The sequence below is a fragment of the Brachymonas denitrificans genome, from assembly GCF_907163135.1.
Classification (GTDB): Bacteria; Pseudomonadota; Gammaproteobacteria; order Burkholderiales; family Burkholderiaceae_C; genus Brachymonas; species Brachymonas denitrificans_A.
Window position 1 is genome coordinate 409,955 of the sequence record NZ_CAJQUA010000001.1, and the last position, 222,367, is coordinate 632,321.

A 222,367-nucleotide genomic window follows, 5' to 3' on the forward strand; every position below is an offset into this window, starting at 1 on the left:
CCCAGCATGTTGCTGTCGGTGGAATAGGCCTTCTCGGCGCTCATCTTGTAGCCATGACCGTTGGCGGTCATGAAGGCGCTCATTTCGGCGCGGCCGCCCAGTTCGTCGATGAACTGCTGGTCCAGCCAGGGCTTGTAGATCTTCAGTGCCGGATTGGTCAGCAGGCCGTAGCGGTAGAAGCGCTCGATGTCGTTGCCCTTGAAGGTGGAACCGTCACCCCAGATGTTGACGTCGTCTTCCTTCATGGCGGCCACCAGCATGGTGCCGGTTACGGCGCGGCCCAGCGGCGTGGTGTTGAAGTAGTGGATGCCGCCGGTGCTGATGTGGAAGGCACCGCACTGGATGGCGGCAATGCCTTCGTGTGCCAGTTGCGTGCGGCAGTCGATCAGGCGGGCCTGCTCGGCGCCGTATTCCATGGCCTTCTTCGGGATGGCGTCGTAGTCGGATTCGTCAGGCTGGCCCAGATTGGCGGTGTAGGCGTAGGGCACGGCGCCTTTCTGGCGCATCCACAGCAGGGCGGCGGAGGTGTCCAGGCCGCCGGAGAAGGCGATGCCGACCTTCTGGCCGGAGGGAATGGATTGCAGGATGGTGTTGGACATGGTGTGTCGTCAGGAAAATGCAGGAGGACCGATCAGCCGAAGTGGCAGATGTAGTGATAGGGCTCGGTCACGCGGATCTCGAAGGAGCTGTTGCCGGGAATGCTGAAGCGCTCGCCGGCATTGCTGCGCTGCCAGGCGTCGCTGCCGGCCAGCTTGTATTCGCAGAAACCGGCCACGCATTCCATGATCTCGGGTGCGCCGGTATTGAAGGTCAGCGTGGCGGGCAGGATCACGCCGGCCGACTTTTTCGTGCCATCAGCCAGGGTGAAGCTGTGCGAGACGCACTTGCCGTCGAAATAGACATTGGCCTTGGGATCCAGGGCCACGTTGCTCAGGGGGGAAGTCATGGATGCGGTTCTCGTGCGAAGACATGCCGGCGCAATTGCGGCAAAGTGTGAATGTTACCTTTTTTTGCTGCCGGCCGAAACCGGCGCAGCCTCAGAGCAGCGGCGACAGCAGGCGCGCGAATGAGGCCGGCAGGTGGTAATACCAGCGGATGCTGCGCGGGTTGAAGGTCACCAGCCGGGCTTTGCCCAGATCGTGCACGAAGTCTTCGGCGAGCTGCCGGTTGAGTTCGGGACTGAACAGCGCCACGGCAATTTCGAAGTTGAGCAGGAAGCTGCGGTTGTCGAAGTTGGCCGTGCCCACCATGCTGTAGTTGTCGTCCACCACCAGCGTCTTGGCGTGCAGCATGTTGCCCTGGTATTCGAAGATCTTCACGCCCGCCCCGCGCAGCACGCCGAAATAGGAGCGCGCCGCCACCGTCACCAGCCAGGAATCGCTGCGGCGCGGCACCAGAATCTGCACGTTCACGCCACGCAGCGCGGCATTCATCAGCGCGAAGAAGGTGGGCTCGGTCGGCACGAAGTAGGGCGTGGTCAGCAGGATGCGCTGCTCGGCAATGCTGATGGCATGCAGCATGCTCTGGTGGATGGACTGGCCGTCGCTGTCCGGCCCGGAGGCCACCACATGCACGGCATAGGGCCCCGGTGCATGCGGTGCCAGCACTTCCGGCTCGAAGCGGTGCTTGCCGCTGGCATACACCCAGTCCTGCATGAACACGTACTGCAGCCAGCGCACGCCGGCCCCTTCCATGCGCAGGTGCGTATCGCGGTAGGCAACGTCAGGGAACAGCTCCTCGTTCTCCTCGTCGGTGATGTTGATGCCTCCGGTAAAGCCGATGCTGCCATCCACCACCACGATCTTGCGGTGGGTGCGCAGATTCACCAGCGGGCGCCAGCGGTCCAGCCGCGCCGGATGGAATATGGCAAATTCGCCCCCCGCCTGCCGGTAGGCTTGCAGCATGGTGCGGCCGCGCCAGCCGAGCAGGGCGGAGGAGCCCACGCCATCCACCAGCAGCCGCACCTTCACGCCCTGGCGGGCGCGCTCCGTCAGGGCCGCAAGCAGGCGCTGGCCGGTCTGGTCCGGCTCGAAGATGTAGTACTCGAGGTGGATATGCTGGCAGGCACACTGCACCGCCTGCAGGATGGAGCGCAGCGTGGCAGCACCTCCCAGCAGCCGCTCCACCTTCGAGCAGCTGGCCGCAGGAATGCCCGAACTCGCCTCGATCAGCCGGCTGTGCTGTGTGGCCCATACGGGCGGATGGGGGTTGTTGGCGCGCAAGGCCTCCAGGTCGGTTTCCGAGGCCAGCAGGGCGCGGCTGCGCATGCGGCGCAGCGATTGCCGCTGGATGCGTCGCGGCCCGACAAAGTGGTACAGCACCAGACCGACCGGCGGAATCAGGCACAGCGCCAGGATCCACGCCAGCGTTGCGGCCGGCGAGCGTTGCTGCCAGACGATGCGGATTGCCAGATAAATGCCCGTCAGCAGCCAGACCCAGCCAAGCAGGCTTTTCCAGTGCAGCATCAGGAAATTCAGGGCGGCGTGCATCGAAGGGAAACAGGCAGTACGGGAGACAGCGGGAATGCGTCGAGATTAGCAGAGTCCGTGCCTGCGGGAGAAGTGCGTCGCGCAATTTGCAACAGGGCAGCGTGCGGCCATGCCGGCGCTGCCGCCGGGTACGCAGAAAGACGCACCGGCTCACACGGATGATTGCCTGCGGTTTGCCAAAGCAGTGCCATTGCGGCTAGCATAGGAAGCTTTTGCTTCTGGCAACTCCCTGCACACCGAGAACAACATGCAAGCTGCACCTTCTTCCTTCCCGCCCATTGTCGTGTCCAGCCTGGACTACGACCGCATCGAGCAACTGCTGGAGTCCGACATGGCCCACGGCCTGCCGGGCGTGGACGCTCTGGAGCAGGAGTTGCGGCGTGCCACGGTGGTGGAGCCGCAGGACATGCCTGCCGGCGTTGTCACCATGAATTCCACCGTGCGCTTCGAGGACGTCAAGACCGGCAGCCAGCACGCGCTCACCCTGGTCTATCCCAAGGGCGCCGGTGCGCCGGACACGATTTCGGTGCTGGCTCCGGCCGGCAGCGCGCTGCTGGGCCTGTCGGTGGGCCAGTCCATTGCCTGGCCGATGCCGGGTGGCCGCACACTTGAACTGCGCATCCTCGAAGTCATCGCCCAGCCCGAAGCCCAGGGCCAGTTCCACCGCTGATCGCCGAATGGCGCCTGCCCATGCGGGCACAGGCGCCAGCGCTCAGGTGGCCGGCGGCCATTCGTCGGGCGTGTAGCCCACGGTGATGCGGCCGTCGCCCCAGTCGATCACCGGGCGCTTGATCACACTCGGCTGCGCCTGCATGACGGCGGCAGCCGAAGCGGCGTCCACCACTGCAGCCTGCGTGGCAGCTTCCAGCTTGCGCCAGGTCGTGCCCTTGCGGTTGAGCACGCGCTCCCAGCCCGCCTGTTCCAGCCACTGCTGCAGCGGGGCATCCGGCACTCCCAGCTTCTTGAAATCGTGAAACGCATAGGCCAGCCCCTGCTGGTCGAGCCAGGTGCGCGCCTTTTTCACGCTGTCGCAATTGGGGATGCCATAAACGGTGATGGTGGGGGAGCTGCTGTTGTTCATGCTGCCATTATGGGTGCGGATAGTCTGGGACAATACGGCCCATGCAATCCTTCACCACCCTGGAGCAGTGGCTGGCCCACTGCGAGCAACTGCACCCCGTCACTATCGACATGGGCCTGGACCGCCTGCGCAGCGTGGCTGCGCGCATGCATGATGGCGCCGGCGTGCGCTTCGAATGCCCGGTCTTTACCGTGGCCGGCACCAACGGCAAGGGCTCGACCTGCGCCATGCTCGAGAGCATCCTGCGTCAGGGCGGCTACCGCACCGGCCTGTTCACCTCGCCGCATCTGGTGCATTTCAACGAGCGCTGCCGCATCAACAATGAGCCGGTGGACGATGCCGTGCTGTGCCAGCATTTCGCCGCCGTGGAGGCCGCACGCGGAGACATCAGCCTGACCTATTTCGAATTCACCACGCTGGCCATCCTCGACGCACTGGCCAGTGCGAAGCTGGATGCCGTCATCCTCGAAGTGGGCATGGGCGGCCGTCTGGATGCAGTCAACCTGATCGACACCGACTGCGCCATCATCACCAGCATCGACATCGACCACGTTCAGTTCCTCGGCAATGACCGCGAGACCATCGGTCTGGAGAAGGCCGGCATCCTGCGTGCGGGCAAGCCGGCGGTGGTGAGCGACCCGGTGCCGCCGCAGAGCATCGTGCAGCAGGCCGAGGCGCTGGGAGCCGACCTCTGGCTGGTGGGGCGTGATTTCAACACCGCGGGCGACCAGCAGCAATGGAGCTGGGCCGGACGCGGCCGCCGCTACAGCGGCATGGCCTATCCGGGCCTGCGTGGCGCCAACCAGCTGGTCAACGCTGCCGGCGTGCTGGCCGCGCTCACTGCCTTGCGCGACCGTCTGCCGGTGCCGGCGCAGGCCGTGCGCCTGGGGCTGGCGCTGGTCGAGCTGCCGGGCCGCTTCCAGATGGTGCCCGGCCAGCCCACGCTGGTGCTCGATGTGGCGCACAATCCGCACGCCGCAGCGGCCTTGGTGGCCAACCTCGATGCCATGCCGTATTACCCGACCACCCACGGCGTTTTCGGCGCCATGGCCGACAAGGATCTGGGCGACATGCTGCGCCGCATGCATCCGGTGATCGACCGCTGGTATTTCACCGATCTGCCCACTGCGCGTGCCGAAACTGCCGAGGGGCTGATGGCGGTGTGGCAGCAATGCTGCAGCGGGCAGGGCGGCCGTGTGGTGCAGTCCGAGGCGCAGGTCTTCTCCAGCCCGCAACAGGCGCTGCAGGCAGCCATTGCTGCGGCAGACCCGGCTGATAGAATTGTGGTTTTCGGATCGTTCCTCACCGTTGGAGAAGTATTGCGGGAACCTTTGCCCCGTCTGTCGGCTCCACATGTGGCGGACTGAGCGCGGCAATCGCCGCATCGCTACGCCGGCTTGCATCGCCCACAAGGCCGCGCGTCCAAGATCCTGAACCCTGGTTGTTGCATGGCAATTTTCACAAACCGAAATTCCAGCCCCCAAAATCCGGCTCCGGCCGAAGGTGCTGCCGACAAGGGCCGTGCGCAAGCCGGCCTCGTGCCCTCGGCGGAAGACCTGCGCCGCCGTGCCCGCCATCGCCTGATCGGCTCTGCCGTGCTGGTGGTGGCTGCGGTCATCCTGTTTCCCCTGATTTTTGATTCCGAGCCGCGCACGGTGTCACCCACCATCCCGATCGTGATGGACGACAGGATCGACACGGTGCCGACCGGTTCGCCAGCCGCGCGCGTGGACGTGCAGAAGAGCCTGGCCGACAACGAGGAAATCGTGGCCGATGCCGGCAACGCCCAGGCGGGCGAGATTGCCGCCTCCGGCGATTCCGCGCGCGATGCAGAAGCCGCCCGGGTCGCCGAGCGCGATGCCGCCGCCGAAAAGGAAGCCGAAGCCCGGCGCAAGGCCGAGGAAGAGCGCGCCGCCCGACAGGCTGAAGACGAGCGCAAGGCTGCCGACAAGAAGGCGCAGGAGCGCCGCCTGGCCGAACAGAAGGCGGCCGAGAAACGCGCCGCCGACAGGAAGGCTGCCGAGGAAAAGGCGGCAGCCGCCCGTCTGGCTGAACAGAAGGCGGCCGAGGAGCGTGCCGTGGAGCAGAGGGCTGCCCGCGAAGCCGAAGCCGAGAAGCAGCGTGCCCTGGCCGAACAGAAGGCCAGGGAGGCTGAGCAGCGCAAGCTGGCTGAACAGAAGGCAAGGGAAGCCGAGCAGCGCAAGCTGGCCGAGCAGAAGGCCCGTGAAGACGCCCAGAAAACCGCCGAGAAGCCGGCAGTCACCTATGACTTCCCGGAAAAAGGCCGTTTCGTGGTGCAGGTGGGGGCCTTCGTGGAGGAGGCTCGTGTGGCCGAAACGCGTCGCAAGCTGTCTGCTGCCGGCATCAACAACTTCACGCAGAAAGTCAAGATCGGCGGCAAGGAAGTCACGCGCGTGCGCATGGGGCCATTCACCAGCCGCAAGGAAATGGAACGCGTGGCCGCCAAGGTCAAGGCGCTCGGCCTGCCGGTGTCCATGTACAGTTACTGACGGCAGGATTGAATCGTGACGGAGAGCGTGCTGGGCCTGTGGCAGTCGGCGGGATTGTTCGATGCCATTTGCATCGCGGTGCTGCTGTTGTCCATTGTGCTGGGCATGGTGCGTGGCTTTGTGGCCGAGCTGGCGTCGCTGCTGGCTTGGGTGGCGGCCTTTTTTGCCGCGCGCTGGGCGGCGCCGGCAGTGCAGATCTGGTTTTCGGCGAGCGAGTTCATGCGGGGCTGGAGTGCGCAGGCACAGTACGTGCTGGCCTTTGCTCTGGTGTTCGTGCTGGTGCTGCTGCTGATCAGCCTGGTGTCCGGGGCGCTGCGCCGCAGCCTGCAGGGCCTGGGACTGGGCGCCGTGGACGGGTTTTTGGGTGCGGGTTTTGGCGCGTTGCGCGCCATGGTGCTACTGTGGCTGCTGACGGTGGCCGTTTGGTCCACGCCGCTGCACCAGGGCAGCTGGTGGGTGCAGTCTCCCGCGGCAGGCTGGCTGACGGCCTCGCTGCAGCAGTTGACACCCATGCTGCCGGTTGAAGTGCGGAGCTGGCTGCCGCCGGCCCTGGGTACGAAAGCGTAATCGAATCGGGTGCTGCAGCCGGACAGCCTCTGCAGCAAGGAAGGGTACTGATATGTGTGGAATCGTGGGCATGGTCAGCCGCTCGGCGGTGAACCAGTTGATTTATGACGCCTTGCTGCTGCTGCAGCACCGCGGCCAGGATGCGGCGGGCATTGCCACGCAGATGGACCGCAAGTTTTTCATGTACAAGGCCAAGGGCATGGTGCGCGACGTGTTCCGCACCCGCAACATGCGCGCGCTGCCCGGCAATTGCGGCCTGGGTCAGGTACGCTATCCCACCGCGGGCAATGCCTACAGCGAGGAAGAGGCGCAGCCGTTCTACGTGAACGCGCCGTTCGGCATCGTGATGGTGCACAACGGCAACCTCACCAACGCGCGCAGCCTGCGCGAGGAACTGAGCTCTACCGACCATCGCCACACCAACACCGAGAGCGACTCCGAAGTGCTGCTCAACGTGCTGGCGCACGAGCTGCAGCGATCCAGCGGGGGCCGCACGCCGGAGGCACAGGACGTGTTCAACGCCGTGCGCGCCGCGCACCGCCGTCTCAAGGGCTCCTACGCCGTGATCGCCATGATCGCCGGCCGTGGCATGCTGGCCTTCCGTGATCCGCACGGCATCCGCCCGCTGTGCATGGGCAAGAGCGAGGACGGCACCGTGATGGTCGCGAGCGAATCGGTAGCGCTGGAAGGCGTCGGCGTGCCGTTCGACCGCAACGTGGCTCCTGGCGAAGCAGTCTTCGTCGACCTGGACGGCAATGTGCACACCCAGCAGTGCGCCGAGAATCCGGTGCTCAATCCCTGCCTGTTCGAGTACGTCTATCTGGCGCGCCCCGATTCCGAGCTGGATGGCGTTTCCGTCTACCGCGCACGCCTGAAGATGGGCGAGGCGCTGGCCAAGCGCGTGATTTCCATGGTGCCGCCCTCCGAGATCGACGCCGTGATCCCGATCCCCGAATCCAGCCGCCCCAGCGCCATGCAGCTGGCCCATGTACTGGGCCTGCCGTACCGCGAGGGCTTCGTGAAGAACCGCTACGTGGGCCGCACCTTCATCATGCCGGGTCAGGCGGTGCGCAAGAAATCGGTGCGCCAGAAACTGAATGTGGTGGCCAGCGAGTTCAAGGACCGCAATGTGCTGCTGGTGGACGATTCCATCGTGCGCGGCACCACCTCGAAGGAAATCGTGCAGATGGCACGCGACGCCGGCGCCAAGAAGGTGTATCTTGCCAGCGCCGCACCGCCGGTGCGCTACCCCAACGTATACGGCATCGACATGCCGACCCAGCAGGAGCTGGTAGCGTACAACCGCACCGACGAGGAAGTGCGCCAGCTGATCGGTGCCGATGCACTGATCTACCAGGATCTGGGAGCGCTCAAGTCTGCCATGCACGGACTCAATCCGGCCATCGAGAACATGGACGCTTCCTGCTTTGATGGCGTGTACGTGACCGGCGACATCTGCGACGGCGATATCGCGCGCATGCAGCAGGAACGTCCCAGGACGGGCGAGGACGGCGACTCCACCTCGCGCCTAACCCTGCCCAATGCCGAAATCCAGGGCTGATACCTGCTACCTCCATAAATCTCCGATGTCCCACGATTCCACACCGCCAGCCGAAACCGGCTGGCATGTCGATACTCTGGCCGTGCGCCAGGCCCTGCCACGCAGCCAGTACGGCGAGCATTCCGAAGCGCTTTACCTGAGCAGCAGCTTCGTCCAGCCCGACAGCGAAACCTCGGCGCACAACTTTGCCCACCCGGCCGACGGCTATACCTACACCCGCACCGGCAACCCGACGGTGACGTCCTTCGAGCAGCGTCTGGCTGCGCTGGAGGGGGCCGAAGCTGCCATCGCCACGGCCAGCGGCATGTCGGCCGTGCTGCTGATGGCCATGGGTCTGCTCAAGACCGGCGATCACGTGATCTGCTCGCAATCCATGTTCGGCTCCACCATCAAGCTGATGGGCACTGACATGGCGCGCTTCGGCATCGAGACCACCTTTGTGCCGCAGACCGACGCAGAGGCCTGGCGCGCGGCCGTGCGTCCCAACACGCGCCTGCTGTTTGCCGAAACCCCCACCAACCCGCTGACCGATTTGTGCGACATTGCGGCATTGGCCGGGATCGCCCATGCAGCCGGTGCGCTGCTGGCCGTCGACAACTGTTTCGCCACACCCGTGCTGCAGCGCCCGCTCAGCCTGGGCGCCGATATCGTGATCCACTCCGGCACCAAATTCCTGGATGGCCAGGGCAGGGTGATGGCCGGCGCCATCTGCGCCAGCCGCAAGCTGGTGGACGAATGTTTCAACCCCATCATCCGCGCTGCCGGCATGGTGCTGTCTCCGTTCAATGCCTGGGTGGTGCTCAAGGGCCTCGAAACCCTGTCGCTGCGCGTGAAGGCGCAGTGCGCCCAGGCGCTGGCACTGGCGCAATGGCTGGAGCAGCAGCCGCAGGTGGACCGTGTGTTCTATCCTGGCCTGGCGTCGCACCCGCAGCATGAATTGGCGATGCGCCAGCAAAATGGCCTGGGCGGCGCGGTGCTGTCGTTCACCGTCAAGGCCGAATCGCCCGAGCTGGGCCGCGCGCGCGCCTTCCATGTGATCGACAGCACGCAACTGTGCAGCATCACCGCCAACCTGGGTGATGTGAAAACCACCATCACCCATCCGGCCAGCACTTCGCATGGCCGCCTGAGCGAAGAGCAGCGCCAATCTGCCGGTGTGGTACAAGGGTTAATCCGCGTGGCCGTGGGCCTGGAGCATCTGGACGACCTCAAGGCCGACCTGATGCGCGGCCTGTCCACGCTGGCCTGATCGCCCCTTATTCCTGTTTACCCTCCGTCACCATGAGTCAAGTCCGTACCCGTTTTGCTCCCTCGCCCACCGGTTTCATCCACCTGGGCAACATCCGCTCCGCCCTCTATCCCTGGGCTTTCGCCCGCGCCAAGCAGGGCGATTTCATCCTGCGCATCGAGGACACGGACGTGGCCCGCTCCACGCAGGAGGCCGTCGACGTGATTCTGGAAGGCATGGAGTGGCTGGGCCTGACGCCTGACGAAGGCCCGTTCTACCAGATGCAGCGCATGGACCGCTACAAGGAAGTACTGGCGCAACTGCAGGCTTCCGGCCATGTCTACCCCTGCTACATGAGCATGGAAGAGCTGGACGCTCTGCGCGAGCGCCAGACAGCCAACAAGGAAAAGCCCCGCTACGACGGCACCTGGCGCCCCGAGGAGGGCAAGGTGCTGCCGCCCGTGCCCGAAGGCGTGCAGCCGGTGTTGCGCTTCAAAACGCCGAAACAGGGCGTGGTCGGCTGGGACGACAAGTGCAAGGGCCGCATCGAATTCCAGAACGCCGAGCTCGACGACCTGGTGATCGCGCGCCCGGACGGCACGCCCACCTACAACTTCTGCGTCTGCGTGGACGACATGGACATGCAGATCACCCACGTGATCCGCGGTGACGACCACGTGAATAACACGCCACGCCAGATCCACATCTTCGAGGCCCTGGGCGCCCAGGTGCCGGTGTTTGCCCACCTGCCTACCGTGCTGAACGAGCAGGGCGAGAAGATGAGCAAGCGCAACGGCGCCAAGGCCGTGACGCAGTACCGCGATGAAGGCTACCTGCCCGACGCCATGGTCAACTATCTGGCTCGCCTGGGCTGGAGCCACGGCGATGACGAGATCTTCTCGCGCGCGCAATTCCTGGAATGGTTCGACCTGGACCACCTGGGCCGCAGCGCCGGCCAGTTCGACGAAGCCAAGCTGCGCTGGGTGAACGCCCAGCACCTCAAGGCCATGGACGATGCGCGTCTGGCCGAGCTGGTGCGTCCCTTTCTGATCCAGAAGGGCATTGCTGCGGACCTGCTGGATGATGGCCGCCTTCCCGCCATGTGCGGTCTGCTCAAGGACCGCTGCGATACGCTGGTGGCGCTGGCGGACTGGATCGAGCGTTTCCATGTTTCCGTGGAGGCCTCGGAAGAAGACAAGGCCAAGCACCTGACGGAGGCTGTTCGTCCGGCCATTGCAGCACTGGCGACGCAGCTGGAAAGCTGTGAATGGACGCAGCAAGCAATTTCTGCAGCCATCAAGCAGATTCTGGCTGATTTTGGGCTTAAAATGCCGCACTTGGCCATGCCGGTGCGCGTGTTGGTCATGGGGACTCCCCAGACGCCTTCCCTCGACGCCGTGCTGACATTGCAACAACGCAAAAAAGTTTTGCGGGACTTGCAAAAAGTCTGAAAACTGGCCTATAATTCAAGTCTTCGCAGCAAACGAAGTTCGTTGAAAGCGAAGCAAAATTTGGGGGTATAGCTCAGCTGGGAGAGCGCTTGCATGGCATGCAAGAGGTCAGCGGTTCGATCCCGCTTACCTCCACCAAATTCTAGGTTTTGACCCTATCGTCTAGAGGCCTAGGACACTACCCTTTCACGGTAGGTACCGGGGTTCGAATCCCCGTAGGGTCGCCAAACAATCTGCTGGCAACAGCAGACTTGGCAAGCAGGCTGGCAACGGCATGCGAACCACCAGGAGTGGTAGTTCAGTTGGTTAGAATACCGGCCTGTCACGCCGGGGGTCGCGGGTTCGAGTCCCGTCCACTCCGCCAACATCGAAAGCCTTGCATCCGTGCAAGGCTTTTTAGTCAGTTCCCAGGTTTTGACCCTATCGTCTAGAGGCCTAGGACATCACCCTTTCACGGTGAGTACCGGGGTTCGAATCCCCGTAGGGTCGCCAGACAATGCCTATAAAAGGCATCTGGCAGGCAGCTTGCTTCGGCAGTCTGCCAGCTACCAGGAGTGGTAGTTCAGTTGGTTAGAATACCGGCCTGTCACGCCGGGGGTCGCGGGTTCGAGTCCCGTCCACTCCGCCACATCCTCCAAACCGCCTGTTTCTTGTGAGCAGGCGGTTTTTTCTTGCGTGCTCAGCTGCAAACACCTTTTGCACGATGCCATAAAGAGGCCGTTCTACCTGCAGGGTGCGAACAGCGTTGTCGCAAGGAGCAGGGGCCCGGACGTCCCAGGTGCTGATCAGCGACACGCGTCGTCATCACAGGTGCGGATTCTGCCTGTGCGGTAGAACACCACGGCACGCAGCCGGTCACGCAGACGAAATTCCAGCGTGCCGTTGGCGAGGGAGCCTTCTCGATTGCGTGCAAACCCCTGCCCATTGAAGAGCAGGTAGCCGTCCTTGAGTGTGTTGGCATTTCCGGTCGCCGTGGCCGGGGCAGAAATTGCAACGCCTTGCGAGCCGGTGTTGCGCTCCTGCAGCAGCGTATCCCGGTCGGGATCCCATTGACCGTTGCCATCGGCATCCGCAAACACGCGCCATCCGTTGTTCCAGTTGCTTTCGGGCGCCTGCACCATGGTATTGTGACCTGTCGCCAGCGCATGGCTGCGCGCGGCATGGGCAGCGGCGATGAAGCCGGCGCTGGCTTCCTGCAGGGCCAGCCTCGATTGCCAGTCCTGGTAGGCGGGGACCGCCAGCGTGCTGGCCAGTGCCAGAATGCCGAGGCTGGCCAACAGTTCGGTCAGGGTAAAGCCGCGCTGTGTGGGCTGGGAGAGCTGGTTTTTCATGGTTGATTCCAGCAATTAGAGGAATTTTCCTCATCAGGACAATATCGTTTTCCCATAGCGTCCATGCCATAGGACGGCCGTGTCGAGCCAGTTGCAACTGGCTGGGCGAATGCCACCACACAATCGGAAAGAGGCACAGCATTGCCATCCTCGTCCTTGCAGGCGCGGGCGCCCAGCAGGTAACGGCCTTCTGCGCGGCCGGTGTCGGCGGCAAATGGCAGCTCTCCCGGTTCGCCCGCGGTAAATGTGGCATAGCGCTGGTGTTGTGCGCGGTACTGCTCCTGTTGCAGCAGCTGTTCCTGCAGCGCGGTCTGGATCGTCTGGCGTTCGCCCTGGCGCAGATGGCGGGCATACGAGGGGTAGGCGAGGCTGGCAAGAATGCCGACCAGTGTCAGGACCAGCAGGGTTTCGAGCAGCGTGAAGCCGCGCAAGGAGTCAGTCATTGGCATCGAGTTGTGGGGGAGGGAGTTGGCGGAAGGCGATTTCTCGCAGCTGCATGGACGAAGCCGGCGATTCTGCTGGTGGTGGCGTGGCTGTCAGTTCCGCTTGCAGCAGGACCGGGATGCGTGCAGGCAACGGGCCGAAACCCAATGCCGTCACGCGGTAAAGAGTGGTGGAGACGGTGCTTTGTGCTGCAGCCGGGGCTTGCAGGCGCTCGATGCGGTAGCGGGGCGGTGCAGCCGATTGCATTCCCGGCCCCATGGGATAGCGGGCGCCGGTGAAGTGGCCGAACGGGACGCTGGTTTCCGGGGCTTGCCAGTCGTGTGCACTGGCAGGAGCGGCAAACGCTCCTGTCAGGGTGGCAGCACCCGCGAGCAGGGCTTGTGCAGCATCCGGCGCGCACAGCCCCTGAAAGGGGCCACTGCCACATCCTTCCTCTGGCCAGAGCAAGGCAGAGGATGTTCCGCGGAATAGCGCGCTGCGTTCCGAAGGCGATGTCGAGGTATTCAGCATGTCGTGCATGGCGTCGTCGAGAGCGGCACGGGCAGCCTGGTACGCGATCTGGTGCTGGCGGTCACTGGTGAGAGAGCGGGCCGAGAGCAGCACCCATTGCGTTGTCGCGCTGCCTATCAGTGCGACTGCCAGCAGGAGGATCAGGGTGGGAATCAGGGTGAAGCCGACATCTTGCCGGGAAGTGCGCCTAGCAGCAGATGAACGGATACCGGGTGCCGTCTGGTCGTGCATCAGCGGCTCCCGGTTGCAGGCAGATGCACGGTCCACTGCACCGTGCGACGCAGGCGCTTGTCGGGCACTACAGTGAGGGTTGCTCCGGCGTCGGTGGAGGCAAGCTCTGCATAGGCAGATCCGAAGGGATGCAAGGAAGCTGGCCCGCGGGCGGCCACGCCCTGCGTGCTGCGCAGTACCAGAGCGATGCGCACGGCCCGGACGCGCTGCCAGTTCGCCCGCGTGGCCTCGGCATCGCCGGCCACCTCCAGCTCCCCGGCATGCTGCCACTGCGTGACATGGCTGAATCGCGCGTCCTGGGTCTGCAAGCCGTAGAGAAATTGCAGGCTTTCCACGCCTTCCATCAGGGGTACGGACACCCAGTCGTTGGTGCTGCGGTAAGCGCATGACAGGCCAGGCTCCGCAGAGTGGCTGTCGCGGGCGACATACAGAATCTGGATGAAGGATGTAGATGCCGTTCCCCCGCCACAATGCGCAGCGCCTGCTCCGCCCGCGGACTGTACCAGCACGATATCGCTGCCGTTGACGCAACTGCTGTCACGCACCGATCCGCAACGGGTGGGCCGGTTGCCATTGCGGATGTTGGCCACCGTGGCGAAGTCCGGATGTTCGGGCTTGCGGTAAACAGCATTGTCCCAGCCGAACACGACCCGCTCCTGCGCGGAGGTGGCGCTTCCCCGGCTTGCCTGGCGCAGCGTGCGCGTGATGACATCTCGAGCCAGCCGCTCGCGGTCTTGAAGCTGGGTGGACTGATCCACCAGCTGCATGCCCTGACGTGCGAGCAGCAGGCCGGAACTGGCCAGCGCGATCACGGTAAGGCCGAGTGCGAGGGCGACCAGCAGCTCGATCAGGGTAAAGCCGGGAGCCGGTCGGCGCATCGACTTCATGGCGAAGGTGCCCCGGTGCTTGCCACCAGCACGGTGCGTGGTTGCACGGGCTCTTCGCCTGGGCGTTTGCTCCAGCCCAGCTTGATGACCAGAGTGCGTGCGGGTTGAGCGCTGGAGCTGGTACAGGCCCAGTTGGTTTCCCCTTGTGCATCCACTGGGTTTGCATTGGCACAGACCTGGATCCGTGCGCCTGGCAAGGCCTGCGCGACCTGCTGCTGCCAGTCGGCCAGGTCGTAGGCTGCCGCCTGCTCGGGCGTTTCGCAGGGTGCGGTGATGCAGTCCGGCGAGGGCAGCGAAGGCGCTGCGCCCGCGCGCATGTCCAGCAGATAGGGGCTCCCCGGCAAGCGAGCGATGGCAGGATTGGCGCGGATGCGTTCGGCCAGATCGGCGGCGAGCTGATCGGCACGCGCCTGCTGCTGCGTGTCGCGATGCTGACGCAGCGCAGTGGCGTGCATCTGCTGCGCACCCAGCAGGCCGACGCCGAGCAACACCAATGTGACCAGCACTTCGATCAGGCTGAAGCCTCGATGATGACGGGGATGACGGGGATGACGGCGGTGAACGGGGATGCGCAGATGCATCCCGCTATTTTAATTAAAAAGTTCTAAAATTTACTGCGGAAACAAATCTTGCTCCGGCTCGGGTACCAGCGCATGCTCCAGTTCCAGCAGGGCAATCTTGCGATCCAGTCCGCCGGCGTAGCCTGTCAGCTGCTGCCCCGCACCGACCACCCGGTGGCAGGGCACGAACAGGCTGACCGGGTTGCGCGACACAGCCATGCCGATGGCCCGGGCGCCGCCAGGGCAGCCAAGGGCATTGGCCAGCGCGCCGTAAGTACTCGTGTGGCCTTGCGGGATGCCGACCAGGGCATGCCACACTCGTTGCTGGAATGGGCTGCCTTCCACGAAGGTGAGCGGTGGATTCTGCAATTCTTTGCCGGCGAAGTAGCGGTCCAGCGCCAGGGCGGCCTGTTTGAGTACCGGATGTTCCGGAGCGACGGGGACGCCGTCCAGCTCGTCCACGGAGAAGTATTTCTGCGGCTCGAACCAGGCGCCGGCGAGCCCCTCCGCGGTCGCGCCCACGTGGAGCGGACCCAGGGGAGAAGAGTACACACTGCGCGCTTGCAGCAGGCGACGGTAGGGAACGGCAGGCATGGCAGGTCTCGCAGGGTTTGGTAAAGAAAAATCCGGGGCGCCCGCCCGCAGCGCAGCGGGGAAGTCCAGCATCAGGAAGACTCGGCAGGCGCGCTGCACGCCCGCCATGTCGTACCAAAGCATGCCGTGCACTCGGCTGCGGCCCAGTGTACTCCCCTTACAATGGGTCGATCCAACAACACCAGTCCGCGCGCGGGCTTTTCCTCCCATGCAAGTAGCCGCTTCGATCTTCAAGGCTTATGACATTCGCGGCGTGGTGCCGACTACCGTAACTGCCGATGTGGCGCGCGCTATTGGCCGGGCTTTCGGTACCCGTGCGCGCGCCCAGGGCAGCCAGACGGTGGCCGTGGGCCGTGATGGCCGCCTGAGCGGGCCGGAACTGGCACAGGCGCTGATCGCCGGCCTGATGGATGTGGGCGTGCAGGTGATCGACGTGGGCATGGTGACCACGCCCATGCTGTATTTCGCGGCGCACACCCTGTGCGACAGCGGCATCCAGGTAACGGGCAGCCACAACCCCAAGGACCACAACGGTTTCAAGATGGTGCTGGCTGGCAAGGCCATCTATGGCGAGGAAATCCAGGGCCTGCGCGAGGTCATCGAGCAGGAAAGCTGGGTGCTGGCCGAAGGTGGCAGCGTGCGCCAGGAGGATGTGTTCCCCGCCTACGGCGACAAGATCACGAGCAGCGTGCAGCTGGCGCGCCCGATGAAGATCGTGGTGGACAGCGGCAATGGCGTCGCCGGCGCGACGGCTCCTGCGGTGTTCCGTGCGCTGGGCTGCGAGGTGAGCGAGCTGTACAGCGAAGTCGATGGCGATTTTCCGAACCACCATCCCGATCCCAGCAAGCTGGAAAACCTCGAGGACGTGAAGCGCGCGCTGCGCGACACCGATGTCGAGCTCGGCCTGGCCTTTGATGGCGATGGCGACCGTCTGGGCATCGTCACCAAAGATGGCAATGTGATCTACCCGGACCGCCAGATGATGCTGTTTGCACAGGACGTGCTGCAGCGCGTGCCCGGCGGCACCATTGTGTTCGACGTGAAGTGCTCGCAACGCCTGGCACCCGCCATTGCGGCGGCAGGTGGCGTGCCGCTGATGTACAAGACCGGGCATTCGCTGGTCAAGGCCAAGATGAAAGAAGTCGATTCGCCGCTGGGTGGCGAAATGAGTGGCCACATCTTCTTCAAGGAGCGCTGGTTCGGCTTTGACGACGGCACCTATGCGGGAGCGCGCCTGCTGGAAATCCTGAGCCGCCAAGCGGATCCTTCGGCCGTGCTCAATGCGCTGCCTACCAGCCACTCCACGCCCGAGATCAATGTGGCCTGCGCCGAAGGCGAGCCGCACCGTCTGGCGGCCGAACTGTTGCCGCTGGCGCAGCAGGCATTTGCCGGTCAGGCGCAGGTCAACGGCATTGATGGCGTGCGGGTGGACTGGGAGGACGGCTTCGGCCTGATTCGTGCCTCCAACACCACGCCGGTGCTGGTGCTGCGCTTCGAAGGCCATACGCCCGAGGCGCTGGAGCGTATCCAGCATGCCATGCTGGAACTGCTGCGCCGCGTGAAGCCGGATGCGGTGCTGGGGGCTGCGGCGCACTGAGTGCGGGCCTCTATATTCATCGTTCGGCATGCTGCTTTCTCTTTATCGCGTCGCCATGGCCCTGGGCCGTCCGTTGCTGCTGCGCAAGCTGCGCCGGCGCGGAGAGCAGGAGCCCCTGTATTTGCATGCCGTGCACCAGCGCTTTGCCGAGTACACGGATGAGGAAGTACAGGCTGCGCGGGCACATGCGGGCGAATGGGTCTGGCTGCATGCCGTGTCGCTGGGTGAAACCCGGGCTTCTGCGGTGTTGATCGAGGCCCTGCGCGCCGCCATGCCGGGCATGCGCCTGCTGCTGACCAACGGTACGGCGACCGGCTGGCAGGAAGGGGAGAAGCTGCTGCAGCCTGGTGACATGCATGTGTGGCTGCCGTGGGACAGCCGCGCCGCCACGCGACGCTTTGTCGAAACCTTCCGTCCCCGCCTTGGCCTGCTGATGGAAACGGAAATCTGGCCGGAAATGCTCGCAGCCTGTGATGCGGCGGGCATTCCCGTGGTGCTGGCCAATGCCCGCATGAGCGAGAAGACCTTGCGCCAGTCGCTGCGTTTCGAGTCACTCGCCCGGAAAATCTACGGCCTGTTGCGCGTGGCCTATGCGCAAACCGCCGACGATGCGGAACGCCTGCTGCAGTTGGGGGTGCGCGACATTCGCGTCACTGGCAATCTCAAGTTCGATGCCCGGCCTGATCCGCAGCAACTGGAGCTGGGACACCAGCTGCGTGCCGCGCGGGACGACGCCTTGCGGTCTGCTGGGCAGGCCGCGACGCCGGTCGTGATGCTGGCCAGCAGCCGGGAGGGTGAGGAAAGGCTCTGGATCGAGGCCTTGGCGGGATTGCCGCAGCAGCAGCGGACAGCCGTGCAGTGGCTGCTGGTGCCACGCCACCCGCAACGCTTCGATGAGGTGGCGGCGATGCTGGAGCAAGCCGGCTGGAATGTGAGCAGACGCAGCGCGTGGGGTATTCATGCGGGCGCAGCGAATGAACTGCATGTGGCTTCGGCTCAAGATGGAGGCGCTCCTGCCGTCTGGCTCGGCGACAGCATGGGCGAGATGGTGTTCTATTACGCGCTGGCCGATCTCACGCTGATGGGTGGCAGTTTCGAGCCTTTGGGTGGCCAGAACCTGATCGAGGCCTGTGCCTGCGGCTGCCCTGTGTTGTTGGGGCCGCATACCTTCAACTTTGCCGAGGCCAGCGAGCAGGCCATCGGAGTCGGTGCGGCCTTGCGCTGCGGGGACATGGCGGATGCCGTGCAGACAGCACTTGGGCTGGTGGGGGCAGGAGCTTCAGTGCATGGTGTGGAAGTCCCCGCAGTTGGCGCAGAAGCCTCAGCCATCGGTGCGGATCAAGCAGCAGCCTCTGGCAACAAGCTATCCGCCATGCGCAGCGCAGCGCTGCTTTTCAGCCAGCAGCACCAGGGAGCGGCCCAGCGCATCGTGCAGGATATCCATGCGCTCGGCTGGCTGAGCACGAGGCGATAGCACGCATCGGAAGACGTGCCGGCCGGGATGTGCGTCCTTCAGTAGCGGGGAATTGCCGGATCCACCGTCGCCCACGCATCAATCCCGCCCGTGATGTTCCAGATCGCATCATGCCCCTGCTGGTGCAGGAAATGTGCCACATGGTAGCTGCGCACGCCATGGTGGCAGAGGCAGGCCAGCGGGGTGTCCGGATCGTCGGGCAGGCGGTCGAGCGCAGCACCCAGGCGCGACATTGGCTCGGTCAGCAGCACGAATCCCTGGGCAGCCGCCTGTTGTTCGACATGGGCGGCCTCGCGTTCCCAGTCTTCACGCACATCCAGCACATACGGCGTCAGGCCGTCGGCACGCATCTGCTCGGCCCAGTCAGCAACCTGGGCCGGCGCCAGTTCAGCAACCATGACGGTGCCGGAATCAGAAGCGGAAACGCGGCGTTTCGGGGAAGCCTTCCAGACGCGGAATGATCACGTCCCAAGGCTTGGTGGTGTCGAAGGTGCCGGAGTTGACGCGCGTGACGAGGTTGACGTGCATCATCGGCTCGTGGCCGACCACGGCGATCAGGCGGCCGCCGTTGCTGAGTTTGTCCTGCAGTTCATGCGGGATGGCAGGGACGGAACCGCACAGCACGATGGCATCGAAGGGGCCGTTGGCCAAGGCACCGGCCAGGCCATCGCCATGGCGCACGTCCACGTTGGTGATGCCGGCATTGCGCAGGTTGTCCACCGTCTGCTTGACCAGTTCGGCACGGGTTTCGAAGGCCAGCACCTGCTGGCTGCGACGGGCCAGCAGAGCCGTCATGTAGCCGGTGCCGGTACCGATCTGCAGCACCTTGTCGGTGGGCTTGAGTTGCAGATCCTGCACCAGACGCGCCTGCACGCGCGGGGCCAGCATCACCTGACCGTGGCCGATCGGCACTTCCAGATCCATGAAGGCCAGGTCACGGTGTTCGGGCGGACAGAAATCTTCCCGCTTGACCTCTTCCATCAGTTCCAGAACCTGGTCATCCAGCACGTTCCAGGGGCGGATTTGCTGCTGGATCATGTTGAAACGGGCTTGTTCGATGTTCATGCTTGCTCCGGCATGTGCGCTTGTGCGGCGCAGGTTGTACAGACGAATTTACTTATTTTAACGTGGGATACGGTCGAATCCGTCTTGGCATGCTGCAGCGCACCGCAGCACGGGGGCATCACCAAAAAGGGTGTCTCGAAACTGTCATATGCGTTTCGCAACATTTGCACCCACGCTGCTGCATTGGCAGTCCTTTCCCAAAGCCCCGCATGAACCGATTTGTCCTGACCTGCCTGCTGTGCATGCTGCCTGCTGCGGCGCACGCCGACTCCCTGCTGCAACGCGCAGCCGGGGCCGTATCCAGCCGTTGGGCCGAAACGGGCGGCGAGCGGGGCAAGGTGGATCTGTACCTGCCGCTCTACGCCTGGCACAACCGCAGCGTGTACAGCCCGGAGGAGCGGGCGCTGCTGAGCGAACGACCGCTGGGCCTGGGCGTGGGTGGCAGCGCCCTGACGCCGGACGGTTCCAGCCATTACAGCTTCTATGCCCTGGCCTTCCGCGATTCCGAGGGCGATGTGCAGCCCATCGCAGGCTATCTTCAGACCTGGCGCATGCAGTCTGGCGGGCTGTTCGCCGGCCTGGGCTACACCGCCTTCGTCACCGCACGCAGGCACTTCCATCGCTACCTGCCGTTTCCCGGCGTGCTTCCGGTGGTGGAGCTGGGCTATGGCGATTTCTCGCTGTATGCGACCTATATCCCTGGCGGCAGGACCGATGGGCGGCGCTATGGCAATATCGCGTTTGTAATGGGCCGATACGCATTCTGAGGAGATGAACGCCATGGCAGAGCAAACGCAACAAGTTCCGGAAACCTCGGTGATCTGGCTGGCTGGCGGCTGCTTCTGGTGCATGGAAGCGGTATTCCAGCAGGTGCGTGGCGTGTTGTCCGTGGAGAACGGCTACGCCAATGGCGACGGTCGAACGGTGGACTACGAGGCGGTATGCAGCGGCACCACTGGCTACGCCGAAGTGGTGCGGCTGGAGTTCGACCCGCGCGAGATTGCGCTGGAACAGATCCTGGCGATCTTCTTCACCGTGCATGATCCCACCAGCCTGAACCGGCAGGGTGCGGACGTCGGTACGCAATACCGCAGCGGTATCTACTGCGCCAGCGAAGCACAGTTGAACGAGGTCCGGGCCTGGGTGGAGCTGGCGCGCAGGCATTACGACCGTCCGGTCGTGACCGAACTCGCGCTGGTTCAGGATTACCAGCGCGCGGAAGACTATCACCAGGACTATTTCAACCAGCATCCCCACCAGGGCTATTGCGCCATGGTGGTGGCGCCCAAGGTGGAAAAATTCCGGCAGGTGTTTGCCGGCTGGCAGCGCTAGTCGGGCCGGCGCGTGCGCCCGTCTGCATGCGCTGCAGCACAGCCAGCGAAAAGCGGAAGGCCGGAACTCGCTGTTCGATCGGGGGAACTCAGGGCGCCAGGCGCTCGCGCAGCCAGCTGCCATCCGCCTGCTGTCGGTAGCGCAGGCGGTCGTGCAGGCGGCTTTTGCGGCCCTGCCAGAATTCCCACTGGTCCGGCACCAGACGGAAGCCACCCCAGTGCGGCGGGCGTGGCGGCTGCAGCAGAAACTGGGCGCCATAGCGCGCGGCCGCCGTCACCAGTTCGGTGCGGCCCTCGATGACTTCGCTCTGCGGGCTGGCCCAGGCGCCGATGCGGTGGTCCAGCGGGCGCGACTGGAAGTAGGCATCGCTTTCCTCGTCGGCCACCTTGTGCACGCGGCCCTCGATACGCACCACGCGTTCGAGTTCGACCCAGTGGAACTGCAGTGCGGCAAACGGGTTGCCGGCCAGCTGGCGGCCCTTGCGGCTCTGGTAGTTGGTGAACCAGGTGATACCGCGCTCGTCGTAGCCCTTGATCAGTACCACGCGGGTGCTGGGGCGCAGGTCGTTGCCGACGGTGGCCAGGGTCATGGCATTGGGTTCGGGCACCTGGGCCTTGAAGGCTTCATCGAGCCATTGCGCAAACTGCTGCATCGGATCTGCATGCGAGGCGTTTTCGTTGAGTTCGGCGCGTTCGTAGCTTTTGCGCAGATGGGCGATATCGGGGTGGCCGGTGTTCATGGGGTGTTGTAAGGAGGCGTAAGACACTGATACTTTACAATAGCCGGCGATAGCACAGGTGCCGGACTGGTTTCGTTGCCTGTGGGCAGGATTTTTTCTTTCCATACCATCCCCTACTGGAGCAAACATGGCTTTCAACATCAATGATGACGACCGCGAACAGAAGACGGTCGTCGGTTTCCTGATCGGCGCCGTTGTGCTGCTGGCGATTGCGCTGGCTGTCGGTTTCGGCATGTCGCGTGCCGGCGTGTTTGGCAAGAAGGATGGCGCTGCCTCCCTGGGTGCCAGCGCCGTGGCAGCCGCTGACGCCGCTTCCGCAGCCGTGGCCGCTTCCGATGCAGCATCCGATGCCGCCTCCGGCTCTGCCGCTGCTTCCGGCAGCGCTGCGTCCGCTGCTGATCAGGGCGCTGCCGCCCAGGCCGGTGCCGACGAAGCCAGCGTGAAGGTGGTGGACGGCGTGGTGCGCTTCTACTTTGCCAGCGGCAAGGCCGAACTGGCCGGCGGTGCCAAGGAAGCCCTGGCGGATGCCGTGGCTGCTGCCAAGGCCGGCAAGAAGCTGGTGCTGAGCGGCTACCACGACAGCACGGGCGATCCGGCCAAGAATGCCGAGCTGGCCAAGCAGCGTGCCTTTGCCGTGCGTGATGCCCTGGTCGCCGAAGGCGTTGCCGAAAGCAGCATCGACCTGAAGAAGCCCGAAATCATGCCCGACAGCAAGGGCAACGATCCCGAAGCCCGTCGCGTGGACGTGAAGATCGACTGATCGGTTTTCATCTGGATCCCTGGCTTGCGCAGTGCTGGTCAGGGATGCTGAAATGAACGAAGCGCCCCAAGGTTGCAGAACCTTGGGGCGCTTTTTGCTGGATCAGCAGGTAGGCGCCGTGGGACTGGGTGGATCAGAACTTGTCCATGCCCGCGGTTCCGGCACGCTGGATCAGTTCCACCTTGTAGCCGTCCGGATCCTGCACGAAGGCTATTTCGCTGGTGCCACCCTTGACCGGCCCGGCTTCACGCGTGATGGTGCCGCCGGCTGCGCGGATTTTCTCGACGGCGGCGTATACGTCCGGCACGCCAATGGCCAGATGGCCATAGGCGGTGCCCATGTCGTAGCTTTCGGTGCCGTAGTTGTAGGTCAGTTCCAGCTCGGCCTGGGCCGGGTTGGCTTCGAAGCCGAGAAAGGCCAGCGTGTACTGGTATTCGGGGTTGTCCGCAGTGCGCAGCAACTGCATGCCCAGTACCTGGGTGTAGAAATCGATGGAGCGCTGCAGATTGCCGACACGCAGCATGGTGTGGAGGATTCGCATGGGATGAAGGTCAGGTCAGGGATTGGGAAAGTGCGCCGGAGCGCGCACGGTCAAGTGTGCCATATCCCTGACTGACATCCACGGCATGCCTCAGCGTGGCGGATCCGGTACAAAGCCGCTGTCTGCCGGGAAGGGCTGCGGGGTTGCGGGGCGTGGCGGTTCCCACGGGCGGATGATGCCGCGGGTGCGCAGGTTGGCCAGGCTGTCGTAGCGGATGCGGATGACTTCAGCCGGCGTGGTGCTGGCGCGCACGAAGCGCGTGGTGCTCACCTCTGACGATTCACGCTCGCCGTGCCCGGTGCCCAGGCCGGGAGAGGCCTGGGTGCGCGCCTCGTCCCGCAGCGGCGGCATGGTACCCGGGCGGGAGGCCTCTGCGGCAGCGCTGTCCTGACCGCGCAGCGAGCCGGCCGGGGCTTCGCCACGCTCGGGCGTGGCGCGTGGCCAAGGGCGGATCGGTGGATAGACCGGCCGGCGTTCGGGAAACACGGCCACGCCAATCACGCCGATGTCATCGGGCCGCCCGGTGCGGCTGGCGTAGGAGTGGCGCGGCTGAGTGAAGTGGAAAGCGGCGATTTCGTTCAGGTTCTTGCGCCAGCCGGCAATCTCGCTGTACTGGTGCGGGTCGAACACGTAGCCGTCCTGCAGCGTGCTGGCAGTCTGGCCGGTGACGATGTTGACGCCATCCACCGACATGACGGCCAGCGCGCGCCGTCCCTGCAGGTTGCGCACGCCGATGGCGTAGCGTGCCCCTGGCTGGCCGGCGACCCAGTATTCGCCTTGGTGCGTGTAGACGGGCAACGCCTGGCCGGTGTTGCGGTCGATCACCTGCACATCCATGGTGTTGCCGACGGCGCTGGCCTGCTGGGTTGCGGCCAGGCCGCCGAGGAGCAAGGCGGCGAGCAGGGGCTGGCGCAGGCGGAACAGGGGACGGGAATGGGTGACTGGCATGGCAGGCTCCTTGAATTGGGCTGACAATTTTCTGACCATTCTCGCCCATTGGTGCGCACCGTGGGTCACCGAAGGTGCAAAGGTGTAAACGGATGTTGACGCAGTTGATATGCGGCAAGGGCTATCGGGGTTGCCCCTCTTGCGAACCCCCGTGGGCAGGGGATAATCTGCAGGTTCGATAGAAAGTTACCATCCGATGACTGCACCCATCATTGACATGGGCCATATGCAACAGGCGGCTCAAGAGGCTACCCAGATGTTGCGCGTGCTGGCCAATGAAAACCGCCTGCTGCTGCTGTGCCAGCTCAGCCAGGGCGAGAAATCCGTAGGCGAACTGGAAACCCTGCTCGGGATCCGGCAGCCGACCCTGTCCCAGCAACTGGGCGTGTTGCGCAACGAAGGTCTGGTGCAGACGCGCCGGGAGGGCAAGCAGATCATCTACCGCGTGGTGGATGAGCGCGCACAGCGTCTGCTCGAGACGCTGTACGGCATGTACTGCAGCTGCTGAGCCACGATTTTCCTTGCCTGCTGCAGCAGGCAGACAGCAAAAACGGCCGGAAATTCCAGCCGTGATGCATTGATTGCGCCTGCGCCAGCTCGGCGCAGGCTGTCAGGCTGGCTTACCAGCCGCCGTAGTTGCCACCGCCTCCGCGGTTGCCGCCGCGCTTGTTGCCGGAAGTACGGTTGCTGCGGCGGATGCTGTCCACGCTGGTGCGCAGCGGATCGGGCTGGCCGCCGTTGCCCTGGCTGCGCGGCACGCCAAAGTCGTGCAGGCGGAAGGGCGCGCTCTCGTGGCTGCGCGGCTGGGCTTCGCCACCGCCATGGCGCGGGCCCTGACGACGCTGGCCGTTGTTGTTGCGGTTGCCACCCTGGCCTTGTCCCTGGTTCTGGCGCGGCGCGCGCGGTGCACGCTCCTGCATGGAGGGCGCATTGCCTTCGCCCTGGCCCTCGCTGCGCTGGCCACCACCACCGCTGCGGAAGCGGTTGCGACGGCGACGCGTGCGCTCCTGGCCTTCGGGACGCTGGCCGTCCTGTGCGGGGCGATTGTCCTGGTCCGTCAGATCGGCCGGATCGGTTTCGGCATCATGCCCCGCAGCGCGGGAAGCGGCCTGGGCCACCGGCTTGCGGTGGCCGCCTTGCGGCTTGCCGGCCTTGTTCTCGCGGATGCGCTGCATCATCTCCTGGCGCGCGGCCTTGGCGGCGGCAGCCATTACCTCGCGGCCCGGCGGCTTGCCGGCACCGCCCCACAGGGTCTGGCGACCCATGGCGATCGGCTCGGCCTTTTCGCCTTCATCCGGGCCGAAGCCCTCGATGAACTGCACCGGAATCTGCTGGCGCGTGAATTTCTCGATGGCGTGCATGAAGCCTTCCTCGTCCATGCAGACCAGGTTGACGGCTTCGCCGCTGGCGCCGGCGCGACCGGTACGGCCGATGCGGTGCACATAGTCTTCGGAGATATTCGGGATCTCGTAGTTCACCACGTGCGGCAGGTCGTCGATGTCGATGCCGCGGGCGGCGATGTCGGTGGCCACCAGCGCACGGATGTCGCCGCTCTTGAAGCCGGCCAGGGCCTGCGTGCGTGCCGTCTGGCTCTTGTTGCCGTGCAGCGCCATGGCGGTGATGCCGTTCTTGTTCAGGTATTCGGCCACGTGGTTGGCGCCGAACTTGGTGCGGGTGAACACCAGCACCTGACTCCAGTTGCGCTCCTGGATGATGTGCGCCAGCAGCGCCTTCTTCTTGGCGCGGCCCACCGGGTGGATCACCTGCGTGATGCGCTGCACCGTGGTGTTGCGCGGCGTCACCTGCACCTGTTTTGGATCATGCAGCAGGCGGCTGGCCAGATCGCGGATCTCGTCGCTGAAGGTGGCGGAGAACAGCAGGCTCTGTTTTTGCGCCGGCAGCAGGGCCAGCACCTTCTTCACGTCATGGATGAAGCCCATGTCGAGCATGCGGTCGGCTTCGTCCAGCACCAGGATTTCGACCTGGCTCAGGTCGAGCGCGCCCTGGCCATGCAGGTCGAGCAGACGGCCGGGGGTGGCGACCAGCACGTCCACGCCTTTTTGCAGGCGCTGGATTTGCGGGTTCATGCCGACGCCGCCGAAGATCACGGCAGACGTCATCTTGAGGTTCTTGCCGTACTGCTGCACGGATTCTTCCACCTGGGCAGCGAGTTCACGCGTGGGGCAGAGCACCAGCGAACGCACCTGGCCGCGCGCGGCGGGGGTGCCTTCGCTCAGGCGCTGCAGCATGGGCAGGGTAAAGGCCGCGGTCTTGCCGGTGCCGGTCTGGGCACCGCCGAGCAGATCGTTGCCGGCGAGGACGAGGGGAATGGCCTCGACCTGGATGGGGGTCGGCGTCTCGTAGCCGAGATCGCGCACAGCAGAAACAATGGCTGGCGCCAGTTGCAGGTCTTCAAAATTCATGCGAGAGGAGCACCTTGCAAGGTGCAATGGCGTTGGCTGTTTGCGGCTGCTGCTAGGCAGGCGGCGCAGAACCAGTGAGAAGCCAACGGAGTTTCCAGAGAAGCCGGGCCGGTGTGAAAACCGTGGGCGCGGCATGCAGCAAAATGCTGGTGTTGCCATGCACTGGTGGTGGCAACAGCAAGTATTGTCGCATGCTGGGATAATGGAGGGCAAAGAAATTTGCCAGCAAGCGTAAATTTTTGACAATTGCAGCCCGAAACAGCCCGCCCGCACAGGGTGTGGCGGCTGCCACCTCATCCGTATTACAAGGAAAATCCATGGCCCAGTACGTCTATTCCATGAATCGCGTCAGCAAGATCGTGCCGCCCAAGCGCCAGATCCTGAAGGACATTTCGCTCAGCTTCTTTCCCGGCGCCAAGATCGGTGTGCTGGGCCTGAACGGCTCGGGCAAGTCCACGCTGCTCAAGATCATGGCCGGCATCGACAAGGAAATCGAAGGCGAAGCCACCCCGATGCCGGGGCTGGACATCGGCTACCTGCCGCAGGAGCCGCAACTCAACCCCGAGCACACCGTGCGCGAGGCGGTGGAAGAGGCGATGAAGGAAGTCAACGACGCCCGCGCCCGCCTGGAAGAAATCTACGCCGCCTATGCCGAGCCGGACGCCGACTTCGACGCGCTGAGTGAAGAACAGGGCAAGCTGGAGGCCATCATTGCCGCGGCCGGCACCGACAGCGAACACCAGCTCGAGATCGCTGCCGACGCACTGCGCCTGCCGCCCTGGGAGGCCGTGATCGGCAAACTCTCCGGTGGTGAAAAACGCCGTGTGGCGCTGTGCAAGCTGCTGCTCTCCAAGCCCGACATGCTGCTGCTGGACGAGCCCACCAACCACCTGGACGCCGAATCGGTGGAGTGGCTGGAAATCTTTCTGCAGCGCTTTCCGGGCACCGTGGTGGCCATCACGCACGACCGCTACTTCCTCGACAACGCCGCCGAGTGGATTCTGGAACTGGACCGCGGCCACGGCATTCCCTACAAGGGCAACTACAGCACCTGGCTGGAGCAGAAGGAAGCGCGTCTGGAACAGGAGCAGCGCACCGAAGACGCCCGCACCAAGGCCATGAAGAAGGAACTGGAATGGGCGCGCCAGAACCCGAAGGGCCGTCAGGCCAAGAGCAAGGCGCGTCTGGCCCGCTTCGAGGAACTGAGTGACTACGAATACCAGAAGCGCAACGAGACGCAGGAAATCTTCATTCCGGTGGCCGAGCGTCTGGGCACCGAGGTGATCGAGTTCACCAATGTGAGCAAGTCCTTTGGCGACCGCCTGCTGATCGACAATCTGAGCTTCAAGGTACCGGCGGGTGCCATCGTCGGCATCATCGGCCCGAACGGCGCGGGCAAGTCCACGCTGTTCAAGCTGGTGGCCGGCCTGGAGCAGCCGGACAGCGGCGAGGTGAAGATCGGCAAGACCGTGCAGATGGCCTTTGTCGACCAGCACCGCGATGACCTGGCCAACGACAAGACCGTGTGGGAAGACATCTCCGGCGGCCTGGACATCATCACCGTGGGCAAGTTCCAGATGCCAAGCCGTGCCTACTGCGGCCGCTTCAACTTCAACGGCGGCGACCAGCAGAAGAAGGTCGGCATGCTGTCCGGTGGTGAGCGTGGCCGCCTGCACCTGGCCAAGACGCTGATGCAGGGCGGCAACGTGCTGCTGCTGGACGAACCCTCCAACGACCTGGACGTGGAAACCCTGCGTGCGCTGGAAGACGCGCTGCTGGAGTTTGCCGGCAGCGTGATGGTAATCAGCCACGACCGCTGGTTCCTGGACCGCATCTGCACGCACATTCTGGCGGCAGAAGGCGATTCGCAGTGGGTATTCTTCGACGGCAACTACCAGGAGTACGAAGCCGACAAGATCAAGCGTCTCGGTGAAGAGGGTGCCAAGCCCAAGCGTGTGCGTTACAAGGCGCTGAAGTAATCCCGAAACCGGTTGCCGGATTCGAACAGGAGCGGAGCAGGCTTGCGGGTCTGTTCCGCTTTTTTTGTATCCCGGTGTTGCACCGTGGTGTTACCAGTCATGACAAGCCCTGACACCTGGTGGTGGTAGGCTGGCAGCACCATGCGCCTGATTCCCTATTTCCTGGCCGATGCCATTCCCTTCACCGCCACACGCGAACAGGTGCTGGCGCACTATGGCCGTCCGCGTGCCGCACAGGGCAACAACGTGGGGCTGAACGAGCTGGACTATGGGGACCTGATCGTGCGATTCCAGGACAACGGCCGGCTGGAGGAAATCACCCGGCGTTCGCCGCTGCTCTATCTGGGTGATGAACTGATCCCGTTTGCCCGGCTGGCCGATCATGTGCGCCGGCACGATGCGGCGGCATTCGAGCGGGGCGGATTCGTGGTGAGCCCGCGTTTCGGGCTGGCTTTCGATCCGGACTGTCCGCCGTGGATTACCGCGCTGGCGGCGCACTGCATTCCGACCTGGCGTGCCATGGGACAGACCTGAGAACGTCATCAAAATGACGTACAGAAATGGAACAATGCAATCTTCCTGCATGACTCCGTTTCAGTGTTCGCAATAGCTCGAAAAAACGCACGCCCGTTCGTAACGTGTTGAAATAGCTGATGTTTTTCCTGCGTTATCGCCAGAAGGTTTGTGCGTTTCTGGCAAGCGCGGGTACTATGTCACCAAGGAGACAAAGTGCGGATGCCGTGTCTGCACTCACAAGCATGCGAGCCATGGATACAACAGCCATTCGGCCGCATCGGATCGAGCCGCTGGTGGCGGCTGCCGATGCTCTAGAGGCCATTCCCTCCACCTTGCGCATTCCACTGGCCGGGCGCGCCCTGGGCGACCGGATGTTCCCGCAAATGGCCGTGCACGATCGTTACGCCGCCGCCACGCTGGCTGCCATTGGCGATGACGGCAGCCGCTGGGTCGGCGATTGCTACAGCATGTGGGGCGTGCTGGCCCGCACGCGCTATATCCGCGAGCAGGCGCAGCGCTTCATGCGCGACTATCCGAAAGCGCACTTCGTCAACATCGGTTGCGGGCTGAGCCAGTATTTCCAGTGGCTGGACAACGGCAGCACGCGCATGACGGATGCCGACCTGCCCGAAGTGGTGGCCTTGCGTGACCGCTTGCTGCCTCCGCTCAACGCACGCCAGCAGACCGTCACGGTGGACCTGACGGCCGAGGACTGGTGGCGCCAGTTGCGCCTGCCGCGTCGCCAGGGCCAGCCGCTGTTCCTGCTGCTGGAAGGCGTGAGCATGTACCTGTCCGCCGGACAGATGCGCGGCGTGCTGGACACCATCGGTGCCTATGCGCCCGCCGGCTCGCTGCTGGTGCTGGATGCCTTCAGCGTGCTGGCGACCGGCAGCGCCTTCTGGCATCCCTCGCTGCGCAACACGGGCGCCAGCATCAAGTGGGGCCTCAAGCGCGCGGACGAACTGGAGCAGGCGCACGAGCGCTTCTGCCTGATCGACAGCATGGACATCATGGCTGGCTACGACTGGGCCAATGCCATGTGCAGCGCCGGATTCACCTTCATGGCGGGCATGCCGTTCTATGCGATGTATGTGCTGAGCGTGGAATAAGCGGTTCCGGCATGCGGACAAAAAAAGGGTGGCACTGTGAACTGCCACCCTTTGCTGCGTCTGGAGGGCTTACACCTCGACGATCATCTCGATCTCGACGCAGGCTCCCAGCGGCAGCTGCGCCACGCCGAAGGCGCTGCGCGCGTGGGCGCCGATGGTGTTGCCGAACACCTGTCCGATCAGTTCGCTGCAGCCATTGGTGACCAGGTGCTGCTCGGTGTATTCGGGCGTGGAATTGACCAGGCTCATCACCTTGACGACGCGCTTGATGCGGTTGAGGTCGCCGGTGGCGGCCTGCAGGGTGCCGAGCAGGTCTACCGCGACGGCACGCGCGGCCTGGGCGCCGGTGGCGGTGTCCATGTCCTTGCCGAGCTGGCCGGTCCAGACCTGGCCGTCCCGCTTGGCGATATGGCCGCTCAGGAAGATCAGGTTACCGGTCTGCACGAAGGGCACGTAGGCGGCGGCCGGCACGGCGACCGGGGGCAGGGTGATGTCGAGGGCGGTGAGCTGGGCGTAGACGTCGGACATGGTGGTTTCCTTCTCTGGGGTTGGCGGGATGACTGCGATTGTAGGCGCGCGTGGCGAGGCTTCAGACGGGCTCTACCGTCACGCCGACGTCCAGCGTGTGGCCATGACCGCCGCCGTGCAGCACGCCGCGCAGGGGCGTGACATCGCCGAAGTCGCGGCCGATCGCGACGGTGACGTAGTCTTCTCCGGGCGTGCCCCAGCCGAAGCGGTTGTTGGTGGGGTCGAAATCGCACCACAGGCCGTGCTGCTGGATGCCGCCCGCATCCAGCGCCTGTTCGCCATGGGCATCCGGCAGGAAGACCGAGACCCAGGCATGCGAGGCGTCGGCGCCGATCAGACGGGGCTGGCCGGGCGGCGGTTGCGTGAGCAGATAGCCGCTGACGTAGCGGGCCGGCAGGCCCAGTCCGCGCAGGCAGGCGAGCATGATGTGCGCAAAATCCTGGCAGACGCCGCAGCGCTGCTCCAGCGCGGTGAGGGCCGGGGTGTGCAGGTCGGTGCTGTGCGGGTCGTAGCGGAAATCGGCATGGATGCGTGCGGTCAGTTCAATGCACGCCTCGAACAGGCAACGGTCGGGGCTGAGCGAGGGGGCAGCATAGTCGACAAAGGCCGGCTCGCGGGCGACGTAGGGCGAGGGGTAGAGAAACTCTGCAGCCTGGCTGAATTGCTGGCCGGCGCGGTAGGCGAACTGCTCGCGCACCTGCGCGCAGGTGGCGTGGCTGAAGCGGATGGGGGGCGCTGCCGTCTGTACCAGGCTGCGCGCGGTGACTGTGAGCGCCTCGTGCGGCTGCTCGATGGAGAAGTGGCAGCGCTGGTTGCCGAACACGTCGGTGCTGGTGTCCATGCTGGCGGGGGCGGGATCGGCCTGCAGCTGGAAATCCAGCAATTGCTGCCAGGGCGTGCTGACCGGTTGCAGCCAGGCCATGTGCTGGGCGTGCTGCACGGCGGGGGTGTAGCCGTAGCGGGTCTGGTGGGTGATGCGGAGCAGCATGGGTGTGGATTGTCAGGCGCCCACGCTGTGGGTGGCGGGGTCGGCCGGGTGGAAATAGGTGCGTGTGATGTCGTCCGTGAGCATCATGGCCAGCTGGATGCACTGGCGCAGGAGGTGCGACGAATCGGACGGGGCGCTGGCAGCTTGCTGCAGGCTGGCCTGCAGGGAGTCGATCTGCTGCGCGAGCGGGACACTGTCGGGCATCGCCGGTGAAAAAGGCAATGGCGGCAAGGCCTGCAGCGTGATGCTGATCTGCTCCAGCACCCAGCGCAGCGAGCGGGGATGGCGCGTACTGCCGGTCAGGGTGTGCCAGGCTTCTGCCGCCGGTGGGCCGAACGACTGCATGCGGGGCTGCTGCAGGTGCTGGTCGAACAGCGCCGTCAGGGTGGCGGCCGTCTGGCCGTCCAGCGGGGTGCCGGAGGTGCTGGCTGGCAGCAGTGCGCCGGCCACGAAGCTCAGGCGCTCGATCCAGCGGCCCAGCATCAGCAGTTGCCAGCCGGCATCGCGCTGTAGGCGGTCGAGCTGTACGCCGGTGACGGCCGCCATGGCGTGGCTGAGCTGGTGCAGCTGGCTGGCCAGATCCATGGGGGAGTGGCCTGGCTGTTCGCCGTTGTCGGTGCGCAAGGCTCGCATGTGCGTTTCGGCTTCCTGCACCAGATGCCAGTGCTGGTGGGGCAGTTGCCCGCGCAGCTCGGCGGCGGTGCGTGCCATTGACGCGATATTGCCTTGTGCGGCGCAGCCCCGGTCCTGCCACTGGCGCATCAGTTCGCGGGCCAGCTGTTCGTCCGGCAGATCCGCAGGAGTTTCGCTGCTGACGAGCTGCTGGTCCAGCAGCAGCTGCCGCAGCCAATGGCGCAGGGCAGGTCCGGGACGGTCGAGTTGCTGCAGACTGTCGAGCGTGAGCAGTTGCAGGCGTACGGCGTTTTCTGCGCGTTCGGTGTAGCGGCCAAGCCAGAACAGGTTTTCGGCCGTGCGGCTCACGATGCGCTCCGGTTCGCTTGCGTGATCCCGGGGTGGCTGCGCGATGGCGGGGTTGATGCTTCCAGTGACCCAGACGTCGGCGCTGCTGCCGCCATTTTGCATCGACATGATGGAATCATCGCCAGCCGCCAGCCGGGCCATGCCGCCCGGCAGCACACGCCAGCCCTCGCCGTCGCTCAGGGCGAACAGGCGCAGCACCAGGGAGCGCATCGCCGGATATCCCTCTTGCCGATTCTCGCTGTGGACCCAGGCTGGCATCTGCGACAGGGGGGCGTAATGTTGCAGGGTGAAATCGTCGCCCTGGTTACGCATGTCGTTCCGGAGTTGCTCAAGTTCCTCGGCGTCGAGTTCGCGGCCCAGGCGCGTGGGGAAACTGTCATGCAGCTCACTGCCCGAATAGGTTGGCTTGATGGCGTAATCGTGCAGCTGCTGTTCGGCGCCGGTGCGCACGGCTGCCTCGCCACACCACCAGGTAGGCAGGGCGGGGATGGCAAGCGGTTCGCCCAGCACATGGCGCGCCAGTGGTGCCAGGAAGCCCTGCAGGGCGGGGGATTCCAGAAAGCTGCTGCCCGGGCTGTTGGCCACGATGACCTGGCTGGCACGCATGGCCTGCAGCAGGCCGGGGATGCCCTCGCGTGATTCGGGACGGAGTTCCAGCGGGTCCATCCAGCTGTCGTCCACGCGACGCAGCATGCCATGCACGCGCACCAGTCCGTGCAGGGTCTTGAGGTAGAGCTTGTTGCCGCGCACGGTCAGGTCGTGACCCTGCACCAGTGTCAATCCCAGATAACGGGCCAGATAGGCCTGCTCGAACCAGGTCTTGCTGTGGGCGCCGGGAGTAAGCAGGACCAGGGTAGGCGCTGCACCGTCTTCCACCAGGGGCTGGCACTGCTGCCGCAAGGTGTCGAGGAAGCTGCGATAGGCTTCTGTGATTGTCGCTACCTTGAGCTGATTGAACCCTTCCGGGAACAATTGGCGCATTACATGGCGATTTTCAATCAGATAACCCAAGCCGGAGGGGGCCTGCGTCCGCTGCGCCATCAGCCACCACAAGCCGGCGTGGTCGCGGATCAGGTCGAAGGCGGCGATGTGCAGATAGCGCTGCTGGACGATGCCGTGCATGGGGCGCAGATAGCCGGGGTGGCCCTGGATCAGCGCCGGGGGCAGCCAGCCTTGCTGCATCAGGGTCTGCGGGCCGTAGACATCGGCCATCACCTGCTCCAGCAGCTGCATGCGCTGCCGGATGCCGGCGGCCAGGTGCTGCCATTCTTCGTGACGCAGCAGCAGGGGGAACAGGTTCAGTTCCCAGGGTCGCAGGGTGGCGGGCATTTTGCCCTGGGCGGTATAGCTGATGCCGTTGTCGCGGATCAGACGCTGCAGACGGGCCTGGTGCAGGTCCAGCGCTGCGGGGCTCGCATCGGGCAAGGCACTGAAAAAGCGCTGCCAGTCCGGCGTGAGCGGCAAGGGGGTATCGGAGGATGCCGAGCCCCGGAGTTCGTCGAAGTGGCTTGGTGCGGCGGCGCTCTGATCGAAGCCGGCGGGCGTAGCGGGCACGGGGCTGCTGCCGCAGTCTCCGGCAGTAGGCGGGGCGGGCGGGTTGAACGGCGCGGATGTCCCAATCATGCGGGCAAGTCTACGGGCGAATGGGACTCTACATGTCTCTCAAGGCGTTACCATGCGCACATGGTACAAAAATTAATACATAAGAATTATATTTTTCATGATGAAGAAGCACGGCGGCGATCAATCACGCTGGCGGGGCTGGCCTGGGTGATTGGCATTGCGGTGCAACTGCAGCAGCCGTCGCTGTGGACGCAAAGCTGGTACGGGCTGCTGGTCGTTGGCGGGTTGATGCTGGCAGTGGGACAGATGAAGGGCCTGTTGCGTTCGCCGTGGTGGCTGTATGGCGCGATTGGCCTGCTGGCGTTTGCATCGACAGGCTGGCGCGCGGCAGCGTCGGTGGACAACCGTCTGTCCGGGGCTCTGGAAGGGCAGGAGCTGCTGGTGCGTGGCACAGTCGCGGGCCTGCCGCAGTGGCAGGCGGATGGGGCCCGGTTTCAGCTGGAGGTGGAGCGGGCCACGTGGCGCGGGCAGGTTGTGCAGGTGCCGACTTTGGTCGCGTTAAGCTGGCGCAACGGCAACGGCAACGGCAACGGCAACGGCAACGGCAACGGTAACGGCAACGGTGGCGCTGGTGCCATTGCAAGCAACGGTGCCGCCCGCAACCGGGATACGACCCTGGCCGCCGGCAGGGCATGTGCCAGTTGCGTCAGCCCCGGCGAACGCTGGGAATTTCCCGTGCGTCTGCGCCAGCCGCACGGCAACCGCAACCCTTTCGGCTTTGATCTGGAGCTCTGGATGTGGCAGCAGGGTGTCGGTGCCAACGGGCAGGTGCTGGTCAGACCGGAAGATGCTGCGGTAACGCGACTGGCAGCGGCACCGTGGTACCGCATCGACCTCGCCATGGACGGCGTGCGCCTGCAGGTGCGTGAGCGGCTGCTGGCCTACGTGGCACCCGCGCAGAAGGACAGAGCCGATGCCGGAGAGCGCCAGCGTGTCGCCGGTGTGCTGGCAGCGCTGGTGATGGGCGATCAGGCAGCCATCGAGCGCCAGGACTGGGATATTTTCCGGCGCACCGGCGTGGCGCACCTGATGAGCATTTCCGGGCTGCATGTGACAATGTTTGCCTGGCTGGCCGGAGGCCTGGTCGGCTGGGCCTGGCGACGCAGCGCACGCCGGGGCTGGCCCTTGTGCCTCTGGCTGCCGGCGCCGCTGGCCGGTTTGTGGGGTGGCGTGCTGTTTGCACTGCTGTATGCCTGGTTCAGCGGCTGGGGCGTGCCGGCCCAGCGCACGGTCTGCATGCTGCTGGTGGTGGCCGTGCTGCGCGGAGGAGGGCGGCAGTGGCCATGGCATGCGATCTGGGCCATGGCAGCGCTGGCCGTGACCCTGCTTGATCCCTGGGCATTGCTGCAGCCGGGCTTCTGGCTGAGTTTCGTCGCGGTTGCCATGCTGTTCATCACCGGCGAGGCGCAGCAGGCACCGGCAGCCGGCTGGCGCGGGCGTGTCTGGCAGACGGTGCGGGCCTTTCTGCACCAGCAATGGGTGGTGGTGCTGGCCCTAACGCCGCTGGCGATGCTGATGTTCGGCCAGTTCTCCATCGCCGGCATTGCCGCCAACATGCTGGCGGTGCCGCTGGTGACCCTGCTGGTCACGCCGCTGGCGTTGCTTGGTGTGCTGCTGCCCCCTCTGTGGCTGCTGGCGGCGGACCTGCTGCAATTGATGAACGCCATTCTCGAATGGATGGCCGGCTGGCCGTGGGCAATGCACGGGGCAGCGCTGGCGCCGCTATGGGCAGGCATGGCCGGACTGGGCGGCGGCATACTGCTGGCCGCGCGGTTGCCGTTTTCCTGGCGCTGGCAGGGCCTGCTCTGGCTGGCGCCGGTGCTGCTGTGGCAATCGGTACGGCCGGCCAGCGGAGAGTTCGAGCTGCTGATGCTGGATATCGGCCAAGGCAGCTCCGTGCTGGTGCGCACGGCTGGCCACAGCCTGCTGTACGACACCGGAGCCCGACACAGCGAACGCAGCGATGCGGGGCAGCGCATCCTGGTGCCGCTGCTTGCGGCGCTGGACGAGCGGCTCGACCGTCTGGTGCTCAGCCATGCCGACAACGACCATGCTGGCGGCGCCCCGGCCGTGTTGCAGGCCCGGCCGCAGGCGCGGGTCATGGGCTCGCTGCCTCCGGCGCATCCCCTGCATGCCAGCCCGGGCGTCACGACCTGCCAGGCCGGCCAGCAGTGGGAATGGGAGGGAGTACGTTTCGAAGTCCTGCATCCCGCTGCAGGCGCTGCCATCACGGAAGCGAACACCAATGCCAGCAGTTGCGTGCTGCGCATCAGCAACGGGCGACGCAGTGCCTTGCTGGCGGGGGATATCGAGGTGGAGCAGGAGCTACGGCTGGCACAAATCCTGCCTGCAAGCCGCTTGCAATCCGATGTGCTGCTGGCCGCCCACCATGGCAGCGACACGTCCACCAGTCTTGAATGGCTGCAGGCCGTGCAGCCGCGCTGGACGCTGATCCAGCATGGTTACCGCAACAGCTACGGTCACCCGCACGCCTCCGTGCTCCAACGCCTGATGGCACAGGGCACCACCATCGTTCAGACCGACCAGTGCGGCGCCGGCTGGTGGCGTTCCAGCAGCAACCAGATCGTCTGCGAGCGTGAACAGCACCGCCGCTACTGGCAGCACGATGTGCCCTTGCCCGCCGTCCGTCAGCAGGCTCCTCAAGGCGGCACTGGTAATACGTGAGGCGATGCATGGTGTACCTACCGGTTGCCCGCCTGCACGCGCTGGGACGACGCTCCCGTCACTCGGCATGCATTCCGACACACGGAATCCCCGCAGCTTGCTATGCTGTACAACAGAACAACAAGCCCGGGGAGATCCTGCATGACTGCCTTCGACGAGATGTACCGTTTCGTGCCCTACGACCTGGCGCCGGTACGGGACCATTACGCAGCCTATGCCCAATGGCTGCGGCAACAGACCCCGCAGGATCTGCAATCGTTGCGCGAAGAGGCGGAACTGATCTTTCGCCGCGTCGGCATCACCTTTGCCGTCTATGGCGACAAGGACGAGGACGGCACCGGCGGCGAGCGCCTGATCCCCTTCGACCTGCTTCCCCGCGTCATCCCCGTTGCCGAGTGGGACCGCCTACAGGCCGGCCTGGCGCAGCGGGTTACCGCCCTCAACCGCTTCCTGCACGACGTCTACCATGAGCAGGCCATCCTCAAGGCCGGCATCATCCCGTCCGAACAGGTGCTCGGCAACGCGCAGTTCCGCCAGCAGATGATCGGCGTCAGCGTGCCCAATGGCGTCTACTCGCACATCAGCGGCATCGACGTGGTGCGTGCCACCCACGGCGAGGAAGAGGGCCAGTATTTCGTGCTTGAAGACAATCTGCGCGTGCCCAGCGGCGTGAGCTACATGCTGGAAAACCGCAAGATGATGATGCGGCTGTGTCCGGAACTGTTCCAGTCGCACAAGGTGGCGCCGGTGGCGCATTACGCCGACCTGCTGCTCGAAACCCTGCGCCAGAGCGCTCCCGCCGCGGTTTCCGACCCGGTGGTCGTGGTGCTCACCCCGGGCATGTACAACAGCGCCTATTTCGAGCACGCCTTCCTCGCGCAACAGATGGGCGTGGAACTGGTGGAGGGGCAGGACCTGTTCGTCAAGGACGGCTTCTGCTACATGCGCACCACGCAGGGCCCGCAGCGCGTGGACGTGATCTATCGCCGCATCGATGATGATTTCATGGACCCGCGCGTGTTCCGCAAGGAATCCACCCTGGGCTGCGCCGGCCTGATGGACGTCTACCGCGCCGGCCACGTCGCCATCTGCAACGCCATCGGCACCGGCATTGCCGATGACAAGTCGATCTATCCCTACGTGCCGCAGATGATCGAGTTCTACCTCGGCGAAAAGCCGCTGCTGGCCAACGTGCCAACCTGGCTTTGCCGCAAGCCGGACGACTTGCGCTACGTGCTGGACCATCTCGATGAACTGGTCGTCAAGGAAGTGCATGGGGCCGGCGGCTACGGCATGCTGATCGGTCCCACCGCCAGCAAGGCCGAGATCGAGGAGTTCCGCGCCGTGCTGCAGCAGCACCCGGAGCGCTACATCGCCCAGCCCACGCTCAGCCTCTCCACCTGCCCGACCTTCGTTGACAGTGGCGTGGCTCCGCGCCATATCGACCTGCGCCCCTTCGTGCTCTGCGGCAAGGAAGTGCAGATGGTGGCAGGCGGCCTGACGCGCGTGGCGCTGAAGGAAGGCTCGCTGGTCGTCAACTCCTCCCAGGGCGGCGGCACCAAGGACACCTGGGTGCTCTGAGCCACACAACAACAAGAAAGGGAAGCCATGCTGTCACGCACTGCCGATCACCTCCTGTGGATGGCCCGCTACATCGAGCGCGCCGAAAACACCGCCCGCATGCTGGACGTCAACTGCCAGACCGGCATGCTGCCGATTTCTGCCGCGCAGGCCGAGCAGGGCTGGGAGGGGTTGCTCTCCATCTGCGAGCTGCTGCCGGCCTACCGCCGCCGGCATGACGATATCCGGCCGGAACGCATTATCGCGTTCATGGCCGCCGATGCCGACAACCCGTCCTCCATCATCGCCTGCATCCAGGCCTCGCGCGAGAACGCCCGCGCCGTGCGCGGCCAGCTTACCACCGAAGTCTGGGAAACCTACAACCAGACCTGGATCGAGGCGCAGGCCATGCTGAAAACCGACATCCTCACCGATGACCCCAGCCGTTTCTTCGAGTGGGTGAAGGACCGTTCGCATCTCGCCCGCGGCGTGATGCTGGGCACCATGCTGATGGACCAGTCGCTGTGGTTCCTGCGCCTCGGTACCTTTCTGGAGCGCGCCGACAACACCGCACGCCTGCTGGACGTGAAATTCCACGCCCGCGACAAGGAATTCCACGTCAGTGATCTGGTGGACCAGGAAGAGCTGGACTTCTACCACTGGAGCGCCATCCTGCGCAGTGTCTCGGCCTTCGAGGTGTACCGCAAGGTCTACCGCGACGTGATCCGCCCCGACCGCGTGGCCGAGCTGCTGATGCTGCGCCCCGACATGCCGCGCTCGCTGCTGGCCAGCATGGACGAGGTATTGACCAACCTCGACCGCATCGGTGCGAAAACCCTCAGCAGCCCCTCCCGTCGCCTGGCTGGGCGTATCCAGTCCGAACTGCAATATGGCGAGATTCACGACATCCTGGAAACCGGCCTGCACAGCTACCTTACGCGCTTCCTGGAGCGCATCCACGAACTGGGGCAGGTGATTACGGACGAGTTCCTCTACTAGACAGCGCGGTGAGCCGGCGCGTCGCGCATGGCGGGATTACGGCTTTGCGTGTCGGCGTTGCGTTCGTGCTCCGGGACCATGCATCCCCGGAGCGCAATCAGTTCTGCAAACTGCCCTTCATCCGCAAGCGGATATGCTGCACCTCGAATCCCTGCGTCCTGAGCTGCTTGAGCCAGATCGGCAGCAACTGCCGTGCCTTGGCTGCCACCGCATTGCCCGAGACGATCAGGCACCATTCCCCATCCTCCACCACGCCAAAAGTGATATGCGCGCGCAGCATGGGCGGAATCAAGGGCGTGATGCAGCGCCCGCAGTCCTGCGCGTGGCGCAGCCGCTGCATCAGCGTGCCCAGCACCGGCGCCTCTTCGGCGGCCTGTTCCAGGCGGATGGCTTGGTGTCTGCGTTGCATGGCGCCATTATCGTTGCGCTGCAGGGCAGGGCGGCCGCTTTTCACAAATGCGCACAGATGCAATCGATTGCGACGGGGCATTGCTGCATCTGTAACCAAGCCGGATAGTAGAATGGGCGATTGCCGATCCCGGGTTGACGCGGTGCAGCATCGTGCAGTTGAGATTGCCCGCACCGCCCCTATCTGTTGAACCGGAATCCGCCTCAACACCCAACAAACTACAAGGACACTGCCCGTCCTTCAGCTCCCGCCCCGGCGGCGGCACCCCGGGCGGCAGTGTGAATGCATGGCCACCATCCTGACCAAAATCTTCGGCAGCCGCAACGATCGCCTGCTGGGCAAGTACCGCAAGACGGTCGCGCGCATCAATGCGCTCGAAAAGGACTTCGAGCAGCTCTCCGACGAGCAGATCCCTGCCAAGACCGCGGAATTCCGCGAGCGCGTCGCCAAGGGCGAAACGCTGGACGCCATCCTGCCCGAAGCCTTTGCCCTGGTGCGAGAAGCCTCCAAGCGCATCATGAAGATGCGCCACTTCGACGTGCAAATGATTGGCGGTCTGGCGCTGCACGAAGGCAAGATCGCCGAAATGCGCACCGGCGAGGGCAAGACGCTCACTGCAACGCTGCCGGTCTACCTAAATGCCCTGTCCGGCAACGGCGTGCATGTGGTCACCGTGAACGATTACCTGGCCAACCGCGATGCGCAATGGATGGGCCGCCTGTACAACTTCCTGGGCCTGACGGTGGGCGTGAACCTGCCGCAGATGCCGCGCAACCTCAAGCAGGAAGCCTACGCCGCCGACATCACCTACGGCACCAACAACGAATTCGGCTTCGACTACCTGCGCGACAACATGGTGTACGAAGTGGCCGAGCGCGTGCAGCGCCCGCTCAACTACGCCATCGTCGATGAAGTGGATTCCATCCTGATCGACGAGGCGCGCACCCCGCTCATCATCAGCGGCCAGGCCGAAGACCAGACCGAGATGTATCGCGCCATGAACCAGGTGGTGCCCTACCTCACGCGTCAGGAAGGCGAAGAGAACCTGGTCACGGGCGAAGGCGTCATCACCCCCGGCGACTTCACCGTCGATGAAAAGGCGCACCAGGTCTACCTGACCGAGCAGGGCCACGAGCATGCCGAGGAAGTGCTGGCCAAGCTGGGCCTGCTGCCCGAAGGCAGCTCGCTCTACGACCCGGCCAACATCAGCCTGATGCACCACCTGTACGCCGCGCTGCGTGCCAACCACCTGTACCACCGCGACCAGCACTACGTGGTGCAGCAGGGCGAAAACGGCCCCGAAATCGTCATCGTGGATGAATTCACCGGCCGCCTGATGGCCGGCCGCCGCTGGAGCGATGGCCTGCACCAGGCCGTCGAAGCCAAAGAGGGCGTGCCGATCCAGGCCGAGAACCAGACCTTGGCCTCCATCACCTTCCAGAACTACTTCCGCCTGTACGCCAAACTCTCCGGCATGACCGGCACGGCCGACACCGAAGCCTACGAGTTCCAGGAAATCTACGGTCTGGAAACTGTGGTGATTCCGCCCAACCGACCGAGCCAGCGCATCGACCAGCTCGACCGCGTCTACAAGACCACGCCCGAAAAATACAAGGCGGCCATCGACGACATCCGCGAGTGCTACGAGCGCGGCCAGCCGGTGCTGGTGGGCACCACCTCGATCGAGAACTCCGAAATCATTTCGGGCTTGCTGCGCGAAGCCGGCCTGCCGCATCAGGTGCTCAACGCCAAGCAGCACGAGCGCGAGGCCGAGATCGTGGTGCAGGCCGGTCGTCCGCACATGATCACCATCGCCACCAACATGGCCGGCCGTGGTACCGACATCGTGCTGGGTGGCAGCCTGGAGAAGATGATCGCTGCCGTCGAGAACGACGCCAGCCTGGACGATGCCGCCAAGCAGAAGACCATCGAGGATCTGCGCGCCAACTGGCAATCCGACCACGAAAAGGTCAAGGAGCTGGGCGGCCTGCGCATCATCGCCACCGAGCGCCACGAATCGCGCCGCATCGACAACCAGCTGCGCGGCCGATCCGGCCGCCAGGGTGACCCGGGCTCCTCCCGCTTCTACCTGAGCCTGGACGACCAGTTGATGCGCATCTTCGCCGGCGACCGCGTGCGTGCCATCATGGACCGCCTGAAAATGCCCGAAGGCGAGGCGATCGAGGCCGGCATGGTCACGCGCTCCATCGAAAGCGCCCAGCGCAAGGTGGAAGCCCGCAACTTCGACATCCGCAAGCAGCTGCTCGAGTACGACGACGTATCCAACGAGCAACGCAAGGTAATCTACCGCCAGCGCAACGAGGTGCTCGAATCCATCGGCCTGCAGGAGCAGATCGACGGCCTGCGCCAGAGCAGCTTCACCGATCTGGTGCACAGCTTCGTGCCGCCGCAGAGCATGGAAGAGCAGTGGGATCTGGCCGGCCTGGAAAAGACACTGGCCGAGGACTGGGGCCTGGACATCAACCTGCGCGGCATGGTCGAGGCGTCCAACAGCATCACCGACGAGGAGATCGTCGAGAAGGTGCTGGCGGAAACCGACGCTGCCTTCAAGGCCAAGTTCGACCTGGTGGGCGAGGAGCACTTCGTCAACTTCGAGCGCGCCGTGCTGCTGCAGAGCATGGACACGCACTGGCGTGAACACCTGAGCGCGCTGGACCACCTGCGCCAGGGCATCCATCTGCGCGGCTACGCGCAGAAGCAGCCCAAGCAGGAATACAAACGCGAGGCCTTCGAACTGTTCGGCCAGATGCTGGATGCCATCAAGAACGACGTCACACGCATCCTGATGAACGTGCGCATCGAATCGCCGCAACAGCTGGATGAAGCCACCGAAGCCGCGCTGCCCAGCGATGGCGGCGGCTACATCAACATCACCTACACCTCGCCGAACGAAAGCGGCGAGCCGGAAAGCACACCGGCTGCAGCCGGTGCTGCGCTGGCTGCCGGTGCCCTGGCCGACATGCCGGCCGAAGCCTTCGTCGGTGTCGGTCGCAACGATCCCTGCCCCTGCGGCAGCGGCAAGAAGTACAAGCAGTGCCATGGCAAGCTGAGCTGATCAGCGCGTGCCTCCCCACGGAAAACAGGCCTCGTGCCTGTTTTCTGCTTTTTTGGCGGCACAATTGAAAGATTGCGAGACCCGCATCCCCACCAACGATTGTCTCCCGGAGATTTGTCCATGCCCGTGAACCTGACTGCCCCCCGTGCCGAAGACCTGTATCCCGTCGAAGGGCTGCGCCTGGGCGTGACCGAAGCCGGCGTGCGCAAGGCCAACCGCAAGGATCTGACCGTGCTGCTGCTGGATGAGGGTGCCTCTGTCGGCGCCGTGTTCACGCGCAACCGCTACTGCGCTGCTCCGGTGCAGGTCTGCCGCGAGCATCTGGAGGGCGGTCAGGCGGCTATCCGCGCCATGGTCATCAACACCGGTAATGCCAATGCCGGCACGGGCGCTTCCGGCCTGCAGGCTGCGCGCGACACCTGTGTGGCGCTCGCGAAGGAGCTGGGCGTGCAACCTCAGCAGATCCTGCCGTTCTCCACCGGCGTGATCATGGAAAACCTGCCGGTCGACCGCATCGTCGCCGGCCTGCCCGCCGCCATCGCCAATGCCCAGCCCGGCAACTGGGCGCAGGCCGCCGAAGGCATCATGACGACCGACACCGTGCCCAAGGCTTTCAGTGCCCAGGCCGAGGTGGACGGCGTGACCATCACCGTCACCGGCATCAGCAAGGGCGCCGGCATGATCCGCCCCAACATGGCGACCATGCTGGGCTTTCTGGCAACCGACGCGCGCGTCAGCCAGGGCGTGATGGCACAGCTGGCGCGTGAGTTGGCTGATGGCTCCTTCAACCGCATCACCATCGACGGCGACACCTCTACCAACGACTCCTTTGTCGTCATCGCCACCAACAAGGCGGCGCACGACGAAATCACCAGCCTGGACAGCACCGCCGGCCAGGCCCTGAAGGCCGCCATGCGGGGCGTATCGCGCCAGCTGGCCCAGGCCATCGTGCGTGACGGCGAGGGCGCCACCAAGTTCATCACCGTGCGCGTGGATGGGGGCAAGACACAGGAAGAGTGCCGTCTCGCCGCCTACGCCATCGCCCATTCGCCGCTGGTCAAGACCGCCTTCTTCGCCAGCGACCCGAACCTGGGCCGTATCCTGGCTGCCGTCGGCTATGCCGGCATCGACGATCTGGATCAGGGCAAGATCGAACTCTATCTGGACGACGTGCACGTGGTCACGCAGGGTGGCCGCAACCCGGCATACCAGGAAGAGCAGGGCCAGCGCGTGATGAAACAGGCCGAAATCACCGTGCGCGTGGACCTCGGCCGCGGCGACGCCAGCGATATCGTCTGGACCTGCGACCTGAGCCACGATTACGTCAGCATCAACGCAGATTATCGTTCCTGATAAAGGCACCGGCAGGCGCAATGCTGCCCGGGCAGCACCTGCCAGAGCGAACAACAGGAGAAAAAATGGCGACCGGTCGGTCGCCATGCCATTGCAGTCGACGACTGCTCAGTGCAGCGTATCGTTCCCCGGCATGAGCGTGCTGCCCGATTCCAGCTTGAAGAAGCCGGTGCCGGCCGAGCCACGCCCCACCTCGTCCACCGTCGCCTCGCGCACGCTGTGGATCTTGATGCGCAGTTCCAGCCCGATACCGGCCAGCGGATGATTGCCGTCCAGCACCACATGGTCGGGATAGATGTCGGTGACGATGTACAGCGCATCCTTGGGAATATCCGCATTGCAGCCCGCGGGCAAAGCGTGCCCGTCGAAGGCCATGCCTTCTTCCAGTTCGGCCGGGAACCACTTGCGCGCCTCGAGAAAGACCTTCTCTTCGTCATAATCGCCAAACGCGTGGTGCGGCTCCAGATGCAGTTCGACGGTATCGCCCACCTTGTGCTCCAGCAGCCCTTCGTCGATGGCCTCCAGCAGGTCGTCGCCGCCCACCAGAAACTCGACCGGCTCCTGCAGTTCGTCCAGCACCTCGCCCTGCATGTCTTTCATGATCCAGGTCAGCGCCACGACCGATTGATCGGTCACCAGAGTCTTGTCGGATGAATTTTCCATTGCACAATTGTCCCATGAACACCGACCAAGCTCTTCCCCTGCTCGGCAATTTGTCGCCCGTGCAATTCATGCGCCGCCACTGGCAGCGCAAGCCCCTGCTGGTGCGCCAGGCCATCCCAGGCTTCCAGCCGTTCCTCGATCGCCGCGAACTGGCCGCGCTGGCCGAGCGCGATGACGTCGAATCGCGCCTGATCACTTCGGGCACCGCCAAAGGCTGGACCTTTGCCAAGGGCCCGTTCCCCGAGACCAGGCTGCCCGCCTGGAAGCAGCGGCAATGGACGCTGCTGGTGCAGGGCGTGGACCTGCACGACGAGCGCGTGCATGCGCTTATGCAGCAGTTCCGCTTCATTCCCGATGCGCGTCTGGACGACGTGATGATCAGCTACGCCAGCGATGGCGGCGGCGTCGGTCCGCATTTCGACAGCTACGACGTATTTCTGCTGCAGGCGCATGGCCAGCGTCGCTGGCGCATCGGCCGCCAGAAGGACCGTACGCTGCTACCCGACATGCCGGTGCGAATCCTGGCCGATTTCCAGCCCGAGGAGGAATTCGTGCTGGATCCGGGCGACATGCTCTACCTGCCGCCGGGCTGGGCGCACGATGGGGTAGCGGTGGGCGAATGCATGACGTACTCCATTGGCTTCCGCGTGCCGCAGAAAGGCGATCTTGCGCGTGAACTATTGCTGCGCATGGCCGAACCGGCCGAGGATGCCCTGGGGGAAAAGCTGTACAAGGATGCCGGCCAGCCGGCCGTGGAGCAGGGCGCGGAAATCCCGCAGGCCATGCAGCAGTTCGCCTTCGACGCCGTTCATGCTGCCATGCTCGATGGCGAAAACATCGCGTGCGCGCTGGGCGAATACCTCACCGAACCCAAGGCCAACGTCTGGTTCGATGCGCCCGAGCAGGAGCCAACCGGACTGCAGCCGGGTGGTGTCCGGCTGGACCGCCGCAGCCGCATGCTGTATGACGAGCACCATATCTTCATCAACGGCGAAAGCTACCGCGCTGCCGGCAAGGACGCGAGGCTGATGCGCAAGCTGGCCGACGAGCGCATGCTCAAGCCCAAAGCGGTGGAGCGTGCCAGCGAGTCGGCTCGCGAATTGATGCTGTCCTGGGTGGATGCTGGCTGGCTGCACGACGGCCAGTAAGGCGAACGTCCCCACAAAATCTGCTCCGTTGACCTTCGGCATGCAGCAGGTCGCAGAAAACTGACGGATTTCTGTCACATCGATACAACGAAGTTGACGTTTTTGTCAGGAAAGGCGTCAGGCAATGTCAGAAATATCCGGGCTTTCCCTATAATTCAACGCAGAGGTGGAGCTCGGGTGTTCCGCCTCTGTTTTTGCCGAAACGGTAAGAACAATTTCCGGAAATTGTTTTTATTCACCTGACATACAAGGATATCCAATGAACAAGTCTCTCGTCATCGCTTCCGTGATCGCTGCTGCTGCTCTGGTCGCTTGCGGCAAGAAAGAAGAAGCTGCTGTGCAGGCCGCTTCCGCTGCTGACGTGGCTGCTTCCGCTGCTGTGGAAGCTTCCTCCGCTGCTGCTGACGCTGCTTCCGCTGCTGCTACCGCAGTTGACTCCGCTGCTTCCGCTTCTGCTGGCGCTGCTTCCGAAGCCGCTGCTGCTGCTGGTGACGCTGCTTCCGCCGCCGCTACCGCTGCTGCTGACGCTGCTTCCGCTGCTGCTTCCAAGTAATTGGATATTTGCCACGGCCTCGCGCCGTGGCAAGCAACAAGAAAGCCACCCTAGGGTGGCTTTCTTGCGTCTGCATTCCGGCAGAGCGGCACGAGCGGCTCAATCACCCGTGGCGTAGCTGACTGCCGGCACACGGTCCCACGGCTGGTCTTTGCCAGGACACCAGCGCAGCACGTCTCCCCGCACAGGATGGCCGCCCATCTCCCAGTCACCCAGCACCAGGCGGCGCAAGGGCGGCTGGTGCGAGGCATCGAGTACATGTTCCGCCGGCTTGTGCGTATGGCCATGCAGCAGGGTGTGGCAGCCATGTTCCGCCAGCCAGCGGCAGGCCAGCGGGTGGTCCACATCGGCATAGCCTTCGACTCCCAATTCATTCTTGCGCGATTCGCTCTGCGCGCGCAACTGGCGCGCCAGCGCCAGGCGCTGTTCCAGCGCTTGCTGCAGCAGGGCCTGCTGCCAGGCCGGCTGCCGCACCTGGGCGCGGAACTGCATGTATTGGGTATCGTCGATGCAGAGTGCATCGCCATGGCTGAGCAGGATGCGCTCGCTGGCGCCGGCAGCCTGGGGCCACTCCAGTACGCAGGGATCCTGCAGCAGCGTCATGCCGGCTTCGGCACAGAAGGTCTGGCCGACCAGAAAGTCGCGGTTGCCATGCATGAAATACAGCGCACGCGTCGCGCCGGCGGTGCGCAGGGCAGCGGCCACTGCGCGTTCGAAACCATGTTCGGCTGACCCGGTCACGTCATCCCCCACCCACACCTCGAAGATATCTCCGAGCAGAAACACCGCATCGGCCGGCGTCTGCTGCAGATAGCGGGCAAAGGCCTGCCAGGTGGCGTCGTCCTGCTGCAGATGCAGGTCGGAAACGAAATCGACGCAACGCCAGCTGGCGGGCGCGATCACGTGGGCCAGTGCAGTATCCGGAGTGGCGGGAGAGAGGGAGTCAGACATGGAGGCTCGGGGCAGGGCATGAAAAAGCCACGCAAGCAAGGCCCTGCGTGGCTTGGAAACAGCGTGGCGCTGGCGGCAGGCGCTTACAGCGCCACGGCCTTCTCGATCACCACGTCTTCCTTCGGCACGTCATCGTGGAAGCCGCGACGGCCGGTGGCGACCTTGGCGATCTTGTCCACCACCTCGGTGCCGCCGGTGACCTTGCCGAACACGGCGTAGCCCCAGCCCTGCGGCGTGGGAGCGGTGTGGTTCAGGAAGTCGTTGTTGGCCACGTTGATGAAGAACTGGGCGCTGGCCGAGTGCGGTGCCGAGGTACGGGCCATGGCGATGGTGTACTTGTCGTTCTTCAGGCCGTTGTTGGCTTCGTTCTGGATTTCCTTGGCGGTGGGCTTTTGCTGCATGCCGGGGGCGAAGCCGCCACCCTGCACCATGAAGCCGGGAATCACGCGGTGGAACACGGTGCCGTCGTAATGGCCGTTGCGGACGTACTCGAGGAAGTTGGCGACGGTGATGGGGGCTTTTTCAGCGTCCAGTTCCAGGGTGATGGTGCCGAGGTTGGCAATGTGCAGTTCTACAGTGCTCATGGTCGTTGTGGATCTCGTTATGAAGAAAGCGGGCCGGACGGCCCGCGGGGATGGCTTATTTTATCTGCGTGGCCGAGTTGATGACCACGGCCTGCTTGGGAACATCACTCGGGAACTGGGCATTGCCGCCGGTCGGCACCGCCTTGATGCGGTTGACCACGTCCATGCCGCTTACCACCTTGCCGAAAACCGTGTAGCCGTAGAGCTGGCTGGAGCGCAGCAGGCTGGAGCGCGGAACGTTGGTGTAAGTGCGGCCCTGATACTCGAATTTGGCCACCGGATCCCCATCGGGAATTTGCACCGGATCCAGGAAGCTGTTGTCCTTCACGTTGATGAAGAATTGTGCAGCGCCGGAGTTGGGGTCGTTGGTGCGTGCCATGGCCACGGTGCCCACGGTGTTGCGCAGGCCGGCCTTGGCAGACTGACGGCCTTCATGCGGCACCGGTGCGCGCGTGGCCTTCTCGACGTAGCGGGTGTCGTAGCCGCCGCCCTGGATCATGAAGTTGTTGATGACGCGGTGGAACACCGTGCCGTCGTAGTGCTTGCTGCGCACGTACTGCAGGAAGTTGGCCACGGTCTTGGGGGCCTTGTCGGGGTAGACCTCGATCACGAAATCACCCATGGACGTATTGAAGCGCACCTGGGGTGCGGCAGCGGCCTTGGGGGCAGCCACGGCGGCGCCAGCGCCAAGAGCGAGCGAGCCGGCAATCAGCAGGCTGCCCAGCGGGCCCAAGGGAAGCAGTTGTCGACGGGTCAGTGGCATGGGGGAAATCCTCTTCGTTCGGGCAAGGGATGGAGACTGATGCGGATTATCCAGTGCCCTGCGCCAGCGCAATGTGTGCAAGGGTAAGACTGGCAATCGGCGGTGGAGGCAGGCCGCTGCGGCCTGCGCTTCAGGAGCCCGCGGCCTGGACCTTGGCGCGCAGGGCGCCATTGCCGGGCTGCAGCGCCAGGGCGCGGCTGTAGCTGTCGTGCGCCATGCGGCGGTAGACGTCGCCGAGATTTTCCAGCGCGGTGGCGTAGCTGGGATTGCTGCGCAGCGCTGCCTCGAGCGCCTCGCGCGCCAAGCCCAGCTCGCCGCTTTCAGCATACAGCACGGCCAGATTGTTGAAGGGCTCGGGGATTTCGGGGTATTCCTGCGTGAGCGCGATCAGCATGGCGCGGGCCTGATCCTTCTGGCCCTGGGCCGTGAGGATGCGGCTCTTGAGCAGGCGCATTTGCGGATCGCGCGGGTTGCCGGCCAGATAGGCGTCTGCCGCCTGGCTGGCACCGTTCAGGTTGCCGCTGCCGATCATCTGCTGCACCTTGCGGTAGTCGGCGCCCACCGGCCCGTCCTGGGCCATGGCGGGCTGCAGGCAGAGCAGGGTGCCGAGCAGGGCGGCGGCGATCCAGCTGGCACGGCGGTGGAAAACAGAGGGGCAGTTCAGGGGCGGCAGACGCATGGGCAAAGGCAATTCTGGCGGCGGCTTGCGCCGGGATGACCGGGGTCGTGATGCGCTGATTATTGCAGGTTCGCCGGGCGTCGCACGTGATCGGGGACAAGCGGTGGCGCGGATACGGTACCATGCTGGGTGTGCGGCTGCCCCATGCCGCGTTCCGGGTCACGTCTGTATGCCGCATGGCAGTTGCGGCTTGGCGTGCTGTGCTGCATGATCACGGTGACCCCGCTTCCACGAACCGATTGAAACAATGTCCCTGCAAATCTACAACACGCTGGCGCGTGAGGTACAGCCTTTTGCTCCCCTGGAACCCGGCCATGTGCGCATGTATGTGTGCGGCATGACCGTGTACGATCTGTGCCACCTGGGCCATGCCCGCGCCATGGTGGCTTTCGATGTGGTGCAGCGCTGGCTCAAGGTGAGCGGCTACCGCGTCACCTATGTGCGCAACATCACCGACATCGACGACAAGATCATCAAGCGCGCGCTGGAAAACGGCGAGACCATTCGCGGCCTGACCGACCGCATGATCGACGCGCTGCACGAGGATGCCGACGCGCTCGGCATCGAGCGCCCCACGCACGAGCCGCGCGCCACCGAGTACGTGCCGCAGATGGTGCAGCTGATCGAGACGCTGCAGGGCAAGGGTCTGGCCTACCAGGCCGAGAACGGCGACGTGAACTATGCCGTGCGCAAGTTTCCCAACTACGGCCGCCTGTCCGGCAAGTCGGTGGACGAACTGCGCGCCGGCGAGCGCGTGGCGGTGCAGGACGGCAAGCAGGATCCGCTCGACTTCGTGCTGTGGAAATCCGCCAAGGCGAGCGAGCCGGACGATGCCAAGTGGGACAGCCCCTATGGCGTGGGCCGCCCCGGCTGGCACATCGAGTGCTCGGCCATGGGCTGCGCGCTGCTGGGCGAGCAGTTCGACATCCACGGCGGTGGTGCCGACCTGCAGTTCCCGCACCACGAGAACGAGATTGCGCAGAGCGAAGGCGCCACCGGCAAGGCGCCGGTGCGTTTCTGGATGCACAACGGCTTCGTGCGCGTGGACAACGAGAAGATGTCCAAGAGCCTGGGCAACTTCTTCACCATCCGCGAGGTGCTGAAGGATTACGACGCCGAGACGGTGCGCTTCTTCATCCTGCGCGCCCACTACCGCAGCCAGCTCAACTACAGCAACGCGCATCTGGACGATGCCCGCGCGGCGCTCAAGCGCCTGTACACCGCGCTGAGCCTGGTCAAGGCCGAAGTGCCGGCGCAGATCGACTGGAATGATCCCTTCGCCGCACGCTTCAAGGCCGCCATGGACGAGGATTTCGGCACGCCAGAGGCGGTGGCCGTGCTGTTCGAGCTCGCGAGCGAAGTCAACCGCACGCAGTCGCCGGAGCGCGCCGGTCTGCTGCGCGCACTGGGGGGCTGCATCGGCCTGCTGCAGGATGATCCGCAAGGCTTTCTGCAGGCGGGCTCCGCGCTGGATGCCGACGCCATCCAGGCGCAGATCGATGCCCGTGCCGCCGCCAAGACCGCCAAGGACTGGGCCGAAGCCGACCGTATCCGCAAGGCCTTGCTGGAGCAGGGCGTGGTGCTGAAGGACTCGCCCACCGGCACGACCTGGGAAATGGCGCAGTAAATGCAGGCACGTACCAGTGAGCCGGCCTCCCCGGTGACGGAGGCCCGCACGCCCATCCCCGCTGTTGCGGACGGCAGTTGCGTGATCACGCCTGCCTACTGGGCCGAGGCCTGCAAGCTCCTGTCGCGGCGCGACCGCGTGATGAAGCGCCTGATCCCCCAGCACGGCACCGCCTGCCTCGAATCGCGCGGCGATGCCTTTACCACGCTGGCGCGCAGCATCGTGGGGCAGCAGATTTCGGTGAAGGCGGCGCAATCCGTGTGGGACCGCTTCAGCGCGCTGGCGCCCGAACTGGATGCAGCACAGGTGCTGCGCCTGCGCATCGACGACATGCGCGCGGCCGGCCTGAGTGCGCGCAAGGTCGAGTACCTGGTCGATCTGGCGCTGCATTTCAGCGAGAAAAACCTGAACGAGACCGACTGGACGAGCATGGACGACGAGGCCGTGATCGCCCAGCTGGTGGCGATCCGCGGCATTGGCCGCTGGACGGCCGAGATGTTCCTGATCTTCCACCTGCTGCGCCCGAACGTGCTGCCGCTGGATGACGTGGGGCTGATCAAGGGCATCAGCCACAACTACTTTTCCGGCGAGCCGGTCAGCCGCAGCGACATGCGCGAAGTGGCCCAGGCCTGGCAGCCGTATTGCAGCGTGGCGACCTGGTATCTGTGGCGCTCGCTTACGCCGCTTCCGGTGGCCTATTGACCGGCGGCACGCCCAAAATGCAGGCCGGCCGGTTTTGCGGCACTGGCCAAATTTACAATAGCACCCAAGTACCATAGCCATTTCCGGCCCAGCCGGCCTGTTGCCGGCATCAACGAGGAGTCATTCCGTGGCCAAACGGACCTTTCTGGATTTTGAACAGCCCATCGCCGAACTCGAGAACAAGATCGAGGAGTTGCGCTATGTGCAGAGCGAATCGGCCGTCGACATCTCGACGGAAATCGAACAACTGAGCAAGAAGAGCCAGCAGCTCACCAAGGACATCTACAGCAACCTCACGCCCTGGCAGATCACCAAGATCGCGCGCCATGCCGACCGTCCCTACACGCTGGACTACATCCGCGAGATCTTCACCGATTTCGTCGAGATGCACGGCGACCGCCACTTTGCGGATGACCAGTCCATCGTCGGAGGTCTGGCGCGCTTCAACGGCCAGCCCTGCATGGTGCTGGGCCAGCAGAAGGGGCGTGACACCAAGGAGCGCGGCCTGCGCAACTTCGGCATGAGCAAGCCCGAGGGCTACCGCAAGGCGCTGCGCCTGATGAAGACGGCCGAGAAGTTCGGCCTGCCGGTGTTCACCTTTGTCGATACGCCCGGCGCATTTCCGGGCATCGACGCCGAAGAGCGTGGCCAGAGCGAGGCCATTGGCCGCAACATCTTCGAGATGGCGCAGCTGGAAGTGCCGATCATCACCACCATCATCGGCGAGGGTGGCTCGGGCGGCGCGCTGGCGATCAGCGTGGCGGATCAGGTGCTGATGCTGCAGTACTCGGTGTATTCGGTGATCAGCCCGGAAGGCTGTGCTTCCATCCTGTGGAAGACCTCCGAGCGTGCGCAGGATGCCGCCGAGGCGCTGGGCATTACCGCGCACCGTCTGAAGGCGCTGGGCCTGGTGGACAAGATCGTGAGCGAGCCGGTGGGCGGTGCGCACACCAACTACAAGCAGATGGCCTCGCTGCTCAAGCGCGCGCTGGGCGATGCGCTGCGTGGCGTGAGCGATCTCAAGCCCAAGGAGCTGCTGGACCGCCGCTACGAGCGCCTGCAGAGCTACGGCCGTTTCAACGATACGCGCGCCGACAAGGAATAAGCGCCGGCGCTGCGGCGGGGAGAGCCTGCCATGACGTCTTTGCCGGATACTGAACCGCAGCCGCAGCCGCAGCCGCAGCCGCAGTGGCTGCTGGCGCCGCGTTCGACCGTTGACGCAGCCGTATGCGGCTGGTGGCAGGGGCTTTCCACACCGCCCCACACCCTGGCGGTGGCCCTGAGCAGCGGCGCGGATTCGACCGCCTTGCTGATGGCCGTGTGGCGCATGGTGCTGCAGGCCTGGCAGCGGGACGCCAGCGCCTTGCCGCGGCGGGTGGTGGCGTTGCACGTGCATCATGGCCTGCAGGATGCGGCCGATGATTTCGAACAGACCGGGGCGCAGCTTTGCGAGCGCCTTGTGCATGAGGCGGCCATGTCTGCAACTGCTGCTCCCTTGCTGGGCAATCCGGCAGGCACTGCGGACGGCGGAATCCTCGCAGGCGATGGAGCAAGCGGCTTTTCTCTGGACGGGCGTCTTGTCTGGCGCAGCGCCCGCGTGACGGTGGCGCTGGTCGCCGGAGACAGCCTCGAAGCCCGCGCCCGCGAAGAGCGCTATGCGGCGCTGGCCCGCATGGCGCAGGAGGAGGGCGCCGGCATGGTGCTGCTCGGCCAGCATGCCGACGACCAGGCCGAAAGCGTCCTGCTGGCGCTGAGCCGGGGCGCCGGGGTGGCCGGTCTGGCCGGCATGGGCACTGCCTTCACACGGCAGGGGTCTGCCTTTGCCCGCCCGCTGCTGGAAGTGCCGGGCCAGTTGCTGCGTGACTGGCTGCGCGAGCTGCAGATTCCCTGGCAGGAAGATCCCAGCAACGCCGATTTGCGCTTCACCCGCAACCGCTTCCGCCACCAGCTGTTTCCGGTGCTGGAGCAGGCCATGCCCGCTTTCCGCACCAGCTTTGCGCGCAGTGCCCGGCTGGCGGCCGAGGCCGACCAGCTGCTGGGTGAACTGGCACAGCTGGACCTGCTAGCGGTGGGCGATCCGCCGTCAATCCGCCCGTTGCAGGCGCTCGGCCGGGCGCGGCAGGCGAATGTGTTGCGCTGGTGGCTGAAGCAGCGCCATGGCGTGGTCGGCAGCGAGGCGCAGATGCGTGCCCTGCAGGATGTGCTGGCAGCCTGCACCACGCGCGGGCACCGCATCCATATCCGCGTGGGTGCGGGCTATGTACAACGCAGGGATGCGTGCCTCGACTGGGTGCCACTACATCTTGGTACAATAAAGGGTTGTCCGTCCTCGTCCTGATCCGGCCGGGGCTGACACGGCTTACCCACGCGCAGGCCAAGGCCTGTGCACCAATGAATTGCTGATAACACTATGGCACTGATTGTTCACAAGTACGGCGGCACCTCCATGGGCTCGACCGAGCGTATCCGCAACGTCGCCAAGCGCGTCGCCAAATGGGCGCGCGCCGGCCACCAGGTGGTGGTGGTTCCCTCCGCCATGAGCGGCGAAACCAATCGCCTGCTGGGCCTGGCGCGCGAGCTGTCGCCCGAGAAATCCACCAGGGAAGTGCTGCGCGAGCTGGACATGATTGCCTCCACGGGCGAGCAGGTGTCCGTGGGTCTGCTGTCGCTGGCGCTGCAGTCCGAAGGCCAGCCCGCCATCAGCTACACCGGCTGGCAGGTGCCCGTCAGGACCAACGATTCCTACACCAAGGCCCGCATCGACTCCATCGACGACCAGCGTGTCAAGGCCGAACTCAACGCCGGCAAGGTGGTGATCATCACCGGCTTCCAGGGCATCGATGAGCACAACAACATCACCACGCTGGGCCGTGGCGGCAGCGATACTTCCGCCGTGGCCGTGGCTGCTGCACTGGGTGCGGACGAATGCCTGATCTTCACCGATGTGGATGGCGTGTACACCACCGATCCGCGCATCGTGCCCGAGGCGCGCCGCCTGGGCAGCGTGAGCTTCGAGGAGATGCTGGAAATGGCATCGCTGGGCTCCAAGGTGCTGCAGATCCGCTCGGTCGAGTTCGCCGGCAAGTACAAGGTGCCGATGCGCGTGCTCAGCAGCTTCACCCCCTGGGACATCGACATCAACGAGGAAGCCAAATCCGGTACCCTGATTACTTTTGAGGAAGACAAGAATATGGAAAAAGCCATCGTCTCCGGCATCGCCTTTAATCGCGACGAAGCCAAGATCTCCGTGCTGGGTGTGCCGGACAAGCCGGGCATTGCCTACAGCATCCTGGGCGCGGTTGCCGACGCCAATATCGAGGTGGACGTGATCATCCAGAACATCAGCAAGGATGGCAAGACCGATTTCAGCTTCACCGTGAACCACGGCGACTTCGAGCGCGCGCTCGATCTGCTGCGTACCAAGGTGCAGCCGGAAGTGGGCGCCGCCGAAGTGGTGGGCGATCCGCGCATTGCCAAGGTCAGCATCGTCGGCATCGGCATGCGCAGCCACGTGGGCGTTGCCAGCAAGATGTTCAAGGCGCTGGCCGATGAAGGCATCAACATCCAGATGATCTCCACCTCCGAGATCAAGACCTCCGTCGTGATCGACGAGAAGTACATGGAACTGGCCGTGCGTACGCTGCACCGCGCATTTGACATGGATGAGGCGCCGCAGGCGTAAGATCGTGCGATTTTTTAGGCTATAATTCAGCCTTCTTTGGAGACGTGACCGAGAGGCCGAAGGTGCTCCCCTGCTAAGGGAGTATGGGGTGTAGAGCCCCATCGAGGGTTCGAATCCCTCCGTCTCCGCCAAGAACAGCAAGAACGCCCCTTCGGGGGCGTTTTTCGTGTCTGCGTCCCATCTGCGTTCTCATCGGGCGATCCTCTCGCCAACTTCCTCCAGCGCAAAGCCTTCCTCCGCCGTTTTGGCCCGAAACGCCGACTTGCCTGTCGTTTTTGATGAAAACTCAAAAGTTTCATCAACGTATTGAAATCTGTTCACGTGCGGGAGCGCGCACATGGGTTAACCCTTGAATTTGAGGGGGTTTCAAGGGCTAAGATAGGTGCGTCAAGAAGTATCTCGAGAAGCAAAGGAGGGCTACAACAATGGATATGGACCGGAGGCAATTCTTCCGGGTCAGCGGCGCAGGGCTGGTAGGCTCCAGTCTGGTGGCATTGGGTTTTTCGCCCACGGCCGCTCTGGCTGAAACGCGCAATTTCAAGCTGGCTCGCACCATTGAGACCCGCAACACCTGCACCTACTGCTCGGTGGGTTGCGGCCTGATCATGTATACCCTGGGTGACGGCGCCAAGAACGTGCGCGGCAGCATCATCCATATCGAGGGCGATCCGGATCACCCGGTGAGCCGCGGCTCGCTGTGCCCCAAGGGCGCCGGCCTGCTCGATTTCGTGCACAGCCCCAACCGCCTCCGGTATCCCGAGGTGCGCGAGCCGGGCAGCAAGGAATGGAAACGCATTAGCTGGGATGAGGCGCTCACGCGCGTGACCAAGCTGATGAAGGAAGACCGCGACGCAAACTTCCAGGCCACCAACGCCGCCGGGCAGGTGGTCAACCGCTGGACGACGACCGGCTTCCTGGCTGCGTCCGCCTCGTCCAACGAGGCCGGCTACATCACGCACAAGGTGATGCGCAGCCTGGGCACACTGGTATTCGACAACCAGGCACGTGTCTGACACGCCCCGACGGTAGCCAGTCTGGCTCCGACGTTTGGGCGCGGCGCGATGACCAACCACTGGGAGGACATCAAGAACGCCGATCTCGTGCTGATCATGGGCGGGAATGCAGCCGAGGCGCATCCCGTGGGTTTCAAGTGGGTGATCGAGGCCAAGCAACGCAACAAGGCCAAGCTCATCGTGGTCGATCCGCGTTTCACGCGCTCGGCAGCGGTGGCCGATTACTATGCGCCGTTGCGCGCAGGCAGTGACATCGCCTTCCTGGGCGGCGTCATCAACTACCTGCTGAGCAACAACAAGATCCAGACGGAGTACGTCCGCAACTACACCAACGCCACCTTCATCGTGGGCGAAGGCTATACGTTCGAGGACGGCATCTTCTCGGGATATGACGCCAACACGCGCAAGTACGACAACGCGAGCTGGGGTTACGAAAAAGAGGGGGATTACGCCAAGGTCGACATGACCATGGAGCACCCGCGCTGCGTGCTGCAGATCATGAAGAAGCACTATGCGCGTTACACCCCCGAGGTGGTCGAGCAGATTACCGGCACACCCAAGGACAAGTTCCTGAAGGTGGCCGAGATGATCGGCAGCACCGCCACGACCGACCGCGTCATGACGATTCTGTACGCACTGGGCTGGACTCAGCACAGCGTCGGTTCGGAGATGATCCGCTCTGCGGCCATCATGCAGCTGTTGCTGGGCAACGTGGGCCAACTGGGCGGCGGCGTGAACGCGCTGCGCGGCCACAGCAACATCCAGGGTCTGACGGACCTGGGCCTGCTGTCCACCAGCCTGACAGGCTACCTGAGCCTGCCGCGCGAAACCGAGCAGGATCTGGAAACCTACTACGCACCGCGCGCCGTCAAGCCGCTGCGTCCGAACCAGATGAGCTACTGGCAGAACTATCCCAAGTTCTTCGTCAGCATGCAGAAGGCCTGGTGGGGCGATGCAGCTACGGCCGAGAACCAGTGGGCGTTCCACTACCTGCCCAAGTACGACAGGCTGTACGACATCCTGACCGCGTTCGAGCTGATGAACCAGGGCAAGCTCAATGGCTACTTCTGCCAGGGCTTCAACCCGGTCGGTTCCTTCCCGAACAAGAAGAAGATCATCGCCGGCCTGAGCAAGCTCAAGTACCTGGTGGTGATGGATCCGCTCAATACCGAGACGGCCGATTTCTGGAAAAACCACGGCGAGCACAACGATGTGAAGCCGGAAGAAATCCAGACCACGGTGTTCCGCCTGCCGACCTGCTGCTTTGCCGAGGAGGATGGTTCCATTACCAACTCCAGCCGCTGGCTGCAGTGGCACTGGAAAGGCGCCAACCCGCCGGGAGAAGCCAAACCGGACATGGAAATCATGGCCGAGCTGTTCATCCGCCTGCGCGATGCCTATCGCAAGGAAGGCGGCGCTTTCCCCGATCCAATCCTCAACCTCGACTGGAAGTACAAGGTGCCGCATGCACCCACGGCCACCGAGTTGGCCATGGAGTCGAACGGCAAGGCCCTGGCCGATCTGGTCGATCCCGCTACGGGCACCGTGATCCTGAAAGCCGGCCAACAGGTCGCCAGCTTTGCGCAATTGCGCGACGATGGCAGCACCGCATCGGGGTGCTGGATCTACGCCGGTTCCTGGACCGAGGCGGGGAACATGATGGCGCGCCGGGACAACCGCGATCCGTGGGACAACGGTCAGACGCCGAACTGGGCCTGGGCCTGGCCGGTGAATCGCCGCATTCTGTACAACGCCGCCTCCGCCGCGCCGGACGGCAAGCCCTGGGATGCCAAGCGCCCGCTGGTGTTCTGGAATGGCAAGCAGTGGACCGGTTCTGACGTGCCCGACTTCAAGGCCGATGCCAACCCGGCCGATGCCGACCGCATGAACCCCTTCATCATGACCGGGGAGGGCGTGGGACGCCTGTTCACGCCGTCCGGCATGGCCGAGGGGCCCTTGCCCGAGCACTACGAGCCGTTCGAGACGCCGCTCAAGCGCAACCCCATGCACCCGAACAACGCGCAGGCCAAGTCCAACCCGGCCGCCCGCGTGTACAAGGGCGACATGGAAGCCTTTGGCAAGCCCGAAGACTTCCCGTACGTGGCCACCAGCTACCGTCTGACGGAGCACTTCCACTACTGGACCAAGAACGCGCTGAGCAACGCCATTCTCCAGCCCGAGCAGTTCGTCGAGATCGGCGAGGAGCTCGCCAAGGCCAAGGGCATTCGTCAGGGCGATCGCGTCAAGGTCAGTTCCAACCGCGGCTTCATCAAGGCCGTGGCCGTGGTGACCAAGCGCATTCCGCAGCTGACTGTGGACGGCCAGACGGTCAACACCGTGGGTCTGCCCAACCACTGGGGCTTTGTCGGGCTGACCAAGCCCGGCTATCTGGTGAACACGCTGACCCCCTTCGTGGGCGATGCGAATACCCAGACGCCCGAGTACAAGTCCTTCACCGTGAACATCGAAAAGATCTGAGGGGGAGCGAAACATGTCATCTTTGCAATCCCTCGACGTCGTCAAGCGTTCGGCCACCACCACGCCCACCCCGCAGGTGCGCACCGCGGTGCCCGAAGTCGCGAAGCTGATCGATGTGTCTGCCTGCATCGGCTGCAAGGCCTGCCAGGTAGCCTGCATGCAGTGGAACGACCTGCGCCCCGAAGTGGGCAACAACGTCGGGGTGTACGACAACCCGGCTGATCTGGCCCCCGAGGCCTGGACCGTGATGCGCTTCTCCGAAGTGGAGGTGGAAGAGAACAAGCTCGAGTGGCTGATCCGCAAGGACGGTTGCATGCACTGCGAGGATCCGGGCTGTCTGAAGGCCTGCCCGGCCCCCGGTGCCATCGTCAAGTACGCCAACGGCATCGTCGACTTCATCAGCGAGAACTGCATTGGCTGCGGCTACTGCGTGAAGGGCTGCCCGTTCGACGTGCCGCGCATTTCCACTAAGGACAACAAGGCGTACAAGTGTTCGCTCTGTTCCGACCGTGTGGGTGTGGGCCTGGAGCCGGCCTGCGTGAAAACCTGCCCGACCGGGGCCATCCGCTTCGGTACCAAGGACGACATGCTCGATTTCGGTGCCACCCGCGTGGCGGACCTGAAGGAGCGTGGCTACGCGAACGCCGGCGTGTACAACCCGGAAGGGGTGCAGGGCACGCACGTGATGTACGTGCTGCAGCATGCCGACAAGCCGGAGCTGTACAACGACCTGCCCAAGGACCCGTCCATCAGCCCGCTGGTCGGACTGTGGAAGGGGCTGGCCAAGCCGCTGGCGCTGGCTGCCATGGTCGGCGCTGCCGTGACCGGTTTCTTCCACTATGTGAAGGTGGGTCCGGAAGAGGAGCCCGAGGACGAGGCCGATGTGCCCGATCCCGTGCGCACTGAAGATGGCCGGCTGGTGCAGGTGACGCCGGCGCGTGTGCCCGAGAAAGGAGAATCGTGATGAAACGCTATCTGCATCGACACAGTAGTGTGACGCGCTTCAACCACTGGATCATGGTCATCCTGTTCGGCATGGCGGGTTTCTCGGGGCTGGCGCTGTTCCATCCCAACCTGTTCCCGCTGACCGGCATCTTTGGCGGACCGCAGTGGACGCGCATCGTGCATCCCTACTTCGGCATCGGCGTGTTCATCGCCTTCCTGTTCATGCTGGCGCGCTACTGGCGCGACAACCTGCCCACGAAGGATGATGCGGAGTGGATCAGGCACTCGGGCGACATGCTCAAGGGCAACCAGACCGCCATGCCGCCGGTGGGCAAGTACAACGCCGGCCAGAAAGGCGTGTTCTGGGGCATTTTCCTGTGCCTGATCGTGCTGATGGTGACGGGCGTGCTGTTCTGGCAGGCCTGGTTCGCCAACTCGGTGCCGATCCCGCTGCAGCGTCTGGCCGTGGTGCTGCACGCGCTGGCGGCCTTTGTCATCTCGCTGCTGGTGGTGATCCACATCTACGCCGCGCTGTGGGTGAAGGGCACGATACGGGGCATGACGCAGGGCACCGTCTCTGCCGGCTGGGCCAAGCAGCACCACTATCTGTGGTACAAGAAGGTCACCGGGGGCAACACCGACCGGACCTGATCCGCAATGCCGGTAACCAGGCCCCGGCGCCTTGTGCGGCCGGGGCTTTTCATTTGGGGCTTATGGACAAGATCACTTCCACCGCGCGTCTGATGGACGCCGAAGAACTGGCGCAGCGCCAGGCCAGCGAGGCCAGCTTCCTGCAACTTCCCGCCCGCGGCACGGTGTTTGCCGAGCGCGCCATGCGCTTGCGCCAGCTGGCCAGCGGGCATGCCATGGGCGATTTTCTGCAGTTCATGGCGGAACTGGCCGATGCGCAGCAGCGTGCGCTGCTCGGCTTTCCCGTGGTGCCGCTGCCCGATGGCGAGGCGCTGATGAATGCCTCCCGCCTGGGCATGCCGCCGCTGCCGGTGGCGCACTGGCAGCGCGATCCGGCCTGGCAGCAGGCCCTGCGCACCATGGCGGCTGAAGTGCTGCCCAAGGCGCCCGAGGCCGGACGCGAAGTGCTGCAGGATCTGGCGCAGGCCGATGGCGACTGGCTGGAGCAGCAGGCCGAGCGCTTGCTGCACGGCGTGATGCAGGGGCTGGACATGGCCGCTGCGCCCATCATCGCGGCGGCGCTGCAGGTGTACTGGACGCATCTGGTGTGCGCCGTGCAGGAGCAGGGCGCCCCGGCCGGCCTGGCGGCCCCGTTCGGCCGCATCGACGATGCCACCGTCTGCCCTTGCTGCGGCAGCCGGCCCACGGCCAGCATCGTCAAGGCGGGTGCCGAGCGCGGCGGCCAGCGCTATCTGCACTGTTCGCTGTGCAGCACGCACTGGCACATGGTGCGCATCAAGTGCACGCACTGCGAATCGACCAAGGGGCTGGCCTACGAGGCGGTGGCGCCGGCCGGTGCCACCGAAGAAGACAATCAGGGCCGCGAGCCCGTGGTGCAGGCGGAAACCTGCAGCGAGTGCGGGCACTATCTCAAAATCGTGCACGGCGAGCGCGATCCCATGGTGGAGCCGGTGGCCGAGGACCTGGCCACGCTCACGCTTGATCTGCTGGTGGCCGAAACCGGCCTGCAGCGCCATGGTGTGAACATGCTGCTGCTGTTCGGGGAATCCGAAGAGCCGGCTCCCGATCCGGAGATGCAGTGATGCAGCGGCCCGACGAATACGTGGTGCACGGTTCCCGGGCCGGGCAGATGGCCCAGCCCCGTGATCTTCCCGCCGTAGACCGCCTGCTGCGCGAGCCGGTGGTGCAGGCCTTGCTGGATGAGCATGGCCATACGCTGGTGGCCGGTGAGGCGCGTGCCTTGCTCGATGCCTTGCGGCCTGCCGTGGTCGAGGGCACGGTGCCGGTGGCGGACGTGGCCGTGTCCCGCCTGTCCGACGCGCTGGAGCAGCGTCTGCAGCAGCGCCTGCAGCCCCGCATGCGAGCGGTGCTGAACCTGACCGGCACGGTGATCCACACCAACCTGGGCCGCAGCCTGCTGGCCGAGCCCGCGCTGCAGCACATGCTGGCCATGATGGCCGGCCCGAACAACTTGGAATACGACCTGGACAGCGGTGCGCGCGGCGATCGCGACACCATCATTGAGGAGCTGCTGTGCACGCTGACGGGTGCTGAAGCGGCTACCGTGGTCAACAACAATGCCGCGGCCGTGCTGCTCACGCTGGCAGCGCTGGCGCGCGGGCGCGAAGTGATCGTCTCGCGGGGCGAACTGGTCGAAATCGGCGGTGCCTTCCGCATGCCCGACGTGATGGAAAGCGCCGGTGCGCGTCTGGTGGAGGTAGGCACCACCAACCGCACCCATCTGCACGACTACGAAAACGCCATCAACGAGCGCACCGCGCTGCTGATGAAGGTGCATACCAGCAATTACGCGGTGCAGGGCTTTACCAAGGCGGTGAGCGAGGCCGAGCTGGCCGGCGTGGCGCGTGCGCGCGGCGTGCCGCTGGCGACTGACCTGGGCAGCGGCTCGCTGGTCGATCTGGCGTCTTACGGCCTGCCACGCGAGCCCCTGCCGCAGGAGATGATTGCAGCCGGCTGCGATGTGGTGACCTTCAGCGGCGACAAGCTGCTGGGCGGGCCGCAGGCCGGCCTGATCGTCGGCAGCCGTGAAATGGTGGGCCGTATCCGCAAGTTTCCGATGAAGCGCGCGCTGCGCATGAGCAAGCTGCCGCTGGCGGCGCTGGAGGCCACGCTGATGCTCTACCTGCGCCCCGAACGGCTGGCGCGGGACTTGCCCACCTTGCGCATGCTGACGCGGCCGGAAGCGCAGATCCGTGCCCAGGCGCAGCAATTGCTGGCGCCGGTGGCGCAGGCCGTGGCGCCGCGCTTTGCGGTGAGCGTGATGGCCTTGAAGGGGCAAATCGGTTCCGGTTCGCTGCCAGTGGATCGGCTGCCGTCTGCGGGCCTGGCGCTGGCGCCGGTGCAGAAGAAGGGCGCCGGGCGCGCGCTGGATGAACTGGCGACCGCCTTGCGTCGCCTGCCGCTGCCGGTGATCGGCCGTATTGCCGAAGACCGGCTATTGCTCGACTTGCGCTGCCTGGAGGATACCGACCAGCTGTTGCACCAGCTGCCCTTGTTGCAGGAGGCGCTGGCATGATCGTCGGCACCGCCGGCCATATCGACCATGGCAAGAGCACGCTGGTGCGCGCCCTGACGGGCGTGGATACCGACCGCCTGCCCGAGGAAAAGAAGCGTGGCATCAGCATCGAACTGGGTTACGCCTTTCTGGACGTGCCGGGCCGTGCAGAGCGCATCGGTTTTGTCGATGTGCCTGGTCACGAGCGGCTGGTGCACACCATGCTGGCGGGGGCCAGCGGCATCGACTTTGCGCTGCTGCTGGTGGCGGCCGACGATGGCGTGATGCCGCAGACGCGCGAGCATCTGGCCGTGCTGTCGCTGCTGGGCAAACAGCGCGGAGCGGTGGTGCTGACCAAGGCGGATCGGGCTGACGAGGCGCAGTTGCAGGCTGTGGAGCAGCAGGTGCGGCAGTTGCTGCAGGGCACTTCGCTGGTGCAGGCCCCGGTGCTGCGCGTTTCGGCGCAGACGGGGGAGGGTGTTGATGCCTTGCGCGAATTGCTTTGGCAGGAGGCGGGGAGGCATTCCCCGGGTGTGGATGACGACGCTGTAGCTGTCCCTCTGGCTGCGGGCGTTTCAGGCGAGGCAGGCTTGCCCAGTGAAGCTCCGGGTCAAGGCAGTGCAGGGGATTCCGAATCCCCCGCATCGCTCAGCCATTCGTCAAAGCAGACAAAAAAACCGCCACAGGCTTTCCGCCTCGCGATCGACCGCAGCTTTACCCTGGACGGCACCGGCACCGTCGTGACCGGCACCATCCACCACGGCAGCGTGCGCGTGGGAGACACGCTGATGCTGGTGCCTTCCATGCAAGCTGCGCGCGTGCGCAGCCTGCACGCGCAGAACCAGCCGGTACAACAGGCACATGCCGGGCAGCGTTGCGCCATCGCCCTGGCCGGCGTCGACAAGGACGCCATCCATCGCGGCGACTGGGTGGTCGATCCAGCCGTTGCGCTGACTACCGACCGTTTCGATGCCAGGCTCACGTTGTGGAAGGACGAAGCCAGGCCGCTTCGCTCCGGCGCGCGCGTGCAGGTGCATCTGGGTGCGGTGAGTGTTGCGGGCACCGTGGCCTTGCTGGATGCCGAGCAACTGCCTCCCGGCGGAACTGCCACGGTGCAGATCATCACCCGCACGCCGATTGGCGCCTGGCATGGAGATCGGGTGGTGCTGCGCGATGCTTCCGCCACGCGCACGATCGCGGGCGGACAGGTGCTTGATCCGCGTGCACCGGTGCGTTACCGGCGCACGCCGCAGCGGCTTGCCTGTCTTGAGGCGATGCAGCACGAGCATATTGCGGATCGGCTATCAGGTATTCTGGAAATAAACCCGAACGGGGTTGATATGTCGGATTTTACCAGGATGCAAGGTGTCGTCGGTCATCCTGCAATCCCTGCACGCGCGCTGGAAAAGCAGGATGGCCATGCCCATTGGGTGCTGGCGCCCTCCATGACGCAGCAGGCGCTGGCGCATATTGCGGGTGTGCTGGCCACCTACCATGAGCAATCCCCTGACGAACTCGGCCCCGTCAACTCGCGCCTGCGCCGATTGGCCTACCCGCGCATGCCGGATGCGTTGTGGCTGGCGGTGCTCGACCATGCGCAGCAGCAGGGCGTTCTTGTGCAGCAGGGTGCTTATGTGCACCTGCCCGAACACGGTGTGCGCCTCTCGGCCACCGAAGAGCGCATCGCCCAGAAAGCGCTGCCGCATCTGCTGCAGGTCGGTGCCGAAGGCGCCTGGGCGCGCGATCTGGCCAAGCTCACCGCCGAACCAGAACCGCTGCTGCGTGCCACGCTCGCGCGCCTGGCCCGGCGTGGAGAATTGCACCAGGTCGTCAAGGATTTGTACTATGCCGGCGACATCATGCGCAATCTGGCGCATACTGTGCGCCGGCTGGCCGCTGCGCAGCAGGGGCAGCTGCAGGCCGCAGACTTCCGCGACGCCACCGGCCTCGGCCGCAAACGCGCGATCCAGATTCTGGAATACTTCGACCGCATCGGCCTGCTGCGCCGCGTCGGTGACGTGCACAAGCTGCGCGTGGATTGTCCGCTGTTTCGGGAAGATGCCTGAGGCGACGAGAAGGAAGGGCAACGATCCTGGTGGGTCGGCCGGGCTTCAAACCCGGTGGGTGGCGCCAAGCGCTGCCGGGTGGGTTCGACTCCCATGCCCTTCCGCCAACAAAAAAAGCCTGCCCCGGAACGGGACAGGCTATGAAGGGGCAAACGCCCTGAGGTGAACCCTGTTTACTCGGCCTTGATCGCAGCCAGCTTCTGTCGCTTGCTACGGGCGCGGATATTGAGCGCCTCCACCGCCAGCGAGAACGCCATCGCCGCGTAGATATAGCCTTTGGGCATGTGCACTTCAAACGCCTCGGCCGTCAGCGCCATGCCCACCATCACCAGGAAGGCCAGCGCCAGCACCTTGACGGACGGGTGCTTGTCCACAAACTCGCCGATCGGGCGGGCCGCGAACAGCATCACGCCCACCGAGGTGACCACGGCCGCCACCATCACCCAGATCTGGTCCACCATGCCCACGGCGGTGATGACGGAATCCAGCGAGAACACGATGTCGATGATGGCGATCTGGGCGATGATGCTCCAGAACAGCTTGCTGCCGCCGGCCTTGATGGCCTCGCCGTCAGTCTGCGGCGGGGCGTCTTCCTCGCGCGCTTCCACTTCAACGAAAATCTCGTGCGAGGCCTTGTACAGCAGGAACAGGCCACCCAGCAGCAGCACGAGATCGCGGCCGCTGATGCCCTGGCCGAACACCTGGAACAGGTCGGCCTTCAGGCCCATGACCCAGCTCAGCGAAAACAGCAGCAGCAGGCGCGTGACCATGGCAAAGCCCAGGCCGAGCTGGCGCGCGCGGTTGCGGAACTGTACCGGCAGACGGCCGACCAGCACCGAGATGAAGATGATGTTGTCCACGCCGAGCACGATTTCGAGTGCGGTCAGCATGCCGAAGGCGATCCAGACGTTCGGATCCAGCAAAAATTCCATGATGCAAAGAGAGCAGGGCAGCAAACGACATGTACAAGCCGCCACGCCCGAACTGGCGGCCTTGTCCTGTAAAGTGGGTAATTCTAGAAACTTCCAATCTTTCGGTAAATTAGAAATTTCACACTGAAATTTCCAGAAAAACTGATAATTGCAGCATCGCAAGGAGACGCGCATGCTCAACTACAAGCATCTTCACTACTTCCAGCAGGTGGCCGAGGCCGGCGGCGTCTCGCGCGCCAGCGAGCGCCTGCACGTCAGCCCGCAAACCATCAGCACGCAGATTTCCGAACTGGAAGACCGGCTGGGCGTGGAACTGTTCGTCAAGAACGGGCGCTCGCTCGAACTGACGGAAACCGGTCGCCTCACGCTGCAATACGCGCGCGACATCTTCACCACCGGCGCCGAGCTGGAGGCCGTGCTGCGCGACCGCAGCGGCCGTGGCAAGGCGCTGGAGTTCCGCGTGGGGGTGGCCGACAGCGTGTCCAAGGCGGTGGCCTTTCATCTGGTGGAGCCGGCGCTGGAACTGCCCGATCCGGTGCGGCTGATCTGCCAGGAGGGGCGCACCGAGCGTCTGCTGTCAGAACTGGGCCTGCACCGGCTGGACCTGGTGCTGGCCGACGCGCCGGTGCCTTCCACGGTGAGCGTGCGGGCCTACAGTCACCGGCTGGGGGCGACGGACGTGGCCTTCTATGCGGCGGGGAGCTTGCGCGAGCGCTTTCCGGGGGAGTTTCCGTCCTGCCTGAACGGGGCGCCGGTGTTGCTGCCGGGGGCGGATGCGGCCATCAGCCAGCGCTTGCGTGCCTGGTTTGAGCGCGCCGGCGTGCGGCCGGTGGTGGTGGGGGAGTTTGACGACAGTGCGCTGGCGCAGGAATTTGGCAAGAAGGGCGTCGGCTTTTTCGTAGGGCCGGCATTTCTGGCCCCGTCCATCACCGCGCAGCATGGGATGCTGGCGGTGGGGCTGGCGCAGGGGGTGCGGGATGAGTTTTATGCGCTGTCGATTGAGCGGCGCATTACGCATCGGTGTGTGGTGGCGATTACGGAGGCTGCGCGAGGCATGTTGGCGTAAAAGCTCAAGCTCTGTAGAGTTTGACTTGATACACACTTACTCGCTCCGCTAACAATGACTCGGGGCTAGATTCTCGGACGACCGAGGCGTCATTATTGATTGTTATTAAATGCCTTGATAAGGTCTTGCAAAGCAAGTGGCGGGGTCGATCGATGAATGATTCTGTGACAGTTTGAGCATACGATAGCCAAATCGTCGAGAGCTGTCGCTACGGTTTCATCTTTTAGACTGGAGAGGGGTACTAAATGATGGACTTCGCAAAAGTTATCACCAAGGTGTCCATAAGTTCTGGCGAAGTTGAAGTTGCAGACTTCGCACGAGAGGTGACCCTTGGTAGCAAGGGTTGTTTGCTTTTTTAAATCGACTATTTTTTTATCGCGTTCACGCGTGAGATGAGATACTAACTTTTGTGATCCTTCAGTGGCAAAGAAAGGCAGGTCGGGATCGTAAAGAGTGGAAGGAGGTGGGGGTGATTGAGAGGGTTTGGGTAGCAATTTTTTTAGGGTGTTAATGACAGCTTGATCGTTAACGCGATTGAAACCTAAGCTGAAGTTGCTTTGTTGTTTTAGAAGAACGGGTAGCCAGTCCAAGTGATTTAGAGGGAGTGGGGGTGAAAATTCGTGAATACTCTTCCCGAGTATGGCGTACAGCTTAGATGAGGGATCTTCAATTTCGATATGTTCGGCGATATATGCGCCAACCAACGAGTATGCCGTTTTATTTCCACGTGGAGACCCCTGTATTACCCAAACGGTATTGCAAATAGCTCTTCGGAGGAGAGGCTCTTTTTTACTGAAGAATTGCAGGGTCCCAGAAGGCTTCAATTCATAGCCCATTTTCTTAACGCTATGGTATGCTATGAAATGATCCATTTCCCATTCGTTTTGATCTGCTGGGTGCGCCATAGCATCAAGCTGCTTGAGTGCGGCGAGCGCATTTGGTCTCAGTTGAAGTTGCCATTCAAATTCCCGGGGTTTTGAGAAGTCAGCTAAAATTGCAAGTTTGGTTTCAGGGAATTTTTTCAACTCAATGCATAGTTTGGTCGCAAGTTTTCCGTAGTGAAGGTTGGCTGCATTCCAGTTTGAAAATCCGACTTTTTGTGCTAGTTCGCGCATTGAAATCGTATGATTTGGTGTGCGCATATGGGTGTATAGCATCTCCCACTCATTTTTTGTCGGTTTAATTTTCTGCAGTGCAGAGATGTAATCTTGGGCTGTTAATGCGTCAATTTCTTCAAGAGTGTTGAGGTTCATTTTTTGATATTTAAGAATGTATTTTTTATTTTATTATTTAATTGGGAGGTTATCCGGTTAGTTGATTCAACTGAATAATCGGCATCAAAACCGCCAACACAATCAGCATCACCACCAACCCCATCATTACAATCAGTAACGGCTCCAGTATAGTCGCCAACCGGATCGCCCGCCGCTGCACCTCATTCCCCAACTGCGTCGCCGCCCGCCCCAGCATGGCCGGCAGTTGCCCCGTCTGCTCCCCCAACCGCGCAAACATGCTCACCAGCGTAGGAAAGCGCTTCTTCTGCGCCAGCGCACTCGCCAGCGGTGCCCCTTCGCGCACCAGCACGATCGCATCCTCCGCATCCACCTGCATCGCCCGGTTCGACAGCGTCTCGCTCGCGGCCTGCAGTGCCTTCAGAATCGGCACACCCGCCTGCACCAGCATCGCCAGCGTTCCCGCAAAGCGCGCCGCATTGAAGTTGCGCGCCAGCACACCCACCACCGGCAGCCGCAGCCACAGCGCATCCAGCCGCTGCCGGAAGCTGTCGCGCTTGCGCAGTTGCACCAGCGCCGTCACGCCACCGGCCAGCAGCAGTGCCAGCAGCCAGCCCCAGTGCCGCACAAAGTCGCTCAGTGCCAGCATCAGCGTGGTCAGTAGCGGCAGGGTGCGCTTGCTGCTGGCAAACACATTGGCCACCTGCGGCACCACGTAGGTGAGCAGAAACACCACGATCACGATGGCCACCAGCGTGACGATGCCCGGATAGAGCGAGGCGCCGATCAGCTTGGAGCGCAGTTCCTGCTGCGCTTCCAGGTCGTCCGCCAGGCTTAGCAGCACGGCGCCCAGACCACCGCTGTGTTCGCCCGCGGCAATCACGGCGGTGTAGATGGGGCTGAATTCGCGCGGATGCTGCTGCAGCGCCTTGGCAAAGCTGCTGCCGGCGTTCACTTCCGAGCGCAGGGCAGTCACCAGTTGGCGCTGGCGTTGGTTGTCGGATTCTTCGGCCAGCGCCAGCAGCGCGCGTTCGATCGGCAGGCCGGCGCTGACCAGGCCGGCCAGTTGCCGCGTCCATACCGCCAGCGCGGTGCTGTTGAAGGCCTTGGGAACGAACAGCGCCCGGTTCAACCCGCTGCCGCGCGCCAGTTGTTCGCCGTTGAGCGCCTGCACCTGCATGGGCACCAGTTGCTGCGCACGCAGGGCGGCGCGGGCGGCCTTGAGGGTGTCGGCTTCGAGCGTGCCCTTGCGCGTGCGGCCCTGGACGTCGAGTGCCTGGAACTGGTAGACCGGCATGGCGTCAGTCGCGCGTCACGCGCAGCAGTTCTTCGGCGCTGGTAATGCCGGCGGCCACCAGGCGTTCGCCATCGTCGCGCATCAGCGTCATGCCGTTGGCCAGCGCGGCGGTGCGGATGTCTGCCTCCGAGGCGCGCTGGTGGATCTGCGCGCGGATGGCATCGTCCACCAGCAGCAACTCGAAAATGCCGGTGCGCCCGGCATAGCCGCTCTGGCCGCAGTGCTCGCAGCCCTGTCCGTGGCAGTGCGTGCACAGCTTGCGCACCAGGCGCTGCGCCAGCACGCCCAGCAGCGAGCTGGCCAGCAGAAAGGGTTCCACGCCCATATCCGTCAGGCGCGTGACGGCGCTGGCGGCGTCGTTGGTGTGCAGCGTGGCCAGCACCAGGTGGCCGGTGAGAGAGGCCTGGATGGCGATCTGCGCCGTCTCGAAATCGCGGATCTCGCCGATCATGATCACGTCCGGATCCTGGCGCAGAATGGCGCGCAGCGCCTTGGCAAAGGTCAGGTCGATGCGCGCGTTCACTTGCGTCTGGCCGATGCCGGGCAGCTCGTATTCGATCGGGTCTTCCACCGTCATGATGTTGCCGCTGTGCGCATCCAGCCGGCTCAGCGCCGAATACAGCGTGGTGGTTTTGCCCGAGCCGGTCGGGCCGGTGACCAGGATGATGCCGTGCGGCTGGCGGATCAGCTGGGTGAACTGGCGCAGGGTTTCGCCCTGCATGCCCACCGCTTCCAGGCTGATGCGGTTGCCGGATTTGTCCAGCAGGCGCAGCACGGCGCGTTCGCCGAAGGCGCTGGGCAGGGTGGAAACGCGCACGTCGATGGCGCGCGTTCCCAGGCGCAGGCTGATGCGGCCGTCCTGCGGCAGGCGCTTTTCTGCGATGTCCAGGTCGGCCATGATTTTCAGGCGACTGATCAGCGCGGCGTGCAGGGCGCGGTTGGGCTGCACCACCTCGCGCAGGCTGCCGTCCACACGAAAGCGCACCGCGCTGTGGTGTTCGAAGGGCTCGATGTGGATGTCGCTGGCGCCATCGCGCGCGGCCTGGGTGAGCAGGGCGTTGAGCATGCGGATGATGGGTGCGTCGTCGGCAGCTTCCAGCAGGTCTTCCACCGGCGGCAGTTCCTGCATCATGCGGCTCAGGTCGGCATCGCTCTGCACCTCGCTCACCACGCTGGCGGCGCTGCCTTCGCCCTGGGCATAGGCTGCGCTGATGCGCTGCGCCAGTTGCGGCGGTTCGATCGCCTGCACGGCGGCGATGCGGTACTTGCGCTGCACTTCGCTCCAGGCCGGGCCGGGCAGCACGCCCTGGCCGTGCCAGAGCCACAGATTGCCGTCGTCCTGCTGTTCAACCAGCAGCTGGTGGCGGCGCGCGAAGGCGTAGGGCAGGGGGTAGCGCATGGCGGGGCGTCAGGGGGTGTTGTCGGCGCCGGTGTAGGGCGTGTCCGTGGTGGCGGCGGTGTTGGCTGGCTGCATGCGCCAGCCGATGGCGTCGCCGCTCAGGGTCTGCTGCATCAGCGGTGCAGGCGCGCTGCGGCCCGGCTCGCTAACGGGAGTCCAGGCCGATTCCGGATGCCGTACCGGAGGCAGCACCGGTGCCTCGTAGGGCTTGACGATATTGCCAGCGGGCTGTGTGTTGAGCTGGCTTACGCGCATCATGTCGTATCGGTCCAGTGTCAGGCTCTCGCTGTCGCGTGCATCGCGCACGATCACCGGGCGCAGGAACACCATCAGGTTGCGTTTGGCGCGGCTGCGGTTTTCGTTCTTGAACAACTGGCCCAGCACCGGAATATCGCCCAGTACCGGCACCTTTTCCTGGCGGTTGGCATATTCGTCCGACAACAGGCCGCCCAGCACGATGATCTGCCCGTCATCGGCGATGACGTTGGATTCGATGGAGCGCTTGTGTGTGGTCGGCCCGCGCGGCGAGTCGATGGTGGCCAGATCGACGTTGCTGGTTTCGTGGTAGATCTGCATTTTTACCGAGCCGTTCTCGCTGATCTGCGGCTTCACGCGCAGCGTCAGGCCGACGTCCTTGCGCTCGATGGTCTGGAACGGGTTGACGGCGCCGTTGGCGCTGTTGTTGTTCGTATACTGGCCGGTCACGAAGGGCACGTTCTGGCCGATCATGATGCGCGCTTCCTCGTTGTCCAGCGTGATCAGGTTGGGCGTGGACAGAATGTTGGCGTCGCCCGTGGTCTGCAGGAAGTTGGCCACCACCCCGAGGATGGGCGTGCCGCGGAACGTGGCCAGCGTCGCCAGGTTGATGCCCGGCTTGGCGCTGGGCAGGTTGTTGTTGGCCAGCTCGGCCGACATGTCCAGAATATTGCCCGCCTTGCCGAAGTTGGAGCCGAGGATGCCCACGCGTCCGCCCTGCGAGAACGGGCTCTGCCACTGCACGCCCAGCTCGGCCGCCTTCTCGGCGCTGACTTCGGCGATCAGGCTTTCCACATAGATCTGGGCGCGGCGCGTATCCAGCCGCTCGATCACGGCGCGCAGCTGGCGATATTCGGGCTCGCTGGCGGTGATGATCAGCGAGTTGGTGGCCGGATCGGCCTGGATCGGACCGCCGGTGGAGGGCGAGCCGCTGCCCTGCAGTGCCGAGGTGGCCGTGACCTGCACCTGAGGCGCGGCGCCCGGCTGCGTGCCGCCGACCGAGACCGACATGCCCGGCGACCCGGAGCCGCTGTTGACCTGGTTCGCTGCCATGGCCGCGCGCAGCGTGGCGGCGATGCGGGTGGCATCGGCGTTCTTCAGGTGCACCACCCAGATGTTGCCGGCCTCGCCATTGGTGCTGTGGTTGCTCAGGGCCGGCTGGTCCAGCCGCAGGATCAGGCTGCGCGCCTGCGTGGCCTGCGCCTGCGTGGGCGCACGCACGATCAGCGCGTTGCTGCGTGCCTCGGGCAGCACCGTGGTGCGTCCGCCGCCCACGCCGCCGGGCGCAGCGGCAGCCCCGGCGCCACTGCCATCGAGCAGCTTCTGCACCAGCGGCGCCATGTCGGTGGCGATGCCGTAGCGCAGCGGAATCACTTCCACATCGCTGCCCACGGGTTGGTCCATGCCGGCGATCATGCGCTCGATGCGCTGCATGTTGTCGGCGTAATCCGTCACCACCAGCGTATGCGCATTGCTGGCGTTGATGGTGTTGTTGGGGCTGATCAGCGGGCGCAGCGCCGGCACCAGGTTGTTGGCGTTCTCGTAGCGCAGCTTGAACACGCGCGTTACTACCTGGTTGCCCATGGCGGCACTGCCGCGCGGCACCACGCGGGCCTGCAGCTTGGCATCGGCCTCGGGTACCACCTTGTAGATGCCGCCGGATTCCACCAGCGCAAAGCCCTGCAGGCGCAACGCCGCTGCGAACTGGTTGACTGCCTGCGCCGCCGTTACCGGCCGCTCGGACTGGATGCTGATGGTGCCCTTGGCGCGCGAATCGAGCACTACGTTGCGGCCGGTGATGGCGGAGATGGTGCGCGCCACCGATTCGATCTCGGCGTTGGAAAAATTCAGCGTGACCAGACCCTGTGCCAGCACGGCGGGGGCGGCAAGGGTGGACGCCATCAGCGCAGCCAGCGTCAGGCGGGCAAGCGGCTGGCGCAGGCGACGGGGCGGAACGAAAGACAGAGACATGTGCTTATCCCAGGGTGATCAGCGAGCGCTCGCCGCTGCGCTGACCGATGATGTTCAGCAGATTGTTGAGGGCCGCCGCCTTTTCGGGTGCGGCATAGGCTTGGCCGGAAAAACGCAGGCGCGCGCCCACCCACTGGCCGCTGCCTTCGAGTTGCAAACTGCTGCCGGGCAGGGTTTCCAGGCTGAGTTCGGCCGGCGTGGCCTGTGCCGGCGTTTCGCCGCTGCCCGGCGGCTTGCCACCGCGCAGCTGCACGCGGTAGCTGCCGATGGGTCGGATGGTGGAGAGGCGGGTGGAGGCCTGCTGCAGCGTGGCCGTGACGGTGCCGGCATAGTCCACGCGCTGCTGGCCGAGCCAGAGCTGCACCTGCTGCGTGCTGGCACTGAGCGTACCGTCGAGCTGCAGGGTGTTCCAGGGCGTGCCGAGGCCGACCAGCAGGCTGCTGGGCAGTTGCAGTGTGCTGTCAGCCACATGCACGCGCGTGCCGCCGGGCTGCCAGCGCAGGCGTGCCTGCACGGGTTTGGGGGTGCAACAGCTGCTGTTGAGTTCCATGTCGGCACCCAACCAGCGCGGTTGCAGCTTCCAGTGCAGGCGGCTGGGCAGCGTGGTGGCGTCGCGGCTCTGGCGGCCGCCGGAGAGAACCAGCCAGGCCGACCCCTTCCAGACCGTACCCTCGACCTTGCTGAGCTGCACCTTGTCCTGTGTCGCCCAAGCTACGGCGCCGGCCAGCCAGCGTGCCGGTGCCCAGACCAGGCTGACCAGCAGCAGGCCCAGCACCATGCCGGCGGCAGCCCAGCGCCACGGATGCAGGCGGCGAGCACCCATCGGCGTGCGCGTCGGCGCGCGTTTGCGCGAGGGCGCCTGCCAGCGGCGCGCGGGAGGAGCCATACGAAACGCCATGCTGGCCGGTGCTCCTCAGGACGGCAGGCGCAGCACCATGGTGCCGTGCCAGCCATCGGATGTCCGTTCCAGCTGCATCTGCTGCGGCAGCGCACGTCCCAGTGTGCGTGCCTGTTGCAGCCATTGCGCCACGGCTTCGGGCGAGACGCCCTTGAACTGCGCCTGCACCTGGGCGCCCTGCAGCGTCACGCTGCCCGGGCCGAGCAGACGGTCGCCCAGTTCCTGCAGTACACGCTGGCTTTCCTCGGGGCTGATGCGCGGCTGCTGCTTGAGCGTGCGGGCCTCGCTCTGCCACTGGCGCATCTGGGCGAGTTGCTGTTCTTGCATGGCGCGCTGTGCGGGTGCATCGCGCATCGTGCGCAGCGCGGGGGCGATGGCGATCAGCCAGCTTGCGGCAATCAGCAACGCCAGGCTGGCAGCCAGCACCATGCGGCGCTCGCGTGCGGAAAGTCCTTTCCAGGCGGTGCGCAGCGGCTGCAACCGCTGTTGCAGGGCCTGCAGGCGCGAAGAAGCGGGGGCATTGGCACTCATGGGGCAGGTCGGATCAGCCAGTCATTGCCGTCCTGCGACAGCGTGAGTCGGGAAGGGTGCAGCGTGCCTTGCAGGCTGGCCTGTTGTTCGGTCGAGAGAGCCAGGCCCTTGATGCGCAGCTGCGCCCCATCCCATTGCAGGGCCTGCAACTGGGCGTCGGGCAGGGCGCGGCTGATCAGCGTGAGCATGCCTTCCATCTCGGTGGGCGCGAGTGCGCCGCTGCGCTGGCGCAGCACGGCCAGCTCGCGCTGCATCTGCGTGGGCGGATCCACCACCAGCTTCACGTGCGGAAAGGTGTCAGTCAGCGTTTTGGCAATGGCCTGCTTGTTGTCGGCCAGCAGGCGGCGCTCCTGCAGCGCGGCCCAGTTCAGGCCGATCAGCTGTACCAGCACCAGGGCAACCAGGCCCCAGCGCACCGCCTGCCACTGCGGCGCCTGGAGAAAGCGCTGCCAGAGCTGGCCGGCCTGCTTGCGCATGCGGTCGGACTGGCGGTTGGCGAAGGCCAGCTGCGCCAGGTTCCAGGGGGTGGCGGAGGCCTGCAGCCAGCGCTGCGCGGCATGCTGCACGGTGACGGGCTGGCGCAAGGACTGTTCGGCCCACTGCGCAATGCCGGCGTCGGCCAGAACCGCATTCGGATGCTGTTGCGCCAGTCGACGGACGGATTCGGGCGGCTCGGCCTGTGCCAGATCGGCCTCGGCCGGATCGGGCAGGGGCCAGAGCAGCACGCCGGGGGCATCGTCGCCGGCTTCCAGGTCGCTGCCGGTGCGTACCCACCAGGCACTGCCGTCGTCCTCGGCAATGGCGTGCACGCGGGCGTCCTCGGGCAGGGCGGGGGCATCCAGGCCGGGTTCGCTGAACGCGGCTGGTGCCGCACCGAACGGTTGCGGCGCAAACTCGGGCACGATGCGGCTGGCCACACAGCCCGCCGCTTCCAGTTCATCCAGCTGCTCGCGCAGCCAGCCGGCATGACAGACCGCCACCCACACAGGCCCGGTCGCCTTGGCCGCATCCGGTTGGAGCGCGCAGTGCAACTCGGCCATGTCATCCAGCACATGCTCTTCCAGCAGGCCTTCGAGCACCGTGCGCAGGCGGGCCGGATTGGCCGTGCTGCCCTTGGGTAACTGCACCCGGTGCCAGGACAGCGCCTGGGCCGGCACCAGTGCCACGACCTCGTGCGCGTCCTGCCAGGGCAGCAGCGCCGCCTCGCTGCGGGCGTGCCTGTCCACCGCCTGGCCGTCGGGACTCAGGACATGCGAAAACGATGCTTCAGGAGCACCGGGAAGGCGAAGGCGAACAAGGAGTTGGGCCATGGACCGCGCGATTTTAGTGGGGCAGTATGACACCGAAATGTCATAAAACGACAACCCAGATGACATCTGCGGACGATCGTCCTGCCAACTGGATGGCGGAAGTGGATGAGAAAAAGCGTCTTACTGTTCGGGGCTGAACACACTCCCTTTTTCACGCCACAGCATCACGCTTTGCAGCCCCTGCCGCTCGACCAGCGCTTGCTCGTCGATGCGGATGCTGCCCAGGCGCAGACTGCCGCGGATTACGAAATACTTGCTGTTCACACCCAGTTCGGCCTGCCCCTCGCCTGCCGGAATCGCGGCCTGCAGGGCGGCGGTATCCAGGAAGGGCTTGCTGGCGCGCTGCGCCACGGCGCGGGCGACATCTCCCGGGGCCACATTGGGTGCCGCCGCGCTCAGCACTTCAACGCTGGCGGTATTGGCATTGATGCTGGTGCGTTCGGGCAGGATGGTGACGTGTGGTGCCAGCTGGCGGATCAGTTCGGGTGCCACCCCCAGCCAGGCCAGTTGCTGCAGCCGGGCCGGCAGCAGCGGTGCACCGGGCTCGCTGCCGGGGCCTTGCTGTTCTGCCCGGGCGGCGCGCAGCCACTGGGTGGCCAGAGCCTCGGCCTGCGTGCCCGGCAGCCGCAGGTTCACGAACAGGCGTTGCAGCGTTTGCCTGTCAACCTCGGACGGCTGGCCGTTGCGCAGCAGGTTGCGCAGGTTGAAGCGTCCCTGCGCGTCCTCGATCTGGCCGGAGAGGAAGGCATCATCGGGCAGGTTGCTGGCATCCACCGTGATGTTGCGTTCGGCGGCCAGGAAGGTGGACAGGCGTGCTTCCATCAGCGGCACAGCCCAGGGCTCCGAGAGGTGATCGGGACCGCCCTGGCGCGCGTCTTCCTGCAGGATCAGGCGCGACCAGTCCAGTGCGCCGGCCAGAATCCAGCCGGACTGCAGGCGGGCGCGCTCGGCAGTCTCGATTTCGGTGCTGCGCCATTGCTGCCAGACGGCCGCGGCGGCAAAGGCGGCAACCAGCGTGACGGTGAGCATGGCCAGCAGCAGGGCGGCGCCGCGCTGGCGCTGCGGGCCTCGCGCTGAGCGACGCATGATCTGGCGGATAAGGAGGCGTTTGCGCATGTCAGCTGCGCTCCCGCGTCAGGGTAGGCTGCAGCCAGTCCACCGTCAGGCTGCCGGCGATTCCGGTGCCCTGGCCGGGCAGCGTCAGTTGCAGGCGCAGGCCGTCCGGAACAGGGTTGGGTGCAGCACCCGGCGTTCCGCTGCCCGCACCACCGGCGCCTCCAATGCCGCCAGTACCGCCAGTACCGCCAGTACCGCCAGTACCGCCAGCACCGCCAGCACCGCCAGCACCGCCAGCACCGCCAGCACCGTCAGCACCGTCAGCACCGTCAGCACCGTCAGCACCGTCAGCACCGTCAGCACCACCGGCTGGTGCGCTGCCCACGGGCAGGCCTTTGACTGGCCCCCAGGCATCATCGCGATAGCCCAGCACCTCCCAGGCCTGCAGGGGCAGCATCACCTGCGAGCCTGCAGCCTCGCCTTGCGCGCCTGATCCCCAGCTGGCAGCCTGCTGCCAGGCCTGCTGCTGTTCGCCATGGGTGCGCAACTGGGGAGATTGCCAGCGCATCCAGCAGGAGCCGGGAACGGCACCATTGGCAGCTTCCCCGGAGGAGGTCTCCGCCGGGCTGCGCGGGCAAGCGCTGCGCAGCGTCCAGGCCACCACGATGGTCGCCGGCGTCCACAAGGATTGTTGCGCCTGTCCTGCGCCGGTTTCTGCTGCCGTCTGCGTCTCGGGGCTGGCCAGCCGCAAGACGCGCAGGGTCTGCCCGTCCCAGTCCAGCACCGGTTGCCTGCTGCCGGCGCTGGGCAACATGGCATCCAGATCCACGCGCCACTGCGCCAGCGCCGTCTGCACTACCGCGATCTGGTCGCTGCGGCTTTGCGTGCCTTGCTGCGCCCGCACCATGGCGTCCAGCCCGCGCCAGCTCAGCAGGGCCACTAGCGCCAGAATGCCGATGGCCACCATCAGCTCGATCAGGGTGAAACCGCTCTGCCGGGCCGGGCTGGTCCGCAATACCGCTCGGCTCCGGTAGTGATGCAAGGCCGGCCGCACGTGCCGCAGACGCGCCGGACGATCAACAACCATCACAAACGCCCCATGATGGTCGACAGCCGGTACAGCGGCAGCGCACCCTTGTGCGTATGCGCATCCACGCGGCGGAAGTTGGGGTTGGGCGTGGGCATCACGGTGATCTTCACGGTAAGCTCCTCGCCGGCTTGGGGACAGGCCACTTCGCTGTCGCCCACCGGCGGAAACACCCTCGACAGCCGCATGGCCACCAACTGGTTCTCGGCACAGATCTGCGCCAGCAGCATGTCGCTCTGGCGCTGGCCATGGCTCACCAGCGCTTGCGTGGCCTGGCCGCCGGCAACCAGCGCAATCGCCACGATGGCCAGCGCGACCAGCACCTCGATCAGCGTAAAGCCGCCTTGCGCCGAACTGGCAGCAGTGGGCCCGCCTTGGCGGCTGTGATGGGACGACGGAGGCATGCGGCAAGGACTCATGGTGCCGGCCCTTCCACCACCGGCCGGAAGGGCCGGATGCCATCGGTGGCCACCGTGCGCCGCATCTGCGGCTTGCCGGCGATGGCGATGGTGAGCGTCTGCGCCGGCAATACCGGCTCCGGGCCCAGCACCAATTCGATGTTTTCCGAGCGCAGCGTCTGCGCCGTGCCGCCGGATAGCACCAGCGTCGGAGCCAGCCACTCGCGGGGCTGAGTGCTGGTTTCGGGCAGTCCGGCAAAGACAAAACCATCCCCCGCCGGTTGCCATCGCACCGGAATGCCGCTCGCGCGCGATTGCGCCCGCGCCGCTTCCAGCAGCGCTGCCAGCCGGTCTGCCTCGCGTTCGATGCGGGTGTGGTCGGAATCACGCAATGTCAGCGTGGCTCCGGCCGTGGCAATCGCCATGATGACCAGCACCACCAGCAATTCGATCAGGGTGAAGCCGCGCAGCCGCCTACGCGGCGCAGCTTGTGCCGATACGGACAATAAACGCCTGCGAGGCATGGGGCTCAATGCACGCGACATCGGAAAGAGCGCCGCTGCGCAGCAGCCGGCCATCAGTCGCTTACTGCCAGCTGCCGATATCCGCGTTGCTGCCTTCCCCGCCCGGCTGGCCGTCAGCGCCGAAGGACATCACATCCACTTCGCCCTTGATGCCGGGGTTGGCGTACTGGTAGTCCTTGCCCCAGGGGTCGGTGGGCAGCTTGTCCAGGTAGGGCTTCCAGTTGGCGGGCACGGGGGCGGCAGCAGGTTTGGTCACCAGCGCCTGCAGGCCCTGCTCGGCGCTGGGATAGCGCTGGTTGTCGAGCTTGTAAAGCTTGAGCGCCTGCATCAGGTTGTTGACATCGGTCTTGGCGGCCGTTACGCGCGCATCGTCGGCGCGGCCCAGCACGTTGGGCACCACCAGCGCGGCCAGCACGCCGATGATGACGAGCACCACCATCAGTTCGATCAGGGTAAAGCCGCGTTGGGCGCGGTGCTGGCGGCTGGAGCGGGAGATTCGGTCAGACATGGGAAGTGTTTTCAGTCAATCGGGATCGCAACCGGACAATGCTAGCGGCACTTTGGGGCAAAACAGTGACACGTGGCTTTTCTGCACAGGTCGCCGTATCACCTTGCCGCATAATGCGGCAATGTCTGCCTTGACCCTGCCTTCCTTTCCTGTCGCCGCGCTGCAAGGGCTGTCCCTGCGCGAGCGCTGGGGTGTCCGCCTGTTGTCACTGCTGGTCTGGTTGCTGGTGGCGGGTGCGCTGGCATTCTGGCTGCTCGGCTCGCGTGGTCAGGGCGGCGGGGTGAGCGCCCTGGTAGCAGATACCGCGCTGCATGCGGATGACCATTTGCTGGCACGGCTGCTGGGATATTCGGATGCCCCCCCGCCTGCGGAATCTGCCGAAGCTGCAGCCACCCCCGATGGCGGCAGCGGCCGCTTCGTGCTGCAGGGCGCCGTCGCCAACCAGTTCGGCACCGGCATTGCCGTGATTGCCGTGGATGGCCAGCCCGGGCGGCCGTTCCGCGCCGGGCAGGAGGTTGCCGATGGCTGGACGCTGGAGGCCGTGGGACGGCGCTCCGCACGCCTGCAGGCCAAGGGCGGGCGGGCGATGGAGCTGAGTTTTGCAGCTGCCGGAACCGGTGCCAATCTGGCAGGCGGTGTGCCGCCGCACGGATCTTCGGCCACGCCGGTGCAACCGGTCGCACCCCAGGTGCAGGTGGCACCGCAGCCGCTGCAAACACTGCCTTCCGCGCAGGGTGGCTCCCTGGCAGGCCGGTTCTCGCGCAACGCGGGACAGGCCAATGCCACGGTTCAGGCTACGGTCGGCGACGGTGCATCGGCCACGGTGCAGGCCACCACCTCCCAGGGCAACATCGGCGCCACGGGCGATGACGACGAACCGAGGCGCAGGGATGACTGATGCGGCCGGGCTTCCCTCAGCAGCCGTCGCAGCCATGGCGCACTGCCCGGAGGAGTTGCACTATCTGATCGAGCAGCAGGTCTGGGCGCGTATTGCGGACGGCGGCGTGGCCACGATCGGCATCACCTCGCTCGGCATCGCCCTGGCCGGCGATATCTACATGTGCCGGCCCAAGCGCGCCGGTTCCCTCGTGAAGCAGGGGGATTCGATCGCCGTGGTCGAACTGGCGAAATCCATCGTTGCCGTGCGTTCGCCCGTGACGGGTGAGGTGATCGAAGTCAATCCGCTGCTGGAAGAACAGCCCGAACTGGTGCACCGGCAGCCCTATGGCGATGGTTGGTTGGTGCGCATGCGATTGACGGATTGGGAGCACGACCAGCAGCACCTGCTGCATGGCCAAGCCGTGTTGCCCGCCATGCGCCACCATGCCTGGCTGCACCGCCTGGAGTTCTGACATGGGCTATGTGGATCATGCTGCCGACGGCATCGCCATCCTGCTCTGGGCCGCCAGTCCGGAGCAGCCGGAACTGCTGCACACGCCATTCTTCTTTGCCGCTGCGGCCGCAGCCATGGACGTTCCGGTAGAAATCTACTGCACGGCCGGCAGCGTGCGCCTGCTGGTGCCCGGCGTGGCGGAAGCGCTGCAGGCGCCCATGCACCAGAAGAATATCGCCAGCGCCATGCGCGAGGCAGTGGCCCTGGGTGCGCGCATCCTGGCATGCACCGACGCGCTGCGTGCCCACGCCATCGATCCGCATGGCCTGATCCCCGAATGCACTGGGCACGGCGGGGCGGTGCAGTTCATGGCGCGTGCGGCCAATCTGCGCTGGCGTACGCTGGTGTTCTGAATGGGCCCGATTTCCTGCTGGAACCGCGCGTTTCTTCCTTGAACAGGGCTCACGCCGGCTACCGCACGTCGGGTGCCCGTACGCCTTATTTCCTGACTTCATCCACCAGCGCGGTGAACTCGTCGATATCCTGGAAGCTGCGGTACACGCTGGCAAAGCGGATATAGGCCACCTTGTCCAGCTTCTTCAGTTCGCGCATCACCAGCTCGCCCAGCTGGTGGCTGGCGATTTCGCGCTCGCCCAGGGTGCGCAGCTTTTCCTCGATGCGGCTGATGGCGCCATCGACCTGCTCGGTGCTCACGCTGCGCTTGCGCAGCGCCAGCGCGAACGAGGCCTGCAGCTTGCGCTTGTCGTACTCCACGCGACGGCTGTCCTTCTTCACCACCACCGGCATGGTCACTTCGGCCCGTTCATAGGTGGTGAAGCGCTTTTCGCACTGGCCGCACTTGCGGCGACGGCGAATGGTATCGCCTTCCTCGGACAGGCGCGTTTCCACCACCTGGGTGTCGTTGTGGCCGCAGAAAGGGCATTTCATGGCAGTCTCCCGAAAAGAAAAAGCGCCTCGTGCCGCCATCTCCCCACAGGAAGCAGGCGGCGCCGAAGCGCCCTGGCATGCGCCAGCTTAGCCGTAAACCGGGAAGCGGCGGGTCAGCTCGGCCACCTTGGCGCGCACGGCTTCCAGGTTGGCTTCGTCACGCGGGTTGTCCAGCACGTCGGCGATCAGATTGGCCGTGATGCGGGTTTCTTCTTCCTTGAAGCCACGCGTGGTCAGGGCCGGGGTGCCGATACGCACGCCGCTGGTCACAAACGGCTTTTCGGGGTCGTTCGGGATGGCGTTCTTGTTGATCGTCATGTGGGCGGCGCCCAGCACGGCTTCGGCTTCCTTGCCGGTAATGCCCTTGCTGCGCAGGTCGACCAGCATCACGTGGCTTTCGGTACGGCCGCTGATGATGCGCAGGCCGCGCTGGGTCAGCGTCTCGGCCATCACCACGGCGTTTTTCGCGACCTGTTCCTGGTAGGCCTTGAACTCGGGGCTCAGCGCTTCCTTGAAGGCCACGGCCTTGGCGGCGATGACGTGCATCAGCGGGCCACCCTGCAGGCCCGGGAAGATGGCGCTGTTGATCGCCTTCTCGTGCTCGGCCTTCATCAGGATGATGCCGCCACGCGGGCCGCGCAGGCTCTTGTGCGTGGTGGAGGTGACCACGTCGGCGTGCGGCACCGGGTTGGGGTACACGCCTGCGGCGATCAGACCGGCGTAGTGGGCCATGTCCACCATGAAGATGGCGCCGACGTCCTTGGCAACCTTGGCGAAGCGCTCGAAGTCGATGCGCAGGCTGTAGGCGGAGGCACCGGCGATGATCAGCTTGGGCTTGCACTCATGGGCCTTGCGCTCCATGGCGTCGTAGTCGATTTCTTCCTTGTCGTTCAGGCCGTAGCTCACCACGTTGAACCACTTGCCGGACATGTTCAGCGCCATGCCGTGCGTCAGGTGGCCGCCTTCGGCCAGGCTCATGCCCATGATGGTATCGCCGGGCTTGAGGAAGGCCAGGAACACGGCCTCGTTGGCGGAGGCGCCGCAGTGCGGCTGCACGTTGGCGGCTTCGGCGCCAAACAGTTGCTTCACGCGGTCGATGGCCAGTTGCTCGGCCACGTCCACATATTCGCAGCCACCGTAGTAGCGCTTGCCCGGGTAGCCTTCGGCGTACTTGTTGGTGAGCTGGGTGCCCTGCGCGGCCATCACGGCCGGGGAGGCGTAGTTCTCGCTGGCGATCAGCTCGATGTGGTCTTCCTGGCGCTGGTTCTCGGCCTGGATGGCAGCCCACAGTTCGGGATCGGTTTGTTCAATCAGGATGTTGCGCTGATACATTGGCAGTCTTTCGTCAAAAGGAGATTGACCCCTGCGCGGGATGCGGCGTCAGGGCTGCCCAGGCGAACGGCAAAAGCATCGGTGCAGGCGCAAGCGCGGCTGCAGGCAATGGCGCACTCCCCCGTGGTGATGGCGCTGCGCATGCGGGTGGCATGGCGGCCGGATCCACGTCGGCATCAGGACAGGGCCTGATGCCTATCGCCAGTCGTGCACGGGCTCAAGTGTAGCGGAATCCGGCCTGCGCTTGAACCCTGAAGGGCCGGATGCGAAGCCGGTCTGCAACGAATTTATTTCAATTGCGTGGCGTGCCGGCGGCCCGTGAAAGGACCCTCCAGGGGCTCTTACTGCGCCTGCAGTTCCTGCGTGGTGGTGTCGGCGCGGCTGTCATTGCGCGCCAGTTCCAGGCGACGGGCGCCTTCGCCCTTCAGGTTGCTGGAGGCCAGGGCACGCTGTACCAGCGGTGCGCTGCCATCCACGGACGGCGTGCTGCGCTTGCTGAAGCTGGCCTGCATCGGCGCAGCGGCGATCTGCACGCGCTTGCGGCCATCGGCATTGTCGGCCTGGGGCTTGGCGGCTGCGGTCTTCACGCTGCTGGCTGCGGGCGTCTGCGGTTCTTTCACCGGAACCTGCGCGTTGGCGGCCACGGTGCGGCCCTGGGCCACAGCCTGGATGCGTGCGTATTCGGCCAGCACCTTGTCGCCATACCCCTGGTCGGACGGCAGATTGGCCGCGCCCACATAGTATTTGAGGCCACCGCGCAGCGAACCGGCGCGCGCAATGGTTTCCTTGAGTACCTTCACGCCTACGCGCAGGTTGCTCACCGGATCAAACGCGGCCAGGTTGCCGCCCAGATGGGCATACTTGTCCGAATGGATCTTGGTCATCACCTGCATCAGGCCCTGGGCGCCCACGGTGCTCTGGGCAAAGGGGTTGAAGCTGGATTCGATCGCCATGATCGCCAGAATCAGCGAGGGGTCGATCTTTTCCTGGCTGCCGACGGCAAAGGCTTCCTTTACCAGCAGGCCCACCGGCTCGGGAGCCACGCGGTATTTCTTGCTGATCCAGTAGGTGACGGCAGCCTGCTGGCGTGGCAGGTCGCCGGGATCGGTCGCCGGGAAGCGGCCCTCGGCTGCATTGGCCTGCATCACCGGCGTGGATTCGACCGCAGATGCTGCGCTGGCAAATGTGGCGGCCGCATCCTCCGGCAGGCTGTCGATGGAAGCCTGTCCGTTCTCGGCCGGTTGCAGCCAGCCCAGCACATGGGCGGCAGCGTCGTCGCGCAACTCGGGTTGGGCAGCCAGCACGCCGGCAGACAGCACGGCGCCAATGCCCACCAGAGCCATGCTGCTGTGGGTGACCGTGAAGAATGCGCGCCCCAGCTTGCGCAGCGGGTGCTTCCAGGAAGTCATGTCACCGGCATCCGAGCGGGAGGCCAGGGTGGAATCAGGGGTTGTGGAGACGGCGGTCAAGCGCGGATCCTCGGTAATCCATCGTCCAACCCACGGACGCGGATGCTGATCGGGTTGCGGGCGGACTGCGGTGCCGGTTCTGCAGCAGGGCTGCGGGGCTTCACTATCTCAAGTGGCTGGCCAGCGGCACATGGGTTCTTCAGTGCAAGGTGTCCGCCTGCACGGGCGCAAGCCGATGAAAAAATAGGCAATGCGCAGAATCAGCGAATTCTAGAAAGGCCGCTAATTACCGGTCAAGCATTAACAACACAAACATTATTACTTTCAGGAATGATTTGGCGCTCTGGATGGCCATGATTGGCCGGGTTTTCCCCATGTTTCGGGCCGCAGTTGCGGGAGTTGTCGGGCCCTGTTTCCATGCGGTTTGCCTCTGGTGAGACGTTCCGCAGGCAAAACTTGCAAGAAATGTAATGTTTGGTATCGCGCAACGTGTTCCGGGGTGCCGGTTTCTGCGTCTGTCTTTCGGCTCCGGAGCGTTGGCGGATGACAACACCATGAAAAACCGGGCAAAATAGTCCCGATGCCGTCGTGCGCGGCATTTTCCATTTCCGGAACGACACAAACGACTACTGACATGATCCGCTTTCCACTATTTGGAGCCGGCCCCGAAGCCGAATCCAATGATTCCACCCCCGCAGGGGGCCCGGAAGCCAGCGCTTCCTCCTCCACTTCCGGCCGCCAGTCCGCGCATCCGCTCGATGCCCTGACCGGGGGCGTGTTCTCCGCCGCCACGTCGGGCGAGCGCGCCGCCCGCGTGCGTGCCTGGCTCGCCACCGAGCCCGAGCTGGCCAACATGCAGGAAGTCTTCAAGGAACTGAGCGCGCGCGACAAGGGCGCGGCCAAGGCGCTGCGCGAGAAGCTGGACGAAATCAAGCGCAGCAAGGGCCAGGAACTGCTGGCAGCCGAGTGGGGCACCAAGGCCGAGCAACTGTTGCAGACGGCCAAGCTCAATATTGCCGATGCCATGGCGTGGCAGCGGGATGCTGCCAAGGCCGGCGCACCGCTGAGCAAGGAGCCGCTGGCCAGTCTCAAGCTGCAGCTGGCTGAGCGCATCAAGACCATCGAGGACCTGCAGACCCGCGTGCAGGTGCACCGCGAAGCCGCCGTGTTGCTGGCGCAGCGCATCGAGGTGCTGTCCACCAAGAGCTGGAAGGAGGCCGATGCCGCCGAAGCCAGCCTGAATGCCGATGTGGCGCACTGGCGCGAGCAGGCGCAGGCGCTGCAGCAGGATGCCGCCTGGCAGAGCGTCGATCCCAAGCATGTGACGCAACTGGAAAGCGCAATTGAACAATTGCAGCTGGTGGTGCGTGCCTTCGAGGATGCGCTGGGCCAGACCCGTGCCGCTGTCGAGGATGCTTCCCGTCCGCTGCCTCCGGTACCTGTATGGGCCGACGAACTGCGCGTGCTGCGTGGCGAGGACGTGGCGCCTGCCGAGGCTGCGGAGCCGGCGGGCGAACCGGCAGCACTCAAGGACCCGGCCCAGGCCCAGCGCCGTGCCGATGCCGAAGCTGCCGTACAGGCCGCTGTCGCCGCTCTGGAGCAGGAGTTGGTGAGCGGCCACAGCAAGGCCAGCGTCGCTGCGGCGCAGGCGTTGCGCAATGCCCTCAAGGAGCATCGCAAGCAGGTTGGCGCCGAGCTGGAAGGAAAGGCACATGCAGTGCTGGCTTCTGCCGGCGAACTGGAAGGCTGGCAGCGCTGGCGCGCCGACCAGATCCGCCAAGAGCTGGTACAGCAGGCCGAGGCGCTGATCGACCGCCCGGAACGCACGGTGACGGTGGAGAAGGCGGCTGCAGACAAGGCTGCGGAAGCTCCGAAGCAGGAAGAAACCGGCAAGCCGGAAGCGAGTGCCGCGCCTGTGGAGCCGGCAGCGCCTGCAGAAGTGCCCGCAGCGGCACAAGCAGAAGCCATCGAAGCACCTGTGACTGAAGAATCGGCAGAGGCTGCCCCCGAGGCAGCTGTGGTGTCTGCAGAAACTGTTGACGCTGCAGAAGCAGTCGCAACCGGCGAACAGGCTCCCGTTCAGGAGGCAGAAGGCGAAGCACCTGCAGCGTCTGCCGAGAGCACCGAGGCTGCCGGCGCGCCGGCTGCTCCCGCTGCCGAAGCGACGGATGCAGTCGAGCCGGCCGCTGAAGCCGATGGCCAGACAGAACAGGCAGAAACCACCAAGCCTGAATCTGCTGTCCCCGCAAGGACACTGAAAGCCAAATCCGCAGCCAAGGCCCAGCCCGCCGGTCCGCGTCCCATGCCGACCAGCAAGCTCAGCCCGCGCAAGCTGCAGGAAACCCTGCGCCACCTGCGCGAGCAGTGGAAGCAGACCGACCAGGGCGGGGTGCCCAACCACGTGCTCTGGAAGCGCTTTGATGCCGCCTGCAACGAGGCCTACCGCATCGTTGAGGCCTGGCTGGCCTCCATGAAGGAGCATGCCGCCGAACAGAAGGCAGCACGCCTGCACCTGATGGACGAACTCAAAACCTGGGGCGAGCAGCATGCCCAGCAGGTGCAGCAGGGCGTGGCCGACTGGAAGGCCGCCCATCGCGACCTGCTCGGCTTCTCCCGCCGCTGGCGAGAGGCCGGCCACCTGAGCGAAAAGGTGTTTGCCGAGCTGCAGCCGCGCTGGAAGGCCGCCATGGCCGAAGCTGGCGCCCATCTGTATGCGGCGCAGAAAGCCAGCGCGCAGGTGCGCCAGGCCATGATCGACGAGGCACGCGAACTCGGCGCTGCCGCCAGCCTGCGCATCGATGCCATCAAGGCGCTGCAACAGCGTTGGCAGCAGGAAGCCCAGAGCGTGCCGCTGGAGCGCAAGCACGAACAGAAGTTGTGGGATGCCTTCCGCAAGCCGCTGGACGAGGCCTTCCAGCGCAAGCACCAGCAGCGCGAGCATGCCCAGGCCGCCCTGAGCGAACGCGACCAGGTCGTGGTGCAGGCCGCCAAGGCCCTGGAAGCCGCCAACGCCAAGGGCGATGCTCAAGCCATCCACGCAGCCATGCGCGCGCTGGAAGAAGCCATCAAGGGCCAGCGCGAAGCCGCTGCCGAAATGGCTGCACAGGCGGAAGAAGCCCCCGCCCCGGCAGCGGAAGCTCCGACCGACGCCGCTCCGGCGGAAGAGGGTGCACCGCGCCCGCCCGCCGCCAGCGCCATGCAACACCGCCCGGCCATTGCCGTGCGTGGCGATGACCGTCCGCAGGCCCGCATCGGCGCCCAGGGCAAGCCCCAGGAAGATCGCCGTGACGGCCGTGACCGTCGCGATGGCCGTCCGGGCGACCGCCGTGATGGCCCGCGTGGCCGCTTCGACGACCGTTTCGAGCGTGGCCCGCGCGCGCCGCGCCTGGGCGATGCCGCCTTCCGTGCCCAGCGCGATGCGCTGGACCACGCCCAGATGGCCCTGCGCAAACTGGCCGAACAGGCCCACGGCGAAACCATCACCCAGCTGCTGGGTGCCTGGGAAAAACGCCAGCCCGATGCCGTGCCCAGCGCCAGTGAACTGGGCAAGGCCGTGCCGGGCGCGCAGCGCAATACCTGGGTGGCTGCACTGGGTGCCCCTGCCAAGGCTGGCGCTTCCGACACGGCACTGCTGCGCCTGGAAATGGCTGCCGAAGTGCCCACCCCGGCTGACCAGCTCACGGCCCGCCGCGCGCTGCAACTGCAGCTGCTGACGCGCCGCCACGATCCGGCTCCCGCCGAGACCTGGATCGGCGATGTGGCCCAGGTGCTGGCCGACAGCCACGATGCGGGCCGCGCGCGCCGCCTGCAACAGGCGCTGAAGGTGCTGCTGCGCAAGTAAGCCCCTGGCAGTACGCCTGTCCGATGCACCCGAGCCGCAAGCCGGGTGCATTTTTTTCGCCGCGGCGAGAGGCTTAGCCCTTCCTGATCGTCTCTTAAGCCGGCTTTCAGATGCCGCAGGCACCATGGGAACCATTCAAGCACACACCCTGGAGCCCTCCCATGTCCCGATCATCCTTTCTGCAACGCCTGCTGCCCCTGGCGGGCCTGTGCGGCCTGATCCTGGCTGCCCCCGTGCACGCCGGTGACACCACGGCCCAGCAGCAACTGCAGCGCTGGCAGTCGCAGTCCGGCCCCGGCCAGGCCGCACGCGGCCAGCAGCTGTTCAACAGCAAGCATGGTGGCGAGTGGAGTTGCGCCTCCTGCCACAACGCGCCGCCCACCACCGCCGGCCGCCATGCCAGTACCGGCAAGAACATCGCTCCGCTGGCCCCCGCCGTGCAGCCGGACCGTTTCACCGAAACCGCCAAGGTCGACAAGTGGTTCAAGCGCAACTGCAACGACGTCTTCAAGCGCGAATGCTCGGCGCAGGAAAAGGCTGACGTCATGGCCTACCTCATCAGCCTGCGTCGCTGATCCATCCCCTCAAGGAGACCGCCATGAAACCGACTTCCCAATCATCGTCCAGCCGCAAACGCTGGTGGATTGCCGGCATCGCCGCACTGGGTGCTGCCATTACCTTGCCCCTGTTCAGCAGCCAGGTGCTGGCTGACGACGATCACGAAGAGCGCGAAACGCCGCGCAGCGAGCGCCGCGAATCCGAGCGTCGTCCCATTGCCAATAGCGTACGCGTCGGCATGCCCAAGGCCTACCAGTCAGAATGCGCTTCCTGCCACATGGCCTACGAGCCGCGCTTTCTGCCGGCAGCTTCGTGGCAACGCATGATGAACACGCTCGACAAGCATTACGGCACCGATGCCTCGATCGACGCTGCCACCGCAAAAACCATTTCCACCTGGTTGCAGGCCAATGCCGGCAGCAGCAACCGCCTCGGCAGCACGCCGCCGGAAGACCGCATTACGCGCACCCGCTGGTTCTTGCACGAGCACGACGAAATTCCTGCATCCACCTTCAAGCGACCCAAGATCGGCAGCGCGGCCAACTGCATGGCCTGCCATACCGGCGCCGACAAGGGCAACTATGACGAAGACAGCGTGCGCATTCCGCGCTGATTCCGGAGAACATCATGACCCAAACCGCTTCCACACTTCCCGCCGGGGCTGCGACGGCCACGCCCTCGCGTCGCGTCAAGGATGCCCCCACGCGCGCCGCCCACTGGTGGATCGCAGGCAGCTTTCTCGTGGCCTACATCACCGGTGACAGCGAAAGCTGGCGCCTCTGGCACGTCATCGCCGGCTACAGCATGCTGCTGGCGCTGGGTTTCCGCATCGTCTGGGGTCTGCTCGGTCCGAAGTCGGTCGGCCTGTCCATCTGGGGCCGCCGCATGGGCGCCTCGCTGCGCTGGCTGCGCGAGCAATTCTCGGCCCGCGGCCTGCAGGGCTGGACCTCGCAACCCGGCGCGCAACTGCGCCAGGCCATGACGCAGGGCATCAGCCTGTCCATCGTGCTGTTGATTGCCGCCTTGCCTTGGCTCGGCCTGAGTGGCTATATTACCTATCAGGAACTGACAGGCGAATGGATGGGTGAGCTGCACGAACTGCTCGGCAACCTCGCGCTGTTCGCCGTCCTGCTGCATCTGGGCGTGCTGCTGGCCGCCAGCCTGCTGCGCAGCCAGAACCTGGCGCGCCCCATGATCGGTGGCCGCCAGAGTGGCGCCGGCCCGGATCTGGTGCCGCACAATCGGGCCTGGCTGGCGCTGCTGTTCAGCGCAGCTATGGTAGCCTTTGCCGGATGGTACTGGCAGGATGCCCGCAGCACGCTCGGCAACGAGGGCGGCACGACGGCAACCCTGCAGGCCGGTGCCCTGCACAATGGCGACCACGACGACTGATTGAGCGAGGAGCAAGGAAACATCATGCGCATCCTGCTGGCTGAAGACGACGATTTGCTGGGCACTGCGCTGCGCGCCGGGCTGCAGCAGCAGGGCTTTCATGTGGACTGGGTCCGCGACGGCAGCGCTGCCCTGCGCGAGCTGCAGGCGGTGGACTACGAAGCTGCCGTACTCGACCTCGGCCTGCCGCGCATGGATGGCATGGACGTGCTGCAGGCCCTGCGCCAGCAGGGGCGCTCCACACCCGTGCTGGTGCTGACGGCGCGCGATGCCGTGCAGTCGCGCATCCAGGGCCTGGACACCGGCGCCGATGACTATGTCGTCAAGCCGGTCGACCTGCATGAACTCGCCGCGCGCCTGCGTGCGCTGGTGCGCCGCTCGAGCGGACAGGCACACAACGTGTTGCGCGCGGGCGATGTGGTGCTCGATCCCATGGCGCACAAGGTGACGCTGGCCGGTGTGCCGGTCGACCTTGCCCAGCGCGAATACGACCTGCTGCACGCCCTGATGCGCAATGCCGGCCGCGTCATGAGCCGCGAGCAACTGGAGGAAAAAATCTACGCCTGGGGCACCGAGGTAGCCAGCAATGCCGTCGAGGTGCACATTTACCACCTGCGCCGCAAGCTCGGCAGCCAGCTGATCGAAACCGTGCGCGGCGTGGGCTATCTGCTGCCTGAAGTGGTGCACAGCGGAGAGTGATCATGGGTCTGGCAGGGCAGGGAAGCAGTTCATCCCCGGCGGCCGGCGCAGCAGCGCCCGCGCGCAGCTACTCTATCTACCTGCGACTGCTGACCATCATCCTGGCGACCCTGGCCATGGTCTGGATGCTGGTGATCGGAACCACCTGGTACCTCACGCGGCACGAAGTCAACGAATTGCTCGATGCCCATCTGGAGCAGACAGCGCTGATGCTGGCCGCCCAGCCGCTGGACGAGATCGACCCCGACGAACTGGAGGAGCGCGACCTGCGTCCGCGTCGCGGCCGTGGACGCGGCGAACGCAAGTACCACGTCCATACGGTTTACCAGGTCTGGAAGGAGGGGACACTGCTTGCCCAGTCCACGCACGCGCCGCGCCAGCCGCTGGGCAGTGGTGAGCTGGGCTATTCGGATACCAGGACGGGCCAGCGTGCCTGGCGCGTCTACACCGCGGAAGGCGAGGACAAGGTGCGCGTGATGGTGGCCGAAGACGCCGAGGTGCGCAATGAAATTGCCATCGCCAGCGTGCGGACCCTGCTGATCGCGCTGTTGCTGCTGTTTCCGGTGCTGGCGCTGGTGGTCTGGCTGGCCTTGCGTGCCGCGATGCGGCCCCTGCGCCAGGTGGGCCAGCTGATCGCGCAGCGCCCGCCGCAGTCCCATGCCCCGCTGGCGCTGGACAGCGCACCCCGTGAAATCCAGCCGCTGACCGACTCCCTCAACCAGCTGTTCGTGCGCGTGGGCGACATGCTGCACAACGAGCGCCGCTTCACCGCCGATGCCGCGCACGAGCTGCGCACCCCGATTGCCGCCATCCGCATGATGGCCCAGGTGGCCTCGGGCGCGCAGGATGCCGGCGAGCGCCAGCAGGCGCTGCAAGGCGTGCTGCAGGGGTGCGACCGCGCCACGCGCATGGTCGAGCAACTGCTGCAACTGGCGCGGCTGGAAGCTGACACCGACGATGCAGCCCAGCGTGCCGCAGGAGCGGCTTCCGAATCGGTGGATATCCTCCCTGCGCTGCGTCAGGTCGTGCAGGACCTGCAGTACACGCAGGCCGATCCGCGCGGCCAGACCATCGCGTGCGAAGCGCCGGACCAGCTGCCGGCCCGCTTGCCGCCGACCCTCGCGGGCGTGCTGCTGCGCAACCTGCTGGACAACGCCTTGCGTTACAGTCCCGACGGTGCCACGGTGCGTGTTGCCTTCACGCAGCAAGCGGACGGCAGCGGCATGCGCTGGGTGGTGGAAGACAGCGGCCCCGGCATGAGCGAGGAAGACATGGCACGCCTCGGAGAACGCTTCTTCCGCGTGCTCGGCACCGGCAAGACCGGAAGCGGCCTGGGCTGGTCCATCGTGCGGCGCATTGCGGCGCGGCACGGGCTCGACATCACCCTGGCGCGGAGCGACACCCTGGGCGGGTTGCGTGTGACCGTCGAAAGCCGTTGATCCGCCCATCTACCAAGGACAGAAAAGGACAGGCAACAAAAAACCGCCTCAAGGGCGGTTGATTGCGTTTCCTTCGATGACTGGTGCCCAGGAGAGGACTCGAACCTCCACGATGTTACTCGCTAGTACCTGAAACTAGTGCGTCTACCAATTCCGCCACCTGGGCGTCATCTAGAGAAGGCGTAACTATAACAGCAAATTTTTTGATCTGGTGCCTGTTGCAGAAAATTTTTTCGGTGCCATCTGTCTGAAGAAGGACTTGATCCCGAAACATTCCCTGCGGCATCAAAAAACCGCCCAATGGCGGCTATGATTTGCTTCTGTTGATGGTGCCCAGGAGAGGACTCGAACCTCCACGATGTTACTCGCTAGTACCTGAAACTAGTGCGTCTACCAATTCCGCCACCTGGGCATCAACTGAAGAAGGTGATTGTATCAAGAATTCCGCAAAAAAACAAAATCAAGAAAAAGATTTTGACCAAGAAATTGAAGGTGTGGTGCAGGGGCACCGCGACGGGCACGGCTTCGTGATTCCGGATGACGGCCGGCCCGATGTGTATCTGCCGCCCAACGAAATGCGCGCCGTGCTGCACAAGGACCGCGTCAAGGTGCGTATCGCGCGACTCGACCGCCGTGGCCGCCCGGAAGGGCGCGTGGTGGAGATCATCGAGCGCAGCAAGCAGCCCATCATCGGGCGTCTCCTGCAGGAAAACGGCGTCTGGTTGGTTGCGCCCGAAGACAAGCGCTATGGCCAGGATGTGCTGATTCCCAAGGATGCCACCGCTACTGCCGGCCCCGGCCAGGTGGTGGTGGTCGAATTGACCGAGGCGCCCGCGCTCTATGGCCAGCCCGTTGGCCGCGTCAAGGAGGTGCTGGGCGAGGTTGACGACCCGGGCATGGAGATCGAGATCGCCGTGCGCAAGTACGGCGTACCGCACATCTTTTCCGATGCCTGCCTCCAACAGGCCAAGGCGCTGCCCAGCACGGTGCAGCCGGGCGACCTGCCGGGCCGTGTCGACCTTACCGACATCCCGCTCGTCACCATCGACGGCGAGGATGCGCGCGACTTCGACGATGCCGTGTATTGCGAGCCCGCCGTGCTGTCGGGCCGGGGGAAATCCGCGAAGAAGGGCTGGCGCCTGCTGGTCGCCATTGCCGACGTCAGCCACTATGTGCAGACCGGCAATGCCATCGACATCGACGCCTACGACCGTGCCACCAGCGTCTATTTCCCGCGCCGCGTGATTCCCATGCTGCCCGAGAAACTGTCCAACGGCCTGTGCTCGCTCAACCCCGAAGTCAACCGGCTGTGCATGGTCTGCGACATGCTGATCACGGAAGAGGGCGAACTGCACGCCTACCAGTTCTATCCGGCGGTGATGTTCAGCCACGCACGCCTCACCTACACACAGGTGGCGGCCATCCTGTCCAACACCAAGGGGCTGGAAGCACGCAAGTTCAAGCATCGCGTCGATGATCTGCTCAACCTGCATGGCGTGTTCAAGGCACTGCTCAAGTCGCGCGAGCGCCGCGGTGCCGTCGATCTGGATACGGTCGAGACACAGATCGTCTGCGACGAGAACGGCCGCATCGAGAAGATCGTGCCGCGCGTGCGCAACGATGCGCACAAGCTGATCGAGGAATGCATGCTGGCGGCCAACGTGTGTGCGGCCGACTTCATTGGCGAGCACAAGCGCGCCGGCCTGTTCCGCGTGCACGAGGGGCCTACGCCCGAGAAGGTCGAAACCCTGCGCAACTACCTGCGTACCATGGGCGTGCCCCTGGGCATCAGCGACGAGCCGGAAACGCGCGAGTTCGCCGCCATTGCCGAGGCCACCAAGGAGCGCCCGGACGCCGAGCAGATTCACACCATGCTCTTGCGCAGCATGCAGCAGGCCATCTACACGCCGGAAAACAGCGGCCACTTCGGTCTGGCGTTCGACGCCTACACGCATTTCACCAGCCCGATCCGCCGCTACCCTGACTTGCTGGTGCACCGCGTCATCAAGTCCATCCTGAACAACGAGCGCTACGTGCTGCCGGCCCTGCCGACACCGGGCGAGGCCCATGCCAAACTGGCGCGTCGCCTCGAAAAAACGGCTGCCGCCCGCGTGAAGGCGCCCACGCAGAAACCGCGCAAGGCCAGCGCCGAAGTGCAGGCATGGGAAGCTGCCGGCCTGCACTGCAGCGCCAACGAGCGCCGTGCCGACGAAGCCAGCCGCGACGTCGAGGCCTGGCTCAAGTGCAAGTACATGCGCGATTTCCTCGGCGAGGAATTCAGCGGCGTGGTCAGCACCGTCACCAGCTTCGGCCTGTTCGTCACGCTGGATGCGATGTATGTCGAGGGCCTGGTGCACATCACCGAACTGGGAGGCGACTACTTCAAGTTCGACGAGGCGCGCCAGGAGTTGCGCGGCGAACGCACCGGGGTGCGCTTTGCCCTGGGCAGCCGCGTGCAGGTGCAGGTGATTCGCGTCGACCTGGATGGCCGCCGTATCGACTTCCGCCTGGTGCGCGCTGGCGAAGGCGCGCTGACGGGCGAAACCGCCACGCAGCGCAAGCGCAATGCCAAGCGCAGCGCCGAGGCCGCGAAATCTCCGGAGGACGACGAGGCGGGTGCCGTGGAAGCGGCCGGCACCGGGGTTGAAGAGGAAACCGTCTGGCAACCGCGCAAGCGCACGACACGCAGTACCCGGTCAGCTTCCCCGGTGCAGGAAGCACGTCGACAGGCGCGTGGCCGGACGGCTTCGCGTCCGGCGAGCGGAGCGCGCGCCGACGGCGCCTCGCGCAGCGCAGCGGCCAAGCCCTCGAAGCGACGCAAGGCCTGAGCGGCCTGGCCGCTGGCTTCAGGCTTCGCGGCTGGTGCCTGCGTAGCGCGGCAGCCTGGCAGCCAGTGCCGAGGCGGTCAGCGTGGTTTCGTCTTGCCAGGCATTGGCTTGCCAGCCATGCAGATGCACAGCGACATTGGCGGCGCGCTGCGCCAGTGCTGTGCCGACCACGTCCTCGCTGGCCTGGTGCAGTTGCGCCCAGCAAGCCGCCAGGCATCCCGCCAGCACATCGCCAGTGCCTGCCGTCGCCAGCCGCGCATTGCCGGCGTAATGCAGCGTCGGCAGCGGGGCGGACGCCATCGGATCAACCAGTTCCGCCATTTCCATGAAGCAGGTGGAACTGCCATGGGAGGGGGCAGCGCTCACTGCCGGTGCGGCGCAGAGGGTGCCCGAGCCCTTCAGCACCACCACGCACTGGAAACGTTCAGCCAGTTCGCCAGCGGCAGCCATGCGATTGGCCTGCACTTCCTGTGCCCGAATGCCCAGCAGCCGGGCGGCTTCCAGAGGATGAGGCGTCAGTACCGTCCATTGCTGCCGGCCGGCGCGTCTGCGCAATTGCGCCTGCAGGCTGGAATCTGCGGCCAGCGCATTGAGGCCGTCGGCATCGATCACCAGCCGCGGACACTGCTCCAGCAGGGCGGGCAGAAACTCCGCAATGGCAGCGCCTCCGCCGCAGCCACAAGCCGTGGTTGCGGTAGCCCGTGGCAAGCGTTCCAGAGCAGACACATCCGGCAGCTGCCGCGGCATCAGTTCCGGCCAGCCGTAGCCAGCTTCCGAACCCAGATGCCCCACATAGACACGCCCCGCGCCCGAATGGAGGGCTGCACTGCCCGCCAGCCAGGCAGCGCCCGTCATGCCGGCCGCGCCGCCCACGATGCAGACATCGCCAAAGCTGCCCTTGTGGCTGGCATGCGGCGCTTCAGGAATCGGCGCCGGAGCTTCTTCAGCAGACAACTGCGCGCCATACAGCCAGGCCGTGGCTTCCGCAGCGTGCGGCGCATTCACCGGCGCTGTTCCCAGCCCGTCAAACCACAACACCCCGCTCGCATCCCGCCCGTGTCCGGTAAACAGCCCCGGTTTCAGCGTCAGCAGGGTCACGGTATGGTCGGCATGCACGCATTGCTCCGCGCTGCCACCATCCAGCCAGTGGCCGGTTTCGGCATGCAGGCCGGTGGGAATATCCACCGCCAGTGTCCGGCAAGGCGCACGCCGCATCGCGGCTATGCAGGTTTGCATCGCAGCGCTCGGCGCCCGGCTGGCGCCGATGCCGAGCAGGGCGTCGATGCACAGATCCTGGGCCAGCAAGGCAGGCGCCCGGTCCACGAAGCGCACGCCGGCCGCCACGGCATCCCTGTATGCGGCGCGCGCATCGTCCGGCAGGGCATCCGGCTGCTGCAGCAGGGTCACCAGCACCTGCTTGCCCTGCGCCTGCAGCCAGGCACCGGCCTGCAGTCCGTCGCCGCCGTTGTTGCCCGGCCCGCAGGCAATCCAGATCGTGCGGGCATGCGGCGCAACCGCCAGCGCCACCCGCGCCACAGCGAGGCCGGCCCGCTGCATCAGCGCATGAGGAGGCAGCAGCGTCATATGCCGCTGTTCCACACGGCGTGTTGCGGCAACATCGTGCAAGGGCAGGGTGTGGCCGCGCGCCGACAGATGCAGGCGCGCTGGCGGGAAGGAGAGGGTGGGGCTGCCTGTCATGACTATCCGGCTGTGTATGGGCGTGCTATAATTTCGCGGCTTTGCACATGGCGCCCTGCCATGCCCTGCTAAGCAAATCGCAAATCCGCTGATCCGGGTGTTGCCTGCTGCCAGTTGCGCTTTCCAGCCAGCTGCCGCCGTGCAGGCAAACGTAGCGGAATTTTAGACCCAACCTCTGGAGAAACTCTATGTCTACCAATATGCGTGAGATGCTGGAAGCCGGCGTTCACTTCGGCCACCAGACCCGCTTCTGGAACCCCAAGATGGCCCCCTTCATCTTCGGTTCCCGCAACAAGATCCACATCATCAACCTCGAGCAGACCCTGCCGATGTACGAAGAAGCGATGAAGTTCGTGCGTCAGCTGGCTGCCAACCGTGGCACCATCCTGATGGTCGGCACCAAGCGCGCTTCCCGCGACATCGTCGCTGCTGAAGCCCAGCGCGCCGGCGTCCCCTACGTCGAGCAACGCTGGCTCGGCGGCATGCTGACCAACTTCAAGACGGTCAAGACCTCCATCAAGCGCCTGAAGGACATGAAAGCCCAGCAGGAAGCCGGTCTGGACAGCATGAGCAAGAAAGAACAGCTGATGTTCGCCCGCGAACTGGAAAAGCTGGAAAAGGACATCGGCGGCATCCAGGACATGAACGCCCTGCCTGACGCCATCTTCGTGATCGACGTTGGCTACCACAAGATCGCCGTGTCCGAAGCCAAGAAGCTGGGCATCCCGCTGGTGGGCGTGGTCGATACCAACCACAACCCCGACGGCATCGACTACGTGATCCCCGGCAACGACGACTCCGCCAAGGCCGTGGCCCTGTATGCCCGCGGTGTGGCTGACGCCATCCTGGAAGGTCGTGCCAACGCCGTCAACGACGTGGTCAAGGCCGTGTCCGAAGGCGACGACGAATTCGTCGAAGTGGACGAAGCCAGCGCCTGAGTCACGGCACTGCCACGCCCATAAGGCACAATAAGGGAAGAGGGGCGCACTGTGCCCCTTTTCTGTAAGTACAGTCGAACGAACCCAACTGAATACGGAGAACTACAGATGGCAGCAATTACCGCAAGCATGGTGGCCGAACTGCGCGGCAAGACCGACGCCCCGATGATGGAATGCAAGAAAGCCCTGACCGAAGCCGACGGCGACATGGTCAAGGCCGAAGAGATCCTGCGCGTCAAGCTGGGCAGCAAGGCCGGCAAGGCGGCAGCCCGCATCACCGCCGAAGGCGCCGTTGCCAGCACCATCGAAGGCAACAAGGGCTCGCTGGTCGAAGTGAACTGCGAAACCGACTTCGTCACCAAGAACGACAGCTTCCTGGCCCTGGTCAAGGCCGCTGCCGACCTGGTCGCCAAGAACAACCCCGCCGACGTCGAAGCCCTGGGCGCGCTGCCCTACGAGCAGGACGGCTTCGGCCCCACGCTGGAAGAAGTGCGCAAGGGCCTGATCGGCAAGATCGGCGAGAACATGAGCTTCCGCCGCTTCAAGTATTTCGAAGGCAGCCAGCTGGTGTCCTACCTGCACGGCACCCGCATCGGCGTGGTCGTCGAGTTCGAGGGTGACGAAACCGCCGCCAAGGACGTCGCCATGCACGTGGCCGCCATGAAGCCCGTGGCCCTGTCCAGCGCCGACGTTCCCGCCGAGCTGATCGAGCGCGAGCGCAGCGTGGCCAACGCCAAGGCCGTCGAATCCGGCAAGCCGGCCGACATCGCCGCCAAGATGGTCGAAGGTTCCGTGCAGAAGTACCTGAAGGAAGTGGCCCTGCTGAGCCAGCCCTTCGTCAAGAACGACAAGCAGACCGTCGAGCAGATGCTGAAAGAGAAGAACACCACCGTCAAGGGCTTCACCCTGTACGTGGTGGGCGAAGGCATCGAGAAGAAGGTGGACGATTTCGCCGCTGAAGTGGCCGCCCAGGTGGCAGCTGCCAAGCAGGGCTGATCGCATCCCCGCAAGGGCCTCGGAAAACGGGTGCATGCACCCGGCTTCCGCGGCCTTTTTTTCGCCTGTTCCTTTTTTCCCAATCCGTTACCATCATCCCAGGAGATTGCCATGACCACAGAAAAACCCGCCTTTCAACGCGTACTGCTCAAGCTCTCCGGGGAGGCCCTGATGGGCGACGATGCCTACGGCATCAACCGCGACACCATCCTGCGCATGGCCAATGAAGTGGCCGAGGTGAGCAAGCTCGGCGTCGAGGTGGCCGTGGTGATCGGTGGCGGCAACATCTTCCGCGGCATGGCAGGCGGCGCCGCCGGCATGGACCGCGCCACGGCTGACTACATGGGCATGCTGGCCACGGTGATGAACTCCCTGGCCCTGGCCGACACCATGAACAACGTGGGCCTGACGGCACGCGTCATGTCCGCCATCTCCATCGAGCAGGTAGTCGAGCCCTATGTGCGCCCCAAGGCGCTGCAATACCTGGAAGAGGGCAAGGTCGTGGTGTTTGCTGCCGGTACCGGCAACCCTTTCTTCACCACCGATACGGCCGCTGCGCTGCGCGGTGCCGAAATCGGCGCCCAGCTGGTGCTCAAGGCCACCAAGGTCGATGGCGTGTACACTGCCGATCCGAAGAAGGATCCGTCGGCCACCCGCTATGACAAGCTTACATTCGACGAAGCCATCGCCAAGAATCTGGGCATCATGGACGCCACCGCGTTCGCCCTGTGCCGCGACCAGAAACTGCCGATCAAGGTGTTCTCCATCTTCAAGCCGGGCGCGCTCAAGCGTGTGGTCATGGGTGAAGACGAAGGCACACTGGTATATATTTGAACATTCCGCCGTTTGCAGCGAAATCAGTCATCTGGAGAGAAGTCATGTCGGTTGCCGAAATCAAGAAAAACATGCAGACCAAGATGGAGCAGTCCATCAACGCGTTCAAGAACAACCTGACCAAGATCCGTACCGGCCGCGCCAACCCGGCCATCCTGGATACGGTGCTGGTCGATTACTACGGCTCCATGGTGCCGCTGAGCCAGGTTGCCAACGTATCCGCCATCGACGCGCGCACCCTGAGCGTGCAGCCCTGGGAAAAGCCCATGGGTGCCAAGATCGAGAAGGCCATCCGCGAGAGCGACCTGGGCCTGAACCCCGCCAGCATGGGCGACCTGATCCGCGTGCCGATGCCGCCCATGAGCGAGGAACGTCGTCGCGAGATGACCAAGATCGTGCGTCACGAAGGCGAAAACGCCAAGATCGCCATCCGCAACCTGCGCCGTGACGCCAACGAAGCCGTCAAGAAGCTGGTCAAGGACAAGGAAATCTCCGAAGACGACCAGAAGCGCAGCGAAGCCGACGTGCAGAAGATCACCGACAAGGAAATTGCGGAGATTGACCAGCTGGTTGCGTCCAAGGAACAGGACATCATGGCCGTGTAAGGCCTGCCGCCGGCCTCCGCTGGCGGCACGACCGGTAACGACCGATGCGCAAGCCCCCTCTGCCTGCTTCCGTGCCGCACCACGTCGCCATCGTCATGGATGGCAATGGTCGCTGGGCGCGCAAGCGTTTCATGCCCCGCCTGGCGGGCCACCGCCAGGGTGTCGAATCCCTCAAGCGCTGCGTGCGCGCCTGTGCTGCTCGAGGCATCCAGGTGCTCACGGTGTTTGCGTTCTCGTCCGAAAACTGGAATCGTCCCGAGGATGAAGTCTCCGGCCTGATGGAACTGCTCGGCAAGGCGCTGGCACGCGAGGTGCCGCAGCTGCATGCAGACGGGGTGCAACTGCATTTCGTGGGCGCACGCACCGGCCTGTCCGACGGCGTGCGTCAGGGCCTGGATGAGGCAGAGCGCGCCACGCAGGGCAACCAGCGCCTGATCCTGAACGTCTGCTTCAACTATGGGGGCCGCTGGGACATTGCCCAGGCCGCTGCCACTCTGGCCGCGCGGGGCGAGCCGATGACAGAAGCCTCGCTGTCCGGCGCCATGGCGCTGCACCATGTGCCGGATCCCGATCTGGTGATCCGTACCGGCGGCGAATTCCGCATCAGCAATTTCCTGCTGTGGCAGTCCGCCTACAGCGAATTCCATTTCACCGAGGCGCTCTGGCCCGATTTCGACGAGGCGGCGCTGGACCGTGCCATCGCCGATTTCTCCGCGCGCGAGCGCCGCTTCGGCCAGACCTCCGAGCAGGTCCAGCAGGACAGCGCATGCTGAAGCAGCGCGTCATCACCGCCGTCCTGCTGCTGCTGGTGCTGCTGGCAGCCCTGTTTGCGCCGGTCGAGGCTGCCTTCGGCCTGCTGATGGCCGTGGTCATGGCCGCCGCCGCATGGGAATGGGCGCGCCTGAGTGGCTGCCAGTCCGGCCTGTGCTGGGCAAGTGCGGTGCTGGCAGCCGGAGCCTGTGCCCTGATGACCTCCTGGGGCTGGCATGCCAGTGCCTCCGAAGGGGTGCGCCTGTTCGTGACGCTGGCCAGCCTGGCCTGGCTGGGGCTGGCTCCCTGGCTGTTGCGCGCGGGGGTTCCCGTCTGGCAGCGCATCCCGACGCCATTGCGTCTGGCCATGGGTCTGTTTGTGTTGTGCGCCTCCTGGCTGGCGGCCGTGCAGCTGCATGGCCGTTTCGGCGTCTGGTATCTGCTCTCGGTGCTGGCACTGGCCTGGGCGGCCGACATTTCTGCCTATTTCGCCGGCCGCGCCTTCGGCAAGCGCAAGCTGGCACCTTCCATCAGCCCCGGCAAGAGCTGGGCCGGCGTGTACGGCGGTCTGGCCGGCGCACTGGTGCTGGCGCTGGTCTGCACCCAGTTGCCGGTAGCCAATTTCCATGCCGATGTGGCAGGCCGTGCCGGTATTGCGGTGCTGCTGCTGGTAGTGGCAGCCCTCACCGCCATGAGCGTGGTGGGCGATCTGGTCGAGTCCCTGATGAAGCGCAGTATGGGCATGAAGGACAGCAGCCAGCTGCTGCCCGGCCATGGCGGCATTCTGGACCGGATAGATGCTTTGCTGCCGGTACTGCCACTGGCCCTGACCGTTACCCTGTGGCTGGCATGAGCCGGCCTGTGCGCATGACTCCGTCTTCTCCTTCTTCCTTCCCGCAACAAGTCACCGTTCTCGGCGCCACTGGCTCCATCGGTACCAATACGCTGGACGTGATCGCCCGCCATCCGGAGCAGTTCCGGGTGTTCGCGCTGAGCGCCGCCACCCAGACCGACAAGATGCTGGAGCTGTGCCGCCGCTTTGTGCCCCGCTATGCGGTGATGGCTTCCGAGCCGCATGCGCAGGCGCTGCGCGGGGCCTGCAAGGCGCATGGCCTGGCTGTCGAGGTGCTCAGTGGCGAGCAGGGTTTGGTGGATGTGTCCAGCCATCCCGATGTGGATGCCGTGATGGCCGCCATCGTGGGTGCCGCCGGGCTGGCGCCCTGTCTGGCGGCAGCGCGTACCGGCAAGCGCCTGCTGCTGGCCAACAAGGAGGCGCTGGTCGTCGGTGGCCGCGTGTTCCTGGATGCGGTGGAGCAGGGAGGTGCCACCTTGCTGCCGATTGACAGCGAGCACTCCGCCATTTTCCAGTCGTTGCCAGAAGATCCGGCCACCTGGCAGCAGCGCGTCGAAAAAATCATCCTGACCGCTTCCGGCGGGCCGTTCCGCACGGCCGACCCGGCTGTGCTCAGGGACGTCACCCCCGAGCAGGCCTGTGCCCATCCCAACTGGAGCATGGGTCGCAAGATTTCGGTCGATTCCGCCACCATGATGAACAAGGCGCTCGAGGTGATCGAGGCGCACTACCTGTTCGGCATGCCGCCCGAGCGCATGGGCGTGGTGATCCACCCGCAGAGCATCGTGCATTCCATGGTGCAATATCGCGACGCCTCCATCGTGGCGCAGATGGGCACGCCCGACATGCGTGTGCCGATTGCCTATGGCCTGTCCTGGCCGGAGCGCATCGCGAGCGGGGCGGCGGCGCTGGACTTCGCCAGCCTGTCGGCCATGACCTTCGAGGCGGTGGACCAGCACGGCCATCCGGAGCGCTTCCCCTGTCTGCCGCTGGTATGGCAGGTGCTGAAGGCGCAACCGGGCAGCACGGCGGTGCTGAATGCTGCCAACGAGGTGGCGGTGGCGTCCTTTCTGGATCGCCGCATCCGCTTTGACCAGATCTACCAGATCAATGCTGCCACGCTGGAGCAATCGCAATTTGCCTCGCCGCAATCGCTGGACGACCTGCTGGCGCTGGATGGGCAATCGCGCGCGCTGGCTGACCGGCTGGTGCAGCAGCTGCAGACATGATCACGCTGCTGGCCTTCCTCGTCGCGCTGGGGCTGCTCATCACCATCCATGAGTACGGCCATTACCGCGTGGCGCGTGCCTGTGACGTGAAGGTGCTCAAGTTTTCTGTCGGATTCGGCAAGCCGCTCTGGAGCTGGACCAGCCCGCGCAGCGGCACCGAGTACGCCGTGGCAGCACTGCCACTGGGCGGCTTCGTGCGCATGCTGGACGAGCGGGAGGCGCCCGTGCCGGCCGACCAGCGCCACCTCGCCTTCAATACCCAGTCTGTCTGGAAACGCATCGCCATCGTCGCGGCCGGCCCCCTGGCCAACCTGCTGCTGGCCGTGCTGATCTACTCGGGCCTGGCCTGGTATGGCATGAGCGAAGTCAGTCCGGTGATCGCGCAGCCTGCTGTGGGCAGCCTGGCCGACAAGGCCGGCCTGCGCAGCGGCGACCGCATCGTCTCCCTGCGCTGGCTCGATGACGAAGCACAGGAGGTGCAGCCCGTCCGTTCGCTCGGAACGCTGCAGTGGGAGCTGACGCAGGCCGCCTTGCAGGGACGCGATGTCGAATTGCAGGCCAGCCAGGGCAGTGATTCCATCCGCACGCATGTGCTGGCCATGCAGCAGGCCGGCCTGAGCGATGTGGATGCCGGGACGCTGGAGCGGATCGGCATAGCTGCCCCTTTCATGCCGCCTCTGGTCGGCGAGATGGTGCCGGGCGAACCGGCGGAGCGTGCCGGCCTGCAGGTCGGTGACCGCGTACTGCGTGTCGATGGCAAGCCGGTGGAGGATGCGGCCGAGCTGCGCCGTCTGGTTCGTGCCGAAACCGGCGGCAAGCGGCAGCTCTGGCAGGTGAGCCGCAACGGTGAACTGCTCGAGATTGCCGTTGCCCCGCAAGCCGTGCAGCAGGAAGGTGTCAGCGTGGGCCGTATCGGCGCCTTTCTGGGCGCGCCCCCCGAAATGACGACCGTGCGTCTGGGCGCCGTCGATGGTGCCAAGCACGGCCTGCAGCGCACCTGGGACATGGCGGCTTTCAGCCTGCGCATGCTGGGCCGCATGGTGGTGGGAGAAGCCTCGCTCAGGAATCTGAGTGGTCCGATCAGTATCGCCGACTATGCCGGCCGCTCGGCACGGGCGGGCCTGGCCACCTATATTGCGTTCCTCGCACTGATCAGCGTGAGTCTGGGCGTACTCAATTTGTTGCCAATCCCGATCTTGGACGGTGGTCACCTGATGTATTATTTGTGGGAAGCTGCTACGGGCCGGGCTGTGCCTGACGCGTTTGTGCAGCGCCTGCAGCAGATCGGAATGGCCATTCTGATCGGTCTCATGGGCATAGCCCTGTTCAATGATCTCACCCGCGTGCTGGGCACCTAGTGCCCGCAAGCGGATTGCGGCCAATGCCTGAACCAATACAAGCGATATTCATGAAGCGAACCTCCCTGCCTTTCCGCCACACCGCCATTGCTGCCGTCGTGGGTCTGGGTTTCCTCGCCAATGCAGCGTGGGCTGTCACTCCCTTCATCGTGAAGGACGTCAAGGTCGAAGGCCTGCAGCGGGTCGATGCCGGCACCGTGTTTGCCTCCATTCCGGTCAAAGTGGGCGAGACCTACGACGATGACAAGGGCTCCGCTGCCATTCGCGCGCTGTACAGCCTCGGCCTGTTCAGCGATGTCAAGGTCGAGACGCGTGGTGGCGACGTGGTGGTGGTGGTGCAGGAGCGCCCGACCATCAACGAGGTGACGCTGACGTCCTTCAATGCCTTCGACAAGAAGACGGTGCTGGCCGGCCTGGCCGGAGCAGGCATTGGCGCCGGCCGTCCCTTCGACAAGGCGGCAGAAGACCTGGCCGTGCAGGAACTCAAGCGCCAGTACGAGAACAAGGGCTTCTACGGCACCGAGGTCGTGACCACCGTCACGCCCATCGACCGCAACCGTGTCAACGTTAACTTCACCGTGCATGAGGGCGCTTCCTCCCGCATCCGCAGCATCCGTTTCGTCGGCAACCAGGCCTTCAGCGAGTCCACGCTGCGTGGCCAGATGGAGCAGGATACCGGCGGCTGGATGTCCTGGTACACCAAGTCCAACCGATACTCCCAGCAGCGCCTCAACAGCGATCTGGAAGCCGTGCGCAGCTATTACCTGAACCGCGGCTACCTTGAATTCAAGGTGGATTCGACCCAGGTGGCCCTGTCTCCCGACAAGCGCGACATCGACATCACCGTCAACGTGACCGAAGGTCCCAAATATGTGGTGTCCGGTGTATCGCTGGCAGGCAATTTCCTGGACAAGGAAGACGAGTTCAAGTCGCTGGTCAAGGTCAAGCCGGGCGAGCCCTACAAGGTGGACGATGTGGCAGCAACGGTCAAGGCGATGACGGACCGCTTCGGCAACTACGGCTTCGCCTTTGCCAAGATCACGCCGCAGCCGTCCATCGACCGCGAGAACCAGCAGGTGGCGCTGGTGTTTGCCGCCAACCCCGACCAGCGCGCCTATGTGCGCCGCATCAACGTGGCTGGCAACACCAAGACGCGTGACGAGGTGATCCGCCGCGAACTGCGTCAGTTCGAGTCGTCCTGGTATGACGCCGACAAGATCAAGCGCTCGCGCGACCGCGTGGACCGCCTGGGCTACTTCAACGAAGTCACTGTGGACACCACTCCGGTGCCCGGTACTTCCGATCAGGCCGACCTGACGGTGGCGGTGAAGGAGCGCCCCACCGGCTCGCTGCAGATCGGTGCCGGCTACTCCTCGACGGACAAGGTGTCCCTGTCCGCCGGCGTGAGCCAGGACAACATCTTCGGCTCCGGCCAGTCGCTGTCTGCAGAGATCAACACCAGCAAGTACAACCGCTCGGCGTCCATCACATCGGTGGATCCGTATTTCACGACGGATGGCGTGTCGCGTACGTTCAATGCGTTCTACAGCCGCGCCGAGCCCTACGCTTCGCAGGGTAGCGGTTCCTATGACTACCGCATTCAGCAATTGGGCGGCAATCTGGCATTCGGGATTCCGTTTACCGAACGTGATACCGTGTATTTCGGCGGTGGCTTCGAGCAATACAAGATCCAGCCGGGCAATGCATCCACGATTGCCGTTGAAAACAAGTTGACCAATGAGCAATGGCAGTTCCTGGCAGAAAATACCTGCAACTCCGGAACGTTCAGCACGCCTTTGAGCGACGACGACAAGAAGTACATCGCTGCGAACTGCAAGACCAGCGCGTACGGGGTGCCCTTGACGATTGGCTGGTCGCGTGATTCCCGCGACAGCTCATTGGCGCCAACGACCGGCATGTACCAGCGAGTGAGTGCGGCTGTGAGCCCGTTCGGAGACCTCAAATATGCGCTGGCCAACTATCGCTTCCAGTACTATTACCCCTTGAACAAGCAGTTCACGCTCGCCTTCAATACGGACCTGGGCTATGGCAAGGGTCTGGGCAACAAGGAGTTCCCGTTCTTCAAGAACTTCTATTCCGGCGGTTTGGGCTCGGTGCGAGGTTTTGACCAAGGTTCTCTTGGCCCGAAAAACAAGGCTTGGGATGGAGGTGTTTATTCGGTCGGTGGCAACAAGACATTCAACGTGAACCTTGAAATGATCACCCCCTTCCCAGGTGCCGGTAATGAGAAAACGCTCCGGATGTTTGGCTTCCTGGACGCAGGCAATGTTTATTCCGATCGTGCGGGCGCTTACAATCCGGTCTATACCAGTGTGGACGGTGAAACCGTTGATGTGAACCAATATGCCAAAAAGGTGCGTGTATCGGCGGGGGCTGGCATTCGCTGGCTGTCGCCCATGGGTCCCTTGAGTCTGGCTTTCGGTTTCCCGCTCAAGAAGTACCCGGGTGATAAACTGCAGAAGGTTCAATTCCAGATTGGCGCTACGTTCTGATCATGAAGTCCCGTTTTTCTCCCTCCGCCCTGAGTGCAGCGCTGCTGCTGTCGTCGGCTGCGTTGTTTGGTTGCGCGGCTCAGGCACAGGTGGCAGCACCTGCTGCCGAGCCGGTCGCGGTGGCTGGCACCCGTATCGGTTTCGTCAATACGGATCGCCTGTTCAGCGAGACCAATGCGGCGCAAAATGCGCAGAACAAGCTCAAGCAGGAGTTTGCGAGCCGCGAAAAGCAGTTGCTGGGCATGGGTGAAAGCCTGCAGAAGGCCATGAACCAGTTCGAGAAGGACGCTCCCCGCATGTCCGAGGCGCAGCGTGCCGAGCGCCAGCGCCAGTTGATGACGCAGGATGCCGAATTCCAGCAGAAGCGCCGCGAGTTTCAGGAAGACCTGAACAACCGCAAGAACGAAGAGCTGCAGCAACTGCTGGATCGTGCCAACCGCGTGGTGATCCAGGTGGCCAAGGCCGAGCGTTACGATGTGATCCTGCAGGAGGCCGTCTATGTGGACCGTCGCCTGGATATTACGGACAAGGTCATTGCCGCCCTCAATGCCGGCAAGTAAGGTAGCGCAGGCTGGCTACCGCAAAAGGCGCCTTGGCGCCTTTTTTTCATGTTTCAGGAGAGAGCCATGGTGGATGTGAGCGTACAGGAGATTGTCGAGGCCATGCAGGCCTGCGGCGGTGAATTGCACGGAGATGGCAACATCCGCGTGGCGCGCATTGCCGCACTGGAGCATGCCACGGCCGACAGCATCAGCTTCCTGAGCAATCCGCGCTTTGCTGATCTGCTGCAGACTACCCCGGCTGCCTGCCTGATCGTGGCACCGGCCATGCTGGAGGCGGCCAGCAAGCAGGGTCGCGCCTGCATCGTGACCGACAATCCCTATGCTTGGTATGCGCAGTTCACCCAGTGGTGGAAGCGACGTACCCGCCCCGCGCCGGAGCACCATATTCATCCGAGTGCGGTGGTGCACCCCGAGGCGCAGGTGCACGAAACCGCCATTATCGGTCCGCTCTGCGTGGTCGAGCGCGGCGCGCGCGTGGGTGCGCACAGCTGGCTGAAATCGCGCGTGCAGCTGAGTGAATACTGCAGCGTGGGCGAGCGCTGCATCATCCATCCGGGTGCCGTGATCGGTGCCGATGGCTTCGGCTTTGCGCCGGTCAAGGGTGGCGGCTGGACCAAGATCGAGCAACTTGGCGCCGTGCGCATCGGCAATGATGTGGAGATCGGCGCCAACACCTGCGTGGATCGCGGCGCGATCGACGATACCGTGATCGAGGACGGCGTGAAGCTCGACAACCTGATCCAGATCGCGCACAACGTGCATCTGGGCCGCAACGTGGCCATGGCCGCCAATGCCGGCATTGCGGGCAGTACCACGGTGGAGGAGGGCGTCACCATCGGCGGCGCCGCCAACATCATGGGGCACAGCCGGCTGGTCAAGGGCGTCAACGTGTCGGCCACCACCTTTGTCTCGCGCTCGATTCTCAAGCCCGGCACCTATTCGGGACACTTTCCCTTCGACGATAATGCGAGTTGGGAAAAGAATGCTGCGGTGGTTCGCCAGCTTGCCAGGCTGCGCGAGCGTGTCCGCACCCTAGAACGTCAACTTTCGGAACAACAACAATGAAATCGATGGACATCCACCAGGTCATCAAGCGCCTGCCGCACCGCTATCCCTTCCTGCTGGTGGACCGGGTGCTCGAACTCGAGGATGGCAAGCGCATCAAGGCGCTGAAGAATGTCACCATCAACGAGCCATTCTTCGTGGGCCACTTCCCCCACCGTCCGGTGATGCCGGGCGTGCTGATGCTGGAGGCGCTGGCGCAGACGTCGGCGCTGCTGTCCATGATCCCCGAGGGCGATGAACTGGCACCGGATGTGGTGTACTACTTCGTCGGCATCGACAACGCGCGCTTCAAGCGTCCGGTGGAGCCGGGCGACCAATTGGTAATGGAAGCAACCATGGAGCGCGCACGCGCCGGCATCTACAAGTTCCACGCCAAGGCTACGGTCGATGGAGAGCTGGTGTGCGAGGCTGACCTGATGTGTACCATCCGCAAGATCGAGTCCTGATCCGGAGAAAGGCAGAGGCATGACCCTGATTCACCCTACCGCGCTGATCGATCCCGCGGCCGAGTTGGCTGCGGATGTCGAAGTGGGTCCCTATGCCGTGATCGGCCCCGATGTGCGCATCGGCCGTGGCAGCAAGATCGGTGCGCATTGCGTGATCCAGGGGCATACGACGATCGGGGAGGAAAATACCTTCTTCCAGTTCAGTTCCATCGGCGCCGCGCCACAGGACAAGAAGTACGCGGGCGAGCCGACCCGGCTGGAGATCGGCAACCGCAATACGGTGCGCGAATTCTGCACCTTCAATACCGGCACCGCGCAGGACAGCGGCTGCACGCGCATTGGCGATGACAACTGGATCATGGCCTATGTGCATATCGCGCACGATGTGCAGCTGGGCAGCCAGACCATTCTGGCGAACAACGCCACGCTGGCCGGACACGTGCATGTGGGTGACTGGGTGATCATCGGCGGCCTGTCGGGCGTGCACCAGTTCGTCAAGATCGGTGCGCATGCGATGGTGGGGTTTTCGTCGGCCATCAGCCAGGATGTGCCGCCCTTCATCATGGCCGATGGCAATCCGGCGGCGGCGCGTGGCTTCAACGTCGAAGGGCTGCGCCGTCGCGGCTTCGGCCCGCAGCGCATTGCGGCGGTCAAGGCCATGTACCGGCAGATCTACCGTGCGGGCCTGACGCTGGAACAGGCGCTGGAAGCCCTGTGCGGCATCGAGGCCGAACATCCCGAAGCGACTGCAGACGTGCAGCTGATGCGCGATTTCCTCGCTGCGTCGCGCCGCGGCATCGTGCGCTGATCAGCCGGGGCGACATGCCGAAGTTTTTTGCTGCCAATGACGGCTTGCAGTTCGCCATGGTGGCGGGCGAGGCATCCGGCGATCTGCTGGCCAGCCTGCTGCTGCAGGGCGCACGCCAGCGCTGGCCCCATCTGCAGGCGCGCGGCATTGGCGGTGCCCAGATGGAGGCGCAGGGTTTTGTCGCCCAGTGGCCGAGCGAGGCGCTGGCGGTGCACGGCTACAGTTTCGAAGTGCTGCGCCGGGTGGCGGGCATCTGGCAGATCCGCAACGAGCTGCGCCAGCAGTTGCTGGCACGCAAGCCGGATCTGTTCGTCGGCGTGGATGCGCCCGATTTCAACCTCGGATTGGAAGAAGACCTGCGCAGCGCCGGAGTGCGCACGGTGCATTTCGTCTCCCCGTCCATCTGGGCCTGGCGGCCGGAGCGGGTACACAAGATCCGCCGCGCGGCCGACCATGTGCTGTGCATTTTCCCGTTCGAGCCGGATCTGCTGGCGCGGCACGGTATTTCCAGTACCTATGTGGGGCACCCGCTCGCCAATACACTGCCAATGGAGCCCGATCAGGCCGGTGCGCGGCGCGCGCTCGGCCTGCCGGAGCAGGGCGAGGTGCTGGCCTTGCTGCCAGGCAGCCGCGGCTCGGAAATCCAATATCTGGCACCACGCTTCCTGGATGCAGCGAAGCTGCTGCAGAAGCAGCGCCCAGGCCTGCAGTGCGTGCTGCCGGCCGTGCCTGCGCAGTACCAGCGCGTGCGCCAACTGGTGCGCGAGCAGGGCATGGAGGGCCAGCTGCAGGTGGTCAAGGGGCAGTCGCATGCGGTACTGGCAGCCTGTGATGTGACGCTGATTGCCAGCGGCACGGCCACGCTGGAAGCGGCGCTGTTCAAGCGCCCGATGGTGATTTCCTATGCCATGCATCCGGTGTCGGCACTGCTGATGCGGCGCAAGCAGTTGCAGCCCTGGGTGGGGCTGCCGAATATCCTGTGTCGGGATTTCGTCGTGCCCGAACTGCTGCAGGACCAGGCGACGCCACGCGCGCTGGCGGCTGCCATGAGCGACTGGCTGGACCAACCGGCCCGCGTGGCTGCCGTGCGCGCCCGATTTACCGAGTTGCACCACGTGCTGCAGCGTGATACTGCCAGACTGGCTACCGATGCGATCGCCCAGGTTCTCTCCCGCTGAGCAGGGGCTGTTGCCCTGGGATGCTCCCGATGCCCTCGTTGCCGGGGTGGACGAGGCTGGCCGTGGTCCGCTGGCCGGGCCGGTGGTGGCTGCGGCCGTCATTCTGGACGAGCAGAAGCCGATCAAGGGGCTGGCGGATTCCAAGCAGCTGACGGCAGCGCGGCGCGAAAAGCTTTATGACGCCATCCTGGCCAATGCCTTGTGCTGCAGCATCGGACAGGCCAGCGTAGAGGAAATCGACCAGCTCAACATCCTGCAGGCCACCATGCTGGCCATGCGCCGCGCCGTGGAAGGCCTGCGCCTGCTGCCGCACAAGGTGCTGGTGGATGGCAACCGGATTCCGGAGCTGAGGGTGCGGGCCGAGGCCATTGTGCAGGGCGATGCCACGGTGGCAGCCATTTCGGCGGCGTCGATCGTGGCCAAGGTCACGCGGGACCGCTGGTGCTGCGAGATCGAGCAGCTGTATCCCGGCTATGGGTTCGAGCGTCACAAGGGCTATGGCACCGCCGAGCACCTGCAGGCGCTGCGCACGCTGGGCGCCACACCCTACCACCGACGCAGCTTTGCGCCGGTGGCAATGGTGGTGCGAGAGGGCGTGGTGCTGGTTGCCGAGCAAGAGGTGCGTGCATGAAGGTGGTGCAGATTTCCGCACGCGACAATGCGCTGGTGAAGCAGCTGCGCAAGCTGGCGCAGGATCCGGCTGCCTATCGCAAGCAGGGGCAGATCTGGGTCGAGGGCGACCACTTGTGCCGCGCAGCGCTGGAGCGGGGCTTGCGGCCCGCCTGGGCCGTGATTGCGGCGCGCGCCTGGGGACAGTTGCCGGAGTCCTGGTATGCCGGTGCGGAGCGCGTTGCGGTGCTGGAGGATGGCCTGTTTGCCCAGGTCAGCACGCTCGAATCGCCTGCCACCATGGGCTTTGTGCTGGAGTGGAAGGCCGAGCAGCAGGCGGATTTTGCACCGGACGTGAACAGCGTGGTGCTGGACCGCATCCAGGATGCCGGCAACGTGGGATCGATCCTGCGCAGTGCCAGTGCGCTGGGCTTCAAGCAGGTGCTGGCGCTCAAGGGGACGGCGGCACTCTGGTCGCCCAAGGTGCTGCGCGCCGGCATGGGCGCGCATTTCGGCCTGCAGCTGCACGAAGGTCTGACGCTGGAGCAGCTCGCAACGCTGCGTGTGCCGTTGCTGGTGACGCATCTTCAGGGCAGTACTCCCTTGCACGAAGCGGCGTTGCCAACTCCGTGCGCCTGGGTGCTGGGCCACGAAGGACAGGGCGTGCAGGAGGCTCTGGTGCAGCGCGCTGCCATGCTGTTGCGCATCGCCCAGCCTGGTGGCGAGGAGTCGCTCAACGTTGCGGCTGCGGCTGCCATCTGCATGCATGCCAGCTGCGTGGCGAATCTGGCCTGATTAAACTGCCTTCCTTCAATAGGGTTATCCTGCTCCAGCGCGTTTGCTCATTCGGGGAAGATGGCCATTTTTTCCTTCTAGGGAATACCCTAGGCTGATTCGCTGTTGCCAGAAGTATCATCGCAGCCCATTCAAGGTTGCACCTCAATTCACAAAAGGTGCAACCTTTATCGGCAAGCGATGAAAGGACGAAACATGGCGAGCACCATGGGAATCAAGGTGGACGATGCCCTGCGCGAACGCATCCGCAATGCGGCGCAGGGCATGGAGCGCACGCCGCACTGGCTGGTGAAGCAGGCCATCGTGCAGTATGTGGAGGCGCTGGAGCGGGGGCAGCAGGTGATTCACCTGACGCACGCAGGCGCTGGCGGCCAGGAAGAGGGGGTGCAACCGGAGGCATCCGCGGCGCCTGAAGAGGTGCAACCTTTCCTGGAGTTTGCCCAGGGCATACTGCCGCAAACGCCGCTGCGCGCCGCCATCACCGCCGCCTGGCATCGCCCGGAACCGGAGTGCCTGCCGGTGCTGCTGCCCATGGCCCGTGCCGATGATGTGCAGCAGGCGGCATCCGTGCAGCGCCTGGCCAGCCAGCTGGTGCAGGGTCTGCGCGATGCGCCGGTAACCAGTGGCGTTGCCGCGCTGGTGCAGGAGTTTTCGCTGTCCAGCCAGGAAGGCGTGGCCCTGATGTGTCTGGCCGAAGCCTTGCTGCGCATCCCTGACCGCGCGACCCGAGATGCGCTGATCCGCGACAAGATCAGCCACGGCGACTGGCGTGCCCATGTGGGCCGTTCGCCGTCCATGTTCGTGAATGCGGCGGCCTGGGGCCTTGTGATTACCGGCAAGCTGACCAGCACCACCAGCGAGAAGAGCCTGTCCGCGGCGCTGACGCGCGTGATCGGCAAGGGCGGCGAGCCGCTGATCCGCCAGGGCGTGCACCGTGCCATGAAGCTGATGGGCGAGCAGTTCGTCACCGGTCAGAACATTGCCGAGGCGCTGGCCAACAGCCGTCCGTTCGAGAAGAAGGGCTTTCGCTACAGCTATGACATGCTGGGCGAGGCAGCGGCGACGGAAGCCGATGCCAAGCGTTATCTGCGTGACTACGAACAGGCCATCCATGCGATTGGCGCCGCATCGGCCGGGCGCGGCATTTTCGAAGGGCCGGGCATTTCGATCAAGCTGTCGGCGCTGCATCCGCGTTACACCCGTGCGCAGTATGACCGCGTGATGGGTGAGCTGCTGCCGCGTGTGCTGCATCTGGCGGAGCTGTGCAAGCGCTACGACATTGGCATGAACATCGATGCGGAAGAGGCGGACCGCCTGGAGCTGTCGCTGGACCTGCTGGAGGCGCTGTGTGCGGCGCCGGCGCTCAAGGGCTGGAACGGCATCGGCTTTGTGGTGCAGGCCTACCAGAAGCGCTGTCCGCAGGTGATCGACTACCTGATCGATCTGGCGCGCCGCACGCGCCGTCGCCTGATGGTGCGGCTGGTGAAGGGCGCCTACTGGGACAGCGAGATCAAGCGCGCCCAGGTGGACGGCATGGCCGGCTATCCGGTGTACACGCGCAAGGTCTATACCGATGTGAGCTATCTGGCCTGTGCGCGCAAGCTGCTGGCGGTGCCGGATGCCATCTATCCGCAATTCGCCACGCACAACGCGCAGTCGCTGGCGGCGATCTACCATATGGCGGGTGCCAATTACTACAGCGGCCAGTACGAATTCCAGTGCCTGCACGGCATGGGCGAGCCGCTGTACGAGCAGGTGACCGGTCTGGTGGGAGACGGCAAACTGGGCCGCCCCTGTCGCATCTATGCACCCGTCGGCAGCCACGAGACACTGCTGGCCTACCTGGTGCGCCGTCTGCTGGAAAACGGTGCCAACACCTCGTTCGTGAACCGCATTGGCGACGCCAGTGTGCCCGTGTCGGAGCTGGTGGCCGATCCGGTGCAGGAAGTGCAGGCTCTGGCCGAAGAGGAGGGCGTGCTGGGCGCACCGCATCCGCGCATTCCGCTGCCGGTGGACCTGTTTGCGGGGCAGGGGGAGCAGGCGCGAGCCAACTCGCGCGGCTTCAACGTGGCGCACGAACAGCAACTGGCTTCGCTGGCTGCCGCATTGCTGCACAGCACGCGGGAAGCACAATACGCCGCGCCGGCCGGCGTGGAAATTCCCGAAGAGCCTGCGCAGTCCGAAGGCTGGCAAGCCGTGCGCAACCCGGCCGATCAGCGTGATACTGTGGGCTGGGTGCATGAAGCCACGGCCGAGCAGGTGGCCGCCGCCGCGAAACGCGCCGCTCTGGCGGTACCGATCTGGGCCGGCACGCCGCCGCAACTGCGTGCCGATGCGCTGCAACGCGCGGCCGATCTGCTGGAGCAGCGCAGCCAAAGTCTCCTCGGCTTGATCATGCGCGAAGCGGGCAAGACGCTGAACAACGCCGTTGCAGAGGTGCGTGAAGCGGTGGATTTCCTGCGTTACTACGGCGTACAGGCTGCAGCACAATTCGACAGCGGCACACACCGTCCGCTCGGGGTAGTGCTGGCCATCAGCCCGTGGAACTTCCCGCTGGCCATCTTCTGCGGCCAGGTCGCTGCCGCACTGGCCGCCGGCAACGCAGTGATCGCCAAGCCTGCCGAGCAGACGCCGCTGACGGCAGCGGCCATGGTCGCCATCCTGCATGAAGCGGGTGTGCCCGAAGATGCCCTGCAACTGATGCCGGGCACTGGCGAAACCGTGGGTGCAGCCCTGGTGGCCAGTCCCGCAGTGGGTGGCGTGATGTTCACTGGCTCGACCGAAGTGGCCCGCATCATCGCGCGCCAACTGGCGCAGCGCCTGTCGCCCAACGGCCAGCCGATTCCGCTGATCGCCGAAACCGGCGGCCAGAATGCCATGGTGGTGGACTCCTCCGCACTGGCCGAGCAGGTGGTGGCCGATGTACTGGCTTCCGCTTTCGACTCCGCCGGCCAGCGCTGCTCGGCCCTGCGCCTGCTGTGCGTGCAGGACGATGTGGCCGATCGCACCGTGGGCATGCTCAAGCAGGCCCTGCAGGAATGGACGCTGGGCAACCCGGACCGCCTGCATACCGATGTGGGCCCGGTGATCGACGCCGAGGCACGCCAGCAGATCGAGGCGCATATCGAGCGCATGGAAGCCGAAGGCCAGACCGTCACGCGCGTGACGCGTGGCGAAGGCCTGGAGCAGGGCCACTTCGTGCGTCCGGCCATCATCGAGCTGGACAGCGTCGAGCGCCTGACGCGTGAAGTGTTCGGCCCGGTGCTGCACGTGCTGCGCTTCAAGCGCGACGAGCTGGATGCGCTGGTGGACGGCATCAACGCCACCGGTTACGGACTGACCTTCTGCGTGCACAGCCGTATCGACGAAACCATCGAGCGCATGACGCAGCGCGTGCATGCCGGCAACCTGTACGTCAACCGCAACCAGATTGGTGCAGTCGTCGGCGTGCAACCCTTTGGCGGCATGGGCCTGTCCGGTACCGGCCCGAAGGCGGGTGGTCCGCTCTATCTGTACCGTCTGGTGCAGGCCAGCGATGCGCATGCCGATCTGGACGCGCTGCCAACACAGACCGCTTCCAAAGGTGCGGAAGCCGCAGCGCAGGAAGGTGCCCTGGCCGCACTGCAGCGCACTATCGCCAACGGCCAGATCACGGGCTTGCCCGCGCACGATCGTGACGCCGCCCTGCAGGCATGCGAGAGCGCCGCCACCGCTTCGCGCCTGGGCTACAGTGAACTGCTGCCCGGCCCGACCGGCGAAAGCAACCGCTACCGTCTGCTGCCGCGGGGCGACGTCTGGGCCATGCCACAGACTGCGCTCGGCCTGGTGCACCAGCTTGCCGCCGCCTATGCCACGGGCAACCATTGCCGCGTCGTGCCGGCGCCGTCGGACGAGGTCACCTCCAGCCTGACCGCGCTGCTGCAGATTCCGGAGCTATCCGGATGGATCGCTGCCGCAAACGCCGATGCCTTGACGGATAATGCCACCCCCATGCAGGCGCTGCTGTTCGAAGGTGACGGCGATGCCCTGCTGGAAGTCGGCATGCGTGTTGCAGCGCGCGACGGCAACCTGGTCCGTATCGACAGCCGCCGCAGCGACGAACTCGCTGCCGGCCATGGCTACACCCTTTCGGCGCTGGTGCACGAACAGAGCATCAGCACGAATACTGCCGCCGCAGGCGGCAACGCCCAGCTCATGACAATGGCCTGAGTCGGCATTTTCCGGTGCACAGCGGTGCGTCCGCCACAAGCGGGCAACCCGCGCCGCTGTGCATCACCCCAAAACAACCTATCCCTCTCCTGGAGACTCCCATGCATCTGAACTGGAGCGACCCCACCACGATCATGTTCGCCATCTACCTGATGGCCATGCTCGGCATCGGCTGGCTTGGCTATGCCAGCACCAAGAACCTGTCCGACTACATCCTGGGCGGCCGCAGTCTCGGCAGCTTCGTCACGGCCCTGTCCGCCGGCGCTTCCGACATGAGTGGCTGGCTGCTGATGGGCCTGCCCGGTGCCATCTACCTGACCGGCCTGTCCGAGTCCTGGATCGCCATCGGCCTGGTCATCGGCGCCTACCTGAACTGGCGCTTCGTTGCCGCGCGCCTGCGCCTGTACACCGAGCGCGCCGGCAACGCCCTGACGCTGCCCGACTACTTCGCCAGCCGCTTCGAGGACAAATCCAACATTCTGCGCATCTTCACCACCCTGGTGATCCTGATCTTCTTCACCATCTACTGCGCCTCGGGCGTGGTGGCCGGTGCGCGCCTGTTCGAGAACATGTTCGGCATGCCCTACGAAACCGCCCTGTGGGTAGGCGCGCTGTGCACCATCGCCTATGTGTTCATCGGCGGCTTCCTGGCCGTGAGCTGGACCGACACCATCCAGGCCTCCATGATGATCACCGCCCTGATCCTGGCGCCCGTCATGGCCTACCTGGCCGTGCAGGGCCAGCTGCAGCCGGGCCAGGACTGGGCGGCCGTGGTGCCGGCCGACAAGTTCGACCTGATGAAGGGCGCCACCGTCACCGGCATCGCTTCGCTGCTGGCCTGGGGCCTGGGCTATTTCGGCCAGCCGCACATCCTCGTGCGCTTCATGGCCGCTTCCTCGGTGGAAACCATCCCCAGCGCCCGCCGCATCAGCATGACCTGGATGATTCTGTGCCTGATGGGCGCCGTGGCCGTCGGCTTCGTCGGCATCCCGTATTTCATTGCCCATCCCGAAGGCGCTGCTGCCGTCAACGCCAACGCCGAAACCGTGTTCATGGAGCTGTCCAAGCAGCTGTTCAACCCCTGGATCGCCGGCGGCCTGCTGGCAGCCATCCTGGCGGCCGTGATGAGCACGCTGTCCTGCCAGCTGCTGGTCTGCTCCAGCGCGCTGACGGAAGACATTTACCGCACCTTCCTGCGCAAGAACGCCTCGCAGAAGGAGCTGGTCTGGATCGGCCGCGCCATGGTGCTGCTGATCGCGCTGGTCGCCATCTTCATCGCGCAGGACCCCAACTCCCGCGTGCTGGGCATGGTGAGCTACGCCTGGGCCGGCTTCGGTGCCGCCTTCGGTCCCATCGTCATCCTGTCGCTGTTCTGGAGCCGCATGACGCGCAACGGCGCACTGGCCGGCATCATCGTCGGCGCTGCTACGGTGCTGGTGTGGAAGCAGTTCGGCTGGTTGGGCCTGTATGAAATCATCCCCGGTTTCATCTTTTCCACCATTGCCATCGTGCTGGTCAGCCGCATGGGTACCCCGTCTGCCAGCATGCTCAAGTCGCATGCCGCCGTGATGGACGAGGCACACCGCATCGGCGTCTGAGTTCCCGCGCTGGTGCTCAACCCGGGCCACACTGCCGACAATCGCGTCGGCAGTGTGGCTTTTTGCTGCACAGAGTAAACAAGGGGTAACCCTCACCGTTTATAATGAGATGCTTCACAGCACACCCGGCGCTTGCCGCGATTCAAGTTCACATGCAGCAACGGTGCTGAGACCGTGCACCCCCCACGAGGGCATGGTGGTTCTTGGGTCAGGCTGGCGTACCGCCTTCCATCTGATCCCGCACCGCTTTACGGAGAACCACGTGCTCTTGTCCCAACAGGCACCCTTTCCTGCCGCCATCCTGGCCCTCGCCGATGGCACCACCTTCACCGGCCACTCCATCGGCGAGCCGGGCAGCACCACTGGCGAAGTGGTCTTCAACACCTCCCTCACCGGCTACCAGGAAATCCTGAGCGACGCCAGCTACTGCCAGCAGATCATCACGCTCACCTATCCGCACATCGGCAACACCGGCACCAACCCCGAAGACGTCGAATCGCACAAGGTGTTCGCCGCCGGCCTGGTGATCCAGAACCTGCCGCTGGTCGCCTCCAACTTCCGCAACACTGCCAGCCTGCAGGACTACCTCAAGGCCAACGGCGTGGTTGCCATTGCCGACATCGACACGCGCCGCCTCACGCGTCACCTGCGCACGCACGGTGCCCAGAGCGGCTGCATCCTGGCGCTGGAGCACAGCGGCACGCCCACCCAGGCAGAAATCGACCAGGCCATTGCCGCCGCCAAGGGCGCACCCAGCATGGCCGGTCTCGACCTGGCCAGGGTAGTGAGCTGCAACACCTCCTATGACTGGACCCAGACCGAGTGGGAACTGGGCGAAGGTTTCGGCCAGCTGGCCGATCCCGACTTCCATGTCGTCGCCTATGACTTCGGCGTCAAGCACAACATCCTGCGCATGCTGTGCGAGCGCGGCTGCAAGGTCACGGTGGTGCCGGCGCAAACGCCCGCCGCCGAGGTGCTGGCCCTGAATCCCGACGGCGTGTTCCTGAGCAACGGCCCCGGCGACCCGCAACCGTGCGATTACGCCATCACCGCCATCCAGCAGATCATGGATGCCGGCGTGCCGATCTTCGGCATCTGCCTGGGTCACCAGTTGCTCGCCCTGGCCAGCGGCGCACAGACCTTCAAGATGAAGTTCGGCCACCACGGCGCCAACCACCCGGTCAAGTGCCTGGAAAGCGGCCGCGTCAGCATCACCAGCCAGAACCACGGTTTTGCCGTCGAAGAAGCCACGCTGCCCGCGCACCTGCGCATCACGCATGTCAGCCTGTTCGACGGCACCGTGCAGGGCCTGGAGCGCACCGACAAGCCTGCCTTCAGCTTCCAGGGTCACCCCGAGGCCTCCTCCGGCCCGCACGACATTTCCAGCCTGTTCGACCGCTTCACCACGCTGATGCGCGAGGGCAAGGTCGCCTGATTGATCTGGAGCAGGGCGTGCCCACCAGGCGGCGCCCCATCCGCGAACGCAAAGATAAAACCACACCATGCCAAAACGTTCAGACATCAAGAGCATTCTCATCATCGGCGCCGGCCCCATCATCATCGGCCAGGCCTGTGAATTCGACTACTCCGGCGTGCAGGCCTGCAAGGCGCTGCGCGAGGAGGGCTACCGCGTCATCCTGATCAACAGCAACCCCGCCACGATCATGACCGACCCGGCCACCGCCGACGTCACCTACATCGAGCCCATCACCTGGAAGACGGTCGAGAAGATCATCGCCAAGGAACGCCCTGACGCCATCCTGCCCACCATGGGCGGCCAGACCGCGCTCAACTGCGCGCTGGACCTGTGGCACAACGGCGTGCTCAACAAGTACAAGGTCGAGCTGATCGGCGCCACGCCCGAAGCGATCGACAAGGCCGAAGACCGCCAGAAATTCAAGGACGCGATGACGCGCATCGGCCTGGGCTCCGCCCGTTCCGGCGTGGCGCACAGCATGCAGGAAGCCTGGGACGTGCAGAAGCACGTCGGCTTCCCGACCATCATCCGCCCCAGCTTCACGCTCGGCGGCACCGGCGGCGGCATTGCCTACAACGCCGAGGAATTCGAGACCATCTGCAAGCGCGGCCTGGAAGCCTCGCCCACCAACGAGCTGCTGATCGAAGAGTCGCTGCTCGGCTGGAAAGAGTACGAGATGGAAGTGGTGCGCGACAAGGCGGACAACTGCATCATCGTCTGCTCGATCGAGAACCTCGATCCCATGGGCGTGCATACCGGCGACTCCATCACCGTCGCACCGGCACAGACGCTGACCGACAAGGAATACCAGATCATGCGCAACGCCTCGCTGGCCGTGCTGCGCGAGATCGGCGTGGATACCGGCGGCTCCAACGTGCAGTTTGCGGTCAACCCCAAGGATGGCCGCATGATCGTGATCGAGATGAACCCGCGCGTGTCGCGTTCTTCCGCACTGGCGTCCAAGGCTACCGGTTTCCCGATTGCCAAGATCGCCGCCAAGCTGGCCGTGGGCTACACCCTGGACGAACTGCGCAACGAGATCACCGGCGGTGCCACCCCCGCATCGTTCGAGCCCTCGATCGACTACGTGGTCACCAAGATCCCGCGCTTCGCCTTCGAGAAATTCCCGGCGGCCGACAACCACCTGACCACCCAGATGAAGTCCGTGGGCGAGGTGATGGCCATGGGTCGCACCTTCCAGGAATCCTTCCAGAAAGCCCTGCGCGGCCTGGAAGTGGGCGTGGACGGCATGAACGAAAAGACCCAGGACCGCGAAACCCTGGAGCGCGAGCTGGGCGAGCCCGGCCCCGAGCGCATCTGGTTCGTGGGTGACGCCTTCGCGGCCGGCTGGAGCGTGGAAGAAGTGCACCAGCTCACCAAGATCGACGTCTGGTTCCTGGTGCAGATCGAGGAAATCGTCAAGATCGAGCTGGCCATCGACAAGCTGTTCGAGGAACAGGGCATCAACGCCCTGAGCGCGCTGGATGCCGACACCCTGCGCATGCTCAAGAAGAAGGGCTTCAGCGACCGTCGCCTGGCCAAGTTGCTGCACACCAGCGAAAAAGCCGTGCGCGATGCGCGCCACGCGCTGAACGTGCGCCCGGTCTACAAGCGCGTCGACACCTGCGCCGCCGAATTCGCGACCGACACCGCCTATATGTACTCCACCTACGAGGAAGAGTGCGAGGCCGAGCCGACCAGCAAGAAGAAGATCATGGTGCTGGGTGGTGGCCCGAACCGCATCGGCCAGGGTATCGAATTCGACTATTGCTGCGTGCATGCCGCACTCGCCATGCGCGAGGACGGCTACGAGACCATCATGGTCAACTGCAACCCCGAGACCGTCTCCACCGACTACGACACCTCCGACCGCCTGTACTTCGAGCCGCTGACCCTGGAAGACGTGCTGGAAATCGTCGACAAGGAAAAACCCACCGGCGTGATCGTGCAGTACGGCGGCCAGACCCCGCTGAAACTGGCGCTGGGCCTGGAAGCTGCCGGCGTGCCCATCATCGGCACCTCGCCCGACATGATCGACGCTGCTGAAGACCGCGAGCGCTTCCAGAAGCTGCTGCACGAACTGAACCTGCTGCAGCCGCCGAACGCCACCGCGCGTACCGAAGCCGAAGCGCTGGAAAAGGCCACCGAGCTGGGCTACCCGCTGGTGGTGCGTCCGAGCTACGTGCTGGGCGGCCGCGCCATGGAAATCGTGCACGAGCAGCGTGACCTGGAGCGCTACATGCGCGAGGCCGTCAAGGTCAGCAACGACTCTCCGGTGCTGCTGGACCGTTTCCTGTCCGACGCCATCGAATGCGACGTGGACTGCGTGCGTGATGCGGCCGGCCGCACCTTCATCGGCGGCGTCATGGAGCACATCGAACAGGCCGGCGTGCACAGCGGTGACTCCGCCTGCTCGCTGCCCCCGTACTACCTGAGCCAGGCCACGGTCGACGAGATCAAGCGTCAGACGCGTGCCATGGCCGAAGCCCTGAACGTGGTCGGCCTGATGAACGTGCAGTTCGCCATCCAGGAAAAGGAACAGGAAGACGGCAGCAAGAAGGACATCATCTACGTGCTGGAAGTGAACCCGCGTGCCAGCCGTACCGTGCCCTTCGTCAGCAAGGCCACCGGTGTGCAACTGGCCAAGGTGGCCGCCCGCTGCATGGCCGGCCAGACGCTGGACCAGCAGGGCATCGGCGAGGAAGTCACGCCGCCGTACTTCAGCGTGAAGGAAGCGGTATTCCCCTTCGTTAAGTTCCCCGGCGTGGACACCATTCTCGGCCCCGAGATGAAATCCACCGGCGAGGTGATGGGCGTGGGCAAGACCTTTGGCGAAGCCTTCCTCAAGGCGCAGATGGGCGCAGGCGAAAAGCTGCCCACCGCCGGCAAGGTGTTCCTGACCGTGAAGAACAGCGATAAGCCGACCGCGATCAAGATCGCCGGCCAGCTGGTCGAGATGGGCTTCACGCTGGTCGCCACGCGCGGCACGGCCAAGGCCATCAACGATGCCGGCATCGCCTGCGACACGGTGAACAAGGTTACCGAAGGCCGCCCGCACGTGGTGGACATGCTGAAGAACGACGAAATCGTCATGGTCATCAACACCGTGGAAGAGCGCCGCAACGCCATCGCCGACAGCCGTGCCATCCGTACCAGTTCGCTGGCTGCGCGCGTCACCACCTACACCACCATTGCCGGCGCCGAAGCCGTGGTGGAAGGCATGCGCTATGCCGACAAGCTCGGCGTGATCTCCGTGCAGGAAATGCACGGCATGCTCACGGCTTGACGCTACAACCAAATCGGGCATAATTTGCCCGTTGACTGCCGCCGGGACGCAAGACCCGGCGGTTTCGCTTTTCTGGACGAGACATTTCCCTCAATAACATGACAACGACCATCCCGATTACCGTCAAGGGCGCCGAGAAACTGAAGGCCGAACTGCACAAACTCAAGACCAAGGACCGGCCCGACGTCATCGCAGCCATCGCCGAAGCGCGTTCGCATGGCGACCTGAGCGAGAACGCCGAATACGAGGCCGCCAAGGACCGCCAGGGCTTCATCGAGGGCCGCATCAAGGAAATCGAAGGCAAGCTGACGGCTGCCAAGGTGATCGACCCCGCCACGCTGGATGCCGGCGGCAAGGTGGTGTTCGGCGCCACGGTCGACCTGGAAGACGAAGACTCCGGCAACGCCGTCACCTACCAGATCGTGGGCGAGGACGAGGCCGACCTGAAACTGGGCCTGATCAACGTCGGCAGCCCCATCGCCCGAGCCCTGATCGGCAAGGAAGAGGGCGACACGGCCGAAGTGCAGGCCCCGGGCGGCGTGCGCCGTTACGAAATCACCGGCGTGCGCTACCTCTGATACGGAGCACGCCATGAGCCCGCGCCAGCACGTCATCAGCTCCCTCCTGGCAGCTCTGTGGCTGGGCAGCCTGTCGGCGATCGGCTTCATGGCCGTGCCGCTGCTGTTCGCCCACCTGCCCACCCCGTCCATGGCCGGCACCATGGCGGCGCGCCTGTTTGCGGCGCAGGGCTGGGTGTCCATCCTGAGTGTCCTGCTGCTGGTGATGCTGTTTCGTAGCCGGCTGCGCGATTTTTCCGAAAAGCGCTATGAAGCGGGGCAGGGCGTCACGCTGGACAACATCCAGCGCCCCGACATGCTGTATTTCGGTCTGCTGATCGCGGGCCTGCTGCTGGCGCTGTTGCTGCAGCTGGTGGCGGCCCCGCGCATCGAGATGCGCCAGAACCTGGCGCTCTGGCACAGCGTGGGCACAGTATTCTATGTAGGCCAGTGGCTGTGTGCGCTGGTCTGCGTGATCCGCCTGGCGCAACGCAAGGTGTGATTCCTCAGCGTGCGCGAGGCCTGGGCCGCTGCAGCGGAGTCAGCTCGCGTGTGCTGGCTTCTCCGTGCTGCAGAATGGCAAAAGTGGCCGTTTGTCCCGGAGTGAGCGCAGCCACGGTATCCAGCAGTTCCTGCACGTTGTGAATGGCTGTGCCGTTCACGGACGTGATGATGTCTCCTGGCTTCAGCCCGGCCTTGGCTGCCGGCCCGCCTTGCACCACGCCGGTGATGATTACGCCTTCATTCTCCCGCGCCTTGAAGGTGGCGGCGATCTCGGCGGTGATGTCGCTCGGCTCCACCCCGATCCAGCCGCGCCGCACTTCGCCTGCGGTGATGATGCTGTCGAGCACATGCTTGGCCGTGCTGGTAGGCGTGGCAAACCCGATGCCCATGTAGCCGCCGGTACGTGAATAGATGGCGGTGTTGATGCCGACCAGATTCCCGTGGATGTCCACCAGCGCACCACCCGAATTGCCGGGGTTGATGGCCGCGTCGGTCTGGATGAAGTTCTCGAAGGTATTGATGCCCAGCTGGCTGCGCCCCAGCGCGCTCACGATCCCGCTGGTCACGGTCTGGCCCACGCCGAACGGGTTGCCGATGGCCAGCACCGGATCACCCACCTGCAGGCTGGCCGAATCGCCCAGCGTGATGGCAGGCACATTGGCCAGGTCGAGCTTCAGCACCGCCAGATCGGTATCCGGATCGGTGCCAACGACGGTTGCCGCGCCTCGGCGACCGTCATTCAGCTGCACTTCGATGCTTTGTGCGTCTTCCACCACGTGGTTGTTGGTGAGGATATAGCCTTCCGCGCTCACCAGCACGCCGCTGCCAACGCCGGAGAACATGTCCTCATCCTGCTCCGGACTGCGCGGCGTGTTGGCACGTCGCGCTGCTTCCTGCTGGGAGCGCTCGTCGGGGTTGGTGATGATGCTGACCACGGCAGGAGCGGCCTGCCGTGCGGCGGAACGCAGCGTTTCCGTCTGGGTGCTCGGCACCGGCTTGTCGCTCGGCGGTGCTTCCAGCACGGTCACGCTCTTCAGGTCGGGGGCGGGTCGCTTGAGCCATTGCGGCTGCATGGCTGCGATCACGAAGTAAACCGCAAGCGCGGCGGTCACAACCTGCGAGAATAGCAACCACAATCGTTTCATGGCTTGGATTGTCGCCGAAATCGTGGCGCATCTCCGCATGGCCGGCGAGTTTCCCATTACAGAACCCCATTTGTCACCATGTTGCGCAACGACTTGCTTCAGTCCCTCGACTCCACGCTGCAACCGCAGCTTTTCCGCGACTATGGTCCGAATGGCCTGCAGGTCGAGGGCAAGCCCGACATTGGCCGCCTGGTGACCGGCGTCACGGCCAGCCGCGCCCTGATCGAAGCGGCCGTCGAGGCCGACGCGGATGCGATCCTGGTCCATCACGGCCTCTTCTGGCGCGGCCAGGATGGCCGGGTCACCGGCTGGATGAAGCAGCGCCTGGCCCTGCTGCTGGCGCACGACATCAACCTGCTTGCCTACCACTTGCCGCTGGATGCCCATCCCGAGCTTGGCAACAACGCGCAGCTGGCCAGGCGCCTCGGATTCGAGGCGGACGGCCGCACGGGCGATCAGGACATGGTATTTCTGGGCAAGCCGGCGGGGCCGGAGTTTGCATCTGCTTCTGCACTGGCTTCCCATGTCGAACACGTGCTGCAACGGCCCGTTACGCTGGTCGACGGGGGGACGGTACGCCCGATCCGCCGCCTGGCCTGGTGCAGCGGCGGGGCACAGGGCTATTTCGAGGCGGCCATTGCCGCCGGGGCGGACGCCTTCCTGACGGGCGAGCTGTCCGAGCCCCAGGCCCACTATGCCCGCGAGTGCGGCGTGGCGTTTCTGGCCTGCGGCCACCATGCCACCGAGCGCTATGGCGTGTCTGCGCTGGGCGAGGAACTGGCCCGCCGCCATGGTCTGGTCCACACCTTCATCGACATCGACAATCCGGCATGACCCAGACAGCCTTTTCCCGGCCCATCGCGCTGAGCATGGGCGACCCGGCCGGCATCGGCCCCGAAATCATCATCGATGCCTTCGTGCGCGAGCCCGGGTTGATGCAGCCCTGCATTGTCGTGGGCGACCTGCAGGTGATGCAGCGTGCGGCGCAGCTCTACCAGACCGTGCACCCCGGGTCGGCTGTTCCGCTGCCTGTTGCAGTGCCCGGTTGGGAGGCGGCTGTGCCGGAGGGCCGTGCCGGCGTCCGGATCCTGCAGGGGTGTACTAGCCCCGCGACGCTGCCGCGTTTCGGCGAAGTGCAGCAGGAGGCCGGGCGCATGGCGGCGGACTGCATCGTGCTCGGCGCGCGCGCAGCGCTGCAGGGTCAGGCCGCAGCGCTGGTCACTGCGCCCATCCACAAGGAGGCGCTATCCCTGGCAGGCATTGCCCATCCGGGGCATACCGAGATGCTGCAGGCGCTGGCGGCAGACCATGCGGGAGTCGGCGTGGGCGCCATGCCGGTGCGCATGATGCTCGCCAACCCGGAATTGCGCACGGTGCTCAACAGCATCCACCTCAGTCTGCGCAGCGCCATCGCTGCCGTGCAGGTCGACCAGATTCTGCAGACCATCCGCATTACCGACGCCTTCCTGCGTTGCACCGCGCTCGGCAGGCTCAGGGCGCCCCGCATCGCACTGGCGGGCCTCAACCCGCACGCAGGGGAGGGTGGCCTGTTCGGCGACGAGGAGCTCACTGCCATCATTCCGGCGCGCGACGCTGCACGGGCCGAGGGCATCAGCGTGAGCGGCCCGTATCCGCCGGACACGGTGTTCATGCAGGCGCGCCACCATGCCCATGATCCGTTGCCGTTTTGCGACGCTGTCATCGCCATGTATCACGACCAGGGCTTGATCCCTGTCAAGTATCTTGGCGTCGAGCATGGCGTCAACGTGACGCTCGGCTTGCCGCTGATTCGCACAAGCCCGGATCACGGCACTGCCTTCGACCTGGCCGGCAAGGCCTGCGCCGACAGTACCAGCCTGCGCGAAGCGGTGCGCATGGCGGTGGATCTGACGCAAGCGGCCTGAGGCACAGGCGGTTGCCACGGCAAGGGCTGTCTGCTGCGGACAAGACAAAACCCCTTGTCCGCCAGCGGCAGCACAAGGGGTTCGGGGGCGGCATATCCATGCCGCCAGGGTCATGGGCCGCTTACTTCTTCAGGCTGTCGCGGATTTCACGCAGCAGCACGACTTCTTCTGCGGGAGCCTCCTTGGAAGCAGGCGTCTCGCGCTTGAGGCGGTTGATCTGCTTGACCATCAGGAAGATCACGAAGGCCAGGATCAGGAAGTTGATCAGGATGGTGATGAAGTTGCCGTAGGCAAACACCGGCACGCCCGCTTTCTGCAGGGCTTCCAGGTTATTGGGGACGCCTGCCGGAATCGTGCCCAGAACCGCGTACATGTTGGAGAAGTCGATCTTGCCCACGACCGAGGAGATGACCGGCATGATCACGTCCTTGACCAGCGAATCGACGATTTTGCCGAATGCGGCGCCGATGATGACACCAACGGCCAGATCAATCGCATTGCCCTTGACCGCAAACTCCTTGAATTCCTGCAGCATTCCCATTTGATTGACTCCAGTCAGTGCTTGTTTGAATGGCACGAGTATTCCATAAAAATATGGTGCAGACACGTCAGGCTACATTGAATAACAGTCTGTCACTCGGATACAATGAATAGGTTAAACCCTGTTGTGAACAAGCGTAACAACGCGTTGTGAGGAATCCCTATGAGTGATACACCAGTGGACGCCAGTAAACGTACCTGGCTGATTGCATCGAGCTGCGTCGGTGCAGCGGGCGTGGCGGGCGTTGCCGTACCCCTCGTGAGCAGCTTCCAGCCGTCTGAACTGGCCAAGGCAGCAGGCGCTGCGGTTGAAGTCGACATCTCGGCCCTGAAACCCGGCGAAAAGATCACCGTCGAATGGCGCGGCAAGCCGGTGTGGATCATGAAGCGCACGCCCGAGCAGCTGGCTACCCTGAAGAAGGTCGACGCCGAAGTGGCCGATCCCAAGTCCGAGCGCAACAACATTCCCACGCCCGAATATGCCAAGAACCAGTGGCGTTCGCGCAAGGAAGACATCTTCGTTGCCATCGGCATCTGCACGCACCTGGGTTGCTCTCCTTCCGACAAGCTCACGCCCGGCCCTCAGCCTTCCCTGCCCGACAACTGGCAGGGCGGCTTCCTGTGCCCCTGCCACGGCTCCACGTTCGACCTGGCCGGCCGCGTGTTCAAGAACAAGCCGGCTCCGGACAACCTGGAGATCCCTCCGTACATGTACCTGTCCGACACGCGCCTGCTGATCGGCGAAGACAAGAAGGCTTGAGGTGACACAACATGGCTGAATTCAAGGAAATCTCCCCCAACGCGCCGACCGGCGCCAAGGTCATGAACTGGTTCGAGAACCGGCTGCCTTCGGCGTTCTATATCTACAAGCGCGACATGGCCGAGTACTTCGCGCCAAAGAACTTCAACTGGTGGTACATCTTCGGCTCGCTGGCCATGCTGGTGCTGGTGATCCAGATCGTCACCGGCATCTTCCTGGTGATGCACTACAAGCCGGATGCGCGTTTCGCCTTCGCTTCCGTCGAATACATCATGCGTGATGTCCCGGCAGGGTGGTGGATCCGCTACACGCACTCCACCGGCGCTTCCGCCTTCTTCGTGGTGGTCTATCTGCACATGTTCCGTGGCCTGCTGTACGGTTCCTACCGCAAGCCGCGCGAACTGGTGTGGCTGTTCGGCTGCGGCATCTTCCTGGCGCTGATGGCCGAAGCCTTCATGGGTTACCTGCTGCCCTGGGGCCAGATGTCCTACTGGGGCGCTCAGGTGATCGTGAACCTGTTCTCCGCCATCCCCTTCATCGGTCCTGACCTGGCCCTGCTGATCCGTGGCGACTACGTGGTGAGCGACGCTACCCTGAACCGCTTCTTCAGCTTCCACGTCATCGCTGTTCCGCTGGTGCTGATCGGCCTGGTGGTTGCCCACCTGATGGCGCTGCACGACGTCGGCTCCAACAACCCCGACGGCATCGAGATCAAGCAAGGCCCGAAAGGCAACCGCTGGTCTGCCACGGCTCCGGCTGACGGCGTTCCGTTCCACCCCTACTACACGGTGCACGACATCTTCGGCGTGGCCCTGTTCCTGATCGTGTTCTCCGCCGTGGTGTTCTTCGCTCCCGAAATGGGCGGCTACTTCCTGGAGTTCAACAACTTCATCCCGGCTGACCCGCTGACGACGCCGCTGCACATCGCTCCGGTCTGGTACTTCACGCCGTTCTACTCCATGCTGCGTGCCATCACGACGGAAATGGTGTACGTGCTGATGGCCATCGCCCTGCTGGGTGCGCTGTTCGCCGTGGTCAAGCTGCGCCTGTCTGCCATTGCCAAGATGGTGGTGCTGGGTGCTGCAGTGGTGGCCTGCCTGCTGCTGTACTTCATCGATGCCAAGTTCTGGGGTGTGGTGGCCATGGGTGGTGCTGTCGTCATCCTGTTCTTCCTGCCCTGGCTGGACCACAGCCCGGTCAAGTCGCTGCGCTACCGCCCGACCTGGCACATGTGGCTGTATGTGGTGTTCGTGATCAACTTCCTGATTCTGGCCTACCTGGGCACCCTGGCTCCGTTCCCCGTGGGCGAGCGTGTCTCCCAGATCGGTACGCTGTTCTACTTCGGCTTCTTCCTGCTGATGCCGTGGTGGAGCCAGCTGGGTGAGCCCAAGCCGGTCCCGGAACGCGTCACCTTCAAGCCCCACTGATCAGACGCACAGGAGAATCCAACAATGAAAAAATTCAAGCAAATCATTGCAGGTCTGCTGTGCACGGCCGGCCTGCTGGGTGCAACGGCCAGCCTGGCCGCAGGTGGTGGTGCAGTCAAGTGGGACAAGGCTCCGGTTGACGTCTCCAACCTGCCGTCCCTGCAGAACGGCGTCAAGCTGTTTGCCAACTACTGCCTGAACTGCCACTCTGCGGCCTTCATGCGCTACAACCGTCTGCAGGACATCGGCCTGACCGAGCAGCAGATCAAGGACAACCTGCTGTTCTCCGACAAGAAGATCGGTGAAACCATGGAAGTGGCCATGACGCCCAAGCAGGGCAAGACCTGGTTCGGCACCACCCCGCCCGACCTGACGCTGATCGCACGTTCGCGTGCCGGCGCCGGTGGCAGCGGTGCAGACTACCTGTACACCTACATGCGTGGCTTCTACCGCGATCCCGCCAGCCAGACCGGCTGGAACAACGTGGTGTTCAACAACGTCGCCATGCCGCACGTGCTGTGGGAACTGCAGGGCGAGCGCAAGCCCGTCTTCCAGGTGAAGAAGGAAGGCGAGCGCGAAACCCATGTGTTCACGGGCAAGTGGGAACAGGTCACGCCTGGCACCATGGAGCCGGCCCTGTATGATCAGGCCGTTGGCGATCTGGTGAACTACCTGCAGTGGATGGGCGAGCCGGCCCAGAAATCCCGCAAGACGATCGGTGCGATCGTGCTGGCTTTCCTGGCAGTGTTCGCCTACGCCGCCTGGCGTCTGAATGCCGCTTACTGGAAAGACGTCAAGTAAGCCCCTGGGCATTCGTTAGCATATGTGTCCGCGGTTTCGCGGACCTTCCAGAGTGGGCATACTTCAGGTGCCCACTCTTTTACTTTTTGTGCGCCCGCGTTGCGGCGGGCTGCTGATGGAGTTTGCAACATGATGGTTTTGTACTCGGGAACGACCTGCCCCTTCTCTCACCGCTGCCGCTTCGTGCTGTTCGAGAAGGGCATGGACTTTGAAATCCGCGACGTCGACCTGTACAACAAGCCGGAAGACATCAGCGTGATGAACCCGTACGGCCAGGTGCCGATCCTGGTCGAGCGCGACCTGATCCTGTACGAATCCAACATCATCAACGAGTACATCGACGAGCGCTTCCCGCATCCGCAGCTGATGCCGGGTGATCCGGTGGATCGCGCGCGCGTGCGCCTGTTCCTGCTCAACTTCGAGAAGGAGCTGTTCACGCACGTGTCCGTGCTCGAGAACCGCACGATCAAGGGCAACGACAAGGCGCTGGAAAAATCCCGCGCCCAGATTCGTGACCGCCTGACGCAGCTGGCGCCCGTGTTCCTCAAGAACAAGTACATGCTGGGCGACAACTTCTCCATGCTGGACGTGGCCATCGCTCCGCTGCTCTGGCGCCTGGACTACTACGGTATCGAGCTGAGCAAGAACGCCTCTCCGCTGCTGAAGTATGCCGAGCGCATCTTCTCCCGTCCGGCCTACATCGAGGCGCTGACGCCGTCCGAGAAGGTGATGCGCCGCTAAGGAGGCAAGCGCCATGTCCGAAGCACTCACGTCCACCCGTCCGTACATGATCCGTGCCTGGCACGAATGGTGTTCGGACAATGGCCTCACGCCTTATCTGCTGGTCAAGGTTGACCATACGGTTGCCGTTCCGCGCGAGTTCGTGCAAGACGGCGAGATCGTGCTCAACGTCGGCATGGATGCCACTGGCGGCCTAAGCCTGGGCAACGACGAAATCCGCTTCAAGGCCCGGTTCTCGGGCAAGGTGCGCGAGATCATTGTGCCGGTGGAGCGGGTTCAGGCAATCTATGCGCGGGAGACCGGGCAGGGCATGGGCTTCGAAGTACTGGAGCAGGATGGGGCGGGAGAGCCCATCGAGGCTGCGGAAGTAGGTGAGGCAGCCACGCCTGCGCCCGATCCGGCGGCAGCACCGCGGGCCGGGTTATCGGTGGTCGGCAAGTCCGAGGCCGAGGGGCCGTCGGACGCTGAGCCTGGCGGGCTGCCGACGGCTGCCGGGACGGCTGCGGCAGAAAGGTCGGCAACAGAGAAGGCACCCGTGAAGCCCGGCAAGGGCAGCACGCTCCGCGTCGTGAAGTAAGTGCATGTTCCCTCTGTTTTTCTGCATATAATGCACGCTTCGCCGGTTTAGCTCAGTTGGTAGAGCACCCGCCTTGTAAGCGGTAGGTCGTCAGTTCGAATCCGACAACCGGCACCAATTTACAATTCGATGGGCTTCAAGGAAGTCCGTTTACAGGCCAGTCTCCCGAGGGAACTGGCCTTTTTGTTGTCCGGTAAGCTGCGGCACACTAAACTGACATCCAATAGGATTGTTGGTATCGCTGTTGGCACTTCCCTACGGAGGGGGTCGCAAGTACCAACAGAACAGGTACCAACAGGAGGCCGCAATGTCATTGACCCCCGCCAAGGTGAAGAACCACGTATGGAGTGGAGCCCGCAAGTTTGACAAGCTGCCGGACGGCAATGGGCTGTGGCTGTTCGTTGGGGCAGCTGGCAAGTACTGGCGCATGCCGTACCGCTTCAACGGCAAGCAGCTCACCTATTCCATTGGCGTGTACCCAGAAGTCACGCTCGCAGAAGCCAGGGCCGCAAGGGATGCAGCCAAGAGGGAATTGGCCCAAGGGCTCGATCCTGGCCAGCAGAAGCGCATCCGCAAGCTGCAGAGGTACGAGGAGTCGGGCAACACCTTCCAGGCAGTGGCAAAGCGCTGGTTTGATCAATGGGCCGTGGACAAGGCAGAGGGCACCAAGGCGGCCAAGTGGAAGCGCCTGGAGCAGGACGTGTTCCCGCACTTCGGTTCGCTGCCGATCAGGGAGGTGACGACTCCCATGGTGGTGACCGCGGTGAAAACCGTGAACAAGCGCGGCGCCAGGGACGTGGCAGAGCGCATCCTCAACACTTGCGCGCAGGTGTTCCGCTACGCCGTTGCCCACAGTGATGCAGATCGCAACCCGGCGGTGGATGTGAGGCCTGCGGACATCCTGCCTGTTCACACGGTAAAGCACTTCGCCCGGGTGACAGAGCAGGGCCTGCCGGATCTTCTGCGGGCCGTGTACGGCTACTCTGGCCGCGGGGAGTGGCAGACCAGCTATGCGCTGCAGCTGCTGTGCCTGACGTTCGTACGCACGAGCGAGCTGATCGGCGGCCGGTGGGAAGAAGTCGATTGGGAGAATGCCCGCTGGACCATCCCTGCTGAGCGCATGAAGAAGGTGCGGGGCAGGCCGATGACCGATCACGTGGTGCCGCTGTGCTCCCAGGCGCTGGAGGTGCTGCGCAAGCTCCAGCAGATGCATGGTCACAGGGAATTCATCTTCTACAGCCAGCGCAGCGCCAGCCGGCACATGAGCGACGGCACCATGCTGCAGGCGCTGCATCGGATGGGCTACAAGGGAATCATGACTGGCCACGGGTACCGGGGGCTGGCTACCACCATTCTGGTCGAGCATGGCTTCCCCATCGAGTTGGTGGATCTGCAGCTATCCCACAAGGAGCGCAACAAGGTGCGGGCGGCCTACAACGATGCCGTTCACCTGCCCAAACGCGCTGAACTGATGCAGTGGTGGGGCGATTACGTCGCGACCTGCACGGCCGAGAACATCATCATGATGCCCAAGCGGGCGGCGGCCTGACCAGGTGAAACACGGGGCGGTACACCAACAGGGCTGTATCAGTACACTGGTTTTGTCTTATATACTAACTTTTTTCTTATTTATTTTATATTTCAAAGAAAAATGCAGGCATTTATATTTGGTGTCGATGCCTGTTATTTTTGAAAGTGGCCCATGTGGTACCCCCGCAAACCCCTGAAACCTCATGGTGCCGGGGTCAGTGCGTGCCCGGGCGATGGTAGCATTACAAATAATTACTCGGAGGCGCTCATGCAAAGATTCAGTTACTTGCTATTTGTGGTTTTGATCGCAGCATTCCTTGGTGGTTGTGCGCATCCGAATTTTGCTGGACTTGAAGGCAACGCGCTTAATTCTCGATATGGCCTGGAAGACAAGCGAAAGGCGGTTTTGGCAATCAAGGTTACCGATACCGTGCCTTCGAACGCTGCGGAGCAGCGGAAACTCTGGACGCAAAGATGTCACCAATATCTGACCTCTGAGCGTCCTTCGGAAGACACTCTCAAGGACGACTTGATCATGGCCGCGTACGCTCAAGGCTATGACGGGCTCACAGGCTTTTCCTATTCGACAGAGAGCGGGCTGTTGCGAAACTGTTGGACCGTTCACAAGGCAAGCGCAACTGCGTTCAAGCTGCCAGGCGCAAAGTAACAGGTCGGTTGGGGCCGTGTCGAACGCACTGAACCTCCGGTTTATAGGCTGACTGTCAATGTGCAATCGCTACACCCCGCCACGTGCGGACAGGATCTACGAGACTTGGCGCGTCAACCCGAAGGGCACCTACAAGGATCTAATCGTGCCGCGAGCGCCTGGGCCATTCGTCACGCCAGGTGCGTGTGAAGTCGGGCAATGGGGACTGATTCCACCCTACTCGGCCGTGCGAAATGCGATCAGCCGAGAGGGCCGACCACTCTCTACGAACAACTGCCGGATGGAGACGATGCACAGCAGCCCGGTTTTCCGGCATGCGTGGCAGCGCAGTCAGCGTTGCTTGATCCCTGCTGAATCGTGGGACGAGCCGTACTGGGGTACCGGGAAAAACATCTGGTGGCGGTTTGCGCGGGGAGATGGTCTGCCGTGGGCGCTGGCCGGACTGTGGGAGATATGGACGGACCGGCAGACGGGGGAGGTGCTGCACAGCTACACGATGATCACGCAGCCCGCTGCAGAACATCCGGTGCTGAGCAAGATGCACCGGCCCGGAAAAGAGAAGCGCGCCGTCGTGCCGCTGGAGCCCGACGACTGGGACGTGTGGCTCAACGGGGAGCCAGAGCAGGCGCGTGCACTGATTCGACTGCCGTCGGTCGAGATGCTGGCGCATGCGGCCGTTGACCCGGTGCAGCAGGTGGACTTGGCCTAGGCCATAGATGCCAGACGCATATCTGACTACCTGGAACTAATGGGCGGAAACACAGTAATCCTGTCGTTTGCGATGGGAGACGAAATCCTCCCAAAAAGCCGCCTGAGCTCAACTAGAATTCATTTGCCCACAAAAAACCCCGCTGCCAATAGGCATACGGAGCAATCATGGGTATCAAGCGCTGTTCGGTGGATCACCCTAGGAAAGTATTCCAACGAGCAGTTTTCTCACTTGCACAGCCCTGAATTCTAGTAATGCACGTCATCAAACCTGCCTCTGTTACAAAATTTAGCCGCTGTGCTAACTTTGTACCAAGATGCCAGACCATCAATACTCTCTCTCCCTCATCCCCCACAAAGTAAACGACAACGTCATCGAGCAGCGCGCTGCAGACGGCTACATCAACGCAACTGCCATGTGCAAGGCGTGCGACAAGCTGATGGCAGACTACCTGCGTTTGAAGACTACTTCGGACTTTCTGGCGGCGCTCAGCTCCGATATGGGAATTCCCATATCGGAATTAAATCAAGTAGTTAAGGGAGGCGATCCTACGCAGCAAGGTACGTGGGTCCATCCCCAGGTAGCCATCCACCTGGCGCAGTGGCTTTCCCCCAAGTTCGCTGTCATGGTGTCGAAATGGGTTGTTGACTGGATGAGCGGAAAAGTCCGTCCAGGAAAGCTACCTTATCACCTTGAGCGCCATGTGCTGAACAACCACAAGGTGCCATCGAATAAGTTTTCAGTTCTCCAGGAGATGGCCATCTACCTGCTTGGCCCCATGGAAAGCCACGGCTACACCATGCCTGAAAACCTCATGCCGGACATCTCTCAGGCGAAGATGCTGTGCAAAGAGTTGCGTGAAACGCTTGGAGTCGATACTAAATCAGTCGACAAATACACGCACACCTTCCCAGATGGACGTGAAGTGGAGGCGAATCTGTACGACATTGAGCACTTGCCTCTCTTCCGCAAACTCATGGCCGAACGGTGGATGCCGCAAAAGGCTGTCAGCTACTTCAAACCGCGTGACCCAGCGGCGTTGCCCGTACTGGACAAGATGCTGCTGCTGACTTCAGAGTCAACGCCGCAGAAGCCTGCCGCCAACAAGCGTAAGCACAAAAAGTCGGCATAACCAGCATTTCCCAGTCAACTGCTCCCAGGCGGTACGCGCGTTCCGCCGGTAGCACCCTAGGCCATTGACCCAAAGGCCCACTGTTTAGGTGGGCTTTTTTGTTGCCTGTGCGGTCCACTTCGACGGCCCGAGGTGCCGGCATGGATCGTCGGCACAAAGAAAAAATTCATGGAGTAAGCCATTGAAAGAAAGGAGATTTTCGGGCTCTTGGGGTCCGCTAGTTTGGGTTTTTCAATGTCGCTTGCTAGAACTTGAGAACTAGCACAGCGTATGGCTTGCATCGGCAAGGGCCGATAAGTGACAAAAATCCGGCGGGGGTTGCGTCCTGGCTTCTACTTGTGCCTGTCAACTTAACCAGGAGGCCACAGTGGCAAAACGCACGAACGAACCTAAGCCGGAGATCCCGGCAGAACAAGCGCCCCAGTGGGAGCGCGCACAGTACATTTGCGACCTGCTGAAGATCAGCCCAACGACCTTGTGGCACTGGGTCAAACACCGGACCGACTTTCCTCGGCCTGTGAAGGCAGGGCCGCGGGTAACGTTGTTCAACGTCTCGGCCATCAATGCGTGGCTTGCTTCACAGCAGGGAGCGACGCAATGAGCTGCCTGCCAATCCACACGACCACGCCATGCAAGCGGTCGCTATTGGCCGGTGTCCTTCATCGGTTCCCCGGGAATCGGGCTGACAGCCAGCGCCAGCGGATCAAGGAGGCGCTGTCTCACGCAGCCTGCACGAGCTTCGAGCTGATCCGGCTGCTTGACTGCTACGACGCCAATGCACGCATCCACGAGCTGCGCCACCGGGAAGGCGTCGGCATTGCCATGAGCTGGGTGCAGCAGGAAACCGAAGCGGGCGAACTGCACCGCGTGGGCCTGTTCTTCGTGGACAAGGAGGCCAGCCATGCAGCGAGCTGACCAAAGGAAAACCGCCCGGCGCTGGGGAGCATACCGGGCGGCTGTGCAAAGCAAGCTGACGCGCCATTGTGACGTGTTCACCTTCACGCTGGCAACCCTGGCGGCCATCGCCTTGACCACTTGCACGAGTCATCCAGCCCATGCCACAATATCCCCGGCGCTGAAAGGCGCTGGTGCTCGTAACACCAAATCCGAAGCGGTTGCAACGCCCACCGACAAGCGGCGTTTTGTCATGTCCGAACCACAGGCGGGCCGTGGTGTATCCACGTCCAGCCGTCACGGTTGCGGGCAGGATGCGCCTACCCGTAAGGGCGGCGGCACGGCTTCGGACGTGTTACGAACATCCTGCCCACCCTATGCCCTTCGTAAGGCAGCAGGTGGCTTCCCTATCGTTCCCGAAGGAGCCTGACCATGACAACCAAGACCCGCGCACCGAGCGCAAGCACCGCCACGTCCACCGCTGGCGACACTCATCAGCCCAGCACGCAGCAACTGCGACTGGCCGTCGAAGAAATCACCGGCTACGCGCATCAGGCGTTTGACGAAATCGCAGGAGTGGCACGCCTTGCACTGCTGGCGATGGAGACCCCGAACGGTCAACTCAATACCGAGCCGCTGGCGCACGCCTTCAGCGTCATCCGTTCGCTTGCCCAGGACATGCAGAACACCATCGACTGCACAGCGGAGGCCATCGACTGCGGCTATACGGACCACATGGCGCTGCGACGCATCAAGGCATGGGGCGATGCCAGGAATGGAGGTGCAGCGTGATGGCCACGACCACCACCACCACCCCGGCCAGCAATGCGGATTACTGGTGCGAGGAACGAATGGCGATTGCCCTGGAGTCGCTGTACCAGATCGACCAGTTGGCCGGAATGCTGATGCAGCGCACGGAGCATGGCGATACGGGGTCTCTGCAGTTCGCCAGTCTGCCCATGGCCAAGGCCATCGCCGAGCTGGCCGGAGACGCCATATCGGCAATCCATGATGAGCTGGAGACCATCCACAACATGACGCTGAAGCTAGGCAAGGGAGGCGGGGCATGACCTTCCGACTTGCCATCTACACCGCATGGAGCGGCACCAGTGCCGCACTGCTGCGGCGCGAGAGGATGCCAACCACCTACCGCACGGCAGGCGAAGCGGCAGCGGCTGGTGTGGCCTACCTGCAGGCCCACGCCCAGGCCATCGGCTTTGAGGTAGAGCCACCGGGGCTGGAGGCGGCCAACGACGCGGCCATGACCGGCAGGACCATCTACCGGGCGCTGGCAGCACGCAAGGCCCGCCAGCAGCGCAGACGCACGGAGGCGCGGCCATGAGCAAGACCGACACCAACGACGCAGCCACGGGCGAATTTGCCCGCTTGGTGCTGGCATACCGAGAGCGCGGCCACGCGCTGCGGCAGGTGGCCGACCTGCACACCGGCCAGCCCAAGTACTACGCCAGCGCATGGGGCTACTGCAAGCCGCTGGCGAACCTGGACGAAGTGCGGGATTTCCTGAAACAGATTGGAGGGCGGGCATGATGACCGTCGAGACAGACACCATCGAGCAATTCCGCGAAGCCATGGCAGCGGCTGGCCTGACACCACCCGATCACATCGAGGCCGACGGATCCATCCACCGCTGCAGCAGCAACGGCAAGAGCAGCGACATGGCGGGCTGGTACTGCCTTCACCTGGACGGCGTACCGGCTGGCAGCTTTGGCGACTGGCGGCAGGGCTACACACAGACCTGGTGCGGCAAGGACGACAACGCCATGACGCCAGCCGAACGGGATGCCCACCGGCAGCGCATCAAGGCCATGCAGGCCCAGCGGGATGCCGAGCGGCAGCGCCAGCAGCAAGAGGCCCAGCAGGCAGCCGCGCAACGCTGGGAGCAGGCCAGCCCCTGCACCGGCCACCCCTACCTGACGCGCAAGGGTGTGCAGGCATACGTGCTGCGCCAGAACGGCAATGCCTTGTTGGTACCGCTGCGGGATACGACCGGCGCACTGCACAGCCTGCAGTCAATCACGGCGGACGGCAGCAAGCGATTCCACGTCGGCGGGCGCGTGACTGGCTGCTACCACGCCATTGGCAAGCCTGCAGGCGTCATCGTGGTGTGCGAAGGCTACGCAACCGGGGCCAGCATCCACGAAGCGACCGGCCACGCTGTGGCGGTGGCCTTCAACGCGGGGAACCTGCAGGCGGTGGCGCAGGCGCTGCATGAACGACACCCGGGCCTACAGATCATCGTGGCGGCTGACGACGACCACGCCACGCCGGGCAATCCGGGCCTGACCAAGGCGAACGACGCGGCCAAGGCTGTTGGCGGGCGTTTGGCGGTACCGGCATTTGCCGACCGACCGGCAGGCGCTACCGACTTCAACGACCTGCACCAGTTGCAGGGGCTGGAGGACGTGCGGGCCTGTATTGAAGCCGCCGCCTTGCCCAACGTAGCTGATGCGGAGAATTGGCCAGACCCGGAGCCGCTGCCGTGCGCATTGCCAGCTGTACTGCCTTTTGATCTGGAGCTTTTGCCCCATGGCCTGCGGTGGTGGGTCGGCGATATTTCCTACCGGATGCAGCAACCGCCGGACTTTGCGGCCGTGGGGGCAGTTGTGGCGCTTTCCAGCCTCATCGGCGCGCGTGCGGTAATCCAGCCCAAGAGGTATGACGATTGGCGCGTGGTTCCAGTCTTATGGGGCCTGATTGCGGGAAGGCCGGGCAGCATGAAAAGCCCGACCTTGTCCGAGGTGATGAAGCCGCTTTCAAGGTTGGAAGCGAATGAGCGCGAACAGTGGAAGGCAGAGCACGATGCCTGGAAGTTGGATTGTCGGGTGGCAGATCTGCAGGCCGCGGCAAGCGAGAGCGAAGCCAAGAAGGTGGCCATCAAGGATCCAGCACGGGCGCGACATCTGCTTACCCCTGTGGAAGCGCCACCAGAACCGCGGATGCGCCGCTTCGTAGTGAACGATGCCACAGTAGAGAAGCTGGGAGAACTGCTGACAGCCAACCCTTGGGGGCTTCTGGCTTATCGCGACGAACTGCACGGGCTGCTAGCGGGCATGGACAAGCAGGGGCAGGAGGGTGCACGTGCCTTTTACCTGCAAGCCTACGACGGCAACCAAGGGTACACCTTTGACCGGATTGGGCGAGGAGAAACCACTATCCCGCGCGTGTGCCTGGCTTTGCTGGGCGGGATTCAGCCAGCGCGGCTGCAGGAGTATGTGCGCAGCGCCACCAGCGGGGGTGCTGGCGATGACGGACTGTTGCAGCGCTTTGGCATGGCGGTATGGCCGGATGCGGGCCGGGATTTCAGGATCGTGGACCAGCATCCGAGCGCCAGCGCACGCCAGGATGCTAATGCAGTGTTTGATCGCCTGGCCAAGCTTGAGCCCTTGGATGATGAGCCAGAAGTCTGGCGGTTCGATGATGAGGCGCAAACGCTGTTCTATGAGTGGTGGCGGGAACTTGAAACTGAGCTGCGCAGCGGTGAACTGCACGTGGCTATGGAAAGCCATCTGTCCAAGTACCGCAAGCTGATTCCTGCGCTTGCCCTGGTGTTCGCGTTGGTGGATACGCCGGACGCTCCGCAGACTGTGGGGGCAGCTGAGCTGCTGCGTGCTTTCGCTTGGGGCGACTACTTGCGAAGCCATGCCACGCGCGTCTATGCGGCCGCCACGCAGCCAGATTCGGCTGCAGCTGATGCTCTGCTTGTGAAGATCCGGCAGGGCAAGGTGACAGACGGCTTCAAGCTGAAGCAGGTGCAGCAGAACGGATGGGCTTGGCTTTCCACGACCGAGGATGTGAAGCGTGCAGCGGCCATGCTTGAGGAATACGGATGGGTCCGCTGCATCGTTACGCCTGCTGGCGAAAAGGGAGGCAGGCCGGCAGAAACCTGGGCGATTAACCCGAAGGCGGAGGACTTATGGAAATCCTGAATTCCGCTACGGCATCCAGCCCCCTAAACCCCGAAATCTGGTTTAAGGGGTTTGCGGGGGTGTGTATATGGGCATATTCCAACATTCGGAGGTCATCATGAGCTGGCTTACAAGGTTGAAGGAGCGCGAGGAGGCGCATTCGGCGACGAAGGCCGTTGCCAAGCTGGAGCAGCCTCAACAGCCATGCGGCGGCGCAATCACGCCGGTGTTGGTTCGGCAGCTCAATGGTGTGCCGTATCCGACCTTGGAGCACTTGGGCATGGCCGCATTGCGTGCGTGCTTCGCGTTGGGTGATGGTCCGAGGGCGCGCCGGCAGATGCTGGACGATTGCGCGAGCTTGGCGGCGGACGAGCGGCAGGGGTGGATTGATCACTTCTGCAGTCACTATGGGCCGATCCCGGTGCAACCACACCAGTCAGCCCCGACAGGGAGCGAACAACGCGAGCCAGCGAACGATCCGACCTTCCTGGACTGGCGCGAGTTGGACCGGGCTTACCTGGACCACCACGCTCATTGCCTCCAGTGCAAAACGGCTGGCAGGCGGCGCGGCGAGCGATGCAGTATTGGCGCCGCCCTATGGCGCAGCTATGAAGAGGCCCCGGTACCGTGGGCAGCGAAAGGGGGAAGGAAATGATTGATGGACTGATTGCAGGCAAGGTGTACGGCCAGCCACAGAGCCGAACGGACAGCCGGGGCCGGGTGTTTGCGCTGGGCAAGATACGGGCGGCCACGGCAGCAGGTGAAAGCCTGTTCGTGTCCTGCATTGTGTTTGGCGATGCGGCCAGCCAGTTTCTGGCGCTGGGCGATGGCGACCCAGTTGCGGCGGCTGGCAGCATCACGCCCAAGACCTGGACGGATAGGGAGGGGCTGGCACATCCGGCGCTCGACATGCAGGTACAGCAGGTGCTGACCATGTACCACTTGCGCAAGAAGCGCCAGCGCGTGCAGGGTGATGACGGTCAGCAGCAGGACGGCGGCCAGCATGGCAACTACCTGCCGAACAGCGGCGGCCAGTGGCCGGATGATGGCGATCAGTGGAACCCGTGATTGAGGTAGTCGAAATGAAGGAGAACGAACAGCAGGCGGTTTCCAAGCTGATCAATGACTGCAACTTGGTCGCCCGGTTCATCAAGATCGTAGCCGCAGAGGAACCGGACGATGGCATGGTGCCGGTCAATGCCGCCGCCATGTCAGAGTTGCTGGAGGTCTCGGGCGAGATGATGGCGGGATTGGTCCAGCGCGTTGTGCAGTACGAGGCCACCTATCTGGAGATGAAGGAAGGCCGGCACCTGATGCCGCACTGACTGTCTGGCGCGACTGCCAAAAATCGGCAGGTGCACCGGTGATTGAGCATGATGGGAACACCATGAGCAGCAGCAAAAAATCCCTTTCGCCACCCTGGAAGCCTGGGCAGTCCGGAAACCCGGCCGGTCGGCCCAAGGGGTCCGGTGAAGTTGGCAAGTTGCGCAAGGCAATTGCCGCCCATGTGCCGGCCATCATCAAGCAGCTGACCGATCAGGCACTTGGCGGCGACGTGCAGGCGGCGCGGCTGCTGCTCGAGCGAACCGTGGCGCCCCTGAAGGCTGTAGAGCCACCCCAGCCCCTTACCTTGCCCGATGGAACGCTGACAGATCAGGGGCGGGCCGTTCTCGCCGCGGTGTCCGCTGGCGTGCTGGCTCCTGGCCAAGGTGCCCAGCTCGTTGCCGCCATTGGCCAGCTGGCGCGCGTGGCGGAAATCGATGAGCTGACCCGCAGGATCGAGCAACTGGAGCGGAGCCATGGCAACCCTTAGCGCACGCCTGGCCGCCTTGGAGAAGGACCTGCACAAGGCTGCACAGGTGGCTGGTGGCGTGGTGATGATGAAGCCCGGCGAAGGCTCAGCTGATGCGGTGGCTCGGGCAGTGGCTCAGGGGCGGCACGGCTCGTTCCTGGTGGTACCGGAAGCGATGGCCGAATCCGAATGGGAGGCAATGATGCAGCGATCTGGTGAGGATGGGGGTACGACATGAAGGGTCTGCAAAAGCGTGTATCTGAGCTCGAGCGGGCTGGTGGTTGGCGCGCCGGCCTTTTGACAGCCATCGTGATGGTGGCGCCTGAAGCCGGCTCCCCTGCAGACCTGGCGGCCTTTGACGGTCGGGTCAAAACGTTTGAAGGCCGCGGCCGCCCAGTCATCCGGCTGACCCTCAATCGCTACCAGCCATCGCCTGCGGTTTGACAATTTTCCCCGAGCCTCTGCCGCCTGGGGTTCAATTGCTACAGGCGCCGGTTTGGCGCCATCGGTACTGGTTTCAAGTGATTGGAGGCGGGAATATGGCAAGCATCACGAAAGCTGAGGCATGGAAGGCGGCCGGCGACGGGTTTGGAAGCATCTTTACGGCCATGGCTCAGGCTCCGTTTCTGCGAGCGCAGGCCGAGCAGGAAGCCGCGTTGAAGCAGGCGCAAATCTATGCGCACAACATGCACGGCAACAAGTATGGTGCCGAGGCACAAGACCAGATGATGACGAACCAGAACCGCATGGGACCGGTTCCGGAAGGCTTCTCACCCAGCCAGCAGCGGATGATCCGAGCCTGGCAGTTCATCGGCGGCGATCCGAGCAAGGCGGCCGACGCCATGCAGACGGGCCTGAACACCGACATGACCACCCTTGCAGCCGCCAACGTGGGTAACGTCGACCTCATGAACCGGTACAACACGCTGGCCAAGCCGGGTACCCAGTACATGCCCATGCAGTCGGTCGGGAACACTGGCCGTGTGATGCACCAGGCGACAGGATCCATGACCGTGGCTGATCCGAAACTGGCCTGGCTGTTCGGGAACAAGGAGCAGGCGCAGGCGCAAAAGGACTATGCCCAGGCCGAAAAGGACCGTGATTCGATGCGCTACGGCGGCAACGAGGTGTTCCAGGATGGAAGCGGCGGCGTTCTGCTGATCGATCGACGCACCGGCCGCGCCGCTCCTGTAACCGGACAGGGTGGCCAGCCCGTCATCGGTCCCACGAAGGTGGGCACGGATAAGGCCCTCACCGAAGGCCAGTCCAAGGCGCTTCTATTCGGAACCCGTGCGCAAGAGGCGGATGCCATCGTGGCGGAGTTGGGCCGTTCCGGCGTGAACACCTCCATTCCTGGATCGCGCCTGCCTATCGTGGGGGATGTTGTCAGCGCTGTGCAAGGGCCGCAGCATCAGCGACTGGATCAGGCAAAACGCGACTTCATCAATGCGGTGCTTCGCCGGGAGTCTGGCGCTGTGATTTCCGATTCTGAATTCTCCAATGCGGAGCGCCAATACTTCCCGCAGATTGGCGACTCTCCCCAAGTCATTGCGCAGAAGGCCCGGAACCGGGAGATCGCAATCAAGGGCATGCTGGCCGAGGTGCCAAATCTGCAGTCGTACCAGGCGGGCATTGTCGGCGGGGCAGGTGGCGGGGCTGGTGCGCCCGGTACCGGAACCGGTCGGCAGGCAAGTCCATCAGCTGGCCAGCACCTGAACATGGCGCGGGAAGCCTTGCGCAAGGGGGCGCCGCGCGCAGCTGTGGAAGCGATGCTGCGGCAAAACGGTGTAGACCCGAGCAAGCTGTAAGGGGGCGTCATGGATCTGAATACTGCGCTGTCAAACGCAAATGCTCAGCGCTTCCTGCGCATGCTGGCTCAGGCCGAAGGCACCCTGCAGAAGGGCGGCGGCAACCCTTACCGCGTGGGCTTCGGCGGCTCTCAGATAGCGAGCCTGGCGGATCACCCGCGGGTCACCCGGGAGTTTCGCCAGACTGATGGGAAGGTGAACCGAACCAGCGCTGCCGGCGCATACCAGTTTCTCGCATCAACGTGGGACGGCCTGGCCAAGCAGTTGGGCCTTAAAGACTTCAGCCCGCGCAGTCAAGACCTTGGCGCCCTGGAGTTGATCCGACAGGCCGGGGCGCTTGGCGATGTGCTCGAGGGCCGCTTTGATCGTGCCGTAGCCAAGACCGGCCGCATCTGGGCGAGCTTGCCGAGCAGCCCCTATGCCCAGCCGCGAAAATCGGCCGCTTTCGTAGCTTCTGCGCTTGGCGCACCATCCCCGGCACCGGCACCCACTCAACCGAAAGTCACTCCCATGAGCAACCCCTATTTGGCACTGGTACCGAAACCGGAGCAGCAGCCGCGCGCCCCCCAAGCCTCGCCCGTGCGCGCGCAGGACAACCCCTATATGGCCCTGGTGCCAGAGGCTCCAAAACGAGGATTCTTCCAGGAGCTGGGCCGACAGGCAGGCCTAACAGTCCGCCATGGCATCGAGGGGCTGGCAAGCGCGGCCGATATCGTGACTGAGCCGATCAGGTACGTGCAGAACAAGGTGGCCGGCGCTGTAGGCGCACCATTGGCCAACCAGTCCAGCAGCCAGGCTGTGGCTGGCGTGGCCGACTGGCTGGGTCTGCCGAAGCCGGAAAACGCAACCGAGCGGGTTGTGGCCGATGCCACGCGGCTGATGGCCGGCAGCGCCGGCGTGGCCGGTACTGCTGGGCGACTGGCGCAAGTAGCCACCAGCCCCGTGGTGTCCGGCTCACTGAAGGCTCTTGCAGCAAACCCCGTTCAGCAGATTGCAGCTGGTGCGGGGGCTGGTGCTGCTGGTGGCGCAGCGCGGGAGGGAGGCGCCGGGCCGGTGGTGCAGACGTTGGCGGCTCTGGGCGGTGGCCTTGCCGGCGCGACTGCTCCCGGTGCCGTGCAGCGTGTCGCGCAGGGCGTAAAGTCCGCAGCAAGGGCGGTTGCTCCGCGGTCGGTAGGCCAGCCGCAGCGGCTGGACGTGGAAATCAGCGCGGCCCTCAAGAGTGGCGGCATGGACTGGGATCAGATCCCCGAGCAAGTCCGCCAGAGCATTCGGGCCGACGTGCAGCAGGCGCTGAAGACCGGAGACGATCTATCGCCGGATGCGCTGCGCCGCTTGGTGGACTTCCGCACGGTCGGAACTACGCCGACACGCGGCACCCTCACGCTGGACCCGGTGCAGCTCACGCGTGAGAAGAACCTGGCGAAAGTGGGTGCCAACAGTGGCAACCCGGACGCGCAGGGCCTGGCCGCGCTGGAGAACCAGAACAACGCCACACTGCTGGAGCAGTTGAACAAGCTCGGCGCCGGGCAGGCCCTGGACGAATACCAGACCGGCCAGCGGGCGGTAGATGCCCTCGATGGTTGGCTGACTGGGCAGAAGGCGGCGGTGAATGACCTGTACACCGCTGCGCGCGACACCTCTGGCCGGGCTGTGCAGCTCGATGGCGCAACCTTTACCAAGCAGGCCAGCCAGTTGCTGGACGATAACCTGCTGGGCCACGCCTTGCCCAAGGGTGTGGAAACCCACCTCAACCGCATTGCCATGGGTGAAGTGCCCTTCGATGTGAACTATGCCGAGCAGCTCAAGACCGTGATCGGCAAGCTGCAGCGCAATACCAGCGACGGGCAGCAGCGCATGGCGTTGGGGCTGGTACGGCAGGCGCTTGACGATACACCTGTGATGCCGGCAGCTGGCCAGGTGGCGCAAGCGGGTGATGATGCCATCGCTGCTTTCAACCTGGCGCGCACGGCCAACCGGAACATGATGGGCAAGATCGAGCGCATCCCGGCCTTGCGAGCACTGCACGATGGCACGCTCACGCCTGACGGTTTCATCCGGCAGCACATCGGATCCAGCGCCAAGGTTGACGAAGTATCGCGCCTGGCGGCTGTGCTGAAGCAGGAAAGCCCGGAGGCCTTCGAGGTGGTGCGCAATGGCATGCTGCACGCCATCAAGCAGAAGGCCGTGAACGGCGCGCCGGACGAAGTGGCCAAGTTCAGTGCAGCAGGCTATCGCCGGGGGCTTGCCTTGTTCGGTCCCGAGAAGCTGAAGGCGTTTTTCTCCCCGGAGGAGATCGAGGGCCTGAAGGCGCTGGGCCGGGTGGCCGATTATGTCCAGGTCCAGCCTGCCGGCAGCGCCGTGAACAACAGCAACACGGGCGCCATGATGGTGGGCAAGGCTCTCGACGCGCTGGGTGGTCTGGGCGGCAAACTCAAGCTGCTGGGGATTGGCGATCAGATCAGCGTGCTGGTGCGCATGGCGCAGGAGAAAGCGGCCACGCAGGTGGCGCCGGCCCTGGTTGTTCCGGCCGCCAGGCAAGTGTCTACGCCGGCGGTCCCGGCTGGTGTCGCCGCGCTTCTGTTTGGCCAGAAGAGGGAGACGCCTGATCCGGCCGAATCGCCCCGATGATGCCTCTTCTGGTTTCGGGGTTTACGGGGGTGTATATACCCCGTATTTCATTTCAAAATGAGGTTGGAATAGGTATTGGGGGTTTACGGGGGTGCCATTAGGCCCATATTTGGATTTTCAGATCGGGATTTTCATTTGGACATGAGCTGACCCAATGGTCCAGAAACCGGCCTGGCACGATGAGGATGCCCTATGGCTTGGCGTGGTGCATGGACGCCACTGCCAGGCAGGGGGTATCAAACGAGTTTGTTGGTATTTTTGTTGGTACTTTGCCTGTCTTATTGGAAAAATTTACATGAAAAACAATAAGTTGTGATCGTATATCGAATCCGACAACCGCACCAATTTACAATTCGATAGGCTTCCAGGAAGTCCGATTGCAGGCCAGTCTCCTCAGGAGAGCTGGCCTTTTTCTTGCTCGGGGTATGACGTTTCTGCGCCCAAGGACTTCGGCGCTATCTGTACGCCGCAATCCCTGCGGCCACGAGCGGCATCAGCAATGCGGTCATCAGGCCATTGAGGCTCATCGCCATCGCCGCGAAAGCCCCTGCTGTCTCGCTGATCTGCAATGCACGCGCGGTACCGATTGCGTGCGCGCTCAGTCCGAGTGCGAACCCATGCGCCGCGTCGTCGAGCGGTCCGAAGAACCAGCGAAGAACCGGGCCGGACAGCATGGTGGCGGAGATTCCCGTGAGTGCAACCGCCGCGGCAGCCAGTGGCACCAGTCCGCCGAAGTGCTGGCTCAGGCTTGTGGCGATCGGCATGGTGGATGACTTCGGGACCAGCGAGATCAGGGTCTGTGCGTTGCCGCCGAAGACCCAGGCAATCAGCCAGGCAGATCCCATCGCCACCACGCAACCCGCGAGCAATGCAACCATCACCGGCCTCCACAGCGTCTTGAGACGCGGTACCTGACCGAACAAGGGCACCGCCAGGGCGACCGTCGCCGGCCCGATCATGAACACCAGCGGCGAGACCGCCGAAAGGTAGTGCGGGTAAGGGGTGTCCGTTGCCACCAGCAGGGCTACGACCATGACGGTGCCGGTTACCACCGGCAGCATCAACGGATGAGCCCGGCTGCGGCGGTACAGTGCCATTGTCGAGGCATAGGCAATCAGCGTCACGCTGATCCAGAACAGGTTCGCGTCGCCAGGAATGTGCATGAGCCAGTTGCCTGCCTGTGCCAGCAGGGAGGAGGGATCATGCGCCATGGCGGGACCTGTGTTCCTGACGTGCCAGCATCCAGCGGAATGTCCAGGCGGTGACCAGCAGCGAAACCAGGGCGCCGAGCACGCATGCGGCCACGAACGGTAACCATTGCGCACGCACGTGTTCAAGCTGCGCAAGAATGCCGGCGATGAACGGAATGAACAGCAGCATCAGGTTCTGCAGCAGCAGTTGGCTTGTCTGTTGCAGCTCCGGGCTCAGACGCCCGCGAACCATCAGCCCGCCCAGCAGCAACAGCATGCCGACAAGACCGCCAGGCAACGGAAGTTGCAGCAGCCGTGCCAGGATGTCTCCGGCCAGTTGCAGCAGCAAGAGTATGGTCAGTGCGCGTATCATGGTCCGGGCTCCCGAGGGGTTCTGCTTGCATTTCCGCAAGCGCAGGTTCGAAGCCGGTCAGACAATGCCATGGGAGCCTCGGCGGATGTTTTTGGGAAGCAGGTCGGCAATGGTTTGCAATGCCCTGGCCAGCGCCGCGTGGTCGTTGGCGCCGCCCAGCGAGAGGCGTACCGCATGGTCTACTGCTCCGGCTTCGGCGCTGAAAGCCTCGGCGCAGGCCACGCTGATGCCGGCCCCATCGAGGGCATGGGCAAACAGGTGCTGATTCCAATGGTCCGGCAGTGTCAACCAGACGTGCAGCCCAGTGGGATGGGCCTGTGCGCCCGCCGGAAGCCAAGCGCGCGCCAGGCTCTGGCGGGCGCGCGCCTCGCGCTGGATTTCCTGCACGAGGTGCCGGGCTGCGCCGCTGCGCAACCAGTGTTCGGCGAGGGCTGTCAGCAAGGGGGAGCCGCCCATGCTGGCGGCCAGCAGACCATCCTGCAGCGAGCTGCTGTCCTGTCCCCTGGGGGGGAGTACGAAGGCGGTACGCAGGGCGGGGGAGAGGCATTTGGATAAGGATGCCAGGTAATACGTCCCGATTCCGCCGTTCAGTGCGGCGATTGGCGGTGGCGCGTCGCCCAGCAGATACCGGTAGGGATCATCCTCGATCAGGGTCATCCCCAGCCGCTGCACTGTGTTGGCGACATCCTTGCGCCGGCTTTCAGGCATGGTCCGCGTGGTGGGATTGTGCAGGGTCGGGTTGAGGTAGAGCCATCGGGCGTCGAACGCGCTGTGCGCCCGCTCGATGGCATCGGGCAATACTCCGTCCTCGTCCCCTTCGAGTGCCACTACGCGCAGGCCGAGCCGGCGGGCGGCCTGCAGGAAGCCGGGGTAGGTCAGCGCTTCGCACAACACCGTTTCGCCACGCCGTGCCTCGGTCAGCAGGATGCCAAAGAGGGCTGCTTGAGCCCCTTCGCACAGCATCAGATGAGCGCTGTCCAAGTCGCCGAGCGCCGGTCGCAGCCACGCCTGGGCTGCCTGAATGGCGCAGCGGCGTGAGCCCTCGCTCGGATAGCGCGAGAGGCTGTCGATGGGCTGATGCGCCAGAACTTCCTGCAACCCCTTGCGGATGTGTTCCGCCATCGAGTGGTCTGCCGGCTGCGGCGGCGTGTTCATGCTCAGGTCGATGCGGCCCGATTGCGCCGGATCGGCGGGGCCGACGACAAAAGAGCCGCGGCCGCTGAAGGAGGCGATCAGGCCGCGGTTGCGTGCTTCCGTGTAGGCGCGCGTCACCGTCGTGAGGTCGACGCCGAGCTTGGCCGCCAGCCAACGCTGGGAGGGTACCGGGTCGCCGGCTCCCAATTTGCCCGAGTGGATGGCGTCATCAATCAGATCGGCAATTTGCAGGTAGCGCGGGCCGGCTCCCTCCGACAGCGGTCTGAGCCAGGGAATGTCGATTGCATCTTTCATGTCATCGGAGCGGATCTTGCCGCGAGTTATGGGTTGTCAATGGATGCGGATGCCACTACAATGGCTGAAGTTTACCATACAAAATCCATACAATTTAACTGTGTATGTATATATCATGACGGATCTCAGCGCACTCGACCTTGCCCGTATTCAGTTCGGGTTTACGATTTCCTTTCACATCCTCTTTCCGGCCATCACCATCGGCCTGGCCGCGTTTCTGGCCGTGCTGGAGGGCCTCTGGCTATGGAAGAAGGATGACGCCTATCTGGAGCTCTATCAGTTCTGGTCGAAGATCTTCGCGGTGAACTTCGCCATGGGCGTGGTCTCGGGTCTGGTCATGGCTTACCAGTTCGGCACCAACTGGAGTTTCTATTCCCAGTTTGCCGGCAGCATTACCGGCCCGCTCCTGGCCTACGAGGTGCTCACGGCCTTCTTTCTCGAAGCCGGTTGTCTCGGTGTCATGCTGTTTGGCTGGAACAAGGTGGGGCGCGGCCTACACTTTTTCGCCACAGTCATGGTGGCGCTCGGCACGCTGGTTTCGGCCACCTGGATTCTGGCTTCCAACAGCTGGATGCAAACGCCACAAGGCCATGAGGTCATCAACGGCGTGGTGGTCCCGGTGGACTGGATGGCGGTCATCTTCAATCCCTCCTTCCCGTATCGTCTGGCGCACATGGTGACAGCCGCGATGCTCTCGACGGCGCTATTCGTTGGCGCATCCGGTGCATGGCACCTGCTGCGTGGCAACCGGCAGCCCGCCGTCAAGCGCATGTTCTCCATGGCGCTGTGGATGGTGTTTTTCACCGCGCCGCTGCAGGTTTTCATCGGCGACCTGCATGGTCTCAACACCCTCGAGCACCAGCCGGCCAAGATTGCCGCCATGGAAGGCCATTGGGAGAACAAGCCGGGGGAAGGCGTGCCGCTGATCCTGTTCGGCATGCCTGACATGCAGGCCGAAACCACCCGCTACAAACTGGAGGTGCCTCACCTGGGCAGCCTGATCCTGACCCACACGCTGGACGGCCAGATTCCCGGGCTCAAGGAGTTCGCGCCGCAAGACCGTCCCAACTCCCCCGTCGTGTTCTGGTCGTTCCGGATCATGGTGGGTCTGGGCATGCTGATGCTGCTGCTCGGCTTGCATGGCGCCTGGGCGCGCTGGCGCGACCGGCTGTATGACAGTCCGGCGCTGAGCCGGTTCGCGCTCTGGATGGGGCCGTCCGGGCTGATCGCCCTGCTGGCAGGCTGGTTCGTGACCGAGGTGGGTCGCCAGCCCTGGGTGGTGTATGGCCTGATGCGTACGCGGGACGCAGTGTCCAACCACTCGCCCATGACCCTGTCCATCGGGCTGCTGATTCTGGTCGTGATGTATTTCGCCATCTTCGGCATGGGCATTGCCTACATGCTGAGACTGGTAAAACAGGGGCCCGACAGGCTGGACGAGCATGCCGCGCCAGACGCGTCTGTGCTTCTGCACCGGCCTGCACGCCCACTTTCCGCGGTCGATGAACCGCTGTTCCCCAACCACAAGGCACCCTGAAGCGAGAGGCACACCATGGGCATCGATCTCCCCCTCATCTGGTTCCTGATCATCGGTTTCGGCATCATGATGTACGTCATCATGGACGGCTTCGATCTGGGCATCGGCATCCTGTTTCCCTTTATTCCGGGCCGCGAAGACCGCGACACCATGGTCAATACCGTCGCTCCGGTCTGGGACGGCAACGAGACCTGGCTGGTGCTGGGCGGCGCCGGCCTGATGGCCGCCTTCCCCAAGGCTTATGCCATTCTCCTGAGCGCGCTCTACATTCCGGCCCTGTGTTTCCTGGCCGGACTGATCCTGCGTGGCGTGTCCTTCGAATTCCGTTTCAAGGCGGACGAAGCCCACAAGCCGTTCTGGGACAAGGCCTTCATGACGGGCTCGTTCGTGGCGGCATTTTTCCAGGGCGTGATACTGGGCGCCTTCCTGGAAGGGCACCGGGTGGTGAATGGCGTTGCCGTCGGAGATGCCATGAGCTGGCTGAGCCCGTTCAGCCTGTTCACCGGCGTGGGCGTCGTGGTGGCCTATGCGCTGCTGGGTGCTGCCTGGCTCATCCTGAAGACTGAAGGCCGGCTGCAGGAACGCGTCAAGGCCATGGCGCGTCCTATCCTCCTGACCACGCTTGCGATCATCCTGATCGTCAGCATCTGGACCCCGCTGGCGCATCCGGCCATCGCCGAGCGCTGGTTTGGCTGGCCACGGATACTGTACTTTGCGCCGGTTCCCGTGCTGGTGCTAGTGGCGGTGTGGGCGATTCTGCGATCGCTGGCCGGCACCCCGCATGCAGCTCCTTTCGTCTGGTCGCTGATCCTCGTATTCCTGGGCTACTCCGGGCTGGTGATCAGCATCTGGCCCAATATCCTGCCGCCGGAGATTTCCATCTGGGACGCTGCCGCACCAGCACAGAGTCTGGGGTTCGCCCTGGTTGGTGCACTGCTGATCATTCCCTTTATCCTGGCCTATACAGCCTGGTCCTACTACGTATTCCGTGGCAAGGTGAAGGCAGGCGAGGGGTACCACTGAGATGAAGAAGCCTGTCCCGCCTGCATATGGATGGACCAGACGCCTCCTTTGGCTGGCAGCGATCTGGGCATGCAGCATTGCCGCGCTGGGCGCTGCGGCGCTGCTCATGCGGTTCATCATGCAGGCTGCCGGCATGACGCGATGAGCAGTACAGGGCGCGCCGGCGGCCGTCATCCCCGCGATTAGAATAGCGCCATGTCCTATCTGGTGCTCGCCCGCAAATACCGTCCCAAGACCTTCTCCGAAATGGTGGGGCAGGAGCATGTCGTGCAGGCGCTGACGAACGCGCTGACGACCGGGCGCCTGCATCACGCCTACATGTTCACCGGCACACGCGGCGTCGGCAAGACCACCGTCTCGCGCATCCTGGCCAAGTCGCTCAACTGCACGGGGCCGGACGGGCAGGGCGGCGTCACGTCCCAGCCTTGCGGCGTCTGTCAGGCCTGTACCGAGATCGATGCCGGCCGTTTTGTCGATTACACCGAGCTTGATGCCGCCTCCAACCGCGGCGTGGACGAGGTACAGGGGCTGCTTGAACAGGCTGTCTACAAGCCGGTGCAGGGGCGCTTCAAGGTCTTCATGATCGACGAAGTGCACATGCTGACCAATACGGCGTTCAACGCCATGCTCAAGACGCTGGAAGAGCCGCCGGAGTACCTGAAATTCGTGCTGGCCACCACCGATCCGCAGAAGGTGCCGGTAACGGTGCTGAGCCGCTGCCTGCAGTTCAATCTGCGGCCCATGGTGCCGGAGACCGTGTTCCAGCATCTGCAGCACGTGCTGCAGGCGGAGCAGATCACTGCTGATCCCGGTGCGCTGCACCTGCTGGCGCGTGCTGCGCGTGGCTCCATGCGCGATGCCCTGTCGTTAACCGACCAGGCCATTGCCTTCAGCGCGGGGCAGGGCGGGGCGGAAGGCCTGCAACTCGCGTCGATTCGCCAAATGCTCGGCAGCGTGGACAGCAGTTATGTATTCCGCCTGATCGAGGCACTGGCAGGGCGCGCCCCGGCCCAGGTGCTGGAAGTGGTAGAGGCCCTGCAGATGCATGGCCTGTCGGCGGCACATGCGCTCGAAGACATGACGCGCATCCTGCAGCGCATGGCCGTGTGGCAGATGGTGCCCCAGGCCGGCGATGACGGAAACCCCGATGAAGCCGAAATCCGCCGCCTCTCGGCACTCATGCCCCCGGACGAGACCCAGCTGCTCTACAGCCTGTGCCTGCATGGCCGCAACGAACTGGGTCTGGCGCCCGACGAATATGCCGCCTTGACCATGATCCTGCTGCGTCTGCTGGCGTTCCAGCAGCCCCAGGGGCAGGGTGTGCAGACGGTACCGGCTGCTGCGCTTGGCAGCACGGCTGAAAAAAAAACTCTGAATAATCTGGAGGCTCCGGCTCCGGCTCCGGCTCCGGCTCCGGCTCCGGCTCCGGCTCCGGCTCCGGCTCCGGCTCCGGCTCCGGCTCCGGCTCCGGCACCTGCAACTGCAACTGCAACTGCACCTGCACCTGCACCTGCACCTGCACCTGCACCTGCACCTGCACCTGCCTCGGGAGCTGGCATCGTTCCGGCCGGAACGCAGTCGGACACAGCAGAGGTGATGCCCGCGCCCGGCATTGCGCCGCGAGCCGAATCCGGATCGACAGAGGTCCGGATGCCAGCCGTATCGGTGCATGCCGCCCAGTCGTTGGAGGCCCAAACCCGCAGCGCAGAAGACCCGGAATCCTGCAGTGAAAACGGCGCCACCGGGGCAACACCGCACGAACCTGCAGCCATGCCGCCCGAGGCAGAAGGAGGCACGCAAGACAGTCCGCCAGCGACAACGCGGCAGGTTGCCCCGCCGTCAGCCCCGGTCTCAATCGCCCCCTGGGAGCACATTCCCCCCGAATACCAGGCGCAGGACGAAGGCCAGCCGCTGGCACAGCCCCATCCCCAGCCGGACCGCATGCCGCTCCCGCAGCAAGGCGAGGCTACCCTGGTGCTCCCGGTCGTGGAGCTTCCCGCCCCCCGCATCGAGCGTCCGCCTAGCACCGCGACCCCGCCCAGCGGCCGCCGCCTGGTTCCCACCGAGCTCGGAGAAACCTGGCACGCCCTGGCCGAAACCCTGATCGAGCGCAGCCTGCTGACCGGCATCGCCCGCGAACTGCTGCTGCAGTCGCAACTGCTGCAGCAGGCAGCCCAAGAGGCGGATGCCACCCAGGCCCTCTGGACCATCCGCGTCGAAAACGAGACCCTCAACCACGAAGGCAGCCGCAAGCGCCTCGAAGGCGCGCTGGCCGAGCTGGGCCACGCGGTGCTGCTGCGCATCGAGTGCGGCCGTGTCGTCGATACGCCCGGCCTGCGCCTGGCCAAGGCACGCGCCGCCGAGCAGGAGCGCGCCGAACAGACCTTCATCGGACATCCGTATGTTCAGGCTATGATGCGCGACTTGGACGCGCAGCCTGTTGCGGGGTCCATCCGGTTTACCCGGGAGCCTGGTCCGCAAGGCGCCTGAGCGCCAGCCACGGGCACCAACCTCCCATCCACACACAAGCTACGAAAGGCAATTCCATGTTCAACAAGGGACAACTCGCCGGCCTGATGAAGCAGGCCCAGGCCATGCAGGACAACCTCAAGAAGGCCCAGGATGAACTGGCCAACGTCGAGGTGCAGGCCGAATCCGGCGCCGGTCTGGTCAAGGTGACCATGACCTGCAAGCACGACGTCAAGCGCATCGAGATCGATCCCAGCCTGCTGGAAGACGACAAGGACATGCTGGAAGACCTGGTGGCCGCCGCCTTCAACGCCGCCGTGCGCAAGGCCGAGGAAGTCAGCCAGGAAAAGATGTCCAAGGTGATGCCGGCCGGCATGCCCGGTCTGCCCGGCGGCATGAAGTTCCCCTTCTGAGCGGGCGACACAAGTAGTGGCCCAGGCGCACGCGCTCCAGGTACTGGTCGAGGCATTGCGGCGCCTGCCGGGGGTGGGCGTCAAGTCGGCCTCGCGCATGGCATTCCACCTGCTGCAGCACGATCGCGCCGGTGCACGCCAGCTGGCGCAGGCGCTCCAACATGCCTGCGACAGCGTGCACCATTGCCGCCTGTGCCACACCTTTACCGAACAGGAGGTGTGCGACACCTGCCTGGATGCCAGCCGCGACCGCAGCAAGCTCTGCGTGGTCGAAACCCCGGCCGACCAGTCCGCGCTGGAGCGCACCCAGGCCTTCAAGGGCCTGTATTTCGTGCTGATGGGCAAGCTCAGCCCGCTCGATGGCATCGGCCCGCAGGACATCGGCCTGGATCGTCTGCTCGACCGCGCCAGTGACGGCGTGGTGCAGGAAGTGATCCTGGCCACCAACTTCACCGCCGAAGGCGAGGCCACAGCCCATGTGCTGAGCGAGCGCCTCAAGGCGCGCGGCCTCAAGGTGACCCGCCTGGCACGCGGGGTTCCTGCCGGCAGCGAACTCGAATATGTCGATCTCGGTACCATTGCCCATGCCCTGCACGACCGCCGCTGAGGCGGTCTTCCCTGTTGACCGGAGCTTTCCATGGCTGGCCTGACCCCCGATACGCCGCAACCCACCAACATCACCGTCCACGCCCGCTCGCGCCAGCTCGAGGTGGCCTTTGCCGACGGCAAGAGCTTCCTGCTGCCGTTCGAGCTGATGCGCGTCTATTCCCCCTCGGCCGAAGTGAAGGGCCATGGTGCCGGACAAGAAGTGCTGCAGACCGGCAAGCGTCTGGTCGACATCGTCGATCTGGCGCCGGTAGGCCACTATGCGATCCAGCCGCGCTTCAGCGACGGGCATGAAAGCGGGATCTATTCCTGGGATTACCTCTACTGGCTGGGCACCGAGCAGCCGCGCCTGTGGGCCGAATACGAGCAGCGCCTGCAGGCGGCAGGGGCCTCGCGAGACGAGGAATTGCCGTCGCTGAAACCCGCCCAGGGTTGCGGCAGCGGCGGCTGCGGCCACTGAACAGGCCACCCCGCAGCGTAGAATTGCCGTCAGCCCCATTTTCCGCCAAGGACCTCCCCCATGAGCCAGACCCATTTCGGTTTTGAAACCGTCGACGAGAAGGACAAGGCCACGCGCGTGCGCGGCGTGTTCGATTCCGTCGCCTCCAAGTACGACGTCATGAACGACCTGATGTCGGGCGGCCTGCACCGCGCCTGGAAGGCCTACACCCTGATGGTGGCCAACCTGAAGGAGGGCGATCGCGCGCTCGATATCGCCGGTGGCACCGGCGACCTGTCGCTGGCCTTTGCCAAGAAAGTGGGCAGCAGCGGCCAGGTGGTGCATACCGACATCAACTTTGCGATGCTCAGCACCGGCCGCGACCGCCTGCTGAACAAGGGCTTGGTGCTGCCCACGGTGGTGTGCGATGCCGAAAAGCTGCCATTCCCCGACAACCATTTCGACGTGGTCAGCGTGGCCTTCGGCCTGCGCAACATGACGCACAAGGATGCGGCCCTGAAGGAAATGAACCGCGTGCTCAAGCCGCGCGGCAAGCTGCTGGTGCTGGAATTCTCCAAGGTGGCCAAGCCGCTGGAGAAAGCCTACGACTGGTACAGCTTCAACATCCTGCCGCGCCTGGGCCAGCTGGTGGCCGGCGATGCCGACAGTTACCGCTACCTGGCCGAATCCATCCGCATGCACCCCGGCCAGGAAGAACTCAAGGGCCTGATGAAACAGGCCGGCTTCGGCCATGTGGACTACCACAACCTGACGGCGGGTGTGGTGGCTCTGCACGTCGGCATCAAATGCTGATGCATCGGTAACACAGCCATTGCAATCGGTGCATGCGTCCCCACGTGGGGAAAAGCAGTTTTTCAAACCCCACTCAAAGGAGCCATTCCATGCGAAGACTCATGCCAGTCCTGTTGGCAGTCGTCCTGTCCGTCACCAGCCTGCATGCCGAAGCCAAGCGCATGGGCGGCGGCAAGTCGTTCGGCCGCCAATCGTCCAATGTGACGCAGCAGCAATCCACCCCGACCGCGCCCGGCCAGCCCGGCGCCGGCATGCAGCAGACGCAGCCCGGCCGCACGGCCAACCAGACGGCTCCGGCACAGACCACGCCGCAGCGCAAGCCCTGGGGCGGCATTCTGGGTGGTCTGGCCGCCGGCCTGGGCCTCGCCTGGCTGGCCAACGCGCTGGGCTTTGGCGAAGGCTTTGCCAACATGCTCATGATCCTGCTGCTCGTGATGGGCGGCCTGATGCTGTTCCGCATGTTCCGCATGTTCCGCCGCTCCTCGTCCGCTCCTGCAGCGCGCGGCCCGGTGCCTGCCTACCAGGGTGGTGCAGCAGCCCCGCAGGGCTACAACCCCAAGAATGTGGGCAATGACGCATCCGCACGCCCCTGGGAAAGCCAGGGCAGCCAGGGCGTAGCCTTTCAGGCCGAGCAGGCTGCCGGTGGCAGCATGATCGGCTCCGGCCTGGCCGGCTCGCAGAACTGGGGCATTCCGGCCGGTTTCGACGTGCAGGGCTTCCTGGACGCTGCCAAGCGCAACTTCGTCACCCTGCAAGACGCATGGGATCGCGGCGACGTCAGCAGCCTGCGCGCCATGATGACCGACGAAATGCTGGGCGAGATCCGTCAGCAGTTGGCCGAGCGCGAGGCCGAAGCGGCCGGCAAGCCGAACAAGACCGAGGTGCAGATGCTCGAAGCGCAACTGCTCGGCATCGAGGAAACGCCGACCGACTACCTGGCCAGCGTCGAGTTCTCCGGCCTGGTCAAGGAGGACGAATCCGCCGGGGCCAGCCCGTTCCACGAAGTGTGGAACATGAGCAAGGCCAAGAGTGGCGGGGCCGGCTGGCTGGTGGCTGGCGTGCAGGCCATGCAGGTGGCCGGAGTGCAGGCCTCGCACTAATACGAATTGCAACGCGCATCTTGCGGTGCGCGCCTGAAAATCGGGGAGAATGGGAGACTATGGATACACAGTCTCCCTTTTCTTTTCTGGGCCGTCTGGCCGATTCCGCTTCCGGCCTGCTGGGCAAGCTGGCTCCGCCGCAATGGCTGATGCACGAAGGGCAGCGTCGCATGGTGCTGCTGCTCAACCATGTGGTGATGCAGGAGCCCGAGGCGCAGAACCGCCTGGCCCGTCAGAAGGAGCGGGTGGTGCTGGCGCGCTGGCGCCATTTCGAGATGCGTCTGCAGGTCACTCCCGCAGGACTGTTCGATCTGGCGGAAGCCGGGCATGTGCCGGATCTGACCATCACCGTCGAGGAGCAGTCTCCCTGGGCCATGGCGCAATCGGCCATGAAGGGTGACAAGCCCACCGTGCGCATCGAGGGCGATGTGCAGCTCGCTGCCGAAATCAACTGGATGGCCGACCACCTGCGCTGGGATGTGGAAGAAGACCTGGCGCGTGTGATCGGCGATGTGCCGGCCCACACCATCGCCCGCGGCGTGCGCGGCATTGCCGATGCGGCCCGCAGCGTGGTCAACAAGGTGGCCCCGGCCATGCCTGGTAGCAAGACCGCGGACGAACAGAAACGCGAAAGCCACAGTTCATGAAATTTTTCCGTGGTGCGTACATCGTCTGGGTGTTCTTCCGCTACGGACTGGACGATCTGCTGCTGTCTTCCGCCCCGCACGGCGGTCTGCGCCTGCTTTCGCGCGTGCTCACGTTGGGCCGCCGCTACAACACGCCGCGCGGCGCGCGCCTGCGCATGGCGCTCGAAAGCCTGGGCCCCATCTTCATCAAGTTCGGCCAGGTGCTCTCCACCCGGCGTGACCTGCTGCCGCCCGATGTGGCGGTCGAGCTGTCGCAACTGCAGGACCGCGTGCCTCCGTTCCCGGCAGAGGTGTCGGTAGGGACCATCGAGCGCGCCTTCCGCAAGCCGATCGACACGCTGTTCACCGAGTTCGACCGCGTGCCCGTGGCCAGCGCCTCCATCGCGCAGGTGCACTTTGCCAAGGTGCGCACGCGCCAGGGCGTCGAGAAGGACGTCGCGGTCAAGGTGCTCCGTCCCGGCATGCTGGGCGTGATCGAAAGCGATCTGAGCCTGATGCGCATGATGGCCGGCTGGGTCGAGCGCCTGAGCGAGGACGGACGCCGCCTCAAGCCGCGCGAAGTGGTGGCCGAGTTCGACAAGTACCTGCACGACGAGCTGGATCTGGTGCGCGAGGCCTCCAACGCCGCGCAGCTGCGCCGCAACATGGAAGGCCTGGATCTGGTGCGCATTCCCGAGATGTACTGGGACCTGGTCTCGCAGGACGTGCTGGTGATGGAGCGCATGAACGGCATTCCGATCAGTCAGGTGGACCGTTTGCGCGCCCTGGGCGTGGACATCAAGAAACTGGCCCGCGACGGCGTCAACATCTTCTTCACGCAGGTCTTCCGCGACGGCTACTTCCATGCCGACATGCATCCGGGCAACCTGCAGGTGAGTGTGGAGCCGGGCAGCTTCGGCCAGTTCATCCTGCTCGATTTCGGCATCGTCGGCACGCTGACCGAGAACGACAAGGAATACCTGGCGCAGAACTTCATCGCCTTCTTCCGCCGCGACTACAAGCGCGTGGCCGAGCTGCACATCGAGAGTGGCTGGGTGCCTGCCACCACCCGCGTGGACGAGCTGGAGGCTGCGGTGCGCGGCGTGTGCGAACCGTATTTCGACCGTCCGCTCAAGGAGCTGTCGCTCGGCATCGTGCTGATGCGCCTGTTCCAGACCTCGCGCCGCTTCAACGTCGAGATCCAGCCGCAGCTCACCCTGCTGCAGAAGACGCTGCTCAACATCGAGGGCCTAGGCCGCGAACTCGACCCCGATCTGGATCTGTGGAGCACCGCCAAGCCCTTCCTCGAGAAGTGGATGCTGGACGAGCTGGGCCCCAAGCGCTTCCTGACCGAGCTGAAGAACGAGGTGCCGCATCTGGCGCGCATGCTGCCGCACCTGCCGCGCCTGCTGCACGGCTACCTGAAGCAGGGCGCCGAAAGCCAGCCGGTGCAGAACCGCGAGCTGCTGGCCCTGCTGGCCGAGCAGAAGCGTACCAACCGCCTGCTGCAGGGGTTGGTGTACGGCGCCGTTGGCTTTGCGCTGGGCATGCTGGCCATGCAGGTGTTCATCCGCGTACAACTGGGCTGATCGGGCGCTCAGCCGTGCCTGCGGGGGCCCAGCAGTGTGGCAAATGTGCCGCATATCCAAAAGTGCAAGGCGGGGCAGGGCAGACTGCTACGCTAGCACGCCCGCACAGAGCCACTTTGCCGCGATAATGCGCTGATTTTGTTGCACGCTGCAACGTCTGAAGCCTCGCGGAGACACCCCCTGTGCTGATTACCCTGGTCCTCGTTTACCTGCTGATCACCATCGGCATCGGCCTGTATGCGGCGCGCCGTGTGAAGAACACGGCCGACTTCGCCGTGGCCGGCCGCCACCTGCCGCTGGCGATGATCATCACGCTGACCTTTGCCACCTGGTTCGGATCCGAGTTGGTGCTGGGCATTCCGGCCAAGTTCATGCAGGATGGCCTGGGCGGCATCGTCGAGGATCCCTTCGGCGCTGGCACCTGCCTGATCCTGGTCGGCCTGTTCATCGCGGGCCGGCTCTACAAGATGGATCTGCTGACCATCAGCGACTACTACCGCGTGCGCTACGGCACCTTCGTCGAGGTTTTCTGCTCCATCATCATCATGATCAGCTATCTGGGCTGGGTGTCGGCTCAGGTGGCGGCACTGGGCGTGGTGTTCAACCTGCTGAGCGAAGGCTCGGTGTCGGTGCAGATGGGCATGGTGCTGGGCATGCTGTCCATCCTGATCTACACCCTCATTGGCGGCATGTGGTCGGTGGCGGTGACGGATTTCATCCAGATGATTGTGCTGATCGTGGGCCTGTTGCTGCTGGCTTATTACGCCAGCGACATGGCCGGCGGCGTGCAGCCGGTGCTGGATCTGGCCACCAGCAAGGACCTGTTCCGCTTCTGGCCCGAGCCGAAGTGGCACGACATCATCTTCTTCTTTGCCGCGGCCATCACCATGATGTTGGGCTCCATCCCGCAGCAGGACGTGTTCCAGCGCGTGATGTCGGCCAAGGACGTGCGTGCCGCCACCTGGGGGCCGGTGATTGGCGGCAGCATGTACATCCTGTTTGCCGCGGTGCCGATCTTCCTGGTGGCCACGGCGCTGATCGTGATGCCCGAGCAGACCAGCGCGCTGATCGCCGACGATCCGCAGAAGGTGCTGCCCACGCTGGTGATGCAGAAAATGCCCTTCATCATGCAGGTGGTGTTCTTCGGTGCCTTGCTCTCTGCCATCAAGTCCTGCGCCTCGGCCACGCTGCTGGCGCCCACCACGACCTTCGTCGAAAACATCCTGCGTCACTTCGTGCGCAACATGGGCGACAAGGCCACGCTGTTTGCCATGCGCATCTCCGTGCTGGTGTTTGCCGGCATCGTGCTGGTGTACGCCATCCTGATGGAAGGCACCTCGATCTACGAGATGGTGTCCGGTGCCTACCAGGTGCCGCTGGTCGGCGCCTTCGTTCCGCTGGTGGCCGGCCTGTACTGGAAGCGTGCCTCCACCCAGGGCGGCATCTTTTCGGTGGTGCTGGGCGTGGGCGTGTGGCTGCTGTTCATCTTCGTGCGGGGCTGGGGCGAGGCCTTCCCGCAGCAGCTGGCCGGCGTGATCGCCTCGGGCGTGGGCATGGTGGCCGGCTCGCTGCTGCCGCAGTGGATTGACCAGGACCGTGGCCGCGTGCCGCACTTCGAGGGCTCGCCCGAAGTGGAAGGGCGCCTGATCGCCTGATGGGGTGCCCATGCGTTCAAGCGCATGGGGCGTTCCGGACCTTGCCCTGATCGGCCCATGTGGTGCGTACGCTGCTTCAGGGGTGCCAGCCCGAGTCATCTTCAAGCGCAAGTCATGGCCGGACTTTATAATCACTAGTTGCCCTGCCAGTTCCGGCAGGTGTCCCTGTCTGTTCCCTTCCTGAAGAGCCATGCCGATTTACGCCTACCGTTGTGAAGCCTGCGGCCACAGCGCCGATGTCCTGCAGAAAATCAATGACCCTCTCCTGAGCATTTGCCCCTCCTGCGGCGCCGACAGCTTTCGCAAGCAGGTAACTGCGGCCGGCTTCCAGCTCAAGGGTTCCGGCTGGTATGCAACCGATTTCCGTGGCGGCCAGGGCGGCACCAGCGCTGCAGCTCCCAGCCAGCCTGCAGCCGAAAGCAGCGCCTGCGCGTCCTGCCCGGCATCCACCGCCAAGGACTGATTCCCTTTTTCCGCACCCAGCATGTTTAAGAGCAAGCTCCAACAATATTTCATCGCCGGCCTGCTGGTATGGCTGCCGCTGGTGATCACCGTCTGGGTGCTCATGTGGCTGCTCGGCATGCTGGACGGTATCTTCGTCAGCATCCTGGCCACCATCGAGGCCGTGGTGCCCGGCCTGACCGGCATGGCGCAGGCCGTGATGAAGATTCCCGGCATCGGTGTGCTCGCGCTGGGTCTGCTCATTCTGCTCACCGGCACGCTGGCGGCCAACATCGTCGGCCAGTGGTGGATCCGCCAGTGGGACGCGCTGATGGCGCGCATTCCGGTGGTGCGCTCCATTTACAGCAGCGTCAAGCAGGTGTCCGACACGCTGTTCTCCGGCAGCGGCAAGGCCTTCTCCAAGGCGCTGCTGGTGCAGTATCCGCGCCATGGATCATGGACTGTGGCCTTCCTCACCGGCCATCCCGGCGGCGAGGTGGCGCACCACCTGCCCGGCGCGCACGTCAGCGTCTATGTGCCGACCACGCCCAACCCCACCTCGGGCTTCTTCCTGATGATGGCGCGCGAAGACGTGATCGAGCTCGACATGACGGTGGACGAGGCGCTCAAATACATCATTTCCATGGGTGTGGTGGTGCCGCCCGAGCACGTGGGCGGTCTGTCGCGCAAGGGCGGGATTGCAGGCAAGCCTTTGCCGGTTGCTGCACCCCCCGCTGCGCCCGCTCCCCCGGCGCCGCCCGCAAGCCCTGAAAAGACCGATTAACATCAAGCATGTCCCGCGCCGTCTGCGGGACCAGAAAGACTGAGAAAAAATGGCAATGCGTTCGATCTATTGCGGTCAGGTGACCGAAGCCCTGCTGGGCCAGACTGTAACCCTGTGCGGCTGGGTCAACCGCCGTCGCGACCACGGTGGCGTGATCTTCGTCGACCTGCGCGACCGCGAAGGCTATGTGCAGGTGGTCTGCGATCCGGACCGCCCCGAGATGTTCAAGGTGGCCGAAGACCTGCGCAACGAGTTCTGCGTGCAGGTCAAGGGCCTGGTGCGCGCACGCCCCGAAGGCACCACCAACGACAATATCACCACCGGCAAGATCGAGGTGCTCTGCCACGAACTGAACGTGCTGAACGCCTCCGTCACGCCCCCGTTCCAGCTCGATGACGACAACCTGAGCGAAACCACCCGTCTGACGCATCGCGTGCTGGACCTGCGCCGCCCCTACATGCAGCGCAATCTGATGCTGCGCTACAAGGTGGCGATGGAAGTGCGCAAGTTCCTCGACGCCAACGGCTTCATCGACATCGAAACGCCGATGCTGACCAAGAGCACGCCCGAAGGCGCGCGCGACTACCTGGTGCCCAGCCGCGTGCACGATGGCCACTTCTTCGCGCTGCCGCAGTCGCCCCAGCTGTTCAAGCAGCTGCTGATGGTGGCCGGCTACGACCGCTATTACCAGATCACCAAGTGCTTCCGCGACGAAGACCTGCGCGCCGACCGTCAGCCCGAATTCACGCAGATCGACATCGAGACTTCCTTCCTGGGCGAAGACGAGATCCGCGCACTGTTCCAGGACATGATCAAGCAGGTGTTCCGCAACACCATGGATGTGGATCTGGGCGAGTTCCCGGTCATGCAGTATGCCGACGCCATGCACCTGTACGGTTCCGACAAGCCCGACCTGCGCGTGAAGCTGCAGTTCACCGAATTGACCGACGTAATGAAGGATGTGGACTTCAAGGTGTTCTCCACGCCGGCAACCACCCCGGGTGGCCGCGTAGTGGCGCTGCGCGTGCCGCAGGGCGGCCAGATGAGCCGCGGCGAGATCGACGGCTACACCGAGTTCGTCAAGATCTACGGCGCCAAGGGCCTGGCCTGGATCAAGGTCAACGAGAAGGCCAAGGGCCGCGAAGGCCTGCAGAGCCCGATCGTCAAGAACCTGCACGATGCCGCCCTGAACGTGATTCTTGAGCGCACCGGCGCCCAGGACGGCGACCTGATCTTCTTCGGCGCCGACAAGGCCAAGATCGTCAACGACGCCATCGGCGCACTGCGCCTGAAGGTGGGTCACAGCGAGTTTGGCAAGAGGAACGGCCTGTTCGAGGACCGCTGGGCGCCGCTGTGGGTGGTCGATTTCCCGATGTTCGAATACGACGAGGAAGACGACCGCTGGAACGCCATGCACCACCCCTTCACCTCGCCCAAGGACGGTCACGAGGACTACATGGACAGCGACCCGTCCAAGTGCGTGGCCAAGGCCTACGACATGGTGCTGAACGGCTGGGAACTGGGTGGTGGCTCCGTCCGTATCCACCGCGCCGAAGTGCAGAGCAAGGTGTTCAGCGCACTGAAGATCACGCCGGAAGATGCCCAGGTAAAGTTCGGCTTCCTGCTGGATGCGCTGCAGTACGGCGCGCCCCCGCACGGTGGCCTGGCCTTCGGTCTGGACCGCCTGATCACGCTGATGACGCGCGCCGAATCCATCCGCGACGTGATTGCCTTCCCCAAGACCCAGCGTGCCCAGTGCCTGCTGACGCAGGCCCCGAGCATGGTCGACGAGAAGCAGCTGCGCGAACTGCACATCCGCCTGCGCAACCCGGCTGCAGCCGAAGCCAAGAGCGCCTGACCGGAGCCCTGAAGCATGTCGCCCCCGCAGGTTCCCGAGCGCATTCTGCCGACCGACGAGCCGCAGCGCACGCTGCGGGTGGCGACCTACAACATCCACAAGGGCGTGCAGGGCATGGGCCCGGCCAAGCGGCTGGAAATCCATAACCTGCAGCAGGCCATCCAGCAGCTCGATGCCGACATCGTCTGCCTGCAGGAAGTGCGCAAGATGAACCGCCAGGGCGAGCGCCGCTTCGCCAACTGGCCGCAGCTGGGGCAGGCCGACTTCCTCAAGCCGCAGGGCTACCACGCCCTGTACATGACCAACGCCATCACCAAGCACGGCGAGCACGGCAATGCCCTGCTCAGCCGCTTCGAGGTGGTGCGGCACAAGCATGAGGACATGTCGGACCACCGCTTCGAGCAGCGCGGCCTGCTGCATGGCGAGGTCAACCTGCAGGGCAAGCCGGTGCATGTGATCGTGGTGCACCTGGGCCTGATCGCCGCGAGCCGCGTGCGGCAGATTCGCCAGTTGCAGGAATTCATCGACCGCGAAATCGGCTGGAACGAGCCGCTGGTGGTGGCGGGCGACTTCAACGACTGGGGCAAGCAGCTGGTGCCCATCATGGCCGAATGCGGCCTGCACAGCGAATGCCAGTCGGCCGCCCATTTCACCTATCCGGCACGCCTGCCGCTGGCACAGCTGGACCATGTCTATTCGCGCGGCCTGCACCGTGTGCGCCAGTTCGTGCCCCAGCTCGATTCGGTGGTGCGCAGCACCGGCATCCGCTCCTGGTCGCGTCTGTCCGACCACCTGCCGCTGGTGGCCGAGTTCGAACTCGACCGCTGAGCACGGGCAGCCCCAATCCTAGCAGGGCTGATTGTCATCCCTCGCGGTGACACGGGTTACAGATGGTATGCTTCTACAGCTTCAGCAGTCCGAATTCATCCAGACCCTCATGACATCCTCCTCTCCCGCCGAAGACGAAGGCACGCCGGTATCGGTCAAGATCCGCGAGCGCATCCTGGCCGCGCGCAAGCGCTTCCATGCCAATGACAACATCTCGGAGTTTCTCCAGCCCGGAGAGCTTGAGCAGTTGCTCGACGAAGTCGAGGAAAAGCTGCAGGGCGTGCTCGACAGCATGGTGATCGACACCGAGAACGACCATAACACCGACACCACCGCGCGCCGCGTGGCCAAGATGTACCTGAAGGAGGTATTTGGCGGCCGTTACGTGCCGCAGCCGGTGCTGACCGAATTTCCCAATGCCGAGCGCCTGAACGAGCTGATGATCGTCGGCCCCATCACCGTGCGCAGCGCCTGCTCGCACCATCTGGTGCCGGTGATCGGCAAGGTCTGGATCGGCATCATGCCGAACGAACACACCAACGTGATCGGCCTGTCCAAGTATGCGCGCCTGGCCGAGTGGGTGATGAACCGCCCGCAGATCCAGGAAGAGGCCGTGGTGCAGCTGGCCGATCTGATCCAGGACAAGACGCACCCCGATGGCCTGGCCATCGTGATGGAGGCCACGCACTATTGCATGGCCTGGCGCGGCGTGAAGGACATGGACAGCAAGATGATCAACTCGGTCATGCGCGGTGTGTTCCTCAAGGATCCCAACCTGCGGCGCGAATTCCTCTCGCTGATTCCGCGCAAGAACTGAGCGGCCGGGATCGCCGCTGTCGCCCCTAATTCAACGGAGTTTTTATGCTGGTCAGACTGTTATACGTGAGCCGTGCCGCCGATGCCGCCCTGAACGACCTGGACAACATCCTGCAGCACGCGCGCAACTACAACGCCGAGCACGGCATCACCGGTGCGCTGTGCTACAGCAGCAACATCTTCATGCAGGTGCTCGAAGGCAGCCGCACCGAGGTGAACCGCCTGTACGCCACCATCCTGCGTGATCCGCACCATAGCGACGTGGAGCTGCTGCACTACGAGGAAATCAGCGAGCGCAGCTACAGCGGCTGGACCATGGGGCGCGTGGACATCTCCCGCCTCAATACCTCCACCGTGCTGAAGTATTCCGAGCATGCGGATTTCAATCCCTATGCCAACTCCGGCAAGATGGCGCTGGCGATGCTGCAGGAACTGGTAGCGACGGCCAACATCATCGGCCGCGCCTGAGCGGCCGGGGCCTCAGGCCCTTTCTGCTCTCCAATGACAAACAGGCAGCCGAAGCTGCCTGTTTTGCCTGGTGCCGCAAGAGCGTTCAGTTCAGCGCTTGCCGTTGTGCAGCAGGCTGTCCACCACCATCTGCGACAGGCGCGAGAAATTCATGCCCTGCAGTTCGCGGTTGAAGCTGTTGCGAGCCCAGCGGCGCGTGCCGTTCCAGCGCCAGGGCTTGAGCACCACCACGGCAGCACCGAGCGCAGCCGCGATGGCCAGCAGGCGGTAGGGATGGCGGCGCGCATACTTCTGCACCAGTGGCTCGCCGATTTCGATGGCCATGTGCATGGGATGGCGGCGCCACCAGGCATTGAGCAGGCGCTGGGCGGCCAATGCGCCGGTGGAGAGGGCGCGGCCGGTGTCGCTGTCGACCAGGCCGGATAGCGACCAGGCACGTGCCGGGCGGCGGGCGACCCGCGGGGTGCGCGGCGGCAGTTCACGTGCCAGTGCGTCGGAGGCGGCAGCCGCCTCGACATCGGCCGTCGTCGGTGGTACCGGCCCGGTGGCTGCCGCAGTCACGAAGGAAGGGGCCTGGGCCACGACCGGACTGGGAGCGTCCGGCATCTGCGCCTGCACGGTGGCGCCCTCTGCAGCCTGCCGGGCTGCCTTGAGGCTGGCCGTGGCGCCGGGGCGCATCATTTCCAGCAGAGCGCGCCGGGACTGTTCCAAGCGCTGCGAGGGGGTGAGGGTTTCTGTGGTGCCGGGATTGTTCTCAGGCATCTTTCTCTCCAGCAACATGGAAGGCTTCGATGTCGGCCATGAACTGGCGCTTGACTTCGCCGACTTCGGCGCTCAGCACCGGCTTGCGCGTCATGCCGAAGGCGAACAGTGCCAGCAGCAGCGGCACGGCCGGCACGGCGACCAGCGCCCAGTGGAACTGGTTCTGCAGCAGGCCGAGCATCAGGGCTACGCCCGCAAAGACCAGGAACAGCGAAAGCGTGATGGCGACGACCACCCAGGCTACCAGACGACGTACGGCATTGCCGGCAACGTCCATCGACTCCTCGCGGAACAGGTCGAGGTAGTTGCCGATATGGGTCACGATCAGATCGGGCTTCTTGATCATGACCTTGAGAAGGGGGTGGAGCATGGGATCGCCTGTATCGAAAAGAGGACCGCCCGCGGGGACGGTATGAAAAAGCCGCAGCGGGCACGCACCGGGGTGCGGCTCACGACTGCGGCGATCGCATCGGAAAAAGGCAGGGCCAGCTGATCAGTTGCCTCCCTGGAGGCCGTCCCGAGCCTGCCTCTCCGGCGGGCTCAGGCTCAGCGATCGCGGCCGCGCAGCATCATCAGCAGGGCAGCAGTGGCTGCGCCCACGCCGGCGGCGATGGCGATCGATTTCAGCGGCTGGTCTTCGACGTAGCTGCTGGTGGCGTCACCGGCGTTCTGCAGGCTGCGCTTGGCGTAGTCGCGGGCGTCGGAGGCCTTGTCGATACCGACACGGGCATATTGCTGTGCGCGCTCGGCCAGATGGTCGATGGCCTCGGTGGCACGGGCACGTGCAGCGCCCAGGCGGTCGCTGGCATTTTCCATGGCGGCGCCGGCAGCACTCAAGGTCTTGTCGGCCACTTCATGGGTGGTGGCAGCAGCTTCGTTGATGACCTTGTCAGTGGTATTTTGCACGTTGTTCATGTCCATGAGTATCTCCTTTGGAAAGAATAGTGGGGACGACACTCATATGGTAACCGCCTGCAGGATTACAAGGGTAGTCGCGGCACCAAACGATTTGTATGCGGCGGACGACAGACTGTAGGAATCGCCCTACACGGTGCCATTTTCCGGCACGGGATCCTGCGGCAGTTGCGCGGCGATGGTGGTGCCACGCCCCGGTGCCGAATCGATGCGGATGCAGCCCTGCTGGGTTTCCACCCGGTATTGCATGCCGGCCAGACCGTGCGAGCCGGTGGCCAGCTGGCTGGTGTCGAAGCCGCAGCCATCGTCACGCACCCGCACATGGGCCTGATCGTCCACGGTCCACAATTCCACGCTGATCTGGCTGGCCCTGGCGTACTTGCTGCAGTTGGTCAGGGCCTCCTGCACCAGGCGGTACACCGTGAGCGCCTTGTCCTTGCCCAGCTGCACCGGCTCCAGCCGCGTGATGACGGCGATGCCGGCGCTGCTGGCGTAGTCGCGCGTGAGGTTTTCCAGCGCCGGCACCAGGCCGAGATTGCCCAGCGCGCTGGGCGTCAGGTCTTCCACGATGCGGCGCTTGAGGGCCACGCCGTTGTTGAGGATCTGCGCCAGGTGGGCCAGGCGTTCCAGCATGTCCTGCGCTCCCTCGCTGTTCCGATCCAGTTTGGTGCGCATGCGGGCCACGTCCAGCTTGGCCGTGGTGAGCAGGGCGCCCAGTTCGTCGTGCAGTTCGCGTGCCAGGCGGCCGCGTTCGTCCTCGCGCACCAGCTGCAGGTGGGCGGCCAGCCGGCGCAGGCTGTGCGTGCGCTGTTCGACGGTCTTTTCGAGCTGGGTGCGCTCGGCCTCCAGCAATTGTTGCACGCGCGCCTCGCGCCGCTCCTTGGTGACGGTCTGGCGCCAGATCAGGATGATCATGCCGACCGCGAACAGCAGCATGCCGGCCATGGCCAGCCGGGCCATGTGCAGCGATTGCCGGGCCTGCACGTCGAAACGCTTGAGACGCAGGTTGTTGAAGGCAATCACATGTGCGCCCTGCGCCTGGATCTTGCGCATCAGCTCGCGGCCCACGCCGCTGTCGACGATGCGGCGCCATCCCGCGACGTTGCCGGCCATCTGCAGCTGCACCGTCTCGTTCATCACCTTCTGCTTCTCGCGCACCTGTCCGAGCAGGGCATTGACGCTGTCGCGCACGCCTACCTGCGCGCTCGCCGCCAGCTGGCCGGCCTGCGTGTCGATGTCGCTCATGTGCTGGATGAAATCGGCCTGGTAGCGTTCGTCGCCCGTGAGCAGGTAGCTGCGCTGGGTGCTTTCCGCGTCCGAAACGGCCAGCATCAGCGATTGCAGCTGCAGATTGGCGCGTCGTGCGGCGGCCGCATCATCGAAGGCGAGGCTGGTGGCACGGAAGTTGATTTCATTGATCACCAGCAGCGCAGCACAGGTCAGGAAGACCAGTGCTGTAAGAATTTTTCGCATAAAGGGGTGCATGAACCCCTTGGTGAAGGTCTCTACAGTTAACATGGGCGGCTGGTTCATGGGTGCACCATCTCCGGTTGCACCCGTCATCACCACGCTGGAGGGCTTGATGATCAAGGTAGGTATCGTAGACGACCACGCCATTGTCCGTGCGGGTCTGAAACAGTTTTTTGCGGAACAGGTGGATCTCCGGGTGATCGGGGAAGCCGCCAGCGGGCGCGAGGCCATCGATCTGGTGCGCAACGAGCCCATGGATGTGCTGGTAATGGACCTGTCCATGCCCGGCCAAAGCGGCATGGACGCGCTGGGCATGATCCGCGCCAAGGCGCCGGACGTGGGCGTGCTGATCCTGAGCGGCTATCCCGAGGAGCATTACGCCACCAACCTGATCCGCCAGGGGGCCAGCGGCTTCCTGAACAAGGAATGCGATCCTGAGGAGATCGTCAAGGCGATCCGCACGATTGCCATGGGCAAGCGCTACATCAGCGCCAGCGTGGCCGAGCTGCTGGCCCAGCAACTGGGCAAGGGCGATGACCTGCTGCCGCACGAGCAGCTGTCCGAACGCGAATTCCAGGTCTTCCTCAAACTCGCCAAGGGCGAGACCGCCAGCGATATCGCCGACGAGCTGTCACTGAGCGTGAAAACGGTGAGCACCTACCGTACCCGCCTGATGGAGAAGATGAACCTCCAAACCAACAGCGACCTGACCTATTACGCACTGAAAAACAAGCTGATCGACTGATCAGCCTGCTGTATGCCGGCCCTGGTTGACTACTGCTCGGAAATCTCGATGCAGTAATCGATCAGGGCATCGATCTCGCGGGATTTGTCGAAGAACTTGTCGACACCCATCTGTACGCAGCGGTCGCGTACGTCGTTGGTGGCGTAGTTGCTGAACACAACCATCTTCTTGTCCTCGGGCCGGTCCTTGCAGGCCTCGAGCACACCCAGCCCGGTTCCCTGCTGCAGGAACAGGTCGACGATGGCCAAGTCCCACTCGGGAAGATGCGAAGTCAGCCAGTTGACTCCTTCCTTCTCGGTGGCGGCGACACCCACGGTTTCGGCATCGGCGAGTTCCTGGAGCGTATCCACCAGATTCTCACGGATGACCGGGTTGTCTTCTACGATGTAAACCTTCAGGCCCACTTGCGGTTGGCTCACTATTAAAGGGGAACGCCTGCCTGTTGAGCAGCGAGCCCGGAAATTGAACAATGATGCACAGGATATCCCGCGCCTTTTTTCAAGTATGCCATCAGGATGCAACGCGGGCTGTCGGAGAAGGATTACAGCACAACAGTTCGATTTTCGAGATTGTGCGCAAAGGCTGGCGTCATGCCTGCCTGGCGCTGCTGGTGCAAGGGGCTGCGCAGGCTGCGGAGCCCTTCGATGCCACGGTGTTGCGTGTGGTAGACGGGGATACGCTCTGGGTGTTGCCGCTGGCTATCCCCGCCGCGTCGCAGGACGGTGCGGTGCCGCCGCCTGCAGTGCGCCGCATCAAGCTGCGCATCGAGGGCATCGATGCGCCGGAAATCTGCCAGGCGCATGGTGCGAAATCGCAACGCTTTCTGGAACGCTGGGTGCTGCATGCCACGGTGCGCGTGCGGGCGCAGGGGCAGGACCGCTACCGGCGCCAGCTCGCGCAGGTACACGCTCCTGACGGGCAGGACATTGCGGCCGTAATGGTGCGCGAAGGGCAGGCCTGGTCCTATCGCACGCGCTGGACGCGCGGGGCCTATGCGGCCGAGGAGCGTGCCGCGCAGAAGGAGAGGCTGGGCCTGTTTGCCGATCCGCAGGCGCGCTATCCGCGCTATTTCCGGGCCGAGCATGGCCCGTGCTTCGTCACGCCAAGGCAGGCGCCCATGCCCCGTCGCTGAGCCCTCAGGCGTGGGCCTTGCCGCACACCGGGCACGCCGCCTGGCGCTGCAGCCCGATGCTGCTGAAGGCCATGCGGCGGGCGTTGATCAGCAGCATGGCATGGTGCAACTCACTCGGCAATTCGCACAGCAGCTTGATTGCCTCTGCCGCCTGGATCGACCCGACGATGCCGGTAATCGGTGCGAACACGCCCATGGTGGCGCAGCGCTCTTCCTCGGGCACGTGGCGCGGGTCGAAGGTGCAGGCATAGCAGGGGCTGAGCGGATCGCTGGCGCGGTATACGCCGATCTGCGCATCGAAGCGGATGGCCGCGCCCCAGACCAGATCGGTAGCTTCCTGCACGCAGGCCTGGTTCACCAGCTGGCGCGTGGCGAAGTTGTCGGTACAGTCCAGCATCACGTCGGCCCCGGCGGCCAGTTCACGCAGCAGCGTGGCGTCGGCGCGCTGGCTCAGCGTGCGGATCTGCGTCTCGCTGTTGATCTGCTGCAGCGCGGTGCGCATGGATTCGGTCTTGGCCTGGCCCACGCGCGCTTCGGTATGCGCAATCTGGCGTTGCAGGTTGGTCAGGTCGACCGTGTCGTTGTCCACCAGCGTCAGCCGGCCCACGCCGGCGCTGGTCAGGTACAGCGCGGCCGGCGAACCCAGTCCACCGGCACCGATGATGACGGCATGCGAGGCCAGCAGCCGCTCCTGGCCTTCCACATCGATTTCCTCGAGCAGCAGGTGGCGGGAATAGCGCAGCAGTTGGGCGTCGTTCATGGGGCAGGATTCTGGGGGTCACCGGGTGAAAATGGAAACGCACCCCGGAGGGTGCGTTGGGGGAGCAGGGCGTCAGCGTGACGCCGGGGCCGAGGCCGGCGGCCTGGCAGCCGGAGCCTTGCTGGCCGGCTTGTCCTTGCTGTCGGCCGGCTTGTCTTCGTCGTCCTTGTCCTTGGATTCGGGCGGGCGCACGGTCTGCGTCTTGCTGGCCGTGACCGGCAGACCCTTGAGCTTGTTCAGCGCCTGCTGCAGCTGGAAATCCTTCTCGCTGCCGAACTCCGGCAGCTTCAGGCCGTCGGGCGATTTCTTCATTTCCGCCTCGAGCTTCTTCAATGCTTCCTCACGCGCCTGGGTGCGCTCCTTTTCCTTGGCAGGATCGACCTTGTCATCCTTCTGGCCGTTGCTGATGTGGTGGTCCAGATCGGCCTCGCGCATGCGCAGGATAGCGTAGGGGCTGCCCTCGGCGGTTTCATCGACCATCACGTCGGGAATGATGCCGGTGGCCTGGATCGACTTGCCGCTGGGGGTGTAGTAGCGGGCCGTGGTGATCTTCAGACCGGTGTCGGGGCCGAGCGGACGCACCGTCTGCACCGAGCCCTTGCCGAAGGTCTGCGAGCCCATCACGGTCGCGCGCTTGTGGTCCTGCAGCGCGCCGGCCACGATCTCGCTCGCCGAGGCGGAGCCCTCGTTCACCAGTACCACCACCGGCACTTTTTTGAGCGCGGCCGGCAGTTCACGCAGCGGATCGCCGCTGCCCAGCATGCGGGCATAGTCCTGCGGAATGGCCTTGAACACGGTGTTGCTCTCTGCCAGCTGGCCCTTGGTGGAGACCACCGGCACGCCCTGCGGCAGGAAGGCGGCAGAGACGGCCACGGCAGCGTCGAGCAGGCCGCCCGGGTCGTTGCGCAGATCCAGCACGATGCCCTTGAGGTTGGGATCCTGCTGGTAGAGTTCGTTCACCTTGCGCACGAAGTCGGGCACGGTGCGCTCCTGGAACTGCGTGAGGCGCACCCAGCCATAACCGGGTTCGATCATCTTGGTGCGCACGGACTGGGCGCGGATCTCGGCGCGGGTGATGGTCACCGGGAAGGTGCGGCTTTCGGTCTTGCGCCAGATGGTCAGCACCACCTTGGTATCGGCCTTGCCGCGCATGCGCTTGATGGCGTCGTTGAGCGACATGCCGCGCACGGCCTTGTCGTCGATGCGCGTGATCAGGTCGCCGGCCTTGATGCCGGCCTTGTCGGCGGGAGAGCCCTCGATGGGAGAGACGACCTTGACCAGGCCGTCTTCCTGCGTGATCTCGATGCCGACGCCCACGAACTTGCCGCTGGTACCTTCCTTGAACTCCTTGAAGGCCTTCTTGTCAAAGTACTGCGAATGCGGATCCAGGCCGGACACCATGCCGGAGATGGCATCGGTGATCAGCTTCTTGTCGTTGACGGGCTCCACATAGTTGCTCTTGATCATGCCGAACACCGCGGCAAGCTGCTGCAGCTCCTCGAGCGGCAGCGGATCAGTGGCATTGCGTGCGGCCGTCTGGAACGACACTGTCGCCAGCGCACCGGCCAGAATGCCTGCCGACATCCAGCCGGCTGCTTTCAACTTGGAACCCATGTAATTACCTTCTCCCGGCCCGCTCCCTGCGGGCCCAGTGGTGCCTGATCGGGCGATCGCCTGCCATCGCAGGCGCCAGAGCCCCGTCAGTCTATGTGATACAGAAGGGACTATACACGGCCCCCACCACTGCTGCGTGGCGGGGTTTTCGTGTGGTTGTAACGGTTGTCAGGGGGCGTAAACCCCTTGACCAGACTGCAACAGTGCTTACTTCTTGCCTTGCTGGGCCACGGCCTTGGCGGCGGCTTCGGCAGCGGCGGCATCGCCCAGGTAGTAGTGGCGGATCGGCTTGAGGTCGGCGTCGAGTTCGTACACCAGCGGAATGCCATTGGGGATGTTCACGCCGACGATGTCCTCGTCGGAAATATTGTCCAGGTACTTGATTAGCGCACGGATGGAGTTGCCGTGGGCGGCGATCAGCACGCGCTTGCCCGACTGGATGCTGGGTGCGATGGATTCGTTCCAGAACGGCAGCACGCGGGCCACGGTGTCCTTCAGACACTCGGTCAGCGGGATCTGCTCGGGCGCCAGATCAGCGTAGCGGCGGTCGCCGCGCTCGCTGCGCGGATCGTCGGCGGTCAGGGGCGGCGGCGGCGTGTCGTAGCTGCGGCGCCAGACCAGCACCTGCTCGTCACCGTACTTCTGCGCGGTTTCGGATTTGTTCAGGCCTTGCAGGCCGCCATAATGGCGCTCGTTCAGGCGGTAGTCCTTGACCACGGGCAGCCAGGTACGGTCCATTTCGTCCAGCGTGTACCACAGGGTGTGGATGGCGCGCTTGAGCACGCTGGTGTAGCACAGGTCGAAATCCCAGCCTTCGGCCTTGAGCAGCTTGCCGGCAGACATGGCCTGCGACACGCCGGTGGGCGTCAGGTCGACATCGGTCCATCCGGTGAAGCGGTTTTCGAGGTTCCAGGTGGATTCGCCGTGGCGAATGAGGACGAGTTTGTACATGGCTCTCACAGTGCGGGAAAGAGTAGGAAGGAATTGCGCACCGACTGGCGGCAGACAATCCTCTATTCTATAAAATCTCGCCATGTTCATTGGCGCCGTGCGGCGCAGCAAGAGAGGTTACACGTGGATTTTTTGTTGCAAAACTGGTTGTTGATCCTGGTGGCCGTCGGTTCCGGCGCCATGCTGCTGTTTCCGGCGCTTACCGGGGGCGTGGGGCAGGGCGGCATGTCCGTGGCGGACGCGGTACAGAAAATGAACCGCGAGAAGGCGGTGCTGGTCGATGTGCGTGAGGCGGGCGAGTATGCGAACGAGCGCATTGCACAGTCCAAGAACATTCCGTTGGCGCAGCTGAGCGAGAAACTGCCGCAGACGGTGAAGAGCAAGTCGACGCCGGTGCTGTTCCTCTGCGCCCATGGTTCGCGCTCTGCTCGAGCCGCTGCAATCGCCAAGAAGCTGGGTTACGAACAGGCTTATTCGGTCGGCGGTGGCATGCGCAACTGGAAGAGTGCGAACATGCCGGTCAGCGGCGGCAAGGCGTAAGCGCCTGTCGCTCCTGCCGACACACTGAAATACTGCCGCTTGCCGCGGCAGCGATACTTTCTTTCCATGCAAAAAGTCACCATCTATACCACCGCCTATTGTCCGTACTGCATCCGCGCCAAGCAGCTCCTGAAGGAGCGCGGCGTGCCGGATTACGAGGAGATCAAGGTTGATCAGGATCCGGCACAGCGCCAGATCATGATGGAGCGCAGCGGCCGCCGCACGGTGCCGCAGATCTGGATCGGCGACACGCATGTGGGGGGCTGCGATGACCTGTTCGCCCTGGATCGCAAGGGCGAGTTGCAGTCGCTGCTCGGCGCAGCCTGATTGTCATGAAGCCTGCATGGCGTGCTGCATAATGGCACTTTGACCTTTACATCTCAATTTCGCGAAAGCACGCCATGGCAGACAACCAAGAACCCGTCTTCAACATCCAGCGCATCTACCTGAAGGAAGCCTCGCTGGAGCAGCCCAACTCTCCCGCCATCCTGCTGGAGCAGGATGCTCCCAACGTCGAGATACAGCTGGGTCTGGGCGGCGAGCAGGCCGCCGATGGCGTGTACGAAGTGACCGTGACCGCCACCGTCACCACCAAGATCGGCGAGCGCACCGTATTCCTGGTCGAGGCCAAGCAGGCCGGCATCTTCGAGATCCGCAATCTGCCCGAAGAGCAGATGAACGGCGTGATGGGCGTGGCCTGCCCGCAGATCATCTACCCCTACCTGCGCGGCAACGTGGCAGATATCGTGCAGCGCGCCGGCTTCCCGCCCGTGCATCTGGCCGAAATCAACTTCCAGGCCATGTACGAGCAGCAGCTGCAGGCTGCCGCCGCCGAAGGCCCGGCTGACGGTGCTGCCGTGCAGTAATCCCCTCCGTAAGCCGGCGGCTGCGCGCAGCCGTCCTGCCTGCAAGGATTGGACAGGGCGCCCGGAGCGCTCTGTTTTTGTCTGGGGAGGCTGTTGCAGAGCCGGCCCCGCCGCATTGGGAAACACGCGATGAAGATTGCCGTTCTGGGAGCGGGTGCCTGGGGCACCGCGGTTGCCATCCACGCAGCGAAACAGCACGAGGTGAGCCTGTGGGCACGCCAGCCCGAGGATGCCCAGGCCATGCAGGCCGAGCGCTGCAATACGCGCTATCTGCCGGGGGTGCCGTTTCCGGAGAAGCTGGCGGTGGCGAGTGGCACGGCGAGCGCCAGCGACGTGGCGGACCAGGATCTGCTGATTCTGGCGGCGCCCGTGGCTGGGCTGCGTACGCAACTGGAACGGCTGCGTGGTTCCACGGTGCCGCTGGTCTGGCTGTGCAAGGGCTTCGAGGCAGTGCAACCGGGGGCAGGTTTCGGCCTGCTGCCGCATGAGGTCAAGCAGCAGGTGGCGCCGGAATTGCTGGCAGGCGTGCTCAGTGGCCCGAGCTTTGCGCAGGAGGTGGCGCGCAGCCAGCCGACGGCGCTGGTGGTGGCCAGTCCGCACGCGCTTGTCTGCGAGCGCGCCGTGCAGGCGCTGCACGGCGGCTTCATGCGCGTGTACCGCAGCGACGATCTGGTTGGCGTGGAAGTGGGCGGCGCCGTGAAGAACGTGCTGGCGATTGCCACCGGGGTGCTGGACGGCCTGTCGCAGCGTGCCGCCCAAGGGGCGGAAACCTTTGCCCCGGGCCTGAATGCCCGCGCCGCGCTGATGACGCGCGGCCTGGCCGAGATGACGCGCCTGGGCATGCGCCTCGGGGCCGATGCGGCCACCTTCATGGGCCTGAGCGGCATGGGCGACCTGGTGCTGACCGCCACCGGCGACCTGAGCCGCAACCGCAAGGTCGGCCTGCTGCTGGCGCAAGGCATGACGGCAGACCAGGCGGTGGACAGCCTGGGCCATGTGGCCGAAGGCGTCTACTGCGCGCGCACCGTGCTGGCGCGTGCCGATTCGCTGGGCGTAGACATGCCGATCACGCGCTGCGTGGTGGCGCTGCTGGACGGGGCGATTGCGCCCACGGATGCGGCGCGCATGCTGCTGGACCGCAATGCCAAGAGCGAACATTTCTGAGCGGGCGGGTTTGCCACATTGAGCGTGGGGCGCCATCCGGCCGATAATGCAAGCAGCATGGAAAAACGCACCTACCCCCTGCGCCACGCCATCCCGGGCACGGAAACCGTCGTCACGGCGTTCCATTTCGGCCCGGCGCAGTCATCGCGCAAGATCTACATCCAGGCCAGCCTGCATGCCGACGAGCTGCCGGGCTCGCTGGTGGCGCACCACCTGTTCGAGCGGCTGGAGCGGCTCGAGGCGCAAGGGCGCGTGCAGGCGCAGATCGTGCTGGTGCCCATGTGCAACCCGCTGGGGTTGCGGCAGAACCTGTTCTACGGGCATATCGGGCGCTTCGACTTTGCCACCGGCCAGAACTACAACCGCCTGCGCAGCATCCGCCTGTTCGACTGGGCGCTGGAGCGGCTGCTTGAGCAGGGTTTCGAGCCCGGTGACGATGCCGCATTGAACGTACGCACCATCCGTTCGGCCCTGCAACAGGCGATTGCGGCGTTCGAGCCGCAGACCAGCGTGGAAGCCCTGCATGCGGTTCTGGTCGGGCTGGCGGTGGATGCCGATCTGGTGCTGGACCTGCATTGCGACAACCACGCCGTGCTGCACCTCTACACCTTGCCGCAGCTGTGGCAGGCGTTCGAGCCGATGGCGCGGCATCTCGGGTCGGAATGCCAGATCCTGGCGGAGGATTCGCAGTCGGCGTCGTTCGATGAATCACTGTCCACTCCCTGGCTCAGGCTGCAACGCCACTGGCCGGAGGCGGCCATTCCGCTGGCTTGTCACAGCGCGACGGTGGAATTGCGCGGAGAGCGTGACCTGTCCCATGCCTGGGCGCAGCAGGATGCCGATGCCTTGCTGCAATACCTGCACCAGTTGGGCGATGTGCAATTGCCCGACCATGCAGTGCGCAAGGCCCCGGAACTGGCACGGGCGCCGCATCCGCTGCAGGGCATGCAGTATGTGAATGCTCCCATGCCCGGCATCGTGGTGTACCACGTGCAGGCCGGAGACTGGGTGCAGTGCGGCCAGCCGCTGGCCGATGTGGTGGATCCCGTGAGCCAGGAGCAGCGCACCGTGCTCAGCCCGATCGAGGGCGTGGTGTTCGCCACCAGCGGGCAGCGCTTCGTGCATCCCGAGAACAAGCTGATGAGCATCTCCGGGGCAAAGGATATCGGCAACGCCAGCCTGTCGCCCTGATTGGGGGCGCCTGCTTCTTGACGGGATTGCGCAGCAAGACACAGTCCATTCGCACTCAGATCGGGTGTTGATTGGAATGGCGGGCCTGTAGGGGGAATCAGGCTAGCTCGGCGTATACGCCAGCCGCACGTAGATGGGCGCAAAGGCTTCTGCCTGCGTGATCTCTACCAGCGTTTCCTTGGCCAGCTCCAGCAGGGCGATGAAGGTCACCACCATCACCGCCACGCCGCGTGCAGGGTCGAACAGCTGCTCGAATTCGACGAAGCGGCGCCCCTGCAGCGTCTTGAGTACCAGGCTCATGTGTTCGCGCACGCTGAGTTCCTCGCGGCTGATGCGGTGGTGCTGCACCAGTTTGGCGCGCTTGAGGATGTCGGCCCAGGCCTGCTGCAGGTCGGACAGCTCCACGTCCGGAAAGCGCGGCTGCAGCGATTGTTCGATATGTACCTGCGCGCGGAAGAAATCGCGGCCGGCCTGCGGCACCGTGGCCAGCTGGGCGGCAGCGAGCTTGATCTGCTCGTATTCCTGCAGGCGGCGCACCAGTTCTGCGCGTGGATCTTCCACCTCTTCCCCATCGGCAGACTTGCGCGGGGGCAGCAGCATGCGCGACTTGATCTCGATGAGCATGGCTGCCATCAGCAGATATTCGGCGGCCAGTTCGAGATTGCGGGTGCGGATTTCGTCGACATAGGCCAGGTACTGGCGCGTGAGCGCGGCCATGGGAATGTCGAGAATGTTGAAGTTCTGCTTGCGGATCAGGTACAGCAGCAGGTCGAGCGGGCCCTCGAAAGCCTCCAGGAAGATTTCCAGCGCGTCGGGCGGAATGTACAGGTCCTGGGGGACGTTGAACAGGGGCTCGCCATAGAGACGGGCAACCGCCACGTTGTCCACCACCTCGGGCATCAGCGCGTCGGCGGCGGATGCAAGATCGGGGTCGGGGGTGTCCAAGGCGTGGCTGTGAGGGTCTGCAACGGCATCCGGCAGGATGCCGGGCAGGCGTTATTCGGCGTCGGTCTGGTACACGTAGGGCTTCTGCTTGACGCGGCCGGCCTTGTATTCGGCCAGCAGGTCGCGGTCCAGCTCCTTGTCCCACAGCAGGGCACGACCGGCACGCTGCTGCTCATCCAGCTCGGGACGCTGCTTTTTCAGCTCGTTGATGAACTTGGTGGTTTCGGACTGGTAATCGGGACGGCGGAACAAATACATGGTGCAGCGCTCTAAATGGAGGGAGTGGGGCGGGTTAGGCCGAATTTCGTGTATTTTAGCGATTCCTGCCCCGTTCCGGCCAAGTTCGCGGAGCGAGCAGGCGGTTAACCATGCTTTAGGAGAACACATGCAGGCATTTTCCCGACGTTTCCGCCGCTGGCAGTGGGCTGCGGCCCTCGCAACCGTCTGTAGCGCGCTGCTGCTGCAGGGCTGCGACAATGAGCGCGTGGCAACGACCGAAGAAGACCTGACGACCGAGGCGCAGGTGTACGCCAAGTGGGGCCAGCCGGAAAACATCTGGGAAGGCCAGAACGGCGAGCGCATCCTCGAGTACAACCGCCAGCCGCAGGGCACGACCAACTACCAGATCACCATCGGCCCCGATGGCAAGGTGGTGGCGCTGCGCCAGGTGCTCAATCGCGACAACTTCGACCGCGTCAAGCCCGGCATGATGATGGAGGACGTGCGCCGCATGCTGGGCAAGCCGGCGCGCGTGGTGCCCTATCCGCTGAAGAAGGAAACCGTCTACACCTGGCGTTACCGCGAGGGGCACAACCGCAGCAGCGTGTTCGAGGTGACCTTCGATCCGGACCTGTCGGTGATCCGCACGGAACACCGCGAGGATCCGGAGGACATGACCAACCCCGACAACAAGCCCTGAGCGTCTTCAGGCCGCCGGGCTGGCGGCGGTAGCCGGCGCGGGCCCGTTGTCTGCACCGGGCGGCAGCAGGGCCAGGCCGGCAGCCAGTGCGGCGCGCAGGTCGGGTTCCTGCCTGACGCCGGGATGATCCAGCAGCCGGGCGCGGCGCGCCATGTCCAGCGGCTGCTCGATCACGCCGCACAGGATCAGCGTGATGTTGCGCTTCTGGCAGGCGCGCGCCAGATGCTGCATTTCTTCCGCGCCCGAGGAATCCAGGTAGATCACGTTCTTCAGATCGACGATGGCCACATGCCGTGGCAGGTGGTCCTCGATGTCCTCGATGAGCTTGACGGCGCCGAAGAACAGGGCGCCATACAGCCGCCAGACACGCAGATCGCTGTCGTTCCACTGGGGGGCACCACTGACGGCGGCGGGCGGCACCAGCGGTTCGGAGCGCGACAGGCTGGAGATGCGGTAGATGAAGGTCAGGCAGGCGGCGACCAGACCCACCTCCACCGCCACGGTCAGGTCGAACACCACGGTGAGGAAGAATACCGCCAGCAGCGTCAGCCGGTAGGGCATGCGGTAGCTGCGCAGGCGCGCAAATTCGCGCCATTCGCCCATGTTCCAGGCCACGAACATCAGCACGGCGGCCAGGGTAGGCAGCGGCACCAGCGCCGCCAGCGGGGCGGCCACCAGCACGATCAGCAGCAGCACCAGCGCGTGCACCATGCCGGCGATCGGGCTGCTGGCTCCGCTCTTGACGTTGGTCACGGTGCGGGCAATGGTGCCGGTGGCCGGCATGCCGCCGAAGAAGGGCGTGATGAAGTTGGCCGTGCCCTGCGCCATCAATTCCTGGTTCGGGTCGTGCCGTTCATCCACCATGCCGTCGGCCACGCGCGCGCACAGCAATGATTCGATGGCACCCAGGATGGCCAGCGTCAGGGCGGGAATGAACAGGAAACGGGCGGTTTCCCAGTTCAGCTCGGGCAGGGCAAAGGCCGGCAACTCGGCCGGAATACCGCCGAAGCGGCTGCCGATGGTTTCCACCGGCAGGTTCAGGGTAGTCACGGCAATACTGCCGAGGATCAGGGCCACGATGGAGCCGGGGATGATGGTGAGCTTGCCGTGCACCAGCGGCGTGCGGGGGCCGAGTGCCGGAAGAAAATGCTGCCAGACGATGATGGTGAGCAGCGAGCCGACGGAAACCGCCAGCGCGTAGGGGTTGAAAGTGGACTGGTAGGCCCACAGGGTGGAGAGCATGCCGAAGAAGTCGGCAGGCAGCTTCGGAATGCTCAGGCCCAGAAAGTCCTTGAGCTGCGACAGGCCGATCAGCACCGCGATGCCGTTGGTGAAGCCGATCACCACCGCGACCGGAATGAAGCGTACCAGCGTGCCCATGCGGAACAGGCCCATCAGGAACAGCAGCACGCCGGACATGGCGGTGGCGATGATCAGGCTGGGAACGCCGTAGCGCTCCACGATGCCGTAGACGATGACGATGAAGGCGCCTGCCGGCCCGCCGATCTGTACCTTGCTGCCGCCGAACAGCGCAATCAGGAAGCCGGCGATGATGGCCGTGAAAATCCCCGTCTGCGGAGTCAGCCCGCTGGCGATGGCAAAGGCCATGGCCAGCGGCAGTGCCACCACCCCGACCGTGAGGCCGGCGGTGACGTCCTTGATGAAGCGTTCCCGGTTGTAGCCTCGCATCGATTGCAGGATGCTCGGCTTGAACATCAGGATGGAATCTGGCAACTGCATGGGAACTCCGGCGGTGAATGGGGAACGGCTACATCAGGGATCTGTGCTGGTTCAGTGTATGCGCATGCCGGGCTGGGCACCCGGGAAGGGCTCCAGCACGTAGATGCCCGGCTGTGCTGCTTCGTCCGCGTGGCTGGCGGCCAGCACCATGCCTTCGCTCAGGCCGAACTTCATCTTGCGCGGCGCCAGATTGGCAACCAGCACGGTGAGCTTGCCGACCAGCTGCTCGGGCTGGTACATGCTGGCGATGCCGCTGAACACGTTGCGTGTCTTCGGCTGGCCGGCTTCGTCCTTTTCGCCGGCATCCAGCGTGAGCTGCAGCAGCTTGGTGGACCCTTCCACGGCTTTGCATTCCAGGATCTTGGCGATACGCAGGTCGACCTTGGCGAAGTCGTCGATGGTAATGGTGGGCGCCAGCGCTTCGCCGCCGGGGGCGTTGGGGTTGACCGGGGCTGCCAGTGCCTGCGGCTTCTTGGCAGCCTTCTTTTCCGGCTCCTTGGCAGGGGCGGCGTCGGCCGGCGGGGCGAACAGGGCGTCGAGTTGCTTCACGTCCACGCGCTGCATCAGGTGCTTGAATTCGTCCATCTGGTGGCCGGCGCCCAGCGCCTTGCGCGCGTCGGCAAAGTTCTCCGGCGGCACGATCAGCAGGTTGGCGACTTCGGCCGCCAGGCGTGGCAGGATGGGCTTGAGGTAGATGGTCAGCACGCGGAAGGCCTCGATGCACAGCGTGCACACCTCGTGCAGGCGCTGCTCCTGGCCTTGCTGCTTGGCCAGTTCCCAGGGCTTGTGCTGGTCGACATAGACGTTGACCTTGTCGGCCAGTGCCATGATCTCGCGCACGGCGCGGGCGTAGTCACGGGTTTCGTACAGCTTGGCGATGTCGTCGCCGGCCTGCTGCAGTTCGGCCAGCAGGGTGGTGCCCTGGGCATCCAGGGTGCCCAGCTTGCCCTCGAAGCGCTTGGTGAGGAAGCCGGCAGAACGCGAGGCGATGTTGACGAACTTGCCGATCAGGTCGCTGTTGACGCGCGCCATGAAGTCGTCGGCGTTGAAATCGATGTCCTCGTTGCGGCCATTGAGTTTGGCGGCCAGGTAGTAGCGCAGCCACTCGGGGTTCATCTTCAGGCTCAGGTACTTGAGCGGATCCAGGCCGGTGCCGCGGCTCTTGCTCATTTTCTCGCCGTTGTTCACGGTCAGGAAGCCGTGCACGAAGATGCCGTTGGGCGTCTTGCGGCCGCTGAAGTGCAGCATGGCGGGCCAGAACAGCGTGTGGAAGGTGATGATGTCCTTGCCGATGAAGTGGTACTGCTCCAGCTCCGGGTTGGCGAAATAGGCGTCGTAGTCCTGGCCACGCAGCTTGAGCAGGTTCTTCAGGCTGGCGAGGTAGCCGATGGGGGCATCGAGCCAGACGTAGAAGTATTTGCCCGGGGCATCCGGAATCTCGATGCCGAAATAGGGCGCATCGCGCGAGATGTCCCAGTCGCCGAGCTGGGGCTGGTCGCCACTGCTGCCGTCGGAGGCGGGCTGGAACCATTCCTTGATCTTGTTCAGCACTTCGGGCTGCACATGCGGCACGCCCGGGGTGCTCTCGCCGGCCGTCCACTGCTTGAGGAATTCGACCGCACGCGGGTCGGACAGCTTGAAGAAGAAGTGCTCGCTGTTGCGCAGCACCGGCGTGGCGCCGCTCAGGGCGGAGAAGGGATTCTTGAGTTCAGTAGGGCTGTAGACGGCGCCGCAGTTCTCGCAGTTGTCGCCGTACTGGTCCTTGGCGCCGCACTTGGGGCACTCGCCCTTGATGAAGCGGTCGGGCAGGAACATGCCCTTGTCGGGGTCGTAGAACTGCTCGATGGTGCGGCTCTCGATCAGGCCGGCTTTCTTCAGGCCGAGGTAGATGGATTGCGCAAGTTCGGTGTTTTCCGGGCTGTCGGTGCTGTACCAGTGGTCGTGGCTGATGTGGAAGCCTTCCAGGTACTGCTTGCGGCCGGCGGCGATGTCGGCGACGAACTGCTGCGGCGTCTTGCCGGCCTTTTCGGCGGCGATCATGATGGGTGCGCCGTGCGCGTCGTCGGCGCCGACGAAGTTCACCTCGTGGCCCTGCATGCGCTGGAAACGCACCCAGATGTCGGCCTGGATGTACTCCATGATGTGGCCGATGTGGAAGGTGCCGTTGGCATAGGGCAGGGCAGTGGTGACGAACAGTTGGCGCGACATGGTGCGGATGATGATAAAGGCAGAAAGCCGGCACGCAGCAGGTGCAGGCAGTGTAGACAAACATCCCATTTTACGGGAGCGGGCTTACACGGTGCCGCAGGTGCGGCGTTCGGCATCTAATCCGCTTGCGCCGTAAGGGTGGCGGCTTTGGCTACACTGACGGGCATTGTCCGATGTGCGCGGCGACCCAGCACACACGGGCGTGGACAGACCGATGCCCATCGCAAGCAGTCGGGCCGCCCTCACAGACCAGTTTTTTCAGACAGATCACATTCCATGACTATTCCCGCAGAACTCCTCCAGGCCCTGGCCGCTGTCACCGACGAAACCGGCGCTCCGCTCGTGAATGACAAGTCCATCAAGGATCTGGTCTGGACTGGCAATCGTCTCGCTTTCACGCTCGAGATGGGCTATCCGGCAGCCAGCCGCCATCCGGCGATCCGCGAGGCGCTGCAACAGGCAACGCGGACACTGCCCGGCGTGGAGCAGGTCGACGTGGAGATCACGACCAAGGTGGTGCCGCATGCGGTGCAATCCGGCATCCAGCTGATCAAGGGCGTGAAGAACGTGGTGGCTGTGGCTTCCGGCAAGGGCGGCGTGGGCAAGAGCACCACCTCGGCCAATCTGGCGCTGGCGCTGGCCGCCGAAGGCGCAAAGGTCGGCCTGCTGGACGCAGATATCTATGGCCCCAGCATGCCGATGATGCTGGGCGTGCAGGGCAAGCCCGAAAGCCTGGATGGCAAGTCGATGGAGCCGATGGTTGGCCACGGCGTGCGCGTGATGTCGATCGGCTTCCTGATCGACGCCGACCAGGCCATGATCTGGCGCGGGCCCATGGCATCGCAGGCGCTGGACCAGTTGCTGCACCAGACGCACTGGGGCACGGCTCCCGATGACGAACTCGACTATCTGGTGGTGGACATGCCGCCCGGCACCGGAGACATCCAGCTCTCGCTAAGCCAGCGCGTGCCGGTGACGGGCGCCGTGATGGTGACCACGCCGCAGGACATTGCCCTGCTGGACGTGAAGAAGGGCATCAACATGTTCCAGAAGGTCGGCGTGCCGATTCTGGGCGTGGTGGAAAACATGGCCGTGCATGTGTGCAGCAACTGCGGGCACCTGGAGCACATCTTCGGCCACGAAGGCGGCAAGCGTCTGGCCGAGGCGCAGGGGCTGCCCTATCTGGGCGCGCTGCCGCTGTCGCTCCGCATCCGCGAGCAGGCCGACAGCGGGGCGCCCACCGTGGTGTCCGACCCGGACAGCCAGGCCGCGCAGACCTATCGCGAGATTGCGCGCAAGGTGGCGGCCAGCATCGCGGCGAAGGGGCGTGACTATACGCACAAATTCCCCACGATCAAGGTGTCGCACGGAACCTGATCTGTCAGCTTGCGTGCAGGCATGGGCCGCAAAAGTTACAATGAACGGTTCATGTCTGCCATCTCCATCCAATCCCTCGTCAAGACCTTCCCGCCGCGCGGCAATGCACCGGCGGTGCATGCGCTGGACCATGTCAGTTTCGACATCGGCCACGGCGAGTTCTTCGGTCTGCTCGGCCCCAACGGCGCCGGCAAGACCACGCTGATTTCCATCCTGGCCGGGCTGGCGCGTGCTAGCTCCGGTTCCATCAAGGTGCACGGTTTCGACGTGCGCACAGAGTACGTGCAGGCGCGCCGCCACCTGGGCATCGTGCCGCAGGAACTGGTGTTCGATCCCTTCTTCACTGTGCGCGAGGCGCTCCGCTTCCAGTCCGGCTATTTCGGATTGCGTCACAACGACGACTGGATCGACGAGCTGCTGGCCGGCCTGGGCCTGGCCGACAAGGCCAATGCCAACATGCGCCAGCTTTCCGGCGGCATGAAGCGCCGCGTGCTGGTGGCGCAAGCGCTGGTGCACCGTCCGCCTGTCATCGTGCTCGACGAGCCCACCGCTGGCGTGGACGTGGAGTTGCGCCAGACGCTGTGGCATTTCGTGGCCGACCTGAACCGCAAGGGCCATACCGTGCTGCTGACCACCCATTATTTGGAAGAGGCCGAGGCCCTGTGCCACCGCATCGCCATGCTCAAGAAAGGGCAGGTGATCGCGCTGGAAAAGACCAGCACGCTGCTGGCCAATGCCACGGCCAACGTGCTGCACTTCAAGACCGACGCGCCGCTGCCGCCCGCGCTGGCGGGGCTGGCCCGCATCACCGGCCGCATGGTGGAGCTGCCTGCGCATGATCCTCAGGAGATCGAGCAGCATCTGGCCGCGCTGCGCCAGGCCGGTGTGTCGGTGGAAGAGCTGGAAATCCGCAAGGCCGATCTGGAAGACGTGTTCATCACGCTCATGAACGCGCCGAGCTGCCCGGCGGGTGTGGACGCACGAGGAGTACAGGCATGACGCAGTCTCCCCCTTCCGTGAACCTGCAGCCCGGATTCCAGGGTCTGCAGGCCGTTCCCGCCGCCAACGACGGGTGGCAGATGCTGCTGCGCAAGGAAATCCTGCGTTTCTGGCGCGTGGCCTTCCAGACCATTGCCGCGCCGGTGCTGACTGCCGTGCTGTACCTGATGATCTTCGGCCATGTGCTGAGCGACCGCGTGCAGGTCTATCCGGGCGTCAGCTATGTCGCCTTCCTGGCGCCGGGCCTGGTGATGATGAGCGTGCTGCAGAACGCCTTCGCCAACAGCGCCTCCAGCCTGGTGCAGAGCAAGATCATGGGCAACCTGGTGTTCGTTCTGCTGACGCCGCTGGGGGGGCGCCACTGGTTCATTGCCTATGTGGGCGCTGCCATCGCGCGCGGCCTGCTGGTGGGGCTGGGTGTGTATCTGATCACGCTGTTCTATGCGCCGCCGCAGGCGGCCTATCCGCTGTGGATTCTGGCGTTTGCGCTGCTGGGCGCCGGCCTGATGGGTGCGCTCGGCATGCTGGCCGGCCTGTGGGCCGACAAGTTCGACCAGATGGCCACCTTCCAGAACTTCATCGTCATGCCGATGACCTTTCTCGCCGGCGTGTTCTACTCCATCCATTCGCTGCCCGGCATCTGGCAGACGCTGAGCCATTTCAACCCGTTCTTCTACATGATCGACGGCTTCCGCTATGGCTTCTTCGGCGTCAGCGATGTCTCGCCCTGGCTCAGCCTGGGCGTGGCCGGAGGCAGCTTCGTGCTGGTTTCCGCGCTGGTGCTGTACCTGCTCAAGACCGGCTACAAGCTGCGTAGCTGATACTTCACGATTGTTTCCAGGATTTTCATGACTGCCGACGAACTGCGCTCCCTCATCACGGCCGGGCTGCCGTGCGAACATATCACCATGGAAGGCGATGGCCGCCACTGGTTCGCGACCATCGTGTCGCCGGCCTTCGAGGGCAAGCGCCTGATCCAGCGCCACCAGCTGGTGTATGCCACGCTGGGCAACCGCATGCAGACGGACGAGGTGCACGCCCTGTCCATGAAGACCTTCACGCCGGCCGAGTGGGCCGCTGCGCAGGACTGAGCGCGCATCCTCCGAACAAGCAACAAGATTCCCTGAAAGAAGATCCAGACCATGGACAAACTCCTGATCCGCGGCGGCAAGCGCCTGCACGGCGAAATCGCCATCTCCGGTGCCAAGAACGCGGCGCTGCCCGAAATGTGTGCTGCGCTGCTGACGGCCGATCCGGTCAAGCTGACCAATGTGCCGCGCCTGCGCGACGTGAGCACCATGCGCAAGCTGCTCGAGAACATGGGCGTGGCGATCGAACTGCATGGCGAGCGCGGCGGCATCACCTTCGAAGCGCGTGATCCCGTCAATCCCGAGGCACCGTACGAACTGGTGAAGACCATGCGCGCTTCCGTGCTGGCGCTCGGCCCTCTGCTCGCGCGCACCGGACGTGCCAAGGTCTCGCTGCCGGGCGGCTGCGCGATCGGCGCGCGTCCCGTCGAGCAGCACATCAAGGGCCTGCAGGCCATGGGTGCCATCATCGACGTGGAGCATGGCTACATGGTGGCGCGCCTGCCCGAAGGCCGCACGCGCCTGAAGGGCGCCCGCATCACCACCGACATGATCACCGTGACCGGCACCGAGAACTTCCTGATGGCCGCCACGCTGGCCGAGGGCACCACCATCCTCGAGAATGCAGCGCAGGAGCCTGAGATTCCCGATCTGGCCGAGATGCTGATCAAGATGGGCGCGAAGATCACGGGCCACGGCACCAGCCGTATCGTGATCGAGGGTGTGGAAAAGCTGCACGGCTGCGAGCATGCCGTGGTGGCGGATCGCATCGAATGCGGCACCTTTCTGTGCGCCGTGGCGGCCACGGGCGGTGATGTGCTGCTGCGCAACGGCCGCGGCGACCATCTGGACGCCGTGATCGACAAGCTGTGCGATGCCGGCGCCGATATCACCAAGGAAGAGGGCGGCCTGCGCGTGCGTGCCGCCGGCCCGGCCTGGAACCACCTCAAGGCCCAGAGTTTCCGCACCACCGAATACCCCGGTTTCCCGACCGACATGCAGGCCCAGTTCATGGCGCTCAACGCCATCAGCCAGGGCAGCAGCATGGTGACCGAGACGATTTTCGAAAACCGTTTCATGCACGTCAGCGAATTGTCACGCCTGGGTGCCAATATCCAGATCGAAGGCAAGAACGCGATGGTGGAAGGCGTGAACAAGCTGTCGGGCGCCACCGTAATGGCGACCGACCTGCGCGCCTCTGCCGGCCTGGTGATTGCCGGTCTGGTGGCCGAGGGCGAGACCATCGTGGATCGCATCTACCACCTGGATCGCGGCTACGACCAGATGGAAGTGAAACTGCGCGCGCTGGGCGCCGACATCGAGCGCGTTGCCTGAGCGCGGCATCCAACGGATTTTTCCCATGATTACCCTGGCCCTGTCCAAAGGACGCATCTTTGACGAAACCCTGCCGCTGCTGGCGGCGGCCGAAATCGAGGTGCTCGAGAACCCCGAGAAATCGCGCAAGCTGATCCTGCCCACCAACAAGCCGGATGTGCGCGTGGTGCTGGTGCGCGCCACCGATGTGCCCACCTACGTTCAATATGGCGGCGCCGACATCGGCGTGGTCGGCAAGGACACCCTGATCGAGCACTGCGCCGAGTGGGGCGAAACCAGCCTGTACCAGCCGCTGGACCTGCAGATCGCGCGCTGCCGCATGAGCGTGGCCGTGCCGGCCGACTTCGACTACGCCGGCAAGGTGCGCCAGGGCGCGCGCCTGCGTGTGGCGACCAAGTACGTCAACATCGCGCGCGAGTTCTTTGCCGCCAAGGGCGTGCACGTGGACATCATCAAGCTCTACGGCAGCATGGAGCTGGCGCCGCTGACCGGCATGGCCGACGCCATCGTCGATCTGGTCAGCACCGGCGGCACGCTCAAGGCCAACAACCTGGTGGAAGTCGAGCACATCATGCCGATCAGCTCGCGCCTGGTGGTGAACCAGGCCGCGCTCAAGCTCAAGCAGCAGCCGATCCGCCACCTGATCGATACCTTTGCCAAGGCCGTGAAAAAGCCGGAAGTTGTAGACTGAACGCATGAGCACCCTGCAAGCCAAACCCCTTCGCCTGTCCACCTCCCAGCCTGACTTCGAGGCCGCCTTTCTGGCGCGCCTGCACTGGAGCGCCGACACCGATGCCGCCATCGAGCAGCGCGTGGCCGATATCCTGGCTGACGTGCAGCAGCGTGGCGACGCCGCCGTGCTCGAGTACACGGCGCGCTTCGACGGCCTGCAGGCAACCGGCATGGCCGAGCTGGAGCTGAAGCAGGACGAACTCAAAGCCGCTTTCGACAGCCTGCCGGACGTGCAGAAGCAGGCATTGCAGGCCGCAGCGGCGCGTGTGCGCACGTACCACGAGGCCCAGAAGCGCGCCAGCGGCCAGAGCTGGACCTACCGCGATGCCGACGGCACGCTGCTAGGCCAGAAAGTGACCCCGCTCGACCGCGTGGGCATCTATGTCCCGGGGGGCAAGGCGGCCTATCCGTCCTCCGTGCTGATGAACGCCATTCCGGCGCATGTGGCGGGCGTGGAAGACATCATCATGGTGGTTCCGACGCCGCGCGGCGAGCGCAATGCGCTGGTGCTGGCGGCTGCCTATGTGGCGGGCGTGTCGCGCGCCTTCACCATTGGCGGCGCGCAGGCCGTGGCAGCGCTGGCCTATGGCACGGCGACCGTCCCCAAGGTGGACAAGGTGACCGGCCCCGGCAACGCCTACGTGGCCAGTGCCAAGCGCCGCGTGTTCGGTACCGTGGGCATCGACATGATTGCCGGCCCGAGCGAAATCCTGGTGCTGGCCGATGGCAGCACGCCGGCCGAATGGGTGGCGATGGACCTGTTCAGCCAGGCCGAGCATGACGAACTGGCGCAGTCCATCCTGCTGTGCCCGGATGCGGCCTATATCGACGCGGTGCAGGCTGCTATCGACAGGCTGCTGCCCGAAATGCCACGCGCCGACATCATTGCCACGAGTCTGAACGGCCGCGGTGCGCTGATCCAGACCGCCAGCATGGAAGAAGCCTGCGCCATCAGCAACCGCATCGCGCCTGAACACCTGGAGGTGAGCAGCCGCGAGCCGCATCGCTGGGAGCCGCTGCTCAAGCACGCGGGCGCCATTTTCCTTGGGGCTTATACCAGCGAGAGCCTGGGCGATTACTGTGCCGGCCCCAACCACGTGTTGCCGACCAGCGGCACGGCCCGTTTCAGTTCACCGCTGGGCGTGTACGACTTCCAGAAGCGCAGCAGCATCATCGAGGTGAGCGAGCAGGGTGCGCAGGAGCTGGGACGCATTGCCAGCGTGCTGGCACATGGCGAGGGCCTGCAGGGTCACGCGCGTGCGGCGGAGATGCGCTTGAGGGATTGAGCGCCGGCTGAATGCAGAATGCAGCGAGCGCGGACAGCAGGGGGCACGGAACAAGTTGCGGCATGCGTTGCGCAACGTACAAGGCGAGCAGCAACCCAAGGCTCAAAAGACAATGACCGGCCAGCCGGTCATTGTCTTTTTGGATGGAAATCGGGGGCCAGTCCGGTTCCGGGTTGGCCTCCGGCTATCAGTTGGAGGTCACGATACCGCAGGCAATGCGCGCACCGGCGTTGCCGGCCGGCTGGGCCGTCACGTCGTCATCCTTCTCGTGCACGATCACGGCCTTGCCGATGATGCTGTTGGGGCCGCTCAGTGCCAGGCTGGTGCTGGTGATGTCGACGGCGGCTTCACCCTTGGAGTCGGCGTACAGCGGGGGCATGTCGCCCACGTGGTGTTCGCCCACGCCGTGCGCGCCATGCGGCTTGCCGGTGGGGTTGAAGTGGCCGCCAGCCGCGTTGCCCTTGTCGGCACAGGAGCCGTTCTCATGCACGTGGAAGCCATGCCAGGTTTTGGGCGGCAGGCCCTTGATGGTGCCGCTGACCACGACGTTGCCGTCGCGCTGGACGAACTTGATGTCGCCCTTGACGGTGCCGTTGGCCTCGGTGGGGGCAAGCTGCGCAGTGATGCCGGAAGGCTTCTTCTCGGCGGGCTTGGCGGCCGGCTTGCTGGCGGTGCTGGAGGCGCAGCCGGCGAGGGCGGCGACCAGCAGCAGGGACAGGGCGGGGGCAATCACGGATTTGGACATTCTGGGTTTCCCTTGGGTTGTGTTGACGGAACTGGCTTCAGGCCCGGGCCCTGCCTGTCCGGGTCAGCAAAACCCCTCCGGATGCACGCTGGCGGCCTGATGGCAGGCCAATATAGCAGGCGATCATGACAGGATTATCATAATCGCCCGTCCCCCGAATCAGGCCGTTTCCTGGCCGAGGATGTCCACCAGCGCCTGCACCAGCGCGGCGGATTGCGCATCGGTGCCGATGGAAATGCGCAGGAAGTTCTCGATGCGCGGCTTGCTGAAATGGCGCACGATGATGGAGCGCTCGCGCAGCGCCTTGGCCAGTTCGGCACCGCTGCGAACGGCGTGGCGCGCGAAGATGAAGTTGGCGGCGGACGGCAGCACCTCGAAGCCCAGCGCATGCAGGTGCGTGACCAGCGCCTCGCGCGTGGCGACGACCTTGGCGCAACTGTTGCGGAAGTGCGCATCATCCTCCACCGAAGCCACGGCGGCGGCCTGTGCCAGGCGATCGAGCGGGTAGGAGTTGAAGCTGTTCTTCACGCGCTCCAGCGCCTCGATCAGGCCGGCATCGCCAATCGCGTAACCCACGCGCAGGCCGGCCAGCGAGCGGCTCTTGGAAAAGGTGTGCACGACCAGCAGGTTCGGGTACTTGTTGACCAGCGTCGTCGCGCTTTCGCCGCCGAAATCCACATAGGCCTCATCCACCAGCACCACCGCATCCGGGTTGCCGGCGACGATGCGCTCGACCTCGCCCAGCGGCAGCGGGCTGCCGGTGGGCGCGTTGGGGTTGGCGAAAATGATGGCGCCGGCACGTTCGTCGGCGCGCGGCAGGTAGTCGTCGGCGCGGACGGCGAAGTTGTCGTCCAGCGGGATCAGCTTGTGCTCGATGCCGTACAGCCCGCAGTAGGTGGGGTAGAAGCTGTAGGTGATGTCGGGGAACCAGAGCGCCCGGTCGTGCTTGAGCAGGGCCATGAAGGCATGGGCCAGCACCTCGTCGGAGCCGTTGCCGACGAAGACCTGCTTCGGATCCACGCCGAAGCGCTGGGCCAGCACGGCCTTGAGCGCGTCCGATTCGGGATCGGGATACAGGCGCAGGCTGTCGCCGGTGGCGTTGCGGATGGCTTCGAGGGCACGCAACGAGGGGCCGTAGGGGTTCTCGTTGGTGTTGAGCTTGATCAGATTGTCGAGCTTGGGCTGTTCGCCCGGCACGTAGGGGACGAGGTCGTGGACCAGCGCGCTCCAGTAGCGGTTCATGGGTTCTGCCTGATGTTGCAATGCGGTAAAACAGCAATGTTAGCAGGGAGCCCGCGCTGTATGCATAAGGCTGCGCAGCAATGCGACAATAGAGGCTTCGCCCCCGGCCGTGCTGCAATGCGTTGCAGGGGTGCATCATGCCCGCGCGCCGGGCCGGCTGCCCGGCGGGCAATCGGCCAAATGCGGGCAAACGTTCCTACAATTCCCTACTGACCTGCTCCGGCCCGCGTGGCCGGGAGCGATGGAGAACCCACACGCCATGACCACCCCGATCGTGCCCAGCGCCCGTACTGCCGAGGTTTCGCGCAAGACTGCCGAAACCGACATCACCGTTGCCATCAACCTCGACGGCACCGGCACGTCCAGTCTCCAGAGCGGCATTGGCTTTTTCGACCACATGCTGGAGCAGATCGCCCGCCATGGCCTGATCGACCTGAACGTGGCCTGCAAGGGCGACCTGCACATCGACGGCCATCACACGGTGGAAGACATCGGCATCACCTTCGGCCAGGCCGTGGCCCGTGCCGTGGGCGACAAGAAAGGCATCCGCCGCTATGGCCATGCCTATGTGCCGCTGGACGAGGCGCTGAGCCGCGTGGTGATCGACCTGTCCGGCCGCCCCGGCCTGACGTATCACATCCCGTTCACTGCCGGCATGATCGGCGCGCTGGACACGCAATTGGTGTACGAATTCTTCCAGGGCTTCGTCAACCACGCGGGCGTCACCCTGCACATCGACAACCTGCGCGGCATCAACGCGCACCACCAGTGCGAGACGGTGTTCAAGGCCTTTGGCCGGGCGCTGCGCCAGGCGCTGGAACTGGATCCGCGTGCGGCCGGCATGATTCCTTCCACCAAGGGCAGTCTGTGATGGCAAAACCGGTCGTTGCGATCGTTGATTATGAAATGGGCAACCTGCGCTCGGTGGCGCAGGCCATGCTGCATGTGGCAGAGGACCGCTACGAGGTGGTGATTGCGCGCCAGCCCGAGCAGATCCAGCAGGCCGAGCGCGTGGTGCTTCCGGGCCAGGGCGCCATGCGCGACTGCATGCAGCACCTGCGCGACAGCGGCATGATGCAGGCGGTGCTGGAAGCGGCGGCGAACAAGCCGCTGTTCGGCGTCTGCGTGGGCATGCAGATGATGCTGGAGCACAGCGAAGAGGGCGATACGCCGGCGCTGGGACTGTTTCCCGGTGAGGTCAAACGCTTCCAGCTCGAAGGCCGTACCCAGCCCGATGGCAGCCGCTTCAAAGTGCCGCAGATGGGCTGGAACCAGGTTGCCATCTCCCGCCCGCATCCGGTGTGGGAAGGCATTGCCGACAACAGCTGGTTCTACTTTCTGCACAGCTATTTTGCATCGCCGGCCAATGCCGAACACAGCGTGGGCGAGGCCGACTACGGGGGCCGCTACACCGCCGCGATTGCGCGCGACAATATTTTTGCCACCCAGTTCCATCCCGAGAAAAGCGCCGACGCCGGTCTGGCGCTGTACCGCAACTTCCTGCACTGGAAGCCCTGATTCCCGCATGGTCGGGGCCCCGCATTCCTTTTTCTGATTTTTCGAGACCATCATGCTGCTGATTCCTGCCATCGACCTGAAAGACGGCCAATGCGTGCGCCTGCAACAGGGCGACATGAACCGCGTCACCACCTTCAATACCGATCCGGTGGCGCAGGCCGTCCACTGGCTGGAGCAGGGCGCACGGCGCCTGCATTTGGTGGACCTGAACGGCGCCTTTGCCGGCAAGCCCAAGAACCTGGGCGTGGTGAAGGAAATCCTGCAGGAGCTCGGGGATGAAATCCCGGTGCAGCTGGGCGGCGGCATCCGCGATCTGGACACCATCGAGCAGTACATCGACGCCGGCCTGCGCTATGTCATCATCGGCACTGCCGCGGTGAAAAACCCCGGCTTCCTGGCCGACGCCTGCAGCGCTTTCGGCGGCCACATCATCGTGGGCCTGGATGCCAAGGACGGCAAGGTAGCCACCGATGGCTGGAGCAAGCTGACCGGCCACGAAGTGACCGATCTGGCGAAGAAGTACGAAGACCTGGGCGTGGACAGCATCATCTATACCGATATCGGCCGCGACGGCATGCTGAGCGGCGTGAACATCGAGGCCACGGTGCGTCTGGCGCAGGCCAGCACGATTCCGGTGATTGCCTCCGGCGGCCTGAGCAATATGGACGACATCGAGAAGCTGTGCGCGGTCGAGGACGAAGGCGTGGTGGGCGTGATTGCCGGCCGTGCCATCTACAGCGGCGATCTGGATTTTGCCGCTGCGCAGGATCGCGCCGACGAGCTCAACGGTACGGACGAGTAAGCGGCAGCCGTGTCCAACATTTCCCTGTTGCCGGCGGATCTGCCGGTGGTGACCTTGCAGGCACGCTCGGGCGAACGTGCCGTGGTGGCGCTGTTCGGCGCGCAGGTGCTGTCATGGACATCGGCCGAGGGCAAGGAATTGCTCTATCTCAGCCCGAAGGCGGTGCTGGATCGCAGCGCGGCCATCCGCGGCGGCATTCCGGTGTGCTGGCCGCAGTTCAACCGGCGCGGGCCGCTGGTCAAGCACGGCTTTGCGCGCGTGGTGCCCTGGCGGGTGCTGGAGCAGTCGGATGCGGCCGTTACCCTGCGCTTGACGCGTGCCGATGTGCCGGAGGCACTGTTGCAGGATGCGCAAGGTATCATGGCCTGGCCGCATGACTTCGAGGTCGACCTGACGGTACGCCTGCTGTCGGCGCGGCTGGATGTGCAACTGCAGGTGCGCAACACCGGGGCGCAGGCGTTTGCCTTCACCACGGCGCTGCACAGCTATCTGGGCGTGGATGACGTGGCCGCGCTGGCGATCAGCGGGGCGGACGGCCAGCGTTATTGGGATGCCGTAACGGGCGCCGATCCCGAGTATCCGGTACAGCAGGGCGACATCGTATTTGCCGGCGAGGTGGACCGTGTCTATCCGGCTTTGCCGCGCGCCACGCTGCAACAGGCCTCGCACTGGCTGCGTGTGTCGCAGCCGGCCAGCATGGCGCAAACCGTGGTGTGGAATCCGGGTGCCGCCTTGTGCGCAAGCTTGCCGGACCTGCCGGCTGACGGCTATCGCCGGTTTGTCTGTGTCGAAGCAGCACAGATCGATACGGCGGTGACGCTGGAACCGGGACAAGCCTGGCAGGGCGGGCAGACCTTGCAGGTTGCCTGATTGTCCGGCTATTGGCCAGACAAGCAGGGGCGTCCTGAGCGGAAAAACTGTCTGGGCATGGCAGCAGAACGGGGTCTCGCCGTTAGGGGCTGTTTGCGGCCGCTTTGTCCGGGTTCCTGCGTGGGTTGGGGAAGTTGCTTCACAATGACCGAAACCCTGATCCGATGACAGCTTCCTCTCCTTCGATTTCCTTCTGGCGCCTGGGCTGGCGCACGCTCTGGCGCGATGTGCGCGCGGGTGAGTTGCGCATGCTGGTGCTGGCCGTGCTGCTGGCGGTGGCAGCGCTGACGGCGGTTGGTTTCTTTGCCGACCGGCTGAACAATGCCTTGCTGCGCGATGCGGCGCAGATGCTCGGTGGCGATGTGGTGGTGAGCAGCGACCAGCCGACCCCCGCCGCTTTTGCCGAGCGCGCCAGAGCGCTGGGCCTGACCGCCATCCAGACGCAGACCTTCCCGACCATGGCGCGTACCGCGCCGGAAAAGGGCGAGGCCGGGCGGCTGGTCATGCTCAAGGCGGTGAGTGCCGGATATCCCTTGCGCGGGACGTTGGGGGTGATGCAGCCAGCATCTGCCGCAAGCGCCGGCAGCAAGACTCGTGAAGGTTCCACAGGTACAGAAGGATCTGCCGGCACAGCTGCTACCGTCCCGGCAAGTTCTGCCAAGCCAGACCCAGTCGCTGTTCCAGGCGGCATGTCGACATCGGTGCAGGAACAGGCGGTTACGCACGGCCCCGGGCGCGGAGAGATCTGGCCCGAGCCGGCCGTGCTGGATACGCTCGGCCTGCAGATCGGCGATGACTTGCTGCTCGGCGAAAGCCGCCTGCGCATCAGCGGAGTGCTGACGCGCGAGCCTGACCGGGGCAACAACTTCGTCAACTTCGCGCCCCGCGCCATGATGGCGCTGGAAGACCTGCCAGCCACGCAACTGGTGCAGCCTGCAAGCCGCGTGAACTACCGGCTGGCACTGGTCGGCCCGGCCAATGCCGTGCGCAGCTACACCGCCTGGGCGCAGGCAGAGCTGAAGCGACCGGATGTGCATGGCATCCGGGTGGAGGCGCTGGAGGGCAACAACCCGCAGATGCAGCAAACACTGGGTCGCGCCGGCAATTTCCTGAACCTGGTGGCCCTGCTGGCTGCATTGCTGAGTGCCGTTGCCGTGGCACTGGCGGCGCGCGGCTTTGCGGCGCGTCATCTGGATGATTGCGCCATGCTGCGCGTGCTCGGCCTGCCACAGCGCAAGATCGCGCTCGCCTACACCTTCGAATTTGCCCTGTTGGGCTTACTGGGCAGTGCGCTGGGCCTGTTGCTCGGTTATCTGGTGCATTACGCCTTCGTCTGGCTGCTGGCTGGTTTGGTGCAGACCGATTTGCCGCCGCCCGGCGCGGCGCCGTTCGGGCTGGGGCTGGGCGTGGGCATGACGCTGTTGCTGGCATTCGGCCTGCCACCCGTGCTGCAACTGGCCGGCACGCCGCCGCTGCGGGTGATCCGGCGCGAACTCGGGCAGCTCAAGGCCGCGCCGGCATCCGCGGTGCTGCTGGGGGTTGCGGGTTTCGCCGCCTTGCTGCTGGCCACCAGCCAGGATCTCAAGCTGGGTCTGATTGCCGTAGGAGGCTTTGCCGGCGCCGTGCTGCTGTTCATGCTGCTGGGCTGGCTGGCCGTGCTGCTGCTGCGTGGGTGGCTCCGCCGCGGACCGCGTCTGCCGCACTGGCTGTCTCTGGCCTGGCGCCAGCTGACCGCGCGGCCGGTGTTTGCCATGGTGCAGGTCAGCAGCCTGGCCGTGGGCCTGCTGGCCTTGCTGCTGCTCCTGCTGCTGCGCACGGATCTGGTGGAGGACTGGAAGCGCGCCACGCCTGTGGATGCACCGGACCGCTTCGTCATCAACATCATGCCGGACCAGGCCGAGGCTTTCCGCGCCGCGTTGCAGCAGGCGGGCGTGCGCCAGTACGACTGGTACCCGATGGTGCGCGGGCGCCTGGTGGCCATCAATGGTCGCGCAATCGCGCCCGAGCAGTTTCAGGAAGACCGTGCACGCCGGCTTGTGGACCGTGAATTCAACCTGAGCTTCAGCGCGCAACGGCCGGTGCACAACCCGGTGGTGGTCGGCAGCTGGCGCGACGGCGATGCCCGGGGCCTGAGCATGGAGCAGGGCATCATGGAAACGCTGGGCCTGAAACTGGGCGACCGCCTGCTGTTCGACATGGGCGGCGTACAGCGCGAGAACACCATCACATCGGTGCGCAAGGTCGACTGGACCTCGATGCACGTCAACTTCTTCGCCATGTATCCCGTTGCCTCACTGGGAGACGAAGTGGCCACCACCTGGATCACGGCCTACCGAACACCGCCGCCGCTTGCTGGTCAGCCCAGCCTGGACAACCGCCTGCTGCAGACTTTCCCCAACATCACCCAGATCGACATGACGGCCACCATCCGCCAAGTGCAGGGCGTGCTCGAACAGGTGATCCGCGCGGTGGAACTGCTGTTCGGCTTTGGCCTGGCAGCGGGTGTCGTGGTGCTGTTTGCCACCGTCAGTGCCACGCGCGAGGAGCGGGCGCGCGAACTGGCCATCATGCGTGCACTCGGGGCGGGCAACCGGTTGCTGGGCCGCATGCTGACGGCCGAACTGGCGGGAACGGGTGCCCTGGCCGGCCTGCTGGCGGCCCTGGTGGCGCTGGCGCTGGGCTGGGCGCTGGCGCGCTATGTGTTTGAATTCGACTGGTCACTGGCCTGGTGGGTGCTGCCTGCGGGGACACTGGCTGGATCGCTGCTGTCGTGGCTGGCCGGACGCTGGAGCCTGCACGGCCTGCTGCGCCGCCCGGTGGTGGCCACGCTGCGGGCAGCGACGACGGAATGAATTGCCTGATGGATTGCCATGTCTGATACCGATACCCCGAACGCAACGCGCAACGCGCACCCCGAAACCGTATTCGAGTGGATCGGCGGCGAGCCGGTGCTGCAGCAACTGGTGGACCGCTTCTACGACTTGATGGAACTGGAGCCGGCCTATACCGAGTTGCGCGCAGCCCATGGCCCCAGCCTGGATCGTGCCCGCCAGCACCTGTTCTGGTTCCTGTGCGGCTGGAGCGGCGGGCCGGACTACTTCGTCGAGCGCTTCGGCCATCCGCGCCTGCGGGCGCGCCATCTGCCATTTTCCATCGGCGAGACGGAGCGCGACCAGTGGGTCGCCTGCATGGACCAGGCCATGGGCGATGTGGGCATCGATCCCGAATTGCACCAGCGGCTGAACCAGAGTTTTTTCCAGACGGCCGACTGGATGCGCAACCGGCACGGCTGAAAGCGTAGTCGCAGGAGGCGGGCGCCAGCGTGCCGCCATGGTATTGAGCGGCCGTCGCCCATCAGGAATAGCTCAGCCGCCCGCTCCACTATGCTGCGGCGCCAGCAGCACGATCAGCGCTCCTGCACCACCCTCGGAGGGCTTGGCCTGCACAAAAGCCAGCACCTCCTTCTTCTGGATCAGCCAACCGTACATCTTGTGCTTGATCACCGAAGTCTTGCCCGGTGAGCCCAGTCCCTTGCCGGTGATGATGCGCACGCAGCGCACATCGTGGCGCTGGCATTCGCGGATGAAGGCGCCCAGCGTATCGCGCGCACCGTCACGGCGCAGCCCGTGCAGGTCGAGCTGGGCCTGGATGCTCCATTGGCCCTGGCGCAGCTTGCGCACCACGTCCGGGCCCACCCCGGGGCGGCGGTAGCTCAGGGTTTCGTCGGTTTCAAGCAGGGTCGTGATATCGAAGGCATCGCTCAGCGCCTCCTGCAGCACGGCCTGGTGATCACGCTCGCGCTGAACCGGGCGCGGCGCCACAGGCTCCCCGCGCAGGGCCACGCGGCCGTGGTGGTTGCCGGACAGCGGCTGAACCTTGCCCACGGCATGTACGAACAGCCGCTGCTCGGCCTGGAGGCGCTGGCGTTCTTCCTGCTCGGCACGCAGGCGTGCGGCTGCCTCGGCCCGCTGCTGGTCGAGCGTGGCCTTGAGGTGCTTGAGGTCGCTCAGGGAATTGGCAATCTGTTTCATCGTTGCAATCAGTCATCCAGGCTGGCGCTCCAGCGATCGCCCCAGGGGCCTTGCGCATTGGCGTCGCGCGTCTGCTGCAGCTGGCGGCGGTCGCGCTTGGTGGGTCGTCCCTGCATGATGCTGTGCGCAGGCTCCGGCGCCAGCCGGCGCTGCTCGGCCAGGGCGCTGCGCAGGGCCAGGCTTTCTTCCGTTTCCTGATACAGCTTTTGTGCTTCCGGCGCCGGGCCGCGGCGGCTGGAGAGGGCGCATACCTGCACGCTGCGGGTGGCGTAGCCCTGGCGCAGGCTGATGCAGTCGCCCACCTTCACGTCGCGTGCCGGCTTGCATTCCTGGTCGTTCACACGCACCCGTCCCTTGTGGATTTCATCCACGGCCAGGGCGCGTGTCTTGTAGAAGCGCGCGGCCCAGAGCCATTTGTCGATGCGCATGCGGTCGCTGGAAGAAGTATCTGTCATTCTTTTTCAATATGCTGCAAGCGATGATCCTACTGTACGGTGCGGATTTGCACATGGCATGCCCGAACGCCGTATGTTGCGTAAACTCTGCAATAGTCCTGTCGCGTAGGTCACACCAAAACAGGAAATTTCAAGATCCCGGCCACTACAGCACAGGCATTACACCGTTTTCCCGTAATATCCCTGATTTGCTGCAGCGCACAAAATGCGTTTGGTAGCTTACGGAAACCCAGAACCGCGCATGTCCCGTCCAGAAAAATCCCCCTCTGCCCGCTCTTCCGCCCGAGCCGCTTTGCCAAGGCGCAAGAAGGTCAATCTCGCCCTGCAGGGCGGCGGCGCGCATGGTGCATTTACCTGGGGCGTGCTGGATGCCCTGCTGGAAGATGGCCGCCTGGAATTCGAGGGCATCAGCGGGGCGAGTTCCGGCTCGGTCAACGCCGTGGCCCTGGTCGACGGGCTGATTCGCTGCGATGCCGAAAACATGGATTGCTACGAGGCTGCGCGCAGCAAGCTGCGCAACGTCTGGAAGGGCGTCATGGCTGCCGGCAGCCTGACGGCACTGAACGACAACCTGGCCAGCATGGTGCCGTTTCTCTCCATGCTGCCCAACCCCGGCAGCATTCTGGCCAACGCCTTTCAGCAATGGTCATCCCCCTACAACTTCAACCCGCTGGATCTGAATCCGCTGCGCGAATTGCTGCGCCGCGAGGTGGATTTCGATGCGCTGGCGCGCATGCGCAAGCACCATCTGTTCCTGTCCGCCACGCATATCAGCTCGGGCAAGGCAGAGGTGTTCACCGGCAAGGAAATCAGCCTGCAGGCGGTGATGGCATCCTCCTGCCTGCCGCAGGCCTTCCAGGCCGTGGAGATCAACGGCCACCACTACTGGGACGGCGGCTTTGTCGCCAATCCGCCGCTCACGCCGCTGATTTCCAACTGCGAATCGGCCGATATCCTGCTGGTGCAGATCGCCCCGCTCGAACGCACGGGCGTGCCGACCAGCCAGACGGAGATCACCGATCGCATCAACGAAATCACTTTCAACGCCAACCTGCTGTCGCAGATGCACACCATCGGCTTCGTCAACCGCCTGATCGACGAAGGCAAGCTGCAGGAACCGGAGTTCAAGCGTGTGCTGATGCACCGCATCGATGGCGGCGAAATGCTGTCGGGGCTGGACAGCTACAGCAAGATTTCTACCGACACCACGCTGCTCAACCGCCTGTTCGAGCACGGCCGTGCGCAGGCCCAGGCCTGGCTCAAGAAAGCCTATCCGCTGGTTGGCAGGAAGAGCAGCATCAATATCGACCGGGATTATTCCGACGACATGGTGATGCACGACTGAGCCGGCTGGCTCAGTAGTCGCGATCCGGCATGACCTCCTGCAGGATGGTGGTGGCGATTTCCTCGATCGACTTGGTGGTGGTGGAGAGCCAGCGCACGCCGGCGCGGCGCATCATGGACTCGGCCTCGGCTACCTCGTAGCGGCAATTTTCCAGGCTGGCGTAGCGCGAGCCGGGGCGGCGCTCGTTGCGGATCTCGCTCAGGCGATCGGGCTGGATGGTCAGGCCGAATAGCTTGGCCTTGAAGGGCAGCAGCGAGGGGGGCAGCTGGCGGCGTTCGAAATCTTCCGGAATCAGCGGATAGTTGGACACCTTCAGGCCGTACTGCAGGGCCAGGTACAGCGAGGTGGGCGTCTTGCCGCTGCGGCTGACCCCGATCAGGATCACATCCGATTCTTCCAGGCCCTTGTTCATCTGCCCGTCGTCGTGCATCAGGCTGAAGTTGATGGCTTCCATGCGGTCGCGGTAGGCCTGGCTCTTGGCCACGTCGGAGAAGCGGCCCACGCGGTGGTGCGATTTGATGCCGAGCTCGCGCTCCAGCGGGTTGACGAAAGTGGCGAACATGTCCATCACTACGGCGTGCGTGTCGGCGTTGATGACGTGCACCACGTCCATGTTGACCAGCGTGGTGAAGACGATGGGCCGCACCCCCTCGTTCTGGGCCACGGTGTTGATCTGCTCGACCACCTTGCGCGCCTTCTCCAGGCTGTCGATGAACGGCAGGCGCACGTAGCGCACCGGAATGTCGAATTGCGCCATGATCGACTTGCCGAAGGTTTCGGCGGTAATGCCGGTGCCGTCGGAGACGAAGAATACGGTGCGGAGGTAGCGGGTGTTGGGCATGCGTCGATCCTGCAAGGTGTTTTGCTGCGAGTGTAACGCGGCGGCGCGGCCCTTTCGGACGGGCTCAGTTCAGGTATTTTGGGCGTTCCAGCGCGTGCAGCGAATCGGTCTGGCTGGCCGGTGCAGGCTCGGCGCTGGCGGTGGCGGCCCGAATGTCCCAGCCCGAGGCCTGGATGGCATCGTCCAGCAGCTTCATGCTGGCATGCAGCGTGGTTTCGTCCATGTCCCACTTGAGCCGGCGCGCCTGGCTATCGGGGGTGGCCGGTTTATCCACCAGTTCGATGGCGAAGCGGGCCTTCTGGGGCTGGCTGTAGAGATTGACGGTATGCACCAGCAGGGGGTTGTCGAGGGAGCTCCCGGCCTCGGCATAGGGGCGCGAAAAATCGGCCTTTTCGTTGGCCGCACTGCTGCGCAGGTCGCTCAGCAACTGGCGCGTGTTGCCGTCGGCCAGCGCCACGCTGGAAGCTGCGGTGCCCTGGGTGGCCTGCACCTTGGCCACGAAATCGGCCACGCTGTTGCGCAGCAGTGGCCACAGCTTGAGCAGGAGCCGGCGCGTGAGCCACGCGGTTTGTTCGCCGCCTTCACGCAGACTGATGCGCAGCAGGATGCGGTCATCAAGCGGACGGTACTGGAGGCTGATCTGATGGACATGCATGGGCCTATTTTGGCAGGGCTGTGGCGTTTGCGCATCAGGGCTTGCATCCAGTGGTCGCCAGCCCTTGAAAGCCCCCGATTGGAACGTATATACGTGGGCAATGAAGGAGGATTTTCCTGATGCGACTTGACAAACTCACCACCAAATTCCAGGAAGCCCTGGGAGACGCCCAGAGCATTGCCCTGGGCAAGGACCACGCCTATATCGAACCCGCCCACGTGCTGCTGGCCATGCTGCGCCAGGAGGACGGCCCGCGCTCGCTGCTGCAGCGGGCCGGCGTCAACGTGCAGGGGTTGGCCACTGCCGTCGAGGGCGCGGTCAACCGCCTGCCGCAGGTGCAGGGCCAGGAGCAGGTGCAGCCCGGCCCCGATCTGGGCAAGCTGCTGCAGGCTACCGAGAAGGAAGCCATCAAGCGCAATGACCAGTTCATTGCCAGCGAGCTGTTCCTGCTCGCCGTGGCCGATTCCAAGGGCAACATTGGCGACATCGCCCGCCAGAACGGGCTGACGCGCAAGAGCCTCGAAGCGGCAATCGACGCCGTGCGCGGCGGCCAGAGCGTGGACAGCGCCGATGCCGAAGGCCAGCGCGAGGCGCTGAAGAAATACACGCTCGACCTGACCGAGCGCGCGCGCCTGGGCAAGCTCGATCCGGTGATCGGCCGTGACGACGAAATCCGCCGCACCATCCAGGTGCTGCAGCGCCGTACCAAGAACAACCCGGTGCTGATCGGCGAGCCGGGCGTGGGCAAGACGGCTATTGTGGAAGGCCTGGCGCAGCGCATCGTTTCCGGCGAAGTGCCGGACACGCTGCGCAACAAGCGCGTGCTGTCGCTCGACATGGCAGCGCTGCTGGCGGGTGCCAAGTACCGTGGTGACTTCGAGGAACGCCTGAAGACCGTGCTGAACGAGCTGGCCAAGGACGAAGGCCAGACCATTCTGTTCATCGACGAACTCCACACCATGGTGGGCGCCGGCAAGGCCGAGGGCGCCATGGATGCGGGCAATATGCTCAAACCGGCGCTGGCGCGTGGCGAGCTGCATTGCGTGGGTGCCACCACGCTGGACGAATACCGCAAGTACATCGAGAAGGATGCTGCGCTGGAGCGCCGTTTCCAGAAGGTGCTGGTGGGCGAGCCGACCGTGGAGGCGACCATCGCCATCCTGCGCGGTCTGCAGGAAAAGTACGAGGTGCACCATGGCGTGGAAATCACCGACCCGGCCATTGTGGCTGCGGCCGAACTGAGCCACCGCTACATCACCGACCGCTTCCTGCCCGACAAGGCGATCGACCTGATCGACGAGGCTGCGGCCAAGATCAAGCTGGAAATCGACTCCAAGCCGGAGGCGATGGACAAGCTCGACCGCCGCCTGATCCAGCTCAAGATCGAGCGCGAGGCGCTGAACAAGGAAAAGGACGAGGCTTCGCAGAAGCGTCTGGAAATCATCGAGGATGAAATCCAGAGCCTGCAGAAGGAATACGCCGATCTTGAAGAGATCTGGAAATCCGAAAAGGCCGCCGCACAGGGCAGCCAGCAGGTGCGCGAGGAACTGGACAAGCTCAAGTTCCAGATCGAGGAATCCACCCGCAAGGGCGATTTCAACAAGGTGGCCGAGCTGCAATACGGCAAGCTGCCCGAACTGGAGCGCCGCCTGAAGGAAGCGCAGGACAAGGAAACTGCGGCCGATGGCCAGGGCAAGGGCAACCAGCTGCTGCGCACGCAAGTGGGCGCCGAAGAGATTGCCGAGGTGGTGAGCCGTGCCACGGGCATTCCGGTGGCTAAGATGATGCAGGGCGAGCGCGAGAAGCTGCTGATGATGGAAGCCAAGCTGCACGAGCGTGTGGTGGGCCAGGAAGAGGCGATTGCAGCCGTGGCCAACGCCATCCGCCGCTCGCGCTCCGGCCTGAGCGATCCGAACCGTCCGGCCGGCTCCTTCCTGTTCCTGGGCCCCACGGGTGTGGGCAAGACCGAGCTGACCAAGGCACTGGCCGGCTTCCTGTTCGACAGCGACGAGCACATGGTGCGCATCGACATGAGCGAGTTCATGGAGAAGCACTCGGTGGCCCGCCTGATCGGCGCGCCTCCGGGCTACGTGGGCTACGAGGAAGGTGGCTACCTGACCGAGGCCGTGCGCCGCAAGCCCTACAGCGTGATCCTGCTGGATGAGGTGGAGAAGGCCCATCCGGACGTGTTCAACGTGCTGCTGCAGGTGCTGGACGACGGCCGCCTGACCGACGGCCAGGGCCGCACCGTGGACTTCAAGAACACCGTGATCGTTATGACCAGCAACATCGGCTCACCCATCATCCAGGCGATGGTGGGCAGCCCGCAGGACGAGATCAAGGATGCGGTGTTCGATGAACTGAAGGCGAATTTCCGCCCCGAGTTCCTGAACCGCATCGACGAGATCGTGGTGTTCCACGGCCTGAGTGCGGCGCACATTGCCGACATTGCCAGGATCCAGCTCAAGGTGCTGCAGCAGCGTCTGCACAAGATGGACCTGGAGCTGGATGTGTCGCCCGCTGCGCTGGAGGAGCTGGCCAAGGTCGGTTTCGATCCGGTGTTCGGTGCGCGTCCGCTCAAGCGTGCGATCCAGCAGCGCATCGAGAACCCGCTGTCCAAGGCACTGCTCGAGGGCAAGTTCCCGCCCAAGAGCACGATCAAGGTCAGTGTGGATCCGGTCAACGCGCCCGGAGAGTTCCGTTTCGAGGCTGCGTGATGTGCTGAAGCGGTGTTACAGCCGGAAGGCCGGGGCAGCAGGGCTGCTCCGGCCTTTTTTGTGTCGCACGCGCAGAGGCATTTGCCTTGCGACGCTTGCATTTTGTTGCAACGCCTCAGCGCGGCGCCGGAACCAGTGGCGGTGGGCTGAATCCATCCTGAAGACAACAACGCAACAGGAGCATGAACATGACCATCCGCTTTCGCAACCCCTTGATCATCGCCGGCGTGGCCGCCGTGCTGACGGCCTGTGCCCAGCCCGGCCAGAAGACCGAGCCTGCAGCTGCCACGACCCAGCAGGTGAGCGCCCCCGGCATGCGTAGCGCCGATGCCCGCATGCCCAGAATGCAGCGCATGACGCCCGAACAGCGTCAAGCCTGGTTCCAGCAACGCTTTGTGCGCGAAGCCGAAGTGCTGAAGATCACGCCGGCACAACGTCCCCAATGGGATGCCTACGTGAAGGCGCATGAACAGATGCGTGCGAGCAAGCCCATGATGAGTGGCAACCGCGCCGACTGGATGAAGAAGATGCAGGCCATGACGCCTGACCAGCGCGCCCAGCATCAGGCGGACCAGATGAAGGCCCGCGCTGCCGAGATGGAAAAAATGGCAGTGACCATCCGCAATCTGCGCGCCGTGCTGACTGCAGACCAGCGTGCCCGCTTTGACCAGATGCACAGCATGGGTGCCTGGAGGCAGGGTGGCATGCAGAAGCAGCCGGGCCAGCGCATGATGCGCCCGATGATGCAACCGGCACAGTAAGCGGCATGCGGCCTTCCTGCAGGAAGGCCGGCAACAAAAAACCGACTCCGTGGAGTCGGTTTTTTCATCCCTGAAGCAGGGCGGCCGAAGCCGCCTCAGGCGATCAGGACAGGTGCTTGCCGATCAGGCCGGCCATTTCGAACATGGTGACCTGCTTCTTGCCGAACACCTTGGCCAGCTTGTCGTCGGCGTTGATGTTGCGCTTGTTCTTCTCATCCTGCAGCTTGTTGGCCTTGATGTATTCCCACAGCTTCTTGATGACCTCGGTGCGCGGCAGCGGCTTGCTGCCCACGACGGCACCCAGTTCTGCGCTGGGGGTCAGCGGCTTCATGAAAGCGGCATTGGGTTCACGTTTCTTGGGAGCAGCGGTCTTGTCGGCAGCGGGTTTCTTTGCAGTAGCCATGGTAGTTTGGTCTCTCGCAGTGGAAAAAATGGAGGGGTGCAGTCAGGCAGGGACTGCAGGTCAGACAATCCTAATGGAGATTGTGGCGATTTCACAAGCTCTGCAAGCGAGTTTGTGAAAATTTGCGCGCGGATGGGCAGAGGGTTTACCCGCGACTGCCGCTTTTTGGGCCCGAACGCTGCGCGATGGCGTGCGCAGCGCTTTTCAGGCGACATGGCTTGGGTATCATGCGGCGCATACCGAAAAAGGAGACCCTCATGACCCAGCCCGCTTTTGCCACCTGTGACTTCTGCGATCCGCACCGCGATGGCGTGCCGCCCGGCTTTGCCGTCTTGCCGCCCGTGTTCCGCAACTTCGCTTCCAGCGAGCCGTTCTGCGGCCAGGTTGTGACGGTGCAGTGCTTCGAGGACAACACCACGGTCAAGTCCGTGCTGGAAACCGAGGGCAAGGGTCGCGTGCTGGTAGTGGCCGGTGCCGGATCGCTGCGCACGGCGCTGGTTGGCGGCAATATCGGCCAGCTGGTCGAGAAGAATGGCTGGGCCGGCGTGGTGGTGGATGGCTGCGTGCGTGATGTGCGCGAACTGGCGCCGCTCAAGGTCGGCATCCGTGCGCTCGCATCCATGCCCATGCCGCCCATGAAGCGCCAGCAAGGTCTGGTGGATGTGCCAGTGCATGTGCAGGGCGTGGTGGTGCATCCCGGTGACTGGCTGTATGCCGATGACGACGGCATCGTGGTGAGTAGCCAGCCCTTGTGCTGATCGCCTCAGCTTGACACCGGCGGCAAGGCCTGCGGGCGGCCGGGCAGGGTAGCCATCAGCACGCCAAAAAGGGCGATCGCCAGCGCCAGGCCCTGCATGGCGTTGAGTGTTTCGCCCAGTGCGATCACTCCCGTGGCTGCCGTGCCGACCGGCAGCATCACCGTGAACACGCCAGCCTGTGATGCCGGAATGGTTTTCAGCCCGGTCATCCACAGCCACACCGTGCCTACGCAGGCCGCCAGCGCATAGAACAGCAGCAGCGTCCAGATGCCGGCAGAAACGGCAGCAAAATCGAATTGCCAGGCGGCATACAGCCCAAGCGGCGTGGACAGCGCCAGACCCCACAGATTGATCAGGGCCGTGATGCGCTTGGGAGATAGCGAGACCGTGAGCAGCTTGCCGATGATGGAGTAGCTGGCCTCGCACACCACGGCGGCAAACAGCAGCGCGTAGCCCAGCCAGGAGGACGACTGCGACGTGCTGCCTCCCGGCGAAGCATCGCGGCCCAGGGCGAGCAAGGCCACACCCCCCACCGCACACAGTACTGACAGCAAGATGCGCAGGCTCATGCGCTCGCGCAGGATCAGCCAGCCAAGCACGGCCACCACGGCCGGGATCGAGGCCATGATGACGCTGGCTGCGACAGCGGTGGTGAGCCGCATGCCGGCAATCATGCACAGCGTGAACAGGAAGTTGCCGAAAAAGGACTCGAGAAACAGCAGCCAGCGCGTGCGTGACGTGAGCGGTGGTTCGTCTGCCGGCTTGCGTAGCCAGTGCAGCATGGCCGCACCGCCGATGCCGAAACGCAGCCAGGCCAGCAGCATCACCGGAAACACCATGGCCAGCGGTTTGGACAAAGCCACATAGCTGCCCACCAGCGACATGCTGGCAGCCAGGCAGAGCAGGGCGAGGGGGCGGGGGATGCTGTGCATGCAGTGCGGAATGCTGGTTCAGATCGGAGATTCGCCATTATCGGCAGGGAAACGGGCCGGCGGCCTGTCGTGCTGGTGTCATCTGCAGCAGGCATGCTGGAGGGAAAAAACGCTGCCGTTCCTCGGGCGCAGTTGCGAGGCGTGGATCGGCAGCCATTTTCTATTTCCGGAAGATGGTTTTACATTGTGGAAAATTGGCGTGGAAAATCGGACTCCGTCTTTTTGCAGAGCGCATAATATTTCCGCATTACGAAATAAATAACGTAAGTGGTTGATTTATAAAGAGCAAAAATAACTCTTATATAAGACATAAGATAGATGACAACTCTTATACAAGACTTATGATAGAGGCCATGCCAGCGAGAAAACGACTGGCGCAGAGAGTGCCTCGAGGCACCATGCAAAGAGACAAGGCAAGGCCCCGCAAGGGCCGAGTCGCAGCCCGGTAGATTGATTCGCTTTAGACACTTTTTCTTTTCTTGGAGAGCACCATGACCCAACTGACCCGCGAACAACAGATCGCCGCCCTGGAAAAAGACTGGGCCGAAAACCCCCGCTGGAAGCTCGTGAAGCGTGGCTACAGCGCCGCTGACGTGGTGCGCCTGCGCGGCAGCCTGCAGCCCGAGTACACGCTGGCCAAGCGCGGCGCCGAAAAGCTGTGGGAAAAGGTCAACGGCGGTGCCAAGAAGGGGTACGTGAACGCCTTCGGCGCCATCACTGCTGGCCAGGCCATGCAGCAGGCCAAGGCCGGTCTGGAAGCCGTGTACCTGTCTGGCTGGCAAGTCGCCGCTGACGGCAACACCTCCGAAACCATGTACCCCGACCAATCGCTGTACGCCTACGACTCCGTGCCGACCATGGTTCGCCGCATCAACAACACCTTCAAGCGTGCTGACGAAATCCAGTGGAGCCGTGGCGTGAACCCCGGTGACGAAGGCTTTGTGGACTACTTCCTGCCGATCGTGGCTGATGCTGAAGCCGGTTTCGGCGGCGTGCTGAACGCCTTCGAACTGATGAAGAACATGATTGCCGCTGGCGCTGCCGGCGTGCACTTCGAAGACCAGCTGGCTGCCGTGAAGAAGTGCGGCCACATGGGCGGCAAGGTGCTGGTTCCTACCCAGGAAGCCATCGAGAAGCTGATCTCTGCCCGTTTCGCAGCCGACGTGATGGGCGTGCCCACCATCGTTCTGGCCCGTACCGATGCTGAAGCAGCCAACCTGCTGACCAGCGACTACGACGCCAACGACAAGCCGTTCCTGACCGGCGAGCGCACGCAGGAAGGTTTCTACCGCGTGAAGAACGGTCTGGAGCAGGCCATCAGCCGTGGCGTTGCCTACGCTCCCTACGCTGACTTGGTGTGGTGCGAAACCGGTACGCCGGATCTGGGCTTTGCCCGTGAATTCGCCCAGGCCGTGCACGCTGCCTGCCCCGGCAAGCTGCTGTCCTACAACTGCTCTCCTTCCTTCAACTGGAAGAAGAACCTGGACGACAAGACGATTGCCGCCTTCCAGGACGAGCTGTCCGCACTGGGCTACAAGTACCAGTTCATCACGCTGGCCGGTATCCACATCAACTGGTACAACACCTTCCAGTTTGCCCACGCTTACGCCCGCGGCGAAGGCATGAAGCACTACACCGAAATGGTGCAGGAGCCGGAATTCAAGGCACGCGAGCAGGGCTACACCTTCGTGTCGCACCAGCAGGAAGTGGGCGCAGGCTACTTCGACGACGTGACCACCGTCATCCAGGGCGGTTCTTCCAGCGTGAAGGCCCTGACCGGTTCCACGGAAGAAGAGCAGTTCCACTAAGCCCTATGGCGTCAGCACCTGCGCCTTGACAGGCGCAGGGCTGTGCCTGACAAGAGGCGCAAGGAGACGAAAGCCACGGCGGGAGCCGTGGCTTTTTTACTGGCTTTTACTGCAGGATATCGAGCGGACTGGAGACTCCGCGGCCGCCCTTGTTGAGCACGTGCGTATAGATCATGGTGGTGGTCACGTCGGCGTGGCCCAGCAGTTCCTGGACGGTGCGGATGTCGTAACCGGCTTGTAGCAGATGCGTGGCAAAGCTGTGCCGTAATGTGTGCGGCGTAGCAGGTTTTGCAAACCCCGCGGCCTGAACTGCGCGCTTGAAAGCCCTTTGCAATTGCTTTTCATCGAGATGATGCCGTCGTACTACCCCGCTGCGCGGGTCTGTGGAAAATCCGGCTGCTACAAAGATGTATTGCCACCCCCATTGGGTGGAGGCGTCTGGATATTTAATGGCCAGAGCATGCGGCAGATGGACGTCTGCCTTGCCGGCAGCCAGATCATCCTGATACAGGGCGCGCCGCCATACAAGATGCTGTTGCAGGGCAGGAGCCAGTGTGCGAGGCAGCATGGTGACGCGATCCTTCCCACCTTTGCCATCGCGAACCAGGATTTCCAGCCGCTCAAAGTCTACGTCTTTGACGCGCAAACGCATGCATTCCATCAGGCGCATGCCGGTGCCATACAGCAATTGGGCCAACAGTAAGGTTGGCCCCTGCATGCGCGACAACACCGCCTGCACTTCGATCTGTGTGAGCACCACAGGGAGACGGGCCGGACGTTTGGCACGCACCATTTCGTTCATCCAGGGCAAGGTGCTTTTCAGCACTTCGCGGTAGAGAAAAAGAAGGGCGGAAAGCGCCTGATTTTGCGTGGAGGCGGCCACGTTGCCCTCCACGGACAAATGCGTGAGAAAAGCTTCGACTTCGGGCGCTCCCATGTCGCGCGGGTGGCGCTTGCCGTGGAACAGGATAAAGCGGCGTACCCACTGGACATACTGCTTTTCGGTGCGTATGCTGTAGTGCTTAAGTCGCAGCTTTTCGCGCACCTGGTCGAGCAGCTTCGGAGGCTTCAGCTTGTCTACTGTGCTATACACTGTATGCGGGGTCATATCTGGGGCTATGTTGTTGATCTGCGATCAAATTTTAGTACTATGTGACTAGTTTTCAATGAATTATAGAAGTATGCACCGTTTGAGGTGCATACTGAACGTTAGCACTATCAACCGAATTAAGAACAGTCAGGAAGAAATATGACAGACGTAAATCTACCCGCAGTAATTGGGAATACTCTCCCTGTGCTCGATCAGCTGACTACTTCTCTTGGTGTGCCAAGAGATATTCTTGCCTCTGACCAAGAAATTCAAACAGCTTGGAGTAACCTACCTGGCGTAATGAATAAAATTCCTCCGGCATTACGCACGGAAGGGCTGGCGCGTATGTGCGTCGCGGTTGCGGCTGGGCTATTTGATAGCGCTATAAATTACATTTGGAATACTTCTGTTATTGAGCTGAGAGAAAAGGTAAAGCGATTTGGTTTGCCGGTCGTTGAGCAGCTACTGAGCAAATCAAATTTTGACGAACAAGCTTTGCTTGATTTGAAGGATGCTGAATTATTAAGCCTCTGTCTTAAGCTAAACCTGATCACAGAAGATGGTTATTTCTTTCTTGATCAATGTAGAGATATTAGAAATAACTTTTCTGCTGCACATCCTGTTGTCGGAAAAATAGACGATCACGAATTTATAGGCTTCGCCAATCGTTGCGCTAAATATGCTTTAGGCAATGAGCACAACCCTGTGGGTGTAGATATTTCAGCATTCATGGTTGCTGTGAAGGGTACAAAATTCTCTGAAGAGCAAAAGAGTCAATGGGTTCAGAGAATAACTCGAACTCATGAGGCGCAACAATATCTTCTGTTTGGTACATTGCACGGAATTTACAGCGATCCGGCAAGTGTTGAACAATCTCGTGTAAATTCTCTAATGATTGCCTCCGCCTTCGCGCCGCATTTCACACCTAAAGCAAAATCAGATCTTATTAACCGGCACCATGATTACATAGCTAAAGGTGATGAAAAGCGACACAAGGCATCACAGCAATTCTTTGAAAAGCTCGGAATGCTTGCACTATTGGGCGAGCACGAGTTTCATGCACTTTTATCAAATGCATCGAAAAGGTTGTTGGGCGTTCATCAGGCAATGGATAATTTTTATAACGAGCCACCGTTTGCTGAAAGGTTGTTGCAGCTGACTCAGCAGGGGGCTATTCCTGATACGGTGAAAGAGGAGCTTGTTACTGTCGTAGTTACGTGTGCGACTGGTAATCCATACGGTGTTTCGAATGCGGCGGTTCCTCACTATCACAAAATCATACAAGGCTTTTCGCCTAATGAAGTCGAAATAATGCTCAGCTTGCCGAATAAGAAAATTACGGTAGGTGAGAGAATTAAGTCTTATTCTAGCTGCCGCAACAGGTTCAAAGAGCTTGTGAAGTTAATTGATCCTTCATCGGTGCCCACTAAATCAGCTTCAGCCTATGCGCACTGGATTAAGTAGTGCTAACAAAGCGCTGCACTCGGATAAATTTTCCGCTGCGCTCCAAATTTCCCGGTGAGCGCGGCGTTAGGTTTAAGGAACGAAATTTATGCAGTTAGCAGAGCACCTCAAGATCATCATTTCTGGCGTAACAGATGCAAACGGGGACATTGTTAGCTGGAGACATTTAGGAACGGCGTTTCACATTGGCAATGGTGGCCTGATTGCAACATGCAGCCATATAATCAGAGCCAAAAATGATAATGAAACGTTATTCGCACTTGATGCCACAAACCAGAGAAGATATGTCCCTCTGGAGGAAATAGTTTGCCACCCCAATTATGACTTCGCGGTTGCGCGAATTGATGGCCCGGGTCTTCACTTTCCTCTCATTTACTCTGGTGAAAATCTATACCTAGGAGATGATGTACTAGCATTTAGTTATTTCAATGCTGGCACAGCGCCTCCAGAACATCTACCAAATTTCCAGGGGCGTTTGTTTAAAGGGCATATAGCAAGTATTTTTCATCAAGAGCTACGTGGCGTATCGCCACGAACTTGTGAAATATCTTTCCCATCAATCGCAGGCTTTAGTGGTACGCCGTTACTCCACCCTAAAGATTGTGTCATTGGAATGCTGCATGGGAACAGCGAATCGACAATTGAGCTGTACAAGTATGAAGAATTTTCAGACCCATCCACAAAGCTAAGCGAATCGATACATAGGCTTGTTGAGTTCGGGCTGGCTCATACCGCCATGGATATTAGGCGTTTCTTAGCCGAAATGGGCATTAATGACATACCACCTGGACCCAGCCAGCAAGCCCTATACACTCAATTTTTCCCGTAAAACCTAACTGGGCGTTCAACGTGGACGCCAACATGGGCCATGCCTTCGGCATTTTCATGGCCCATGTCGGTGCCCTCCGCCCTTCGGGCTACGGCGCCAGTTAACTAATTCGTTAGGCCCGCTGGAATCAACTATGGAAAACATCCCCAAAGACATCTACACGGAACCTGAGCCGGCAGTCGATACGCTCGCCAATCTGGGACCGCTCACCGGCATGGCAGGCATATGGGTGGGCACGCACGGCCTCGACGTCAATCCGAAGCCCAACGGCCCCGAAAAGCAGGCTTTCATCGAACACATGGAGTTGCAGCCGATCGATGCACAGACCAATGGGCCGCAATTGTTCTACGGACTGAGGTACCACACGCGGATCGTCAAGCCTGATGACGTCGAGACATTCCACGACCAAGTCGGCTATTGGCTATGGGAACCGGCGACGGGCACCGTGATCCAGACGCTTTCGATACCGCGCGGACAGGCAGCGATGGCCGTCGGCCGTGCCGAGGCCGATGCGAGAACGTTTCGCCTCGAGGCTGTCCGCGGGTCCGAAACAAACGGGATCGTGTCAAACCCGTTCTTGGAATATGCGTTCAGAACGAAGAGCTACATCATCACGGTTGCGATCAATGTCGATGGAACGTGGTCCTACGAACAGGACACTGTGTTGATCATCCCAGGCCAGGCGGAGCCGTTCCACCATACGGATCGCAACACGCTCCGGAAGGTCGGAGAGCCTACGCCCAATCCGACGGCGCAAGCGGCAGCGACCAAACTCCGGAAATCCTAGGGCCAGGGATGAGCCCTAACATTCAGCTCAACACGGACCTGTCGCGGCAAGCCGCGCCAGCCCGGTTAGCTGCACGTTAGGCATGAGAACAACCATCGTCCGCATCGTTGCGCTGCTCATCGCGGCTTTTTCTGCCTACGCGGCATACAGGTCCCACGACCCGCGGCTCCTGCTGGGGACCCTATTCTTTGGAGTGATGGTTTTTCTTAGCGTACGCAATGCTGGCGCTGCCGATAGCCCGTACATATTGCTCGCCTTCTCTTGTGTATTCTTCTTCTATTCGTTCACCGGCCTCGCCGACGGGGAATATAGCTGGCGCCGCCATTCTGTTGCCGTTGCCCAGAATCCCCAGTTCTTCTGGTCAATATTTTCCGCTACCTTTCTGTTCGGAGTCGTACTGCTTGCTTACGGGTATGCTCAAGTTAAGCGGCGGAAACATGCCTAACCCGCCGGTCGAGTGGGACCGCCAACCAGCTGCGCTGGTTGGTTCCCTCCGCGGCTTCGCCGCTCCGGCGGCCCCTCACCTTCAACGTTAGGCCTCACAGGAGAGTTTTGTGCGTATCGTTTTCGAGGATGAACATCTAGACCTTGAACAACCGATCTGGCGATATTTCAAGACGGAGCGCTTTCTAGACTTCGTAAAGACCGGCTATATTTACTTTGCAGCGGCCCGTCAATTCCAAGATCCTTTCGAAGGTGCTGTGGCGGTAATGCCTCCAGGCTTTCCTGTTGACCCCCGTTACGCAGAGCTAGAGCATTCGAGGAACTGCGGCGCCTGACCAAGATCAACTGTTGGCACCGAGCTGAATACGAGAGCGATGCGATGTGGCAGCTGTACGCCGGCGCATGGAAAGGTGTCGCGATTCTTAGCACGCCTAGTCGTATCGCAGCCGCTGCCGAACCATTCCGCCTGCAACCTGAATACGGGCATGAGGATCTTTGGGCGGGGAATGTTAGATACGTCGATCTTCTCAAAGAGCGGCTCAGGGTCAGTATGCTCCACCGCTTTTGGTACAAACACGCAGCATTTTCTTGGGAGCGGGAGTTCCGTCTCGCTATCTCCCTGCGCACGGCTGAAGAATTCGGAGTTGCCGTCCCAGCCGAAGGCATCAAAGTGCAGTTTGAGGTTCCGCAACTTGTTCATCGAATTTTCATCGGTCCGTCGCTTCCCCCATCTGATGAACAAGCTGTTCGTGAAGCTGCCGAGGCGATTGGTCTCGGCAAGTACATACGAACATCCAGCATGCTGGGAACTCCAAGGTATACATAGATGGGCACACCAGCGGCTTCAACAACTACTGCACGCGGCCTAACTGGGCGGTCAAGCGGACGCCAACACTGGCCATGCCTTCGGCATTTTTATGGCCAGTGTTGGTACCCTCCGCACCTTCGGTGCTCCGGCGTGTATTGACCCACTGAATTCCTGCACAGTTGTTATTGTTGAAGGAAACGACGATGAGTACCCTGATGGAAGACGATATCAAGCGCTGGACGGCCAAGCGTAAAACGGCCTTGGTCCTGGAGATCATCCAGGGCAAGACCACGGTGGCAGAGGCCAGCCGTGCCTTTGACCTGCAGCCTTCAGAGCTGGAGCAATGGGTGGAAGAAGGCAAACGTGGCATGGAGAATGCCTTGCGTACGAACCCGCTTGATGTGCGCCAGCAGTATGAGAAGAAGCTCAGTGACCTGCAGGAAGCCTACGGCGAAGCCATGCTGGAGCTGCGTGCCAGAAAAAAGCTGGCGTCCCTGCTGGGCGAAGAGGACGAGAAATGATCCTCGATGTGCAGCAGGGACTGGCAGCTGATGGTTTCCATGTCAGCCTGGTGAAGCTGTGCCGCTGGTTCGATCTGCCTCGCCGCACGCTGTACTACCGCAGCGTCAAGTCTGCCCCGAAGGTACAGGAGCACTTGGTGGCACCGATCAAGGTGTTGATAGAGGAGCATCCGTCCTTCGGGTATCGCACGGTAGCGCACCTGCTGGGGATGAACAAGAACACGGTGCAGCGCATCTTCCAGCTCAAGGGCTGGCAGGTGAGGAAGCGGGCCGTGGGGTTCAGGCCGCGCATCCAGGCCTTGCCGTCTGTGGCCAAGGCTCCGGATGAGCGCTGGGCGACAGATTTGTGCCGCGCCTGGACAGGCAAGGACGGATGGGCCTCTCTGGCTCTGGTGATCGACTGCTACAGTCGGGAACTGCTGGGCTGGCACTTGAGCCGCAGCGGCAAGGCCAGAACGGCAGAAAGTGCGCTGGAACAGGCCTTGATCGCCCGCTATGGCTGTTTGGGCAAGGTCAAGCAGCCGTTCTTGCTGCGCTCGGACAATGGGCTGGTGTTCACCAGCCGCAGTTATACGGCCCTGGTCAAAAGCTATGGGCTGCAGCAGGAGTTCATCACGCCGTACAGCCCGGAACAAAACGGCATGGTCGAGCGCGTGATCCGCACACTCAAGGACCAATGCGTGCACCGCCACCGGTTCGAGACGCTGCAACACGCCAGTCGTGTGATTGGCGACTGGATCCGCTTTTACAACCACCAGCGCCCACATCAGGCGCTGGGTATGAAGACCCCCGCTGAGGCTTATGCTTTAGCAGCCTGATCTGTGCAGAAAGGGCTGGGTCAATACATGAGGCCGCGCACGGGTACAGTAGAGGCTTGTCATCCACTCCCGCTGATCGCCATGCCCCATGCCACCTCCCAGGCTTCGCCTTGGATTCGCCGTTTTACTCCGCTGATCCCCGCCGGTGCGTCGGTGCTGGATGTGGCCTGTGGCCAGGGTCGCCACATGCGCTGGCTGGCCGAGCAGGGCCATGCGGTGCTGGGCGTGGACCGCAGCGCCGAGGCCCTGCAGACCGCCAGCCAGTGGGGTGACACCCTGCAGGCTGATCTGGAAGATGGCAGCCCCTGGCCCTTGCCGGGGCGCCAGTTTGGTGCCGTGGTGGTGACCAACTATCTGTGGCGGTCCTTGTTTCCCGCTCTGCTGGCCAGCGTGCAGCCGGGCGGGGTGCTGTTGTACGAAACCTTTGCCCACGGCAATGCCAGCGTGGGTCGTCCATCCAGTCCGGATTTCCTGTTGCAGCCCGGAGAGTTGCTGCAGGTGCTACACGAGGCCGGCCAGGAATGGCGCGTGGTGGCCTATGAGGATGGCTTTCTGTCCGACCCGGAGCGCTTTGTGCAGCGCGTGGCAGCGGTACGGGAAGAGCCGCAGCAGGAGCCGGTGCGCTACCCCTTGCAGGCCGATGTCGCCTGAGGGCTGGTCATGGAATTCCTGAAAACCCTGGGCCTGTTTGCCGCCACCGCCGTGGCAGAAATCGTTGGCTGCTATCTGCCCTGGCTCTGGCTGCGCCAGGGGCATAGCGCCTGGCTGTTGTTGCCGGCGGCCTTGAGCCTGGCGCTTTTTGCCTGGCTGCTGACGTTGCATCCGCAAGCCTCTGGCCGTGTCTATGCGGCCTACGGTGGCGTTTACATCAGTGTGGCGCTGCTCTGGCTGTGGCAGGTCGACGGCATCCGGCCGGCATGGACAGACTGGGCGGGTATCGGCCTGTGTCTGGCTGGCATGCTGGTGATCATGTTCGGGCCGCGTACGGCCTGAGTCGTCAGCGGCTGGCCGCCAGGCCGCTGGCCTGCAGCGCGTTTTCCACCAGTGCGGGCGCAATCAGCCAGCCATGGCGGAACAGACCGTTGATACGAGTCAGGCCATCGGTCACCTGGATCAGCGGCATGTTGTCCGGCAGGGCGGGGCGCAGGTTGCTTTCCATGTGCACCACACGCGCTTCGGTCAGCTCCGGCAGCACACTGTGCGCCGCTGCCAGCAGCTCCACCGTGCTGCGCAGGCTGACCGGGCTGCGGTCTTCGCTCTCGATTTCGCTGGCGCCGACCACGATCATGTCGCCGGGGCGCGGTACCACGTAGACGCGATGGCGCGGGTGCATCAGGCGTACCGGACGATGCAATTCCACGCCGGGAGCATGCAGCCAGAACACCTCACCGCGTACACCGCGCATCCCTTGGTCGGGAAGCGCCGAGCCTGCGGCGAGTTGATGGACAAAAGGCGGCAGGTTGCCATCGGCTGCAGGCAGGGTAGCCGTGCTGCCGGTATTGCCATCGCGGGCGCCCAGTCCTCGTGTGTCGAAGACCCAGTCGAAGCGTTCACCATCGATGGCATGCGGCAGCACCTCGCGCGCAGCGGTGTTCCAGCGGAACACGGCCCCACATTGCTCGGCGGCCGCCACCAGTCCGACCAGCGCCTCGACCGTGTGGATCTGGCCTTCCTTCTCCAGCAACCAGCCGCGCAACTGGCGCGAAACGCTGGGCTCCATTTCCTGCAGTTCCTGCGCGCCCAGCGACCGGGCCAGCGGCACGTCGCCCTGTTCCGCGGGCGCCTTGCTTTGCAGCCCCGCCAGCAGGCGCTGGGCCGAGCCCATATCGCTGCCGTGTGCCAGCAGCAGGCTGCCGCGCTGGGCAAAGTACACGTCCTGCTGGTGCACGGCGCGCAACTGTTCCACGTGCACGCGCCACAGGTTGATGCTCCACCAGCCCAGTTCGGCCAGATTCCAGTCGGCGCATTCCAGCTCGGCCAGCGGGCTCAGCATGCCGGCAGCCGTAAAACCGGCAGCACGTGGCTGCTGATAATCCGGCGTGCTGCCCGAAGCCGGGTCGATCACGGTGAGCTTGTGACCGGCGCGGGCGAGCTGCCAGGCCAGCAAACGTCCCAGTACGCCAGCACCGGCGATGCCGATATGCGCGGGTGCGTGCAGGGAAGAAAAGAGGGGAGACGGAAGCAGGGAGGCAGGAACGGATTGCATGGCGGGCATTATCTGCAACAGGGGCTGGATGGGCTTTGTCGTGGGGCAAGAAAATGCGAACGCGGCAAAGAAAAACGGCCTGGGGTGCACGCACCGCAGGCCGAGGAGACTCGCGACCCAAGGCCGCGAGAGGAGGAGATCAGGCCTGGGCCGTGAATTCCTTGAACGCGGCCAGGGCGTTGGCGGTGTACATCAGGGACGGGCCACCGCCCATGTACACGCACATGCCCAGCGTTTCTTCCACTTCCTGTTGCGTGGCGCCGAGCTTGACCAGCGCCTTCACGTGAAAGCCGATGCAGGCATCGCAATGGGCCGCAACGGCCAGGGCCAGGGCAATCAACTCCTTGGTCTTGGCATCGAGCACGCCATCGCGCGTGGCTGCAGCAGACATCTCACCGAAGGCCTTCATCAGGTCGGGCTGGGCCGCACGGAAGCCGGCCAGATGGCCGGAAATGTCCTTGGTGTGGGCCTTGTAGCTGGGAATACCGCTCATCTGCGCGTCCTCACTTCTTCATCGGGCAGGTGTTCATGCCGATCAGCTTATAAGCAGGGCAGGTGCGCAGCAGGCCGGTCAGCAGGGGCAGCAGGCCGAGCCATGCCCAGTTGCTGCCGATATAGCCGAGCAGTTGGGGCGTGCCCAGGATCAGGATCAGGCCTACGGCAATGCGCAGGATGCGGTCGATACCACCAACGTTCATCTCGTTCTCCTTGAAATTCAATTTACGAACAAGTAGATTATAGGGGCGGTCACGAAACCGTGTGGACACCCCCTCCCAGATCAGGCTTTCGCCCCGGGCACCGGCACGTAGATCTCGCCGCCGCCTGCCATGAATTCTGCACTCTTTTCGGCCATGCCTTGCTCCTGCGCCTCTTTTTGGGCCGCATAGTCGCGCACTTCCTGCGTGATCTTCATCGAGCAGAACTTGGGTCCGCACATGGAGCAGAAGTGCGCCACCTTGCTGGAATCCTTGGGCAAGGTCTCATCGTGGAACGCCAGCGCCGTGTCCGGGTCCAGGCTCAGGTTGAACTGGTCCATCCAGCGGAATTCGAAGCGGGCCT

At 64.1% G+C, this 222,367-nt stretch carries 218 protein-coding genes and 10 tRNA genes (2 of these 228 cut by a window edge); 154 read left to right on the forward strand and 74 right to left on the reverse strand.

Annotated elements, in window-relative coordinates; translation table 11 throughout:
• The 3 genes from argG to cls all read right to left on the reverse strand — a co-directional run.
• Positions 1–599: the beginning of an argininosuccinate synthase gene (argG, locus tag KKQ75_RS01890; protein WP_213359657.1), read on the reverse strand. 742 nt of this gene lie to the left of the window's left edge; only the first 599 of its 1,341 coding nucleotides appear in the window; it begins with the start codon at positions 597–599; its stop codon lies off the left edge, out of view.
• Between the two features lie 32 nt (positions 600–631).
• On the reverse strand, positions 632–946 hold the full coding sequence (locus KKQ75_RS01895) for a pyrimidine/purine nucleoside phosphorylase (RefSeq protein WP_213359662.1): 315 nt from the start codon (positions 944–946) through the stop codon (positions 632–634).
• Positions 947–1,037: 91 nt separating this feature from the next.
• Complete coding sequence (gene cls / locus KKQ75_RS01900) at positions 1,038–2,489, reverse strand: cardiolipin synthase (protein ID WP_250130967.1); 1,452 nt, start codon at positions 2,487–2,489, stop codon at positions 1,038–1,040.
• Between the two features lie 247 nt (positions 2,490–2,736).
• On the opposite strand from cls, the gene rnk reads away from it, so the two are divergent.
• Positions 2,737–3,159: a nucleoside diphosphate kinase regulator gene (rnk, locus tag KKQ75_RS01905; protein ID WP_213359665.1), complete on the forward strand. Its 423-nt coding sequence runs from the start codon at positions 2,737–2,739 to the stop codon at positions 3,157–3,159.
• A 42-nt stretch (positions 3,160–3,201) separates the two neighbouring features.
• On the opposite strand, the gene KKQ75_RS01910 is transcribed toward rnk, so the two are convergent.
• Positions 3,202–3,570 (reverse strand): ArsC family reductase, encoded by a 369-nt coding sequence (locus KKQ75_RS01910; RefSeq protein WP_213359668.1) that lies wholly within the window; start codon positions 3,568–3,570, stop codon positions 3,202–3,204.
• A 41-nt stretch (positions 3,571–3,611) separates the two neighbouring features.
• Between KKQ75_RS01910 and folC the strand changes: the two genes are divergently transcribed.
• The 11 genes from folC to KKQ75_RS01965 all read left to right on the forward strand — a co-directional run bounded on the left by folC (position 3,612) and on the right by KKQ75_RS01965 (position 11,515).
• A complete protein-coding gene (folC, locus tag KKQ75_RS01915; RefSeq protein ID WP_213359670.1) occupies positions 3,612–4,937 on the forward strand; it encodes a bifunctional tetrahydrofolate synthase/dihydrofolate synthase in 1,326 nt (441 codons plus the stop codon).
• A gap of 81 nt (positions 4,938–5,018) precedes the next feature.
• Positions 5,019–6,080: an SPOR domain-containing protein gene (locus tag KKQ75_RS01920; RefSeq protein ID WP_213359673.1), complete on the forward strand. Its 1,062-nt coding sequence runs from the start codon at positions 5,019–5,021 to the stop codon at positions 6,078–6,080.
• Positions 6,081–6,095: 15 nt separating this feature from the next.
• A complete protein-coding gene (locus tag KKQ75_RS01925; protein WP_213359676.1) occupies positions 6,096–6,647 on the forward strand; it encodes a CvpA family protein in 552 nt (183 codons plus the stop codon).
• Positions 6,648–6,699: 52 nt separating this feature from the next.
• A complete protein-coding gene (gene purF, locus KKQ75_RS01930) occupies positions 6,700–8,208 on the forward strand; it encodes an amidophosphoribosyltransferase (protein ID WP_213359684.1) in 1,509 nt (502 codons plus the stop codon).
• Between the two features lie 25 nt (positions 8,209–8,233).
• Entirely contained in the window at positions 8,234–9,457 is a 1,224-nt protein-coding gene (locus KKQ75_RS01935; RefSeq protein ID WP_213359688.1) for an O-succinylhomoserine sulfhydrylase, read from the forward strand.
• Between the two features lie 32 nt (positions 9,458–9,489).
• Positions 9,490–10,887, forward strand: a complete 1,398-nt coding sequence (gltX, locus tag KKQ75_RS01940; RefSeq protein WP_213359690.1) for a glutamate--tRNA ligase — start codon at positions 9,490–9,492, stop codon at positions 10,885–10,887.
• 62 nt (positions 10,888–10,949) lie between these two features.
• Positions 10,950–11,025: transfer RNA gene (locus tag KKQ75_RS01945), tRNA-Ala, on the forward strand.
• Between the two features lie 13 nt (positions 11,026–11,038).
• Positions 11,039–11,114: transfer RNA gene (locus tag KKQ75_RS01950), tRNA-Glu, on the forward strand.
• 60 nt (positions 11,115–11,174) lie between these two features.
• Positions 11,175–11,251: transfer RNA gene (locus tag KKQ75_RS01955), tRNA-Asp, on the forward strand.
• 52 nt (positions 11,252–11,303) lie between these two features.
• Positions 11,304–11,379, forward strand: a tRNA-Glu gene (locus KKQ75_RS01960).
• Positions 11,380–11,438: 59 nt separating this feature from the next.
• Positions 11,439–11,515 (forward strand) — tRNA-Asp (locus KKQ75_RS01965).
• Positions 11,516–11,672: 157 nt separating this feature from the next.
• On the opposite strand, the gene KKQ75_RS01970 is transcribed toward KKQ75_RS01965, so the two are convergent.
• From KKQ75_RS01970 to KKQ75_RS01995, 6 genes are read right to left on the reverse strand one after another with little or no spacing between them, the layout of a single operon-like run.
• The gene (locus tag KKQ75_RS01970) at positions 11,673–12,218 is read right to left on the reverse strand and encodes a GspH/FimT family protein (RefSeq protein WP_213362630.1); all 546 of its coding nucleotides are present in this window, start codon (positions 12,216–12,218) and stop codon (positions 11,673–11,675) included.
• Positions 12,215–12,649, reverse strand: a complete 435-nt coding sequence (locus KKQ75_RS01975) for a type IV pilin protein (protein ID WP_213359693.1) — start codon at positions 12,647–12,649, stop codon at positions 12,215–12,217. Before KKQ75_RS01975 ends, KKQ75_RS01970 begins: the two co-directional genes overlap by 4 nt.
• 4 nt (positions 12,650–12,653) lie before the next feature.
• Positions 12,654–13,403 (reverse strand): PilX N-terminal domain-containing pilus assembly protein, encoded by a 750-nt coding sequence (locus tag KKQ75_RS01980; RefSeq protein ID WP_213359695.1) that lies wholly within the window; start codon positions 13,401–13,403, stop codon positions 12,654–12,656.
• Positions 13,403–14,290 (reverse strand): PilW family protein, encoded by an 888-nt coding sequence (locus tag KKQ75_RS01985; protein WP_213362631.1) that lies wholly within the window; start codon positions 14,288–14,290, stop codon positions 13,403–13,405. Before KKQ75_RS01985 ends, KKQ75_RS01980 begins: the two co-directional genes overlap by 1 nt.
• The gene (pilV, locus tag KKQ75_RS01990) at positions 14,287–14,871 is read right to left on the reverse strand and encodes a type IV pilus modification protein PilV (RefSeq protein ID WP_213359697.1); all 585 of its coding nucleotides are present in this window, start codon (positions 14,869–14,871) and stop codon (positions 14,287–14,289) included. The genes KKQ75_RS01985 and pilV overlap by 4 nt, the downstream gene beginning before the upstream one ends.
• 30 nt (positions 14,872–14,901) lie before the next feature.
• Positions 14,902–15,444, reverse strand: a complete 543-nt coding sequence (locus tag KKQ75_RS01995; RefSeq protein WP_213359705.1) for a methylated-DNA--[protein]-cysteine S-methyltransferase — start codon at positions 15,442–15,444, stop codon at positions 14,902–14,904.
• A gap of 208 nt (positions 15,445–15,652) precedes the next feature.
• On the opposite strand from KKQ75_RS01995, the gene KKQ75_RS02000 reads away from it, so the two are divergent.
• Both KKQ75_RS02000 and KKQ75_RS02005 read left to right on the forward strand, forming a co-directional pair.
• On the forward strand, positions 15,653–17,041 hold the full coding sequence (locus KKQ75_RS02000; RefSeq protein WP_213359708.1) for a phosphomannomutase/phosphoglucomutase: 1,389 nt from the start codon (positions 15,653–15,655) through the stop codon (positions 17,039–17,041).
• 28 nt (positions 17,042–17,069) lie between these two features.
• A complete protein-coding gene (locus KKQ75_RS02005) occupies positions 17,070–18,515 on the forward strand; it encodes a 3-deoxy-D-manno-octulosonic acid transferase (protein ID WP_250130968.1) in 1,446 nt (481 codons plus the stop codon).
• Positions 18,516–18,553: 38 nt separating this feature from the next.
• Here the strand turns inward: KKQ75_RS02005 and KKQ75_RS02010 are convergent, their stop codons facing one another.
• Together KKQ75_RS02010 and KKQ75_RS02015 are read right to left on the reverse strand one after the other, a co-directional pair.
• Complete coding sequence (locus tag KKQ75_RS02010; protein WP_213359709.1) at positions 18,554–18,913, reverse strand: rhodanese-like domain-containing protein; 360 nt, start codon at positions 18,911–18,913, stop codon at positions 18,554–18,556.
• Between the two features lie 13 nt (positions 18,914–18,926).
• Positions 18,927–19,580, reverse strand: coding sequence for a protein-L-isoaspartate O-methyltransferase family protein (locus KKQ75_RS02015; RefSeq protein ID WP_213359711.1), 654 nt, complete (start codon positions 19,578–19,580; stop codon positions 18,927–18,929).
• Between the two features lie 209 nt (positions 19,581–19,789).
• Between KKQ75_RS02015 and KKQ75_RS02020 the strand changes: the two genes are divergently transcribed.
• Together KKQ75_RS02020 and msrA are read left to right on the forward strand one after the other, a co-directional pair.
• Positions 19,790–20,347, forward strand: a complete 558-nt coding sequence (locus KKQ75_RS02020) for a phospholipid:lipid A palmitoyltransferase (protein WP_213359713.1) — start codon at positions 19,790–19,792, stop codon at positions 20,345–20,347.
• Positions 20,348–20,360: 13 nt separating this feature from the next.
• Positions 20,361–20,912, forward strand: a complete 552-nt coding sequence (gene msrA / locus KKQ75_RS02025) for a peptide-methionine (S)-S-oxide reductase MsrA (protein WP_213359715.1) — start codon at positions 20,361–20,363, stop codon at positions 20,910–20,912.
• Between the two features lie 88 nt (positions 20,913–21,000).
• On the opposite strand, the gene pdxH is transcribed toward msrA, so the two are convergent.
• The gene (gene pdxH, locus KKQ75_RS02030) at positions 21,001–21,651 is read right to left on the reverse strand and encodes a pyridoxamine 5'-phosphate oxidase (RefSeq protein ID WP_213359716.1); all 651 of its coding nucleotides are present in this window, start codon (positions 21,649–21,651) and stop codon (positions 21,001–21,003) included.
• Between the two features lie 127 nt (positions 21,652–21,778).
• Between pdxH and KKQ75_RS02035 the strand changes: the two genes are divergently transcribed.
• Complete coding sequence (locus tag KKQ75_RS02035; protein ID WP_213359720.1) at positions 21,779–22,411, forward strand: OmpA family protein; 633 nt, start codon at positions 21,779–21,781, stop codon at positions 22,409–22,411.
• A gap of 133 nt (positions 22,412–22,544) precedes the next feature.
• On the opposite strand, the gene gloA is transcribed toward KKQ75_RS02035, so the two are convergent.
• Entirely contained in the window at positions 22,545–22,952 is a 408-nt protein-coding gene (gloA, locus tag KKQ75_RS02040; protein ID WP_213359723.1) for a lactoylglutathione lyase, read from the reverse strand.
• Positions 22,953–23,042: 90 nt separating this feature from the next.
• Positions 23,043–23,900, reverse strand: a complete 858-nt coding sequence (locus KKQ75_RS02045; RefSeq protein ID WP_250130969.1) for a hypothetical protein — start codon at positions 23,898–23,900, stop codon at positions 23,043–23,045.
• Between the two features lie 196 nt (positions 23,901–24,096).
• Between KKQ75_RS02045 and KKQ75_RS02050 the strand changes: the two genes are divergently transcribed.
• Complete coding sequence (locus KKQ75_RS02050) at positions 24,097–24,408, forward strand: ArsR/SmtB family transcription factor (protein ID WP_213359725.1); 312 nt, start codon at positions 24,097–24,099, stop codon at positions 24,406–24,408.
• A gap of 112 nt (positions 24,409–24,520) precedes the next feature.
• On the opposite strand, the gene KKQ75_RS02055 is transcribed toward KKQ75_RS02050, so the two are convergent.
• The gene (locus KKQ75_RS02055; RefSeq protein WP_213359727.1) at positions 24,521–26,323 is read right to left on the reverse strand and encodes a DEAD/DEAH box helicase; all 1,803 of its coding nucleotides are present in this window, start codon (positions 26,321–26,323) and stop codon (positions 24,521–24,523) included.
• Positions 26,324–26,640: 317 nt separating this feature from the next.
• Here KKQ75_RS02055 and ettA point away from each other — a divergent pair, with 317 nt between their 5' ends.
• The 3 genes from ettA to KKQ75_RS02070 all read left to right on the forward strand — a co-directional run bounded on the left by ettA (position 26,641) and on the right by KKQ75_RS02070 (position 29,927).
• Positions 26,641–28,302 (forward strand): energy-dependent translational throttle protein EttA, encoded by a 1,662-nt coding sequence (gene ettA, locus KKQ75_RS02060; protein ID WP_213359737.1) that lies wholly within the window; start codon positions 26,641–26,643, stop codon positions 28,300–28,302.
• 141 nt (positions 28,303–28,443) lie between these two features.
• On the forward strand, positions 28,444–28,836 hold the full coding sequence (locus KKQ75_RS02065; protein ID WP_213359739.1) for a hypothetical protein: 393 nt from the start codon (positions 28,444–28,446) through the stop codon (positions 28,834–28,836).
• Between the two features lie 233 nt (positions 28,837–29,069).
• Positions 29,070–29,927 (forward strand): class I SAM-dependent methyltransferase, encoded by an 858-nt coding sequence (locus KKQ75_RS02070; protein ID WP_250130970.1) that lies wholly within the window; start codon positions 29,070–29,072, stop codon positions 29,925–29,927.
• 69 nt (positions 29,928–29,996) lie between these two features.
• On the opposite strand, the gene KKQ75_RS02075 is transcribed toward KKQ75_RS02070, so the two are convergent.
• The 3 genes from KKQ75_RS02075 to KKQ75_RS02085 form a co-directional block, all read right to left on the reverse strand.
• Positions 29,997–30,455: a RidA family protein gene (locus KKQ75_RS02075; protein WP_213359741.1), complete on the reverse strand. Its 459-nt coding sequence runs from the start codon at positions 30,453–30,455 to the stop codon at positions 29,997–29,999.
• A gap of 61 nt (positions 30,456–30,516) precedes the next feature.
• Positions 30,517–31,443 (reverse strand): transglutaminase family protein, encoded by a 927-nt coding sequence (locus KKQ75_RS02080; RefSeq protein ID WP_213359744.1) that lies wholly within the window; start codon positions 31,441–31,443, stop codon positions 30,517–30,519.
• A gap of 12 nt (positions 31,444–31,455) precedes the next feature.
• Positions 31,456–34,047 (reverse strand): circularly permuted type 2 ATP-grasp protein, encoded by a 2,592-nt coding sequence (locus KKQ75_RS02085; RefSeq protein WP_213359747.1) that lies wholly within the window; start codon positions 34,045–34,047, stop codon positions 31,456–31,458.
• Between the two features lie 162 nt (positions 34,048–34,209).
• Between KKQ75_RS02085 and KKQ75_RS02090 the strand changes: the two genes are divergently transcribed.
• The 3 genes from KKQ75_RS02090 (at position 34,210) to KKQ75_RS02100 (ending at position 39,291) form a co-directional block, all read left to right on the forward strand.
• Positions 34,210–36,732, forward strand: coding sequence for a DNA internalization-related competence protein ComEC/Rec2 (locus tag KKQ75_RS02090; protein ID WP_250130971.1), 2,523 nt, complete (start codon positions 34,210–34,212; stop codon positions 36,730–36,732).
• A 141-nt stretch (positions 36,733–36,873) separates the two neighbouring features.
• Positions 36,874–38,313, forward strand: a complete 1,440-nt coding sequence (locus KKQ75_RS02095) for a circularly permuted type 2 ATP-grasp protein (RefSeq protein ID WP_213359751.1) — start codon at positions 36,874–36,876, stop codon at positions 38,311–38,313.
• Between the two features lie 27 nt (positions 38,314–38,340).
• Positions 38,341–39,291, forward strand: coding sequence for an alpha-E domain-containing protein (locus KKQ75_RS02100; protein ID WP_213359753.1), 951 nt, complete (start codon positions 38,341–38,343; stop codon positions 39,289–39,291).
• A 97-nt stretch (positions 39,292–39,388) separates the two neighbouring features.
• On the opposite strand, the gene KKQ75_RS02105 is transcribed toward KKQ75_RS02100, so the two are convergent.
• The gene (locus KKQ75_RS02105) at positions 39,389–39,700 is read right to left on the reverse strand and encodes a hypothetical protein (protein ID WP_213359755.1); all 312 of its coding nucleotides are present in this window, start codon (positions 39,698–39,700) and stop codon (positions 39,389–39,391) included.
• 286 nt (positions 39,701–39,986) lie between these two features.
• Here KKQ75_RS02105 and secA point away from each other — a divergent pair, with 286 nt between their 5' ends.
• Together secA and argJ are read left to right on the forward strand one after the other, a co-directional pair.
• A complete protein-coding gene (secA, locus tag KKQ75_RS02110) occupies positions 39,987–42,776 on the forward strand; it encodes a preprotein translocase subunit SecA (protein WP_213359757.1) in 2,790 nt (929 codons plus the stop codon).
• A 120-nt stretch (positions 42,777–42,896) separates the two neighbouring features.
• Positions 42,897–44,129: a bifunctional glutamate N-acetyltransferase/amino-acid acetyltransferase ArgJ gene (argJ, locus tag KKQ75_RS02115; RefSeq protein WP_213359760.1), complete on the forward strand. Its 1,233-nt coding sequence runs from the start codon at positions 42,897–42,899 to the stop codon at positions 44,127–44,129.
• A 108-nt stretch (positions 44,130–44,237) separates the two neighbouring features.
• Here argJ and KKQ75_RS02120 read toward each other — a convergent pair whose 3' ends face one another.
• The gene (locus KKQ75_RS02120) at positions 44,238–44,792 is read right to left on the reverse strand and encodes an FKBP-type peptidyl-prolyl cis-trans isomerase (protein WP_213359764.1); all 555 of its coding nucleotides are present in this window, start codon (positions 44,790–44,792) and stop codon (positions 44,238–44,240) included.
• A gap of 14 nt (positions 44,793–44,806) precedes the next feature.
• On the opposite strand from KKQ75_RS02120, the gene KKQ75_RS02125 reads away from it, so the two are divergent.
• Positions 44,807–45,940, forward strand: coding sequence for a JmjC domain-containing protein (locus KKQ75_RS02125; protein ID WP_213359774.1), 1,134 nt, complete (start codon positions 44,807–44,809; stop codon positions 45,938–45,940).
• A 259-nt stretch (positions 45,941–46,199) separates the two neighbouring features.
• Positions 46,200–46,493 carry a hypothetical protein gene (locus tag KKQ75_RS02130; protein ID WP_213359776.1) on the forward strand — a complete coding sequence of 98 codons (294 nt, stop codon included), beginning with the start codon at positions 46,200–46,202 and terminating at the stop codon, positions 46,491–46,493.
• 99 nt (positions 46,494–46,592) lie between these two features.
• On the opposite strand, the gene KKQ75_RS02135 is transcribed toward KKQ75_RS02130, so the two are convergent.
• The 4 genes from KKQ75_RS02135 to KKQ75_RS02150 form a co-directional block, all read right to left on the reverse strand.
• Entirely contained in the window at positions 46,593–47,444 is an 852-nt protein-coding gene (locus KKQ75_RS02135) for a UDP-2,3-diacylglucosamine diphosphatase (RefSeq protein WP_213359778.1), read from the reverse strand.
• A gap of 83 nt (positions 47,445–47,527) precedes the next feature.
• Positions 47,528–48,028: a peptidylprolyl isomerase gene (locus tag KKQ75_RS02140; RefSeq protein ID WP_213359780.1), complete on the reverse strand. Its 501-nt coding sequence runs from the start codon at positions 48,026–48,028 to the stop codon at positions 47,528–47,530.
• Between the two features lie 55 nt (positions 48,029–48,083).
• Positions 48,084–48,791 carry a peptidylprolyl isomerase gene (locus KKQ75_RS02145; protein WP_213359783.1) on the reverse strand — a complete coding sequence of 236 codons (708 nt, stop codon included), beginning with the start codon at positions 48,789–48,791 and terminating at the stop codon, positions 48,084–48,086.
• A gap of 130 nt (positions 48,792–48,921) precedes the next feature.
• Entirely contained in the window at positions 48,922–49,470 is a 549-nt protein-coding gene (locus tag KKQ75_RS02150; protein WP_213359785.1) for a tetratricopeptide repeat protein, read from the reverse strand.
• A gap of 247 nt (positions 49,471–49,717) precedes the next feature.
• On the opposite strand from KKQ75_RS02150, the gene cysS reads away from it, so the two are divergent.
• From cysS to KKQ75_RS02215, 13 genes are all read left to right on the forward strand, one after another.
• Positions 49,718–51,097, forward strand: a complete 1,380-nt coding sequence (gene cysS, locus KKQ75_RS02155; RefSeq protein ID WP_213359788.1) for a cysteine--tRNA ligase — start codon at positions 49,718–49,720, stop codon at positions 51,095–51,097.
• Complete coding sequence (locus KKQ75_RS02160) at positions 51,098–51,799, forward strand: DNA-3-methyladenine glycosylase family protein (RefSeq protein ID WP_213359791.1); 702 nt, start codon at positions 51,098–51,100, stop codon at positions 51,797–51,799.
• Positions 51,800–51,926: 127 nt separating this feature from the next.
• Positions 51,927–52,904, forward strand: a complete 978-nt coding sequence (locus KKQ75_RS02165; RefSeq protein ID WP_213359794.1) for an acetyl-CoA carboxylase carboxyltransferase subunit alpha — start codon at positions 51,927–51,929, stop codon at positions 52,902–52,904.
• 30 nt (positions 52,905–52,934) lie between these two features.
• Complete coding sequence (gene tilS, locus KKQ75_RS02170) at positions 52,935–54,137, forward strand: tRNA lysidine(34) synthetase TilS (protein ID WP_213359797.1); 1,203 nt, start codon at positions 52,935–52,937, stop codon at positions 54,135–54,137.
• Between the two features lie 72 nt (positions 54,138–54,209).
• Positions 54,210–55,481, forward strand: coding sequence for an aspartate kinase (locus KKQ75_RS02175; protein ID WP_213359805.1), 1,272 nt, complete (start codon positions 54,210–54,212; stop codon positions 55,479–55,481).
• 38 nt (positions 55,482–55,519) lie between these two features.
• A tRNA-Ser gene (locus KKQ75_RS02180) sits at positions 55,520–55,612 on the forward strand.
• Positions 55,613–55,906: 294 nt separating this feature from the next.
• Positions 55,907–58,972 carry a formate dehydrogenase-N subunit alpha gene (fdnG, locus tag KKQ75_RS02185; protein WP_213359807.1) on the forward strand — a complete coding sequence of 1,022 codons (3,066 nt, stop codon included), beginning with the start codon at positions 55,907–55,909 and terminating at the stop codon, positions 58,970–58,972.
• Between the two features lie 13 nt (positions 58,973–58,985).
• Positions 58,986–59,936, forward strand: a complete 951-nt coding sequence (fdxH, locus tag KKQ75_RS02190; RefSeq protein WP_213359810.1) for a formate dehydrogenase subunit beta — start codon at positions 58,986–58,988, stop codon at positions 59,934–59,936.
• Positions 59,936–60,568, forward strand: a complete 633-nt coding sequence (locus KKQ75_RS02195) for a formate dehydrogenase subunit gamma (RefSeq protein WP_213359812.1) — start codon at positions 59,936–59,938, stop codon at positions 60,566–60,568. The genes fdxH and KKQ75_RS02195 overlap by 1 nt, the downstream gene beginning before the upstream one ends.
• 62 nt (positions 60,569–60,630) lie before the next feature.
• The gene (gene fdhE, locus KKQ75_RS02200) at positions 60,631–61,650 is read left to right on the forward strand and encodes a formate dehydrogenase accessory protein FdhE (protein ID WP_250130972.1); all 1,020 of its coding nucleotides are present in this window, start codon (positions 60,631–60,633) and stop codon (positions 61,648–61,650) included.
• Entirely contained in the window at positions 61,650–63,104 is a 1,455-nt protein-coding gene (gene selA, locus KKQ75_RS02205; protein WP_213359820.1) for an L-seryl-tRNA(Sec) selenium transferase, read from the forward strand. Before fdhE ends, selA begins: the two co-directional genes overlap by 1 nt.
• Positions 63,101–65,149, forward strand: a complete 2,049-nt coding sequence (selB, locus tag KKQ75_RS02210; RefSeq protein ID WP_213359824.1) for a selenocysteine-specific translation elongation factor — start codon at positions 63,101–63,103, stop codon at positions 65,147–65,149. The genes selA and selB overlap by 4 nt, the downstream gene beginning before the upstream one ends.
• 11 nt (positions 65,150–65,160) lie before the next feature.
• A tRNA-Sec gene (locus KKQ75_RS02215) sits at positions 65,161–65,256 on the forward strand.
• 66 nt (positions 65,257–65,322) lie between these two features.
• Here KKQ75_RS02215 and KKQ75_RS02220 read toward each other — a convergent pair.
• Positions 65,323–66,081 carry a TerC family protein gene (locus tag KKQ75_RS02220; protein WP_213359826.1) on the reverse strand — a complete coding sequence of 253 codons (759 nt, stop codon included), beginning with the start codon at positions 66,079–66,081 and terminating at the stop codon, positions 65,323–65,325.
• Positions 66,082–66,253: 172 nt separating this feature from the next.
• On the opposite strand from KKQ75_RS02220, the gene nhaR reads away from it, so the two are divergent.
• Positions 66,254–67,147, forward strand: coding sequence for a transcriptional activator NhaR (gene nhaR / locus KKQ75_RS02225; RefSeq protein ID WP_213359827.1), 894 nt, complete (start codon positions 66,254–66,256; stop codon positions 67,145–67,147).
• A gap of 92 nt (positions 67,148–67,239) precedes the next feature.
• Here the strand turns inward: nhaR and KKQ75_RS02230 are convergent, their stop codons facing one another.
• The 12 genes from KKQ75_RS02230 to gspG all read right to left on the reverse strand — a co-directional run bounded on the left by KKQ75_RS02230 (position 67,240) and on the right by gspG (position 79,613).
• Positions 67,240–68,400, reverse strand: a complete 1,161-nt coding sequence (locus KKQ75_RS02230) for an HNH endonuclease (RefSeq protein ID WP_213359828.1) — start codon at positions 68,398–68,400, stop codon at positions 67,240–67,242.
• Positions 68,401–68,449: 49 nt separating this feature from the next.
• Positions 68,450–69,676, reverse strand: coding sequence for a type II secretion system inner membrane protein GspF (gene gspF / locus KKQ75_RS02235; RefSeq protein WP_213359831.1), 1,227 nt, complete (start codon positions 69,674–69,676; stop codon positions 68,450–68,452).
• Between the two features lie 4 nt (positions 69,677–69,680).
• Positions 69,681–71,075, reverse strand: coding sequence for a GspE/PulE family protein (locus KKQ75_RS02240; RefSeq protein ID WP_213359847.1), 1,395 nt, complete (start codon positions 71,073–71,075; stop codon positions 69,681–69,683).
• A 9-nt stretch (positions 71,076–71,084) separates the two neighbouring features.
• Entirely contained in the window at positions 71,085–73,301 is a 2,217-nt protein-coding gene (gspD, locus tag KKQ75_RS02245) for a type II secretion system secretin GspD (protein ID WP_213359855.1), read from the reverse strand.
• A gap of 4 nt (positions 73,302–73,305) precedes the next feature.
• The gene (gspN, locus tag KKQ75_RS02250) at positions 73,306–74,187 is read right to left on the reverse strand and encodes a type II secretion system protein N (RefSeq protein WP_213359856.1); all 882 of its coding nucleotides are present in this window, start codon (positions 74,185–74,187) and stop codon (positions 73,306–73,308) included.
• Between the two features lie 27 nt (positions 74,188–74,214).
• Positions 74,215–74,730: a type II secretion system protein GspM gene (gspM, locus tag KKQ75_RS02255; RefSeq protein WP_213359859.1), complete on the reverse strand. Its 516-nt coding sequence runs from the start codon at positions 74,728–74,730 to the stop codon at positions 74,215–74,217.
• Positions 74,727–76,040: a type II secretion system protein GspL gene (gene gspL, locus KKQ75_RS02260; RefSeq protein WP_213359862.1), complete on the reverse strand. Its 1,314-nt coding sequence runs from the start codon at positions 76,038–76,040 to the stop codon at positions 74,727–74,729. The genes gspM and gspL overlap by 4 nt, the downstream gene beginning before the upstream one ends.
• A gap of 120 nt (positions 76,041–76,160) precedes the next feature.
• Positions 76,161–77,156: a type II secretion system minor pseudopilin GspK gene (gene gspK / locus KKQ75_RS02265; RefSeq protein WP_250130973.1), complete on the reverse strand. Its 996-nt coding sequence runs from the start codon at positions 77,154–77,156 to the stop codon at positions 76,161–76,163.
• Between the two features lies 1 nt (position 77,157).
• Positions 77,158–78,111, reverse strand: a complete 954-nt coding sequence (locus KKQ75_RS02270; protein ID WP_213359865.1) for a PulJ/GspJ family protein — start codon at positions 78,109–78,111, stop codon at positions 77,158–77,160.
• A 71-nt stretch (positions 78,112–78,182) separates the two neighbouring features.
• On the reverse strand, positions 78,183–78,587 hold the full coding sequence (gene gspI, locus KKQ75_RS02275; protein ID WP_213359868.1) for a type II secretion system minor pseudopilin GspI: 405 nt from the start codon (positions 78,585–78,587) through the stop codon (positions 78,183–78,185).
• 11 nt (positions 78,588–78,598) lie between these two features.
• Entirely contained in the window at positions 78,599–79,105 is a 507-nt protein-coding gene (locus tag KKQ75_RS02280) for a prepilin-type N-terminal cleavage/methylation domain-containing protein (RefSeq protein ID WP_213359870.1), read from the reverse strand.
• 61 nt (positions 79,106–79,166) lie between these two features.
• On the reverse strand, positions 79,167–79,613 hold the full coding sequence (gene gspG / locus KKQ75_RS02285) for a type II secretion system major pseudopilin GspG (RefSeq protein ID WP_213359871.1): 447 nt from the start codon (positions 79,611–79,613) through the stop codon (positions 79,167–79,169).
• A gap of 121 nt (positions 79,614–79,734) precedes the next feature.
• Between gspG and KKQ75_RS02290 the strand changes: the two genes are divergently transcribed.
• The 3 genes from KKQ75_RS02290 to KKQ75_RS02300 are packed head-to-tail and all read left to right on the forward strand — an operon-like array spanning position 79,735 to position 81,359.
• On the forward strand, positions 79,735–80,511 hold the full coding sequence (locus KKQ75_RS02290; RefSeq protein WP_213359872.1) for a type II secretion system protein N: 777 nt from the start codon (positions 79,735–79,737) through the stop codon (positions 80,509–80,511).
• 34 nt (positions 80,512–80,545) lie between these two features.
• Positions 80,546–80,965, forward strand: coding sequence for a glycine cleavage system protein H (locus tag KKQ75_RS02295; protein WP_213359875.1), 420 nt, complete (start codon positions 80,546–80,548; stop codon positions 80,963–80,965).
• 1 nt (position 80,966) lies between these two features.
• Positions 80,967–81,359: a DsrE family protein gene (locus tag KKQ75_RS02300; RefSeq protein WP_213359878.1), complete on the forward strand. Its 393-nt coding sequence runs from the start codon at positions 80,967–80,969 to the stop codon at positions 81,357–81,359.
• Positions 81,360–81,444: 85 nt separating this feature from the next.
• Here KKQ75_RS02300 and nrdR read toward each other — a convergent pair whose 3' ends face one another.
• The 3 genes from nrdR to KKQ75_RS02315 form a co-directional block, all read right to left on the reverse strand.
• Positions 81,445–81,894 carry a transcriptional regulator NrdR gene (gene nrdR, locus KKQ75_RS02305; RefSeq protein WP_213359886.1) on the reverse strand — a complete coding sequence of 150 codons (450 nt, stop codon included), beginning with the start codon at positions 81,892–81,894 and terminating at the stop codon, positions 81,445–81,447.
• A gap of 87 nt (positions 81,895–81,981) precedes the next feature.
• A complete protein-coding gene (gene glyA, locus KKQ75_RS02310; protein WP_213359889.1) occupies positions 81,982–83,226 on the reverse strand; it encodes a serine hydroxymethyltransferase in 1,245 nt (414 codons plus the stop codon).
• 341 nt (positions 83,227–83,567) lie between these two features.
• Positions 83,568–84,635: a lytic transglycosylase domain-containing protein gene (locus tag KKQ75_RS02315; RefSeq protein ID WP_213359893.1), complete on the reverse strand. Its 1,068-nt coding sequence runs from the start codon at positions 84,633–84,635 to the stop codon at positions 83,568–83,570.
• A 634-nt stretch (positions 84,636–85,269) separates the two neighbouring features.
• Between KKQ75_RS02315 and KKQ75_RS02320 the strand changes: the two genes are divergently transcribed.
• From KKQ75_RS02320 to KKQ75_RS02345, 6 genes are all read left to right on the forward strand, one after another.
• Positions 85,270–88,476: a DUF349 domain-containing protein gene (locus KKQ75_RS02320; RefSeq protein ID WP_213359895.1), complete on the forward strand. Its 3,207-nt coding sequence runs from the start codon at positions 85,270–85,272 to the stop codon at positions 88,474–88,476.
• Between the two features lie 161 nt (positions 88,477–88,637).
• Positions 88,638–89,051 (forward strand): DUF1924 domain-containing protein, encoded by a 414-nt coding sequence (locus tag KKQ75_RS02325; protein ID WP_213359899.1) that lies wholly within the window; start codon positions 88,638–88,640, stop codon positions 89,049–89,051.
• A gap of 23 nt (positions 89,052–89,074) precedes the next feature.
• On the forward strand, positions 89,075–89,647 hold the full coding sequence (locus KKQ75_RS02330) for a diheme cytochrome c (RefSeq protein ID WP_250130974.1): 573 nt from the start codon (positions 89,075–89,077) through the stop codon (positions 89,645–89,647).
• Positions 89,648–89,661: 14 nt separating this feature from the next.
• Positions 89,662–90,426, forward strand: a complete 765-nt coding sequence (locus KKQ75_RS02335) for a cytochrome b/b6 domain-containing protein (RefSeq protein WP_213359906.1) — start codon at positions 89,662–89,664, stop codon at positions 90,424–90,426.
• Positions 90,427–90,450: 24 nt separating this feature from the next.
• Positions 90,451–91,125, forward strand: coding sequence for a response regulator (locus KKQ75_RS02340; RefSeq protein ID WP_213359909.1), 675 nt, complete (start codon positions 90,451–90,453; stop codon positions 91,123–91,125).
• A 2-nt stretch (positions 91,126–91,127) separates the two neighbouring features.
• Complete coding sequence (locus tag KKQ75_RS02345) at positions 91,128–92,564, forward strand: ATP-binding protein (protein WP_213359910.1); 1,437 nt, start codon at positions 91,128–91,130, stop codon at positions 92,562–92,564.
• An 81-nt stretch (positions 92,565–92,645) separates the two neighbouring features.
• On the opposite strand, the gene KKQ75_RS02350 is transcribed toward KKQ75_RS02345, so the two are convergent.
• Positions 92,646–92,730 (reverse strand) — tRNA-Leu (locus tag KKQ75_RS02350).
• Positions 92,731–92,891: 161 nt separating this feature from the next.
• Positions 92,892–92,976 (reverse strand) — tRNA-Leu (locus tag KKQ75_RS02355).
• Positions 92,977–92,998: 22 nt separating this feature from the next.
• Between KKQ75_RS02355 and rnr the strand changes: the two genes are divergently transcribed.
• Positions 92,999–95,392: a ribonuclease R gene (gene rnr / locus KKQ75_RS02360; protein WP_213362638.1), complete on the forward strand. Its 2,394-nt coding sequence runs from the start codon at positions 92,999–93,001 to the stop codon at positions 95,390–95,392.
• Positions 95,393–95,410: 18 nt separating this feature from the next.
• Here the strand turns inward: rnr and KKQ75_RS02365 are convergent, their stop codons facing one another.
• Positions 95,411–97,090: an NAD(P)H-hydrate epimerase gene (locus tag KKQ75_RS02365; RefSeq protein WP_213359912.1), complete on the reverse strand. Its 1,680-nt coding sequence runs from the start codon at positions 97,088–97,090 to the stop codon at positions 95,411–95,413.
• A gap of 188 nt (positions 97,091–97,278) precedes the next feature.
• Between KKQ75_RS02365 and rpsB the strand changes: the two genes are divergently transcribed.
• From rpsB to KKQ75_RS02475, 22 genes are all read left to right on the forward strand, one after another.
• Positions 97,279–98,028, forward strand: coding sequence for a 30S ribosomal protein S2 (rpsB, locus tag KKQ75_RS02370; protein WP_213359914.1), 750 nt, complete (start codon positions 97,279–97,281; stop codon positions 98,026–98,028).
• 108 nt (positions 98,029–98,136) lie between these two features.
• The gene (gene tsf / locus KKQ75_RS02375) at positions 98,137–99,024 is read left to right on the forward strand and encodes a translation elongation factor Ts (protein ID WP_213359916.1); all 888 of its coding nucleotides are present in this window, start codon (positions 98,137–98,139) and stop codon (positions 99,022–99,024) included.
• Positions 99,025–99,135: 111 nt separating this feature from the next.
• Entirely contained in the window at positions 99,136–99,858 is a 723-nt protein-coding gene (gene pyrH, locus KKQ75_RS02380; RefSeq protein ID WP_213359922.1) for a UMP kinase, read from the forward strand.
• 44 nt (positions 99,859–99,902) lie between these two features.
• Positions 99,903–100,463 carry a ribosome recycling factor gene (frr, locus tag KKQ75_RS02385; protein WP_213359924.1) on the forward strand — a complete coding sequence of 187 codons (561 nt, stop codon included), beginning with the start codon at positions 99,903–99,905 and terminating at the stop codon, positions 100,461–100,463.
• A 44-nt stretch (positions 100,464–100,507) separates the two neighbouring features.
• On the forward strand, positions 100,508–101,236 hold the full coding sequence (gene uppS, locus KKQ75_RS02390; protein WP_213359927.1) for a polyprenyl diphosphate synthase: 729 nt from the start codon (positions 100,508–100,510) through the stop codon (positions 101,234–101,236).
• Complete coding sequence (locus KKQ75_RS02395) at positions 101,230–102,066, forward strand: phosphatidate cytidylyltransferase (protein WP_213359932.1); 837 nt, start codon at positions 101,230–101,232, stop codon at positions 102,064–102,066. The genes uppS and KKQ75_RS02395 overlap by 7 nt, the downstream gene beginning before the upstream one ends.
• A gap of 14 nt (positions 102,067–102,080) precedes the next feature.
• On the forward strand, positions 102,081–103,295 hold the full coding sequence (gene ispC / locus KKQ75_RS02400) for a 1-deoxy-D-xylulose-5-phosphate reductoisomerase (protein WP_213359941.1): 1,215 nt from the start codon (positions 102,081–102,083) through the stop codon (positions 103,293–103,295).
• Entirely contained in the window at positions 103,292–104,653 is a 1,362-nt protein-coding gene (gene rseP / locus KKQ75_RS02405) for an RIP metalloprotease RseP (protein WP_213359944.1), read from the forward strand. Before ispC ends, rseP begins: the two co-directional genes overlap by 4 nt.
• A 50-nt stretch (positions 104,654–104,703) precedes the next feature.
• The gene (gene bamA, locus KKQ75_RS02410) at positions 104,704–107,166 is read left to right on the forward strand and encodes an outer membrane protein assembly factor BamA (RefSeq protein WP_213359947.1); all 2,463 of its coding nucleotides are present in this window, start codon (positions 104,704–104,706) and stop codon (positions 107,164–107,166) included.
• A 2-nt stretch (positions 107,167–107,168) separates the two neighbouring features.
• A complete protein-coding gene (locus tag KKQ75_RS02415; RefSeq protein WP_213359949.1) occupies positions 107,169–107,726 on the forward strand; it encodes an OmpH family outer membrane protein in 558 nt (185 codons plus the stop codon).
• Between the two features lie 66 nt (positions 107,727–107,792).
• Positions 107,793–108,794, forward strand: coding sequence for a UDP-3-O-(3-hydroxymyristoyl)glucosamine N-acyltransferase (lpxD, locus tag KKQ75_RS02420; protein WP_371686543.1), 1,002 nt, complete (start codon positions 107,793–107,795; stop codon positions 108,792–108,794).
• The gene (gene fabZ / locus KKQ75_RS02425; protein ID WP_250130975.1) at positions 108,791–109,240 is read left to right on the forward strand and encodes a 3-hydroxyacyl-ACP dehydratase FabZ; all 450 of its coding nucleotides are present in this window, start codon (positions 108,791–108,793) and stop codon (positions 109,238–109,240) included. Before lpxD ends, fabZ begins: the two co-directional genes overlap by 4 nt.
• Before the next feature lie 19 nt (positions 109,241–109,259).
• Positions 109,260–110,048, forward strand: a complete 789-nt coding sequence (lpxA, locus tag KKQ75_RS02430) for an acyl-ACP--UDP-N-acetylglucosamine O-acyltransferase (protein WP_213359957.1) — start codon at positions 109,260–109,262, stop codon at positions 110,046–110,048.
• 14 nt (positions 110,049–110,062) lie between these two features.
• Positions 110,063–111,226 carry a lipid-A-disaccharide synthase gene (lpxB, locus tag KKQ75_RS02435; RefSeq protein ID WP_250130976.1) on the forward strand — a complete coding sequence of 388 codons (1,164 nt, stop codon included), beginning with the start codon at positions 110,063–110,065 and terminating at the stop codon, positions 111,224–111,226.
• A complete protein-coding gene (rnhB, locus tag KKQ75_RS02440) occupies positions 111,198–111,857 on the forward strand; it encodes a ribonuclease HII (RefSeq protein ID WP_213359958.1) in 660 nt (219 codons plus the stop codon). The genes lpxB and rnhB overlap by 29 nt, the downstream gene beginning before the upstream one ends.
• Positions 111,854–112,630 carry a TrmH family RNA methyltransferase gene (locus KKQ75_RS02445; RefSeq protein WP_213359959.1) on the forward strand — a complete coding sequence of 259 codons (777 nt, stop codon included), beginning with the start codon at positions 111,854–111,856 and terminating at the stop codon, positions 112,628–112,630. The genes rnhB and KKQ75_RS02445 overlap by 4 nt, the downstream gene beginning before the upstream one ends.
• Positions 112,631–112,825: 195 nt before the next feature.
• Positions 112,826–116,839, forward strand: coding sequence for a trifunctional transcriptional regulator/proline dehydrogenase/L-glutamate gamma-semialdehyde dehydrogenase (gene putA / locus KKQ75_RS02450; protein ID WP_213359961.1), 4,014 nt, complete (start codon positions 112,826–112,828; stop codon positions 116,837–116,839).
• Between the two features lie 101 nt (positions 116,840–116,940).
• Positions 116,941–118,437 (forward strand): sodium/proline symporter PutP, encoded by a 1,497-nt coding sequence (gene putP, locus KKQ75_RS02455; protein ID WP_213359962.1) that lies wholly within the window; start codon positions 116,941–116,943, stop codon positions 118,435–118,437.
• A gap of 262 nt (positions 118,438–118,699) precedes the next feature.
• On the forward strand, positions 118,700–119,872 hold the full coding sequence (gene carA / locus KKQ75_RS02460; protein ID WP_213359977.1) for a glutamine-hydrolyzing carbamoyl-phosphate synthase small subunit: 1,173 nt from the start codon (positions 118,700–118,702) through the stop codon (positions 119,870–119,872).
• 67 nt (positions 119,873–119,939) lie between these two features.
• Positions 119,940–123,200 (forward strand): carbamoyl-phosphate synthase large subunit, encoded by a 3,261-nt coding sequence (gene carB / locus KKQ75_RS02465; protein ID WP_213359987.1) that lies wholly within the window; start codon positions 119,940–119,942, stop codon positions 123,198–123,200.
• A gap of 98 nt (positions 123,201–123,298) precedes the next feature.
• Positions 123,299–123,778, forward strand: coding sequence for a transcription elongation factor GreA (greA, locus tag KKQ75_RS02470; protein ID WP_213359990.1), 480 nt, complete (start codon positions 123,299–123,301; stop codon positions 123,776–123,778).
• A 13-nt stretch (positions 123,779–123,791) separates the two neighbouring features.
• Complete coding sequence (locus KKQ75_RS02475; protein ID WP_213359993.1) at positions 123,792–124,259, forward strand: DUF4149 domain-containing protein; 468 nt, start codon at positions 123,792–123,794, stop codon at positions 124,257–124,259.
• Between the two features lie 4 nt (positions 124,260–124,263).
• Here KKQ75_RS02475 and KKQ75_RS02480 read toward each other — a convergent pair whose 3' ends face one another.
• Positions 124,264–125,406: a S1C family serine protease gene (locus tag KKQ75_RS02480; RefSeq protein WP_213359996.1), complete on the reverse strand. Its 1,143-nt coding sequence runs from the start codon at positions 125,404–125,406 to the stop codon at positions 124,264–124,266.
• A 78-nt stretch (positions 125,407–125,484) separates the two neighbouring features.
• Here KKQ75_RS02480 and KKQ75_RS02485 point away from each other — a divergent pair, with 78 nt between their 5' ends.
• Complete coding sequence (locus KKQ75_RS02485; protein ID WP_213359999.1) at positions 125,485–126,240, forward strand: Nif3-like dinuclear metal center hexameric protein; 756 nt, start codon at positions 125,485–125,487, stop codon at positions 126,238–126,240.
• A complete protein-coding gene (gene pdxA / locus KKQ75_RS02490; protein ID WP_213360001.1) occupies positions 126,237–127,310 on the forward strand; it encodes a 4-hydroxythreonine-4-phosphate dehydrogenase PdxA in 1,074 nt (357 codons plus the stop codon). Before KKQ75_RS02485 ends, pdxA begins: the two co-directional genes overlap by 4 nt.
• A 121-nt stretch (positions 127,311–127,431) precedes the next feature.
• Here pdxA and mscL read toward each other — a convergent pair whose 3' ends face one another.
• Positions 127,432–127,851: a large conductance mechanosensitive channel protein MscL gene (gene mscL, locus KKQ75_RS02495; RefSeq protein ID WP_213360003.1), complete on the reverse strand. Its 420-nt coding sequence runs from the start codon at positions 127,849–127,851 to the stop codon at positions 127,432–127,434.
• 162 nt (positions 127,852–128,013) lie between these two features.
• Between mscL and petA the strand changes: the two genes are divergently transcribed.
• The 24 genes from petA to KKQ75_RS02620 all read left to right on the forward strand — a co-directional run bounded on the left by petA (position 128,014) and on the right by KKQ75_RS02620 (position 147,242).
• Positions 128,014–128,610 (forward strand): ubiquinol-cytochrome c reductase iron-sulfur subunit, encoded by a 597-nt coding sequence (gene petA / locus KKQ75_RS02500; protein WP_213360005.1) that lies wholly within the window; start codon positions 128,014–128,016, stop codon positions 128,608–128,610.
• 11 nt (positions 128,611–128,621) lie between these two features.
• Positions 128,622–130,037 carry a cytochrome b gene (locus tag KKQ75_RS02505; RefSeq protein ID WP_213360009.1) on the forward strand — a complete coding sequence of 472 codons (1,416 nt, stop codon included), beginning with the start codon at positions 128,622–128,624 and terminating at the stop codon, positions 130,035–130,037.
• A 24-nt stretch (positions 130,038–130,061) separates the two neighbouring features.
• Positions 130,062–130,838: a cytochrome c1 gene (locus KKQ75_RS02510; RefSeq protein WP_213360011.1), complete on the forward strand. Its 777-nt coding sequence runs from the start codon at positions 130,062–130,064 to the stop codon at positions 130,836–130,838.
• Between the two features lie 129 nt (positions 130,839–130,967).
• A complete protein-coding gene (locus KKQ75_RS02515) occupies positions 130,968–131,579 on the forward strand; it encodes a glutathione S-transferase N-terminal domain-containing protein (RefSeq protein WP_091816992.1) in 612 nt (203 codons plus the stop codon).
• Between the two features lie 13 nt (positions 131,580–131,592).
• Entirely contained in the window at positions 131,593–132,156 is a 564-nt protein-coding gene (locus KKQ75_RS02520; protein WP_213360014.1) for a ClpXP protease specificity-enhancing factor, read from the forward strand.
• A gap of 41 nt (positions 132,157–132,197) precedes the next feature.
• Positions 132,198–132,273 (forward strand) — tRNA-Thr (locus KKQ75_RS02525).
• A 190-nt stretch (positions 132,274–132,463) separates the two neighbouring features.
• Positions 132,464–133,705: a tyrosine-type recombinase/integrase gene (locus tag KKQ75_RS02530; RefSeq protein ID WP_213360015.1), complete on the forward strand. Its 1,242-nt coding sequence runs from the start codon at positions 132,464–132,466 to the stop codon at positions 133,703–133,705.
• 249 nt (positions 133,706–133,954) lie between these two features.
• Complete coding sequence (locus KKQ75_RS02535) at positions 133,955–134,353, forward strand: hypothetical protein (RefSeq protein ID WP_213360016.1); 399 nt, start codon at positions 133,955–133,957, stop codon at positions 134,351–134,353.
• Positions 134,354–134,411: 58 nt separating this feature from the next.
• A complete protein-coding gene (locus tag KKQ75_RS02540; RefSeq protein WP_213360018.1) occupies positions 134,412–135,062 on the forward strand; it encodes an SOS response-associated peptidase in 651 nt (216 codons plus the stop codon).
• Positions 135,063–135,378: 316 nt separating this feature from the next.
• Positions 135,379–136,194, forward strand: coding sequence for a KilA-N domain-containing protein (locus tag KKQ75_RS02545; RefSeq protein WP_213360020.1), 816 nt, complete (start codon positions 135,379–135,381; stop codon positions 136,192–136,194).
• Between the two features lie 597 nt (positions 136,195–136,791).
• Complete coding sequence (locus tag KKQ75_RS02555) at positions 136,792–137,109, forward strand: helix-turn-helix domain-containing protein (RefSeq protein ID WP_213360026.1); 318 nt, start codon at positions 136,792–136,794, stop codon at positions 137,107–137,109.
• Between the two features lie 411 nt (positions 137,110–137,520).
• Entirely contained in the window at positions 137,521–137,880 is a 360-nt protein-coding gene (locus KKQ75_RS02560; RefSeq protein WP_213360027.1) for a hypothetical protein, read from the forward strand.
• The gene (locus KKQ75_RS02565) at positions 137,880–138,158 is read left to right on the forward strand and encodes a hypothetical protein (protein ID WP_213360029.1); all 279 of its coding nucleotides are present in this window, start codon (positions 137,880–137,882) and stop codon (positions 138,156–138,158) included. Before KKQ75_RS02560 ends, KKQ75_RS02565 begins: the two co-directional genes overlap by 1 nt.
• On the forward strand, positions 138,155–138,430 hold the full coding sequence (locus KKQ75_RS02570) for a hypothetical protein (RefSeq protein WP_213360031.1): 276 nt from the start codon (positions 138,155–138,157) through the stop codon (positions 138,428–138,430). The genes KKQ75_RS02565 and KKQ75_RS02570 overlap by 4 nt, the downstream gene beginning before the upstream one ends.
• Entirely contained in the window at positions 138,427–138,636 is a 210-nt protein-coding gene (locus KKQ75_RS02575; RefSeq protein ID WP_213360032.1) for a hypothetical protein, read from the forward strand. The genes KKQ75_RS02570 and KKQ75_RS02575 overlap by 4 nt, the downstream gene beginning before the upstream one ends.
• Positions 138,633–141,035, forward strand: coding sequence for a DUF3987 domain-containing protein (locus KKQ75_RS02580; RefSeq protein WP_213360033.1), 2,403 nt, complete (start codon positions 138,633–138,635; stop codon positions 141,033–141,035). Before KKQ75_RS02575 ends, KKQ75_RS02580 begins: the two co-directional genes overlap by 4 nt.
• Before the next feature lie 97 nt (positions 141,036–141,132).
• Positions 141,133–141,669, forward strand: a complete 537-nt coding sequence (locus KKQ75_RS02585; RefSeq protein WP_213360035.1) for a hypothetical protein — start codon at positions 141,133–141,135, stop codon at positions 141,667–141,669.
• Entirely contained in the window at positions 141,666–142,082 is a 417-nt protein-coding gene (locus KKQ75_RS02590) for a single-stranded DNA-binding protein (protein WP_213360037.1), read from the forward strand. The genes KKQ75_RS02585 and KKQ75_RS02590 overlap by 4 nt, the downstream gene beginning before the upstream one ends.
• Positions 142,079–142,339 carry a hypothetical protein gene (locus KKQ75_RS02595; protein ID WP_213360039.1) on the forward strand — a complete coding sequence of 87 codons (261 nt, stop codon included), beginning with the start codon at positions 142,079–142,081 and terminating at the stop codon, positions 142,337–142,339. The genes KKQ75_RS02590 and KKQ75_RS02595 overlap by 4 nt, the downstream gene beginning before the upstream one ends.
• 62 nt (positions 142,340–142,401) lie before the next feature.
• Positions 142,402–142,827, forward strand: a complete 426-nt coding sequence (locus KKQ75_RS02600) for a DUF5681 domain-containing protein (protein WP_213360042.1) — start codon at positions 142,402–142,404, stop codon at positions 142,825–142,827.
• Positions 142,814–143,044: a hypothetical protein gene (locus KKQ75_RS02605; protein WP_213360045.1), complete on the forward strand. Its 231-nt coding sequence runs from the start codon at positions 142,814–142,816 to the stop codon at positions 143,042–143,044. The genes KKQ75_RS02600 and KKQ75_RS02605 overlap by 14 nt, the downstream gene beginning before the upstream one ends.
• Positions 143,041–143,250 (forward strand): hypothetical protein, encoded by a 210-nt coding sequence (locus KKQ75_RS02610; protein ID WP_213360048.1) that lies wholly within the window; start codon positions 143,041–143,043, stop codon positions 143,248–143,250. Before KKQ75_RS02605 ends, KKQ75_RS02610 begins: the two co-directional genes overlap by 4 nt.
• A gap of 95 nt (positions 143,251–143,345) precedes the next feature.
• Positions 143,346–144,614 (forward strand): hypothetical protein, encoded by a 1,269-nt coding sequence (locus KKQ75_RS02615; protein WP_213360051.1) that lies wholly within the window; start codon positions 143,346–143,348, stop codon positions 144,612–144,614.
• A 9-nt stretch (positions 144,615–144,623) separates the two neighbouring features.
• Positions 144,624–147,242, forward strand: a complete 2,619-nt coding sequence (locus tag KKQ75_RS02620; RefSeq protein ID WP_213360054.1) for a glycoside hydrolase family 24 protein — start codon at positions 144,624–144,626, stop codon at positions 147,240–147,242.
• A gap of 455 nt (positions 147,243–147,697) precedes the next feature.
• Here the strand turns inward: KKQ75_RS02620 and KKQ75_RS02625 are convergent, their stop codons facing one another.
• Genes KKQ75_RS02625 through KKQ75_RS02635 form a run of 3 tightly spaced genes read right to left on the reverse strand, consistent with a single transcriptional unit; the run spans position 147,698 to position 150,254 of the window.
• Positions 147,698–148,453, reverse strand: coding sequence for an LrgB family protein (locus KKQ75_RS02625; RefSeq protein WP_250130978.1), 756 nt, complete (start codon positions 148,451–148,453; stop codon positions 147,698–147,700).
• Positions 148,443–148,805: a CidA/LrgA family protein gene (locus KKQ75_RS02630; RefSeq protein ID WP_213360056.1), complete on the reverse strand. Its 363-nt coding sequence runs from the start codon at positions 148,803–148,805 to the stop codon at positions 148,443–148,445. The genes KKQ75_RS02625 and KKQ75_RS02630 overlap by 11 nt, the downstream gene beginning before the upstream one ends.
• Positions 148,806–148,862: 57 nt before the next feature.
• Positions 148,863–150,254, reverse strand: coding sequence for a PLP-dependent aminotransferase family protein (locus KKQ75_RS02635; protein ID WP_213360058.1), 1,392 nt, complete (start codon positions 150,252–150,254; stop codon positions 148,863–148,865).
• 115 nt (positions 150,255–150,369) lie between these two features.
• On the opposite strand from KKQ75_RS02635, the gene KKQ75_RS02640 reads away from it, so the two are divergent.
• From KKQ75_RS02640 to KKQ75_RS02725, 18 genes are all read left to right on the forward strand, one after another.
• Complete coding sequence (locus KKQ75_RS02640; RefSeq protein WP_213360060.1) at positions 150,370–151,791, forward strand: cytochrome ubiquinol oxidase subunit I; 1,422 nt, start codon at positions 150,370–150,372, stop codon at positions 151,789–151,791.
• A gap of 15 nt (positions 151,792–151,806) precedes the next feature.
• Positions 151,807–152,814 carry a cytochrome d ubiquinol oxidase subunit II gene (cydB, locus tag KKQ75_RS02645; protein ID WP_213360063.1) on the forward strand — a complete coding sequence of 336 codons (1,008 nt, stop codon included), beginning with the start codon at positions 151,807–151,809 and terminating at the stop codon, positions 152,812–152,814.
• Position 152,815: 1 nt separating this feature from the next.
• Positions 152,816–152,959 carry a DUF2474 domain-containing protein gene (locus tag KKQ75_RS02650; RefSeq protein ID WP_213360065.1) on the forward strand — a complete coding sequence of 48 codons (144 nt, stop codon included), beginning with the start codon at positions 152,816–152,818 and terminating at the stop codon, positions 152,957–152,959.
• Between the two features lie 50 nt (positions 152,960–153,009).
• Positions 153,010–155,304: a DNA polymerase III subunit gamma/tau gene (gene dnaX, locus KKQ75_RS02655; protein ID WP_213360067.1), complete on the forward strand. Its 2,295-nt coding sequence runs from the start codon at positions 153,010–153,012 to the stop codon at positions 155,302–155,304.
• Between the two features lie 56 nt (positions 155,305–155,360).
• The gene (locus KKQ75_RS02660; RefSeq protein WP_091818040.1) at positions 155,361–155,696 is read left to right on the forward strand and encodes a YbaB/EbfC family nucleoid-associated protein; all 336 of its coding nucleotides are present in this window, start codon (positions 155,361–155,363) and stop codon (positions 155,694–155,696) included.
• A 16-nt stretch (positions 155,697–155,712) separates the two neighbouring features.
• Positions 155,713–156,303 carry a recombination mediator RecR gene (gene recR, locus KKQ75_RS02665; protein WP_213360069.1) on the forward strand — a complete coding sequence of 197 codons (591 nt, stop codon included), beginning with the start codon at positions 155,713–155,715 and terminating at the stop codon, positions 156,301–156,303.
• A 30-nt stretch (positions 156,304–156,333) separates the two neighbouring features.
• Entirely contained in the window at positions 156,334–156,762 is a 429-nt protein-coding gene (locus KKQ75_RS02670) for a gamma-butyrobetaine hydroxylase-like domain-containing protein (protein ID WP_213360070.1), read from the forward strand.
• Between the two features lie 60 nt (positions 156,763–156,822).
• Positions 156,823–157,554, forward strand: a complete 732-nt coding sequence (gene ubiE, locus KKQ75_RS02675; protein ID WP_091818034.1) for a bifunctional demethylmenaquinone methyltransferase/2-methoxy-6-polyprenyl-1,4-benzoquinol methylase UbiE — start codon at positions 156,823–156,825, stop codon at positions 157,552–157,554.
• 89 nt (positions 157,555–157,643) lie between these two features.
• Positions 157,644–158,654 (forward strand): Tim44 domain-containing protein, encoded by a 1,011-nt coding sequence (locus KKQ75_RS02680; RefSeq protein ID WP_213360071.1) that lies wholly within the window; start codon positions 157,644–157,646, stop codon positions 158,652–158,654.
• 59 nt (positions 158,655–158,713) lie between these two features.
• Positions 158,714–159,301: a hypothetical protein gene (locus tag KKQ75_RS02685; RefSeq protein WP_213360072.1), complete on the forward strand. Its 588-nt coding sequence runs from the start codon at positions 158,714–158,716 to the stop codon at positions 159,299–159,301.
• On the forward strand, positions 159,298–160,869 hold the full coding sequence (ubiB, locus tag KKQ75_RS02690) for a ubiquinone biosynthesis regulatory protein kinase UbiB (protein WP_213360073.1): 1,572 nt from the start codon (positions 159,298–159,300) through the stop codon (positions 160,867–160,869). Before KKQ75_RS02685 ends, ubiB begins: the two co-directional genes overlap by 4 nt.
• Positions 160,870–161,051: 182 nt before the next feature.
• Complete coding sequence (locus KKQ75_RS02695) at positions 161,052–162,524, forward strand: sodium:solute symporter family protein (RefSeq protein ID WP_213360075.1); 1,473 nt, start codon at positions 161,052–161,054, stop codon at positions 162,522–162,524.
• 190 nt (positions 162,525–162,714) lie between these two features.
• Positions 162,715–162,987: an FmdB family zinc ribbon protein gene (locus tag KKQ75_RS02700; protein WP_213360077.1), complete on the forward strand. Its 273-nt coding sequence runs from the start codon at positions 162,715–162,717 to the stop codon at positions 162,985–162,987.
• A 21-nt stretch (positions 162,988–163,008) separates the two neighbouring features.
• Positions 163,009–163,749, forward strand: coding sequence for a DUF502 domain-containing protein (locus KKQ75_RS02705; protein ID WP_213360079.1), 741 nt, complete (start codon positions 163,009–163,011; stop codon positions 163,747–163,749).
• Between the two features lie 49 nt (positions 163,750–163,798).
• Positions 163,799–165,607: an aspartate--tRNA ligase gene (aspS, locus tag KKQ75_RS02710; protein WP_213360082.1), complete on the forward strand. Its 1,809-nt coding sequence runs from the start codon at positions 163,799–163,801 to the stop codon at positions 165,605–165,607.
• 15 nt (positions 165,608–165,622) lie between these two features.
• Positions 165,623–166,435, forward strand: coding sequence for an endonuclease/exonuclease/phosphatase family protein (locus KKQ75_RS02715; protein ID WP_213360084.1), 813 nt, complete (start codon positions 165,623–165,625; stop codon positions 166,433–166,435).
• Positions 166,436–166,544: 109 nt separating this feature from the next.
• The gene (gene folE / locus KKQ75_RS02720; RefSeq protein ID WP_213360086.1) at positions 166,545–167,252 is read left to right on the forward strand and encodes a GTP cyclohydrolase I; all 708 of its coding nucleotides are present in this window, start codon (positions 166,545–166,547) and stop codon (positions 167,250–167,252) included.
• A 44-nt stretch (positions 167,253–167,296) separates the two neighbouring features.
• On the forward strand, positions 167,297–167,719 hold the full coding sequence (locus KKQ75_RS02725) for a BLUF domain-containing protein (RefSeq protein ID WP_213360088.1): 423 nt from the start codon (positions 167,297–167,299) through the stop codon (positions 167,717–167,719).
• 90 nt (positions 167,720–167,809) lie between these two features.
• Here KKQ75_RS02725 and KKQ75_RS02730 read toward each other — a convergent pair whose 3' ends face one another.
• From KKQ75_RS02730 to KKQ75_RS02745, 4 genes are all read right to left on the reverse strand, one after another.
• Complete coding sequence (locus tag KKQ75_RS02730; protein WP_213360091.1) at positions 167,810–168,481, reverse strand: hypothetical protein; 672 nt, start codon at positions 168,479–168,481, stop codon at positions 167,810–167,812.
• Positions 168,474–168,851 carry a hypothetical protein gene (locus KKQ75_RS02735; RefSeq protein ID WP_213360094.1) on the reverse strand — a complete coding sequence of 126 codons (378 nt, stop codon included), beginning with the start codon at positions 168,849–168,851 and terminating at the stop codon, positions 168,474–168,476. The genes KKQ75_RS02730 and KKQ75_RS02735 overlap by 8 nt, the downstream gene beginning before the upstream one ends.
• Before the next feature lie 176 nt (positions 168,852–169,027).
• Positions 169,028–169,402, reverse strand: coding sequence for a glycine zipper domain-containing protein (locus KKQ75_RS02740; RefSeq protein WP_213360096.1), 375 nt, complete (start codon positions 169,400–169,402; stop codon positions 169,028–169,030).
• Between the two features lie 123 nt (positions 169,403–169,525).
• Positions 169,526–170,869 (reverse strand): sensor histidine kinase, encoded by a 1,344-nt coding sequence (locus KKQ75_RS02745; RefSeq protein WP_213360099.1) that lies wholly within the window; start codon positions 170,867–170,869, stop codon positions 169,526–169,528.
• 109 nt (positions 170,870–170,978) lie between these two features.
• Here KKQ75_RS02745 and KKQ75_RS02750 point away from each other — a divergent pair, with 109 nt between their 5' ends.
• On the forward strand, positions 170,979–171,611 hold the full coding sequence (locus KKQ75_RS02750) for a response regulator (RefSeq protein ID WP_213362643.1): 633 nt from the start codon (positions 170,979–170,981) through the stop codon (positions 171,609–171,611).
• A 29-nt stretch (positions 171,612–171,640) separates the two neighbouring features.
• Here KKQ75_RS02750 and KKQ75_RS02755 read toward each other — a convergent pair whose 3' ends face one another.
• Positions 171,641–172,015 carry a response regulator gene (locus KKQ75_RS02755; RefSeq protein WP_213362644.1) on the reverse strand — a complete coding sequence of 125 codons (375 nt, stop codon included), beginning with the start codon at positions 172,013–172,015 and terminating at the stop codon, positions 171,641–171,643.
• Positions 172,016–172,182: 167 nt separating this feature from the next.
• On the opposite strand from KKQ75_RS02755, the gene KKQ75_RS02760 reads away from it, so the two are divergent.
• Positions 172,183–172,743 (forward strand): thermonuclease family protein, encoded by a 561-nt coding sequence (locus tag KKQ75_RS02760; RefSeq protein ID WP_213360102.1) that lies wholly within the window; start codon positions 172,183–172,185, stop codon positions 172,741–172,743.
• A gap of 4 nt (positions 172,744–172,747) precedes the next feature.
• Here KKQ75_RS02760 and KKQ75_RS02765 read toward each other — a convergent pair whose 3' ends face one another.
• The 3 genes from KKQ75_RS02765 to gpmA all read right to left on the reverse strand — a co-directional run bounded on the left by KKQ75_RS02765 (position 172,748) and on the right by gpmA (position 176,068).
• On the reverse strand, positions 172,748–173,503 hold the full coding sequence (locus tag KKQ75_RS02765; protein ID WP_213360104.1) for a HesA/MoeB/ThiF family protein: 756 nt from the start codon (positions 173,501–173,503) through the stop codon (positions 172,748–172,750).
• A gap of 72 nt (positions 173,504–173,575) precedes the next feature.
• Positions 173,576–175,117: a S41 family peptidase gene (locus tag KKQ75_RS02770; RefSeq protein WP_213360106.1), complete on the reverse strand. Its 1,542-nt coding sequence runs from the start codon at positions 175,115–175,117 to the stop codon at positions 173,576–173,578.
• Positions 175,118–175,324: 207 nt separating this feature from the next.
• Entirely contained in the window at positions 175,325–176,068 is a 744-nt protein-coding gene (gpmA, locus tag KKQ75_RS02775; protein ID WP_213360108.1) for a 2,3-diphosphoglycerate-dependent phosphoglycerate mutase, read from the reverse strand.
• Between the two features lie 180 nt (positions 176,069–176,248).
• Between gpmA and KKQ75_RS02780 the strand changes: the two genes are divergently transcribed.
• The 5 genes from KKQ75_RS02780 (at position 176,249) to KKQ75_RS02800 (ending at position 179,829) form a co-directional block, all read left to right on the forward strand.
• Positions 176,249–176,608 (forward strand): rhodanese-like domain-containing protein, encoded by a 360-nt coding sequence (locus KKQ75_RS02780; RefSeq protein ID WP_434087729.1) that lies wholly within the window; start codon positions 176,249–176,251, stop codon positions 176,606–176,608.
• A 66-nt stretch (positions 176,609–176,674) separates the two neighbouring features.
• Positions 176,675–176,935, forward strand: coding sequence for a glutaredoxin 3 (grxC, locus tag KKQ75_RS02785; RefSeq protein WP_213360113.1), 261 nt, complete (start codon positions 176,675–176,677; stop codon positions 176,933–176,935).
• Between the two features lie 74 nt (positions 176,936–177,009).
• A complete protein-coding gene (gene secB, locus KKQ75_RS02790) occupies positions 177,010–177,474 on the forward strand; it encodes a protein-export chaperone SecB (protein ID WP_213360117.1) in 465 nt (154 codons plus the stop codon).
• Between the two features lie 129 nt (positions 177,475–177,603).
• Positions 177,604–178,638 (forward strand): NAD(P)H-dependent glycerol-3-phosphate dehydrogenase, encoded by a 1,035-nt coding sequence (locus KKQ75_RS02795; RefSeq protein WP_213360120.1) that lies wholly within the window; start codon positions 177,604–177,606, stop codon positions 178,636–178,638.
• Positions 178,639–178,695: 57 nt separating this feature from the next.
• On the forward strand, positions 178,696–179,829 hold the full coding sequence (locus KKQ75_RS02800) for a succinylglutamate desuccinylase/aspartoacylase family protein (RefSeq protein WP_213360124.1): 1,134 nt from the start codon (positions 178,696–178,698) through the stop codon (positions 179,827–179,829).
• A gap of 102 nt (positions 179,830–179,931) precedes the next feature.
• Here the strand turns inward: KKQ75_RS02800 and KKQ75_RS02805 are convergent, their stop codons facing one another.
• Positions 179,932–180,729, reverse strand: coding sequence for a segregation and condensation protein A (locus KKQ75_RS02805; RefSeq protein ID WP_213362645.1), 798 nt, complete (start codon positions 180,727–180,729; stop codon positions 179,932–179,934).
• Positions 180,730–180,825: 96 nt separating this feature from the next.
• Entirely contained in the window at positions 180,826–181,032 is a 207-nt protein-coding gene (locus KKQ75_RS02810; RefSeq protein ID WP_213360127.1) for a DUF3460 family protein, read from the reverse strand.
• A 127-nt stretch (positions 181,033–181,159) separates the two neighbouring features.
• On the opposite strand from KKQ75_RS02810, the gene bamE reads away from it, so the two are divergent.
• Positions 181,160–181,693 carry an outer membrane protein assembly factor BamE domain-containing protein gene (gene bamE / locus KKQ75_RS02815; protein ID WP_213360130.1) on the forward strand — a complete coding sequence of 178 codons (534 nt, stop codon included), beginning with the start codon at positions 181,160–181,162 and terminating at the stop codon, positions 181,691–181,693.
• A 6-nt stretch (positions 181,694–181,699) separates the two neighbouring features.
• On the opposite strand, the gene KKQ75_RS02820 is transcribed toward bamE, so the two are convergent.
• Together KKQ75_RS02820 and metG are read right to left on the reverse strand one after the other, a co-directional pair.
• Positions 181,700–183,433, reverse strand: a complete 1,734-nt coding sequence (locus tag KKQ75_RS02820; RefSeq protein ID WP_213360133.1) for a SulP family inorganic anion transporter — start codon at positions 183,431–183,433, stop codon at positions 181,700–181,702.
• Positions 183,434–183,484: 51 nt separating this feature from the next.
• Entirely contained in the window at positions 183,485–185,641 is a 2,157-nt protein-coding gene (gene metG, locus KKQ75_RS02825) for a methionine--tRNA ligase (protein WP_213360136.1), read from the reverse strand.
• 276 nt (positions 185,642–185,917) lie between these two features.
• Here metG and apbC point away from each other — a divergent pair, with 276 nt between their 5' ends.
• From apbC to hisD, 7 genes are all read left to right on the forward strand, one after another.
• A complete protein-coding gene (gene apbC / locus KKQ75_RS02830; RefSeq protein WP_213360139.1) occupies positions 185,918–187,018 on the forward strand; it encodes an iron-sulfur cluster carrier protein ApbC in 1,101 nt (366 codons plus the stop codon).
• A 51-nt stretch (positions 187,019–187,069) separates the two neighbouring features.
• Positions 187,070–188,017, forward strand: coding sequence for an ABC transporter ATP-binding protein (locus KKQ75_RS02835; RefSeq protein ID WP_213360140.1), 948 nt, complete (start codon positions 187,070–187,072; stop codon positions 188,015–188,017).
• A gap of 80 nt (positions 188,018–188,097) precedes the next feature.
• The gene (locus KKQ75_RS02840; protein WP_250131105.1) at positions 188,098–188,838 is read left to right on the forward strand and encodes an ABC transporter permease; all 741 of its coding nucleotides are present in this window, start codon (positions 188,098–188,100) and stop codon (positions 188,836–188,838) included.
• 27 nt (positions 188,839–188,865) lie between these two features.
• Complete coding sequence (locus tag KKQ75_RS02845; protein ID WP_213360142.1) at positions 188,866–189,108, forward strand: BolA family protein; 243 nt, start codon at positions 188,866–188,868, stop codon at positions 189,106–189,108.
• Positions 189,109–189,159: 51 nt separating this feature from the next.
• Positions 189,160–190,440, forward strand: a complete 1,281-nt coding sequence (gene murA / locus KKQ75_RS02850) for a UDP-N-acetylglucosamine 1-carboxyvinyltransferase (protein WP_213360143.1) — start codon at positions 189,160–189,162, stop codon at positions 190,438–190,440.
• A gap of 25 nt (positions 190,441–190,465) precedes the next feature.
• Complete coding sequence (hisG, locus tag KKQ75_RS02855) at positions 190,466–191,131, forward strand: ATP phosphoribosyltransferase (RefSeq protein ID WP_213360144.1); 666 nt, start codon at positions 190,466–190,468, stop codon at positions 191,129–191,131.
• Between the two features lie 4 nt (positions 191,132–191,135).
• Positions 191,136–192,458 (forward strand): histidinol dehydrogenase, encoded by a 1,323-nt coding sequence (hisD, locus tag KKQ75_RS02860; protein ID WP_213360146.1) that lies wholly within the window; start codon positions 191,136–191,138, stop codon positions 192,456–192,458.
• 187 nt (positions 192,459–192,645) lie between these two features.
• Here hisD and KKQ75_RS02865 read toward each other — a convergent pair whose 3' ends face one another.
• Together KKQ75_RS02865 and hisC are read right to left on the reverse strand one after the other, a co-directional pair.
• On the reverse strand, positions 192,646–193,203 hold the full coding sequence (locus KKQ75_RS02865) for a superoxide dismutase family protein (RefSeq protein WP_213360148.1): 558 nt from the start codon (positions 193,201–193,203) through the stop codon (positions 192,646–192,648).
• A gap of 159 nt (positions 193,204–193,362) precedes the next feature.
• On the reverse strand, positions 193,363–194,445 hold the full coding sequence (gene hisC, locus KKQ75_RS02870; RefSeq protein ID WP_213360149.1) for a histidinol-phosphate transaminase: 1,083 nt from the start codon (positions 194,443–194,445) through the stop codon (positions 193,363–193,365).
• Between the two features lie 259 nt (positions 194,446–194,704).
• Here hisC and hisB point away from each other — a divergent pair, with 259 nt between their 5' ends.
• The 6 genes from hisB to KKQ75_RS02900 all read left to right on the forward strand — a co-directional run bounded on the left by hisB (position 194,705) and on the right by KKQ75_RS02900 (position 200,928).
• On the forward strand, positions 194,705–195,316 hold the full coding sequence (gene hisB / locus KKQ75_RS02875; protein ID WP_213360150.1) for an imidazoleglycerol-phosphate dehydratase HisB: 612 nt from the start codon (positions 194,705–194,707) through the stop codon (positions 195,314–195,316).
• The gene (gene hisH, locus KKQ75_RS02880) at positions 195,316–195,963 is read left to right on the forward strand and encodes an imidazole glycerol phosphate synthase subunit HisH (RefSeq protein ID WP_213360151.1); all 648 of its coding nucleotides are present in this window, start codon (positions 195,316–195,318) and stop codon (positions 195,961–195,963) included. Before hisB ends, hisH begins: the two co-directional genes overlap by 1 nt.
• 52 nt (positions 195,964–196,015) lie before the next feature.
• Entirely contained in the window at positions 196,016–196,765 is a 750-nt protein-coding gene (gene hisA, locus KKQ75_RS02885; protein WP_213360152.1) for a 1-(5-phosphoribosyl)-5-[(5-phosphoribosylamino)methylideneamino]imidazole-4-carboxamide isomerase, read from the forward strand.
• Between the two features lie 9 nt (positions 196,766–196,774).
• Positions 196,775–197,635 carry a D-hexose-6-phosphate mutarotase gene (locus tag KKQ75_RS02890; RefSeq protein ID WP_213360154.1) on the forward strand — a complete coding sequence of 287 codons (861 nt, stop codon included), beginning with the start codon at positions 196,775–196,777 and terminating at the stop codon, positions 197,633–197,635.
• 164 nt (positions 197,636–197,799) lie between these two features.
• Complete coding sequence (locus KKQ75_RS02895) at positions 197,800–200,487, forward strand: ABC transporter permease (protein ID WP_250130979.1); 2,688 nt, start codon at positions 197,800–197,802, stop codon at positions 200,485–200,487.
• Between the two features lie 18 nt (positions 200,488–200,505).
• The gene (locus KKQ75_RS02900; RefSeq protein ID WP_213360157.1) at positions 200,506–200,928 is read left to right on the forward strand and encodes a group II truncated hemoglobin; all 423 of its coding nucleotides are present in this window, start codon (positions 200,506–200,508) and stop codon (positions 200,926–200,928) included.
• A gap of 72 nt (positions 200,929–201,000) precedes the next feature.
• Here KKQ75_RS02900 and KKQ75_RS02905 read toward each other — a convergent pair whose 3' ends face one another.
• Positions 201,001–201,666, reverse strand: coding sequence for a Smr/MutS family protein (locus tag KKQ75_RS02905; protein ID WP_213360159.1), 666 nt, complete (start codon positions 201,664–201,666; stop codon positions 201,001–201,003).
• A gap of 8 nt (positions 201,667–201,674) precedes the next feature.
• Positions 201,675–202,121 (reverse strand): RNA-binding S4 domain-containing protein, encoded by a 447-nt coding sequence (locus KKQ75_RS02910; RefSeq protein WP_213360161.1) that lies wholly within the window; start codon positions 202,119–202,121, stop codon positions 201,675–201,677.
• 241 nt (positions 202,122–202,362) lie between these two features.
• Between KKQ75_RS02910 and KKQ75_RS02915 the strand changes: the two genes are divergently transcribed.
• Positions 202,363–203,466: a patatin-like phospholipase family protein gene (locus tag KKQ75_RS02915; protein WP_213360164.1), complete on the forward strand. Its 1,104-nt coding sequence runs from the start codon at positions 202,363–202,365 to the stop codon at positions 203,464–203,466.
• Between the two features lie 10 nt (positions 203,467–203,476).
• On the opposite strand, the gene ppsR is transcribed toward KKQ75_RS02915, so the two are convergent.
• Positions 203,477–204,307 (reverse strand): posphoenolpyruvate synthetase regulatory kinase/phosphorylase PpsR, encoded by an 831-nt coding sequence (gene ppsR / locus KKQ75_RS02920; protein ID WP_213360166.1) that lies wholly within the window; start codon positions 204,305–204,307, stop codon positions 203,477–203,479.
• Positions 204,308–204,371: 64 nt separating this feature from the next.
• Positions 204,372–204,962 (reverse strand): hypothetical protein, encoded by a 591-nt coding sequence (locus KKQ75_RS02925; protein ID WP_213360168.1) that lies wholly within the window; start codon positions 204,960–204,962, stop codon positions 204,372–204,374.
• Positions 204,963–205,081: 119 nt separating this feature from the next.
• On the opposite strand from KKQ75_RS02925, the gene clpB reads away from it, so the two are divergent.
• Both clpB and KKQ75_RS02935 read left to right on the forward strand, forming a co-directional pair.
• On the forward strand, positions 205,082–207,679 hold the full coding sequence (clpB, locus tag KKQ75_RS02930) for an ATP-dependent chaperone ClpB (RefSeq protein WP_213360170.1): 2,598 nt from the start codon (positions 205,082–205,084) through the stop codon (positions 207,677–207,679).
• 188 nt (positions 207,680–207,867) lie between these two features.
• Complete coding sequence (locus KKQ75_RS02935; protein ID WP_159430753.1) at positions 207,868–208,440, forward strand: Spy/CpxP family protein refolding chaperone; 573 nt, start codon at positions 207,868–207,870, stop codon at positions 208,438–208,440.
• A gap of 103 nt (positions 208,441–208,543) precedes the next feature.
• Here KKQ75_RS02935 and KKQ75_RS02940 read toward each other — a convergent pair whose 3' ends face one another.
• Complete coding sequence (locus tag KKQ75_RS02940; RefSeq protein WP_091817944.1) at positions 208,544–208,843, reverse strand: SWIB/MDM2 domain-containing protein; 300 nt, start codon at positions 208,841–208,843, stop codon at positions 208,544–208,546.
• A gap of 257 nt (positions 208,844–209,100) precedes the next feature.
• On the opposite strand from KKQ75_RS02940, the gene rraA reads away from it, so the two are divergent.
• Positions 209,101–209,601: a ribonuclease E activity regulator RraA gene (gene rraA, locus KKQ75_RS02945; protein WP_213360172.1), complete on the forward strand. Its 501-nt coding sequence runs from the start codon at positions 209,101–209,103 to the stop codon at positions 209,599–209,601.
• Between the two features lie 5 nt (positions 209,602–209,606).
• Here the strand turns inward: rraA and KKQ75_RS02950 are convergent, their stop codons facing one another.
• Positions 209,607–210,533: a DMT family transporter gene (locus tag KKQ75_RS02950; protein WP_213360174.1), complete on the reverse strand. Its 927-nt coding sequence runs from the start codon at positions 210,531–210,533 to the stop codon at positions 209,607–209,609.
• 10 nt (positions 210,534–210,543) lie between these two features.
• Here KKQ75_RS02950 and KKQ75_RS02955 point away from each other — a divergent pair, with 10 nt between their 5' ends.
• Both KKQ75_RS02955 and aceA read left to right on the forward strand, forming a co-directional pair.
• Complete coding sequence (locus tag KKQ75_RS02955) at positions 210,544–210,795, forward strand: hypothetical protein (protein WP_143280595.1); 252 nt, start codon at positions 210,544–210,546, stop codon at positions 210,793–210,795.
• Between the two features lie 229 nt (positions 210,796–211,024).
• Entirely contained in the window at positions 211,025–212,341 is a 1,317-nt protein-coding gene (gene aceA / locus KKQ75_RS02960; RefSeq protein ID WP_091817939.1) for an isocitrate lyase, read from the forward strand.
• Positions 212,342–212,447: 106 nt separating this feature from the next.
• On the opposite strand, the gene KKQ75_RS02965 is transcribed toward aceA, so the two are convergent.
• On the reverse strand, positions 212,448–213,449 hold the full coding sequence (locus tag KKQ75_RS02965) for an integron integrase (protein WP_213360176.1): 1,002 nt from the start codon (positions 213,447–213,449) through the stop codon (positions 212,448–212,450).
• A 141-nt stretch (positions 213,450–213,590) separates the two neighbouring features.
• Here KKQ75_RS02965 and KKQ75_RS02970 point away from each other — a divergent pair, with 141 nt between their 5' ends.
• The 9 genes from KKQ75_RS02970 to KKQ75_RS03010 all read left to right on the forward strand — a co-directional run bounded on the left by KKQ75_RS02970 (position 213,591) and on the right by KKQ75_RS03010 (position 220,095).
• The gene (locus KKQ75_RS02970) at positions 213,591–214,895 is read left to right on the forward strand and encodes a hypothetical protein (RefSeq protein ID WP_250130980.1); all 1,305 of its coding nucleotides are present in this window, start codon (positions 213,591–213,593) and stop codon (positions 214,893–214,895) included.
• Positions 214,896–214,983: 88 nt separating this feature from the next.
• Entirely contained in the window at positions 214,984–215,724 is a 741-nt protein-coding gene (locus tag KKQ75_RS02975; protein ID WP_213360177.1) for a S1 family peptidase, read from the forward strand.
• Positions 215,725–215,857: 133 nt separating this feature from the next.
• Positions 215,858–216,511: an FABP family protein gene (locus KKQ75_RS02980; RefSeq protein ID WP_048373211.1), complete on the forward strand. Its 654-nt coding sequence runs from the start codon at positions 215,858–215,860 to the stop codon at positions 216,509–216,511.
• Positions 216,512–216,593: 82 nt separating this feature from the next.
• Positions 216,594–216,956 (forward strand): hypothetical protein, encoded by a 363-nt coding sequence (locus KKQ75_RS02985; protein WP_213360178.1) that lies wholly within the window; start codon positions 216,594–216,596, stop codon positions 216,954–216,956.
• Between the two features lie 378 nt (positions 216,957–217,334).
• Entirely contained in the window at positions 217,335–217,781 is a 447-nt protein-coding gene (locus tag KKQ75_RS02990; RefSeq protein WP_213360179.1) for a hypothetical protein, read from the forward strand.
• 185 nt (positions 217,782–217,966) lie between these two features.
• Positions 217,967–218,284, forward strand: a complete 318-nt coding sequence (locus KKQ75_RS02995) for a DUF1153 domain-containing protein (RefSeq protein WP_091818459.1) — start codon at positions 217,967–217,969, stop codon at positions 218,282–218,284.
• Positions 218,281–219,102, forward strand: a complete 822-nt coding sequence (locus KKQ75_RS03000) for an IS3 family transposase (RefSeq protein WP_213358633.1) — start codon at positions 218,281–218,283, stop codon at positions 219,100–219,102. The genes KKQ75_RS02995 and KKQ75_RS03000 overlap by 4 nt, the downstream gene beginning before the upstream one ends.
• An 81-nt stretch (positions 219,103–219,183) precedes the next feature.
• On the forward strand, positions 219,184–219,753 hold the full coding sequence (locus KKQ75_RS03005; protein ID WP_091816248.1) for a class I SAM-dependent methyltransferase: 570 nt from the start codon (positions 219,184–219,186) through the stop codon (positions 219,751–219,753).
• A 9-nt stretch (positions 219,754–219,762) separates the two neighbouring features.
• Positions 219,763–220,095, forward strand: coding sequence for a YnfA family protein (locus KKQ75_RS03010; protein ID WP_091816252.1), 333 nt, complete (start codon positions 219,763–219,765; stop codon positions 220,093–220,095).
• A 4-nt stretch (positions 220,096–220,099) separates the two neighbouring features.
• On the opposite strand, the gene KKQ75_RS03015 is transcribed toward KKQ75_RS03010, so the two are convergent.
• The 4 genes from KKQ75_RS03015 to thiC form a co-directional block, all read right to left on the reverse strand.
• Positions 220,100–221,308, reverse strand: coding sequence for an FAD-dependent oxidoreductase (locus tag KKQ75_RS03015; RefSeq protein WP_213360180.1), 1,209 nt, complete (start codon positions 221,306–221,308; stop codon positions 220,100–220,102).
• A 139-nt stretch (positions 221,309–221,447) separates the two neighbouring features.
• Positions 221,448–221,801 carry a carboxymuconolactone decarboxylase family protein gene (locus KKQ75_RS03020; RefSeq protein WP_213360181.1) on the reverse strand — a complete coding sequence of 118 codons (354 nt, stop codon included), beginning with the start codon at positions 221,799–221,801 and terminating at the stop codon, positions 221,448–221,450.
• 10 nt (positions 221,802–221,811) lie between these two features.
• Complete coding sequence (locus tag KKQ75_RS03025; RefSeq protein ID WP_091816598.1) at positions 221,812–222,006, reverse strand: YgaP family membrane protein; 195 nt, start codon at positions 222,004–222,006, stop codon at positions 221,812–221,814.
• Positions 222,007–222,086: 80 nt separating this feature from the next.
• Positions 222,087–222,367, reverse strand: the 3' end of a protein-coding gene (thiC, locus tag KKQ75_RS03030) for a phosphomethylpyrimidine synthase ThiC (protein ID WP_250130981.1). The gene runs 1,612 nt beyond the window's last position; 281 of the gene's 1,893 nt are visible here — the last part of the coding sequence; its start codon lies beyond the right edge, outside the window; it ends in the stop codon at positions 222,087–222,089.

Excerpts from the sequence above, each read along its gene's own strand:
- uppS (WP_213359927.1), top strand. The coding sequence starts at position 100,508 with ATGCGCAAGCCCCCTCTGCCTGCTTCCGTGCCGCACCACGTCGCCATC.
- bamE (WP_213360130.1), top strand. The coding sequence starts at position 181,160 with ATGCAGGCATTTTCCCGACGTTTCCGCCGCTGGCAGTGGGCTGCGGCC.
- KKQ75_RS01985 (WP_213362631.1), bottom strand. The coding sequence starts at position 14,290 with ATGAAGTCGATGCGCCGACCGGCTCCCGGCTTTACCCTGATCGAGCTG.
- tsf (WP_213359916.1), top strand. The coding sequence starts at position 98,137 with ATGGCAGCAATTACCGCAAGCATGGTGGCCGAACTGCGCGGCAAGACC.
- KKQ75_RS01935 (WP_213359688.1), top strand. The coding sequence starts at position 8,234 with ATGTCCCACGATTCCACACCGCCAGCCGAAACCGGCTGGCATGTCGAT.
- KKQ75_RS02685 (WP_213360072.1), top strand. The coding sequence starts at position 158,714 with ATGGATACACAGTCTCCCTTTTCTTTTCTGGGCCGTCTGGCCGATTCC.
- KKQ75_RS02150 (WP_213359785.1), bottom strand. The coding sequence starts at position 49,470 with ATGCGTCTGCCGCCCCTGAACTGCCCCTCTGTTTTCCACCGCCGTGCC.
- KKQ75_RS02345 (WP_213359910.1), top strand. The coding sequence starts at position 91,128 with ATGGGTCTGGCAGGGCAGGGAAGCAGTTCATCCCCGGCGGCCGGCGCA.
- selB (WP_213359824.1), top strand. The coding sequence starts at position 63,101 with ATGATCGTCGGCACCGCCGGCCATATCGACCATGGCAAGAGCACGCTG.
- KKQ75_RS02565 (WP_213360029.1), top strand. The coding sequence starts at position 137,880 with ATGGCCACGACCACCACCACCACCCCGGCCAGCAATGCGGATTACTGG.
- KKQ75_RS02770 (WP_213360106.1), bottom strand. The coding sequence starts at position 175,117 with ATGGGTTCCAAGTTGAAAGCAGCCGGCTGGATGTCGGCAGGCATTCTG.
- KKQ75_RS02810 (WP_213360127.1), bottom strand. The coding sequence starts at position 181,032 with ATGTATTTGTTCCGCCGTCCCGATTACCAGTCCGAAACCACCAAGTTC.
- KKQ75_RS02730 (WP_213360091.1), bottom strand. The coding sequence starts at position 168,481 with ATGCCTGAGAACAATCCCGGCACCACAGAAACCCTCACCCCCTCGCAG.
- KKQ75_RS02280 (WP_213359870.1), bottom strand. The coding sequence starts at position 79,105 with ATGCCTCGCAGGCGTTTATTGTCCGTATCGGCACAAGCTGCGCCGCGT.
- gspD (WP_213359855.1), bottom strand. The coding sequence starts at position 73,301 with ATGTCTCTGTCTTTCGTTCCGCCCCGTCGCCTGCGCCAGCCGCTTGCC.
- KKQ75_RS02365 (WP_213359912.1), bottom strand. The coding sequence starts at position 97,090 with ATGACAGGCAGCCCCACCCTCTCCTTCCCGCCAGCGCGCCTGCATCTG.
- KKQ75_RS02765 (WP_213360104.1), bottom strand. The coding sequence starts at position 173,503 with ATGAACGACGCCCAACTGCTGCGCTATTCCCGCCACCTGCTGCTCGAG.
- KKQ75_RS02965 (WP_213360176.1), bottom strand. The coding sequence starts at position 213,449 with ATGACCCCGCATACAGTGTATAGCACAGTAGACAAGCTGAAGCCTCCG.
- KKQ75_RS02230 (WP_213359828.1), bottom strand. The coding sequence starts at position 68,400 with ATGAACCTCAACACTCTTGAAGAAATTGACGCATTAACAGCCCAAGAT.
- KKQ75_RS02175 (WP_213359805.1), top strand. The coding sequence starts at position 54,210 with ATGGCACTGATTGTTCACAAGTACGGCGGCACCTCCATGGGCTCGACC.
- pilV (WP_213359697.1), bottom strand. The coding sequence starts at position 14,871 with ATGCATCTGCGCATCCCCGTTCACCGCCGTCATCCCCGTCATCCCCGT.
- KKQ75_RS02620 (WP_213360054.1), top strand. The coding sequence starts at position 144,624 with ATGGATCTGAATACTGCGCTGTCAAACGCAAATGCTCAGCGCTTCCTG.
- secB (WP_213360117.1), top strand. The coding sequence starts at position 177,010 with ATGGCAGACAACCAAGAACCCGTCTTCAACATCCAGCGCATCTACCTG.
- gspI (WP_213359868.1), bottom strand. The coding sequence starts at position 78,587 with ATGCCTCCGTCGTCCCATCACAGCCGCCAAGGCGGGCCCACTGCTGCC.
- KKQ75_RS02335 (WP_213359906.1), top strand. The coding sequence starts at position 89,662 with ATGACCCAAACCGCTTCCACACTTCCCGCCGGGGCTGCGACGGCCACG.
- metG (WP_213360136.1), bottom strand. The coding sequence starts at position 185,641 with ATGTCGCGCCAACTGTTCGTCACCACTGCCCTGCCCTATGCCAACGGC.
- apbC (WP_213360139.1), top strand. The coding sequence starts at position 185,918 with ATGACTATTCCCGCAGAACTCCTCCAGGCCCTGGCCGCTGTCACCGAC.
- KKQ75_RS02005 (WP_250130968.1), top strand. The coding sequence starts at position 17,070 with ATGCTGCTTTCTCTTTATCGCGTCGCCATGGCCCTGGGCCGTCCGTTG.
- gltX (WP_213359690.1), top strand. The coding sequence starts at position 9,490 with ATGAGTCAAGTCCGTACCCGTTTTGCTCCCTCGCCCACCGGTTTCATC.
- pdxH (WP_213359716.1), bottom strand. The coding sequence starts at position 21,651 with ATGAACACCGGCCACCCCGATATCGCCCATCTGCGCAAAAGCTACGAA.
- KKQ75_RS02105 (WP_213359755.1), bottom strand. The coding sequence starts at position 39,700 with ATGCAACGCAGACACCAAGCCATCCGCCTGGAACAGGCCGCCGAAGAG.
- KKQ75_RS02545 (WP_213360020.1), top strand. The coding sequence starts at position 135,379 with ATGCCAGACCATCAATACTCTCTCTCCCTCATCCCCCACAAAGTAAAC.
- frr (WP_213359924.1), top strand. The coding sequence starts at position 99,903 with ATGTCGGTTGCCGAAATCAAGAAAAACATGCAGACCAAGATGGAGCAG.
- gloA (WP_213359723.1), bottom strand. The coding sequence starts at position 22,952 with ATGCGAATCCTCCACACCATGCTGCGTGTCGGCAATCTGCAGCGCTCC.
- KKQ75_RS02065 (WP_213359739.1), top strand. The coding sequence starts at position 28,444 with ATGCGCCTGATTCCCTATTTCCTGGCCGATGCCATTCCCTTCACCGCC.
- KKQ75_RS02020 (WP_213359713.1), top strand. The coding sequence starts at position 19,790 with ATGAACCGATTTGTCCTGACCTGCCTGCTGTGCATGCTGCCTGCTGCG.
- KKQ75_RS02980 (WP_048373211.1), top strand. The coding sequence starts at position 215,858 with ATGGAAAACATCCCCAAAGACATCTACACGGAACCTGAGCCGGCAGTC.
- KKQ75_RS02045 (WP_250130969.1), bottom strand. The coding sequence starts at position 23,900 with ATGCCAGTCACCCATTCCCGTCCCCTGTTCCGCCTGCGCCAGCCCCTG.
- KKQ75_RS02100 (WP_213359753.1), top strand. The coding sequence starts at position 38,341 with ATGCTGTCACGCACTGCCGATCACCTCCTGTGGATGGCCCGCTACATC.
- rraA (WP_213360172.1), top strand. The coding sequence starts at position 209,101 with ATGACCCAGCCCGCTTTTGCCACCTGTGACTTCTGCGATCCGCACCGC.
- tilS (WP_213359797.1), top strand. The coding sequence starts at position 52,935 with ATGACGTCTTTGCCGGATACTGAACCGCAGCCGCAGCCGCAGCCGCAG.
- KKQ75_RS02035 (WP_213359720.1), top strand. The coding sequence starts at position 21,779 with ATGGCTTTCAACATCAATGATGACGACCGCGAACAGAAGACGGTCGTC.
- msrA (WP_213359715.1), top strand. The coding sequence starts at position 20,361 with ATGGCAGAGCAAACGCAACAAGTTCCGGAAACCTCGGTGATCTGGCTG.
- hisB (WP_213360150.1), top strand. The coding sequence starts at position 194,705 with ATGACCACCCCGATCGTGCCCAGCGCCCGTACTGCCGAGGTTTCGCGC.
- KKQ75_RS02520 (WP_213360014.1), top strand. The coding sequence starts at position 131,593 with ATGTCCGAAGCACTCACGTCCACCCGTCCGTACATGATCCGTGCCTGG.
- KKQ75_RS02795 (WP_213360120.1), top strand. The coding sequence starts at position 177,604 with ATGAAGATTGCCGTTCTGGGAGCGGGTGCCTGGGGCACCGCGGTTGCC.
- KKQ75_RS02555 (WP_213360026.1), top strand. The coding sequence starts at position 136,792 with ATGAGCTGCCTGCCAATCCACACGACCACGCCATGCAAGCGGTCGCTA.
- KKQ75_RS02950 (WP_213360174.1), bottom strand. The coding sequence starts at position 210,533 with ATGCACAGCATCCCCCGCCCCCTCGCCCTGCTCTGCCTGGCTGCCAGC.
- KKQ75_RS03020 (WP_213360181.1), bottom strand. The coding sequence starts at position 221,801 with ATGAGCGGTATTCCCAGCTACAAGGCCCACACCAAGGACATTTCCGGC.
- KKQ75_RS02195 (WP_213359812.1), top strand. The coding sequence starts at position 59,936 with ATGAAACGCTATCTGCATCGACACAGTAGTGTGACGCGCTTCAACCAC.
- hisH (WP_213360151.1), top strand. The coding sequence starts at position 195,316 with ATGGCAAAACCGGTCGTTGCGATCGTTGATTATGAAATGGGCAACCTG.
- KKQ75_RS02120 (WP_213359764.1), bottom strand. The coding sequence starts at position 44,792 with ATGGAAAATTCATCCGACAAGACTCTGGTGACCGATCAATCGGTCGTG.
- KKQ75_RS02445 (WP_213359959.1), top strand. The coding sequence starts at position 111,854 with ATGAAGGTGGTGCAGATTTCCGCACGCGACAATGCGCTGGTGAAGCAG.
- cysS (WP_213359788.1), top strand. The coding sequence starts at position 49,718 with ATGTCCCTGCAAATCTACAACACGCTGGCGCGTGAGGTACAGCCTTTT.
- hisC (WP_213360149.1), bottom strand. The coding sequence starts at position 194,445 with ATGAACCGCTACTGGAGCGCGCTGGTCCACGACCTCGTCCCCTACGTG.
- bamA (WP_213359947.1), top strand. The coding sequence starts at position 104,704 with ATGAAGCGAACCTCCCTGCCTTTCCGCCACACCGCCATTGCTGCCGTC.
- KKQ75_RS02835 (WP_213360140.1), top strand. The coding sequence starts at position 187,070 with ATGTCTGCCATCTCCATCCAATCCCTCGTCAAGACCTTCCCGCCGCGC.
- KKQ75_RS02010 (WP_213359709.1), bottom strand. The coding sequence starts at position 18,913 with ATGGTTGCTGAACTGGCGCCGGCCCAGGTTGCTGACTGGGCCGAGCAG.
- KKQ75_RS02670 (WP_213360070.1), top strand. The coding sequence starts at position 156,334 with ATGGCTGGCCTGACCCCCGATACGCCGCAACCCACCAACATCACCGTC.
- KKQ75_RS02085 (WP_213359747.1), bottom strand. The coding sequence starts at position 34,047 with ATGATTGGGACATCCGCGCCGTTCAACCCGCCCGCCCCGCCTACTGCC.
- ubiB (WP_213360073.1), top strand. The coding sequence starts at position 159,298 with ATGAAATTTTTCCGTGGTGCGTACATCGTCTGGGTGTTCTTCCGCTAC.
- KKQ75_RS02055 (WP_213359727.1), bottom strand. The coding sequence starts at position 26,323 with ATGAATTTTGAAGACCTGCAACTGGCGCCAGCCATTGTTTCTGCTGTG.
- gspF (WP_213359831.1), bottom strand. The coding sequence starts at position 69,676 with ATGCCGGTCTACCAGTTCCAGGCACTCGACGTCCAGGGCCGCACGCGC.
- KKQ75_RS02745 (WP_213360099.1), bottom strand. The coding sequence starts at position 170,869 with ATGCGAAAAATTCTTACAGCACTGGTCTTCCTGACCTGTGCTGCGCTG.
- KKQ75_RS02325 (WP_213359899.1), top strand. The coding sequence starts at position 88,638 with ATGTCCCGATCATCCTTTCTGCAACGCCTGCTGCCCCTGGCGGGCCTG.
- ettA (WP_213359737.1), top strand. The coding sequence starts at position 26,641 with ATGGCCCAGTACGTCTATTCCATGAATCGCGTCAGCAAGATCGTGCCG.
- KKQ75_RS02505 (WP_213360009.1), top strand. The coding sequence starts at position 128,622 with ATGGCTGAATTCAAGGAAATCTCCCCCAACGCGCCGACCGGCGCCAAG.
- KKQ75_RS02955 (WP_143280595.1), top strand. The coding sequence starts at position 210,544 with ATGCTGGTTCAGATCGGAGATTCGCCATTATCGGCAGGGAAACGGGCC.
- putP (WP_213359962.1), top strand. The coding sequence starts at position 116,941 with ATGCATCTGAACTGGAGCGACCCCACCACGATCATGTTCGCCATCTAC.
- KKQ75_RS02000 (WP_213359708.1), top strand. The coding sequence starts at position 15,653 with ATGCAAGTAGCCGCTTCGATCTTCAAGGCTTATGACATTCGCGGCGTG.
- KKQ75_RS01970 (WP_213362630.1), bottom strand. The coding sequence starts at position 12,218 with ATGAAAAACCAGCTCTCCCAGCCCACACAGCGCGGCTTTACCCTGACC.
- hisG (WP_213360144.1), top strand. The coding sequence starts at position 190,466 with ATGATTACCCTGGCCCTGTCCAAAGGACGCATCTTTGACGAAACCCTG.
- cls (WP_250130967.1), bottom strand. The coding sequence starts at position 2,489 with ATGCACGCCGCCCTGAATTTCCTGATGCTGCACTGGAAAAGCCTGCTT.
- gpmA (WP_213360108.1), bottom strand. The coding sequence starts at position 176,068 with ATGTACAAACTCGTCCTCATTCGCCACGGCGAATCCACCTGGAACCTC.
- KKQ75_RS02125 (WP_213359774.1), top strand. The coding sequence starts at position 44,807 with ATGAACACCGACCAAGCTCTTCCCCTGCTCGGCAATTTGTCGCCCGTG.
- KKQ75_RS02530 (WP_213360015.1), top strand. The coding sequence starts at position 132,464 with ATGTCATTGACCCCCGCCAAGGTGAAGAACCACGTATGGAGTGGAGCC.
- aceA (WP_091817939.1), top strand. The coding sequence starts at position 211,025 with ATGACCCAACTGACCCGCGAACAACAGATCGCCGCCCTGGAAAAAGAC.
- nhaR (WP_213359827.1), top strand. The coding sequence starts at position 66,254 with ATGCTCAACTACAAGCATCTTCACTACTTCCAGCAGGTGGCCGAGGCC.
- KKQ75_RS02990 (WP_213360179.1), top strand. The coding sequence starts at position 217,335 with ATGTGGCAGCTGTACGCCGGCGCATGGAAAGGTGTCGCGATTCTTAGC.
- KKQ75_RS02845 (WP_213360142.1), top strand. The coding sequence starts at position 188,866 with ATGACTGCCGACGAACTGCGCTCCCTCATCACGGCCGGGCTGCCGTGC.
- KKQ75_RS02925 (WP_213360168.1), bottom strand. The coding sequence starts at position 204,962 with ATGCATGTCCATCAGATCAGCCTCCAGTACCGTCCGCTTGATGACCGC.
- rnhB (WP_213359958.1), top strand. The coding sequence starts at position 111,198 with ATGCGATCGCCCAGGTTCTCTCCCGCTGAGCAGGGGCTGTTGCCCTGG.
- dnaX (WP_213360067.1), top strand. The coding sequence starts at position 153,010 with ATGTCCTATCTGGTGCTCGCCCGCAAATACCGTCCCAAGACCTTCTCC.
- KKQ75_RS02295 (WP_213359875.1), top strand. The coding sequence starts at position 80,546 with ATGGCGCACTGCCCGGAGGAGTTGCACTATCTGATCGAGCAGCAGGTC.
- KKQ75_RS02160 (WP_213359791.1), top strand. The coding sequence starts at position 51,098 with ATGCAGGCACGTACCAGTGAGCCGGCCTCCCCGGTGACGGAGGCCCGC.
- KKQ75_RS02935 (WP_159430753.1), top strand. The coding sequence starts at position 207,868 with ATGACCATCCGCTTTCGCAACCCCTTGATCATCGCCGGCGTGGCCGCC.
- KKQ75_RS02590 (WP_213360037.1), top strand. The coding sequence starts at position 141,666 with ATGATTGATGGACTGATTGCAGGCAAGGTGTACGGCCAGCCACAGAGC.
- KKQ75_RS02510 (WP_213360011.1), top strand. The coding sequence starts at position 130,062 with ATGAAAAAATTCAAGCAAATCATTGCAGGTCTGCTGTGCACGGCCGGC.
- KKQ75_RS03010 (WP_091816252.1), top strand. The coding sequence starts at position 219,763 with ATGGAATTCCTGAAAACCCTGGGCCTGTTTGCCGCCACCGCCGTGGCA.
- putA (WP_213359961.1), top strand. The coding sequence starts at position 112,826 with ATGGCGAGCACCATGGGAATCAAGGTGGACGATGCCCTGCGCGAACGC.
- KKQ75_RS02705 (WP_213360079.1), top strand. The coding sequence starts at position 163,009 with ATGTTTAAGAGCAAGCTCCAACAATATTTCATCGCCGGCCTGCTGGTA.
- greA (WP_213359990.1), top strand. The coding sequence starts at position 123,299 with ATGACAACGACCATCCCGATTACCGTCAAGGGCGCCGAGAAACTGAAG.
- KKQ75_RS02805 (WP_213362645.1), bottom strand. The coding sequence starts at position 180,729 with ATGCCCGAGGTGGTGGACAACGTGGCGGTTGCCCGTCTCTATGGCGAG.
- KKQ75_RS02135 (WP_213359778.1), bottom strand. The coding sequence starts at position 47,444 with ATGTCTGACTCCCTCTCTCCCGCCACTCCGGATACTGCACTGGCCCAC.
- KKQ75_RS02650 (WP_213360065.1), top strand. The coding sequence starts at position 152,816 with ATGAAGAAGCCTGTCCCGCCTGCATATGGATGGACCAGACGCCTCCTT.
- glyA (WP_213359889.1), bottom strand. The coding sequence starts at position 83,226 with ATGTATCAGCGCAACATCCTGATTGAACAAACCGATCCCGAACTGTGG.
- KKQ75_RS02900 (WP_213360157.1), top strand. The coding sequence starts at position 200,506 with ATGTCTGATACCGATACCCCGAACGCAACGCGCAACGCGCACCCCGAA.
- KKQ75_RS02340 (WP_213359909.1), top strand. The coding sequence starts at position 90,451 with ATGCGCATCCTGCTGGCTGAAGACGACGATTTGCTGGGCACTGCGCTG.
- KKQ75_RS02515 (WP_091816992.1), top strand. The coding sequence starts at position 130,968 with ATGATGGTTTTGTACTCGGGAACGACCTGCCCCTTCTCTCACCGCTGC.
- KKQ75_RS02570 (WP_213360031.1), top strand. The coding sequence starts at position 138,155 with ATGACCTTCCGACTTGCCATCTACACCGCATGGAGCGGCACCAGTGCC.
- KKQ75_RS02970 (WP_250130980.1), top strand. The coding sequence starts at position 213,591 with ATGACAGACGTAAATCTACCCGCAGTAATTGGGAATACTCTCCCTGTG.
- ppsR (WP_213360166.1), bottom strand. The coding sequence starts at position 204,307 with ATGCCCAACACCCGCTACCTCCGCACCGTATTCTTCGTCTCCGACGGC.
- KKQ75_RS02615 (WP_213360051.1), top strand. The coding sequence starts at position 143,346 with ATGGCAAGCATCACGAAAGCTGAGGCATGGAAGGCGGCCGGCGACGGG.
- rpsB (WP_213359914.1), top strand. The coding sequence starts at position 97,279 with ATGTCTACCAATATGCGTGAGATGCTGGAAGCCGGCGTTCACTTCGGC.
- gspG (WP_213359871.1), bottom strand. The coding sequence starts at position 79,613 with ATGTCTGACCGAATCTCCCGCTCCAGCCGCCAGCACCGCGCCCAACGC.
- KKQ75_RS03000 (WP_213358633.1), top strand. The coding sequence starts at position 218,281 with ATGATCCTCGATGTGCAGCAGGGACTGGCAGCTGATGGTTTCCATGTC.
- purF (WP_213359684.1), top strand. The coding sequence starts at position 6,700 with ATGTGTGGAATCGTGGGCATGGTCAGCCGCTCGGCGGTGAACCAGTTG.
- KKQ75_RS02780 (WP_434087729.1), top strand. The coding sequence starts at position 176,249 with ATGCTGCTGTTTCCGGCGCTTACCGGGGGCGTGGGGCAGGGCGGCATG.
- KKQ75_RS02700 (WP_213360077.1), top strand. The coding sequence starts at position 162,715 with ATGCCGATTTACGCCTACCGTTGTGAAGCCTGCGGCCACAGCGCCGAT.
- KKQ75_RS02315 (WP_213359893.1), bottom strand. The coding sequence starts at position 84,635 with ATGACTTCCTGGAAGCACCCGCTGCGCAAGCTGGGGCGCGCATTCTTC.
- KKQ75_RS02560 (WP_213360027.1), top strand. The coding sequence starts at position 137,521 with ATGACAACCAAGACCCGCGCACCGAGCGCAAGCACCGCCACGTCCACC.
- KKQ75_RS02915 (WP_213360164.1), top strand. The coding sequence starts at position 202,363 with ATGTCCCGTCCAGAAAAATCCCCCTCTGCCCGCTCTTCCGCCCGAGCC.
- KKQ75_RS02015 (WP_213359711.1), bottom strand. The coding sequence starts at position 19,580 with ATGAACATCGAACAAGCCCGTTTCAACATGATCCAGCAGCAAATCCGC.
- selA (WP_213359820.1), top strand. The coding sequence starts at position 61,650 with ATGCAGCGGCCCGACGAATACGTGGTGCACGGTTCCCGGGCCGGGCAG.
- KKQ75_RS03005 (WP_091816248.1), top strand. The coding sequence starts at position 219,184 with ATGCCCCATGCCACCTCCCAGGCTTCGCCTTGGATTCGCCGTTTTACT.
- fdxH (WP_213359810.1), top strand. The coding sequence starts at position 58,986 with ATGTCATCTTTGCAATCCCTCGACGTCGTCAAGCGTTCGGCCACCACC.
- KKQ75_RS02610 (WP_213360048.1), top strand. The coding sequence starts at position 143,041 with ATGAAGGGTCTGCAAAAGCGTGTATCTGAGCTCGAGCGGGCTGGTGGT.
- rnk (WP_213359665.1), top strand. The coding sequence starts at position 2,737 with ATGCAAGCTGCACCTTCTTCCTTCCCGCCCATTGTCGTGTCCAGCCTG.
- KKQ75_RS02725 (WP_213360088.1), top strand. The coding sequence starts at position 167,297 with ATGCTGGTCAGACTGTTATACGTGAGCCGTGCCGCCGATGCCGCCCTG.
- KKQ75_RS02940 (WP_091817944.1), bottom strand. The coding sequence starts at position 208,843 with ATGGCTACTGCAAAGAAACCCGCTGCCGACAAGACCGCTGCTCCCAAG.
- gspL (WP_213359862.1), bottom strand. The coding sequence starts at position 76,040 with ATGGCCCAACTCCTTGTTCGCCTTCGCCTTCCCGGTGCTCCTGAAGCA.
- KKQ75_RS02635 (WP_213360058.1), bottom strand. The coding sequence starts at position 150,254 with ATGAAAGATGCAATCGACATTCCCTGGCTCAGACCGCTGTCGGAGGGA.
- secA (WP_213359757.1), top strand. The coding sequence starts at position 39,987 with ATGGCCACCATCCTGACCAAAATCTTCGGCAGCCGCAACGATCGCCTG.
- KKQ75_RS02540 (WP_213360018.1), top strand. The coding sequence starts at position 134,412 with ATGTGCAATCGCTACACCCCGCCACGTGCGGACAGGATCTACGAGACT.
- KKQ75_RS02240 (WP_213359847.1), bottom strand. The coding sequence starts at position 71,075 with ATGCGCTACCCCCTGCCCTACGCCTTCGCGCGCCGCCACCAGCTGCTG.
- KKQ75_RS02910 (WP_213360161.1), bottom strand. The coding sequence starts at position 202,121 with ATGACAGATACTTCTTCCAGCGACCGCATGCGCATCGACAAATGGCTC.
- KKQ75_RS02840 (WP_250131105.1), top strand. The coding sequence starts at position 188,098 with ATGCTGCTGCGCAAGGAAATCCTGCGTTTCTGGCGCGTGGCCTTCCAG.
- lpxA (WP_213359957.1), top strand. The coding sequence starts at position 109,260 with ATGACCCTGATTCACCCTACCGCGCTGATCGATCCCGCGGCCGAGTTG.
- cydB (WP_213360063.1), top strand. The coding sequence starts at position 151,807 with ATGGGCATCGATCTCCCCCTCATCTGGTTCCTGATCATCGGTTTCGGC.
- argJ (WP_213359760.1), top strand. The coding sequence starts at position 42,897 with ATGCCCGTGAACCTGACTGCCCCCCGTGCCGAAGACCTGTATCCCGTC.
- fabZ (WP_250130975.1), top strand. The coding sequence starts at position 108,791 with ATGAAATCGATGGACATCCACCAGGTCATCAAGCGCCTGCCGCACCGC.
- KKQ75_RS02605 (WP_213360045.1), top strand. The coding sequence starts at position 142,814 with ATGGCAACCCTTAGCGCACGCCTGGCCGCCTTGGAGAAGGACCTGCAC.
- hisA (WP_213360152.1), top strand. The coding sequence starts at position 196,016 with ATGCTGCTGATTCCTGCCATCGACCTGAAAGACGGCCAATGCGTGCGC.
- clpB (WP_213360170.1), top strand. The coding sequence starts at position 205,082 with ATGCGACTTGACAAACTCACCACCAAATTCCAGGAAGCCCTGGGAGAC.
- KKQ75_RS03015 (WP_213360180.1), bottom strand. The coding sequence starts at position 221,308 with ATGCAATCCGTTCCTGCCTCCCTGCTTCCGTCTCCCCTCTTTTCTTCC.
- KKQ75_RS02395 (WP_213359932.1), top strand. The coding sequence starts at position 101,230 with ATGCTGAAGCAGCGCGTCATCACCGCCGTCCTGCTGCTGCTGGTGCTG.
- KKQ75_RS02660 (WP_091818040.1), top strand. The coding sequence starts at position 155,361 with ATGTTCAACAAGGGACAACTCGCCGGCCTGATGAAGCAGGCCCAGGCC.
- KKQ75_RS02740 (WP_213360096.1), bottom strand. The coding sequence starts at position 169,402 with ATGGACATGAACAACGTGCAAAATACCACTGACAAGGTCATCAACGAA.
- KKQ75_RS02070 (WP_250130970.1), top strand. The coding sequence starts at position 29,070 with ATGGATACAACAGCCATTCGGCCGCATCGGATCGAGCCGCTGGTGGCG.
- KKQ75_RS02140 (WP_213359780.1), bottom strand. The coding sequence starts at position 48,028 with ATGAGCACTGTAGAACTGCACATTGCCAACCTCGGCACCATCACCCTG.
- carB (WP_213359987.1), top strand. The coding sequence starts at position 119,940 with ATGCCAAAACGTTCAGACATCAAGAGCATTCTCATCATCGGCGCCGGC.
- KKQ75_RS02485 (WP_213359999.1), top strand. The coding sequence starts at position 125,485 with ATGTTGCGCAACGACTTGCTTCAGTCCCTCGACTCCACGCTGCAACCG.
- KKQ75_RS02800 (WP_213360124.1), top strand. The coding sequence starts at position 178,696 with ATGGAAAAACGCACCTACCCCCTGCGCCACGCCATCCCGGGCACGGAA.
- aspS (WP_213360082.1), top strand. The coding sequence starts at position 163,799 with ATGGCAATGCGTTCGATCTATTGCGGTCAGGTGACCGAAGCCCTGCTG.
- KKQ75_RS02895 (WP_250130979.1), top strand. The coding sequence starts at position 197,800 with ATGACAGCTTCCTCTCCTTCGATTTCCTTCTGGCGCCTGGGCTGGCGC.
- rseP (WP_213359944.1), top strand. The coding sequence starts at position 103,292 with ATGATCACGCTGCTGGCCTTCCTCGTCGCGCTGGGGCTGCTCATCACC.
- KKQ75_RS02640 (WP_213360060.1), top strand. The coding sequence starts at position 150,370 with ATGACGGATCTCAGCGCACTCGACCTTGCCCGTATTCAGTTCGGGTTT.
- pyrH (WP_213359922.1), top strand. The coding sequence starts at position 99,136 with ATGACCACAGAAAAACCCGCCTTTCAACGCGTACTGCTCAAGCTCTCC.
- petA (WP_213360005.1), top strand. The coding sequence starts at position 128,014 with ATGAGTGATACACCAGTGGACGCCAGTAAACGTACCTGGCTGATTGCA.
- KKQ75_RS02680 (WP_213360071.1), top strand. The coding sequence starts at position 157,644 with ATGCGAAGACTCATGCCAGTCCTGTTGGCAGTCGTCCTGTCCGTCACC.
- ispC (WP_213359941.1), top strand. The coding sequence starts at position 102,081 with ATGACTCCGTCTTCTCCTTCTTCCTTCCCGCAACAAGTCACCGTTCTC.
- gspM (WP_213359859.1), bottom strand. The coding sequence starts at position 74,730 with ATGAGTGCCAATGCCCCCGCTTCTTCGCGCCTGCAGGCCCTGCAACAG.
- KKQ75_RS02575 (WP_213360032.1), top strand. The coding sequence starts at position 138,427 with ATGAGCAAGACCGACACCAACGACGCAGCCACGGGCGAATTTGCCCGC.
- KKQ75_RS02480 (WP_213359996.1), bottom strand. The coding sequence starts at position 125,406 with ATGAAACGATTGTGGTTGCTATTCTCGCAGGTTGTGACCGCCGCGCTT.
- gspK (WP_250130973.1), bottom strand. The coding sequence starts at position 77,156 with ATGCGCAAACGCCTCCTTATCCGCCAGATCATGCGTCGCTCAGCGCGA.
- KKQ75_RS02600 (WP_213360042.1), top strand. The coding sequence starts at position 142,402 with ATGAGCAGCAGCAAAAAATCCCTTTCGCCACCCTGGAAGCCTGGGCAG.
- KKQ75_RS01910 (WP_213359668.1), bottom strand. The coding sequence starts at position 3,570 with ATGAACAACAGCAGCTCCCCCACCATCACCGTTTATGGCATCCCCAAT.
- KKQ75_RS02585 (WP_213360035.1), top strand. The coding sequence starts at position 141,133 with ATGAGCTGGCTTACAAGGTTGAAGGAGCGCGAGGAGGCGCATTCGGCG.
- KKQ75_RS02290 (WP_213359872.1), top strand. The coding sequence starts at position 79,735 with ATGTCTGCCTTGACCCTGCCTTCCTTTCCTGTCGCCGCGCTGCAAGGG.
- KKQ75_RS02050 (WP_213359725.1), top strand. The coding sequence starts at position 24,097 with ATGACTGCACCCATCATTGACATGGGCCATATGCAACAGGCGGCTCAA.
- KKQ75_RS02750 (WP_213362643.1), top strand. The coding sequence starts at position 170,979 with ATGATCAAGGTAGGTATCGTAGACGACCACGCCATTGTCCGTGCGGGT.
- KKQ75_RS02820 (WP_213360133.1), bottom strand. The coding sequence starts at position 183,433 with ATGCAGTTGCCAGATTCCATCCTGATGTTCAAGCCGAGCATCCTGCAA.
- KKQ75_RS01895 (WP_213359662.1), bottom strand. The coding sequence starts at position 946 with ATGACTTCCCCCCTGAGCAACGTGGCCCTGGATCCCAAGGCCAATGTC.
- murA (WP_213360143.1), top strand. The coding sequence starts at position 189,160 with ATGGACAAACTCCTGATCCGCGGCGGCAAGCGCCTGCACGGCGAAATC.
- KKQ75_RS02080 (WP_213359744.1), bottom strand. The coding sequence starts at position 31,443 with ATGCTGCTCCGCATCACCCACCAGACCCGCTACGGCTACACCCCCGCC.
- KKQ75_RS02715 (WP_213360084.1), top strand. The coding sequence starts at position 165,623 with ATGTCGCCCCCGCAGGTTCCCGAGCGCATTCTGCCGACCGACGAGCCG.
- mscL (WP_213360003.1), bottom strand. The coding sequence starts at position 127,851 with ATGGGAATGCTGCAGGAATTCAAGGAGTTTGCGGTCAAGGGCAATGCG.
- grxC (WP_213360113.1), top strand. The coding sequence starts at position 176,675 with ATGCAAAAAGTCACCATCTATACCACCGCCTATTGTCCGTACTGCATC.
- KKQ75_RS02145 (WP_213359783.1), bottom strand. The coding sequence starts at position 48,791 with ATGCCACTGACCCGTCGACAACTGCTTCCCTTGGGCCCGCTGGGCAGC.
- KKQ75_RS02535 (WP_213360016.1), top strand. The coding sequence starts at position 133,955 with ATGCAAAGATTCAGTTACTTGCTATTTGTGGTTTTGATCGCAGCATTC.
- hisD (WP_213360146.1), top strand. The coding sequence starts at position 191,136 with ATGAGCACCCTGCAAGCCAAACCCCTTCGCCTGTCCACCTCCCAGCCT.
- KKQ75_RS01995 (WP_213359705.1), bottom strand. The coding sequence starts at position 15,444 with ATGCCTGCCGTTCCCTACCGTCGCCTGCTGCAAGCGCGCAGTGTGTAC.
- KKQ75_RS02130 (WP_213359776.1), top strand. The coding sequence starts at position 46,200 with ATGAACAAGTCTCTCGTCATCGCTTCCGTGATCGCTGCTGCTGCTCTG.
- KKQ75_RS02075 (WP_213359741.1), bottom strand. The coding sequence starts at position 30,455 with ATGTCCGACGTCTACGCCCAGCTCACCGCCCTCGACATCACCCTGCCC.
- lpxB (WP_250130976.1), top strand. The coding sequence starts at position 110,063 with ATGCCGAAGTTTTTTGCTGCCAATGACGGCTTGCAGTTCGCCATGGTG.
- KKQ75_RS02415 (WP_213359949.1), top strand. The coding sequence starts at position 107,169 with ATGAAGTCCCGTTTTTCTCCCTCCGCCCTGAGTGCAGCGCTGCTGCTG.
- KKQ75_RS02865 (WP_213360148.1), bottom strand. The coding sequence starts at position 193,203 with ATGTCCAAATCCGTGATTGCCCCCGCCCTGTCCCTGCTGCTGGTCGCC.
- ubiE (WP_091818034.1), top strand. The coding sequence starts at position 156,823 with ATGAGCCAGACCCATTTCGGTTTTGAAACCGTCGACGAGAAGGACAAG.
- fdhE (WP_250130972.1), top strand. The coding sequence starts at position 60,631 with ATGGACAAGATCACTTCCACCGCGCGTCTGATGGACGCCGAAGAACTG.
- nrdR (WP_213359886.1), bottom strand. The coding sequence starts at position 81,894 with ATGAAATGCCCTTTCTGCGGCCACAACGACACCCAGGTGGTGGAAACG.
- KKQ75_RS02630 (WP_213360056.1), bottom strand. The coding sequence starts at position 148,805 with ATGATACGCGCACTGACCATACTCTTGCTGCTGCAACTGGCCGGAGAC.
- KKQ75_RS02985 (WP_213360178.1), top strand. The coding sequence starts at position 216,594 with ATGAGAACAACCATCGTCCGCATCGTTGCGCTGCTCATCGCGGCTTTT.
- KKQ75_RS02735 (WP_213360094.1), bottom strand. The coding sequence starts at position 168,851 with ATGCTCCACCCCCTTCTCAAGGTCATGATCAAGAAGCCCGATCTGATC.
- KKQ75_RS02975 (WP_213360177.1), top strand. The coding sequence starts at position 214,984 with ATGCAGTTAGCAGAGCACCTCAAGATCATCATTTCTGGCGTAACAGAT.
- gspN (WP_213359856.1), bottom strand. The coding sequence starts at position 74,187 with ATGGCTCCTCCCGCGCGCCGCTGGCAGGCGCCCTCGCGCAAACGCGCG.
- lpxD (WP_371686543.1), top strand. The coding sequence starts at position 107,793 with ATGGTGGATGTGAGCGTACAGGAGATTGTCGAGGCCATGCAGGCCTGC.
- KKQ75_RS02475 (WP_213359993.1), top strand. The coding sequence starts at position 123,792 with ATGAGCCCGCGCCAGCACGTCATCAGCTCCCTCCTGGCAGCTCTGTGG.
- KKQ75_RS02220 (WP_213359826.1), bottom strand. The coding sequence starts at position 66,081 with ATGGAATTTTTGCTGGATCCGAACGTCTGGATCGCCTTCGGCATGCTG.
- KKQ75_RS02905 (WP_213360159.1), bottom strand. The coding sequence starts at position 201,666 with ATGAAACAGATTGCCAATTCCCTGAGCGACCTCAAGCACCTCAAGGCC.
- folC (WP_213359670.1), top strand. The coding sequence starts at position 3,612 with ATGCAATCCTTCACCACCCTGGAGCAGTGGCTGGCCCACTGCGAGCAA.
- KKQ75_RS02095 (WP_213359751.1), top strand. The coding sequence starts at position 36,874 with ATGACTGCCTTCGACGAGATGTACCGTTTCGTGCCCTACGACCTGGCG.
- KKQ75_RS02320 (WP_213359895.1), top strand. The coding sequence starts at position 85,270 with ATGATCCGCTTTCCACTATTTGGAGCCGGCCCCGAAGCCGAATCCAAT.
- KKQ75_RS03025 (WP_091816598.1), bottom strand. The coding sequence starts at position 222,006 with ATGAACGTTGGTGGTATCGACCGCATCCTGCGCATTGCCGTAGGCCTG.
- KKQ75_RS02300 (WP_213359878.1), top strand. The coding sequence starts at position 80,967 with ATGGGCTATGTGGATCATGCTGCCGACGGCATCGCCATCCTGCTCTGG.
- KKQ75_RS02330 (WP_250130974.1), top strand. The coding sequence starts at position 89,075 with ATGAAACCGACTTCCCAATCATCGTCCAGCCGCAAACGCTGGTGGATT.
- KKQ75_RS02995 (WP_091818459.1), top strand. The coding sequence starts at position 217,967 with ATGAGTACCCTGATGGAAGACGATATCAAGCGCTGGACGGCCAAGCGT.
- pdxA (WP_213360001.1), top strand. The coding sequence starts at position 126,237 with ATGACCCAGACAGCCTTTTCCCGGCCCATCGCGCTGAGCATGGGCGAC.
- KKQ75_RS01920 (WP_213359673.1), top strand. The coding sequence starts at position 5,019 with ATGGCAATTTTCACAAACCGAAATTCCAGCCCCCAAAATCCGGCTCCG.
- folE (WP_213360086.1), top strand. The coding sequence starts at position 166,545 with ATGACATCCTCCTCTCCCGCCGAAGACGAAGGCACGCCGGTATCGGTC.
- KKQ75_RS01980 (WP_213359695.1), bottom strand. The coding sequence starts at position 13,403 with ATGCACGACCAGACGGCACCCGGTATCCGTTCATCTGCTGCTAGGCGC.
- KKQ75_RS02580 (WP_213360033.1), top strand. The coding sequence starts at position 138,633 with ATGATGACCGTCGAGACAGACACCATCGAGCAATTCCGCGAAGCCATG.
- KKQ75_RS02625 (WP_250130978.1), bottom strand. The coding sequence starts at position 148,453 with ATGGCGCATGATCCCTCCTCCCTGCTGGCACAGGCAGGCAACTGGCTC.